Source organism: Nitrospira sp. Nam80 (assembly GCF_965152575.1).
In genome coordinates, this window is the sequence record NZ_OZ224216.1 from 971010 (window position 1) to 1201695 (window position 230686).

Consider the following 230686-nt stretch of genomic DNA (forward strand, 5'->3'; position numbering starts at 1 on the left):
CGTGGGCCGGGCCGAAGCGGATATCGTGGGTATCGCGCAGAACGTCGTGAAGGCGCTGCCGCCGGATATTTCACCGCCCATGGTCATGCGTCTCGCGCCATCGTCCATCCCTGTGGCCATGCTTGAAATCAGCTCCGACACGATGACGCCCGCGGACCTTTTCAACCTGGCTTACATGCGAATCCGGCCTTTGCTCGTGACCGTCAACGGAGCGATCTTGCCCCAGCCATATGGCGGTCAGGCCATGCAGGTCATGGTCAATCTCGATCAGCAGAAACTGCTCGCGCGTCACCTGACGCCGGTGGACATCCACGATATCCTCATGAAGCAATACCTCGTGCTGCCGTCCGGCGACATCAAGATCAAGCAGACCGACTGGATCGTCCTGACGAATGCCTCGCCGTTGGAGATTGAGCATTTCGGCGATATTCCGATCAAGCGGCAGGGGAACTCCTTCGTCTACTTGCGCGACGTCGCCACGGTAAAACTCATGGGCCGGGTGCAGCAGAACGCCGTGCTGGTGAAGGGCAAGCAGACCGTCATCATCGTCGTGATGAAAAGCACGGAAGCCTCGACGCTCGACGTGGTCGAGGGGATCAAGAAGATGATCCCGCGCGCAGAGCAGATCTCTCCTGAAGGGGTGAGGATTCGGCTCCTTGACGACGCCTCGACCTTCGTGAAGGATGCCATCTCGGACGTCCTGCATGAAATGGCGATTGCCGGCGCGCTGGTCGGCTTGATTGTGCTGTTGTTGCTTGGGTCATGGCGGGCCACGGTCATTGTCTGGACCTCGATTCCGCTCTCCATTCTGACCGCCATCATGGGCCTGCATTGGCTCGGCGAGACGGTCAATATTATGACCCTGAGCGGGTTGGCGCTGGCCGTCGGCATTCTGGTCGATGACGCGACCGTGATGATTGAAAATATCGACCGCCATATCGAAATGGGCAAGCCGTTGGAGACGGCGATCATCGACGCCGCCAATCAAATCGTTGTCCCGACGCTCGTCGCCACTCTGTGCATCGCGATTGTCTGGTTCCCCCTCTTCAAGCTCGGCGGCGTCGCCGGCTACCTATTCAAGCCCATGGCGGAGGCGGTCATCATCGCGATGCTCGCCTCCTTCATCCTGTCGCGCACCCTGGTGCCGACCATGGCGAAGTACATGCTGTCGGCGCATCATGCCCCTGATGAGATGAAGAACGGCCATGAGGCCGGAGCGGCTGTGCCGCAGAACGTCTTCGTCCGGTTTCAGCAGGGGTTCGAGCGCCGCTTCGACCGGTTCCGTGAGGGATATGGAACACTGCTCGAACGGGTCATCGCCCATCGCCGAACCTTCGTGACGGTTTCTCTCACCATCGCGGTCTGCTCCCTGTCTCTTTTCTTCTTCCTCGGGCGCGATTACTTCCCCGAGATCAGGTCGGGCGTCATTCAGATGCATATGCGGGCGCCGCTTGGGACACGCATCGAGGTATCGGGACGCATTGCGACGCTCGTGTCCAACAGCATCGAGGAGTTGCTGCCTGGGCACGTGGAAAACATCGTCAGTAATTGCGGCCTGCCGGTCGGCCCGCACAATCTCGCCTTCATCCCGACGCCGACGATCGGCTCCCAGGATTGCGACTTGACGATCCTGTTGAAGGACGAAAAGTCCCCCGTGTGGGAGTATCGGCAGATTCTTCGCCGGGGTTTGAATGAGCGTTATCCGGGCACCGAGTTCACGTTCCAGCCGTCCGATCTGACCGCCAAGATTCTCAATTTCGGCGCGCCGACGCCGATCGACGTGCAGGTCAACGGCCCGGACATGTATCCCAACTACGAATTTGCGCGCAAGCTGGTGGGCAAATTTCGCGAGGTTCCCGGCGCCACGGATGTGGTGATCCAGCAGACGATGCGCACGCCGACCCTCATGGTGGAAGGCAACCGCACGTTCGGCTTCGGCGTCAACCGAACCTTGAAGGACATGGCCGACAATCTGCTCATGACGACGGCCGGGAGCCAACAGGTGGATCAGATCTACTGGCTCGATCCCAGCACCGGGATGTCGTATCCCATCAATGTCTATACGCCGCAGCCGCAGATCAACAGCCTCAACAGTCTCAAGACCGTTCCGGTCGATGCCTCGAGCAATTCACCGAATCATCATGATGTGCAGTTGCTCGGCAATTTGGCCAACCTGTCGGCGACCGGGACGCCGGGTGTGATCACCCACGGGAACATCATGCCGCTGTTCAATATCTATGTGTCCGCCGAAGGGCGCGATCTTGGCGGGGTGCTGGCGGATGTCCAGAAAATCGCCAAAAGTATGGAACACGAGAAGCCGCGGAGCGCCGAAATTCAAATCCATGGCCAGGCTGCGCTGATGAGCGACGCCTATTTCGAGCTGATCTTCGGGCTGCTCACCGCGGTCGTGCTGGTCTATCTGCTGATCGTCGTCAATTTCCAATCCTGGCTGGATCCGTTCATCATCATTACGGCCTTGCCGGGTGCCTTGGCGGGCATCGCATGGTTGTTGTTCCTGACCTATACGCGCCTTTCGGAGCCGGCGCTGACTGGGGCCATTATGGCCATGGGTACAGCGACGGCCAATTCGATTCTCGTCGTGTCCTATGCGCGCGAGCGGCTCCAAGAGCATGGCGACGCGCTATGGGCGGCGATTGAAGCCGGAACGACACGCTTCCGTCCCGTGCTCATGACGGCCTCGGCCATGATCATCGGCATGGTCCCCATGGCGACGGGTTATTCTCAGAATGCGCCGCTGGGCCGCGCGGTTATCGGCGGTTTGTTCGTGGCGACTCTCTTCACGTTGTTTTTTGTGCCCTGCGTGTACGCGATGATCTATCAGGGGCGAGCCGGCCGGCTAAAGAAGAGAGCGCAACCGGAGCCCGACTATGATGAGGTCCTTGCGTAAGCGCTTGTTGGCATCCCAACGAATCATGCCCTGCCGGTGCTGTCTCCACTCTCCGATTCACCCGTTTCTCCATATAGGACGGCCCCGCCAGCCGGAAGTGTTCTCGCAGGCGAATCAAAGCACGCAACGCGTGATGCGTCTGTGGATCTCGGCAGTCGAGATCATGGGCTATCCGGGCCGGGCTCAGCGCCCGGCATTCGATACAGCGCAAAATGCCGACCCAGAAAAATCGGAGCAATGCCGGCCGGCATGGGGGGGCGAAATCGTTCGTCTTGCCGCGCCAACAGATAGTCGTACTGCTGTTGAACCGCGTCCCAATTCATGACATAGGAACGCGCCATCAATTCTCCGGTGGAAAAGAACCGGCGGTACGGCTGCGCCAGCCGGAGCGGCTGCTGGTTCGGGGCCGCGAAAATGATCGACACGAGCGAAGATTTGGAAATGACTGCCCAGCAGGCGAGATTTTCCACCGGGATGGAAGTGGGAATGCGAAAGTCCACAAGTCCGTATCCGCGTTTCACGATTGCACTGAAGATGCGGCTGCCCGGCGGCAGGCGTTCGATGGCGTCGAAAAACTCGGCATATTGCCGGTTGGCCTCCTGCCAATGGACGGTAATGGCGCTCATTCGAACTGCGAAGAGGCTGCAGAGGATCAATGCAAGCGCGGCGATCTTGCGGCGGTCCTGCACTAAGAAATCCGTGCCGGCGATGGCGAGCAGGATCAGCGCGACAGGCAATCGGATTTCGACATAGGCGCCGGTTACGATGCTGGCCGGCATGAGCCACGTTGCAAGCGCGACCAGCCCCAACGGGCCGATCATCGCGGGCGCGATGGACAAGCGCCGTGTCCAGACGCCGCCGAGCACGAGCGCTATCAAAGCCAAGACGGTCAGACGGTCCAGCGTCAGGTGCTCGGTGCGCAGCGTTCCCTTGAAGGCCTCCAGCACCGCAGCCGGGTGGGCGAACGCAATCCCATGGGGATTCGCTTCGAGCTGGATCCATGGCGGCACGTTCTCCTTGTTCGTATCGAACAGAGGCGAAGCGAGCAACAGCAGGCAAGGAAGCAGAAACGGTGTAAACGCTTTGACCCAATAACCGAGGTGCCGCCGCATGGTCCCGGTCCACCACTGTCCCACCTCGAATCCCGCGATCAGTAAGCCATAGACGCCCAGCGCAAAGATGTGCGCAAAAAACAGCGCGGTGGCGAGGACAGAAAAAAACGGAATGATGCGTGCCGCTGAGCGGTCTCGCCATGCCACCCAAGCGGCGAAGCTCCAGAACGCCAGACCCAAGCCGAACAGGTAGTTGAGAAATCCCCACAGGAACACGCTGTTGTACAGGAACAGGAACGACAACATGGGCCAGAGCGACCAGCGACGATGCACCACGGCATGCAGCGCAACCGTGCCGGACGCCAGGAGACCAAGGACCAGACTGAGAAACACACGGCCCGCCGTTTCCAACGGCATGACACGAGCCAGATTTGGAACCACGAGATCCATCGCGAGATTGGGAAGCACCGCCCAATGGATTTCATAATACTGGTTCAGCGGCGGGGATTGGTTGTCGGACCCCAGAATGTGCATCCGCGCCAGATGATTGGGATAGTCCACGAGCGGCGGCAGGCGCACGAGCCAGATTGGGACGATGGTGACGGCAAGTAAGGCGGCGAAGAGGCCAAACATGAAGGGCTTGGGCGCGCGCAGAGCGCGATCGGCGGCGGCAGAATGTGTGAGAGCGCTCATGAGTCCTTCTAGGAGTAGCTGAGGGCCGGACATTAGGCAAGCGGGCCATGGTGCAAAATCTTCGGTTGATTAAACGTGCGGAATGTTTTTATGCTGAGTTCAAACGACGACAGACGTTGACCTATTCGAGAGCACGCGCATCGGTGCTTCCGTGACGCGCGCTTTTTTTCAATTTCCACTTCTTTGCCGATTCGAGCACATGGCTTCCCCCCTCGATCTTCAGCGAATGCGTCCGGGACAGGCACCCGCCAGGCCTCCCGACGCACCGATCCACGGCCCGGAATTCGCGGTTGTTGTTCCGACGTTCAACGAAAAGGACAATGTGCCCCGGCTCGTGGACCTGCTTGCCCGCTGCCTGCAGGACGTGCATTGGGAAGTCGTGTTCGTGGACGACGATTCGCCGGACGGCACGGCTCGCGCGGTGAGACAACTTGCCCGGCAGGATCGCCGGGTCCGCTGTGTGCAGCGGCTTGGCCGCCGCGGATTGGCCTCGGCGTGCCTGGAAGGCATGCTGGCGACGTCCGCTCCATATTTGGCCGTGATGGACGGAGATCTTCAGCATGATGAGCGACTCTTGCCCGAGATGTTGAAGGAATTGGAGCAAGGGCGCGTGGATATCGTCGTCGGAAGCCGGTATGTGGAAGGTGCCGGTGTGGGACAGTGGGATAAAACCAGGCTGGCGGTCAGCCGGATCGCGACGCGCTTGAGCCGGTCGCTTGTGCCGCCCGGATTGGCGGATCCCATGAGCGGATTTTTCGCGGTGCGGCGCGACGCCTTTGAAGAAGTGATGCGCCGCACGTCCGGCCTGGGCTTTAAGCTGTTGCTGGACATTTTCGCGTCCGCGCCACGGCCGCTCCGATTCAAAGAACTGCCGTATGTGTTCCGAACCAGGCAAGCAGGGCGCAGCAAGGCCGACTCCCACGTGGCATGGGAATATCTCATGCTGTTGCTGGACAAGCATGTGGGGCGATTCATGCCGGTGCGCCTGCTGGCGTTTGCTCTGGTAGGTGCGCTCGGCGTCGTGGTTCATTTCGCGGCGCTGTTCGTTCTCTTTTTCCTGACGGATTGGCCGTTCGCCGCGGCTCAGGCCGGCGCCGCGCTAGTCGCCATGACGAGCAATTTCATGCTGAACAATATCTTCACGTACCGCGACGACCGATTGCGCGGGTGGCATTGGCTGCGGGGGTGGGCTTCGTTCGTGCTGGCCTGCAGCATCGGCGCATTGGCGAACGTCGGTGTAGCCTCGTATTTCTTTGCTCAGGATTACTTCTGGGGTCTCTCCGCTGTTGCCGGCATCCTCGTCGGGATGGTGTGGAACTACGCCGTTACGGCGACCTATACGTGGAGACGTGCCGGTTGAGGGGCGACTGCCGTCCCAAACCACCACCATTGAGAAGCCCTTGATCTGCCGACTGCTTGTCTACCTGCCCACGCACCGCTCGCGTCGCCGCTTGCCGTGATATCGGGTTCTCCTGCGCTTCTCCTGCACTTTGCACTGATCTACGGATGTGCTACTGACCGACGTACCGGAAGAAAGTACAATGGTCTCTCCATGCGTATTCTGCGCCGGATCACATGCTGTCTCTTAGGCATCGCTCCTGTGCTATTGATCGCGGCCGGCATCCGGATTGTCAGCATGGCTGTGCAAGCCCGTGATCCGGCGACGTACTCGATTCACTACCAGTATCTCGGCGACGCGCTATTCATATTATTCGCCGGTCTCATCGGTCTGTTCGGCTGTTATCGGCTGTGGCGGGCCGATACCCGCGGCACGTGGTCGCTCGTGCCCCTTGCGGCTGCCATCTTCGCGGTGTTGTTTCCCGTAGTTCAGTATGGGCGCCAGGGAAGCCCGTTACAACGATCCTATCGCAGTACGGCGTTACAGCTCGGGTCCGTCGCCCAGCGATTGACCGAGGCGGCCAACGAAAAGGGTCAATTCACCTGCACTCCCTTTTCCGATGATCCCCCCTCCATGTATGTGCAGCAAGGCCAAGTCCTGCCCTATGTGGTGCAATGTGTCGCCGATGCGACCGGCCCGGCCACCGGCGACCCCCCGGAAAGACCGGGCACGATCGTCGTCGCCACGAGTGCCGATCGGAAGCAGGCATGGTTTACCGCGACGGTTTTGCCCGAGGACGTCGGCCGCCACGCTGCATGGTTGCAACGGGCAGGGGAGCGGCTCATCATTGCGCAACAGGTGAATCCCAAACCCTAGCGCCGCCTCCGCACTGTTCTTGAGGATTCATGTCGCCGCAGCAAAGCGGGTGCCTTTTCTAGGCCGCCCATCTTTGCTGCGCCACACCGCCTGGACTGAGAAGCTCGTAATGGCGCTTCGATGTCAGCACCATGAAGTGACGGTTGAGTTCGAACACCTTCTCCAGCAACACCAAGACTTGGCCGCTATTCCGGCTCTGGATTGATTCAAACAGCTGCTGTTGAATCGGATACCAACGTGCGAACATCTCAGCAATGGCGTTCCGATCTTCATTGGTATCGAACGCTTCCATGACCACTTCTTGAGCCAGGTATCCTGCCTCTGCGGCTTCCCCGAGCACTTTGTCTATCGCCGATCGAAGATTGTCGAGCGTCTCGACAACGAGTTTCTCATTCCATCCGCCGCTGCCCTGGCGCAACTTGTTGATGTATGGAATTAAGACTCCCCATCGAAAACGAATGGCCATCATCAACAACATGCCGATCGTGCCGGTGTTACTCGTGGGCCGCGGGTCGTCTTCACCCGATTCTTCCACGAATACCAGCGTGAACTTTCTCTTATTATTGTTCAGTAGCTGATATTGGTCGAACACCGGCACATATTTCCGATTGTCAAAGGGCGAGGCGAACACAGGAAGCACTTTGGCAAAGCCGACTCTGCTCTCGGCGGCGCGCATGGCTCTTCCGAAGCATTCGACCCATTTGGGAGGTTCGAGTTGAAATTGGCTGAGGACCTCGCGCCATTTCCACGACTGGCCGACTTTCACGTCTAAACCCAGAAGGTTGAGCGCGCTATCCGACATCTCCACCTCCGCGTCATTCGGTATGGTGCCGGTTTCTCGAAGCGATTCGACCATGCCGTGAGTCAAGGTCAACGTGGCATGGCTCAAGTAGCGATGAACCAAGATTGATCCGGGTCCCGGTCCAATGACGTCAGACAAGCCCTTCGCAATGGTGCGGAGCTTCTCATCGTTCGTGGCGCGTTTGGCGGCAATGGGAGGCTCTCCTATACTGGGAGAAGACTTGTACAAATCTTTCAAGAAATCGATCAAGTGGTGGTCCTGGTCTCCACTGGGATCCGAAGCAGGCACGAATTGCCAACCCTGCAACGGGCTTGGAGCATCGATGTCCGGCGGAAAGAGGCAGATGAGCCGGCGCGTCTTATCTTGATTTTCATGGGCCGCAAAAAATCCTGCTTCATACAGGCACCAATCCCATTCGTGATTGGGATCGGTGTACAAGAGAATGAGCCACTTGGCGTCCCTTAGCTCATCGTACACCCGCGGCAGCCACTCGCTGCCTCGCTCAATCTGTTGCGAGACGAAGATTTCCAGGTTCTCGACATCTTCTTCGATCAATCGCTTAATCCCGCTGGCCTTGTGCCGGTCCGTATGTTTATGGCTAAGAAATATTTTGAGTTTCGATGACATAGTAACCTCCGATAATGGCGCGCTAGGACAGGACCATCCGCATGGCGTTATGGAGCTGATGACTGTCCAGTGGCCGGATTCGTCAACAGACCACTGGACAGCCGGGAACAAGCGTTTCGTGGAGCCTGGTTCTCAACCCATGCGGGCCACGGACCTACCGGGTGACAGCCACGGCCGGCCCAGCAGCGCCGGCGGCATGCGCCGGCGTATCGCAAATAGGATTCGGATGGTAGATGGTCGGCTCAGTTTTCCACATGGCTCCAGTAGCACCCCAATCGATCAGCAGCATTGAGACGACGCCCCCATCAATGAGAATACCGAGTAGGGACACCGCGTCAAAAGCCGTCTGCGTCTGTACCAGATTATCCGTACAGCCTTCTTTCTTCGCGACAATCGTATGTTGGGTATTGCGTTTGACTGACGCCATCGCGGTTCCCTTCCCAATGAGCATGGTGTCTAAATAGATTTTGGCTTCCGGGTCGGGACTCTGAATCGTGATTTGATCCGATGTGCCGTGGAACATCGCGGCACATCCATACAACTGAAACGCAAAGGCAACGACCATCATGCCGACAATAGCTCTCATGATGCACCTCCTCGGGGCGGATGTTTGTATTTGCCGATCGTGAGTCTCTCTTGTCATTGCAGCGCTGCCGGTGGAAGAAGGATGAAGCAATAAGTGAGCCGAGAGTGATCATGGCGACGATGCGCCTACGTATTCGCCTGTTTGCGCGGCAGATCGGGGCTCGTTCTACACGCAAAACCGCGGGCTACGTAGTCGTGTGGAACACAGAATGAAAATGGTGGCGTATTAGATTGGATACTAGGATGTATCCAACCGTGAGGCCGCTCATACTGCGCCGGCGGCTGAAGAACACACCGATCGGGAGGATTTCAATCCTGTTCCATCATGGCAATGCACGCATTTAACAATGGGGAGATGCCCATTTAGGCCGCTACGGCTCGCCGTTCTCGCTGGACTCGATGAACAATCCCTACGGCAACGGCAGCCCGTTTAAACCCAATTCACCGAACAATCAGTACGGCAAACCCCTCGGCGTAACAACGGCGCCGACAAAGCGCCTGCGCGAGACCAGGTGGATCGAGTGACTTCATAGTATGGCAGGGCGGTGAGGCCGTCGGGGAGTATATTCCGTTCCGATTCTGTTCGACAGCCCTGCAGCAACTCAGCCGATACCACGCCGACCAGAGCGACTTCGTCGGTCCTCTCCCGCGTCAGTTGCCCGCTCGACGGCATCACGACCTTCGGCCGTCCCTTGACGACAATACGCCGGCCGGCTCATTCTATTGTGCACGTGTCGAGTCGTGGAGACACGATGAGCTGAGATGCACCTCCCACCGCTTATGCATCCGCTGCTGCTGGTCGGTCTCGTGGCGGTAGCGCTGCTGTCCGGCCTGCTCACTATTCCTTTCCTGTTGCCGCACTACGTCTGGGTGTACCTCCCGCTCCATTCGACGCTGGAAGCCTTGGGCGGCTTGGCGGCGGTCCTGACCGGCCTGGTATTGCTCGCGCGAAAAGCCGAGTGGGACGATACGCGGCTTCAGGGCATCGCGAGCGGCTTGCTGGGAATGGGGATTCTCGAAGGGTTTCACGCCGTCTCCTCTCCCGATCACGGGTTCGTGTTGTTGCGCAGTGCCGCCAGCCTGCTTGGGGGCGTGGCGTTCTCGTTTGTGTGGCATCCACCGGGCATGATCGGCAAGCGGACCAGAGCGCTGATGCCCTACCTCGTTACCGGCGGGACGGTTGCCTTCGGGATGCTCGTCGTCACCATGCCCCTCCACTTACCTCGCTTCACCGAGCAGGCGCAATTCGCGCCGGCGGCGCTCGCGGTGAACGGGCTCGCCGCCGTCTTGTTCTTCGCCGGCGCAGCCGGGTTCTGGATCGAGTCCGGACGGACCAACAGGCCGGAGCATCAGCTCCTGGGGACGCTGGCGATTCTCTTCGGATTGGCCGAAACGATGTTTCTCTTCTCGGCCCCGTGGCAGAGCGAATGGTGGGTCTGGCACGGCGTGCGATTTGCCGGCTACGTGATTGCGCTCACGTATGTGAGCCGCGGCTACGTGCGGATGGTCGGTGAGACCAGAGACGCGCTGGCCGAGGCCCAGCGATCGGGACGGCGTCTGGCATCGGACTATGCCGTGACCAGAGTGCTGGCCGAGTCGATGACGCTCAAAGACGTCGGCCATGCCGTGCTGCAGGCGATCGGCGAAACGCTCGAATGGGAATTAGGCATGTTCTGGACGCTGGATGAGCAGGCCCAAGCCCTCCGGTTCGTGGATCTGTGGCATGTCCCGGAGATGGACGTGGAGGAGTTTGTGCAGGATAGTCGAGACCGGACATTCCGGGCCGGCGAAGGACTCGTCGGGCGGACCTGGGCGGCCGGCAAGCCGATCTGGGTTCCCGACGTGCTGATGGATCCGGCGTTCCGGCGTGCCAAGATGGCCGAAAAGGTCGGCTTGCACGGCGCGTTTGCCTTTCCGCTGCAGAAGGGCAATTACACCTATGGCGCCATGGAGTTTTTCTTCCGCGCGATCCGCGAGCCGGATCAGGACGTCCTCGACATGGTGGCCAATCTCGGAATCAGGCTCGGCCTGTACATCGACCGCAGGCGGACCGAAGAAGAGCTGCGCCGGACCGAAGCCCGATTGGTGGAGGAGAAGCGCCTGTCGGAAGTGGCCAAGATGTTGGGCGACATCGGCCATGATCTGAAGAACCTCCTCATGCCCATCATGAGTGGTGCCCAGCTGCTGGAGGGAGAAGTCCGGGAGTGTTTTGAAAAACTCCCGGAGCCGGCTCTGCGCGCAGTGAAGCCGAGCCATGACGTGGCACAGGAGCTCATTGAGATGATCCGGCGATCGTCCGGCCGCATCCACGAACGGGTCAAGGAAATTGCCGATTCCGTGAAGGGCCTGACCCGCCCGATCCAGTTTGCGCCCTGTCGGGTGGCCGAGGTCGCCGCCGGTGTTATGGACACGCTGCGGGTTCTCGCCGATGAACGGCAGGTGACGCTCCGGACCGATGGGCTCGACCAGCTCCCGCTCATTCGAGCCGACGAAAATCGGCTCTTCAATGCGCTCTATAATCTCGTCAACAATGCCATTCCCGAAGTCCCGCCGGGCGGCTCGGTCACGGTGCGAGGCCGCACCGAGCCAGGGGGAACCAGGATCGTGCTCTCCGTCATCGATACGGGCAAAGGCATGTCGCCGGAAGTCCGCAATAGTCTCTTCACCGTTCAGGCGATCAGCCGCAAAGCGGGTGGAACCGGACTGGGCACAAAGATCGTCAAAGACGTGGTGGATGCGCACGGTGGCACGATCAGCGTCGAAAGCCGGGAAGGCGCAGGCACGGTCTTCCACATCACGCTCCTCGTGGATGGTCCGGTCTCTGGCCCGCCGACCGTTTGACAAATGGCGCGCGACGTGTTCTGAGGGCCTGCCGATCCCGCCTCCGCCCCTCGCAGTCTCGCCGGTCAGATAGGCATTGATTGACGGCACGCTGGGGCATTGAGCCAAAACTCAGGACTGTTCCCGAAAAGGCGAGAGAGTCGCAATGCCATTTCAGGGATGAGCGAGCGCCTCTCCTGAAGGAGCTCGTTCACCGTCTGGCGAGAAACCCGGATGGCTTGGGCAAAGCCGGATACAGTTAAGGCATAGATATTCCGATCCTTCCAGATTCCCGGCTGACGGGTTTCAATCAGCCGATATATAACCTTGCAATCAGCCGAACCATGAAGTTACGATCAGCCGCCATGACCGCCCCGGCCTTCTAGCCCCGTTTTGTCGAGTCCAGTCTCACCGAGGCCCTGGCGGACACGCCGGTCGTCTTGATTCATGGGCCGCGTCAGTGCGGCAAGACTACATTGGCGCGGAAGATCGGCGAAGCGCGAGGGCACACCTACTTTAGCTTCGATGATGATGTCGCCTTGGCGGCGGCACAGGCCGATCCGGTCGGCTTTGTCATCGATCTGCCTGAAAAATCCATTCTCGATGAGATCCAACGCGCGCCGGGACTCTTCACTGCCATCAAGACTGCAGTGGACCGCCGGCGTACGCCGGGGCGCTTCATTTTGACCGGGTCGGCTAACGTGCTGCTGCTTCCAAGACTTGCCGATTCCCTCGCCGGACGCATGGAGATCGTACGGCTGCACCCGCTCGCGCAAACAGAACTCGCCGGCAGGGCAGTGCACTTTCTTGACACCCTTTTTACTGGAAAATTCAAAACCCGAACATACGAGCGTCTGGGGGCCGGCTTGGCTGAACGAGTGGTCGCCGGAGGCTACCCTGCCGCCTTGGCGCGCGCTACGCCGCGCCGTCGCACGGCCTGGTACCGCGACTACATCGAGACACTTGTCCAGCGTGATGTGCGGGATCTGACGCGGATCAGCGCGCTCGACACACTGACACGTCTCCTTACGCTGGCGGCAGGCCAGACGGCCCGTCTCCTCAATGTAAGCGACCTGGCTGGACCCTTCCAGTTGAGCCGCCCGACGATCCGCGACTACATCACACTGCTTGAGCGCGTGTTCCTACTTGAGCCGCTTTCGCCGTGGTACAGCAACCGGTTGAGCCGGCTGATAAAGACGCCGAAGCTGCATCTCGGAGACAGCGGGGTGGCTTGCGCGCTACTGGGACTCGACGCTGCGGCGCTGGCGCGGGATCGTTCGACGCTCGGACAACTACTGGAGACTTTCGTCTATCAAGAGCTGCGCCGGCAGGCAAGTTGGCACGAAACGTCGATCACGTTTCATCATTTCCGCGACAAAGACGGGGTCGAGGCGGACATCGTGCTGGAGCGCGGCGCGCGGGAGTTGGCGGGGATCGAAGTAAAAGCCAGAGCTACCGTCACCAGCGCTGATTTCAGAGGACTTCGCAAGCTCAAGGAGGCGGCCGGGACTAAGTTCGCAGCGGGGGTGGTGCTCTATGACGGCGAGGCCAGCGCCAGCTTCGGAGAAGGGTTCTATGCGGTGCCGATCCGGCTGTTGTGGGAAATGACATAAGGGGTGTCCCACCAGAGCAACTGATTCCTCGGCCCGATCGCCGATAGCGGCCGCCTGGCGTGTCGAGCAGTGGGTTGTGACCTCCGATGTCACAGCCGTCCGTTAGAATGGCGACCAGTTGGTCATCCACACAAAGGAGATCACGGCCATGTACCGGCACGGAAGGGGCAGCCGTTAACATGGCGAGCATGATGGAGCCATTTGACCGATCGAACGGCACGAACTGCGGTCACAGGCACCGGCGGAAGGAGGCTAACCAATGCGACAGTTCATCTTGGGTTGTTTGGTCGGTGTGATTCTGACGGCAAGCATGAATGCCCTGGCGGGGAAGGACAGCCTCGGCCGCTCACCGCAACAGCAGCAATACGACTATTTCCGGCAGCGCCAAATGTGGCTGGACATCGGGCAAATGCGGCAACAAATGGACCGGCAGGAATTGGATCGGCACCTTGGCAAAAGGCCCTGCTGAAGGGACGGGAGGAAGCGACTCCTATCATTGAGACAGTGGGCGTGTGCGGGTTCGCTCAAAGCAGTTTTTGCACGACATATGGGCTCTCTACCGTTACTCTGCCGCATAAGGAGAGACACAAGTTAGATGCTCTATTTCGCCTATGGGTCGAATCTTGATTGGCAACAAATGAGGGAAAGGCCCGCTCATGATCTCTCTATACCTCGCGGTATCGATACCAAATTCCTATTTCCTTCCGCATCCCGACTATAAACGATTGATCGTTGATGGAGCGAGATATTGGCGCTTGCCAGGAGAATATCTCGAAGAACTTGAGCGAATCCAAACAGGTCAGTGAAGTAATAGACGGCTATCTTCTCTATCATTTTAGTTTGGTAGATCGTTTATAAATGTCGATCTAAGGAGCAGGTAAAAGATTGCAATCTGGTTATCCCTACATCCCTTGCCTCCGACAAACTGGTGCAGAGCTGTTTACGCTCGGTGATCAGAAACTCTCAGTGGACCTGCTGAGTTTCTGGCAGTGGTCGGCATCTGACCTCATTGGCAATACGATGCGTGGCTGCCTGGCCGAGTACATCGTCGCGATGGCGCTAGGGCTGACATCGGGAATTCGAAACGATTGGGAAGCGTACGACCTGAAATTTAATGGATATAGGATTGAAGTGAAGACCTCAGGATACCTCCAGACTTGGCCGCAACAACGCCTCTCACGACCCATCTTCGGCATACGTCCGGCTCGAGCTTGGGATCCCACAACTGGCCAAATGGGCCCAGAAATTCGCAGACAATCTGACCTGTACGTCTTCTGTCTGCACGACCATAAAGAGAAGGCCACTCTTAATCCATTGAACTTATCGCAGTGGACTTTTTATGTGCTGCTTACTGATCAGATAGAGAAGTCAAGATTCAAACAATGTAAGAATCTCTCACTTGCTAGCCTTCTCACGCTGAACCCGATTAGAACGGCATTCGAGGATTTGAGGAGTTCTATTCTTACCGCTGGCGATAAAACGATCGGGTCGCCTATTTCGGACGGTCCTGTTACGGGGGGATAGGAGTTTTTCCGTTCCGGCGCAAACAAAGGTGTCGCCTTCTCGAAGGCGCCACATAGAAAGCTGCCGAAAGTTACCTTGACTCCATTGGGTGGAAGAAAATCTAGACTAACTTATCCATAAGCGTTTGGTGAACGAGGAAGGGATCTATGGAGACCCAGGTGTTAACGCCACAAAAAGTATTCTTTCTTCCTCAGCGGCTAGTTGTCCCTCTATTTCAACGACCATACGTATGGAACCAGGAAAGCCAATGGGAGCCGTTGTGGGACGATGTGACGCGTGTGGCGGAAAGGGTTCTCAAACGGCCATCTGAACGGCATCATGCTCATTTTCTGGGGGCCGTCGTGTTACAGCAAGTTCAGAAACCAGCAGGACTTATGCAGGAGCGAACAATAATTGATGGACAGCAGCGGCTTACAACGTTGCAACTCCTATTAGATGCGCTCCATGCCGAGCTTCAATCAGTAAAGGCACTGGCCCCTGCCTTGCGCATTGAACCTCTTGTTGAAAATGCTGCGCCGTTTTGTTCGAGACCCGAGGATCGTTTTAAGGTATGGCCGACCAATCGTGACCGACCGGCATTTAACGCCGTTATGGGAGCAAAACCGCCGGTGAGCTATGATGCCGTGGACTTTCCCGGCGAACGCATGGTCCAAGCTCATCAGTTTTTCAGCGAAAGTGCTCGGGATTGGTTGGATCAGACAGGGGAGGAGCAGATAGCAATAAGGGCAGCAGCAATCGAAACTACCGTTCGTGAGCTTCTGCAACTGGTCGTTATAGATCTTGCTCCGGATGAAAACGCGCAGGAGATCTTCGAGACACTTAATGCCCGTGGGGCTCAACTCACGGCTGCAGATCTTATTAAGAACTTCATCTTTCAGCGTCTCCTTGAGACAGGGAGCAATGTTGAGGAGGCGTACCAAGCTCGATGGAAAGACTTTGAAACTGGTTTCTGGGAAGCTGAGGTTAGTGTCGGGCGGCTCCGCTATCCACGCTCATCGGTCTTCTTCAATCACTGGCTCACGGCACGGACAGGGGAAGAGGTCGTTGCACGAGAGGTCTTCGATCGTTTTAAGCGATTTGCCGACCACGACAGCAATGTACCGATGTCCGACCTTCTCAGACAAGTCCATGGCTCATCGCAAGTGTACAAGCAATTCATCGCGAAATCCGAGACCTATAACGGGACAATCGACCAGTTAGGGCTTTTTGGATATCGGACCAGCGTACAGGAAAGCGAAGTCGTTAAGCCGCTCATACTCAGTCTCCTTGACCCAGACCAGGAGGAGATCCCTTACGCCCAGATCCAAAAAGTGCTACACGTCGTGGAAGGCTGGATGGTGCGGCGAATGCTGGTGCGCGCCACGACAAAGAACTACAACCAAGTCATCGCAGACCTTATCGCGCAGATAAAAGGCGACAATCGGCGGAGAGCAGGTGATGTCATTGAGGAGTTCTTGGCGAAACAGTCGAGTGGGAGTCGGTACTGGCCGGATGATAATGAGCTACGGGAGGAGCTGACAGTCCTCCTGGCGTACAAACGTCTGCGGCGTGGTCGTCTTCGGATGGTGCTAGAGGCGATTGAAGACCATTTGCGTGGATGGAAAGATGGGCAACAGGCGCTGGGCGGTGAGCGCGTCGCCCGAGGACAATTCGTTATCGAGCACGTCATGCCCAGAAAATGGCAGTCCCGCTGGCCGCTTGAGAATGGCGTTCAGGAGGATAGCGAGCGGGATGCATTAGTGCACACGCTTGGTAACCTTACGCTTCTCACTGGCCGTCTGAATTCAAAGGTTTCCAATGGCCCGTGGATAGGAGATGAGGGGAAAAGTCATGCCATAAAGGGCCATGATGTCCTTTTCCTAAACCGCAGGATACTGAACATTGCCGGGAGATGTGGACAATGGAACGATGATGCAATCCGCCAGCGGACACAGCAGCTGATTGAAACCATTATTGAAATATGGCCTGTCCCATTAGGCCACCGTTCCGGCTTCAGTGGCGAACACATTATGCATCGACGAAAGAAGAAGATTAAGCTTGCCGATCTGATCAGCGCAGGTGTTCTTTCGGCAGGCATGCCGCTATTCCCCAGAAAGAAAAAGCATAATGATAAGGTGGCGACACTTCTTTCCGACGGACGCTTAGAAATCGATGGCGTTGTCTATGAAAGTCCGTCGCCCGCTGCAAGGAATATTGTAGGGCATCAGATGAACGGTTGGTGGTTTTTCCTGGTCGACCAAGCGTCGCGACGGTCACTTAGAATGGTGCGGCGTGACTATATAAACAGCATGGCGGTGGAGACCGAAGACGACGAGCCAGATGAGGAGGAAGATGACGAGGAATGAGGTAATGGTTTGGGTGGGAACAAAACAAAGGGTCTGGAATGATTTCTGACTTGAGGCTGTGAAGCTTCGAACAGGTGCCTGACTCAGATGCACCCCCCAGTGGGCACCGCGGTCTTGGCTATGTACGCAAAGATAGTGAGGCAGAACCTCTTCTCGACGCGATGCGCTTAGCTGTGCCAATAAGCGCGGCTCACTACGGAGAAGCACATGGTTCACAGTTTAACCAGGACAGGGACAGGCAGCGTACAAGAGGAAATGGTCCGGCGTATTGTGTCGCCAGAGAAAAGCATTCTCTTCGGCTCTCATGCCCGCGGCGAGGCAGGCCCGGACAGCGATGTCGATTTGCTGGTCGTCATGCAGCCTCGTGAGTCCAAGCGCGAATGAATCGTCGAGGTGTACGGGCTTCTTGCCGGGATGGGTGCCCCAAAGGATGTGGTCATCGTGACTCCTGAGGAGTTCGAGCTCTATCGCGACGCGCCGGGAACTGTAATTCGGACAGCCTGTCGTGAAGGAGAGGTCCTATATGACCGAGCGGCCTAGGATCGAGAATATCAATGATTTTCTCGCTCGGAAGAGCTGCAAAGATTTGAAAGGTGCAGAGCCCTGAGCCGGACAGTGGCCTGTTCGTTTCCTCCCTCGCACTTCCAACCTGCGGCAATCGATATTTCCTGATCCCTTCAAACCAGGTAAAATGCCTCGCGTTCGAAACTGAGTTGGAGGATCACGTATGAACAAACACCGGGTCTTGTCATTGTTGGCCAACCGGCGGGAAGACATCCTCGTCAGATTTCGGGTGAAGAAGCTTGGGGTCTTCGGGTCGGCTGCGCGGGATGATATGCGAAGTGACAGCGATGTGGACATTCTGGTGGAATTTCAGGAGGCTGCCACATTCGACCGATACATGGATCTGAAGGTTTATTTAGAAGCCGTCCTCGGAACCTCGGTTGATCTAGTTACCGAGGATGCCGTGAAGCCGCGCATGCGCCCTATCATTGAGAAGGATATGGTTCGTGTCGCGTAATTGGCCGTTCTATCTTGAGGACGTCGTGGAGAGTGCACGAAAAATCGGACGTTACACCGAAGGGCTGACATTTGATCAGTTCCGCTCAGAGGACATGGTAATTGATGCGGTCGTCCGCAACTTGGAGATTATTGGCGAAGCGGCAAAGCATCTGCCCGCTGAAGCCAAGGCTCTTATGCCACAAGTAGACTGGTCAAAGGCGGCTGCGTTTCGTGACGTCATTGCTCACGGATATTTTGGGCTCGATCTGCATATCATCTGGGATGTCGTCCAGACCAAAATTCCGCCCCTCAATCAATCGGTCGAGAAGGTGCTTCGAGAGTTAAAGAATCGGCTTTGACTCTAATGGCAGACAGGGCGAGGGCGGCAGACAATGAAGATCGCGGATATCCAGGATTATTTGAAACTAATTCCAGCCGTTCATCGAGCGCCGCAGCATGCGGTGTGGCTCACCTATGATGCGGAAGCGGACACGCTCTATGTGAACTTTAAAAAGCCCAGCCACGCGACCGACAGCGAGATGACGGATGACGACGTTATTGTCCGCTACGAGGGCGAAGAAGTGATCGGCTTTACGGTCTTGCATGCGGGCAAGCGACTGAAGAAGGCGGCGTAGAGCTATAGTGAAGCACGCCATTACCATGTACCATTGCTGATGATCGCCAACTATTCCTCAGAATGAAACATTCCTTGCACGTCGAGGAACTTACCGTTGCAATGCCTTGATGGCGCGCATGCCGGAGGCTACTGCAGTCTCCCGCCGAAGCGCTCGCTCCTTGTCGTCGTTCTCGCGCTCATCGCGCTGTGTCTGGAAATCCGGCCCGGTCAGGCGTGAGGGGACGAACCTGCAGAACCAACCCGGTCCTCGTTATCACGATGGACCCACGGCTTGGGGACGGTCCCCTCGGCACACTGCCGGACGCCGATGTGCTCTTCGCCGGGGACACGATCATCGCAGTCCAGAGTAGACTCGCCGCGCCGGCTGACATCCTGCATCGCATACTTGGTACTCCAGAGATAGTGAGGCAGAACCTCGTCTCGATGCGATGCGCTTAGCTGTGTGAAAATAAGCGCCACTCACTACGGAGAAGCGCACGCCCTCACAGCTTAGGGGTCCAAGCATTCATTCTCCCGCGCTCTCGCGGCGCGCATGCCGCTTGGCGGCATGTGCGTGCGCCATACTCCTGACAATAAGGAAAGTCACATCGGTTGTTTCCTGAAGACCTTCAGCCCATAATGAGAGCAACGGATCTGCTGGCGATGTCATTGGAGGTTCGTCATGACGGAAAAGTCCCAAGTCGTGTTGAAAGAAGCGCTCAAATTGACCGCCGACGAGCGTGCGGAAGTGGCTGAGCAATTGATAGCGAGCCTGGATGAAGCTCCGGATACCGACGTGGAGCAGGCTTGGCAAGAAGAAGTGCAGAGGCGGCTACAGCAAGTCGAACGCGGCGAAGTGAAAACGATCCCGTGGGAGGAGATCCAGAAGCGGCTGCGACATGGGAGGTGAACAGTCGGTCGCGCTTCATCCCGAAGCACTCGACGAACTGGAACGAGTCAAGGCATGGTAGGACGGACAACGGGTCGGTCTAGGAGAGTCATTCTTTCAGGAAGTCACAAACGCTATCCGTCGGATACGAGAATCACCCGACACCTGACCTGCATATCAGCGAGGAACGAGACGCTTCCTCGTCCATCGCTTCCCTTTTGCAGTCATTTATAGTCAACGCTCGGCCGGTCTTCTCATCGTAGCGGTCATGCATTTAAAACGACGGCCGGGTTACTGGACATCACGCCTCTGACAGCCACAATGGCTGTAGGAATCATTCGCCGGTGGAAATCATGTCGCTGATTGAGGCGGGGGTGCGACAATCGGGTGGTTCTTCTGGTGTTTCCACATGGAAACATGTGCGTCCCTGTTCAAATCTCCAGTCTGCGAAGCGCGGCCCCGTAATGGTTACTGACCTCCCCATTCGACACGATGAACTTTTCACATCGATGGCCAGCTGCAACAAAGGAAGAGAATTGATGAGAGTCAGGACAGAGAACTTCATGGAGATACCTTTGAGATTTTCTTTGAGCAGGAAGCTGAGGATGTTGGCTGTATGGCTTACAGTCCGACATTGCCTGGTTGCTTCAGCGATGGAAAAACAATTGAAGAAGCGAAGCGGAATGTTCGCGATGCCGTCCAGCAGCATCTGCAGTCTCTTCTTCTCCACAACCATCCTATTCCTCAGAATGAAAGGCTTGTACACGTCGAGGAACTTACCGTTGCGATGCCTTGATGACGCGCATGCCATCGCTTACTGCAGTCTCCCACCGAAGCGCTCTCTCCTTGTCGCCTTCCTCGTATTCGTCGCGTCGGGGCTGGGAATGTGGCCTGGTCCGGCGCGAGGTGACGAACCGGTCGGCCCAACCGGCGCTCGTACCCTGATCCAGAACGCCGCGCTCGCTATCACGATGGACCCCACGCTTGGGGGCGGCCCGCTTGGCACACTGGCGGACGCCGATGTGCTCATGGCCGGGGATACGATCGTTGCGGTCGGAAAAGGACTTGCCGCACCCGGCGCGGCCGTCGTGGATGCGACGGGCGCCATCGTGCTGCCGGGGTTCGTGGATCTCCATAACCACCTGGTTCAGTCCGTGATCCGGGGCGGCTGCTCCGACCGGGATCTCAATGGGTGGCTCCGTGACTGTACCTTCCCGGTTTACGAAATACTCACACCTGAGGATGTCTACGCTGCTGTCAGGCTAAGTACGCTGGGTCTGATCGCGACCGGCGTCACGACGGTCGTGGACTCGGCCGGCGGGCTGAAGCTCGAGACCTCGCGCGAGCACCTCCGCGCTCTGACGGAATCGGGCTTGCGGTTCATGTATGCGCCGACGCCGCGGAAGCAGGAGCACGACGCGCTCAAATCCCTTCACGAGGAACTCATCAAACCAAACTCTCTTGCGACGCTGCAGCTCGCCGGGCGTCCCGGAATGGAGCATCTCAAGGCGCTCACCGACGCGGTGCAGTTCGCGCACGAGTGGGACGTGAAGCTCAACGTACACTTGCTGGAACACATTACGCAACGGGACAGTGAACCGATCCGGTCGCTGGAGGAATCCGGCGCCTTGGCCCTGCGGGGGAATCTGCTGGTGAACCACGCGATTCACCTCACGGATCAAGAGATTACCCTGCTTGCCCGGCACGACGTGCGGGTTACGCACAACCCGCTGAGTAATATGAGGCTGGCGTCGGGGATCATGCGCCTGCCCGAATTGCACGCGGCCGGCCTTAATCTGGGACTGGGCCTGGACGGGGGCACCAACGATACCAGCGACATGTTCAGCAACATGCGGGCGGCGGTGGGGCTTCAACGGGCGAAATCCCTGCGGACTGACCTCTATCCGACCGTGGCGGACGTGCTCCGCATGGCGACCCTCGGCGGTGCGGAGGCTCTCGACTTGGCCGACCAGATCGGTTCGCTTACGCCCGGCAAGAAGGCGGATCTTATCATCGTCGACCCGAGCGGCGTGAATTTCGCGCCGCGTTTTGACTGGCTGGGCCAGCTCGTGTTCAACACGCAACCGTCCAACGTCACATTCGTCTTCGTAAACGGCCGGGCGCTAAAAGCCAAGGGGCAGTTTACCGGCGTCGCGCCGGCGGCGGTCGTCAAGGCGGCGGAAGAATCGGCGGCTCGCGTGCGGAAGGCCCTCCAGGAGAAGGATCATGCGGTATCCCATCGGTGATGATGACAGGAAAAGCAAAGGGGGCCTAGCTCGAATCGAAAACACAGGATCGGCGTTGAAAACAAAGAGGTCGGAATGTAGACGAGTTCCTTCAGCTGTTGTAGAAATCCAGCGTTTGTTTTGCATGGACCGCGACGCCTCGCACTACTTCGGAACCGATTGTGTCCCGCTACCTCGACCCCTCCGCCGGCGCGTTCAGGCGGCCGTAGGAGAACCGCTTCGCGGCAAGCAGTCCCGATACGGGAAGCTTCATGAACTCGCGTGCCGACTGAGGCCACAGGTCCTGGGCATCGTCGACGGGCCTCGCTGATTCCTTCCGGCTGATCGGCCGCTGAATTTGTTGTTGCATGGCGCCACCTCCTTGATAAAGAGACCGTAATCTATGTTGTAGTCGCTGAGGTTGCGTGGGACGCTAGCTGAATCCCTGGAGCCTTTCAGCCATCACCCTGGACATCAGACGGTAAAAGATGGATGGCTAGCGTGTGACGGCTGATGCTCGTTACCGGCGGGCGGCCCAAGACCGGCCGACCACGGAAGAGATGAACATGGCGAGGGCAGTGAGATAGACGCGCATTCCTAAGGGCTGAGGCATGGCTGGCTCCTCCGGCGGTATGGTTAGCGGCCCTGAGTTGATGTGTCCGACTGCTACACATTGGTAAAGCAACCCCTGTGCCCACTTCTGTTATCGGTAAAAACGGCGGCATTCGTGAGGACGGCGATGGACAGTCGGGTCTGTCCCTAAGGAGTCCTGTGAAGACGGGCATGGTCCTCTGTGCCACTGTGGCTCAATTTGCCCGGTAAACAATGGTGCGATCGCGCGTTCTTGGCTGACTCTACGATGCTTTTATGAGATTACAAAAAGAGGGTGAGGCGAGACGCGGCCGGCTAACTCGCTCTCCGCCCGCCGGCGCGAAGTTCCCAGCCCGTTTCCTCGCGCTTGAACAGGTTCATGGATCGTATCTTAATGGCAGATGGCGAGGCGGCTCAGTATGCCAAGGGAAACCATGAACGATCATGCCTCGGCCTATCCGGCCAAAGAGAATGTGGCGTGGTGGGCTGCCGCGTGGTCGTTGGCGAAAAAGACGGCGGAGAAGTGGGGCGGTGATCCGGGTCCGCGGTTTGCGGCGGCGCTGGCCTATTACACGGCCTTCGCGATTGTGCCGCTCGTCGTGCTCGTCGTGATGGTCTCCGCTGCGCTGATGGGTGAGGAAGCGGCGCGGGATACCTTGCATCGGCAAGTGGTGGACCTCATCGGCCATCCTTCCGGTGATGCGTTGTTCAATCTCATCGATCATTGGCGACGCGCGGGGGCCCCCATGCATAGTGTGCTGGTCGCCGTCCTGGTCTTCGTGATCGCCGCGGCTCGCGTCATGGATCAGCTGCAAGATGCGCTGGATTGTATCTGGGGGCTCGCATCAAAGCGGGAGCCGAGCCTGCTGCAGCGCATCAAGCATCGGTTTTTCTCCAGACTGGGACTCTTGGGCATCGCGTTCATGTTGCTCGTGTCGCTCATCGCCAGCGCCGTGTTCACCATTGGGGCGCAAGCGCTCATGGGAGAGGAGGCGCGACCGGTGCTCCGGGTCGCCAGTGCCGCCACATCCTATCTGGTGCTGGCCCTGCTGTTTGCGTTGCTCTACAAATGGGTGCCCCAGGCGAAGTTGGCATGGACCGACGTCTGGATGGGAGCCTTGATCACGACGGTGTTGTATGTGGCGGGGAGCATGGTAATCGTGGTGTACCTGGGGCACAGCGCGCTGGTGACGTTCTACGGCGGCGCCGGCTCGTTGGTTCTGATCCTGCTGTGGGCCTATTATGCTTCACAGATCTTCTTGTTCGGCGCCTCCTTCATTGCCGTCTATGCCAGCGAATATGGCTCTCAAGTCGTTCCGGCAGAGGAAGCCGTCGCCGTCCGCCCCGCCGCGGAAAGTGATGAGGGCGAGGTGTCTAAGCGGTGAAACCTCCAAGCGGCGCTCATGAACGAATCATAAGGGAAGTGCTGCCGGTCGAGATGAAGAAGTCGCTCACAAGTTGAGACGAACACATGCGCGCATGGTTGATGGAGTCCTATGAGGGAGTCGAGCGGCTGCGGATCGGCGACGTCGCCGATCCGCAGCCGGGTCCGGCAGAGGTGCTCTTGAAAATTAAGTTCGCCGCGTTGAACCCGGCGGATGCTTTCCTCGCGAAAGGCATGTATCCGGCCAAACCGCCGCTGCCCCATGTTCTCGGGCGGGACGGCGTGGGTGATGTGCTGTCCATAGGCCCCGGAGTGAGCAGCGTACGGATAGGAGAGACGGTGGGCATCCTCCGTTGCGATGTCGGAGTTACGGCATGGGGAACTCTGGCCGAGAAAGTGGTGGTGCCGGCGGACAGCGTGGCCCCGGTGCCCCGGGGCTGGTCTCTTGAAGAAATGGCCGGCGCGCCACTGGTTTTTCTGACTGCCTGGCAAGCCTTGACGCAGTGGACCGATCCTCCCGCGCCCCCGCGTGCGGGATCTATCCTCCTCGTGACCGGCGCTTCGGGCGGGGTCGGCGTCGCGTCGGTCTTGCTGGGGAAGTCGATGGATCTCACGGTCGTGGCCCTGTCGCGCAGCCCGGACAAGGGGGCCAGACTCAAGACCCTCGGCGCCGATTTCGTTTTTGATCCGGCGGACAAGACCTTGGTGAAGGCTGTGGCAGCGGCAATCGGTCCAAAAAAAATCGATCTAGCCGTGGATAATGTCGGCGGTCCGCTGCTGAATCGAGTGATCGCCATGCTCGGGTATGGCGGCCGGATCAGCATCGTCGGCAGGAGTGGAGGCGTGGTACCCGAGTTCAATACGGCAAGCCTATTGTTCCGCCGAAATCGAATGGGTGGCGTCGCGGTGGGAGACTATACGGCGCACGACGCACAGAGGGCATGGACGGAGATCGTGGCTCGGTTGGATGTCCTGGGACGGCGGCCACAGGTAGATACCGTCGTCCCATTTGAAGAGGCGAAGCAAGGGTTCGCTCGACTGGCTCAAGGGCCTATGGGAAAAGTATTGGTGCGGATCTGATATGTGACGCGTTGCTTCGACAAGCAGGCGTTGGGAGACACGCCATCGGAGCAAGGATGTCACGTCATTCGAGTCATTTCCCGCGCAATTCCCAGGTTCTCCATTTGAACAGCTGCGGCTGGTGGCGGGACAGAGATGAGAAGGCGAAGAGAGCGGCATGCTTAGGCTGCGGCATCATCCTGCCGCGTCTCATCAGGTGTTTTTACCCATTTCCCGAGCGCGGTGCGTAACTGTTCGATCCCGATGGGTTTGCTGATGTAGTCATCCATACCCGCAAGGAGGCACCGGTCGCGATCTCCCTGCATCGCATTGGCCGTGACGGCAATGATGGGCGTATAAGCTCGCAGGTCCCCTCGTCCTTCCATCTCGCGTATTCGTTGGCTTGCTTCAAAGCCGTCCAGTTCCGGCATGTGACAGTCCATCAGGACCGCCTCATAAGGGAATCGGAGAAGCGCATCGATCGCTTCGAGCCCGTTGGCAACCACATCGGCCTTATAGCCTAATTTATCGAGCATGCGAGCCGCGACTTTCTGGTTCACCGGATTGTCTTCGGCTATCAACAATCGGATATTGGTCCGTGCTTTAACGCCCGGCGTCCGGTGCTCGGTAACGAGGCGGCTTGGTGACGTATGTATCTCGAGATCGCCGGCCGGCGATCTCGTCGCTGCGTGACCCATCACCATCCTGAGACAAGCATAGAGTTGGGTCCGACGGACGGGTTTCGTCAGATATCCAGCGATCCCGGCCTCGTGCGCCGACTTGGCCTCTCCGCGTCGTGTTATAGAAGTTAGCAATACCAGTTTCAGCGATGAAAGGCGATCGTCTGCTTTGATCCTTGCCGCCAGCTCGATCTCGTCCATGCCCGGCATCTGCATATCCAGAATCAGCAGATCGAAGGGGTGCCCGTCCCGAGCAGCCTCGCGCAGCATCGACAGGACCTCGGAGGCCTGGTCCGTTTCGGCATAGACCATTCCCCAAGCTTTAGCATAGTGACGAAGAACCATGCGGCTGGTTGCGGTATCGTCCACCACGCACAGGCGAAGACCGCGAAGCTCCGACATATCGATCAAGGGCACACGTCCAGACGGGCTCGAGCGACCGAGGCGGACCATGAACCAAAAGCGGCTTCCGCGTCCTGCTGTTGACGCGACGCCGATCTGTCCGCCCATCAGTTCCGTGAGCCGTTTGCAGATGGCGAGGCCTAAGCCGGTTCCTCCGTACTTTCTGGTGGTTGAACTGTCCGCCTGGCTGAAGGATTGGAAAAGCTTTCCGATGTGGTCAGGGCTGATCCCGATGCCTGTATCAACCACCTCAAATCGGATCATCACATCATCCGCCACTGTCCCCGCCAGGCTTGCCTGTACGACGACTTCGCCGCGCTCGCTGAACTTGACCGCGTTGCTGAGGAGATTGCTCAGAATTTGACGTATCCGACCCGGATCTCCGTGCACATCCGACGGTACTTCGGCATCCATCAAGCCCACGAGCTCGAGGCCCTTCCGTTGCGCGGCTTCCGCCATCATCTCCAACGTATCTTCCATCATGGTCCGCAAATCAAAATCGATGTGTTCGATTGCCAGCTTTCCGGCGTCGATCTTCGAGAAATCGAGAATGTCATTGATAATGGTAAGTAGAGCGTCGCCTGATCGCCGAACCGTCTCGGCAAGCTCCCGTTGATCCGGTGACAAGTCGCTGTCCAGCAGCAGCCCCGTCACGCCGATGATCCCGTTCATCGGCGTGCGGATCTCGTGACTCATGGTGGCCAAAAATTCGGCTTTCGCGTGGGCGCTGGCTTCTGCAGCTTCCCTGGCACGGAGCGCGCTTCGCTCGGCTCTCAAACGTTCGAGGAACAGGCCGATCTGAACGCCGATGAGGTGAAGTGTCACCAGCAAGCGATCATCGCGGTCCCGCTGGCTCGGCCAAAAGAATTCCATCGCGCCGACGCTCTTCCCTGCACCCACTATGGGAAATGCGGCGGCCGAACGCAAGCCACAGCGGCTCGCGACGTCGCGGCGTGGAAAATTGTCATCGGCGGCCAGGTCCGCCACCCACACGGGGTTGCTGTTCGACAGGACCCGACCCGGGATGCCCTTTCCACGATCCAAAGAAAGCAGTCGCGACACGGTGTCTAATTCCTCATAACGCTGAGGCGATGCGCTCCAGAAAGAGACGCAGCACAGGCTGTCGGTAGTGTCTTTTGGGAGCCATAATCCAGCTGAGCTTGCCGACAGGGCTATGCCGATTTCCTCAAGGATGCGCGTGAGGCCGATATCCTGGTCTCTCGCCTCGCTCATGACGCGAGCGGCGGCATACTGCACCGCCAGACGCTCTTCCATATTCTTGTGATCGGTCACATCTTCGTTCGTTCCCACGTGACCGGTGACCGTGCCGTCCCTCTTGTACAGCGGACGGGAACGACCCCGCACCCACCGTACGTGGCCGTTGTGATGCTGCATGCGGAATTCGCCGTCATACGGCTGTGCGTTCCCCGTACATTTGCTCCACTCGGCAAGGACCGCCCCACGATCCTCAGGATGGACCGCCCGGCTCCATCCTGTATCGAGACTCTCCTCAAGAGAAAGCCCGGCGATTTCCTGCCACCGCTCATTGGTATACAGGCAGCGCCCTTTCTCATCCGTCAAGAAAATGCCGACGGGGGACATAGCGCACACGGATCGAAACCGAGTCTCGCTTTCCCGCAGCTGCGCATTAGCGGACTCATTTAGACGCCAGTACATTAGGATGGCGCCGCACTCGGCCAGCACAAAGGCGCCGTGAATGAGGGCCCAATGCCAGGGATGGGCCCAGGCCGCTGGATGGTTGTAGACCGATGCCGGGAACACCCAGCCGGTGAACCCATGTTGAAGGACGACCAGTGTCAGATTAATGAGAAAAGGAATCCAGTCCTGATAGAGCGCAATGGCTGCAATCATCACGAAGAAGTGAAAATGCGCTTCAATGAATCCACCGGAAAGGTGGACCAGCACGGCGGAACAGGCAAAAGAGGCGATCGAAACCATAATGGTACGCCACCGCCGACCCATGGATTCCATGGAAGAGAGGATGGCGAACAGACTGATACCGGCTGCGCCAAGGACGGCGTGCACCAAGGCGGATGGTTCCCACATCCCATAGGATAAGTAGCCGGCAATGTGGAACCAAATGATCAGGACCAGCATTCGATGCCGCTGATTCCAATGTGCACTATCCAGCGGCTGACCGCGGGGGATGGCCGTGCGAACTGTAGCTAGGAATTCACTCACCTGCATCGCTACCTCATCGAAAATGGAATCTCGTCATTTCTACTTCGGCAGATGATATCGAAAAATAAAGAGCGAGAACCGGCTCTGAGGCAATTCGTAGACCCGACGGGACAGTTTACATGGGGAATGAGCGATTCTGCACGGGGCGCTCGCAGGTATTTTCTCATAAGAGGTTCTGTATCCAGAAAATGGGCGAACCGTTGGTCGCACCAGCCAAGCGTATTTTGCTCTAACCTTCCGTTTTATAGGCCTCATCATGCCGTGATTCGCGCCATCATTCGGGGTGATCGTTCCAGGCAAGAACATTGCTATAGGCTTGTACCATCAACTTCCGGCTTGCCGGAACGTGGCTTCACGATGTCGTGGATATTGCCAGTCGGAGGGAAGATTTTGCTGAAGAGAATTCTTCAAGAAGAAACTGGTCGTTATGACTGAAGTCCATCGCCGTTACCGCGCCTTGCTGGAAGTCTCGAATGTCCTCCACTCGCAGCGCGAGATGGACAGCCTCTGGGAAGCCTGTACCGAGCGTATCAAAGAGGTCGTACCGTGGGAACGGGCCGGTGTCCTGTTGTATGTGCCCGATCAAGACGCCTTTCGATTCCATGCCCTTGAGACCGCCTTGCCGAAGCGGGTGCTTCAGCGCGGCGCCATGATTCCCAGAGCGGGCAGCGCCGTCGGGTGGGTCTATGACCATCGTGAGATCCACGTCAGGCCGCATCTCCAGCAGGCGCAGGTGTTTTTCGAAGATCAGTATTATGCGGAAGAGGGACTGGGCCGGATGGTGAACCTGCCGCTGCTGGCTCGGAGGAGCTGCCTCGGCACGTTGAATATCGGGAGTGTGGAGTCGGGCGAGCCGGATCCCGACGCGTTGGAATTCCTGCGCCAGATTGCGATCCAGGTAGCGCTCGCCATCGAGAATGTCCAGGCCTACGCTCAATTGACCAAATTGAGCCGCGAGCTGGCGAAGCAGAACGCCTATCTGACGGAAGAGATCAAGCAGGAATGCAACTTCGGTCTGTTGGTCGGGAAGAGCGAGAGTCTTCGCAAAGTCTTGGCACAGATTGAGGCGGTAGCCACGACCGCCACGACGGTCTTGATCACGGGGGAAACGGGTACGGGTAAAGAATTGGTGGCGCGCGCGGTCCATGAGAGCAGCCGCCGACGGAACAAACCGTTCGTGAAGCTCAATTGCGCAGCGCTGCCGAGCGGCCTTGTGGAAAGCGAGCTGTTCGGCCATGAGCGGGGCGCCTTCACGGGAGCGGTCCAGCGGCATCAGGGCCGGTTTGAACTGGCTGATGGGGGAACTCTCTTTCTCGATGAAATCGGCGAGATGCCGTTGGCGGTGCAGGCGAAGCTGCTCCGAGTCTTGGAGGATCGTCAGGTCGATCGGGTGGGGGGTGCGCAGTCGGTGCCGGTGGACGTGCGTCTCATCGCGGCGACGAACGTGGATCTGGCTCAAGCGGTCGCGGAAAAACGGTTTCGGGCGGACCTGTATTACCGGCTCAGGGTCTTTCCGATCGCGCTGCCGCCCTTGCGTGAACGGAGCGAGGATGTGCCGCTCCTAGCCAAGCATTTCCTCGATCTCTGCCGGGTGAAACTCAATCGCGGCAATCTGGTCTTCGACGACTCGGCAGTGGCGCGGCTGGCAGAGTATGATTGGCCGGGCAATATCCGTGAATTGCAGAATATCATTGAGCGGGCCGCCATTCTTGCTCAGACTCCGGTGGTCGAAATCGACGACCGCGTCATGTTGCCCTGTCCCAAACCGTCCGCGATCGCTGAGGCGCAGCCCCCCACAACACTCTTCGACTCGGAACGGCTGCACATTCTTCAGGCCCTTGAGCGCGGCGGATGGCGGATTTACGGCCCGCTCGGTGCGGCGAATCGATTGGGAATCAATCCCAGTACCCTTCGCAGTCGAATGAAAAAGTTGGGACTGTCGCGACCTTCTTCTCTGGCTCCGCTCGATCCTTTCAACCCATCCTATTCTTCTTCTGGCGTCGCGGAAAATCGTGAGCTCGTGTGAGAGCACGGCCGGTCGTGACTCCTCATGTTGATCGAACGCCGGCTGAACGATCCCTCGTCCATTTTGGCCTGTGGAGCTGGAGAGCCGCCGGTATTGGGTACGATTCGCTCGTAATTCCTCACGCAATAATCTGGAACGGGATTTGCTGTGCAATCTTTAAGAGAAAGGATTGTTCCGCCGGTTGAGTAAAGGAGGTGCACTATGACGGACCACGATGTCGTCTTTCTCGTCGATGTAGATAACACGCTGCTTGATACGGATCGGGTGACCGTCGATCTGAGATGCTTCCTGGAGCGGGAGATCGGGCACGATGGGCAGCAACGGTATTGGAGCCTGTTCAAGCAACTGCGGGATGAACTCGGGTATGCCGATTACCTGGGGGCGTTGCAACGGTATCGAAGCGAATATCCGCACGATCTGCACAGCCTCGTCGTGTCGCGGTTTCTGCTCAACTATCCGTTCGGGGATTGTCTTTTTCCCGGCGCCCTTGATGTCGTGAAGCATTTGAGACGGCGCGGAGAGGTGGTCTTGCTCTCGGACGGAGATGCGGTCTTCCAGCCGTACAAGATCGAGCGGGCCGGCCTTCTCGATGCCGTGAACGGCCACGTGTTGATCTATGTGCACAAGGAGCGAGAGCTGGACGACATTGAAGAGCGGTATCCGGCCGACCACTATGTGCTCATCGACGATAAGCCGCGTATTCTGTCGGCGGTCAAGAACGCCTGGGGATCGCGCGTGACCACCGTGTTTTTACAACAAGGCCACTATGCGCGAATCTGGAACCAGCGGGGCGGTTGTCCGGCGCCGGACGGCAGCCTTGAATGCATCAGCGATCTGTTGCGCCATGATCTGGATGGTCTCTTGACCGCTTCGCCTGCCGCCACATCCGTCTGATCCGGCAGATTCAGAATCGATCGTACCTCCGTTACACGCCTCTCCGAGACGGACGCCATTCCTTCACTGCGAATCATGCCGCCGGTGAGTAGCGCGGCATCCTCTCGCAGCCGTGTCGACTTCATGAGAAAACGCGAACCGTCACGGTGAACGATCTGGTTGCAGCTGGTTCACTCCTGCGTTTGATCAGGCGCAGGCGAAGTAAGTCTTTGTAATTGCTTGCCTCTTTTCTAGCTTGGCACCCGCGCCGCTCCTTGGCATCCGGCTTGCTGATGCCCCGGTAACGAATACGTAGTGATGTATGGCAGGTAGGGCAGTGTCGAAGCAGAGAGAGGATGAAGGAATTGCTCCCCAGTGGGAACGGCATGGACGGCGATATGCAGGCGGCAACCAATGCAGCCACGGAGAAGAAGGCCATCGCCTATCGACAGCGCGCGCCTCGATGGGCCGTGCCGCTTTTCCTGATGAGCCTCATGAGCGTGGGCGGGTGTCACGCCCCATGGCTCTTTGAGACGTACGACCCGATCGTGGACGATACCCGGTTCATGAACATCTGGGAAACGTACCGCCATTGCAGCTCCAGTTCCGAGCCTGACGAGATTCGGACGGATCTGCAAGAGTTGAACAGCGTGGCCCGCGTGGTAAGGGCGCAGAGTCAGCCCTCGGTGCATCTCCCTGCCGCAATACGCTCGTGGATGGAGGCGCTTCCCTCCAGGTTGGCCGTCGATCCGAGCGCAATGGCGGCTGCCTGCGCAGTGCATGGCGCCCGCGTCGCGCAAACAGCGGGACGGTCTGATCTCAGTATGGAATTGTTCGCTGCAGCCGGCGCCGTACAGGAGGGACGGCCATATGTGCGGTATGCAGCGGGGACGAATCGAATGCTGAAGTTCAAGTAATGGGGTGTGGATTGGACCTAATAGGCGACAAAGTAATGAAGGGGGCCGGTTGTTGTGGAAGGAGATGACCTGCATGGAGGCTTGTTATGACTTCGATATGGTGTGTATCGGGAGCGGTCCGGCCGGTCAGAGCGCTGCGATTCAGGCGGCCAAACTCGGGAAACGAGTGGCCATCGTGGAGAAGCGTTCCTCTGTCGGAGGTGTCTGCCTGGAAGTAGGAACCATCCCGAGCAAGACCTTTCGGGAAGCGGTCTGGTCTCACGCCTCCCTCACCGGTAGTTTCGAGCGCGGTCCGGCGTTTCGGCTCAAGGTCGAACGAACGCACCGTCCCTCCATGGACGAACTGCTGCATCGAGTGGGAATGGTCGGCCAACGCGAGTCTCTGGTGATTGAGCAGCAATTGAGCCGTAATGAGGTTGAGTTGATTCAGGGAGAAGCGGCATTCACCGATGATCATACCCTGATCGTCACGTCCGCCGAGGGGCAACGGACCGTGACGGCGGCCAACATTGTGATAGCCGTGGGGACGTATCCCGCCCCGCCTCCCGGCGTGCCGGCCGATGGAGAGAACATCCTCACGAGCGATGATGTGGTGCGGTTGCGCCGGTTGCCGAAGAAGCTGATCGTCGTCGGCGGCGGCATCATCGGAATCGAATATGCGTCGATGTTTGCCGCTCTTCAGATCGAAGTGATCATCGTGGACAAGCGCGACCGGATTTTGGAGTTCTTGGACAAGGAAAGCGTCGATGAACTCATGCACCAAATGAGAGGCCGTCGCGTCACATTTCGCTTGGGAGAAGCGGTTGAAAAGCTGGAATTGACATCGGGCACGTCGAAGCAAGCTATCGTTCGGCTGGAGTCGGGGAAATGGCTCGTCGCCGATCAAGTCTTTTTTTCAGTCGGGCGTATCGGCGCAACCCGACCGCTGAAGCTTGAAGCCGTGGGTGTCATACCGGATGATCGAGGGCGATTGGCGGTCGACAAGCAGTTTCGAACAGCGGTGCCGCACATCTATGCGGTGGGGGATGTCATCGGTTATCCGAGCCTGGCTTCGACCTCGTTCCTCCAGGGGCGGCTGGCGGCCTGTTATGCATTTGGCGTGGAAGAGGGACCGATGATCGACCACCTGCCGATCGGCATCTATGCCGTGCCCGAGGTCTCGGCGATCGGGGAAACGGAACATGAGTTGACTGCGAAGCGGATTCCCTATGAGACCGGCATCGCCCGATACCGGGAGATCGCGCGAGGGCACATTCTTTCGGATGACAGCGGATTCCTGAAGTTGCTCTTCCATCGCGAGGACCACCGCCTGCTGGGTGTCCATGCGGTGGGAACCGGGGCGACTGAACTCATCCATATCGGCCAAGCGGTCTTGGAGTTGGGGGGCGGGCTCCGGTACTTCCTGCGGACCGTGTTCAACTATCCCACGCTGGCCGAATGTTACAAGGTCGCCGCCCTGAATGCCTTTAACAAGCTGTCCACTGAACGCGCCGGGCGCACTCAACAGGGAAAGGAGTCGAGATGAATTACGGTATGCCGAGCGCATTCATATTGATCTTACTGGTGCCGTATTCTGTCTTCGCGGAAGACCGGGTTTCCGATTCGGATCGCATGCCTCAAACGACACAGTTAGAAGCATCCGTCACCCTGCGCACGCCCGGGAGTTCCTGGGAGAGTTGGCTTCGCCACGAAGAACGTCCGTCGCCCGCGGCGTCCCAAGGACCAGCACCGAATCCGAGGCCAATGGCGCCGGCTGCCTCACGCTCATCTTCAAAAGGGGCGGGGCCGGGATTTATCGGACCGGAGCCGGGCGGCAATCTTTCGCGCCTGCGATTTAATGGGGAGTGAGGCGGCGGCAGGGAAATCTATGGCCACGAACGACAGGACACGACAATTCTCAAGGAGGTTGCTGTGATGAAAGTGTCACATGCCAACACGATGAATCCCGTTCTTGCCCTTCGAATATTCGGTCAATCCATCTGGTTGGACTATGTCGGGCGAAGTTTTATCGCCGGCGGGGCGTTACAGCGGATGATTCATGAAGATGGATTGTGCGGGGTGACGTCAAACCCCGCTATTTTTGAGAAGGCGATTACCGGCAGTTCGGATTATGCCGAAGCCCTCCATATGCTCGATCGGGAAAGCGGCCTTGACGCGAAGGCGCGCTACGAACGATTGATTATCGAGGATATCCAAGCCGCCGCCGACGTTTTGCAGCCGGTCTACGAGCGCACGAAGCGGCGCGACGGCTATGTGAGTTTGGAGGTTTCGCCCTATCTGGCTCGAGATACGCGCGGTACGCTCGATGAGGCGCGGCGGCTGTGGGATACGGTCGCGCGCGACAACCTGATGATCAAGATTCCGGCGACTCAGGAAGGGATTCCGGCGATTGTCCAACTCCTCAGTAGGGGAATCAATGTCAACGTCACCCTTATTTTTTCCCAGGAGGTCTATGAGCGAGTGGTCGAAGCCTACCTTATGGGATTGGAACAGTTGGCGTCGCGGGGCGGCGACGTCGGAAGCGTGGCGAGTGTGGCGAGTCTGTTCGTGAGCCGTATCGATACGGCGGCGGACGCCGCAATCGCGGCGCGTCTCAAGATTTCCGCGAAAGAGACGGAACGGGCTGTACTCAGGGGACTCCGAGGGAACATTGCCGTTGCGAATGCGAAGTTGACCTATCAACGGTATCGGGCGTTGTTTTCCGGGCCGCGGTGGGATGCGCTTGCCAGACGAGGGGCGATGACCCAGCGGCTGCTCTGGGCCAGCACCGGCACGAAGAATCCCGACTATCGGGATGTGATGTATGTGGAAGAACTGGTTGGGCCGGAGACGGTCAACACAGTGCCTCCGGCGACATTCAGGGCCTTCCGCGATCACGGACGTCCCGAGAGCCGGCTGAATGAGGGAATCCATAACGCCGCGGTAATCCTGCGCGCGCTCGCGCAGCTGGGGATTGACCTGAAGGACATCACGGATCGGCTGCTCGAGGAGGGCCTGGGACACTTTAGAGAATCTTTCGACAAAGTCCTTGCCGCCGTTGAACAGCGGCCGGGTGTCGGCGTGGCAGGACGGGAGCGAGCCGTGGCTCACTTCACCTCGGTTCTGTCTTGATTCGCCGTGCGGAGCGGACCGGCGTTTCCTCACGAACCGGCTGCCGCCGCCAGTAAGGGACGAGTTTCCGTTTGCGTCACGCCCGCCAAGGCGGGCATCTGCTCCTTGATCAAGACCAAATGCTGAGGAGAAGGCCTTGACTGGATCCGGCTTCGCCGCTTCCACGAGGACAAGCCCGCGGGATGACAAGACTTCAGTGCTTCTGATCGCAAACTGGCCCACCACCGCCGCCGACGGAGCGGAGTATCTCGCCGGATACTCATAGTATCGTATTCGATACAATTTCAAAAAAAGCCGCCGGCTCGGACTGCCGACAATCCAGGCGGCCTGTGACCGTGATCGCTGGTTCATCACTAGAAGCATGTCAACGTTTTCGCGACAGCGGATCTGGAATCTGTCCTATGGTTAAGAACGACAAGTCGTTTTATTGTACCTCCTGCCATTGAATGGCCTTCTGGCTTTGGTGACAGGATGGGTGTCTCATTGAACGTGTCGCCGGCCGTTGAAGCTCCCCAACCCAGTTGGTTCTTCAGCACAGCACAGGACAGAGCCGGTCTCCATTTCTTTGACATAGGTATTCTATCCGGGCTGGCGGCTCTAGCCGGCCTTCTGTCGTACCGAGCCAGCGCCCTGATCGCGTTCAATGTCTGGGACGTCTGGTTTGAAGCGAGCTTGCCGCGCATCTATTCCAACATGGTGCTGATGAATAGCGATCAATCCCGAAGCAATCTCCACCCTCTCTTTTCGCTGCTGGTCTACCCCCCGACGACCTTTCTCCGGAAAGGCCTCGGCCTCGATCCGGTTGTCGCAGTCAGACTGATGTTGGCGTTCGCGGCCGGTTTCTGGGTCAGCCTCATGTATCTTCTCTTCCGCACGCTTGGTTGTCGCCGGTTGGATGCAGTGTTGTTCAGTATACTGGCTTTACTGAGCGCGGCGGCCATATTTTGGTTACCGATCCCGGAGACCTATCCGTTCGGCTCCTGCTCGCTCTTGCTGGCTCTGCTACTTATGAATACCGTGCCCCGGACGTCTTTCTGGTGGTACGTGCTGATTAACGTCGTCAGTATCAGCATGACGGTAACGAATTGGATGGCAGGTCTTGCCGCCACGCTTGTAAATCAAGGGTTGAAACGAAGCCTGCAGGTCGGCGCAGCGGCAATAGTCGTGGTTGTTCTCCTGAGCGGTATGCAAAAGGTCGTATTTCCCTCCGTCAAGGTCGCCTTCGGAGAAGTCGAAAACGAGACGAAGTATCTCTTCAGGCCGGAGGCGGGCGGGCCGGTCACTATTCTCAGGTCTCTCTTGTTCCATTCCATGGTCATGCCCGAGATCGCAATGGTGAATAATAATGACAGCCTCATGGAGATGGGGAGGGAGCTTGGGGCAGCCACTGTGGATCTGGGAAAGAAAATGACCACTCAGCCTTCTCCGCTGGGATCCGGCACGTCATGGGCCTGGATCGCGGTGGTAATCTGGGGCTCTTTATTATGTTTGGGGCTCTGGGCTTTGCTGGCTCTGCCGGGGCAGAGTCATTTCCGCTTGGTGTTGGGACTGTTGATATGCGGGCAATTGCTCCTGCATCTGGTGTACGGCGAGGAAACGTTTATGTATGCCATTCATGTTGCGCCATTACTGGTACTGACCGTAGGTTTGGCAACGTTGACCGCGGCCAGGCCGATTGTGCTTGGATTGGTTGTCATCCTGATCGTGACGATGGGCGTAAATAATCTGCATCAGTTCAAACAGGCCGTCGAATGGCAGGATGATTTGCGACAGCGGTACCGTCAGGCCATAGCGACCAAAGCGCTCGAAATTGTTCCGGCACGCTGATTGCTGTTCTGAATCGATTGAAATTGCACTGTGCGCGCTGTGCGAAACAGCACGCAGCTGGGTTTCCGGTATGACGGTGGAGCGGCCGAAAACCATCACAATCAACACCATCGTGATGCGTGATTTATCGGTTATGGCTGACATGAAGCAGTTCACCTCTGATGTTGCAAACGGGTGATCAGGTCGTGCGGGAGTCCATTGTGCATTAGATCAAGCCGGGTAGATTACTCAGCAGCGATGCACCGTGGAATACTTACTGCACATCACGAATTCGACTATCGAATGGGTTCCCTCCGATTGCATTCTCATAGGCTGATCCGATGAATGATGCCGAGGCATTCTCCGGATTGGGAAACAGGCGGGACCGTCAAATAGGGCACGGAGATGAGAAAGAAGGTAGGAATATGAACGATCAGACCGGCGCCGGCACTCCTCATCCGATGACGGTCTATGTCTCACCCCGCTGGTTCGCCCTCGCCCTTATGTGCATCGTCTTGGGCCTCGAAACGGCGCATCTCATGACGAGTGTGCTGCGGTACGAATATGGCCATGAGGTGCAATTCGGATTGGTGCGCCAGTTCAATCTGGACGAAGAGGCGAATCTTCCCACCTGGTATTCTGCTTCGGCCATACTCATTGCCTCGCTCCTGCTTGGGGTGATCGGGCTCGTGAAACACCGGTTGCGCGAACCGTACGCGCGTCATTGGTTATGGCTGGCCGCTATTTTCTTCTACCTGTCCGCGGATGAGGCGGCCAGGATCCATGAGATGTCGGAGCCGTTTACGTTGAGACTGCACTTTACGGGATTTTTCTTCTATCCCTGGATCATCGGCGGCGCGTTGATCGTGCTCGTTGTCGGCCTGTCATATTTGCGTTTCTTGTTTCATCTTCCGGCGGATATTCGGGCACTCGTCGTGGTTGCCGGTTCGCTCTATGTCGGAGGCGCGCTGGGCGTGGAATCGATCGGGGCCAGGCTGGACGAACTGTACGGATTCAAGAACTTGAAATACAGCTTAGTGGTCGGCATTGAAGAGTTGTGTGAAATGGCCGGTATCCTCGTATTTATCTACGCTTTGATGCGGTACGCCGGCCGGACAATTGAGGCGGTCGCCTTTTCTTTTCGTGATACCGCGCTGGAAGAGTCGGGCCCTCTGCAAGGAGAAATGCTGAAATTGAGGCGAACCAGCTCAGGCAGGGTGGCATGATTAGTTTCGCGCACGTCCGACGGACAGGGTTTGCGATTGATTGTGGTGTGCGGTGAGGCCATGTCCGGTCCCGCTATAACCAGCCGCTCCTCGGTGACGGTGAACATCCCCCCGAAGCGGGTCGCGATTGCCCTTGCGTGCATCGTGGTGTGCCTGGGCTTGGTGCACCTCGTGATCAATATTCTGCATTATCGGTTCGGTCATGATTATTTGTGGGGCTTCCTTCGCCAGTTTCATCTGAACCAGGAGGCCAATATTCCAACCTGGTATTCGGTCTCCACGCTTCTGTTCGCGTCGCTGTTATTGTTGCTGATCGGACTGACCAAATACCGGCTTCGCGATTCGTATACGGCACAGTGGCTTTGCCTCGCGGCTATTTTTCTCTATCTCTCCGCGGACGAAGGATCCCGGCTCCATGAGATGTCGGAGGTGCTGTACCCCCGCTCGCACTATTCCGGACTGTTCTATTATCCGTGGGTCATCGGCGGGGTGATTGTGGTGTGCGTGATCGGATTGTCCTATATCAGATTTGTGCTGCGACTTCCGGCGGGAATCAGGGGCCTTGTCATCCTGGGAGGATCGCTCTATGTCGGCGGCGCGTTGGGAATGGAAGCGGTGCAAGCGGCCTTTGAGGAGGGACACGGATACAAAAATTTGTCATACGACCTGATGACCGGGGTGGAGGAAGTGTGCGAGATGACGGGGATTGCCGTGTTTATTTACGCGTTAATGCGGTATGCGGGCTCGATGCCGTACACCGTCGCGATTTCTTTTAATCCTCCGGCGAAGACTCCTCCTCCGAGGCGGGGACCGAGAAGTCCGTTCGCTGTAGGTTCAAGTCGGATGACGTAACATCTTCACCGCTTTGGGAGGCTTGGTCTCATCTTTGTCCTCTTGCCGCCGCGCCTGCCGCAGCCAATCCGGCAGTTGAGTTTCCAGCCGAGATGCTTCCCGCCGATAGTACGTCGCATTGGTCAACCTTGCCGCCGCCTTTCTGTCGAGCACGAAGATCACGGTTGGGTGCAGCTGAATAGCGGAGGCCGGGACCGAGGCAGTGAGCGGCCCTTCGACGGCCTGAGCGATAGCCGCCGCTTTTTCCATTCCGAAGGCCAACAGCAGCAGGACGCGGGCTTCCAGAATGGTGCCCAAGCCCATGGTCACGGCCCATTGGGGAACAGGTGTGTTCCTGAAGAGCCGGGCATGGGCCCGCCTGGTCTGTGCGCTTAACAGAGTGGGTCTTGTTCGTGAATGCAGGCTCGATCCCGGTTCGTTGAACCCGAGATGGCCGTTTCGCCCGATTCCCAAAAGTTGCAGGTCGATGCCGCCGTGGGCGCGAATCAGGTCCTCATAGGCGGAACAATAGGCGAGTGGGTCTTCGTTCGGCTGCCTGTTCAAGAGATGCACGTGAGCCGGATCGATGTTGAGATGGCTGAGAAGACGCGCTTGGTAGAACGAGCGAAAACTACGCGGGCTTTCGCTGGGCAGGTCCATCCATTCATCGAGGCTGAAGATTCTGATTTCGGAACAGTCGAGAGCGCCCAATCGATGGAGCCGCACCAACTGCCGGTACAGCCCCGTGGGTGTAGTGCCCGCGGCTAATCCGAGCCGCAAGGCCGGGCGATTCTGAATCGCCCGGCTGACAAGCCGGGCTGCCGTCCGGCCGCCTTCTTGCGCGCTCTCGGTAATCAGGATCGGCATCAGCCACGCTGTAGAAACGTCTCTTTCACCGCCTTTTCCTGCACGAGCTCCTCGTACAATTGCACGTACTCTTTGGTCATTCGTTCGGCGGTAAAGCGCTCCTCGAACGCGCGGCGACATTGGCGGCGATCGATCTCGCCGAGGCGCAGGACGGCTTCGACCATCTCTTCCTCGTCCCGACAAAGAAAACCGGTCGTTTCATGATCGATCAATTCCGGAAACGACCCATGGCGATAAGTGATGACGGGCGTGCCGCAGGCCAGCGCCTCGATCACGACCAGGCCGAATGATTCAGGTTGATACGGGCAGAGGGCGGCGCAGGCGTTCCCAAGGAATTCATCTTTTTCCTTGTCCGTGATTTCTCCGATGAACTCGATCAGTGGATCCTCCAGAAGAGGCGCGATCAGGGTATCGAAGTACTCCCGATCGACGGGATCGACCTTGGCGGCCATGCGAAGGGGGATGCGGAGCCGTTGCGCGATTCTGATGGCCGCGTCCGGCGACTTTTCCGGAGACATGCGTCCTAAAAACGCGAGATAGCGCTCTGACGCGGAATGGAAGCGGTGCAAGTCGACAGGGAGGCCATGGTACACGTTCGCCTTCCAATTGTTCGACGGAAACGGAGTCCGTTGTGAACACGAGATCGAGACAATGGGTACTTCCCAAAATTCTCGATAGACGGACGCAAGCTCGGGCACGCCAAGATGGCCGTGGAGCGTCGTGATAATCGGTACCTCGGACCGCCGGGCGAGAGGAAATCCGATGAAGTCGAGATGGGAATGAATCATGTCGAATTCATGAGACATGTTCCAGACGTGTTCCAGCATCGAAGTCAAGACGGCGTCCCGATTGATGAACGGCGTATGGACGAGGGCCCGGTCGCACCCCGGTATCAGCTTCGCGCTCGTGACGGAGTCGCCGCTGGCGAACAGGGTGACATCATGCCCGAGCCGGACCAATTCTTCGGTGAGGTAGGACACAATACGTTCCGTACCCCCGTATTTTTCGGGAGGAACACTGACGCCGAGATGAACCACTTGGGCGATTTTCATGCGGCTCCCCGCTGATCAAGGCCTATATGATTAAGCAACATCGATTTTCACTATCTTCCTTATCGCGAGGGCTTGTCCGAGGCCTGGCGAAATCGAGCGAGCACATTCCGCGTAATCTGCTGGGCGCCGGCATTGATACTGGATACCCGGAGGTCCGGCGCGTTGAAATCATCCAGTCCCCAGCTCCATTGGATCGTGCCGGCTGCGAAAACCGTCGTTCCGTTCGAAAGCTGGTAGCTCGTCATATGGGCCAGATGAAGCCTTCCTTCAAATTCATAAGGGGACTGGGCCAGGATCGTCGTGCCGGGCGGCGCTGCTCCAACTATCCGATCCGCCTCATAGCCCAGAAGCCGGGGGAATCGGTCGCCTTCACGAAGATTAGTGCCGGCCATGGTCCAGTGCTCCGGTGTGGTGATGATGATGTCCCCGTCAACGGGATTGCCGTCATACATGACACCGATGAGTGATTCTTCCGGGCGGTTCACGGGCAGGTCCCGCCAGCGCACTGTCAGCCGGTCGCGACGGCCGGCGTCGCCGAGCGCATAGGGATCGCGCTGGAGTGCGTCGTCCTTGTAGGACACAATGGTACGATGGGAATCTCCCGTCAGGAGGCTCGGTTCCAACCGGATCTGCCAATAGCAGACATTCCCAGAAAAAAACGCCAGGTTGACTCCCCGATCCCGCGCGGCCTCGACATGCGCGCGCATTTCCCAGGTCCAATATTCATCATGTCCGACGGAGAGCCAGCCCTTATACCGCTCGAGGAGCCGGGCGTCCGCGTGGGTATCGATGTTCGTACTGTAGCTCACATCATACCCCTCGCGTTCCAGCCATCGCACCATATTGTATTCCCAGCCGGAGGGTGAAGAGCGATCGGTGGGCGGGACCGCATTGTTCGTCACAAAATCCCCGGCGCCGTTGCCATAGGCGGCGGCCGGATTGCTGCTGCGGGCATAGGGCCGATTGAACGAGACGAGATGCGCCCGCCCGCCTGCGCTGTTGAAGTCGTAGAGCGATTTCCCGCCCCAGTTGTTGTAGGCTTGATACGTCGTCACGCTGGACTGGAACAGAAAGTCGGATGGACGGCCGTCATCACGGACGACAAAAATAATATAGGCCTGCGCCCCGCTCGGTTCTGCCGTCAACTTTGCCAGATAGACGCCGCTGGCCCAATCTCCCTGATCGGCCTCGCTTCCGACCGTCAGAACATAGGGATCGGTCCACGAACACTCGATGAAGCCGGTGCGAGAATCCATCGACGGCATCGGTTGGGACACCGAATCACGGATGGCGGGGCCGGATACCAGCCGTGCCCCCATTCCTCCATACCATCCCATGCGGTACACCTCGATCTTGTAAGTGGAATCGGTCGTATGGACAAAGAGACTGATGGTCTCGCCCCGGTTAACGCTGGTGCGCGACGCATACCCTTCGATCTCTCGATTCATGGCCGGCTTTGTCAGTCGCCACTCCTGCGTCCCGGGTCGCGCGTTCTCCCGCTGGATCGGATTCAGTTCGGCCATCCCTCGTGAAGGCATGCCAGAGTCCGCCATCATGATCAAGCACAGGCATCCGATTCGTAACAAGTGGATGAGTCCGTCCATTGGGCTTTTATGGAGGATTACCGGGCTTCGGTCAAGCGGTCAAATTTCGCAGACCGATGAGAGCGCACAAACCATTCGTGTAGTGCGGGCTATCGGTTCGGCGCGTTGGCGGACGAATCAGCGCTCGGGCGCGTCTCGGCGGAATGTTGCTCTTTCGGCTTCGTCGAGTCTTCGGGGAGTACCACCGGCCGATCCTCGATCATTTGTCGAAAATCGCACGCGTGGAGAAATGTCAGCATGAACAGCAGGCAGGGTGCTGCAATTCGTAGTAGATCACAGCGCATCGCTACAGTCTCCGCGAGGTGAACGGATCGGTCCGACAGTTGCCCAGCCATTAGGGCATAGGGTGGCACATTAAGCAACTGCTTCCCGCCGCTGGAGTCCATTTGGCGTGGCTGAAATGCCGAATGTGACCGATCCGTCGAAAACCCATGGATCGGCCTTCTCGCTGTAGGAGAAGTCCTACACTGTTTCAGCGATGAATCGATAGCCTCTGCATGATTGAAATCTGTACAATAGCCTCCGCTGCATCTGAGAGCCGCATTTCTTGGCGGGCCGTCCATGATCCACAGCAATCGCTGCCGGCGCATTGTTGACACGGCTGAATCTTCCCCCTGTTCTGCCGCGGCGGTACTCTCCCTCGTCGGCATTCCATCCCATCATCCACCGTTCCCGAGAATGTGACGCGAACCATAGGAGGCGCCGCCCATGGCCTATGAAATGGTGGTGTTCGGAATCATCCTGACGCTCAGCATCGGGCTGGCGATCGCGGTCGGCTATCGTCGCGGCCTCGATGTGCGCCGGCAGGCGGAGGCGGACCTGCAGGCCAGCCGATTGAAGCATCGGCTGATTGTCGAGGCCTTGCCGATGGTCACCTATTCCGCCTCGGCTTCCGGGGACTTCGGCGCACTCTGGGTAAGTGAGAATATCGAAGCGGTCAGCGGTTTTCCCGCCTCGGCATTCTTAAGCGATTCAGGATTATGGGCCGCAAGAATTCATCCCGAGGACAAGGAACGAGCCTTTCGCGAGTTTGAGCGGCTGCACCAAACCGGAACGCTAAGCTCGGAGTATCGCTGGCAGACGGCTGATGGGACCTATCACTGGTTCCAAGATCGTGCGGTACTCTATCGTGGTCGGGATACGAGCATCCCCACCATCATGGGCTTGTGGTTCGATATCACCGAACGAAAGGAAATGGAGGAGCGGCTGCGCGTCGCCAACGAGCGCCTCACGGCGGTCATTCAGAGCTCACCGGTCGGGATCGTCATTCTGGATGCCGACGGAATCTGCGAGCTCTGGAATGCGGCGTCGGAATCCATCTTTGGCTGGCGGGAATCGGAAGTGCTTGGTCGGCCGCTGCCGACCGTGCCGCTCTCCAGCATCGACGAACACCGGACGTTGCGGGAGCGCGTCATGAAGGATGAGGCCTTTACGGACCTCGAAGTGGTGCGGCAGCGAAAAGACGGGTCCCCGGTGCGCATCAGTCTATCGACGGCTCCTCTTCGGAATTCCAGCGGCGTGATCACCGGCTTGCTGGGGCTCATGGTTGACATCACCCAGCGCAAGCAGGCGCAGGAGGAACTCAGGCGGTCGCGGGATGGATTGCGGGCCTTGGCGAAACGGCTTCATACGATACGGGAAGAGGAGCGAATCAGGATCGCCCGGGAGGTCCACGATGAGCTGGGGCAATCGTTGACCAGCATGAAGATGGACCTGTCGTGGGTGATGAAACGCCTGGTCAATCCGGCTGCGGCGGACAGTCAACCACTGATGCGCGTACGGCTGGAACAGGCCATGCAACAGATCGATCACACGATCAAGTCGGTGCGCGAGATCGCGACGGCGTTGCGCCCGAGCGTGCTGGACGAACTGGGTTTGGCCGCGGCGGTCGATTGGCAAACCCGTGACTTTGAAAAACGCACCGGCATCCACTGCGATTGGTCGATGCCGGCTGTCCCAATCCCTGTCGGTCCCGACGAGGCGACGGCGGTGTTTCGCATTTTTCAGGAAATGCTCACGAATGTCGCCCGCCATGCTCACGCCACCGCTATTCGGGTGCGATTGTCGATTGCGAAAGGAGGGCTCACGCTGGAAGTGCGGGATAACGGCTGTGGGATTTCGGAATCGGCGCTGGCCGGGATGGATTCGTTGGGTCTCCTTGGAATGAGGGAACGGGCGGCCCAATGCGGCGGCAGCGTCATAGTCCGGCGGGACGAAGAGGGGGGGACGGTGGCAAAAGTGCGTATCCCGCTCTTCATCGGGGAAACATGACGCGAATCCTGATCGCAGACGACCATCCGTTTGTGCGCTATGGAGTGAAACATGTCCTGGAGGACGAGTTCCCGGGAATCGAAATCGGGGAGGCGGCCAGCGCGCCGGAGTTGCTGGAGCAGGCGGGCAAGAAGTCTTGGGACATGGTGGTCTTGGATCTGACCATGCCGGGACGAAGCGGTCTGGACGCCCTGCATGAATTGAAGGCGTTGCGCCCGGATATTCGGGTCTTGGTTTTGAGCATGCACCCGGAAGACCAGTTTGCGGTCCGTGTGCTCCGGGCGGGCGCCGTCGGATATTTGACCAAAGAAAGCATCCCCGACGAATTGGTGCAGGCCGTTCGAAAAATTCTGGCCGGAGGAAAGTATATCCGCTCGTCGGTCGCCGACCTTCTCGCGGCCCAAATTCAGCAAAGGGATATGGACCAGCCGCCGCACGCCAGGCTCTCGGACCGGGAATTTCAAGTGTTGGCCATGATCGCCAGGGGAAAAACCGTGACCACGATCGCCGATGAGCTGTCACTGAGCGTCAAGAGCATCAGCACCTATCGATCGCGCATCCTCGAGAAGTTGAATCTCAAGACCACGGCGGACCTGGCCCGCTATGCCGTTCACCACAACCTCGTGGAATGAACTGATCGAGCTCCTGTGCCTGCCGGTCTGCGCACGGAAGTTCGAGGTCGCACAGGCCACTCGTGCGATTTCGCTCCTTCCTCCGCCCACGACCTGATTAGAGCCCAAAGCCGTTGGATTTCCAAATGCCCCGTGTGGCATCTGCATTGCTCTCTTTTTAAGCGACCCGTCCCCAGCCTTGTAACAATCGTCCTGGTCAGCTCCGCATCAACCTCGGAATCATGTGTTACGATGTCTGGGTGTCCATGTCGAATGGATGAAGTTCGAATGATGGAAGCATGAAAGGAGACGTATCATGCGAGCTCCATTTCGAAGACAGGTCCACACGGGCATGTTGGTGGTGACCTGTTTGGCATCCGGCTGGTTCATCCCACCGGCCGTGCTTGCCGATACAACGGGGGCGGGCTCTGACGAAAACCGCATCGTGGCTCTCTACGAACAGCTCGCTCCGGCCACGGTTTCTCTTTCGGTCACCTATCCATCCGGAGGTCCCGGCGCCGGCCCGACGTCCATGGGAGTGGGAGCGGGATTTATTGTCGACGACCGAGGCACGATCCTCACCAATGCGCACGTGGTGGAGGGCGCGAGCGGCATCACCGCGGCCTTGTTCAACGGCGCCCGCGTGAATCTCATGCTCCTCGCGATCGACCCCACGACGGATATCGCGATCCTTCGCCTACCCCCCGCTCATGCTCCGGTTCCCTTTGTCAAACTCGGCGATTCGGATGCAGTCCGTGTCGGGCAACAGACATTGGTGGTAGGCAGTCCTTTCGGACTCGGCTTTACCTTGTCGAACGGTATCATCAGCGGATTTCAACCGGACCCTGCGGGTGGTGCGGCGGGTTCGCACCGATTCATTCAAACGACGGCGCCGATCAATCCCGGGAACAGCGGAGGGCCACTGGTCGATTCACGCGGCCGGGTCATCGGCATGTCGAAAGCGGTGGTATTGGGAGCGCAAAACATCGGATTCGCCATCCCGATCAACGTGGCGAAGCGGGTCCTCATAGAATTCAACGAAAAGGGTAAAATCGTCCGGCCTTGGTTCGGAGTCAGCGGGAAATTTGTGACGGAGGATCTGCGGAGATTATTCGCGTTGCCTCTCACCAGCGGATTGCTGGTCGAGCATGTGGATGAGGCGAGCCCGGCATCTGAGGCGGGCCTTCGTTCGGGCAACCTCAACGTGACGGTGGACGACGTCGCCTGGAATTTGGGCGGAGATATTCTGACCAACCTTCAAGGCCGCTCGCTTCGGACACCGAAGGACTTCGCCGAGGCATTGCAGACCGTCCAGGCCGGAGATCAGGTCCAGATCGAAATTTTCAGAGATCATGAATATATGCAGCTGTCCGTCCGGTTGCACGAGCGCCCGACGAAGTCCCGAGTCCATAACAGTGCGCCGCCGCAGAACGTCGTGGGCATGATGCCGGACTGCCATGCCAAGCCGTCGCCCTGTATTATCACGCCGTTTTGAGCGCGCGGTCGGACGCCGCGGTCGATAGCAAGTCTCGCTAGTGACAAGCCCTTAAGGGTGCAAAGTTTGCGCGCCGGCCGGATGTACAGCCCTGCCCTTGCGTGGTAGCATAGCCGTATTCAATGTCCTCCTCGGCTCTGGTGAATGTTTAGGCCTGTTCCTACGACAGGATTCCTCCCCAGCATCTCTCATCGGCTCATTGCTTCCGTCATTGTGAGCCTTGTAGTCGCTATCCTTGTTGTCTTGTTCCTTGGATTGGAGCGGGACGACCCGCTGTTTCGGCAGTCCGGGGTGGATTTCGTCGTGTTTGCCGTACTCCTCTTCGTGATGGGTGGGCTCGGGATTGCGGCGGTCATCGCCTTTCTCCATCATGACATGACAAGGCGGACTCTAGAAGAAGTCAAAGGATTGGCACGGAACATTCTTCAAAGCATTCCCACCGGCGTGCTCACGATCAATCCGGGCGGCGTCATCACCGCAGTGAATCCGGCGGCGGAGTCCGTCTTTCAACGATCATCCGCCGACTTGCTGGGCAATGCCTACGAATCGGTATTTCCCGCCGATGATACGATTCGCCGGGTCTTGGATGAGGCGCTTCGGGACCACCGGCATGTCAGCCATCAGGACTTGCCGTACGTGAGCCGGGAAGGAAGCCCCCGCACCATTCGCGTGAGCACGGCCGACCTCTCCGGAGATGAAGGAGCATCGGCCGGTGTCATCCTGCAGGCGCAAGACGTGACGGACTGGCTCGGCCTCGAACAGCGGGTTCGTGTGGCGGAAAAGCTGGCCGCCTTGCATACGTTATCCGCCGGCATGGCTCATGAGCTGCGGAATCCGCTCAGCGCGATGGACCTCAATCTTCACCTGTTGGAAGAAGAACTCATGGAACGGCGTGCCCTGACCGAACAGGGCCTGCGATACATTCAGGTGGTGAACGCGGAGTGCCGCCGCCTCTCCGTGATTCTGGACAACTTCATGAAATTTGCCCGCCCGACTTCCGTCGGCTTGCACCCGGTAGATATGGAGCCGCTGATTTCGCACATCCTGGCGTTGATGCGGTTTGAGGCGGAAGAACGGAAGATTCGACTTGAAGCGGCGGTCGGCTGTTCTTTGGCCCCGGTGTCGGGTGACGAGACGGCTATCAGCCAAGTTTTAATCAACATCATCGTCAATGCCTTTCACGCCATGCCCGACGGAGGCCTGTGTCGTCTGACCGCGGGGGAACGCACCGTGGACGGCAAGCGATGGATCGCAGTTACAGTCACCGATACCGGAGTCGGCATCGCCAGGGACGATCTCCGCAGGATTTTTGAACCATTTTTCACCACCAAATCGACGGGCACCGGCCTGGGCCTCCCCATTGCGTACCGCATCATGGAAGACCATGGTGGTACGATCCATGTCACGAGTATGCCGGGGGCCGGGACGACCGTCGAAATACTGTTTCCTGCGGCGGTCGAACGCCATCGCCTCGTCTCATGTCTGTCATGAATTCAAATATTCAAATCTTGATTGTCGACGACGAGGTCAATATCCGCGGGGCCTTGATCACGATGCTGGAAAAAAGAGGGTATGGGGTCCGGGGCGCAGGATCGGTCGGGGAGGCGATGGAGAGGCTCGGCGAGGCACCAGTGGATTTGGTGATCACGGATCTGAAAATGCCGGGAGCCGGGGGGATGGAATTGCTGCAACGAATTAAAGAGCGATGGCCTGATACTCAGGTGGTGGTGATGACGGCGTACGGCTCGATTGATACGGCGGTCGAAGCGATGCGGCTCGGGGCCTATGACTATCTCATGAAGCCGCTCGATCGCAACCGGTTCCCGCTCGTTGTTGAAAAGGCGCTGGAGCGCCATGCTTTGGCGAGTGAAAACAAGCAGCTGCGTGACCGCCTCGAAACCAGAACGCGGTTTGAGCAAATGGTGGGGCAAAGCGAACCCATGCAGCGTGTGTACAATCTGGTCGAGATGGTGGCCGGCAGCGATGTGACCGTGCTTCTGACCGGAGCGAGCGGAACCGGCAAGGAATTGGTGGCCCGCGCCATCCACCACAAGAGCACGAGAGCGGACGGTCCGTTTGTCACCCTCAACTGCGGCGCGCTTCCGGAAAACCTGTTCGAAAGTGAGTTGTTCGGGTATGAGAAGGGCGCGTATACCGGCGCCATGGCCACGAAGGCGGGGCGATTTGAATTGGCGCATGAGGGGACGTTGCTGTTGGATGAAGTGGGAGAACTGTCCTTAAAGTCCCAAGTCGATTTCCTTCGCGTGCTGGAAACGAAGGAATTCCGGCGCCTGGGGGGCACCAAGCTCATCAAAGTGGATACGCGGATCATCGCGGCCACCAACCGCAATTTGGAAGAAGCGGTCAAAGACGGAGATTTTCGGGAAGACCTCTATTACCGCCTCAATGTGGTGCCGATCCGGCTGCCGGCTTTGCGCGAGCGGGCGGAGGACATTCCGCTGTTGGTCGAGACGTTTCTCGAGGAATTTGCGGCGCACCATCACCGTGTGCGCCAATCGGCCTCGCCGGAGGCCATGCAGTTGCTGCGCCTGTATGCCTGGCCCGGCAACATTCGCCAACTCCGGAATCTCATGGAGCGGCTGGTGGTCACCGTGAAAGAAGCGGTGATTCAGCCGGACCATCTGCCCGAAGAAATTCAGACCAGCAAGCAGGACCGGCGGACGATGGAAATCTCACTGGGACGATCGCTGGAAGATATTGAGCGCGAGGTCATTAGGCGCACCTTGACTGAAATCACCTCTCATCGCGAGAAGGCGGCCAAACTGTTAGGAATCAGCTTGCGGACCCTCCAGTACAAGATCAAGGAATATGGGATCGGAGAATGACGAGCATGAATCGCGACCCGCAAAAAGTGCGGTCTGTTATGCGGGCGATTCGAGCTGCATGTGCAGAATTTGCAGAATCTTGATGAACGAATAGGGCGCCGCCGCCTTGTTTCCTGCCTCTGAAAAGCTAACCCGGCAATTTATCTGCTCTCTATCGGTCCAGCCCCTTCACTCAACACTGTGGCATTGAGTCTGCAGTGCCCCAACGAGACAAGCGATCGCAAGGTGGACCGCCAGGGAGCAGACTCGCGATGAATGCGCGCGACACTGACGACCGAATCGAACATATCAATCGTTTGCGTGGGTCGCTGGCCGTCTGTCCGACTGATATCCTGGCCCGGTGCGAGCTGGCGGCGCTCTTGGAAGAAATCGGGCGGCATGAAGACGCCCTTTTTAACTGGAAAATGGCACTGACGTGCGACCCTAACAGCCTGGTGGCCCGCGAAGGTTTCGCCCGTTGCCGGCGTTGTGCCGGCTTCTAAGACAATAGTCTTTCGAAGGAGGAGACGGACAGGATGCGCTATGTGATTGCGGCGATATTAGCCTTCTGCAGTGGATGGGGATGGTCTGTATGGGCCTACGAAGAGACGGTCATCGAGAACGGCGGCCGGCTCATCGGCGCCGTGGTTCTGGACGGGAAGGTCCCGCGTCCGAAGGGATATAACCTCACGACTCTTCCGGATCAGATCTATTGCGGTCGTATTTCGGACGGCCGGGGCTGGCGCCTGCTGCAACCTTTTCAAGTCGGTCAGGGCGGCGCCTTCCAAGAGGTCGTCGTGTTTCTTGAAGGAGTGGAGAAGGGAAAATCTTTTTCTTCATTCACGCCGCCCCACATCGAGGCGATCGATTGCCGCTTTCTTCCCTTTACCACCGTCGTCCGTGATGAGCGGGACGTAACGGTCGTCAATATGGATCCGGTCATGCACGACATTCAAGCCTACGAAACGAGCCATTTGGGTCCGCGCGTGCTCTTTAACGTGCCGTTGCCGATGAATCCGCTCCATCCTCGCGACATCAAGGACGGGAGCGACGCGGCGAAGTATCATCGGCATCTGGCCGGTGAACCGATGAAACAGCTCGTCAAGATGACGAAGGGCCGGCGGGTTTTCGTCATGCAGTGCGGCTTCCATGCCTATATGGAGAGTTGGGCGCTTGCCGTCGAGAATCCGTATTACGCGGTGACGGATGAACAGGGCCGGTTTGAGATCGCCGACATCCCCGCCGGCACCTACAAAATGATGGTGTGGCATCCGTACCTCGGTGGCGTGAAAGAACAGACTGTGACCATCGAACCCAACAAGCAGACGAAGGCGGATGTGGTCGTGCCTGCTCCGACGGGACGGCTCTATGCCAACCAGATGGTCGACCGTCCCTACACCCGTTATGGGATGACGGATGATATGCAGAATGAGATCGTGCCGACCTTGATCCGCCAGGAGCCGTAAGCCGCCCGCAACAGATGTGGCAATTCTTTCTTCTGCTCTTCATCGGTCATGCGGCTGGAATGCTTCTTCCGCTTTGTGCCTCCCATAAGCCGGATTTCGTTAATAAACTCGCGCATGGGTCGGCCTGCATCGCCGGCGGGGGTGGTGTCCTGCTGGGATTGGCGGGCCTGCTGGCGCCGGAACCATGGACCGTTTCCGTCCAGTCCAGTATTCCACTTCTGACCTTCGCCGTCCGGCTCGATCCACTGGCGGCTTTCTTTGTCCTGATGATTTCGCTCGCCGGATTGGCCGCCTCTCTATTTGCGTTCGGCTATGTGACGGAATTCTACGGACGATCCTCCATGGCCGCGATGGGGTCGCTCTACAACGCGTTTCTGCTTTCCATGACGCTCGTCGTGATGGCGGACAACGGCTTGCTGTTTTTGATCGTCTGGGAATCGATGTCGCTGGTCTCTTATTTTTTGGTGGTCACGGAACATGAAAAGGCTGAGGTTCGGTACGCCGGGCTGTTCTATCTCATCATGGCGCATGTGGGGACCGCCTTTATCGCCCTGTCGTTCCTCATTTGTTTTCAGGAATCCGGGTCGTTTTCTTTTGAGACCTTTCGCAGGCCGGAGCCTCCTCTGCCGGAGGGCATGAGGGCCCTGGCATATCTCACGGCCCTCATCGGATTCGGGGCGAAAGCCGGCATTGTGCCACTTCATGTCTGGCTGCCCTATGCGCATCCGGCAGCGCCGTCTCATGTCTCGGCCTTAATGTCCGGTGTCATGATCAAGACCGCCGTCTACGGTCTGATCCGGGTCTTCTTTGATTTCCTGGGCGGCCACTTTCCCTGGTGGTGGGGCTTTACGGTCCTGATGATCGGTTCCGTGTCGGCGCTGTTAGGCGTGATGTACGCGCTGATGGAACATGACCTCAAGCGGCTGCTTGCCTTTCACAGCGTGGAGAATATCGGCATCATTCTGCTGGGCATCGGAGCCGGGATGATCTTTCACACCTATGGATTGAAAGAGTTCGCGGCGTTGGGACTGCTGGCCGGGCTCTATCACACGATCAATCACGCCATGTTCAAGACGCTTCTGTTCCTTGGCGCGGGCTCGCTGGCCTACGCGACCCACACGCGCAACATGGAGGAATATGGAGGTCTGCTCCGCCGCATGCCTTGGACCGGGTTGTTGTTTTTGATCGGCGCCGCGTCGATTTCCGCCCTGCCGCCGACCAACGGTTTCGTCAGCGAATGGCTCGTCTTTCAGACACTCTTTCTGAGCCTGCCCCTTCCCACCATCTTGTTGAAGCTCTTGCTGCCGCTGGCGGCCGCCATGCTGGCATTGACCGGGGTATTGGCCCTCGCCTGCTTTGCGAAGGCATTCGGCATTGCGTTCCTCGCCTTGCCGCGGAGTTCCCATGCGCGCCGGGCCGAAGAAGTGCCGCTCTCCATGAGAATCGGGATGGGGCTGCCGGCTGTTCTCTGCCTGTTGCTGGGACTCCTGCCGATGGTGATGGTTCCGATGCTGGATCGAGTTGTCCGGCCCTTCACCACGTCGATTGCAGAGCGAATGGTGGCGGTCGACGGATGGGCCTTGGCGCCGGTGAATGTCGACTTTTCAAGTCTCTCGACACCGGCGATTGCGCTGGGTTTGGCCGGATTGTCGTTGCTCGGCCTTCTAGTGGTGAAGATGTCGGGCGGCATGGTTCGGGCGCGCTACGGCAAGACCTGGGCTTGCGGGATCAACATCAGCCCGCGCACCGAGTACACGGCCACCGGGTTTGCCCAGCCGATCAAACGGGTCTTCAGCATGGTCTATCAACCGACGGTCAAACTCGAAACGGAATTACTCGAGGAATCCCGTTATTTCGCCAGGCGCCGGCGGTTTGACCTGCATATCGAACCGGTCTTCCAAAAGTATCTATATGATCCGGTCGTCACGTTCTTTGCGACAGCGGCAGACCGGATGCGGGTGATCCAGACCGGGAGCCTCCACCTCTATCTCACCTATATCTTTGTGACGCTCGTGGTGCTGTTGCTGATGGCGGGCTAAGGATTGATCGTGACATCCATACTGCAGGCTGTCGTTCTTATCGCGGTCCAGACGGTGATCATGCTGGCGGTTGCGCCCTTCATCGTGGGACTGATCCGCAAGGTGAAAGCCCGCCTTCAATTGCGGCGGGGCGCCGGTGTCCTCCAGCCCTACGCCGATCTGACAAAGTTGTTTCACAAACAGCCGATCGTTTCGACCACGACGTCATGGATCTTCACGGCAACCCCGTACATCTTGTTTGCTTCGATTCTGCTGGCCGGATTGCTGGTGCCGATGTTCACGTCACGGATCCCGCTCAGTTTTGCAGGGAATATCATCGCGTTGGTCTATCTGTTCGCCCTCGGTACGTTCTTCCTGATCTTGGCCGGTCTTGATGCAGGCTCGGCTTTCGGTGGAATGGGAAGCAGCCGCGAGGCCATCGTGGCGTCGCTGACCGAGCCGGCCATGATCATGTCGATCTTCGCGATTGCACTGACCGCTGGGTCGACGAATCTGAGCACCATCGTCCATAAAACCGCCCTACTCGACGGGATTGTCCTCGATCCCTCTCCGCATTTGATGGCGCTGGCGGCGTTGATGATCGTGGTGCTTGCGGAAACCGGCCGCGTGCCGGTGGATAATCCGGCCACCCACCTTGAACTGACCATGATCCACGAAGCGATGGTGTTGGAATATTCGGGACGGTACCTCGCGTTGGTGGAATGGGCGGCGGCGCTGAAACTGCTGGTCTTTCTGACGCTGATTGCCAATGTCTTCGCTCCATGGGGCATTGCGACCAGTCTGGAACCGGTCGCGCTGGCCGTCGGCGTGGCGGCCTATGTGGCAAAGGTGTCGGGGTTGGCACTGGTGATCGGCGTCATCGAGTCCATGTTCGCCAAGCTGCGCCTGTTCCGGCTGCCGGACTTTCTGGGACTCGCATTCATCTTGGCGCTGCTGGCCGTGATTTTCTTCTACGTGCTGCGGGGATGATGCCATGACGCTGCCGGCCTTCGACATCGGATCCCAGCTGGTCAACCTTGGGTCGGCGCTGCTGCTCTTGAGTTGCTTTGCCATCGTCGCGCAGCGCAGGCTCTCGGCCTGCGTCGATCTCTTCGCGTTGCAATCGGTCTTCCTCGCGTCGACCGCGGCGCTCGTCGCGTTTCTGACCGGGATTCACCATATTTATGCAGCCGCGGGGCTCACCATCCTCATCAAGGCCGTCGTGATTCCGAATATCTTGAAACAGGTGATTGAACGCCTGAATGTGAACCGCGAGGTGGACATGAACGTGAACGTCCCGACAGGTCTGTTGATCTGCGGCGGGCTCGTCATGTTGGCCTTCTTCATCACCCAGCCCATCATTCCGTTGGGCGCCTTATTGACCCGGGACTCGCTCGCCATTGCGCTCGCGATCGTCCTGATCGGCTTCTTTACGATGATTGCGCGCAATAAAGCCGTCACGCAGATCATCGGATTTCTCGTGATGGAAAACGGCTTGTTCCTGGGCGCCACCGCCGCCGCGTACGGGATGCCGCTCATCGTCGAGTTGGGCGTGTTTTTCGACGTGCTCGTTGGGACTTTGATTATCGGCGTGTACACGCATCGGCTCCAGGATACGTTTGATACGGTGGATACCAGCCGGCTCACCGCATTGAAGGAGTAGACCGGTTGATGAACGAGATCGCCCTTGCTCCCGTTGCGGTGTTGCTCGTCGCTCCGCTGCTCGCGGCGCTGCTGAGTGCGGCAACGAATCATCCGCTTGTTCTTCGCGCATTCAATCTGGGGACCATGACCGCGTTGGTCCTGTCCGAAGCCGTCATTGTGCGCGACCTGTCCACTCGCGGCACGATCACCACTCTGTGGGGGCTGGCCTACCTGGACGGCCTGTCGGCTTTTATTCTGCTCATCATCATCGCGATCGGATGTACCGCCTCGCTTTACTCATGGGGCTATCTGGCCGACCATGTCGCGCGCGGGACCATTGCTCCCGGCCGCATGCGGCTCTTTTTCTGCCTGTTTCATCTCTTTCTGTTCGCCATGATTGTGGCCACGCTGGCCAACAGCTTAGGCGTACTCTGGGTGGCGATGGAGGGCACGACGCTGGCGACGGCATTTCTCATTTCTTTTTTTCGCACGCGCGATGGGCTTGAAGCGGGATGGAAGTATCTCATTCTCTGTTCGGTCGGCATCGCGCTGGCCCTCTTCGGGACGGTGTTGATGTATTACTCGTCGGTCCGGGTGTTGGGAGACGTCAGCGCGGCGCTCAATGTGACGACCCTCCAGCAGGTGGCGTCGCAGCTGGACCCCCAGGTGCTGAAACTCGCCTTCATTTTTGTCCTGGTCGGATATGGCACGAAGATCGGGCTGGCGCCCATGCATAGTTGGGTTCCGGAGGCGTATGGCGAAGCGCCGGCCCCGGTGGTCGCGATGTTGGCCGGGGTCCTGGAAACGGTGGCCGTCTATGCGCTCTTGCGAACCAAGAGCATTGTCGATCAGGCGGTGCCGGAACATTATACCGGCAATCTTTTGCTTCTCCTTGGGCTCCTGTCCTTCGTGGTGGCGGCGCTGTTTATCTTGATTCAACGTGACTACAAACGGATGTTCGCCTATTCCAGCATCGAGCACATGGGCATCGCGATCGCGGGGTTTGGGGTGGGAGGACCGGCCGGGACGTTCGGAGGACTGTTTCATCTCCTGAACCATGCGCTGGCCAAGTCGTTGGCGTTCTTTTCGGCGGGTAACATCCACCGGCGATTCGGCACGAGGGAGATCGATCAAGTACGCGGGATGGCCTCGGTGCAGCCGATTACGGCGCTCGCCGTCCTGATCGCCGGCTTGGCGCTGACGGGGATGCCGCCGTTCTCCATGTTCCTCAGCGAGATGCTGGTGTTGTCCTCGCTGGCGACGCAAAGCTTTGCGTCCGATACGCTGCATCTGGGGCGATTCGTCACGGTGATTATTGCCCACGATGTCCGCAACCTGGCCGTTGTGCTGGTGTTTCTCTTGTTCGCGGTGGCCTTGTTCGGCGGCTTTACTTACCGAGTGGTCTCGATGGTCTGGGGCATGGCGCCGCGGGACGTGCAGTCCGGCGAACGGTGGACTGTGAGCCATATCCCGCTTGCCGCGACGGCCATCGCGTTGGTTGGGCTGGGATGGGCGATCCCGGAGCCGGTGAAGGGACTCATGGATCAGGCGGTCGTCATCCTGTTGCGGAGGTAAGAGATGGCAGAAGCTATGGCGGTCGCGGCGCTGCTTCACGCGGAATTTCCGGCGGCCGTCCGTGAGCGCACGGCGGTGCAGGGTGTCCCGGCGCTGCGCGTTTCCAAGGAGCAGATTCCTCTTCTGGCCCATTACCTCCATACCAAGCCGGATATGCGGGCCAGCCTCTCGCTCTTGTGGGCGGTGGACCATCGCCCGCGCGAACCTCGTGACGAATTGTGGTATCTCTTCACGCTGGAGGAGCGGAAAGACTGGCTGCTGCTCTGTACCGATGTCCAAGACGGCGACCGGCTGTTTCGGTCGATCACGCCTCATATCCATGCCGCGAAATGGTACGAGCGGGAGATTCGCGATCTGTTCGGGCTTATCCCGGTCGGCCATCCGGATATGCGCCGGCTGGTACGGCATGAGCATTGGCCGAAGGGCGCCCATCCGCTCAAAAAAGACTTTCGGTGGGATACCGTCCTGCATCGCGCCAACGGCCACTATGCCTATCGGCACATTGAAGGAGAAGGGGTGTTCGAGGTGCCGGTGGGTCCTATCCATGCGGGAATCATCGAGCCGGGTCATTTTCGCTTTTCCGTGGCGGGCGAGCCGATCATGCAGCTCGAAGTGCGCCATTTTTGGAAACATCGGGGCGTGGAAAAGGTGTTTGAACGGAGATCGCTGACGGACGCCGTGGCGCTCGCCGAACGGGTGTCGGGGGATACGGCGGTCGGCCATAGTTTGGCCTATTCCCAGGCGGTGGAATCGCTTATGGCGATCGAGGTCCCGCCTCGGGCACGTTACCTGAGGAGTCTCTTTCTGGAACTCGAACGGCTGCACAACCATCTCGGCGACATCGGCGCGATGTGCAACGATACGGCCTATGTTCTGCCGCATGCCCATTGTAGCCGGATGAAGGAGCGCCTCATGCAACTCAATGATCGCCTCACCGGGTCGCGATTTCTTCGCGGCGTCAATCGTGTCGGCGGCGTCGGCTTTGATGTGAGTCCCTCACAATGGAACGATCTTCTGGCCGAGATCGATGCTGTCGAGCCGGACTTTTCGGATCTCGAAGGAATTCTCTTTGCCAATGCATCGCTTACCGATCGATTGGAAACGACCGGAGTCCTTTCCGAGCAAATCGCCTGGGACCATGCGGTGGTCGGTGTGGTGGGGCGCGCGTCCGGCATTGATCGCGACCTTCGCCGGGATCGCCCCTTTGCCGCCTATGCCGATCTGAAGCCGTGCGTCTCCCTATACCGCTACGGGGACGTCAGGGCTCGGATGCGGGTGCGAATGGATGAGATCCATGAATCATGTCGTCTTATCAGAGCGATTCACCGGAATCTCCCCGGCGGACCGATTGCCGGTGAGACGATCTCGGAGCCCGCGCAGGGCGCCTGGGCCTTGTCCGGGGTCGAAGGGTGGCGGGGGGAGATCCTGTACATGGTCATGGCCGGCGAAGCCGGCGGCATTCATCGGTGCAAGGTGCGAGACCCGTCCTTCGTAAACTGGCCGGCCATCCAATGGGCGGCCGTCGGCAATATCATCCCCGACTTTCCGTTGATCAATAAGAGCTTCAACCTGTCGTATGCAGGCAACGATCTATGAATCATTGAATCACTGCATCATTGGAACACTGACTCACTAGAGCACTGACGCACTGAATAATTGGCCGGAGGAGTCCTATGTTCCGTATTCTTAAAAAAAGCCTGAAGACCGGAATAGTCACCGGGGCGTATCCAAGGGTTGAGGCGCCGTCCGAGCCGGTCCGGCCCGCGGCAAGAGAGAAGGCTGCGCTATTCCGGCGGTCATTGACCATTCGTGAAGTGGACACCGGATCCTGTAATGCCTGCGAGATGGAGATGAACGCGCTGGCGAATCCCGTCTACGACGCGGAACAGTTCGGTCTCCATATTGCGGCATCGCCCCGCCATGCGGACGCCTTGATCGTTACGGGCGCGGTGACCATCAATATGGAGAGGGCGCTGCAGGACACGTACAAGCAGACACCCGATCCAAAAATCGTGATCGCGCTCGGTGACTGCGCCATCGATTGCGGCCTCTTCAAAGGAAGCTACGCCGTCACCGGCCCGGTGGACCGCCATATCCCGGTCGATGTCAGAATCCCCGGGTGCCCGCCTCGTCCGGCGGAAATCCTGGCGGCGCTGGCGGTTCTGCGTGAAAAGGAGACGGGGCGCGGCCATGAGGAAAAGGGCGGCAGGACGCCGGACAGCCTGTGCATAACTAAGGATGGTTCCGAGGAAGAGAATGATCCAGGCAATGGTACGTAGACCGAAGGGACGTTCTTCAGGAAAACGGGCGTCCGGCGTATTTGTAGAAATTCACAATAGTCAAGCCGCAAGATATGGGGGTGTCATCGTGTCCGGGGTCAATGCTTAACAATTGGGCAATGTGAAAGGCTTCTGCCGGTACAGCCTGTTTTGACGCGTCAGCCAGAGGTTGTCCACAGACTTATCCCCAAAAATTGTGGAAGGTCATCGAGGGCGAACGGTCAGCCGAATAGTCCCTTACGGGAAATCGAGTCTTGTAGTTGTTCGGGAGCTTTCATTATCTTGCCGGATGCCATGTTCAACGGCGGGATGAGATTCCAGTGAAAATGATTCCGTGGAATGCGAAGCTGCGCGATTGGCAGGCCCGCGCGGTGGCGGCGGTCTTGACTCACAAGAGCCGCGATTTCTTAGCGACCGCAACGCCGGCGGCCGGCAAGACGCGATTTGCACTCCGCATCGCTCACCAGTACCTATCCGACCGAGCGGTCAGCCGCGTGTTGGTCGTCTGTCCGACCAATCATTTGCGCACGCAATGGTCTGCGGCGGCCGGTCCAATGGGCATTCAACTCGACCCGGCGCTGTCCAATGACCAGGCATGTGAAGCCCGTGACTACCACGGGGCGGTCGTCACCTATCAACAAGTCTGTCTGGCGCCGGCGGTCTTTCAGCGCGCCTGCCGGAGCCGCCGCACGCTGCTCATTTTCGATGAGTTGCACCATGCGGGCGACGGAAAAGACTGGGGCCTGGCGCTGCGGGAAGCCTTCGGCGAGGCGGTCTTTCGCCTGGCGCTGTCGGGGACGCCGTTTCGCTCTGACAATAATCCCATTCCGTTTGTCCGATATGAACAGGGGGAGAGCCAGGCGGACTTCGCCTATGGCTATGCCGACGCCATCCGCGAAGGAGTCTGCCGGCCGATTCTCTTTCCGAGCTACGAAGGCGAATTGAGCTGGCTGTCGGACGGCCGCGAACATCGCGCGACGTTTGAGGACGGGCTGACCTTCGAGCGCGGGCGGGAACGGCTCAAGACGGCGCTGCTCCAGGAAAACTGGCTGGGGTCGGTGATCGGCGACGCCCACGCGGAATTGAATCGACTGCGCAGACAGGAGCAGCCGGATGCGGGCGGCTTGATCGTGGCGATGAATCAAGACCATGCCCGGCAAGTGGCGGACTTGGTTGCTCGCGTCACGGGTAGCCGAGCACAGGTTGCGGTGTCCGATGATCCGGCCGCGTCGGATACCATTGCGGCGTTCACGCAGCACCCGAAACAACAGTGGCTCGTCGCGGTCAACATGGTGAGCGAAGGCGTCGATATCCCACGGCTGCGTATGGGGGTGTATGCGACGAACGTCTTGACGGAGATGTATTTCCGTCAGGTCGTCGGCCGGTTCGTCCGGATGCAGGACGGCATTCCAAAACCGCAGCGAGCCTGGCTGTATGTGCCGAAGGACGCGACGCTCGTTCATTATGCTACGCGCATCAAAGCCGAGCGGGACCACGTACTCGAGGACGTGATGCCGTCGGTGCAGCGGACCTTGTTCGGCACCGCGGCGACCTCGTTGAAAGAGTATGTTCCGTTGAACGGGGTGGCCCGGATCGATGCCCTAATCGGAGCGGACGAAGCAGAATCGGAAGCCGGGGACAAGGGCGGATCGGACCGTCCTGTGCCGCTGCACGAGCAGAAGACCGCGCTTCGAGACAAGCATCGCACCCTCGTCGGAGCCGTGGCCAGAAAAACCGGCGTGGACCATCGCCGGCTCAACGCGGAGCTAATCAGGCGGACGGGAGGACGGGTCGATCAAGCAACTGTGCAGCAGTTGGAGCGGCGGATTACTCTATTGGAACGATGGCGTGATTCCGGATTTGAGACCGGCCGTCCCTAATGGCCGGCTAGGGCTATTCCTAGTCAAGTTTTAGCCTCTCGATAGACTACACTGTTTCTTCTCGGCCAACCAAGACATCCGCACATCCGCCGCCGGCTACGAGAGCCGATGGAGAGACATGCGCGTGAACAGCGCGGCTATGTTCCGACAATGGGTTCTGCGATACGGCGTCGCCATTCTGGCCGTCATTATCGCATTAGGATTACGCCTGCTCCTCAATCCCTTCCTCGGCGGGGTCACTGTTCCGTTCATCACGTTCTTTTTCGCCGTCATGGTGGCTTCCTGGTATGGAGGAATCGGCACCGGCATCTTCGCGGCGCTGGCATCGACGGTCGTCGCCGACCATTTCTTCATCGCGCCGGTTGGGAGCTTCTCTCTCAGTTCGGCCAATCTGGTGGCTCTTTCCGTCTTCGTAATGGAAGCGATCGGCATCTCGATCTTGAGCGAAGGGTTGCATCGAGCCAGGGAGACTGCGGAAGCCGGGAAATCGAAGATGGAACATCTCCTGAATTCGATCAGCGACGCATTCATGGCCGTCGACGCCGACGGCAAATACACGGTCGCCAACCAACGAGCCACCGAGATTCTCGGAAAGCCCAGGGAGGACCTGCGGGGGCGCGAGCTGACCGAGGTGTTCCTGGAAGGGACCGGCGCGGACCTCCGGGCGGCAATCGAGGAAGCTATGGAGCGCCACCGGCCCGGTCGCTTGGAATCGTTCCATGAGCCGTCCCAGCGATGGTTCGAGCATCGCCTGTATCCCTACGGCGGCGGCGTGTCGATCTTTTTCAGCGACATGACGGATCAGAAGCGGGCTGAACAGCGGCTCACGCAATGGAATGCCGAGTTGGAGCAGCGGGTGCATGAGCGGACGGAGAACCTCATCACCTCGCAAGCAAGATTGCGGGCGATGGCATCGCAGCTAAGTCTGGCGGAGCAGCGCGAGCGGCGCCGGTTGGCGACGGAGATTCACGACTCGCTCGCCCAAATGCTGGCCCTGGCCAAAATCAAATTATCGCAAATTCGACGGCGAGGCGGACTGTCGTCGGGACAGGAACGGCTGACCCAGGAATCGGAAGAGATTGTGGGCGAGGCGCTGGCCTATACCCGCACGATGATCGCCGAATTGAGCCCGCCGGTGTTGCATCAGTTCGGACTGGTCATGGGAATCAGGTGGTTGGCCGAGCAGATGCCCCGTCATGGTCTCAATGTCGATGTGCAGGCCGAGCCGGACATCCCGCCGCTCGCCGAAGAGCGGCTGATCGTTACGTTTCAATCCGTTCGAGAACTTCTGCTGAATGTCGTCAAACATGCGGCAGTGAATCAGGCCGTCGTGAAGATCGCCGTGAGCGCCGACCGGCACCTTCAGATCAGGGTGGAGGATCAGGGCCGTGGCTTTGATCCTGCGACGATCAGCGGAGCGGATCGATTCGGGTTGTATAGCCTGAGGGAGCGAATCGAAGCGATAGGAGGGCGGCTGGACCTGCTTTCGGCGAAGGGACAGGGTACCACCGCGACCTTGGCCATTCCGTCCGACCAGATTATGACGGAGGCAGTGAAGGACCCGGCGGCAGGAGACCGGCTGAGTTATGAGCGGACGCCTCACATCGAAACGGTCATGCCGGTGTCCCGAGCAACGAAGGCGCTCAGCATCCTGCTGGTCGATGATCATGCACTGGTTCGCCAAGGGCTTGAAAGCGCCTTAAAAGGCTATCAGGATTTGCGGATCATCGGCGAGGCCGCCAACGGCCGTGAGGCGGTCGAACGGGCCCGCCGGCTGCATCCCGATGTCGTGTTGATGGACGTGAACATGCCGGTCATGGATGGGGTCGAGGCGACACGCCTCATCAAGCAGGAGTTGCCGGAGACGACGGTGATCGGCCTCTCGGTGAATATCAATCGACACATCGAACGGGCGATGCGCGATGCCGGAGCCGCGGCCTATCTCACCAAAGAAACGGCAGTAGATGAACTGCATGCGCTTCTGCACAATATGCCCATGCGACACCCCGATGAACCGAGGTCTCACCAACTCAGTTGATTCTCCGCTCATAATCGGTGTGGAGTCTTCCTTCCGCCGGCCGATGACCGAAACCACTAATGAACGGGCTCGATTCAGCTGACCTATGATACGCCATCTCATCGGATGGTCCGCCTCCTTTGTCCTGCTCTGTACGATTCTGTCCCAGATTTATCGGCAATGGGAGGCACGGTCCAGCAAGGGGGTGTCGGCATGGCTCTTTATCGGTCAATGTGTCGCCTCGGCCGGCTTTCTGATCTATAGCTGGTTGGTGCAGGATGTGGTCTTCATCGTGACCAACGCGCTCCTGTTGGTCAGCGCAGCCGTCGGTCTCGGTATCCTGCTGCGACACCGGCAGATCAATCCGGACGAAGGCGAAGGCGCCGAGCCGACCCTTGAATGACGCGCGACGAGGGGAGGATAATATTGATTCGTGAACCAGCTTCTTCGCATCAGCTTGGTCGTCTGCCTGGCGGTCGGACTGTTATGGCTCGATGTGTCGATCCCGCTCGGCGTGGCGATCGGCGTGCTCTACGCCGCCGTGGTGTTTTTAGCTTCGACGGTCCGATATCGCCTGATGCCGGTGCTGATCGCCGGCCTTTCGACCCTGCTTATCGCGGTTGGGACTGTCATCAGTCCCACCATGGAGAACGTGCCCGGGTGGATGATTTTGGCGAATCGCGTCTTAAGCTTGGTGGTCATCTGGATCTCGGTCTTCTTTATCCTGCAGCGGCGCCGGGATGTGGAGTCCCTCAGGCAAGCTCACGCCGAGTTGGAACTGCGGGTGCGGGATCGGACCGCGGAGTTGGCCAAAGTCAACCAGGCGTTGGTGGCGGAGATTACTGAACGGATGGAGACCGAGCATTCGCTGCGGGTCAGTGAAGCCGCCCTGAGCAACAACCGGCTGGCCCTGCAACGAAGCGAAGAGGATCTTCGGGGCTTGACCGCGCGGCTCCTGACGGTCCAGGAAGAAGAACGGCGGCGCATCTCGCGCGATCTCCATGACGACATCAACCAGCGCTTGGCCATGATCGTGGTAGAGCTTGAAACGCTCGAGCAGGCGTTGCCTCAAGGTTCGAATACCATCGGAGTCAGGCTTCGCTCGTTGCAGGATAATGCATCCGAATTGTGCGAGGATCTTCGCCATCTGGCGTACCAATTTCACCCCTCCGTGCTGGATGATCTCGGATTGACCGTCGCGCTGCGGCGGTTGGTGGATGACGTTGCGGCACGAACCGGGCTCAAAGGATCTTTTCGCTCGGACGCCGGCAAAGGATCGATCCCGCAGCCGGCTGCGACCTGCCTCTACCGCATCGCGCAGGAGGGATTGAGCAATGTCGCCAAACATGCCGGCGCGACCGGATTCGAGGTGGAATTGAAGCGGGATGATGGCGTTGTCACCCTCTCGATCACCGATGATGGAGCCGGGTTCAATCCCGGGGAGCGCAAGACCGATCGCGCGACCCTGGGGTTGGTCAGTATGAAAGAGCGGGCTCACCTGGTTCACGGCGGACTTGAGGTCCAATCGCAGCTGGGACGAGGCACCAGCGTGCGAGCGCGGATTCCTCTGGCCGATAAGGGATCATGAAAAGACCGAAAGTATTGCTAGCCGACGACCATTCGCTGGTGCTGGAGGGGTTCCGGCGGATTCTGGAGGATGAGTGCGACATTGTCGGGACGGCCGAGGATGGACGGGCGCTGCTGGATGCGGCGGCGCGTCTCAAGCCCCATGTGGTGTTGCTCGACATCTCGATGCCGTTGCTGAACGGCATCGATGCCACACGCCAGCTCAAAAAGACCCTGCCCGACGTCAAAATTATTTTTGTCACGATGCATGCGGACCCCGCGTATCTGAATGAAGCGTTCAAGGCGGGCGGCTCGGGATATCTGCTGAAGCGGTCGGCCGGCTCCGAATTGATTCAAGCGATCCATTCCGTGCTTGGCGGGAATTATTTCGTCACGCCTCTGCTCACCAAGGGACTCGTCAACACGGCCATCGGCGGTGCGCCGATGCCGGCCACACGCCGGAATGTGCTCACACCGAGGCAGCGAGAAGTGTTGCAGTTGGTGGCTGAAGGCAAGGCCGTCAAAGAAATTGCCCAGCTACTGAACATTTCCCCGAAGACGGTTGAGTTTCATAAGGCGCAAATTATGGAACAATTGGATTTGCGAACTACCGCAGAATTGACGAAATACGCCATGGCCCACGGCCTTACAACGCCGTAGCCTGCCATCGCCGTGGGCTCGTGAAGCGTATCGATATCATAAGACACTGGGGCTCACCGTCTCGCGCCCGTCCGCAAGCGTGGCGCTCATTATTCTTCGCGTCGCGGACCTCGTATCTTGCCAAGATTTTTTAAATTTACGCGCGCCTCTCCTGTATCGCGCACGAATCGAGCCTGGGGGTTTTCTCTGTTGAACCTAGGCAAGCGCCGGGTTATTCCGTTCAATCGGTTCCGGTACACATGCACGGCATGGAATGCCGCCGTTGCCATAGTGCTATGGTGCGCGAAGTCTTTACGGACCGGCAGTATGATGCCGGTCCGAGCGTATTCATCGGATGGCGGTGCATCATTTGCGGAGCCATCCTTGATCCGCTTATTTTGAAGCACCAGGAGGCTCATCCCCAACCCATGGCGAAACGCGCACGGTTGCGCGTGGGGGGCGTGCCTGTCCACTCGGTCTCGGCACGGCGGTGACTCTTCCTGGAACCGATCGGCACGATCGGTCGAACCTTCCGGTTCATGCACGACAAGACATATGGATTCTGCACAGGGCGGTGGTCGGCGTATTCTTGTCGTGGACAAAGATCAACGTATCCGTGCATTTATCCGGGACCAACTCAGCGCCTGGGGTTTCGAAGTCCTGGAAGCCGAAACCGGACAGGATGCGCTCGCGCCGGCCCTCAATAACCGCGTCCCGCAAATCGACGGGATATTGCTCGATGTCCCTAAACCGGAGCCGGAGGGGTTGGCGCCGCTCCGCGCCGTACAACGCCTGCATCCCGGCATTCCGGTGATTGTCATGTCGGATGCCTCCAATATTCAGACCGCCCGGGAAGCCGTCAATCAAGGTGCGCAGGAATACGTGCTGAAGCCCTTCGATCACGAACTACTCAAAATGAAATGTTTGCGGGTATTTTGATGAAGCCGCGCTTCCTTCGGCGGCTTCTAGGGAAATCCCCAGGAAGGGCCGCTGTGCAGCCCGGGATCCATCATGCCAGTTGGATGTCGCGGCGTTCTGTTCACATTTCGCTTGCAGCGGGCGAGGACAATGAGTAAAAGCAGTGTGAGTGGAACCCCTATGCCGGCCGGCGGTAGACGTGATGCCGGTGAGAGCCGGCAAGCCCGGCGATTACTCAGTGAGCCCGTTCTTACACGAAATGAATCAGGCGCCGAACCGAACGGAGCAGATTGGTTCGTGGCGGTGCGGTTCCTCTGCGATCAAGCGGATTGTCTCCACACTTGGAGGCAGCATACTGTTCCTGAGTCTTGTCACCTGGCAGGTTGCGTCAGGCGCCGGGCTGTTGGGCGGCATCGTCATCGCGGTCGATCTGGAAACCCGCGAGCTTACGCTTCAGATGCCGGAGGGACATGCCGCGCTGTTTCCAGCTGCTGCGGCCGATGTGTTGAAGGACGTCAAAGTGGGAGATAGGGTCAGCATTGAACTCGATCAGGACGGCAAGATCGTCAAGCTGTTCAAGCTGCCGGTCGATCCCGGCAATTAGGTCCAAGCGGTTTCCGAGACCAAGGTCTCTTGCGCATTGTAGGCCGCTCTCGTAGAGTAATAGCAGGAAAGATGATGGTCATACGTCGTCAGAGTCGATCAGGATGGTTCATCGGACTTCTCGTTCTTGTCGGGGTTCAATTGATTTTCGGGATGGCTCAGGATGGTGAAGCGATTGTTCGCGTGTCCCACGAATCCGGTCCTTCTCATGACCGGTCCCTTGCAGACGCCGGCCCATCGGCAGACCTTGTGGATGAGACGCAAGAACAGGAGGACAACGTGGCGGGTCCGGGCGATGGGGATAGCCGGACGCTGCGATATCCTGCCGGGCTGCGGATGTACCAACCTCTCATGCAGGCCCAGTTGCAACTCATGCCAGGTCCTTTCCGCCCGCCGAGACTGTTCTAAGAATCGCGATTTACAAGAGTTGCGTCGGAACGAACGTCTGATAAATGCGTTCGTGTCCGCCGTCCGAGGTGAGTCTTGTGAGAATTTTGAGCACGGAGGTATGACATGCGCCTGGGAAGTTGGACAGTGTCGTTTTGCATGAGCGCGGTACTCGTGGCGCTGCACGCGTGGACCGGTGATCTCGCGATAGCCGCCTCCAAGCCGGACCAGTTGACGTATCAAATCGATGATGTCATCGACCTGGCTCTGGAGCGCAATCCCGCTGTGAAGGGTGCGATGGGCTTGATTGAACAGAGCAAAGGCATCCAAATCAGGGCGGGCGCCTATCCCAATCCGATTATTTCCGGCAACAGCGGGTACGGGATACTGCGGGATGCAAATACACTAATCCCCAATGTTGAGGCCTCGAAAGCCAGGGAACATCTCACGGAGGTGAATGGCACGATCGGGCAGCCCTTCGAATGGCCGGCCAAAAGAAGCGCGCGCAAGAACGCCGCAGCCGCGGGATTGGCCGGCGCCAACGCCGGATTTCAGGAAACACAGCTCAATTTGGTCTCGGATGTCAAAATCGCATTCTTCGATCTGCTCCTTGCCCAGCGCGATCTGGAATTAGCCCGGCAGAATCTCGTGATCGTGGAGGACGTGCGCCGCATCGTCAAATCACGCGTCCGGTTGGGCGAAGCTCCGCAATTCGAAGCGATCAAGGCTGAGGTGGAGGTGCTCAAGGCGAACCAGGTGGTGACGCGGGCAGAAAATACGGTGCGGGTGAATCGCGTTATTTTGGACACCATCACGGCTGGCGCGCTGGGCGTCAATTACATGGTAACGGGTGATTTCCAGCGGTTTCCCCGGGAGTTGAGCCTTGTCACGTTGATCAAGCGCATGCTCGAGGGACACCCGGCGATTCAGCGCGGGGTCAAATTAGTGGAGCAGGCGGACCGTACGGTGGAATTCGAACGCCAGGCTCGCGTGCCGGACATCACGGTCAACGGAAGTTATTTTCGGGAAATCGGCCGGGAAGCGTATTGGGCGGGATTTTCCGTGCCGACCCCGGTGTGGTATCAGCGGCAGGGCGAGATTCAGTCTGCGTTCGGCGACAAGCGCAGGGGAGAGGCGGAATTGCTGCGGATCCGGAATGAGCTGTTGAAAGCCGTGAATCAACATTATCAGGAGGCGAGCACCACTGCCACGCTGATCGAAGTGTTTGAACAGGGCTTGATGAAGCAATCCGAGGAGGCGCTGCGCATCGCGCAATTCAGTTTCCAACAGGGCGCCTCCAGCCTGTTGGAAGTGCTGGATGCGCAACGCGTGCAACGGCAAATTTTACTCGACTACACGCAGGCGAAATTCGAGCTTTCCGTTGCCTTGGCGCGATTGGAGCGGGCGGTGGGAGGCTCGCTGTGAGCGGGGGTTTGAAACATCCATCATGCCTATGAGAGACCGTACACGTGTTGCGTTGAGTCTGTCGTTGAATCTGTTGGGCGCGGCGACTATTGCGTGGCTCGGCGGCTGCGGTCCTTCCGAAGACCATGCGGCCGATGTCGCACCGCCGGTGCAGAAACCCACCGCCGGCCTCGTCCGGCTCACCTCGGATGAAGCCTCGAGCGCCGGGCTCGTGGTGCAAACGGCCGCTCGTATCGACTATCGCTCGCACCGGGATTTCCCCGGCACGGTCACTCCAAATCAGCATGCGCTGGCCGACATTACGGCCCTCGTTCGAGGACGGGTGATCGACGTGTACGCGGATTTGGGGCAGGAGGTCAAAGCGGGGTCGCTGCTTGCTCTCCTCTATAGCGGGGAGCTCGGTATGGCCCAGTCGGCCTACCTCAAGGCGGGCGCCAAGCTGTATGTCGCGGAGCGCGCCTACCGGCGCGCCGAGGTGCTGCTCAAGGAGAAAGTCATCGGCTTGGCCGAAGCTCAGCGCCGGGAAGGCGAAATGATCAGCGCCAGGGCGGAAAAACGGGAGAGTCAGGATCGGTTGCTGCTCCTTGGCATGACGGAAGAAGAAATCCGTAAGATGGATCGTGATCAGACCATTCGTTCGTACGTCCCGATCCTCGCCCCTTTCGACGGACGGGTCATCAATCGGAATCTCACCAAGGGGGAAGTCGTCGAAACGACCGAGAAACTCTTTGCCGTCGCGGATCTGTCGGAAGTCTGGGTGCTCGGCAATATTCCCGAGAAGGATATCCCGTTTATCCGGCAAGAAGGCTCCGGCCCGGCTCAGAAGATCGAGATCCTGTTGAACGCGTATCCCAATGAGGTCTTCCACGGAACCATCACCTATGTCGGTGATGTGCTCGAGGCGAGGACGCGGACGATGAACCTGCGCATCGAGGTGAAGAACCCCGATCGCAAGCTTAAACCGGAAATGTATGCGACGATTCGCGTGTACTCGGAACCCGAAAAGAATGTGCTGGCCGTGCCCGAACAAGCTATTCAGCGGGAGCGCGATCGGAAGTTCGTCTTTGTGCAGCGCGAGCAGGACACCTTCGAAGTTCGGGACGTCTCGCTCGGGGACTCCAACGGCGAGGTCGTGAAGGTGCTCGACGGATTGCGCGAAGGCGAGCGGGTGGTCACAGCCGGGGCCTTTATTCTCAAGTCGGAACTCCTCGGCGAGCAAATGTGACCGGATGCTGACGACGCTGCTTCAGTTCTCTCTTCGCCAGCGGGTCTTGATCATTATCTTCACCTGCGCGCTGGTGGCGGCAGGCATCTATACCTTTCGGATCATTTCGATCGATGCCTTTCCGGACGTGACCAACGTCCTGGTGCAGGTCGTCACCAAAGTGCAGGGTCTCTCGCCGGAAGAAGTCGAACGCTTCGTCACCTTCCCTATTGAACTCCAATTGATGGGCGCCCCCGGTCTGACCGATATCCGATCCTTCTCCAAAGTGGGCCTGTCAATGATCACGGTGGTCTTCGAGGATAATGTCGACATTTATCTGGCGCGCCAAGTGGTACTTGAACGGGTCCTGGAGGTGCAGGAACTGCTGCCGCCGGGGGCGGTGTCCCAACTGGTGCCGAATACGACGGGACTGGGCGAGGTCTTTCAGTTCTACCTCAAAGGCCCGCAGGACGATGACCCCTCCTATGAGGTGACGCAGGATGAATTGATGGAGCGACGGACGCTGCAGGATTGGGTCATCCGTCCGATGCTCAAAGGCCTCAAGGATGTCGTCGACGTCAATTCCATGGGCGGCTTCGTCAAACAGTATCAGGTCATGGTGGAACCGGGATTATTGCGGAAGTATGACCTCGCGCTGCATGACGTGTTCGACGCCGTGGCCAAGAACAACGCGAACGCCGGCGGCAATATTCTCGAGAAAGGCGCGGAAAAATATATCGTGCGCGGCATCGGGCTGATCAAGACCGTGGAGGACATCGAGAATATCGTGGTCAAGGAAGTCCGCGGGATTCCCGTGTATGTCCGTGACGTAGCGGATGTGGTGATCGGCCCGGCGGTGCGTCATGGGGCCGCCGTGGCCGATGGAAAACGGGAAGTGGTCGCGGCCATCGTCTTGATGTTACGAGGCGGCAATGCGCGGGACGTCGTCGAGGCGATCAAGAACCAGATCGCAGAGATTCGTGACAAAGGCGTCCTGCCGGGCGGGCTTCGCATCGTGCCGTTCTACGACCGCATCGAGTTGATCCAGGCGGCGCTGCATACGGTCTATAAGGCGCTGGCAGAAGGCGTGTTGTTCGTCGTTCTCATTTTGCTCTTCTTTCTGGGGAATGTCCGAAGCGCGCTGGCCGTGACCATTGTGCTGGTGGTCGCGCCCGTGACGACGTTCATCGTCATGTATTTTTACGGGCTGACAGCGAATCTCATGTCGCTCGGCGGTCTGGCGATTTCGCTCGGGATGATTACCGATGCCGCGATCATTCAGGTCGAGAATGTCGAACGCCATCTGGCCTCCGCGGGGCAAGAGGTGCTGGGGTCAATCGAAAAGCGGCTGCCGATCGTGCTGAAAGGAGTGCAGGAAGTCAGAGGGCCGAGCCTATTCGGAGAATTGATCATTGCGCTGACCTTCCTGCCGATTCTGGGCCTGGTCGGGATGGAAGGGAAGATGTTCCATCCTCTCGCGCTCACGATCATGATGGCGCTGTTCATTTCGTTGATCCTGTCGTTCACATTGTCCCCTGCCTTGTGCCTGTTCCTGCTCAAGACCGCCCACCATGGCGATACCTTTCCCGTCCGGTGGGCGAAACGGCTGTATCTGCCTATGCTGAAATGGGCGCTGGGCCATCGGCTCATCGTCGTTTCCGCTGCGCTCGCCCTATTCATCGCCAGTCTCGCCCTGTTTCCGTTTCTCGGCGGAGAATTTATCCCGATTCTCAACGAGGCAGCCATCAGCCCGCAAACGATCCGACATCCGAGCATCTCGCTGGAAGAATCGATCGAAATTGAAAAAGAGATGCAACGGGCGGTCCTCGAATTTCCGGAAGTTCGGTCGGTCGTCTCCAAGATCGGGCGATCGGAACTCGGGAACGATCCGCAGGAGCCGAATGCGAGCGATCCGGTCGTATCGCTAAAACCAATGGACGAATGGACGACCGCCTCCACCAAGCCGGAACTGGATAACGCCATCAGAAAGCGGATTGAAAAGGTGCCTGGCGCCAATTATCTCCTGAGCCAGCCGATTCAACAGCGGGTCGATGAGCTGGTGTCTGGGGTGCGGGCCGAGGCGACCGTGAAAGTGCTCGGCGACGACTTGAGCATGCTCAGGAAAATCGCGGAAGACATTCAGGCGGTCATGCACAAGATACGAGGCGTGCAGGATATCCGGGTGGAACAATTATTCGGACAGGTCTATCTGACCGTGGATATCGATCGCGGAAAAATCGCCCGCCACGGCATCAATGTCGCTCACATCCGGGAAATCATCAGCACGGCGATCGGGGCAGAGGCGGCCACCCGCGTATACGAGGGTCAAAAACGGTTCGACCTCATTCTTCGATATCCGGAACAATATCGGAACAGTGTGGAAACCATCCGCAACATTCTGTTGACGACGCCGACCGGCGCCTTGATCCCGTTAGGAGACCTGGCCAAGGTGGAATTGGTCGAGGGGCCTGCCTTGATCAGCCGGGAAAATCTACATCGCCGTATCTATATCGGGTTCAACACTCTCGGGCGCGACATCGAAAGCATCGTGGCGGAGGCGCAAAAAAAGATCGCGGAGCAAGTCAGGGTGCCGCAGGGTTATCAAATCATTTGGGGCGGATCATTCGAAAACATGGAGCGCGCCATGGGCCGCCTGAAAATCATCGTGCCGCTCACGATCGGATTGATTTTTATGCTGCTCTATACGTCCTTCAACTCATTCCGTTATGCCGGATTGATCATTCTCAACCTGCCCTTGGCCTTGATCGGAGGGATTTTCGCCTTGTGGATCACCGGCGAATATCTCAGCGTGCCGGCCTCCGTCGGATTCATCAATCTCTTCGGTGTCGCGGTCTTGAACGGGATTGTGTTGATCTCGTACATCAATACATTGCGGGAGCAGGGTAAGCCGCTGGAAGAAGCGATCGTGGACGGCTGCCTGTTGCGCCTCCGACCCATTCTGATGACCGCAGCGGTGGCCCTGCTGGCGCTGTTGCCATTGGCCTTTGCTACGGGAATTGGATCGGAAGTGCAGCGGCCGCTGGCGGTCGTGGTGATCGGCGGGTTGGTCAGCTCGACCGGACTGACTTTAATCGTGCTGCCGGCATTGTACGGCTGGTTCGCTTCGAAAACCGTCCCGCATGAGGGAAAAGAGTCAGCGTCGGAACCGGCCTTGCCTCACCCGGGGCTGGTGCCGGCTTCGGCCCACCGGGTAGAACACACGTGACCCGGGAAAGCGCACGTCTCGGCGTGCGCGGGGTGGGGCGGGTGAAATGAGGAAAGCGCACGTCCCGGCGTGCGCGGGATGGGCGGGTGAAATGGGGAAAGCGCACGTCTCGGCGAGTGAGGGGAGTGTGAACAAGTACGATTTGGTGATTGCCGGAGTTCGTACGATGAAGACTGCACCACAGCGCCACATCGCCATAGCACCACTTCACCTGCTCGCCTGATGTCTTCACTCACCGTCGCGATCCTCATATTCGGAATTGCCTACCTGCTGATCGTCACCGAGCGCATTCATAAAACCATTGTCGCCCTGTTCGGCGCCGCCCTGATGATCACGTTCGGCGTGCTATCTCAAGAGGAGGCGTTTCACTCGCACGAGTATGGGGTTGACTATAATGTCGTGTTTCTCCTGATCGGGATGATGGTGATCATCAACATTACCCGTGAGACGGGGCTGTTCGAGGTCCTTGCCATCTGGTCCGCCAAACGAGCGAACGCTCGCCCTTTTCCCATGCTGGTGCTGCTGTGCATCATCACCGCCGTTCTGTCCGCCCTGCTCGACAATGTGACGACCGTGCTGCTTATGGCTCCGGTGACATTGGAGATCACGAGGCGATTGGACCTCCAACCGGTTCCGTTTTTGGTCACCCAGGCGATGGCTTCCAACATTGGCGGCACCGCGACCTTGGTTGGAGATCCGCCGAACATCATGATCGCGAGCAAGGCCGACTTGGGCTACCTGGATTTTTTGGCCATGCTGGCTCCGATTGCGCTGCTCGTGCTCGCCGTGTTTCTCGCGTCCCTCTGGCTGGTGTTCGGCCGATCCATGCGGGTCGCGCCTCATTTGCAGGAAGGTATGCTGACGCTCAAAGCTTTGGACGCGGTGCGGGACCCTGCGCTACTCAAGCAATCCATCTGGTTACTGGTCTCCATCAATGTAGCGTTCTGCTTCCATGGGCTGCTGCGCCTGGAGCCTGCGACGATCGCGCTGCTGGGCGCCAGTTTGTTTATGTATCTGGGACATCGCCGTAAAAAACAACGGAACGAAGATGCGGGCGAACTGGAATATTTGACGGACGTGGAGTGGAAGACGATTTTTTTCTTTATTGGTCTCTTCATTTTGGTCGGTGGTCTAGTCAAAGTCGGCGCGATCGCGGCCCTGGCGGATCAGCTCGTTCACTTAACCCAAGGCAACCTTGCCGCGACCACGTTTCTAGTTCTGTGGGGCTCCGCCGTGTTGTCCGCCATTGTCGATAACATTCCCTATGTGGCCGCGATGAATCCGCTGATCGTGGATCTGGCCCGCTCGCTCCATCCGGATGTCTCGGACTATACGAGCCTGGTTCATATGCCAGACATTATCCCGCTCTGGTGGGCCTTGGCGCTGGGAGCCTGCCTTGGAGGAAACGGCACTCTGATCGGGGCAACCGCGAATGTGGTCGTGGTCGACATTGCGCGGCGAGCCGGCTATACGATCTCGTTCACTCGGTTCCTGGCGCTTGGGTTGCCGGTCATGTTCGGCTCCATCTTGCTGAGTCATCTCTATCTCTGGATTCGATTCTTTGCGAGCTGATGGGTAGACCATTCGCCTTGAGGGATAAGCCGGTCACCTAGTGATTTGCCCAGGGCCAAACTGGGGAGATGCCCGATTGTGTCTACTTCAGCGGAGGCATAGATACGTGAGCATATCGAGTGCGGTTCCAATCAGCTCTGGGAAGGCTTTGACTCGAAACCGTTATCCCGAACAAGCTGTACTCCCTTCCCGTAAGAAATAGGCTCGTTCTATACATGTAGCGCGGGCGCCGAGTGATCCGGCCGGTATGGCGGCTGCATCAGCGCGCGTCGAAAGGAGTGGATATTGCCATGATTCTCTGTAAGAAACTGGTGGTGATTTGCTCCGTGTGTTGGCGAGCCCGTTACGAGGATTCGGTGGCGGAGCGTCATCGGGACGCTTGGCGGGAATTGGACGCCGTAATCGCCGAGGAACATCTGGACGGCGATGATTATGCGCTCTCCCACGGATATTGTCCGACGTGTCTGGAGGCATTCCTTCAGGAACTCCATGCGCGGCAAATGACGCCGGGCCAATCGCATGGTGTCATGCCACGGCAGGCCGTTCAATAAGCACCGAACGCCATTTCCTGACTTCGCCAGCGGCTCCCACGCCGAATCAGGCGGCTAGCACGCGTCGGCAACCGCGGATGGTACGGCCGGTCTCGGAGACCCTGGTGTTGACGAGCGCCGTGACAGCCCCCTTTGCGGCATCTCTACCTTGATTCACGCCATCAGTCGATGACCTCTCAATTCATCGCCGTTCCGTCTTTGTATTTCGCGCAATAGACGACAATACAATGAGCAGCTTTGGCCATCAGGTTGACCTGTATGGCGGGGGCCGTTCAGTCCTGATTCTCTGTCTCAGCCGACCGTGGCGGTATGACTCTGCTGTTGACTCGTATGGTCATGAGCATTGAGATAAGCAAAGCGCTTGGGTATGCTGGCGGCATGACAGCGGAGATGGCGGCGGCCTCATCGGTCGGCGAACAGTACCATACACTACTGGAAGTCTCGGAATCGATCGCGGCACATCGGGATTTGCCGGCCTTGTTCCGCGATCTCGCCATGCGCCTGCCCCGTGTCGCGCCGTTTGATTTTATCGGGCTGGTTCTCCACAACCCGGACAGTGGGAAGATGAAAGTCCATGTGATCGAAACATCGGCGGCGCAGGGATTGGCCGGCAGGCTCGACGGCCTCGAATTGCCGATGGAGGAATCAGCGAGCGGCTGGGTGTGGACGCATCAGGAACCGCTCGTCATCCCGCAACTCTCGCAGGAGCGGCGTTTTTCCATAGGTATGGCGGCGTTGCGGGAAATTGCCGTGGAATCCGTATGTTTGTTTCCGCTTACGACTCCAGCTCGCCGGCTGGGAGTCATCGGTTTGGGCAGCTTCAAACCTGAGGCGTATGGCGCGCGCGAGTTGGACTTCCTCAAATTGATGGCGCGTCAGGTCGCCGTGGCGGTTGAAAACGTATTGAATTACGACGAGGCCCGGGCCGCGCAGGAACAATTGCGGTACGAGCGCGACCGACTCCAATTGCTGCTCGAAGTCAATAACGCCGTGGTCTCTCATCTGGATCTAGAGCATGTATTTACCGCTGTCAGCGCCTGCCTCCGCAGGGTCATTCAGCACGACGGGTCAAGCCTGTTGCTGTCCGATGCGGAAACAAACCAATGGCGCATCCATGTGCTGGATTTCGCCCGGAATGAGAGCTTCATCGAGGAAGGGCGGGAAGACGTGCCGGTCCGGTCGCCTTGCTCCGCCGCCATCGCGAAGCGGGAGCCGGCCTTGTTCCGGGAAGCGGACTTGAACGCCTTGTCCGCCGACTCGGAAATCGCGCGGCGGTTGTTGGCGTGCGGGGTGAAGTCGTTTTGCAGCCTGCCGCTCCTATCTCATAATCGCACCTTGGGAGCCTTGAATATCGGGCGTCGGCGGGACGACGGTTTCACGGCGGAAGATGTCGAGTTGTTGAGCCGAGTGGCCCAGCAAGTCGCCATCGCCGTCGAGAACGCGTTGGCCTACAAGGAGATCGCGCAGCTCAAGAATAAGTTGGCCGAGGAGAAGTTGTATCTCGAAAGAGAGATCCAAACCGACTACAACTTTGAAGAAATCGTCGGAGAGAGCCGGACCCTCCGCCGGGTGCTGAAACAGGTGCAGACCGTGGCGCCCACGGATTCGACCGTGCTCATCCTGGGAGAAACGGGCAGCGGCAAGGAATTGGTCGCACGGGCGTTGCATAATTTGAGCGACCGGCGCGCGCGCACGTTCGTCAAGCTCAATTGCGCCGCCATTCCGACCGGCCTATTGGAAAGCGAATTATTCGGGCACGAACGGGGGGCTTTCACCGGCGCGATCAGCACGAAAGTCGGACGGTTCGAGCTGGCCGATCATGGGACCATCTTTCTGGATGAAGTCGGAGAAATCCCGTTGGAGCTGCAAGTCAAGTTGCTGCGGGTGCTGCAAGAGCACGAGTTTGAGCGGTTGGGCGGCACCAAGACGATTCGCGTCGATGTCCGCGTTGTGGCTGCAACCCATCGGGATCTGCCGCGGATGATCGAGGACCAGACATTCCGAAGCGATCTCTATTATCGATTGAACGTGTTTCCGCTCACCGTGCCGCCCTTGCGGGATCGTGTGGAAGACATCCCGCTGCTCGTCCGCCATTTCACGCAGAAATTCGCGCTGCGCATGAAGAAGCCGATCGAATCGATTCCCGCGGAGGCCATGAAGGCGCTGCAGGCGTACCCTTGGCCGGGAAACGTCCGTGAGCTTGAAAACTTCATCGAACGAGCGGTCATCCTCACACAGGGGCATGCTTTGTTTGTGCCGGCGGCCGAGTTGAAGCGGCCGGCGAACGGTACCAACGGGACCGGTACCAGCCTCGTGCAGGCGGAGCGAGAACATATTATCAAGGCACTCCATGAATCCAATTGGGTCATCGGCGGCCGGCACGGCGCAGCGGCCAGGCTGGATATGAAGCGGACGACTCTGCAGTCCAAAATGCAAAAACTCGGCATCTCGCGTCCGCATTGAATAGAAATGAACTAAAGCGGACGTTCCCACCTACCCGCTTTCGTCATCATGTTGAGGAGGGATGACAGGGACCAGTATGCCCATTGAATACGTGTTACTCGGCGCCTCGATCCTTCTCCTGCTGAGCGTTGTGGGAAGCTTGGCGTCGGCACGCATCGGGGTTCCGGCGCTGATTCTGTTTTTGGTAATCGGCATGACGGCCGGCTCGGACGGGCCGGGCGGGATTCAATTTGATTATCCGTGGGTCGCGCAGTCACTCGGCGTGCTGGCGCTGTCCTTTATCCTCTTTGCGGGGGGCTACGATACCGATTGGCATCGCGCCCGTCCGATTATATGGAAGGCCGTGCCGCTTTCCACGCTGGGCGTGGTCATTACGGCGCTCTTGGTCGGATGGTTCGCCAACCTGGTTCTGGGATTCAGCTGGCTGGAAGGCATGTTGCTGGGATCCATCGTCTCCTCGACCGATGCCGCGGCGGTCTTTGCCGTCTTACGCTCCAGAGGCATCAGGCTGCGCGGTCACCTGAAGGAACTGCTGGAGGTTGAATCCGGCAGCAACGATCCTATGGCCGTGTTTCTGACAATCGGAATGATCGGGCTGCTGCAAGATGCGAGTCGATCCTGGGGAGACCTGGTCGTGATCTTCCTGGTCCAGATGTCTGTGGGGACAATAATGGGATATGGACTTGGCCGAATCATGGTCACCATCGTCGATCGTATCCGGCTCGATTACGGGGGGCTGTACGCCGTGCTGTCACTCTCGCTGGTCCTGTTCGCGTATGGCATCACCGCCTCGGTCGGCGGAAATGGATTCTTGGCGGTGTATCTGGCCGGTATCCATATGGGCAACAGCAAGTTCCGGCACAAGCGCTCCTTGAAAGGATTCCACGAAGGACTGGCCTGGCTGATGCAGATCCTCATGTTCCTCACGCTGGGGCTTCAGGTGTTTCCGTCTCACTTGGTGCCGGTGCTGGGCGCGGGTCTGCTGTTGTCGGTCTTCCTGATGGTGATCGCGCGTCCGGTGGCGATACTCAGCCTGTTGTGGTGGACCGGCATGCCCGTGAGCGAGCAGATGTTAGTGGCATGGGTCGGTCTGCGTGGCGCCGTCCCGATCATTCTGGCGACATTTCCGTTGGTCGCGGGCTTATCGCAAGCGGACCTCATCTTTCATCTCGTCTTCTTTATCGTACTGACCTCGGTATTGCTCCAAGGCACGTCGATTCCATTGGTCGCGCGCTGGCTGGGGGTGGACGCGAAGGTGGCCGATCAGCCGGCACCCGAATCGTATCGAAAAGTGAGTGTGTTAGGACATTGAGAGGAGAAGACACGAATGGCATGGGTGTATTTGATTGTGGCGGGGCTCTTTGAAATCGGATGGGCGACGGGGCTCAAGTATACGGAGGGGTTTACGCGGCTCTGGCCGAGCCTTTGGACCGCGGCATCGATGGCGCTCAGCGTGTGGCTGCTGGCGGTGGCGCTGAAGTCTATCCCCATTGGGACCGGCTATGCTGTGTGGACCGGCATCGGCGCGGCCGGAACGGCACTCGCGGGCATGGTGTTGTTTGACGAGTCCCGAGAGATGATTAGAATCATAAGCATCGTCGTGATCATGGCAGGCATCCTCGGCTTAAAACTATCTACTCCGTAACGAATCCGTCACACCGCGATATCGTTCCACATCTCTGCGAGTCAGCCGTTGACCGGCCGGATTTCCGGCACCCCGATTGTTGCCAGTATTCAGGAAGGCTTCAAATCAATAGACCACAGGAGATCGTATGAAGGAAAATCTGGAACAAGTAAGGTCATTGGCCCGCGATTTGCGGGACGATAAGGAGTCGCCGCGGAGTCCTCGCGTCAAATTAGGCGGCTATGCCTTGGCGGCGCGCGCGCTCGACAAATGCCGGGCGACGCTGGTGGGATGGCAGGGCGAATATTTCTCGAACTGCCCGCTCGATCAACGATGGCTGACATTTGCGGGCATCGACTACAACCGGTTCAAGGCGTTTGTCGCCAGCGGCGCGAGCGATCGCGAGGTCGCCGACTGGATCGGCCGGCATGCCAAGGAACGGTCGCAAGCGGAGATTGACGAGTGGAATGAGCGTGAGGGCGCCGTACGCCTGAGTTAAGCTTGCACAAGCTTCTCTGCTTTCGCAATATGAAGAAAGCCAAAGGAGTGAACGGCATGGCGGTAAACACGGTGCGTTTCGCTTGCTCATGCGCTCGAGCTGCCGAACAAGATCAACCTCCCGCGCAACGAATATCTGACCGTTCAGCAGATTTATCGGGGCTGGAGGTTACTCGGTTTTGTCGTGGCGGGCGCCGTGTTATCAACATTGGCCTTGACCATTCTGATACGAAGCGACCCGATCGTGTTTGCCTGGAGCTTGACGGCGTTGTTGTGCATTGTCGGCACGCAGATAGTCTTTTGGACGTTCACGTACCCGGTGAATCAGCGGACGGATAATTGGACACAGCTTCCCGACGATTGGATGGCGCTTCGCGCGCAATGGGAATATTCGCATGCGGCAAGCGCGGCGTTGAATCTGTTCGCTCTTATCGCGCTGATCCTGTCCACGCTGACGATATAAAGAGTCATGGATAAAAAGGAGTGCAACATGGCAACCCAGGTCAGACCCATTCCCGAGGGCTATCACACCCTCACCCCTCATTTGATCGTACAGGGGGCATCCAAATTGATCGAGTTCTTGAAAGAGGCTTTCGATGCGACGGAGAAATTCCGGTTGCCTGGTCCGGCTGGAACGGTGGTTCATGCGGAAGTCAAAATCGGCGACTCCATGGTCATGATCGGTGAAGCGACCGGGGAGTGGAAGGCAATGCCGGCCTCGATCGCGTTGTATACGGATAATGCGGATGCTTTGTACAAGCGTGCGGTCGAAGCAGGCGCGACCTCCATCAGAGAGCCGGCCGATCAATTCTATGGAGATCGGAGCGGAGGAGTGAAAGATCCCGCCGGCAATCATTGGTGGATTGCGACCCACATCGAAGATGTGCCGCCTGAGGAGTTGAGGAAACGGGCAGAGGAATGGATGAAACAGCCGCCGCGCCGCTGATCATTGAGAAACCGCACCGTGCATAGGCGTTGGACTTGCTCTATATCGCGCAGAATTCACGCTGAAGCTATGTCTGTCAGGAAGGAGGCATCGATGCGTTTCGCACGTTTGGCGTTCACCGGTTTGTGTTTGCTCGCGCCCGCGTCTCTGGGAATCGCCAAAGAGAAGACACCGGACAAACAAATGGACCCTCAGGCGATCATGGACACCTATACGAAATTGGCGGCACCCGGAGGGCCGCACAAGCAGATGGCGCGCCTGGCGGGGAGCTGGAACACGACCACCAAAGCTTGGATGGATCCTCACGAGCCGCCCATGGAGTCCAAAGGTTCCTGCGAACAGACCATGTTGCTGGGCGGACGGTTTTTGCGGCAGGAATGTACCGGCGACATGATGGGGCAGTCATTCACCGGCATCGGGTTGAACGGGTATGACAATCATACCAAGAAATACGTGTCGACCTGGATGGATTCCATGGGGACGGCGATCTATTTTATGGAAGGCACAGCAAGCGCCGACGGCAAGACCATCACTCAGAACGGACACTATGACGATCCCGTTGAAGGGCCCGTGAAGCTTCGGTCTGTGACCAAGATCGTAGACGACAATCATGAAGTGTTTGAAATGTATGGTAGCGGCAAGGACGGTAAAGAAAGGAAGATGATGGAGATCACCTATACTCGCAAGCCATGACAATCGAGCCCGGGCAGTTCGTATGATAAAACCGGACTGGCCGGAACGACGCATGCCATCACGAAGTTCGGCCGCTGTGTCCATCTACCGGGCGGATGAGTGGGACGAGTGCAGGAGCGAACGGCCCAGGGCTACCGAATTCGTGTCGACGCAAGACCAGCGGGACGCATGCGCTTATTGTCATTGCCACCAAACTCGAATTCGTCTCCTGTCCACAAGGCTGGAGTAGCCCTTAATCTCAAAGCCCCTGACGAAATGCGTAAGAGACCGGTCGCCACGAGGAAAACAAGCGACATCACCGAATGAAGCCGCTGCCGGTATTTCGGCACATGCCGATTGTCCGGCATGGCCCGCATCGGCACCAGACCGATCACGCGGACATCCCGCTGCGCTGTTTACGTAAAAACTTGTGAGATGACAAGAGGTTGTCTTTACGCCATTTCCTTGTGCGCTGCTGGAACAGCGATTGCTGTGTCCTCACAGCGGAAGATGATGAGGGTCACATGGATGACATTCTTACCTTTTTAAAAGAGCAGGGAGTGCTGGTCGTCTTCGCGGTGGTCTTTGTCGAGCAGATCGGCGTCCCCTTGCCCGCTGTCCCGATTTTGATCGCGGCCGGCGTGCTGGCGGGGAGCGGGTATTTGAGTGGAGCGGTGGTCGTCGCTGCGGCGATCGCCGCCGCACTCGCTGCGGATTGGATCTGGTATGAACTCGGTCGGCGGCGGGGACAGAGAGTGCTTGAGTTTCTCTGCCGCATCGCCCTTGAACCCCGGTCCTGTATCATGCGGACCGAAGCCTTGTTCAAGAAACACGGAGTGCGGTCGCTGCTGGCGGCGAAGTTTGTTCCCGGCCTCAGCACTGTCGCACCGCCGCTCGCCGGGATCGCGGGACTGTCGCTTCCTCGATTTCTTTTCTACAATGGGCTGGGAGTCGTCCTGTGGGTCGCGTCAAGCGTGGGATTGGGCTATGCCTTCAGTGATCATATTGATGTGGCCATGGAGTATGCGGCGGTCATAACACCGGCGACGATTTCCGTTTTCGGGGCGGCATTGTCCTTGTACCTGGGAGGCAAAGCGTTGCGGCGGCGAGCAGAGTTGCGACGAGTGGTCTCTATCGAGGTCGATGAACTTCGGGAGCGATTGGCGGAGCTCAATGCCCCGCTGATGGTCGATGTTCGGGCAGGGTCGGTCTCGGCCCGCGACGGTGTGATCCCCGGCGCTGTGATTATGCCGGCTGACCAGCTCTCAAGACGATACGTGGAACTGCCCGCGGACCGCGACATCGTCGTCTACTGCGCCTGTCCCGGCGATGTGGCCAGCGCGGATGCAGTCCGGTTTCTCCATAGAAAGGGACTGGTTCGAGCGCGAGTGTTGAAAGGCGGGATCGAGGCGTGGCGAGCGGCGCAGGCCGTTCCGTTGCAGGTTCGTTCCGCCTCGGCGAATGAATTGGGGCAGGATAAGCGATTGCAGGCTGCTATGGCGGGCTATGGACGCCCGGAACCAGAAATCCATTTCATGAATGTCGGGATGCCGCCGATCTCGGGCGCCGAAAATGTGCAGAACATTGACGCACCGCGCAGAACCATGACAGAAGAAATGGATGCTGCCGCGATAAAGGATGCCGAAGAAATACCATGTTGAGAATCACCGTTCATAAGGAAAACACAAAGGCGACACTCGAATTGGAAGGGCGGCTTGCCGGCGCATGGGTAGAGGAATTACAGCGAGCCTGGCAGGAAGCCAAGGCCGGAAAATCCTCCATTGTCGTGAATTTGGCCGCCGTCTCGTACGTTGACGCAGATGGGAAAAGATTGCTAAGCGATATGTGCCGTGCTGGGACCGCGTTCGAAGCATCCGGCTGTCTGATGCGGTGCTTGGTTGAGGAAATGACGCGAGCCTGCCATGGAAAGGCGGCGGTGGAATCGGGAACCCGAGATGAAGGACATTATGGAGGCACATAACGCCACGACGGAATCAACGTTCGAGACCGGCACGTCGTCGCGGTTTCTCATTTCGGTTATCTGTCTTCTGCTGGCGGTTACTGGCTGCAAGCAAGAGACCGCGTCCATGCCGCCTCCGGGTCCGCCGGAAGTCGAAATCGTGACCGTGTCCACACAGTCGGTGGCCGATGAGCCTGAGTTCATCGGCCAGGCCGAGTCGTCACGCCCTGCGGAGATTCGGTCGCAGGTCACCGGGATTCTGAAAGAGTTCTATTTTCAAGAGGGGCGTGACGTCAAGAAGGGGGACCGCTTGTATCGCATCGATCCCGTCCCCTTTGAGGCGGCTTACGCCAGCGCCAAGGCCAAAGTCGCGCAAGCCGAAGCCCGGCTGGTTCAGGCGAAGCAAAATCTGGCGCGTGTGAAGCCACTGCTGGTGGAGCAAGCGGTCAGCCAAAAAGACGTGGATGACGCGATCGCCGAGGACTTGGCGGCCAAGGCGGCGCTCCAAGGGGCCAAGGCGGACTTGATCAAGGCCAAATTCGATTTCGATAACACGTTGATCACTGCACCGATCAGCGGGATGATCGAACGGAGCAAGATCTACGAAGGCCGCCTCGTATCGGCGCAAACGGATCTGCTGAATGTCATCCATCGGTTGGACCCAATTTATGTGATTGTCAGCGCCCCGGAAAATTATTTGCTCCAGCGGCAGAGAGATCTGGCGGAAAAGAGGGTGGAAAGCCTCGATACGTACCAACTTAAGGGCGTCATCACCTTCGCCAACGGCAGCACGTATCCTCAAGAAGGCACGTTGGATCTGCTCGATGTCGGCCTCCGCACGGAAACAGGAGCGAGGCAGCTGCGATTTGTCTTCCCCAATCCGGGTCGCGTCCTCCTCCCCGGACAATTCGTGAGGGTCCGCGTCAAAGGGTACACCAAGCCGGCGGCGATTCTGGTGCCGCAGCGGGCGGTCCAGCAAGGGCCCAAGGGACCGATGGTCTTCGTGGTCGGTCAGGACGACAAGGTCGAGATGCGGCCGGTTCAAGCATCCGGTTGGCAAGGCAATCAATGGCTCATTGACGAGGGTTTGCAGGCCGGTGAGCGCATCATCGTGGAAGGCATCCATAAGGTCGCTCCCGGCGCGCCGGTGAAGCCGGTGCAGGCGCACCGGCAGCCGGGAGGGGAAATGTCCGCGCGCAAGACCGATGCGGGGAAGGCGGGTGTTGTCCAGTGACCTCGCATTTCTTTATCGACCGCCCGATCTTCGCGTCCGTTCTTTCGATCATTTTGGTCGTGGTAGGGCTGGTGGCCTTGCATGATTTGCCGATCGCACAATTCCCCGAGATCACGCCGCCGGTCGTGCAGATCGAGACCGACTATCCCGGCGCCAGCGCGGAAGTCATCGCCGATTCGGTAGCGCGTCCCATTGAAGTGCAGCTGCCTGGCATCGACAATCTGCTGTACTACGATTCGACGAGCACCAACGACGGCCACATGAGCATCCGATTGACGTTCGAAATCGGGACGAATGTCGATATCGCCCAGGTGCAGACTCAGAACAGGGTCAAACTAGCGGAACCGCAGCTTCCTCCGGAGGTCGTGCGGCAGGGAATCAACATCAATAAGGTTTCGCCCGACCTTCTTGCCGTGGTGGCGCTCAGCTCCACCGATCCCACACACGATACGGTCTACTTGTCGAATTACGCGATCCTCCGCGTCATCGATAATCTCAAGCGCTTGCCCGGCGTGGGGAACGCCATGGTCTTCGGCGCCCAGAATTATTCGATGCGACTAATCTTGGACCCGATTAGAATGGCGCAACTCAATCTCACGCCGACCGATATCGCCAACGTCGTGCGGGAGCAGAATCGAGATTTCCCGGCCGGCACCATTGGACGAGAACCGGCGCCCAAAGGCACTGAACTGACGATCCCGATCATCACCCAGGGGCGTTTGACGGAAGCGAAGGACTTTGAGGAAATGATTGTTCGCGCCTTGCCGAACGGCTCGATGATCCGCCTCAAAGATGTCGCGCGGGTGGAGTTGGGGGCGCAATCCTACGCCATTGAAGGACGATGGAACGGCAAGCCGAACGTCTTTCTCGGGACATTTCTATCGCCCGGTGCAAACGCACTTGACACGGTCAAGCACGTACGAAGCGAGATGACAAAGGTATCGAAGAGTTTTCCGACCGGAGTGTCGTATGACGTTCCGTATGACACCACCAGGTTTATCGAGGTATCCATTCAGGAGGTAGTGAAGACGCTGGGAGAAGCGATGGTCCTCGTTATCCTGGTCGTCTACCTATTCCTGCAGACGTGGAGGGCCACGCTGATTCCAGCGGTGGCGGTTCCGGTGTCGCTGATCGGCGCGTTCATCGGCCTCCAGGCGCTCGGCTTTTCAATCAATACGCTGACGCTCTTCGGCATGGTGCTGGTCATCGGTATTGTGGTCGATGACGCAATCGTGGTGGTCGAGAATGTCGAACGCCATATGACGCAAGGCAGGCTCTCGCCGAAGGCTGCGGCCAAAAAAGCCATGACGGAGGTAACCGGGCCCGTGGTTGCGATCGTGCTCGTTCTCTGCGCGGTGTTCGTCCCGGTTGCATTCCTGGGCGGCATCACCGGTGAGTTGTACAAACAGTTTGCCATTACCATCGCGATTGCCGTCATCATTTCCGGATTCGTGGCGTTGACGCTGAGTCCGGCCTTGTGCGCGCTGGTCCTCAAGCCTGGGCACCATCAAAGTCGAGGGTTCTTCGGAAGATTCAACCGTTTTTTCGAATGGACCAGGATGCGCTATTCGGCGGTTGTCGCCGGTATCATGAACCGGTCCGTTCTGGCGATCGTGGTGTTCGCGGTCCTCGTTCTGGCCGCCCTCGGATTGTTTCGTATCATTCCGAACAGCTTTCTTCCCGAAGAGGATCAAGGCTATTTCATCTCGGTGGTCCAGCTTCCGGACGGTGCATCCAAACAGAGAACGGATGCCGTGTTGAGCAAGGTGGAGAATTACTTCCTCTCGAACCCGTCCATCCATTCGACCGATGCAATTTCAGGCATGAATTTCGTCTTCAATACGCGCGGTCCGAATTCCGCCACCATGTTCGTGCCGTTGCACCATTGGGATCAGCGAACGGCCCCCGACCAGCATGTCAACGCGCTCATCGGGGCGGCTTATGGAGAGTTTGCGAAAATCCCGGAGGCCTTGATCCTGGCCTTCAATGCGCCGCCGATCCGTGGACTGGGCGCGACGGGCGGGTTCTCCTTGCAGGTTCAGGACCCCGCCGGCGGTGATTTCAATCAATTCTCGGCGGTGACGCAGGACTTCATTGCCAGGGCCCGGCAGGATCCGGCGATAGGAGCGATGGGAACGACCTTTCGGGTGAGCGCCCCTCGTCTGTATGCTCACATCAACCGAGAGCGGGCCAAATCACTCGGGGTGCCCATTTCCGAAGTTTTCGACACGCTGCAGGCCTATTTTGGAAATCTCTATGTGAACGATTTTGTGAAATTCGGCCGCGTCTATCGGGTGCAGACGGAGGCGGAGGCTCAGTACCGCGCCTCGCCCGACGATATTTCAAAAGTGTACGTGCGTGCCAGGAGCTCGCAAGGCGAAAGTATGATCCCACTGGATACGGTCGTCACGACCGAATACACAAGCGGTCCTGATCCGGTCACTCATTTTAACGGTTTCAATACGGCGCTCGTGCTCGGGGCGGCAGCCCCCGGATATAGTTCCGGCCAGGCGTTGGCCGCATTGGATCGGGCGGCGCAGGAGGTCTTGGCTCCTCAGGGCTATGAGATCGATTGGAGCGGGATTTCATACCAAGAACACCAAGCCGGGTCTCAATCCGTCTTCGCGTTCGCGTTCGGCCTGTTGATGGTGTTTCTTGTGCTGGCGGCTCAATATGAGAGCTGGTCGGTGCCGTTTGCCGTCATTCTCGCCGTCCCCTTCGGCGTGTTCGGTGCCATGGCGGCGGTCTGGATTACAGGGCTGGCCAATGATATTTATTTCCAGATCGGCCTGGTCACCTTGATCGGACTCTCCGCCAAGAACGCCATTCTGATTGTGGAGTTTGCGAACAAGCGGGTGGAAGCCGGGATGGCGCCGGTCGAGGCGGCGTTCGAAGCCGCGAAATTGCGGTTCAGGCCGATCATCATGACCTCCATGGCCTTTATTCTGGGCGTCGTGCCCCTTGTATTCGCCGGCGGCGCCGGCGCAGCCAGCCGGCATTCGATCGGGACCGGCGTGTTTGGCGGGATGCTGGCTGCCACGTTTCTCGCCATTTTTTTCGTCCCGCTATTTTTCGTACTGATTACGAAATTGAGTCATCACCTATTCGGCAAGCGGCACCCGGAACAGCCCCTGACGGATCGCGAAATTGACCGAGAAGAAGAGTATCAACATGCATAATCTATGGCTGGTTTTATTTTCCTTCCTCCTGAGCGCGTGCGCAGTCGGGCCTGATTATTCCCGGCCGCAAGCCACGACGCCGGAGGCTTTTCGCATGGACCAACAAGCGGGATCCGGTACGTCCATCGCGAATTTGCCCTGGTGGGAATTGCTGCGAGACGAAGAACTCCAGCGCCTGATCGCCGTCTCCCTGGAGGAGAATAAAGATCTGAAGCGCGCCGTGGCGACGATTGAAGAATTCCAGGCACGGGTCTTTGTCGCCCGCATGGATTATTCTCCGCAATTGAGCGGTGCGATAAATGTTCCGGCGTTCGGCCGCAATACGCGATTCTTGTTTCCCGGTTTCGCTAGTCCGTTCAACTACTACCTGCTGGGCAATCTATCATGGGAGCTCGATATTTGGGGGCGCATCCGGCGTTCGAATGAAGCCGCCATGGCCGATCTTCTGCGGCAGGAGGAAAACCGGCGGGCCGTTATTCTGGAGCTGGTCAGCAGTGTCGCACAAGCCTATTTCGAGCTGCTGCAATTCGACATGCAGCTGGATATCGCTAGGCGCACTCTAAAATCCTGGGATGAATCGGTGAAGATCGCCCAAGCTCGGTTGAAAGGCGGCGTCATCGCTAAGCTGGATGCCGATCAATTTGAGGCGGAGCGGGCCAATGCCGCGGCCCGGGCGGCCGAATTGGAACGGCAGATGGTGCAGAAAGAGAATCAATTGAGCGTGCTGCTCGGCCGAAATCCCGGGACCATCGCCCGGGGACGCTCATTGACGGAACAGGTGATGCCGCCTGACGTGCCCCCGGGTCTTCCCTCCGAGCTGCTCCAGCGGCGCCCCGATATCCTGCGCGCCGAGGAAGAGTTGGCCGCCGCCACGGCGAGGATCGGCATGGCAAAGGCGGATCGTTTCCCGAAATTGTCGTTGACGGGAATCGCGGGTTTGGCGAACCCGAGGTTGGCGAGAATCTTTAAGAATGAGGGCGAATTTGAGGTGCTCGGCCCGAGTCTCGTGGGGCCACTGCTCAATGCCCAAATCCTCGGGTTTCAGCAGAAAGCCGCTGAAGCCCAGTCTCGGCAGGTGCTGGCGCAGTATGAACAATCGGTGCTCGTCGCCTTCAAGGAGGTGGAAGATTCACTGGTGGCCGTCCGCACCGCGCGTGAGCAGCGGGAAGCGCAGGCCGAGCAGGTGGGGGCGTTACGGTCGGCGCTCAGGCTTGCCAATTTACGATATAAGGGCGGCTTGGCGAACTATCTCGATGTCCTTATCGCGCAGCGCAATTTGTTCGAAGCGGAATTGGCGCTCACCGGGACACACCGCCTCCACCTAGTCTCGATTGTCCAGTTGTACAAAGCCCTTGGAGGGGGCTGGGCTCCCGTTGAAGGCGCTCCGGCTGCCGCGGTTCCCGTCGTGTCTCAAAACAGCGGCCGGTAGACCTCTCCCTTAGGTAAAGTCTGCAACGAAGTGTGCTAGTCAAGATAACCTCTCCGCTGAAGCCGTCCGTCCTTCGGAGCCCGGCTCGGGCTATCCCATTCTCTCGAAATTGTTCCCCCACCTTTTGTTAGAGCCATACCCAGCTTCGGGTGAATTGCGACACAACCGCTGATGGCGGCATATGCCACTGCCGTCCATTATTATTGGTTGTTGCCGGTCTGCTGATTCACCATATGAAGAAGATCTTTGTGCTGGAGAGAACTCCTGGGAAATCAGACCCTTCTAAACGAATACAGTGGGCAATTCGCATTCTTGCCTCTGTCCTGATTGTTCTATCCCTACAGCTGGCATGGAAGGCTTACACTCAGACCGGTCTCTTTATTCCGCTGGCATCGGACTATGGTTTATATCTTTCACAAGCCATGGCGCTGCAGGAGGGCGATCCTCGAAGAATTTATGATCGAAACGCCATCGATCGTCATTACAAAGCTCTGTTGGATTCGTACGGTCATGATCCGAGCTATCAACCTAGTAGCCCGGATCTATGGGGGACGCATGTTCCTTATCCGCCGATATTCGCCTGGGCAATGCAGCCTTTTACTCGATTGCCAATTGTGTCGAGTGTCGCCGCCTGGACGGTTGTGAACCTCGTGCTGATCCTTTGCATCTGTCTTCGACTGGCACGGCATTGTCCCGGATGGGATCGGATGACGATGTTTCTCTGCCTTCTCGCTTCCTATCCCATAGTGTTGACCATGGCAATCGGCCAACTCCAAATCGTGATGGCCTGGGCTCTGATGGAATGCATGCTGGCGTTGCGAACTGGAAACGATTGGCAGGCCGGATTATGGCTGGGCCTCTTATTGTTGAAACCACAGTATGGATTGTTGCTGGGGCCGATACTTATTTGGAAGCAGCGATGGAAGGCCGTCCTCGGCGTGGCAGTGACGGGATTGGTTCTTCTTGGTGGATCGGTTGCCACAGTAGGACTTCCTACCTTGTTGATGTATCCCCAGTCATTCTCCGTCATGGCGCATTTCCGAGGAGATGACCCGTACGTCATGATTAATTGGCGTTCTCTGGTGCTTGACCTCAAACCGGAAATTACAGATCGAAGCGGCGCATTGCTGACTATGACTCTGGGCGGCATGACTGTGGCGTGCATCCTGTGGATATGGCGTGGCGTCTGGCGGCCGGGTTCTTATGAGTTTGTCCAACAAGTTTCGCTGACCGTGTTGGCCACGCTTTTCGTGAGTTATCACAGTCACCCTTATGGCGCTGTCTTGCTTGCTGCGCCTGTTTGCCTTCTTCTCGCGGATCGGCGGACCAGCGCAATATCAATAAGCGTCGCGTGCGTGGCCTTATTTCTGCCGACGGCGGTGTTGACGATTGGTTATGAAGGATCTGTATCGAACCGGGAGTTCTACCAGCATCTTCTGTGGGCGTCTCGGATGCTGAAACTCATGCTCTTTCTGTTGTTTGCAACCCTGTTCGTTGAGTGGTTACTGGGAACAGTCCGATTAGGCCGGTCGATACTGATTCTGCGCTCGCGGACCTGGCGCGAAACCCAGCTATCGGCGAATGCACGACCGGCGAGATGGGCGAATCCTCGCTCGTTCAGTCGACGGTCCGTTTCAAGGCGAGGCTAGAAGTCCATGCGCATCTATTTAGGCTTCTATGGCATGCTTACCGCGGCAACGCTGCTCTCGATCGGCCTGTTTCGATCCTATGGCCATAGACGGGAGATGCCGTGTTTCTTGGCCGCCCTCGTGTCCGCGATGGGACTCTTGATGTGGCACTGGTCGGACCCACCGATTCAGTTTATCGATTTTACGCAGGCCTACTACCCGGCAGGCCGTGCAATACTGCAGGATGTTTCGCGCTTGTACGAACGCATCAGTGCGTGCGAAGCCACGGCGATTTGCGGATTTGTGAATATCCCGATTATAGCTCTTCTTTTCTCCCCCCTCTCGGTGCTCTCCCTAAACTCGGCCCACGTCTTGTTTGCTCTACTATCGTTGATAGGCGTCATGGCGACCATCTGTATGATTTGGTTCATCTCAGATGCCCGGCCCCCAAACAAATATGTAATCGTGTTGTTGTTCGTGATCAATGGGCCGCTCTTCTACAGTCTAAAGGAAGGGAACCTCACTCATTTTGTCCTTCTCTTACTCGTGGCCGGCGTACTCTGCCTCGATAAAAAGCGGGATGGCTGGGCAGGATTCTTCTTTGCCATGGCGGCCATCATTAAACTGCCGTTGTTGCTATTTGCCGGTTATTTCTTGACCAGGGGGCGTTGGGAGGTAGTTCGAGGATATTGCTCCACATTGGTCGGAGTTTGTTCCGTGTCCCTCCTGTACGCGGGATGGAGCAGTCATGTTGAATGGTACCGTGAAGCGATACTTCCTTTCGTCAATAAAGGTCTGAGCGCTTTCAATGTCCAATCCATAGACGCTTTTCTGCTTCGTTTAGGCGACGATGCGCGATTGTACGACTGGAGACCGTCTGCGGTGGACTGGGAATTTCGGCTACTGCGCCATTCTGTGGCCGCGGCGTTGCTTGGTATATCGTGGCTGCTTTGTAAAAACAGTCCCGGTAGGGATGACATGCCGACTGTTTCTCTCGAGCTATCGATGGTGCTGTGCGTGGCGCTCATTATCAGTCCTGTCTCATGGACCCACTATTACCTGCTTTTGCTTCTACCGTTGTCGTTGTACGCAGGACAGAAATTGGCAATACCATCTCATGGAGGCTGGCTGGTCGCGATCATAGTGTGCGTGCTATTGATTTCCCCACCCGTGACGTTCGTGAGTCCGACTAGTTGGTTGAGCGCGCAAATTGTGAACAAATTTCTTGTGTCACATTATTTGGGCGGGGCGATGTTGTTGTGGTTTCTTTTGGGATATGCGCGGCTGCGAGAGTACGAAGCCCAGGACAGCCGAGTAGCTTGGCTGCCCGATGAGGAAAAGGCTGCGTAATGGCGCGGATCATCATTGAGGTTCCTTCTCCGCGATAAGACCGATCTCACTGTTCTCCCGTCCTCGTCTCGTCACCACATGCCTAAGCTGTTCGGGTCCAAGACCTTATCGTGTGTAGCGTTCCAATAACCGCGACCGGTCCGCTTCGATTTGAGCCAAAAGGCTGTCCAAGGCTTGGCTGGTGGCGGATTGGATCGGGTTTCGGTCGGATGCCGTGACCCATCGTACGATTGATCCTTTGGCCTGAGAACTGGCCACATAGGAGCCTATCGGCGGCTCATTACGTTTCGCGAGCTCCGCTTCGAGATGGAGATGATAGACATAATGGTCCGGAGCGCGGAGAGTGAGCCATGTTTTTACGGTGAGGATGAATGGGCCGGCCTCGCTTCCGACCGAGGCAAAGGTGCCTCGCTTCTCGATATAGCTGATGATGCCGTCCCGCAGATCCTCCGGGGGCCACTCTAAAAGTACAATGCCCGGCATGTGGTCCGCCCCCTCTAAGGCCACGAAGGGAACCTCCACGCTCACATGAAAAGGAAGGGAGCGAGAGGCGGTCGTGTCCGGAACGGGCGTCACGTGAATGCGATGGACACACCCCGTTAAGAGGAGGAAGACCGCCAGAAGATTGATAGAGATTAACTGAACAATTCGGACTGCAACAACATCCACTCGGTCGGCCCCAGCTTAGTTAGGTTGTACCGGGGCGCTGAGAATGTCGAGATCGCGCAGGGCCCGCTCGGCTTGGTCCCGGTAGGTGCGCTCCGCATCACCGGTGTAAGTATCCACGACCCGCTGATATGTGGCTCGTGCTTGAGGATACTGCTTCTTGATGGAAAGGTATTGACCAAGCGCCAGCCAGTTCTGCGCGGCCGTCTCATTCGCGGTTTTGAGGTCCGTCCATTCTCTGTCGATTTGATTGGCGCCGGGCTGATTCACGCGCCGCTTGATAGTCGCTCCCATTCGACCGGCCATGGCTTCAATTTCCTCATTTTCCTTGATGGCCGCCGCGACTCGATCATGCGTCAGGTGGTCATAGAAGGCCTCGACATGGTCTTTGATAGTAGCGGCGCGCTCTTGATGGATATCGTGCGAACAACTGATGCCGGCCATCAGGATCACGAAAAGAAGACCGGCTGAAGTTAATATCTGGCGCGGCATAAGGTCCATGCCTCCATTGGTGAAGAACTGTCGCCGCTCAAGAGCTCCCCATCCTACTCCTTCGCGAGCCGAAAAGGCGAGAGCCCACGCGCCCATTCATCCCGCCTAAGCTCCGGCCGATTGCGAAGGGTGGAAGCCATCCATATGTTCAGATGACATGCATCCGCATTGCGAGCGCGCTGTCCTAAACAGCTCTATGATTGTTGTTTTCCATTCACGTATGCTGCTCTCAGCAGGCCTCCGACCGCGTTGACCGTCTTGATATCGTCCTCATACCCGGCGTAGATCTTTTCCGCAACATCCTTATGCTTCTTAATGTACTCGAGCGCCGCGTCCAGGACGCGGACTTCTTCTAATGTTAATTCTAACTTCATTGAACATCCCTCCCATAACGCCGGAGCTGTTCTTTAAACGGCGCCATCCGAAAAACAATTCTATTTTGACCGCTGTAGCCATGCAAGCGGTCGCCCACTGTGGAAGGTCGTTCGTGCGGAACTTAGTGGCTGCGTCTACTTTTCAGGAGCGCCGTAGTGACAGGTCGGTTCCGATTATGGTAAGAGTGACCGATTCACCTTGCGTCCCCATCGTCTAGCCTGGCCTAGGACGCCGGCCTTTCAAGCCGGCAACACGGGTTCGAATCCCGTTGGGGACGCCACTTCCTTTCAAACCCCGCCCGATCGTAGCGTTTCAGCGTTTCTCTGTGTGGGCCATTTCCAGTGGAAGCGTAGGTGTCCACTGTTTCTATCCGAATTGGTTGTAATCTCGTCCCGCATCATCAAATTTCAAGAAATCGCTCTTGAAATTTCGTGAGTCGGGAGATTTCGCCACGCTTCCGATCTCCGGCATCCATATAACCCACGGTTTTTCTTAACCTGTCTGAATGAAATGGCCATGGCATTAGGCGTGCACAAGCGGTCCTGCACGGTTGGTGACATCCGAAAAAAAAGAACACCCGGTGTCGACGGCAACCGAGTAGCAGTGGAGGTGCCAACCAGAGATCATTGCTATGCACATAATTTCGGATGATGCGCGACAGAGCATCGCCGGAACAATCGTTAGGACGGAGCTATGATCAAGCGAATTCCATCATTCATCTACCGGTCAGTCTGCTACGGGATGGCTCGACTCATCATCACCATCCAGCGGTCCAACCAATTGCATTTCGCGTTCGGAAGGAGGCACGCCATGATATCTACCCATATCATCGGATTGGCGGCGGCTGTTCTGCTCACGAGTACCGTTTCCAGTTGGGGCATAGAGCCGGCGACGGAGCCTGCGACGCCCAAGCGCATTTCTGAAACGGTCCCCCTTTACACAAACCTCGGTTCCCACCACAAACCCATTTCCACTCGAGTCCCGGCCGCACAACAGTACTTCGACCAGGGCTTGCGATTCGTCTACGGATTCAATCACACGGAAGCGATCCGCTCCTTCACGCGCGCTGCAGAGCTCGATTCCACCTGTGCCATGTGCTATTGGGGGATCGCACTGGCCTATGGCCCGCACGTCAACGCTCCAATGGACCAGGCGAGCGGAGTCGCCGCGTACGCCGCGGCGCAGAAATCGCTGGCACTCAAGTCCCAGGCCACGGCACCTGAGCGTGCCTATATCGAGGCCGTCGCGCAGCGCTACGAGGCGGTCCCGCCGACCGATCGTGTCCGGTTGGACAAGTTGTACTCGCGCGCGATGGAACGGATCGCCGACACTTATCCAGAAGACCTCGACGCCGCGACCCTGTACGCCGAATCGCTGATGGACCTCCGCCCGTGGAATTACTGGCAACCGGACGGTACTCCCTACCCCGGCACCGATGAAATCGTAGGCCGGCTCCAGAGAGTCATCTCGCGCAACCCGAACCACCCCGGGGCGTGTCATTACTACATCCATGCGGTCGAAGCGGTGAACCCCCAGGCCGCGCTGCCATGCGCCGAGCGGCTCGCTCAACTCATGCCGGGCGAAGGACACATGGTCCACATGCCCGCACACATCTACATCCGCGTCGGACGGTGGAACGATGCCGTGCAGGCCAATCAACACGCGATCCACACCGACGAGGTATTCATCGAAGGGCAGCACCCGATGGGCGTCTATCCGCTCGCGTACTATCCGCACAACATCCACTTCCTCGCGTTCGCGTCCACGATGGCCGGCCGCGGTGCACAGGCGATCGAGGCGGCCAATACACTCACCTCCAAGGTAAACGTCGATGCCGCGCGACAGGTCGGGTTGCTGCAGGAGATGCTGCCGTACCACGCGCTCACGCTCACGACGTTCGGAAAATGGGACGATGTGCTTGCCGAGCCGCTCCCACCGGCAGACATCCGTTTCTCGTACGCCATGGCGCATTACGCTCGCGGCGTGGCACACGCCGCGAAGGGACAGTGGGCGGAGGCGCAAGCCGAACTCGACATGGTGACGGCGATCAACGACGCGACGCCTGAAGGAGCCGACGGCAAGACGGCACTCTCAATCGCCGTGCACGCGCTGTCCGGCGAAATCACCACCCGCCGCGGCGACCTCGACGCGGGCACCATCCATTTCCGCGAGGCCGCCAAGATCGAAGATGCGGGACTCTACTTCGAACCGCCCAAGTGGTACTACCCGATCCGCCACTCGCTTGGCGCCGCGCTGTTGAAGGCAGGAAAAAATGCCGAGGCTGAGAAGGTGTACCGCGAGGATCTAGCGCGCTTCCCCGACAACGGTTGGTCTCTGTTTGGGCTCGCACAGGCGCTTCGGGCTCAGGCCAAGAATATCGAAGCGGCCGAAGCCGACGCGCGCTTCCGCCGTGCATGGGCAAATACGGACGTGACGCTGACAGCATCGAGATTCTAGCGTATCGAGAGATTCACTCCCTAACGGCGCTCGTGCGCGATAACCTACGATAAGAAAGAGAAACCTACGATGACACCGCGCGAAGGTTTTGACCATCAACCGGAGACTCAGCACGCCGTCTCCGTCGTTTCACGACGCGATTTCTTGATTCATGGAAGCTCTATGCTCGCGGCAGCGGCCTTGTCGGATTCTGCGTCGTTCGCGCAAATCTGGCGTACCGGCGAGGGCGAAAAGGTGATCCCTTTTCTGGATCAAGCTCCCGCGCCTCCAGATGAGGCCGTTCGGCAATACGGCGAGTTGAACACGCGCAATTGGGAACAATTGAGTTCCTGGGTTACGCCCAACGAGCAGTTTTTCGCCGTCAGCCACTACAACCGGCCGGTTCTCAAACCGGAAGAATGGCGGTTGGACATCGACGGATTGGTGGAGAGGCCGATCTTGCTCACCTTTGAAGAGATCAAAGCACGGCCGCGGCAAGAGGTCACCTTTACGCTGGAGTGCGCCGGCAATCACGGCTTCAACTGGTTTACCGGCGGCATCGGGAATGCGAGATGGGCGGGGACGCCACTCGCGCCAATTTTACAGGAGGCCGGCATCAAGAAGAACGGGATTGACGTGGTGTTCTTCGGCAGCGACGAAGGCGAGGAAGTGGTTCGAGACATCAAGATGAAGCAAACCTTCAGTCGAAGCATGTCGGTGGAGGAGGCGTTGGCTCCTGAGAATCTCCTCTGTTATGAGATGAACGGCGAGCCCCTGCCTCAGCTCCACGGATTTCCTCTGCGGCTCATTGCGCCCGGATGGTATGGAGTCGCCAATGTCAAATGGTTGAAACGCATTGAGATTATTGATAAGCGCTGGGCCGGCCGGTTCATGGCGAAGGACTATGTCACGATTCGTCAGGAGGCGCGCGAAAATGGGGAAGTTATTTGGACGCAGGAGGTGGTCGGCCCGGCCTTGCTCAAGTCGCTGGCGGCGAAGGTCACCATGAAGGACGGAAAGCACAGAGTTTATGGGGCGGCCTGGGGGAGGCCGATTGAACGCGTGGAAGTCCGCATCAATAACGGACCATGGCGTGCGGCGACAATTGATCGCGGGCAGGAGCAAAAGTTCGCGTGGAAATTCTGGCGCTTGGATTGGGAGGATGCCGCGGCGGGCGAGCATACCATCACATCGCGGGCCATCGACAGAGCCGGGCATGTTCAACCGGCCACGAGTGATCCTGTGATCGCGAACAAGCGTACCTACTGGGAGAGCAATGGACAGATCACGCGGCGAATCCGAATTGCGTAAAAGAACCCCGCCTTTTCTCTTGACGCTCAGGGCTGATGAACGGAAGCTTGCTCGGTATTGGCTTGATCTCGGCATGTATAATTTCATTTTTAGCCCGCTGGACCCAGCCAGGTTCTTGAATCGGTTCAGCAAGCGCTTCTGTCGTCAAAACGGGGCGCCTTGATCGCGCACAGGAAAAATCTTGGCCTATCTGAGCCGGCGTTAAGTGTTGTATCACACGACTAGTACTGAGACGCCGCTGCTAAGCGGACTTGCCAACAATGAACTGCACGCACGGCAACGAGCGTTAAACCGGCTCAGGCGATCTTGCCCGATAGTATGCCAATGTCGGCGAAACGTCTTCCATAGCCTTCATCCGTCCCACGCTTTAAACGCAACGCTCCAAAACCATCCGGCTGTATCTCACAGTTGGTCACGCACCACTCCAACAATTGTCGTCCAGCACAATGAGGCTGATGCTAGGGCCGTTTATTGCGACAACCAGGGACATGGAAAGACAGGTGGATATGGCCGGCAAGCTAAAATGTCCGATATGCGAGCGACTGCTGATACAAGTCTTCGATGAAGCCCCCCGGGGAATGGCGCTGTCCTGAGTCTACCTGCGGCGTCAAAGTAATGCTCCCGCTTCATGTTTTATGGGACGGCGAGATAGGGCGGATCCGGGTTGACAGGTGTCACTCATCCGGTGGTGTCGCGAAAAATGATTCAACACTATTCTGCCGATGCCGGTTGCCACACCAAGAGTATGCCCACGATGCGGCAGTCCGTTTCGACGTGGAGCGGTGTATCCCACTCCCGGTCAGTACACGACGGCACAAAACCTGCGTTGCATGAGGCGCGGAAACGTCACGACCATTATTCGTGAAGAGGTATCCGAGGAAACCAGGGACGATCCGTCGCAGTAGAGAATTCACCGTGCTCCACCCCATTTCCTTCTCGATTCAAGGCCCCGCACTACGTGTCGATGCCGCCTGTCTTGCATTTGGCATGCACCTGGTTATTCCTGAAGCAGCGTGAATGGATCCGATACATCCGATACAATGGCTCGGTCACGAGCAGGCGGCCCGGGTCTGTTGAGGCATGGGACGGCGAGGGATGTCGGGACATTCGAAAGACTATGGACCACTATCTCAGTGCACAATATGCGGCGCGAGTAAAGGCGGTTGATTGGGCACGGGTTACTTTCGACCTCGACGCGCGGGGAAGCGCGATCATTAGTCGCCTGTTGAATCCGGAAGAATGTGGGTTATTGGCGTCGCTGTATTCTTCCGATGAACTGTTCCGGAGCCGGGTTGTCATGGAGCGGCATGGCTTCGGGCGCGGAGAGTACAAATACTTTACGTATCCACTGCCCGAGCTGGTGGAAGGGTTTCGATCGGCTCTGTATCCGCATCTCGTCCCGGTGGCGAATCGCTGGAATGAGGCTATGGGCGTGGCCGTCCGCTATCCCGACCGGCATGCCGACTTCCTCCAACGTTGTCACCGGGCTGGGCAAGCGAACCCGACGGCGCTCCTGCTTCAATACGGCGTCGGTGATTACAATTGCCTGCACCAAGATCTGTATGGTGAGCATGTGTTTCCGCTTCAATTGACCGCGTTGTTGTCCGAGCCGGGGACAGACTTTAGCGGCGGCGAGTTCGTGATGACTGAACAGCGACCACGCATGCAGTCACGGCCTGAAGTCGTGTCCCTGCGGCAGGGCGATGCCGTCATTTTCGCGGTCAACCAGCGTCCGGTGCAGGGTGTTCACAGCTGCTATCGCGTGAAGCTCAAGCACGGCGTCAGCCTGGTGCGATCAGGTCATCGCCGGACGCTCGGAATTATTTTTCACGACGCTCGGTAGCGGTTCAGTCCGGCATGCGAAGAAATGCATCGTTGCAATCCAGCACCTCCCGCACTTTTTTTGTCAACGTTTCCGGCGTGTAGGGCTTCTGGAGAAACGCCGCCTGCGATCCTAAGGATCCGATAAACTCCTGGCCGCGCCCGGCGTAGCCGGAGGTCACAATCACTTTGATTCCGGGCCGCAATTGTCGCATGCGCTCGGCAAGGACCGATCCTCCCATGCCGGGCATGACCATATCGGTCATGACCAGATCGATCACTCCTCCATGATCTTGTGCCAGCTCAATGGCCTCCTCCGCATTACGCGCCGGCATCACGGTATATCGGTGGGATTCCAATATAGTCTGTGCCAGTCCGCGGACCATCTCATCATCCTCTACCAGCAACACCGTTTCGGACCCTCGAAGGACGGGGGAGCGAGACGGCGAGGTCTGCGAGGCCGCTTGCAGTCCGCTCAATTGCGGAAGATAAATATCGAACGTGGTGCCGCTGCCCGGCTCGCTATGGACCGCGATACTTCCGCCGCTTTGCTTGACAATGCCGTACACCGTCGCCAGCCCGAGTCCGGTGCCTTTGCCGCGTTCCTTTGTCGTAAAAAAGGGTTCAAAAATATGGGCGATCGTCTCCGCGGTCATCCCGCAGCCGCTGTCCCGGACGGTGAGGACGGCATAGGAGCCGGCTCGAAGGTCGTCGTGGCAGGTATTGTCCGTGTGCTCGATATGCACGGTTCTTGTCTGGAGTTCCAACCGGCCGCCCTGGGGCATCGCGTCTCGGGCATTGACGACCAGGTTCATGATGACTTGCTCGATTTGGCCTGTGTCGGCCTTCACCCGACCAAGCTCAGGATCGAGCGCGACCGTCAAATTGATATCCTCTCCGATGACTCGCTGCATCAACTCGACGATGCTCATAACCCGTTCGTTCAAGTTCATGATTTGCTGTTCCACTACTTGATGACGGGTGAATGCCAGCAACTGTCGGGTCAGGGCGGCGGCCTTATCGCCGGCCTCTTTAATTTGGGTGAGCCCCCTTCGCACCTTTCCCTCCGGAGGACAATCGTCGAGCAACAGTTCGCTCCAGCTGTTGATGACGGTCAATAGATTGTTGAAGTCATGGGCGATTCCGCCGGCCATCCGCCCCAAGGCCTCCATTTTTTGGGCCTGGTTGAGTTGCCGTTCCAAATCTTTCCGATGGAGAAACTGGCTAATTTTCTCTCCCAATTCAGACAGCATTTGAACATTCCCATCGTCCGGCCGTAGCGCGTCGCTGGTGTAGAACTCCAATACGCCGGTAATGTCTCGCCCTCGATGGATCGGGAACGCGCAGGCGCCGTGCAACCCCGCATGCTGGGCGACGTACGTGGTGGGAAAAGTCGTATCTCGCGCGATATCCGCGACGATCAACGGAATTCCCGCTGTCCAGGTGCGGCCGGCCAGTCCGATCCCCGGGCGGACGCTCAACGAATGGTAGACGGCCGTCAGGTCTTCGGCATTGACGGCCGAACTATGCCAGGTCGCGTCGGCGCGTAGGATTTTCTGATGGCTATCCACCAGCCAAAGCGATCCGAATGCCCACCCATTCAGTTCGCCGATCACACGAAGAATCGTCGGTATGGCTTCCCCCAGCGAAACCGATTCGTTGAGGGCGATGGTCACGGCGAGCTGGGCGGCTCGTTGCCGATCGGCTTGCCGTCGATCGGTCATGTCGATCATGGCTCCGATCATGCGCCGGGGCGATCCATCGCCGTTGCGGACCACGTAGCCGCGATTGAGCGCGTGGGCATAGCTGCCGTCCGTCCGGAGGAAGCGATACTCCGCGGTCCATAGAATGTCGGCTGACCGCAGCACCGCATTGAGATTCGCTATGACGGCGGAGCGTTCCTCCGCATGGATGCGTTCGGACCATGTCGCCAGCCCGTTCCGGTTATCGGACCGGTCCTGGCCGAAGACGACCTGGTATGTGTCGTTCCATGTGAGGGTGTCGGTTTCGATGTCCCAATCCCAGATGGCGTCTCTCGTGGCGCGACAGGCCAATTGAAACCGTTCTTCGCTTTTGCGAAGGGCCTGCTCCACATGGTTCCGTCCCACGGCGTAACGGAGGGCTCGTCTCAGGGCGTCCCCGGTCAATCGTCCTTTCACCAGGTAGTCTTGAGCCCCGCGCCACAGCGCCCGTTCGGCAACGGTTTCATCATCCAGTCCCGTCAAGACCACCACCGCAGCGTCATGCCGTTCCTTACGCACTTCGTCCACGATTTCCAAACCCTGGCTGTCAGGCAGGGAGAGATCGACCAGGACAGCGTCCACGCGGGCGGAAGCCAGCTGCGCCAGGCCGGTTTGGAGTCGATCCGCCCAATCGACCGTAAACAATTCGCCGTCCTGCTGAGATAGGGCGTCACGAATTAAGAGGGCGTCATCCTCATTGTCCTCGATCAGCAACACATGCATGCATCACCTGTTGAGCGGCGGAATGCGGGAAATCAGGCTCCAGTACAATTCAAATTCTTTCACGACCGCGATGAAGCGGGTTAGCGTGACGGGTTTTCGGATATAGGAACAGGCGCCCTGATCGAACGATCTGACGATATCTTCTTCACGGTCGCTGACGGTAAGCATGACGACCGGTAGCGGCCGCAGCCGCGCGTCCGCCTTAATCTCGGTCAGCACTTCAAACCCGTCTTTCTTCGGCATGTTGATGTCGAGCAAGACTATGCCGGGCAGAGCCGTCGCGGCATAGGGGCCCTGCCGGTGAAGGTAGACCATGGCCTCCTCGCCGTCGCGCACGACGGCGATTCGATTGACCATCTTGCCTTCGGAGAACGCTTCTTGAATCAACACGACATCGTCATCGTTGTCTTCGACGACAAGAATATCAATCGGCTTCATGGTCATGAGGAATGTTGACCTCCCAGGGATGTGGACATTCAAACGTCATCACGAACTCAGATCCCCCGCCGGGTCGCGCCTCGACCCACGCGCGGCCGCCGTGGCGTTCGGCGACTTGGCGGACGATCGCCAAGCCGGCACCGGTTCCCTCCACGTCGCGTCCGACCGCCCGCTGAAACAATTGAAAGATTCGGTCGGCATGTCGGGCCGGCACGCCAGGCCCACGGTCCCTCACAACGAGGCCGACTTTCGACGGTCCTCCACCTGCCCCTTCGTACGCCGCGACTTCAACATCCGGCGGGTATCCATCACGGGTAAACTTCAGCGCGTTGGCCAGCAAATTGTACAGGCCTTGCGTGACCCAGGTACGATTGACACGCAGCCGGGGCAGGGGGGCGAGCAGTTTCACCTGCGCGCCGGTCTCTTTGATCCGAGTGTCCAATTGTCTCAGCGCCTCCTTGACCAGGATTTCCGCTTCCACGTCCTCCATTGGCGGTACCATGCGCTGCGCGCATGACAGTTCCAATATATCGGTCAGCAGGCGATCCAGCCGCCGCGTGGCCCGCACGACCCGCCGGAGATAATCGGAGCCTTTTTCATCGAGCCGGTCGGCATAGCGTTCCTGCAGGAGGTGCGAGAAGCTTTCGATGGTTCGGAGCGGTTCCTTCAAGTCATGGGACGTCACGTAGAGGAGTGTCTCGAGGTCCTTGTTCTTCGTCATGAGCGCCAGGTCGGCTTTCTTGCGTTCGGTGATATCGCGTAGAATTTTTGCCGCGCCGACCGGTCTGCCGTCCGGGCCTGTTATTGGAGAGACGGTGAGAGAGACGTCGAGTGAGGCGCCGTTCTTTCTGAGGCGGACCGTCTCATATTCGTGAATGCGCTCGCCCTTCTTCACCTGCGTGAGGATTGTTTCTTCCTCTGCGAAGCGATCCCGAGGAATCAGCATAAAAATAGATCGGCCGATCGCCTCGTCGGCGCTGTAGCCGAACATGCGTTGCGCGCCGTCATTCCACGTCAGTACCATTCCGTCCAGGGCGACGCTGACAATTGCATCCGACGACGACTCCACGATCGCCGCCAGCCGGGCCTGAAGCTCCTCCGAGCGTTTGCGATCATCGATATCGGTGCAGGATCCTATGTAGCCGGCGAACGAGCCGTCCGTTTCATAACGCGGGATGCCGTGGTCAAGGATCCATCGCCAGACGCCGTCGTGTCGCCGCAGCCGATATTCCATCGTGAATTCGCGCCGAGTGTCGAACGAATCGGCGTAGATCGCGAGGCATCGCGCGTGATCATCAGGATGGACATTCTCCGTCCAGCCATCGCCGATCTCCTGATTCATGTGCCGGCCGACAAAATCGAGCCAGGGTTTGTTGAACCAAGTGCAGGCTTTGGTCGTGTCGCTGATCCAGATCAGGATGGGAGCGTGATCAGCCATGAGGCGGAATCGGCCCTCGCTGGCCCGCAGGGCCAGTTCCGTTTTCCGGCTGTCTTCGAGTTGCGCTTCAAGGCGTCGATTGGCCACGGCCAGTTGGGCTGTCCGGTCACGGACCTGTAGTTCGAGCGCCTCGTGGGCTCGGTGCAGGGCCTCTTCCGTTCGCCGGCGCTTGGTAATATCGACAATGGTGGCGCGGCTGGATAGATACTGGCCTCGTTCATCCCGAATGGCGGTTGCGCTCAACGAGACGGGCAGGATTGATCCGTCCTTGCGCATGAGATCGAGTTCGAGGTCCAGCGTGGGCTCTTGTGCGACAAAGTGCGTGAAGTTTTCGTCAAAACGCTGCGTGCCGTGCGGGATCACCAAGTCGGCAAACCGCATCTGACCGACGATCTCTTCGCGCGTATATCCCAGCCATTGAAGCGCCGTATCGTTGATCTCGATAAACCGGCCGGTGATGTCCAATGAATGATAGCCGCAGGGGGCGCGGTTGTAGAGATCACGTATTTCATCCGCCTGTCTCCGTATCGAGTGCTCTTTCATGAGATGGGCTTTATGTTCCGCTTCGAGAGCGGCCATGTGGATGAGATGGTCGGCCGTATCCTGTTGTCGCTGAACCACTACCGCACTGAGCCAGAAGAGACCTATCCCGGTCGCATGGTTGAAGATCGGCAGCCAAGTGGGAACCCCGGCGAGTGGAGCGCTCAAAAAGTAACCGAGCAGAGCGGCGAACGACGCGACACCTGCCAGCCAGTATGGAGCGTCACGGCGGCGCATCCAGGATGTGAGCGCAATGGGAAGGACATACAGAACAAAGAGCGGAACTCCTTGAGGAGTGAGGATATCGAAGATGAAAATAACCGCGCAGAGCAGACTAATGATCGTAGTGACCATGGTCATGCCTTGTTTCGACATATACCTCTTCTCTCTGATCGATGCCGCGATCAAGCACTTGTCATCGAACCATGCGATATTATGCAGAAAGAGGCGGTCCGAGATGCAGAGGCGTTCAGCCCTGATAGACGGCCGCGGCCATCCAGGATCTTTCAGTCCTAGTAGGAGTACGGGATACGGTTCGGTCTGATCCAATGAGCCGGTTCACCGGCCCGGCGGACCGATTGACCCCGTAGGGATCGGCGAAGAGGTAGAGCGGTTGAGTTTCATGCCCTCCATCGCTACACTTTGAGCCGCTGTTATTGATGCACGTCATTCTTTTATCGAAATCATAGGAGGTCGCAATGTATGGATGGTGTATACTCGGCTGCATCCTTGCATTCCAATTCGGCGTCGGCGTGATACCGGCTGCGATCGGAGCGGAAGCCGAGGCGGGGAAGGACGGTCAAAAAGCATCTTTTGAGGTGATGAAAGGCAAAGACGGCGCTTCGATGGTCTTGGTTCCCGCCGGCCCTTTTACGATGGGCAGCAACGATGGATTGCCGAATGAGCGGCCGGAGCATCGGGTGACCTTGGATGCCTATTGGATCGATCTGTATGAGGTCACCCTGAGCGCCTATCAGAAATTCCTCGAAGCGGCCAATCACAATGCTCCGCCGACGTGGGATGACGAATCGGCTTCGACGGTGGGTGACAGGCCGGCGATTGGAATGGGCTGGAAAGATGCCAAGGCCTATTGCCAGTGGGCCGAGAAGCGGCTGCCGACCGAAGCGGAATGGGAAAAGGCGGCGCGGGGAACCGACGGCCGCCGATTTCCCTGGGGGCAGATGCAGCCGTTTGTCGACATTGCCAATTACAATCGCGGCGTGTGGGTCAGTGAAGCGGTCACGTTGGTGGGGGTCGCCACCGGGTTAGAAGGCATGAGCGTCCGGCATGGATTGAAGGAGGGGGGAAAAAGCCCTTATGGACTCAACCATATGGCCGGCAATGCCGCCGAGTGGGTCGCAGATTGGTATGACCGCGAGTATTATCAGAAAAGTCCGGATCAGAACCCTCAGGGGCCGGCGAGCGGAGAAAAGAAAGTCGTTCGCGGAGGGTCATGGGTGGACCTGCCGGCAGCGCTTCGAGTTACGGCGCGTGTGTCCGCCGAGCCCGATTTCCAGGACCGCACCGTCGGATTTCGCTGCGCGAAGAGCGCGGACAAGTGAATGAGAAAGCCTGGATCGCCTTCATTGCCGCCTGTATTCTCTTGATCGCCGCCCTGTCGATCCGGCGCGACGATTCACGATCCATGTCTCCGCCGAGCGGGAAGAAGACTGCTGTTCCCACGGTCGAACCGTCCGCCGTTCCGCTGGTGACCGGAGAAGAACCCATCGCGGATCAGTTCATCCGAGCCGGATGTCCCGTCTGCCATACTATTCCCGGGATTGCGGGCGCGAACGGCCAGGTTGGACCGCCGCTTCTGCTGGGAAAGACCGGCCGTGCCCGCCTGGCGGATCCCCATTACGCGGGCCGTGCGAAGACAGTGCGGGAATACATCGTGGAATCAATCGTCGCGCCCCAGGAGTATATCGTGCCGGGATATCCCGAACGGACGATGCCGCCATGGTACGGAAGCAAGCTCAGTGCTGCGGCGTTGGATCAGATGGCGGCCTATCTAGAAGGCATTACCGACATGGCGGAGCCGGTGCCGTAAAGATAGCGGAAAGCTTGCGAAAAGCAGCTATCGTTTGCGCAGACCGACCTGTCCTGGCTGTTGACCCTGGATCTGAAATCCTCTCTCGTCTCTTTTGTCCTTGTCGAGCAGCGCGTTGACGGCATCGTCTCCCTTGAGGCCTTCCAGCTTAATCTTCAGACGTAGATTGTTGGCGCTGTCCGCGTTGATCAGCGCCTGTTCGATGGTGATCCGTTGCGACTTGTAGAGATGGAACAAGACGTGATCGAAAGTTTGGCAGCCTTCTTCGATGCCTTGCTCCATAGCTTCCTTCAGGGTATCGACCTCGGCTTTCTTGATCAGGTCTTTGATCCGGGGCGTATCGAGCATGATTTCCAGCGCGGGCACCCGCCGTCCATCGACGGACGGAATTAGGCGCTGTGAAATGATGGCTCTCAAATTGAGGCTCAACTGGAGATAAATCTGGGCATGGCGTTCGACGGGAAAGAAATTCATGATGCGCTCAATCGCCTGGTTGGCGTTGTTCGAGTGCAACGTCCCCAGGCAAAGATGGCCGGTCTCGGCAAACGTGATGGCCGCCTCCATTGTCTCGGTGTCACGGATTTCACCGATCAAGATGACGTCCGGCGCCTGACGGAGCGTATTTCGGAGCGCGCTGCCGAACGAGTGGGTATCGAAGCCGACTTCCCGCTGGGTGATGATGGATTTCTTGTGGTGATGCACGAATTCGATGGGATCTTCCACGCTGATAATATGGCCGGCATGCACACTGTTCCGGTGATCGATCATGGCGGCAAGCGTCGTGGATTTACCTGAGCCGGTGGCGCCGACCACGAGGACAAGGCCGCGCTTCGTCATGGCGATATCTTTGGTGATCGGCGGCAATTCAAGTTGCTCAATGGTCATGATGTCGGCTTTGATGTGGCGAAACACCAATCCGACGTTGCCTTTTTGCCTGAACACGTTTACGCGGAAACGCCCGAGATCCTTGTAGTACAGGGCCAGGTTCATTTCCATCTTCTCTTCGAATTCTCCCCGCTGCTGCCCGCGCATCATTGCCAGCGCGAGCGACTCCAGCTGTTCGTTGGTAAAGGGCGGGGCATCGGTGCGGTGCGTCGAGCCGTGAATGCGGTAGACGGGCGGCGCATCCACCGTCAGATACAGATCGGATGCTTCTTGTTTAACCATCACTTCCAACAGGGTCCGAACGTCCATGATCGCCTCTCTGCCTCCAACGAATGGTCTTATGCCGCGCCGGCCGCAAGGCCGAAGAGATTCGGATTCATGCTCCGCGACTGCGCCTCGGCTTTGGTCACGAGGCCGCGATTGGCCAACTCGAGGAGCGCCATGTCCATGGTTTGCATGCCGTCTTTTTGACTGGCCTGCATTACGCCCGGAATCTGGTGCAGCTTCGCTTCGCGGATCAGGTTGCGGACCGCCGTCGTGCCCATCATGATCTCCACGGCCGCCACCCGGCCGCCGGATTTCTTTTTGAGCAGGGTTTGGGTCAACACCGCTTCCAGTGTTTCGGACAGCTGGGCCCGGACTTGGGCTTGTTGGTTAGGGGGAAAGGCGTCGATGATGCGGTCTACCGTCTTGGGCGCGCTCGATGTATGCAGGGTGGCGAAGACCAAGTGTCCCGTTTCCGCTGCCGTCAACGCCAGTTGAATGGTTTCGAGGTCCCGCATTTCGCCGACGAGGATGATGTCCGGGTCCTCACGCAAAGCGGCCCGCAAGGCATTGGCGAAAGACAAGGTGTGGACGCCGAGTTCCCGCTGGTTGACCAGGCACTTCTTGGACTTGTGGACGAATTCGACCGGATCTTCGATCGTCAGAATGTGGCCCTCGTAGGTGTTGTTCAAATAATCGATCATGGCGGCCAGCGTGGTGGATTTTCCGGAGCCGGTCGGGCCGGTGACCAGGATCAGGCCTTTTTCGCGGTCGCATAGTTGGCGAAGAATGGGCGGCATGCCGAGTTTCTCGAGCGGCAGGATTTCGGTGGGAATGGTTCGAAACACCGCGCCCAGGCCGCGGCCTTGGACGAAGACATTTACGCGGAAGCGGGCGATATCGCCGAGATCGAATGAAAAATCGCACTCACGATGCTCTTCAAAATTCTTCCGCTGCACATCGCTCATCATGTCATAGATCAAGGCGTGGGTCTCATCCTGACTCAAGGTCGGATGATCCAATTTCTTGAGATCACCGTGCAGCCGGACCATCGGCGGCTCGCCGGCGCTGATATGACAATCGGACGCGCCTTGTTGGACGGCAAAGGTCAGCAGTTTTGAAATATCAATCATGCGATGACTCCCTGCGGATAAGATGGATTGGAAGAAAAATGCGGTCTCTCGACCGCCGACAAACGCGTTGCGGAATCTTTTTGGATGATGCCATACAGCGGTCAGAAAGCAATTAAATTTCCAGAAGCCTTCCGGGGGCTTTCGAGACCGAGAGCCGATATAGGGCGCTGTCAGATCACGCGCACCGCACGACCGGCACGCTCGAAGGCGGCGAGCGCTTCATCCAGGTGCTCGGTCGTATGGTCGGCTGTCACGGTGACGCGAATACGGCTGGTGGAGTCGGGGACGGTGGGCGGCCGGATGGCCGGGGCATAGACGCCGCTTTCAAGCAGATGCTGCGAGAGGAGCAAGGCGCGTTCAGCATCACCGATGAGCAGCGGCATGATGGGACTGACGGTCGCGGTGGTGCGGAAGCCGAAGCCCCGCAAACCGGTGAGGAGATGCTCCCGGTTCTTCCAGAGGCGGGCGCGCCGGTCCGGTTCCGCTTCAATCACATGCAAGGCGGCCTGAGCCGCCGCCGCCACTCCCGGTGGCGGCGCCGTCGTATAGAGAAAACTCCGGCTCGTGTTGATAAGCCATTGGATAAACTCGCCGGGGCCGACCACATACCCCCCGGCACAGCCTAAGGCTTTGCTGAGGGTGCCCATGTGGAAGGGAATGCGCGCCTCGACATCGCAGTGTTCAAGTGATCCGCGACCCGTGGAGCCCATAACCCCGGTGCCGTGCGCATCATCGACGAAGGTAAGCGCGTCGTACTGTTCGGCCAGGGCGGCAATGTCTGTCAGTGGAGCGATATCACCGTCCATGCTAAACAGGCCATCGGTCACCACCAATGTCGGCTGTTTGGTCGTGCGACGCTTGAGCAATTCTGCCAGATGATTCGCATCCCCATGGCGAAAAATTCGAAGTCTCGCGCGGCTGAGTCGGCAGGCGTCGATGAGGCTGGCATGGCAGAGGCGATCGGCGAGGATGAGGCCCCCAGCTCCCACCAGGGATGGAATCACACCGATATTAGTCAAATAGCCCGCGGCAAAGGTCAGGGCCGCTTCCGTCCTCTTGAATCGCGCCAGCGTTTCTTCGAGCTGTCTGTGCGGAAGCAGGGTGCCGCTGACCAGGCGCGAGGCGCCGGATCCGACACCATAGGCCCGCGTGGCGGTCATCGCCGCGTCAATCAACAACGGATGAGTCGATAATCCCAGATAATTGTTCGACGCCAAGAGGATGACGCGGCGGCCGTTAAGATTGATGGTCGGTCCTATTGCCGATTCAACTGTCTGAAGCCGCCGGAGCATGTGCCGGCGATCGAGAGCCTGTAATTGTTCTTTGAACATGAGCGTTGATATCCTATCTTTCAGGCGCCGAGGGCGGGGCTCATAATTGACAAGGTTGACCCGCCCCTAGTATAAGGCGCGGTGCGCGGAGACGCGACTCCTGCTTCCTTCCGCTGCTGAGAATTGGACGACTTCGTGGGATACCGTATTAAAGCGACCTCCGGACATGACGCGCTCGATGAGACGGAACTGCTCAGTGGCATGGAGCGGTTCGGCCTGTTTCTGCAGGAGCAGCGGCGCGCGCTTCTGGTCGGACTGGGCGTGCTGCTGATCGCGATCGCGGTCGTCGGCGGCGTGTTGTGGTATGACTTTCAAGCGGCGCAGAAGGCGACAGACCTGTTTCAGGAAGCGACCAAGCACTATCTCAATCGACCCGCGGATGACCTCAAAAAGGCGGATGAACAACTCCGGCAGGCGATTACCGGTTATCGGCAAGTGGTCGAGCAGTACCCGAGGACGCCGAGCGGTCCTCTGGCGTTGTTCCACTTGGCGAATGCGCAGGTGTTGGCTAATGAACTGGACGCCGGAATAGAAAGCTACAAACGATTCATGCTGCTCTATGGGTCGAATCCGGCCTTGCTGGGGTTGGTTCGACAGCGATTGGGGTATGCCTATCTGGTGAAGGGCGATCGGGACCAAGCGGTCAAGGCCTTCTCAGCTGTGCTTGATATGCCCGGTGCGCTCAACAAGGATCAAGTCCTGTTTGAGTTGGCGAAACTTGAAGAGGCGCAGTCGCGTCCAGAAGGGGCGTTGGCTCATTACCAGGAGCTCATGAAAACCTTCCCCAATTCTCCGTTTACCAGCGAAGCGGCGGTCCGCGTCAAGGCACTTGAAACTAAGCCGTCGCCTGACGAACCGGCGGCGCCGGCTGAATCCTCCGCTCCCGCTCCAGCCGACAATGCTCAGAAAAAGAGCAAGCCCTCGGGTTCTGTCCCGGCTGGATCCAAGAAGAAGTAGACCGGCAAAATCTTAGCGAAAGACTAGCGGGAAATAACCAGGAAGTCGCCCGCCTTGATGAGGGGACCGGACAGATTATTTCTCGCCTTGAGGGTCTTCACCGAGATGCCGAAGCGCTTGGCAATCTTGTCCAGCGAATCGCCAACCCGAACTTGGTACCGCTTTCCTGAATCAAGCGTAGATTTCTTCGTGGAACCGGTAGCCTTCACCCGCTCGACTTTGGTCGTCACGGACGGAAACTTATAGCTTGGGATCCGATCCATATGCTTTTCGACCGTCTCCTTGGTCCCCATCGGCACTTTCAGCAAATATTGATTGCCGTCCGGCGGGGTCGCGTCACGCTTTAGTTCCGGATTGAGCAGGCGCAATTCCTGATAGGGGATGCCCGTGACGTTGGCAATGGATTTGAGGTGTATGGGGCGGCGGACGGCCACTTCTTCAAATTGATGGGGCGTCACGTCCTCATTTGGAAATCCATACCGATCAGGATTTCTCGCGATAATGGTGGCGGCCATGAACCGGGGGACGTATTCCCGCGTCTCTCGGCGGATAAGCCTGGTCTTGGCAATATCCGTGAAACTATCGGCTTGAGCCTTTTGCAAGGCACGCATCACTTTGCCTTCCCCAGCATTGTAAGCCGCCATGGCCAGTGGCCAGGTCCCAAAGAGATCGTAGAGATCGCGCAGGTAGCGGGCGGCTGCGACGGTTGACTTAATCGGGTCGCGGCGCTCGTCCACGTAGTTATCCACCCGGAGCCCGTAAACTTTGGCCGTACCCTTCATGAACTGCCACGGCCCGGTCGCCCGCGCCCGGGAATAGGCGTAGGGATTGAAGCCGCTTTCGACGAGGGACAGATAAATGAGATCGCTAGGAAGGTCGAATTCGGAAAAAATACTATGCACGAGCGGCCGATAGCGACTCAACCGGACCAGCCATTGTTCAAAGCGATTGCGAATGGAGGTATTGAAATAATGGATATGCCCTTGCACCGAAGGATCCATTACGACCGGAACGTTATAGACGATATTCTGATGACCGTCCTCGGCCTGGGTCACGACGTCTTCTGTGGCCTCCGCGGGCGGCGTCAGAAGATCAGAGAATCGAGCGGTCGACCCGGTTAACGGCGTGAGTTGGAGCAATTCTTCCGCCGGGGGCACCTCCGTCGATGATTCAGTCGGCGGCGGCAGCGCCGCTTCAAGAGAGTCGGGCGTCTCCGCTGCGTCGGCCGTTTCGGCGGCATCAGTCGATCTACCGGCCTCTGCGTCTTCCTCCTCGACGAGTGTGTCCGGTTCAGCAGAGGAGGATCCCAGTTCGAGGCTTTGTGCTGGCACAGAGGGTTCATCGCCGTCGTCGGTTGCGGCAAAGGAGAGGTCAGTCGTCGCCACCGAAAGACTGAGAAACAGCAGAGCGTTCAGGAGATTGGTAGCTTTGCGCTGATATAGAAGCTTCATACACATACTCCGGCGGTGGAATGAAAGGTAGACTAGCCGGGGGACATTTTGTTGTCAAGGATTTGCATGAAGGTGACGATTGACTCCCTCTAGGGCCTATGGTAGCGTACGCCCCTTTCCGTCACGTCCTTTGAGCACTCCAGGAGGTTATCGCAATGCTGAAACGATATCTCTTGGCTCCTGGTCCGACACCCGTTCCTCCGGAGGTGTTGTTGGCCATGGCCAAGCCCATGACCCATCATCGCGCGCCTGAGTTCGACAAGTTATTTGGTGAAGTGCGCGAGGATTTGAAATGGTTGTTTCAGACCAGAAACGATGTGCTGATTCTAGCCTCCTCCGGTACCGGGGGGATGGAAGGAGCCGTGTCCAACTTTCTCTCCCCGGGCGACAAGGCCATCTCCATCAACGGAGGGAAGTTCGGTGAGCGGTGGACGAAGCTGTGCAAAACCTTCGGCGCCCAGGTCCACGAAATCAAAGTGGAGTGGGGGCGAGCTGTCGATCCTCAGGCGGTGGCTGACCAACTGAAAAAGGATCCTGGAATCAAGGCCGTCTATGTCCAGGCCAGCGAAACATCCACCGGAGTCGCCCATGATGTGAAGGCGCTGGCCGAGATCGTCAAGCGCTACGAGGAAACGATTCTTGTGGTCGACGCGATCACGGCCTTGGGTGTCCTGGATCTGAAGACTGACGCATGGGGTCTCGATGTCGTTGTCACGGGTTCCCAAAAGGCCCTCATGCTTCCGCCGGGATTGGCGTTTGTGAGCGCCAGTGAAAAGGCCTGGAGGCTCGCCGAAAAGGCGAAGAATGCATCCTTTTATTTCAATCTCAAGAAGGAGCGCGACTCCCAACAGAAAAACCAGACGGCCTATACGCCGGCTGTCTCCCTGATATTGGGCTTGAAAGAGGTCCTGACTATCCTCAAAGGAGAGGGATTGGAGGCAATTTTCGCCCGGCATGCTTCCTTGGCGAGGGCGATGCGGGAAGGGGCACAGGCCGCCGGGCTTTCCTTGTTCCCGAAAGAACGACCCAGCGATGCGCTCACGGCGATTGCAGCGCCCGACGGTGTGGACGGCCAGGCCGTGTATAAGAACCTCCGTACCCAATATGGGATGACGGCGGCGGGCGGGCAGGACCATCTCAAAGGAAAGATCTTCCGTATTTCGCATATGGGATATGTCGACAGCTTCGACGTCATTACAGCCTTGGCGGCGGTCGAGATGGTCGTCAAAGGGCTTGGATTCCCGGTGAAGCTCGGAAGCGGTGTGGCGAAGGCCCAGGAAATCTTCATGGAGAAGGCGTAAATTCTGCGAATGTAAGGGCGACAACATGAAAATGCTGGTGAGCGATAGTCTGTCAAAGCAAGGCGTGGAACTGCTGGAACGCGCGGGCTTTACCGTGGTGGTGAAGACGAAGCTGCCGAAGGAAGAATTGCTGAAGGAAGTGAAGGACGCGGACGGGCTCATTGTCCGATCGGGCACGAAAGTCACTGCCGAGGTCATTGGCGCGGCGGAGCGGTTGAAGGTCATCGGTCGGGCGGGCTCGGGATTGGACAATGTCGATACGGCTGCAGCCACCAGGCGGGGCATTGTCGTGATGAATACACCCGGCGGCAACACTGTCACGACCGCCGAGCATACGATGGCGATGATCTTTGCGATGACACGCCGAATCCCTCAGGCGACCGCCTCCGCGAAGTCCGGCAAATGGGAAAAAGAAAAGTTCATGGGCGTCGAGCTCTACAACAAAATCCTTGGAATCGTCGGCGTGGGGCAGATCGGCGGTTATCTGACGAAGCTGGCGCAAGGCGTCGGGATGCAGGTCATCGCATTCGACCCCTACCTCGCCGAAGAACGGGCGCAAAAGATGGGCGTGGCCATGGTGGAATTGGACGAATTGTTCAGGCGCGCCGACATCATCTCCGTCCATACTCCTCTGACCTCCGAGACGAAGTCTCTGATCAACGCCCAGGCCATGGCAAAAATGAAGCCGGGCGTCATGATCGCGAATTGCGCGCGGGGCGGAATCGTGGACGAGCAGGATCTCTTCGCGGCCTTGAAGGAGAAGCGGGTCGCAGCGGCTGCCTTTGATGTCTTTGAGCAGGAGCCGGTCAAGCCGGATCATCCCTTGTTGTCGCTCGACAACTTCATTTGTTCCCCGCATATCGGAGCTTCAACCACCGAGGCCCAAGAAAACGTGGCAGTGGGCATCGCCGAACAGATCGTCGATTATTTCACCAAGGGAATTGCCCGCGGGGCGGTCAATATTCCGTCCGTTCCGCCCGAACTGTTGCCGAGGCTTCAGCCGTACCTGGCATTGGCCGAGCGTGCGGGTTTGCTTCAGGCTCAATTGCTGGAAGGGGCTTTGGAACGCGTCACGGTTGAGTATAGCGGTGAGGTCGCTGGCTTGACGGTCGCGCCATTGACCATCGCGGTCTTGCGCGGATTGCTCACGCCGATCCTTGAAGACACCGTCAATTATGTCAACGCGCCGATTGTGGCGAAGGAACGCGGCATCGAAGTCAAGGAAGTAAAGAGCAGCGATGCCGGCGATTTCATGAGCGTGATCAGAGTTCGAGTCGAGGCAGGAAAGAAATCCCACCAGGTGGCCGGAACACTCTACAACCGAAAGGATCCGCGCATTATCGAAATTGACCGGTTCAAGGTCGAGGTGGTGCCGGAAGGGCACCTGCTACTGATCTTGAACGAGGATCGTCCCGGTGTGATCGGGACGGTGGGGCATGTCCTGGGCGACCACAATCTCAACATTGCCCGCATGCAGTGTTCGCGCGAGGAACGAGGCGGCAATGCGCTGCTCATTTTCGGGCTGGATGCTCCCTTGCCGGGGACGGTGCTCGACCAAATCAAATCGAGCAAGCATATTCTTTCCGTCAAGGTCGCTGATTTGTCCAAAGGGCTTTAGAATGCCCGGCAGCCGACCATGCCCTCCACTCCGCTAAAGTCCAGTCTTCCTGCTGCGCGGATGATGTCGGGCCAGGAGCGGTCGTTGATCCCTGTCGGGATGACCACGATCCTGCCGCCGGCGGCCCAGCATATTCGTGCCCTTCAACAAACTCTCCTGAACCAGCTGTCTCGATGGGGTTATCAGGAGATCATTCTACCGACGTTCGAATATCTCGATGTGCTGGCTCCCGGACTGGAAACGGATCTCTTGGAAAAATGCTATCAGTTTGCGGACCGCACGACGGGTCGCATCCTGGTGTTGCGGCCGGACGCAACGGCACAAATCGCACGGACTGTCGGAATGGGCATGTTGGGATCGAAGTTTCCGCTGCGGTTATCGTATTCCGCATCCGTCTTTCGTTATGAGCCGGAGCATGCGGGACGGGATCGGGAAATTTTTCAGGTAGGGGTCGAATTCATCGGCCGCGATGATGCCGAGAGCGATAGCGAAATCATTGCCCTCATGATCGAAAGCCTGCAGCAGGCCGGGTTATCATCATTTACCGTCTCAGTCGGTCATGTGGGATTTTTTAGGGGCCTGCTGGCCCAGTCCGGGATGTCCGAAGAGGGGCAAAAGCGGGCGGAGCACGCCGCCGCCAGAAAAGATCTGCCTCGACTCGAGGAAGTCTTGCACCAGGAACGGGTAGGAAAACGGGCGGCCAATATCATCTTACAGACTCCCGGACTGTATGGGCGAGAGGAAGTGTTGGAACAGGGCCGCCGGCTCGCGGGGCGCACCCGCGCTCTCACGGCCCCCCTGGAACGGTTGGCCCAAGTCTATGAGCGACTGGTGTCTCTCGATGGAGGAAGTCAATTGCTGCTGGACCTCGGCGAATTCCGCGGGTTCGAATATTATGATGGGATCGTGTTTGAAGTCTTTGCGGAAGGAATCGGCGTCGAGTTGGGGGGCGGCGGTCGATATGACCATCTCATCGGGCGATTCGGCGCTCCGAACCCCTCGACTGGATTTGCCGTGGACCTCGATCGCCTGTTTCGCGCTGCCGACAGCCGCTCGAAACGTCCCGACCCGGCTTCGATGGACTCTCTTGTGGGCATCGAGGAGACCTCCAAAGGATCGATACGATGAAATCCATGCCGGCGATCGATCTCTCGCAGCCGCGTCTGCCGCCGCAAAACCTGGAAGCCGAGCAATCGGTCCTGGGCGCGATTCTACTCGATAACACCGCCATGGCGAAGGCGATGGAGATCATCGTTGACGAGGATTTCTACCGTGCCGCTCATCGCAAAGTGTACCAAGGCATGCTGGCATTGTCGGACCGCGGCGAAGTGATCGACCAGATCACGTTGACCGAATGTCTCAAGAGCCGATCGGAACTGGAGGCCGTCGGCGGGGCGGCCTATCTTGCGGAATTGGTACAGGTGGTGCCGAGCGCCGCGAATATCCGATATCACTGCAAGATTGTCAGGGAAAAGGCGCTGCTGCGGGGACTGATCCACACCTCCACGGAAGTCATCACACGAGGTTATGAGGGCACCACCGCCGTGGATGATCTGCTGGATTTTGCCGAGCGTTCCGTCTTCGGCATTGCGCAGGGCAAACTCGACCGCTCATTCACCCCGGTCAATCAGATCATCAAAGAGAGCCTGGACGTCGTCGATCGATTGTCGAAACGAAAAGAACGAGTGACCGGTGTGCCGACCGGTTATTATGATCTGGACGATTTGACTGCGGGCTTGCAGGCCTCCGATCTGATCGTGATCGCCGGCCGCCCCAGCATGGGCAAGACCAGTCTGGCGCTCGGGATGGCGCAACATGCCTCCTTGCATGCGGGCGCCACCGTCGGCATCTTCAGTTTGGAAATGTCCAAGCCACAACTCGTGTTGCGGATGCTGAGTTCCGAAGCTCGTGTGGACTCCCACGCGCTGCGAACAGGTCGCCTGCAGAAGGAAGATTGGTGGCGGCTGGCTGAAGCTGCCGGCCGATTGGAACAAGCCCCAATCTTTATTGATGATTCCGGCGCGCTGACTGTTCAGCAAATGCGCGGCAAGGCCAGACGCTTGAAGGCCGAGCGGGGTCTGGATCTGCTCATTGTGGATTATCTCCAGTTGATGCAAGGGCGCAGCGACGCCGAATCTCGACAACAAGAAATCTCCGATATTTCGCGATCGCTCAAGAGCCTGGCGAAAGAGCTCAACGTGCCGCTCATCGCCCTGTCCCAGTTAAGCCGTGCCGTCGAAAATCGAAAGCCGCCCATTCCGATGCTGGCCGACCTTCGTGAAAGCGGCGCCATCGAACAGGACGCGGACGTGGTCATGTTTATCTATCGTGAAGAAGTCTACGAACCGGCATCCGAGCGTAAGGGCATCGCCGATATTTTGGTGAGCAAGCATCGAAACGGCCCGATCGGCAAAAAAGAACTGTTCTTCCACGATCGCTTCGCCAAGTTTGAGAGCTTGGAAAACCGAGAGGTCGTTTGACGCTCCATTTCTGCCCTCTGTATAATCTCTTTGAAGGAAGTTCGTTCACCATCCCGATTGCACGCCGTTGAGCTGCTACTGTGCAACGATTCATCATGCAGGAAAAGTCGGCCTCATGGAGGCGTGAAAAGGTTCGCCACATGGTGACTGTGCTGAACATCATCGCCTGTGTCGTGCTTCTTCAGGCCTGCGGCACGCCACCGCGTTCCAGTCCTCCACCGGCCGTCGCCTCCGTGGTTGCGTCTCCTCCCGTCAAACCGGCGTTGCCGCAAAGTGATTCGCGCGCCTCCTACCATTTCATGCTGGGCTATCAAGCTGAAATGGATCAAGATACGGAACGGGCCGTCAAGGAATATCAGACGGCATTGCAGCACGATCCTGCGTCGGATTTTCTCAAAGCACGGCTTGCAGTTCTCTACTTTGCAACCGGCGACGTGACCTCGGCCATCCGCTATGCGGACCAGGTGGCGGATGCGCCGGGCCAGGACGCCCAGTTGCTAGGTCAGATCGGCGGCATGTATGCGGCGGCCGGAAAGCCCGATAAGGCGTTGATTCTGTTTGACCGTGCGATTGAGAAAGAGCCTCAGAAGAGCGATCATTATTTCGCCAAAGGGCTGCTCTTGGCCAACCAGAAGCGATTTGCGGAGGCGGAAGAGACGATCCAGTTGGGGATCAAATCGGCTCCCGAGTCCGCCGTCGGGCATTATTATCTGGGACGAATTGGAATCGAAGGAAAAGACCTGGATAAGGCCGTCACCAATTTTGAGAAGGCGCTGGCGCTGAATCCCACATTCGAGCCTGCCTATGTGGCGCTTGGCTCGATCTATGAAGCCAACCAGCAACGCGATAAGGCGATCGCCGTGTACCGGCGGTATCTCCAAGGCATCAACCCCAAAAATCGAGAGATCCGGCACCATCTTATTCGTCTGCAGATCGGCGCGAAAAATTACCAAGAGGCGCTGCAGGAATTGGAACACATGTTGGCGGAGGATCCAGGTGATCTGGATGCGCAGCTTCGAATCGGGTTGATCTACGGCGAGCAGAAAAATTACCCGAAGGCCATCGAACGCTTAACCAATATCCTTGCCGCTCGTCCAGCCGAGTTGAAGGTTCGTGACTATCTCGGGTATCTCTATGAAGAGTCGAAAGATTTCCCGAAGGCGATCGACGCCTACGCGATGAATGTCAAGCTCGAGCCGACGTACTTCGAGGGGCATCTCCATTTAGGCGTCTTGGAATACCGATTAAAGCATTTTCCGGAAGCGATCGAGCATTTGCAGCTTGCGACCAAGCTCAATCCGAAACAGCCTGAGTCCCACATCGTATTGGGATTGGCACATTTTCAACTGGAGCAATACGAGCAGGCCTTGCGCGCGTTTGACGAGGGCTTACGCCACAACCCCGACAATGCCGATCTCCATTTCAATGCGGGAACCGCATACGACAAGCTGAATCGGTTTGAAGACGTCGTGCGGTCCATGGAAGCCGCCCTGAAACTGGATCCCCACCATGCGGATGCGTTGAACTACCTCGGGTATAGTTATGCCGAGCGTGGTGTCAAGATCGAAGAGGCTATCAGTCTGACCCAGCAGGCCGTCGCCCTTCGGCCAAGCAATGGATACTATGTCGACAGCCTCGGTTGGGCCTTCTTCAAGAAGGGCCTGTTGATGGAAGCACTCGCTGAAATCAAGCGTGCCGCGACATTGGTCGGCGACGACCCGGTCATCTACGAGCATCTGGGCGAAATCTATTTGAAGCAGCGCCAGATGCCGGAGGCTCGCGAAGCGCTTCTGCGCTCACTCGAATTGGATCCGTCCAATTCCAAGCTCATTGAGCGATTCAGAGAAGCCGGCCTGGGCGATCCCACGATGGAAGAGCGGATTCGCCAAGCCATGCGACGGGTGTCCGACCCCAAGGGCGCGATGCCAAACTCTCCATAATCGCCTTCTGAGTTCTCCTCCTTCTGCTATCTTTAGATTTGTACTGCATCGCATGTATGCAATGGCTCCATTGCGTCATGTTATGGAGCCTTAGAGCATGGCGGGGCGTGAAACAACGATGCATAGCTCATTGACCGCTTATCCTGTAACCACCCGCGGATTCACGATCATCGAAGTCATGGTAGTTGTGTTAATCCTTTCATTGCTGGCCATGCTGGCCTCGACGGCATTTGGCCGTTATCGAACTCGAAGCCAGCAGGCTGAGGCGGCGATGAATCTCAGAGGCATCTTTGTTACGGAGATCGCATACTTTGCCGATCATAAACGGTTCAGCGATTTTAGCGCCATAGGCTTCAAGATCGAAGGCGCCACGAACCGCTATACGTATCGCGCGGAAGAGACGAGCGCGGCTGGGGCAGGCACAGGGTTCATTGAAACAATTCCCGCCCAAATCGGCCCCGTGACACGAGACAATGCCCTGGCCGCCGCTTCATCAGGCGCAGTGAGTTTTACCGCAACGGCGACAGCCAACATTGACAGCGATGGCACGCTCGACGAGTGGCATGTCACGGAAACGCCGCCCCAGACAGGGTCTCTTGATGTGAATGACGTCACTCACTGAGCGCTCGGCTGGCGCCTCTGTCAAAAATTGCTCCTGAGAGTGACAAGAATTTTGCGACGGCGATCACAAAGTACGCTGTAGAAGGGGCATGGGGCGATTGGAATCGACAAGCATTTCAGTGAGTTGGATGTGGCCGCTTTCAATAACGTAGATGGCACGACATGTGCTTTCTACCTAGGTGCCGCAGATATTTTCCATGGAGCTTAGATGAACAGTTCCCGGAAAGATGCCGGCTTCACGCTTGTCGAGTTGATGATCGTGGTAGCAATCCTTGGGATTGTCTCGGCACTTGCCATTCCGAATTTTCTTCGGTACCAGGCTCAATCGCGGCAAAGCGAAGCCAGGACAAGCCTGTCGGCGATTTTTGTGAGCGAAACGGCCTATTACGGCGAGCAGTCGGTATTCGGGACATTCGATCAAATCGGCTATGCAATCGCTGGAACGACCAATCGGTATGCCTACAGAGTCGGACCCGGCACCACCGTGAATGTAGATCTTCTGCCTCCTGGGGTAGGTTTCGATCCAGGACCGAACCTAATTGTCGCGTCAGGCATTACCGCGGCGCCGGTGCCGGGATTCACCGCGACCGCGACCGCCAATCTAGACGGTGATATTTTTATCGACATGTGGCACGTGAATGATATTAAACGAGATCTGCAGAATGCTGACCAAAATGATGCCAGATAAGCGGCAATACGCCGCCGATTCCCCCCGTACTTTCTTGTATCCGATGGAAATCTTCGCCGTTTCGTATTAGCTTTCCTCAAAGCGGTACTCCACGCAATTTCGCTCCTCTACCCCGCACCTTCCGAATTTGAGTTCGGGGACAATCATCGGCAATCATTCCGTTCTGATATGCGATCATCTCAGTCCGCAGGATTGTAGCGATGAGCATCGGTGTTCGACGTCGCAGTGTCAATCTTTGCTCCTTGCGAACAGAAATCGGAGGCTTCGGAAAAGTAACCGACTGCCAGCCGGCGCTTCCTGTAACGCAACCCATTGATAGTACAAGAACAGATTCACGAATCGTTCACCGGGTCCCTATGGCATGGAACCTGCTGACCTACCTGGACAGGGAGACACAATTCCCATGGCAGTCCGGGTCAGAGAGGTTACTAAACAAGGGAGGATGTACCATGAAGGTGTGTAAGGGGCAAAAGGGTTTCACCTTGATCGAGTTGATGATCGTGGTGGCCATCATCGGTATTTTGGCGGCCATTGCGATTCCCAACTTCCTTCGGTATCAAGCGAAATCGCGGCAGGCAGAGGCGAAGACCAACTTAGGAGGCGTGTTCGTCGCACAGACATCCTATTACGGCGAACAATCGCGGTATGGCGACTTCGCTCAAATTGGTTATGCCCTTGCCGGAGCCGGTAACCGCTATACCTATCGCAGTGGGTTGGCGACCACGCCGACCGGTGGCGGCGGTCAAGGTGGTGCGACGGTCAATGCCGACCAGCTTCCTGCGGGCGTCGGTATCGTTGCGAACGACGGTCAAGGTCCTGCGGCGCTTCGGTCCGGAAACCAGGCAGGCAACTCGGCTACGCCTGGCTTTACTGCAACGGCGGTGGCTAATCTGGACAATGACGGTACGATTGACCAGTGGCACGTGAACGACATCAAGCAGAATTTGCAAATTGCTGATCTTGATGACGTGACCAGCTAAGTCGTCGCTTCTGTGAGCCATGTCCGGGTGGGGTAGGACGCTGTCCGCCCATCCGGATTGTGGTTTTAATTGACAGACCGCAGGCAGATGGTACGCTTCTGATCAGAAGAGATCGCTTCAGTAGAATCCAGCCGATCTTAATCCTGTCTTCTTCGAGATGTAGCGTCTAGGCAACTGCGTGAAAGAATCCGCTTTCACGACTCATGAGCGCATGGGACCTGGCATCAAGCTCTGCAAATCCGATGCTCATATGAGCGCCGGCATGTGGATTGTCGGCTTAATCCTGATCTTTGCGCCCCTCCTTGAAGGCGGGACGACTCATGTGGCCGCAATGGTTATCCGTCTACTGGTGCTAGTGCTGGCCGCACTGTACTTCACACAAAACATTCGGGCCGGGGTAATGACTGTACCTCGCTTGCCTTTGGACCTCTCAATTACGGTCTTTCTGATGCTTGCGGGCAGCTCTGCCATCGGCTCCGACTATCCGCATCAGAGTTTTCAATGGCTCATGGTTCTCGGCGTATATGCAGCCTTGCTCTATTTCATTGTCTTTTTCATCAACGGATGGAAGGATGTGATTCGGTTGGTGGCTGTGCTCATTGCTGTCGCCGTCGGCGAGTCGACGCTGTCTCTGGTTCAGTTCTTCATGCTTGGACTGCCGCGTCCCAACGGGACCTTTTTTAATCCCAATTTCCTGGCTGGATATCTTGGAGCCGTGTTCGCAATCGTTTTGGGCGCCGGCATGTGTTTGCGGTGGCCGCAATATGCCAGGTTGAATGCTCCAGGGTTGTTTCAGCCGATCGGGGTAAGTAATGCAATACCCGCGCGATGCTTGAAGGTGCTGTTGCCGGGGATCTGGGTCGCCCTGTTGAGTCTCTTAGCCGTAGCCATTCTTATCACCGGGTCCCGTGGCGGCTTATCGGCGGCGATCATCGCAGCGATGTGTGTTCTGATCTTGCAACTTCGAAAGTGGGGTATTGTGGTGATCGCCATTGTCGTCGTTGCAGTGCTGGTCATTCCGAATCCGCTGTCCTCTCGGATCGAGGCGGAGCACAAAATAAATCCGGAATCCTATGCACGCTGGCGCATATGGCAACAATCGGGACAAGCGGTTTTACAGAATCCGCTCGGGTATGGGTTGGGTCTATACCAATATATTTATCCGCGGTATGCGTTTCCAATCGAGGGTCAGATCGTGCGCTATGGAAAAGTCGCTCAAACTGCGCACAATGAATACATTCAGATCGGAGTCGAACTCGGGCTCTTTGGGCTCACGGTCTTCCTTTTCGGCATGCTTCAATTGCTGAAAGAAATTCGGTTGGTGTTGCGCGTCCGTTTGCGGCGTTGGCAGCGAGGGATGATAGTCGGCGCTTGCGGAGCCGTTACCGGAGTACTTGCACAAGCCGCCTTTGATTCAAATCTACACGAACCCGGCATCGTTGTTGTTTTGATCGTTGCCGTCGCCGTGCTGTGCTCGGTTCGGCGCATGGCCGGGGCCATAAGCAGGCCGGCCGTCGAATGGATGGCTCGTCCCCGTTGGGTGTGGGCCGGATGCAGCCTGATCGTGCTGCTTGTTATTGGAACGATCGTATTGAAAGACGGGGTCGGGTGGCTTTTCTTCGAGTCCGGTACACATGCACAAGCGAACAGAGACGTCGACAAGGCGATTGCGGCTTATCAAACCGCCGTATTCCTGGATCCGGGCAAGGCCCTCTATCATAGTTCCCTTGCCGCGGTACAGTTTCAGCGGTTTCAGCAAACATCTCAGGCAGCTGCCGCCCAGGCTGCGATTGACGAACTATTGGCGGCCATGGAGCGTAACTCGGTCGACGGCCGACTGCCGGGTATCCTCGGATATGTCTACGGGAGGGTCGCTGCTGCGGCTTCGAATGACCTGGCGGGTGGAGCGACGCGCGAAGCATTAGAGGTGAAAGCCATCCTCGCGTATGAGCGGGCCAAAGAACTCGAGCCATTTTCAGTCTTACATCGCCTTGAACTGGCCCGGCTTCGTCTTGCCCGTGGCGAACGTGAGAAAGCCTTCAACGAAGCGGATGAAGCGCTAGAGCTGGAACCCAATTGCCTTATCCTGCGGGAATGGTTGGCTCACGTCTATCTGAATTCCGGTACGCCGGATCATATTGCTCGGGCCAGGCATCAGATTCGTGAAATACTCGACCGCCAAAAACGCTATGCTGAGCAGCCGAAGAATGCCCTCGAACTGAAATTCATGACGGTCCATGCCGCCAATCTAATGGCAGAACTTAATCGGATGGCACAACTCAAGGGAGCATGAGAACCCCGGTATGACGACGCGATCCGGAGCCATTTCGACCGTCTGGATTACCGCGGGGATACTGATTCTCCTTGGCGGGACGTCGGGATTTCTCTTTGAAATCGAACGTCAACGACCGGCGTCCCATCGTGCGCTTGAACTCCAATATCTGCCGAAAGGCGACTATTTGCGAGTTGCGGTTTTGGGATATCGTGAGCTTACGGCGGATTTAATTTGGCTCAAGGTCGTTCAGCATTTTGGAGAGCGAAAACCGGTCCAGGCAGGTCTCAAATGGGCCTATCATGCTGTGGAGGTGGTCACCGATCTTGATCCCCGGTTCGTGATGGCCTATCGCGCAGCCGGGACCGTTTTGGGTGTATGGGGCGGCCAGGTACGGGACAGCATCGCTCTTTTGACGAAGGGCATACGCTATAACCCTGAGGTATGGGAATTGCCGTTCCTCATCGGCTATGACTATTTTTATGAACTTTGCGACCCGGCTGCAGCCGCACAGTATTTTCGCCAAGCTTCGGTATTGCCTGGAGCCCCGGAATACCTTCCACGCCTGGCAGCCAGGATGACGGTCGAAGGCGGTGATCCGGATGCCGCGATCGAGTTCCTCGTGCGATTCTTGCAGCGGACGCCGGATGAACGGCTTCGGGAGGCGCTCCGTCAGCGCATCAAGGAGGTCATTGCCGAGCGAGATCTTCGTATCCTGGAAGACGCGGTCGGCCGATACACTGCTTTTTTCAAGGCCCCCCCGGCCTCGCTTGCCGATCTTGTGACCGCCGGTATTGTGAGCGAGATTCCGCAATCTCCGTTTGAAGATAATCGATATGAATGGAGTCCCCGTGACGGCCGAGTCATCAACAGCGGACTGCGGGAGCGGCTGCAAGTTCATCGCCGGGTTACCTGCCGCGTTCCGAACCGTATTGAATGACTACGATGTCTGCCGCATCAGCGGATCGCTCAATACATTAAGAAGGAAGAACCATGGTTGTGATTCGAATTCAGGAACTCAAGAAATCATTCAAATCCGGGTGGCCAGGCCGTCCCGCCGTGACCGCTTTGGATGGTCTCTCCCTGGCGGTGTCCGCCGGGGAAATCTACGGATTCCTCGGGCCAAACGGGGCCGGGAAGACGACGACGCTCAAGATCCTTATGGGCTTGATGAAATCCGACAGTGGAATCGTCGACATATTCGGCCAGGCTGCAGGGACCGTCGACATCCGAAAGCGAATAGGGTTTTTGCCCGAGTCGCCCTATTTTTACGATTATCTGACCGCGAGGGAATTCCTCTTCTTCTACGGCGAGTTGGCGGGGCTCGACCGGATGAAGTTGGACGCGCGGGTGCCGCAACTGTTGGATCTCGTCGGACTTGGCCATGCGGAACACAGGCAACTGCGTAAATTTTCGAAGGGAATGTTGCAGCGAGTCGGGCTGGCTCAAGCGATTATCCATGATCCCGAATTGGTAGTGCTGGATGAGCCGATGTCCGGCCTCGATCCCGTTGGGCGCAAGCAGGTGCGTGATCTGATCTTGCGCCTGAAGGAGCAGGGTAAAACGGTATTCTTCAGCAGTCATATCATTCCCGATGTGGAGATGATCTGCGACCGAGTCGGCGTCGTGATGAAGGGAAAGCTCCTGGCTGCCGGCCGTGTCGATGAATTGGTCAGCCATGCTCATACACAATCCGTTGAAATAGTATGCGATGGTCTCGTCCCGCAGCGGCTGCACACGATCCGGCGGATGGCGACGGACATCATACAGCGCGGAAAACATTCGTTGATCGTGTTGCCCGGACCGGATTCCGTCGATGACGTGGTGAAAGCGATCCATGCGCAGGGAGGCCGGTTACTGGCGGTCACTCCGCAAAAAGGTTCTTTGGAAGAGCTGTTCTTCCAGCCACCGGCCGGGCGATCGACCGTGAAAGCCGCGGTGGGGGAGTGAGATGCGGCCGATTGTTGTCATTGCGTTGAACACCTTTCGGGAGAATCTTCGCGACAAAATTCTGTACAACCTCCTGCTGTTTGCCGCGTTGTTGATGGGCGCCTCGGTGTTGCTGGCGGATTTGACGATCATGGAGCATCACAAGATTGTGACCGATATGGGCCTAGCGGCGATCAATTTGGCCGGCGTCATGATCGCCATCTTCGTGGGCATCGGCTTGGTCAGCAAGGAGATCGAGCGGCGCACCGTGTATACAATCATGGCCCGCCCGATCACTCGCGCGCAATTCATCATGGGAAAATATTCAGGCCTTGTGATCACTCTCTCCATCAATGTGTCGGTCATGTCGGCGATTCTGTTCATCACCATGTCGGCCTATCGAGTGCCGATTCATGCCTCATTATTTCAGGCGATCGAGCTGATTTTCATCGAACTTCTGTTGGTCACGGCGATCGCATTGTGCTTTTCTACCTTCTCCTCCTCCACGCTGAGCGCCATCATGACCATTGGATTATATGTGATCGGGCATCTGACGGCCGACATGAAGGCCATTGCGGAAAAGAGTCACAACGAAGCGATCAAGCTCATCATGACCGCGCTGTATTACATATGTCCCAACCTGGAAGTTCTGAACATCAAGGGACAGGCCGCGACCGGGATTCCGGTGACCGCGACGTACCAAGCCCTGGCTACCGGCTATGGAATGCTGTACGCGACGCTCTTAGTGTTTACGGCCTGCGCCGTATTCCAGCGGCGGGACTTTTGATGGGGGTGAATTCTTCCCGAGACGGTGCCGTGACCGCGCTCACTGTGATCGGAGCCCGGCCGCAGTTCATTAAGGCAGGTATAGTGTCCCATGCCATTGTCACCATGAACGAGGAAACAACTCCAAGACGCCGGATTCGGGAAATTCTCGTACATACCGGCCAGCATTACGATAAGGAAATGTCCGAGGTCTTTTTTCGAGAATTGAAGATTCCGGCGCCGACCCATCAACTCGGCATCGGCTCTGGCTCGCATGGAGAACAAACCGGGCGGATGCTGGAGGCGTTGGAACACATTATGACTGACACCCATCCGGATTGCGTAATCGTATACGGGGATACGAACTCAACCTTGGCCGGAGCGCTTGCGGCAAGTAAGCTGCGCATTCCCATCGCCCATGTGGAAGCCGGTCTTCGCAGCTTCAATAGGGCCATGCCTGAAGAAATCAATCGCGTCCTCGCCGATCATATGGCCTGCTGGTTATTTTGTCCGACCGATCAAGCGGTCAAGAATTTGAGTTGTGAAGGAATCATCAGGGGAGTGCACCTGGTTGGAGACGTTATGGCCCAGGCGGTCCGCGCGGGCTTACCGATTGCGGAGCGGGAAAGTCGAATTCTTCATCGCCTTGACCTGACTCCGAAGCAGTACATTCTCGCCACGGTGCATCGAGCGGAGAATACGGATGACAAAGAGCGGTTGACGGCAATCGTCCAAGCGTTGGCGCTGCTCGAGAGACCGGTGGTCGTGCCATGTCATCCGCGGACCAAAAAAATGCTGGCTCGCTTTGGCCTCGAGCGATTCATAACCCCATCGCAGGTTCGCCTCATTGATCCCGTAGGGTATCTGGATATGTTGAAGCTCGAATCGCGGGCGGGGATGATTTTGACTGATTCAGGCGGCGTCCAAAAAGAGGCCTCTTGGCTGGGTGTTCCATGCGTGACGCTTCGGGATGAAACGGAATGGAACGAAACCGTAGATGCCGGCTGGAATCGTCTTGCCGGGACATGTACGGAGCACATTGTCTCGACCGCCAAAGCAGCACTCGACACGAAGCTCCCCGAACACAGTCCACACAGGGGGTCGGATGCGGCGGAAACAATCTTGAAGATTCTTGTTGACTCGATTCGAGCTAAATCATGACGCACCAGCCTGCCTTGTTTCGATATGCGCGCTTGATCGTCGGTCTTACCGCTCTCGATCTGAAAATACGGTTCGCCGGCTCAAAGCTGGGGCTGGCATGGCTTGTTCTTGCTCCGGCACTTACTGTCTGTGCCTACGTGCTCCTATTCGGCGCAATCCTCAAGGTGGAAATGTGCGCGGACTGTGATCGTCTCAGCTACGGCTTGCTAATGGTGACGGGGCTGTTGCCGTGGATCGGTTTCGCTGAGAGCGTTTCTCGCGGTACCGCCTCGGTGTTGGCACACCGAAATCTCATGAAAAGTCGTGTGTTCCCCATGGAATTGATTCCCGTTACAGCGGTATGCACCGGTGTAACGGGACAACTAGCGGGGACGATTGTGTTGATTTGTGTTCTATGTGTCTTCGGAAAGCTCAGTGTCACCATTCTGTTCTTTCCGGTACTGATTATGCTGCAAGCTTTATTGACGGTAGGCCTGGTGTGGTTTTTGTCTTGCGTGAATATCATCTACCGCGACACGTCTCAGATGGTCTCCCTCGGCCTTCTTCTACTAATGTTTCTCTCACCGATTGCCTATACACCGGACATGATGCCCAAAGAACTGGCGTTTCTTCTTGCGGCCAATCCACTGGCGTTACTCATCGAGGGATATCGCGATATTTTTCTGTTCGGCCGGTTGCCCGCGTTGAATACCATGGGTGTCTTCGCAGGTCTTGCCGTGCTCGCCAGCGTCGCGGGACATCTATATTTCATGCGGTTAAGGCGCCTTTTGCCGGATTGCGTGTAATGGCTCAGGATGCGATCGTTACCAAGGGACTCTCCAAACGGTACAAATTGTACGAGGGCCGATCAGGTCAATTATTGGATTTTCTTGGAATGCCCGTCGGGAAGGAGAGTCAACGTTACAAGGAATTTTGGGCGATACGGGATGTGACGCTCAACATTGCGAAGGGCACGACGCTGGGAATCATCGGACGTAATGGAGCAGGAAAGAGCACACTCTTGCGGTTATTAGCCGGAGTCAGTACGGCAACCAATGGCGAACTCGTCGTGAACGGGCGTACCGGCGCTCTTTTGGAGTTGGGTACCGGATTCCATCCCGATTTGACCGGTCATGAGAACATCTTCGCTTGCGGTCTCTACCTGGGGCTGGACCGCCGCTGTATGGAATCCCTGTACGACGATATTGTCTCATTCGCCGAGCTCGGACCGTTTCTGCACCAGCCGGTTCGAACCTATTCGGCGGGAATGCATATGCGTCTGGCATTTTCAGTCGCAACGGCCCAGGCGGCGGACATACAGGTAATCGACGAAGTATTGGGAGTCGGGGACGCCTATTTCTTCGGCAAGTGCCTTCAACGCTTTCGAAAGTTTCAAGAGGCTGGTGGGACGACGATCCTTGTCTCGCATGATCATGCGGCGCTTCTTCGTGTCTGCAATCGGTGCGTGTGGGTCGAACAGGGAAAGGTCGTGGCTGACGGGCCACCGCTGGAGATCGTGTCTGCTTACACCCAGGCCGTATACGAAGAGCAGGATCGCTTGCGGCGCCCTGAACCGAGTGTGTCCGGCCATGATTTGACGGTCGCGCATGCCCTGCGAACCTCTAAAGCCGTTAGAATCGACGATGTGCAGTTCTTGGGCGGTGACCGGCGGACAAAGGGTCGATTCGAAATGGGCGACAGTCTGGTATTGCGCGTGGCGTATTCCTCGCTTGTCATCTTGGAGGATGCGGTGGTCTCGGTGGTTGTATCGCGAGCGGACGGCTTGATCGTGTGCAACGCGATCTCTGCGATGGATGGCGCCGGTCTCATGATCCCGGATGGTCATGGGTCAATCGAGCTGATCTTCAATCCGCTGAATATCGGTCCGGGAGAGTATATGGTATCGGTTGGCATCTATCCTTCGTTGGATCTTCGCGATTCCACCAGCCTGCAGCATGCCGTCATCTGGCATCGCCCCGTCACATTTAACATTTGTGCACCGGCCGGAATCGCCGTTGATCTCGGGGTGTGCCGGCAATCGGTCCAATGGCAGGTAGCCAGGCGCAACTGACTGCAAAGACCGACATGGTTCCCGCGTATACGGCTTATTGTGTCTGTCCAGCCTGCCGCGCTGATCTCATATCAGAAAAGACCGCTCTGCGCTGCGTGGCATGCGATGAAAAATATCCGGTCCGAAACGGGATCCCGATTCTGCTGCCCGCCTATGGCAATCAACGCCAGATCCAGTATGAACGCTGCTATCGAGCCATTGCGGAGGATGACCTGCGTGCGCCCATCGAGCCCCAACGCGACTCGCGTCACCGCATGCTTGTTCAATTTATCGGCGATGTGAGGGGAAAGAGCGTATTGGATATCGGATCGAGCCATGCCCGGTACCTCATGGAACTTGAGGCGGATGTTAAAGTCGCATTGGATATCGCAACGCCGTATCTCGAGGCAGCGTCCCGGGACGGCATCGTAAGAATCTGCGGCGACGCAGAATACTTGCCGGTCAAGGCCGGCTGTTTCGACGTCATTATTATCTCCGACATTCTCGAACATTTACTCAACCCGCAGAAGCTGGTCGATGTCCTGCGTACGGCCTGTCGATCTTCGACACGGATTATCGTCCACATACCGTGGGAAGAGCGGTTGGAATCCTATCAAAGCGCCAAATATGAATTCACACACCTGCGGAGCTTTACTGCCTATCGGTTCGCCGAATTGTGGCGCGGGTTCCAGGTGAAGCGCGTCAAAGAAACAGGGCCATGCTTGGAGGATCCAATCATCTTTGCTTTGGAGCCGAGGCTGCCGCGATCGCTCTACAACGTGCTCGTACATGCGTATTATGAGACGAACTTATCCAAGTGGGACTATGAGACCCGCACGCGCTGGATCAGTGAACTCCCACGGCGGGAGTGGTGGCTGCTCCGTTTATACAAGCCTATGTTCCGCATCTATGAATTGAAGGTGTTACGAGGTGCGCTCTGGCCGGCCGTGTTTTGGAAACTGCAGAAGCTCAGCCGGAGGCTGTTTTAAGGAAGATGCGGCTCCCCGGCGCGTCCTCAAAGGACTATCCCAAACGCATTTTGATGCTGGTCCCACATGAGCCCGACGCGGACCCCCGGGTGCGTTGGGTGATGCAACTGTGCAAAGAGATCGGCCCCACGGAGGTCATCGGTCTGTCGGCATGGAATGGAACCGAGGTCGGTTCCAATAAACCTCTTCGTGAAGCGGAGGGCAACATTTATGTGGAACGTATTGATCCGCATGAATATGCGTCCGCGCGTCGGAAGCTATGGGCGATGGTCGCATCTTTCCTTTCAGTCGGTGGGACGATCCGACGATATCTGGAACGCAAGCGAAATACGCCGACACCGGATGCAGTAAACGCGGACGGCGAAGAAAAATGTCTGTCATGGGTGCGAAGGGTCGATCACCGGGTCGGGTCGTGGTGCCGGTTTCATTCCGTGTGGGCCGCCTATTATTTGATCATTGAGGCCCTCTATCGCCGGTCTCGATCATCTTCCGTGATCCCACGGGTGATTATTTGCCACGATGTGTTTGCGCTGGCTGCGGCAATCCGGCTGAAACAGCTCTTCCGATGTTCGGTGCTCTATGACGCACATGAACTCTGGCCTGAAGCCGATCTACTGGCCCAACGATGGGAAAGAAATGCGATGGCAGCCTATGAGGGAAGGCTTATTCGTCAGGCGGACGCGGTCGTGACGGTGACCCCTCAGATTGCGCGGCATCTGGAACGGCAATACCGGATCTCCAATGTCATCGTCGCCCCTAACGCGACGCCGACCGAGTCGGATCACGCCTCTGATGAACTGCGACCGGCAGCCTTGCCCGTGAAATGCCTGTTCCAAGGACAGGTGACCTGGCGGCGAGGGTTGGAGGAGCTGTTAACCGCTTGGCAATGCATCAGTCCGAGCCGGGCGGTGCTGTATCTCAGGTGTCCGGAAAATGAATATTTGTCGTACTTGAAGACAAAGTTTGATCAAATAATTAGGGAAGGCCGGATCGTTCTATTGCAGCCGGTACGAGAAGAAGAGTTGGTAGCCGCCGCCCGGGCAGCTGATGTCGGCGTGATTCCATATGTCGGTCCGAACTTGAACCATGTGTACTGCTGTCCAAACAAGCTTTCGCAATATATGCAGGCGGGATTGGCCATTCTGAGCAATAGACTGGCGTTCGTGAGCGATGTCATCACGCGGCATCAATGTGGACTGACATATGACGCCGACAAGCCGGCGACCCTGGTTGAAGCGGTTCAATTGCTGGCCGATAATCCGGCGGCCCTTCTTGCCATGAGACGCAGCGCCGCCGAAGCCGCCCGAATGGATTTCAACTGGGAACACCAGTCTGCGGCTTACAAACAAGCAATTGCGGCTCTCTACGCACGGTAATCCACGCTCTTTGATCACGTATGAATGTGACTCCAAAGGCCAAACGAATCCTGGTGCTGTATTGGCATCCGGGCCCCGGGAGTCTTCGGCTCGCGATCAGCCGGCATCTCCATGTGATGGACTGGAGCCCAGCCGGGCATCAAGTGTTGTATTTCAATGCCGTGAACGGCATACCGCGTTGGGTGCGCCATTTCAGATGGGACGTCGTCATCTTCCACACCACGTTCCTCTGTCTCCGATGGAGCCATCTGTTTCATAAATGGAAGTGGCACATTCGATGGCTTAACGACGTGAACTGCCTCAAGGTGGCGTTTCCGCAAGATGAATACGATCATGCTCACATTTTGGACGAATGGCTGTTCGAGCTGGGCGTCCATCTGATCTTTACGAATTTTGACGAGACGCATCGCCGAACACTCTATCCTCTCATGTGCGATCGCGCCATCTTCCAGCGATGCCTGACTGGATACATTGATGAAGCGGATGCGCAAGAAATTCAGCAGCGGTTGTGTGATCCGGATTCGCGACCGATCGATATTGTGTACCGGGCGTCACACTTGCCCTACTGGTTTGGCTCTCATGGCCAGTTGAAGCACCGGATTGCCGAACAGGTTCTCGCCGGAGCCGGGACTCACGGGCTCCGGATGGATATCAGCACAAAGCATGAGGACACGATCGTGGGCCCCGCATGGCTGGAGTTTCTAGGCTCCGGCCGTGCGGTGATAGGCTGCGAAAGCGGGTCCAGCGTCCTGGATCGCCGAGGAGCGATCAAGGCAAAAATCCAACAGGTGATGCTCGCCGATCCCGACCTGACGTTTGAGCAGATAGGTTCGTTCCTCCCGTCGGATTGGGATGGGTATCAGTTCTTCGCCATCAGTCCACGCCATCTCGAAGCCGCGATGACGAGAACATGCCAGGTATTGATTGAAGGCGCTTATGACGGAGTACTGCATCCTCACATACATTATCTGCCCTTGCGGCGAGATTTCTCCAACCTTGATGAGGTCTTGGAGACGATCAGGAATCGTGCTCTTGTCCGCGATCTTTCCCAGCGGGCCTATCGGGACATTTGCGAAAGCGGGCGGCACACCTATCGGCGTTTTGCCGTCGAAATAGAAGAAGCCATGCAGGCAGCCGCGGATCATCATGGAGCCTGTGCCGGGGGGTCCTTTAGTACGTGGGCGCGAATCGCATGGCCCGCGATGCGCCGGATCGCACGCGCCTCGGAAGTCAGTCGCCTTGCGCGTTACAGAGTAGGCATGACGGTTGTCACATCCCCATTCTACTGGTGCTTGCTGCGACACCCGCTTGTCTGCGTAGCCAAAGCACAACTCGCTCTGCGATTGATTGTAAGCAGTCCGCAGGTCCGGCGATTAGTAAAGATCGTTGCCGGGGATAAGACGCTCAGGGGGAAATTACGTGTGCGGGATCTCTTGTTGGATTGTTTCATGTTGCGAATCCTGCAGCAGCTCAACGATGGACGGGTCAAAGGACTCAGCGGCGTGCGCCTGACCGTCGATTGGCAAGGGGCGAGAGGCGCAGTGATCTTCAAGAGCCGGTCCATGGATAACGCAACACAAGAAGATCGCGCGGTCCTACGGTGTCCTTTGGATACGTGGGCGGAACAGATTAGGTCCCCGGACCGGATCGTTTGGGACCATTCCGCCATAGGGCGGGAAGTGCTGTATCCCGTATTTCGATCAAAGCGGGTTACGCTTCCGATCGGAGAGAACGGCATCTATCGGTTTCGGACATTGCCGCTCCTCGCACGACAGTACCGCGGCGAATTGGTCGGGGCTCTGGCCACCGGGATATGAGGCGCCCGTCGGTCACCGGTCATGTTGGGCATCAAGCTATTTACACAGGGAATAGCGCTAGCTGGGCTGTGGCTTGCGATGACTCATGCCACCTTACGCGGTGGAACTCATGAGGTGGCAACCATGGATCATCTGACCCTGGCTCCGCATACCGCGCTGAAGTTTGCGAATAATTCTGATGAGCGGATAGGAGGCCTGAATGTTCCGACCATTGCACCCTACAATGAAGAACTGTTCTTCATCGCCAACTTTCAAACTATCGCACTCCTCGATACACGAGAAGGAATCATCACACCGTTTGAGCTAGCCGGTGCCTCGGACAAACCCGCCCGTGAAGCGGGATTTCAGCCGACCGGCTTATTCTACGATGCGCAGAGGAACCATCTGTTCGTCGCGAACTACCTGCGAAACAACGTCATGGTCTTTCGTGTCTTATATGACACCGCTCAGTTGCAGCTGTTACAGGTGCTGAAGCATGAGTCGCTCGTGTCCCCGGAGGCGGTCTGGTTGGATCAGGAAAGCGGCATGCTGGTAACGGCCAATTTCGACGGTCACAATGTGAGCGCGTTTCGAATACACGCGGACCTTTCATTCGAATTTGTCTGGCGGTCAGGCCTGCGGTTCGCCCACGGAGTGGCCGTGGTGGAGGGGAAAGTCTTTGCGACGGGTCTGCAAGATCGAGTGTTGGTCGAATTGGATCTCTTGACGGGACGTTCCCTGCGCAAAATCGGAACGTTGGGGTGGGACACTCACGAGGGGCAATTCCTTTGGCCGACCTCGGTCTATCCGGATGGACACGGGAATCTCATTATCTCCGATGCCGACACCGGCTTCATCAGCGTCATCGAGACAGCCACCTTTTCGGTCAAGCGAGTGATCGGGGGTAACGGTCCAGGGCGTGGCTTTTTCAATCAACCATATTTTACGGCCGTCAGCAACAACCGGTTCCTCACCGTTTCTACCAAACAGCAGCGATTCGTGTATGGGGAGTATCCGGCGCTTCGAGCAATGAAAGCCTTCACTAAGTCAAAGGAATTTTGGGAGTACTTTTCACCGACCGACCCGCAGAGTCGTCTCGGGTACATCGGGTGGAATGATTATTGGTGGACGGACGGGCCTCGCGTCAACCTCATGGGCTGCGACTACACCGTCTACAGCAATACTCTGCGTCCATCTGTCCGCTCACCGTTGGTGAAATTCTTTGCCGGTGCCGGGCAACGTTGTCCGGATATCCGCTTAGGCTATGTGGAAACGCCGTTCGGGATGAACATGTTTAAACAAATCCAAGTGTTGGAGCGGCGGGGGTGGTACATCTTTCTGTCTCCTCAGTCCCATAGCGGCCCATTGCTGGCAAAAGAAGCCGATGGAAGGCTGTATGCCTTCTATCATTCCGAGGGTCGCAACGATTGTTGGGTGGTATCCAAGGCGATCTATTGCGATAACGGTGTGCGTAATCCCGATGTGATGATCAGGCAGGTGGAAGAGCTTGTTGCGAGCCTTGACCACAAGCGATGCGCTTCAGGGGCGAGTCTGAACAAAGACTATGTAGAGACGCTGTCACATTGGTATGGGAGCATTGGAACAGACAAAGCCTATCTTGCTCGTATCGATATCCCCTCCTTGGTCCGGGAAGCTTATCGCTCAGGCAAGAGTATACCGGCCCCGGGACATGGCGGTGACAATGAGCTCGGACGCTTTTATGTCGCCTGGGAAAATATGAAGACATGCGACGATGTTCCGGGCTTCGTGCGGTTGCAGGCAGCGGCGGGCCGTACGAGCCTGGAATATTTCAATGTCGCTAACATCACGCAATTATCGATGCACAGCCTTGTGGCGGCGCAAGCGCCTCATCAGTCCGACCGGCCGCTCGACAATACCCGTCACCAATAGGTATGAGCGCTGCAGATCGCCGGATGGAATCGGGCCTAGGATATGAAGCACGCGCTCGTATCGGAACGGGGGGCAGATGGCGGCGGCATCTGCTCACATTCAGGGCTATGCGTCATTCGAGCAGCGGATATTTTCCCAAAAGTCTGGTGCCCCTCTCTTATATCACTTTGCTGTGGCTGCTGTTGATGGTGGGGATCGATTCAAGCCCGCAGTTGGCGCCGGACACCAAGATGGTAATACTTGGTCTCAACCACTTTGAATGGGTGGATAAGAATTTAAGCGCTCCCGCCTATTACCCATGGCGGATATTCGATGCCGGGCAGCCGGCTGTTGTCCTGCCCACATTGCAAACCATCGCGCGAAACACGGCAACCGACGGAGAGTTGTTGACGCGCGTCGTTTCATACTACAGAGATCATGAAGGGGCGTTCCAAGAGCACTGGCATGAAAAAAATATTCACCGCGTGCAGGCTCTCTATGCCATGAATCTCATTCATCTTTCGCATCCGTATGGGGTCGATCGATTACCAGAGACATTTCTGGAATATGTGAATCAGGTCGCGGCGTCTTCGTGCCGAAATTTTGCAATCTACCAAAGCCGGATTCTCGACGCGTTCGGCCTGCCCTGGCGGTATGTCGCCCTTTCCTCGGGATTTCACGGCTGGATTGAAGTCAAAATCGGGCCTCGTTGGGAAATCTTTGATGCAACTGCGAACGTGTGGATTGACCATTCGGCCTTCGAGCTGGTGGAAGGGCAGACGCGGCGATACCGGCTGTTTTATAGCCCCTGGTCGGATATCGCTCGTCCGGATGCGCGCCGGTTTGTAGAGCCATATGAGCCCCATTATTACCAGTCCGGCGCCTTACGCATGAACATGCCGGGCCTGGGCATCTATTTTCTCACTCCATCGTATCTTCGGGATAAGGGACTCCGCATCGAAGTGTGGCCGAAGTTCTGTCCGGGAACATTTCGCGGGATGAAGTGCGTAGACGCATGACGGCGGATTAAGACCGTCCGGCCGTGACATGACCTTTAGTCGTAAGGAGTAAAGACGTACATGTGTGGAATCGCTGCGGTTATGGACTTGGAAGGCCTCGCGATGCCGCATCTCGCCCATATGCTGCTGGCGATGAACGGACTGCAACGCCATCGGGGACCGGACGGGGAAGGAACGTGGCTCCATCAGGACGGGATAGTCGGTTTTGGGCATCGGCGATTGAGCATCATTGATCCGGCGGGCGGACGGCAGCCAATGCGGGACGGGCACGCCAATTGGGTGACGTTCAACGGCGAGATCTACAATTATCGCGAGCTGCGGACTGAACTGGGGGAGGACCAGTTCCGCACCGAATCGGACACGGAAGTAATTCTGCACGCGTACCGTAAATGGGGAGCCGATTGCGTCAACCATCTGCGCGGGATGTTCGCGTTTGCTTTGTGGGACGAGGACCGCCGCCGGCTGTTCTGCGCGCGCGACCGGTTCGGGATTAAGCCCCTCTACTATACGGTGGTGGAGAATACCCTGTATGTGGCCTCCGAGATCAAGGCATTGCTGCCGTTCATCGACGAAATCGAGACGAACCTCGAAGCGTTCAAAGAATATCTGACGTTCCAATTCTGTTTGTCCGGCAAGACCCTGTTTCAAGGCATTCATGAATTGGTTCCGGGCCATGTGCTGTTCGCCGGTCAAAGGCTGCTCGAAACAAGACGATATTGGGAAGTCTATTATGATCTTGACTGGGACCACACCGGGAAATACTTCGAGGAGCGGATCCGCGCGCTGGTCAAAGAATCGGTTGCATTGCATTTGCGGAGCGATGTGCCGATCGGCGCCTATATCAGCGGAGGACTGGATTCGAGCATCGTCTCCTCGCTGGCAAGCGCCGAGGCTGGGCCGGACTTCGTAGGCTTTACCGGCAAGTTTGCCCTCGGCCCCGCCTATGATGAAAGCCGCTATGCGCGGGCCCTTGCGGAATGGCGGGGTTTTCCGTTGCACGAATTGGAGATGACCGGCCAGGATTTTGTCGCGCACATCGAAAAGATCCTGTACCACCTTGATCAACCGGTCGCCGGCCCCGGGTCCTTTCCACAATACATGATCTCGTCACTGGCAGGCCGCCATCGCAAAGTCGTGTTGGGCGGTCAGGGCGGGGATGAAATCTTCGGCGGATATGCGCGGTATCTGATCGCGTACTTCGAACAATGCATCAAGGCGGCCATAGACGGCACGATGCAGAACGGCAACTTTATCGTCACCTATGACTCGATCATCCCGAATTTATCCTCGCTTCGGGAATACAAGCCGCTGCTCCAGGAGTTCTGGCGAAAGGGATTATTCGAGGATTTGGATCGCCGGTATTTTCGGCTTGTCAATCGAGCCCGCGATCTGGACGAGGAAATCAATTGGCCCGCTCTCGAGCGCTACTCGCCGTTCGACGCGTTCAATGAAATATTCCGCGGAAGCAATGTTCGCAAGGAATCCTATTTCGACTGCATGACGCACTTCGATTTCAAGACGCTACTTCCGGCGCTCCTGCACGTCGAGGATCGAATGAGTATGGCCCATGGGGTCGAATCACGCGTGCCGTTTCTTGACCATCCGTTGGTGGAGGTTGCCGCCACCATTCCGTCGAACGTGAAATTCATGAATGGACGGATGAAGCACGTACTCAAGAACGCAATGGCCGATGTGATGCCGCCCGTGATTGTGAACCGGACGGACAAGATGGGCTTTCCGGTCCCGTTGCACGAGTGGCTGACCCGTCCCGGCCTTGTCCAAGAATTTGTGCGGGATGTGTTCGCGTCGCGGAAGGCACTGAGCCGCGATCTCATCAACAACGCGAAAGTCCTTGATGGATTGACAAAGGAATCGCGGTATGGGCGCAAGATTTGGGGATTGTTGTCACTGGAGTTGTGGCAACAGGCGTTCCACGACCGGGGGCCGTCGTTTCGAAAACTAGCCAATGTGGAGGTATTGCGATGAGAGTCGTCATTACTGGAGGCGCCGGATTCATCGGGTCGCATCTTGCCGACCGCTTGATCGCGCGCGGGGATGCCGTGTGGGTCATCGACAATTACGCGACGGGACGCCGTGAAAATTTAGCATCCCATCGCCTGTTGACCGTCGTGGAAGGCACGATTGTTGATGACACATTGGTGGGCAAAGTCTTTGGGGAGTCCAGGCCTGATCTGGTGGTGCATGCGGCGGCTTCATACAAGGATCCCGATAACTGGGTCGAGGACGCCCGGACCAACGTGCTGGGGACGGCCAACGTCGTGCAAGCCAGCCGTCGCCTCCAGGTGAAACGCCTCATCTATTTTCAGACCGCGCTCTGTTACGGGCTCAAGCCGCTGGAGCAGCCGATCACCCTTCGACATCCGGTTCGTCCGGAAGGCAGCAGCTACGCCGTGAGTAAAACGGCAGGGGAACAGTACGTCATGTTAAGCGGCCTCGAGTGGATTTCATTTCGGTTGGCCAACGCCTACGGGCCGCGGAATCTGAGCGGACCGTTGCCGACCTTCTATCACCGCCTGACGTCCAAGAAGCCCTGCTTTGTCATGGATACACGTCGAGATTTTATTTATATCGACGACTTGATTGCGGTGGTTCTGGCGGCGATCGACGGCAAGGGAGGATCCGGAGTCTATCACATCTCCTCGGGCGGGGACTTTTCCGTTAAAGAGCTGTTCGATGCGACGACCCAGGCGCTCGATATTCACCTGGATCGACCGGTGGAGGTACGCCCCAGAAGTGCCGATGATGTCTACACGATCCTCTTGGATCCCTCGAAAACAGAAAGAGACTTCCACTGGAAGGCCCACACGCCGCTCCAAAAGGGAGTGGCCGCGGCGATTGACTGGTATAAGAAGGCCAACATTCAGCAAACGTTCACCCATCTCAAACCGGTCGAAACAGCACGATAATGTCCTCTCAACCCTCTGCCGCCGGGCCGATTGACAATTATCATTTGCGAAACAGACGCCTATTGGTCGTCGGGGGGGCGGGCTTTGTAGGCGGCAACCTTGTTCGACACGTATTGCGGCTGGGATGCCGGTCCGTCGTCGTTGTCGATAATCTGCTGTCGGCGGAACGGGACAATGTGCCGGATGATCCGCACGTGTCTTTTCTGCAAGGATCCATCGGCGAGTCGCGTGTGTTGAATGCGATCCGAGACGACTTCGACTACGTGTTCCATTTGGCCACTTTTCACGGCAATCAAAACTCCATCGCCGATCCCTTGGCGGATCATGACAACAATCTCTGGCCCACCTTGCGGCTCTATGAGCATATCAAGGCTTTTCGCCGAATTAAGAAGGTGGTGTACGCGGCATCCGGATGCACGCTCGCCCCGCACACCTTTGAGCAGTCTGAGCCGGTCAGGGAAGAAGGGCCGGTTCCCCTGGAGTTGGATAGTCCCTATCAGATCTCGAAAGTGGTCGGAGAATTTTACTCTGTCTATTACGCCAAACAGCACGGCCTCCCGACGGTGCGGGCTCGGTTTCAGAACGTGTATGGACCCGGTGAGATACTCGGCGCGGGACAATGGCGGGGCACGGCTGCGACTGTGTGGCGCAATGTGGTACCCACTTTTGTGTACCGGGCGGTCAAACATTTGCCTCTGCGAGTCGAGAATGAAGGTCGTGCCAGCCGCGACTTTATTTATGTCGATGATATCGTCCGGGGGCTGCTCTTGTGTGCGACCGAGGGGCGTCCCGGAGATGTCTATAATCTAGCGAGCGGGATCGAGACGACCATCATCGATTTGGCGGCGACCATCAATTGCATGACGGGGAATCCCGCCCCGATCGAACATCTGCCGCGCCGAGCGTGGGATCATGCCGGCAGGCGGGTGGGCAACGCCATGAAAGCTCGCGAGGAGCTCGGCTTTTCGGCGTCAGTCCATCTCGATCTTGGGTTGAAGAAGACCATCGCCTGGACGGAGGAGAATCTGTCGCTTATCGAGCGATGTATTCATCAACACGGCAGTCGGATCGCCGCCTGACAGTACGGAGCGCCTGAAGGATGCCAGTGACTTCTTCACGATTCTTAGACCATGTATGTCGGACCGTCACGCACGAGCAAAAGACCGACATCCTGACGAAGCACTACAACACCATTGCCCGGGAGATGCGGCGGATCGGCACATGGCGTGGAGACGCGAGGCTGCTGGATGTGGGATGCGGGATCGGACTGTATTCGGAATTCTGGTATGGGCGCGGGATGGAAGTGACCGCCGTCGATCTCGATGCCGAGCAGGTCGCGATCGCCGTTCGGCGTGCGAAAGAACGGAATTGGGATATCCGGTATCGAGTAGCCAGCGGAGACCGATTGCCCTTCAAGGCCGGCTCCTTCGATATTGTGTATGCCAATTCGCTGCTTGAGCATGTCGGGGAATGGGAACAATGCCTCACGGAATGGGTCCGCGTCTTGGCTCCCGGCGGACTCCTCTGGGTCGAGACCACTAATGCTTTATGTCCCAGGCAAGGAGAGTTTCGATGGCTTCCCTTGTACAGTTGGTGGCCTTCGGCAGCGAAGCGTCTCATTGTGCGTGCGGCGCGCGGGCCGTTTCCCGCGCTGGTGAACTATAGTTCCTGCCCGGCTCTCCATTGGTTTTCCTTTTTTCAACTCGAACGATGGTTCAAGGCGCACGGGCTGGTCATTCGCGATCGGTTTGATTGCCTGGATACGGCCGCTGTTGGCCCGATCAAACGCGGGATCCGGACCATCGCCCTATCCAGCCGAGTTGGCCGATACCTGGCCTATCTGCTCATTTCACCTCTTGTCGTTGTTGTTACGCGTCGCGCCTGAGGTGGCCGCCATGAAAGACCGTATCCGCGCCGTCGGGTTCTATGCCAGAGGTGAAACTCATTGGAAGGCGATTCTTCGGGACACCCTGGCGGGAAGCCTGGGACTGGGACCGCACCATATCCCGGCAGGATGCCGGAATCTTCCGGGCTTTCGCTCAATTGTGCAGGAAGAATTTCAGGTCTTGTCCTACGTAATGGACTGGAAGGATGCGTTTACGGGATGTCCATTGCTGGAGGTGGAATGGTGCAATATCCATAATCTGATGGAGTTCTCGGCCGGCCTGCGAAAATTAAAGGAGTATCCGTTGAGCATCATCCTGCATTCGGCGGCGTGGGATGATCTCCGATTGCTGCGCATGGCAGAGCGACGGTTTCAGTCGCGTAAGGGACGGATGCTCCTCTTCTATGGAAATGAATACCACAACATGAGCGAGAAGATCGCCTTTGCGCGGACGGTGCAGGCCGACTACATCGCATCGCAACTTCCGCTGTCTTCTGCGGAATGGTTGTATGACGATTGCGGGTCGTCGGTGGTCCTGCCGGCTCCCGCGGCGCTGAATCCACGCATCTATAAACCGGGGAAATCATCACGCTCCATCGATATCGGCTTCCGCGGCGATCTCTATGCCAGCGCCTTCGCGCTCGGAGATACGGAACGCACAAATATTCTGGAATACTTCAATCGCCACGCGGCCGACTTAGGGCTCACCAAGGATATCCGTTTCGTGCGCCATCCGAGAGAGCAATGGAACAGTTTCCTGAATCAATGCAAAGGCATCATGGGGGCTGAATCCGGCACATATTTTCTGGAGAAAGACGATCGCACGCGCCGCGCGGTCATTGCATTTCTCAAGCAAGAGCCGCACGCCACCTTCGATCAAGTGTATGATCGCTTCTTCAAGTCTTTTACCGACCCTGTCTCCGGGAAAGCTATCTCTTCTCGGCACTTCGAACCGATCGGAAGCCAGACCTGCCAACTTCTATTGGAAGGAAGCTACAACGGCATTCTGAAAGCCGACGAACATTACATCAGCGTAAAGAAGGATTTCTCCAATATCGAAGAGGCCGTTCGTCGATTCAAAGACGAGGGTTATCGAGCCGCGATGGTCCGGCGCACCCATGAGTATGTATTGGACGAGCATACCTACGACCGGCGAGTGCAAGGGCTGGTCCGGGCGGCGCTGGAAGGAAAGGCGTGTCGTCCACAATCGAGGAGTGTGGCATGACCCGCCTCCTGGTTCATCCCGAGGCGCGGATCACGATAGAGCCGTTGTGGAACGGCCGCCGTCGCGTGACCGTTGAGCCGAATGAGGCGGTCATGTTCGTGCCCCGGCGCTCCACGGATACAGAGTACCCGGATGAACTCATCCAGGCGATCCTGGAAGCCAAAGGGCCGGCCTATCTGTGCGATGAGATTTTACGCGATGAGAGTCCGACGTATGTCCAAGCGTTTTTAGAACGGGATCTCTTTGCCTATCGTTCGCCGGAATGGTTTATCGGAAGGCGACTGCTGGACTTTGGCTGCGGCGCCGGCGCCTCTACTCTTTGCCTGGCAAAGTTGTTTCCAAGATCCGAGATCGTGGGGGTGGAACTGGATCCCTCGCTTGTTGAGTTGGCGCGCCGGCGGTCCCGACATTACGGCTATACCCACGCGCGTATAGTCCGCTCGCCCTCCGCGCTGGAATTGCCGGTCGGTCTCGGCGTCTTCGACGCCGTCATTCTCAGCGCTGTGTACGAACATCTATTGCCGGAAGAGCGTGCGCACCTGCTTCCCCAACTGTGGAATCTCGTCAAGCCGGGCGGAGTCCTATTTCTCAATCAGACTCCTCATCGATACTTTCCAATCGAGACTCATACGACCGGCTTGCCGTTCATTAATTATCTGCCTGACCGGCTAGCGCTTGGCATGGCTCGACTATTGTCGGGACGAATCAAGCGAGAGGAATCGTGGGACAATCTCCTTCGTTATGGAATCAGGGGAGCGACGGAAGGAGAGATTTGTTCGCTGCTTGCGGACACCACAGCCACGCCGTTGTTGTTGGAACCGGCGGGCTACGGCATCCGCGATCGTATTGATCTCTGGTTCACGGCTCTGTCCTCCGATCGTCATCGATTTGCCAAGCGAGCCATCAAGACGGGACTCAAGGTACTGAAGCAGGTTACCGGCGTGACGCTCGTGCCGATGCTGTCCCTAATGTTCCAGAAGCGCGAAGAACGGTCGATCTCGGCCAATGATCGAACGCTCAAGATCTGCTTCGTCTCACCGCTGGGTGAGGGCTTGTATCGTCCCGACAGCCGACAGCCGTTCGGGGGCGCGGAAGTTCAATTGTATCTGTCCGCCAATGAATTGGCCCGCGACCCGGCCTATGCGGTGACGGCGCTGTTGAGCGTGCGTGAACAGGCGGGAATCGAACGGCATCATTCTCTCACCGTAGTTCGGCGGCAGGCGAAGGGCCGTCTTGCGATCGAGGTGTCCCGGTTCCGACAGCTATGCGCGGCGGCAATGTCATTTGGGGAAATGCTCATGACATTTCGCCGTGTCGATGCGGATGTGTTCCTACATGCGGGCGCGGGGATCGAAGTAGGGGCCTACGCGCTGATCTGCCGAATGATGCGGCGTAAATTTATCTTCATGGTTGCTTCGACCGCGGATCTCTCTGGTCCGTACGGCGCGGTCAGCGGTCCGTTGAAATGGCTCTATCCTGCAGGCGTTCGGCTTGCCCATGCCATTGTCTGCCGCACCGAGGACCAGCAGGCCGCACTTCGTAAGCGATATGGCCGTGCCGGCCATCTCATCCGCACGGCGCATCCGATTCCTCCCGAAACGGACCGTCAGCGAACCACGATCCTATGGGCCGGAAGAATCCATCCTCTCAAGCAGCCGCAATTGTTTCTCGATGCGGCGGAACAGCTCTCCGACCGCCGATGCGTGATGGCCGGCATGCGTGATGAGGCGCATCCTGACTTGTGGGATGCGGTGCGCCGCCGCGCAGCCGGCTTACGCAATGTGTCTTTCCATGCCGATCTGCCGCTCCATTGTATGCATGAATTATTTGGCTCGGCGAAGGTCTTCGTGAACACTTCCACCCATGAGGGCTTCCCGAACACATTTGTGCAGGCGGTCCTGAATGGAGTGCCGATCGTGTCGTGGATTGTGAATCCGGATCTGGTCCTCTCGCGTCATCAAATTGGTTTCTGCGCGGAAGGAGCCTTCGATGACATGGTCTCCTTCATCAGTTATCTGTGCAGCGAGGAGCCCTTCTACGAGGAATGCCGGCGCCGCGCGCGCGTGTACGGAGCGGCCAATCATGGTCTCGAGCAGTCGGTTGCTCAATTGAAGCGATTGCTGGTGTCCGTGGTGTCTCCCCCGGCGTATCTGACGTCCGACGAACCGAAGAGATGAATCGGCTCAATTTGTGCTTTGTCGGTCCTGCGGCCTCAGTCAATGTGCGGCGGTGGGTGAATTGGTTCGTCCGGCGGGGTCATACCTGCACCGTGATGACCGTCGAGCCGTTTGCGGATCCCGGGGCGGCGGGCTTTCAGCAGCTTGATCTGACCTGCACCAATGTTGGAAGAAAATTGGGCCGTCTTCTTTCGGCGATACATCTCGCGCGGGCGGTGATCAGAACGAATCCGGATGTGGTCCATGCTCACTATGTTCGTGGACTCGCATGGGGACTTCTTGGTGCGCCGATGCGCCCGCTGGTAGCGACGCCGTGGGGAAGCGACGTGCTGGCCGAACAGGGAGCGTTCCGGGAGCGGTACAGCCGCGAGTTGACCTGGCGCCTGCTGAAGCGAGCGGCGCTGGTCACGACCCATTCGGCCTATATGGAATTCCGTGTCCGGCGTCTGGTTCCCGAACAACAGGCGATCGCCCGAGTGGGGTGGGGAGTGAACCTCGGACGATTCAGGCCGGGACTTGATGTCACGATGATCCGGCGACAATGGAAAATTGATGATCAGCAGCCGGTGATTTTCAGCCCTAGGCTGGTGCAGCCGCTCTACAACCACGACCTCGTGATCAAAGCCCTGCCGGCCGTACGGCGAAATGTGCCCAATGTGTTGCTGGTCGTTACGGAACACTTTGCCGATCCGGAGTATCTTCGCCTTCTTCAACGCCTGGCCGCTCGATTGGACGTCGCCGACCATGTGCGCTTCATCGGTGAAGCCAACTATGAGGAGATGCCGTACTGGTTCAATGTCGCGACGGCGGTCGTAATGGTGCCGTCATCGGACGGCATGCCCAACTCCCTGCTGGAAACCATCGCATGCGGCGCCGTGCCGGTCTTAAATCGGCTCCCTCAGTACGAAGAACTGATCCGTGACGAGATCAACGGACGGTATGTCGGGCTTCATGAAGATCAGTTGGCCCCGGTGCTGACCGATGTGCTGCTGAACGCTCGATATCGAACAACATGCGGTCTTGCCAATCGGGCGCTCGCCGAATCGACGGCGGACCAAGAAAAAGAAATGACGCGGATGGAGTCCTTGTATTACGAATTGGCGGGCCGATAGAGGCGGTATTCCAGGACTGATATGTGCGCGATTGCGGGAATAGTGACGGCGGCCGAACGGTCGATCAATCCCCATGCATTGGCTGCCATGACGGAGACCCAGGCACATAGGGGACCGGATGGAGAGGGGTATGTGTTCTTATCCCATGGCAGGCGTTCTCTCCCACGCGCCGTCAGCGGACCGTTGCCCGAGGGTTACGATTCACCCCAATCACGGTATTCCGTCGGACTGAGCCATCGCCGCTTGGCGATTCTGGATTTGTCCGCAGCCGGTCATCAGCCGATGAGCTCGCCGGATCATCGTTGCTGGATTACGTACAACGGGGAACTCTATAACTATCGAGAGCTGCGGGATGAACTGCGGTCCTATGGCCATATATTTCGCTCACAATCCGATACGGAAGTGCTGTTGACCGCGTATTGCCAATGGGGAACGGCATGCCTCCACCGGTTCAACGGCATGTTTGCCTTCGCCCTCTGGGATGCGGAACGGCGGACTTTATTTTGTGCCCGCGACCGGATGGGAGAAAAGCCGCTGTACTATGCCTGGGATGGAATCACCTTTACGTTTGCCTCGGAGCTTAAAGCACTCCTTCGGGTCATGGAGCAGCCGACGCCGAACCAACGGGTGATCCATGCCTACTTGGACGGCGCCCGCCTCGATTTTTCGCAGGAGACATTTATCGAGCAGGCCCGCCAACTGGAACCGGGCCACTACCTTCTTGTCAAGGACGGGACATTGTACCATGAGCGCTACTGGGAACTCCCTGCCGGCCCACCGGTAAAGCGGTTGAGCGCTGCCGGTGTGGTGGAAGAATTCCGGCATCTCATAGAAGATGCCGTTCGATTGCGGCTCCGCAGTGATGTCCCGATAGGCAGTTGTCTAAGCGGTGGACTGGACAGTTCAGCCATCGTATGCCTTGCCGATCGCCTTCTTTCTCATGCCTGCACATCGCGGGATCTGACACAAACTGCCGAATTCAAGACCTTCTCCGCCTGTTTTGAGGATCCACGATACGACGAACGTCCGTTCATTCGGCAAGTCGTGGAAGCGACCGCGGTTGCATCTCAGCGAACATTCCCCACGGCCAAGGAATTACTCGACTGCCTGGAACGCCTGGTATGGCAGCAAGACGAACCGTTTGGATCCACGAGTATTTTTGCGCAGTGGACGGTCATGCGATCGGCGGCGGAAAACGGCGTGAAGGTCTTGCTGGATGGTCAGGGCGCCGATGAATTGATGGCCGGCTACCATGGCTGCTTCGGCGCATTCTATGCGGATTTGTTCCGTCAGGGCCGATGGAGACAGTTGTGGCATGAATGGTCGGCCTATCGCGGACGCTATGCTTGTGTGGCTCCTCAGTTACCCGCCAATTTGGCGCGCGGGTTGTTCTCTCCGTCGTGGGTCGGGATTGTGCGCCGGTTCTATACCGGCACACCTCGCTGGATGGCCCCCGATTTTGCGCGCGCCTGGCATTCCACTGAAGAGCCCGACCGTTGTGGCGACTCGATTTTACGAGGCATGCAACATCGGCTCTTGACGCGCCATGGACTCCGAGCGCTTCTCCGGTACGAAGATCGCAATTCCATGGCGTTCGGTATTGAGGCCAGGTTGCCGTTTCTCGATGTTCGCTTGGTCGAATTCTTGTTTTGCCTGCAGAGCGACTGGAAACTGCGGGACGGATGGACCAAGGTCATCCTCCGACAGTCGTTACAGGGACTCCTGCCGGACGGAATTCGGCAGCGGGTCGATAAGATGGGATTTGCCACGCCGGAAGACGACTGGTTTCGCGGTGATCTGGCGGCCTACGCGCGAGACGTCTTACTGGATTCCAGATCGCGAGCCAGAGGGTACCTTCATATCCCCGGAATTGAACAAGAATTGACCTCGCATCTGTCGGGACAGCGGTCCATCGGAGCCACCATCTGGCGTTGGGTCAATCTTGAACTTTGGTGTCGTCTCTTCTTGGACGGCCGCGCATGCGTCGCATCCTTGTCCTGATCAACAACAGCGGGGTTGGCGGAACCGAGCGACGACTTGGTCGACTGTTTGCCTGCATGGCAAGCGGGAGAAAAGACACAGTTTTCGTGCTGAATCGGGACCTTTGGGCTAGACTTGTAGCCGGAGGAATCATTCCGGCCGGGGCACCCCGCATTATGCCTCTTCCGGCGCCATTCACCGCGATGGGTCGGCGGCTGGCGTTCCTGGGACGGGCGGGGTTCTGGCTGCGGAAAACTGATTATGTGTTGTTTGCCTGTTGGTTTCTCCTCCGGTACGGGGTTGGTGAACCAAGCCTGTTTCATGTCGTCCTTGGCGGGGGCTATGTCATGCTGCCGTTGATGATGCTGCGCCCGTCTCATCGTGTGGTGATGTCGGTGACCGATCCAAATCTTGCCGGCCACGTGGGATCGAAGTGGGCGATACCGTGCTTTGTCGGGGCGCTTAGGCGTTGCCGCTATGTCGATGTGTTGACGGAAGACATCCGGTCGTCTCTTATGGCCAGGGCTATCGAACCGGCTCGCATCATCCTCTCGCCCGGCAGTGTGGTCGATCTGACTCGCTTTCGTCCTGATTCCATCAAGGAATGTTGGGTCGTCTTCGCGGGGCGCCTGGTGGAGGAAAAGAATCCGCGCTTGTTTCTTGAATCCATCCCGCTGATTCATGCCGCCATGCCAGAGGCCCGGTTTTTTTTACTGGGAGACGGTCCTCTCAAAGCAGCGATTGCAGCCTCCGTCGTTGACCTCGGATTGAACGATCTCGTGACAGCCGAATTCCGTGACGATATCGCCCCACTTCTGGCCCGCGGCATGGTCTTCGTGTCGCTGCAGCGGCGGGACAATTACCCCTCGCAGGTTCTATTGGAGGCCATGGCGTCGGGGATGGCTTCGGTGGCGACGAATGTCGGACAAACGGGTCGTTTAATCGATGAGCAGACGGGGATACGGGTCGCTCCGAACGCGCAGGAAGTTGCCCAAGCCGTCGTGAGCCTGCTTGCCGATCCCGAACGATGCGCGCGTTTGGGAGCAACGGCGCGGGGCCGTGTTGCGGCGCTGCATTCGGACGATCGATACCGGCGGTATCTGGAGAATCTGCACCGGCGGGCTGCGGGATCATTTGATGAGGCGGCGTCGACTGGTGCGGGGGTGTCAAAACCGTGATTCTGCTCGGCTTGACCCTGCTGCTGGCGTTGGCTCTCTCGCTGTACGGCGTGCCCATGGCGCGGCGCGCGGCGCTGAAGTTCGGCATCGTCGATTGTCCCGACGGGCGGTTGAAGCGGCAATGTGCGCCGGTGCCGTATCTGGGCGGCTTGGCCATTTATCTCGCGTTTCTGATCAGTCTCATCTTTACGTTCGAGTTCCGCCATGATGTGTTGGGCATCGTCCTGGCCGGCACGCTCGTCATGATGCTCGGATTGATCGATGATTTCGGGGTGCTGACGCCCGGAATCAAACTGACCGGACAGCTTTTGGCGGTTTTTATTCTGATCAAGAGCGGCATACGGATCGAGATCGCGACGTTGCCGGAGTGGATCGATATCGCCCTGACCGTGGTATGGATGGTGGGCATTATCAACGCATTCAACCTGCTGGACATCATGGACGGCTTGGCGGCCGGCATCGGTGTGATCAGCGCGGCGTTGCTGTGCATCGTGGCAGTTCTGAACGGCGATCACACGATCGCATTCATGCTCGCGGCGCTCATCGGGAGCCTGCTCGGGTTTCTGCGCTACAATTGGAGTCCGGCGTTGATTTATATGGGCGATGCCGGAGCCATGTTCATCGGTCTGATGCTGGGCTCCCTGTCGATGATCGGCAGGTACACGGAAGGGCATTCGATCTCTTTGCTCACGCCCGTTCTGATTCTGGGCATGCCGATTTTCGACACATTGTTCGTCATGTACATTCGCTTCCTTCGCGGCCTCCCTATTTTTCTGGGCAGCCCGGATCATATGGCGATTCGCTTGCGTCATTGGGGGCTCTCGGTACAACAGGTCGTCCTCCTTAGCTACAGCGGGTCGGCATGCTTGGGCGGGGTCGGGTTGCTCGTCATGTCTGTCCCCGAACCACTGGCGTTGGTGTTAAGCGCCGCGACCATTGTGGTCTTGGGTAGCCTGGCGGTCTGGCTCACTAGAGTCAGAATGCAGAGAGGTGAGGCCGCCATATCGAGCCCTGCTCTGGGAAGCAGCCCGGTCGAGAGGACGCTCTTGTCATGATTGTTATCGTAGGGGCTGGACTGGCAGGACTGAGCACCGCGCATCATTTGCAGGGCCTTTCCTACCGGATTTTGGAAAAGGAGGAAGAGGCCGGCGGCCTCTGCCGCTCTTATCAGAAAGACGGATTTACATTCGACTACACCGGACATCTGCTGCATTTCCGGCAGCCGGCCATTAAAGCGTTGGTCGAAAGCCTCTTGCCGTCACGTTTGCAACAACACACACGCCGTTCCTATATCTACTCGCATCAGACCTATACCGAGTATCCGTTCCAAGTGAATACGCATGGCCTCCCCCCTGAGGTGGTGCGGGAATGCCTGCTCGGCTTTATCGAGACGCTGACGAAGGCTGCGGGGACGGAGCCCATCCAATCGCTGACGTTCAAAGAATGGATCGTGGCGAGCTTGGGTGAGGGCATCGCGAAACATTTCATGGTGCCCTTCAATGAAAAACTCTGGCAGGTGCCGCTCGATGAATTGACCGCCGATTGGGTCTCGTGGCTCGTCCCGAAGCCGGAGCTCAAAGATGTCGTCAATGGAGCATTGGGAATCAAAGATAAGGCCTTCGGTTATAATCCGTCGTTCCTCTATCCGGCTCAGGGCGGCATTCAAGTCTTGCCTCAGGCTTTTCTAACTTCCGTGCGGGGTATTCACTATGGCGCGGAACTCATGGAAGTGGATACAGAGCGGCGGCGCGCCCTGTTCCGCCACAGGGGGCATGGGGAATGTAGCGAGCAATACAGCGCCCTGGTTTCCACAATTCCCTTACCCGAATTGGTACGTCGCTGTACGAACTTACCCCGGACCGTTCATGAGGCGGCGGAGAAGTTGCGATGGGTATCCGTCTATAGCGTCAACCTCGGCATTGGGCGCGAACGAATCTCCGACAAACACTGGATTTATTTCCCGGAACGAACCTATCCGTTCTATCGCGCCGGCTTCCCCATGAATTTTTCGCCCAGCCTGGGACCGCCGGGCTGCAGTTCATTATATGTGGAGATGTCGCATCTTCCGCATGTGACCGAACCGCCGTCGGACGTGATCAGGCTGGCGCGGCAGGGCTTGGAGCATGCCGGCATCCTGCGAAGCAAAGACGGGATTGTGGCGGTCGACGTGAAGAACATTCCGTATGCCTATGTCTTGTTTGACCGGCACCGCGTGCACGCGGTCCCGTACATCCTATCCGAGTTGAAACGACGCGGGATTTATTCAATCGGACGCTATGGGCTCTGGGAGCACACCTCGATGGAAGACGCCATCGGGCAGGGCCGCTCCATGGCGGAAAGTCTGCGGTCCCTTCAAATCGCGGCGTGAGGAGCATCGCGCGGGGTGACAATCCCTTCCGTCTGCCATATCATCACCAAATTGGAGTTGGGCGGGGCGCAGCGGAACACGCTCTTTACCGTCTCCCATCTCGACAAGAGCCGCTTTCGGACATTTCTCATCACCGGGGAGGCGGGTATCCTGGATGAGGAGGCCCACGTCCTCATGGGCGACGCGTTGTTCCATGTGCCCCGGTTGGGTCGGCATATTCGCCCGCTCAAGGATGCGCTGGCCTTCATCTCGCTGGTGAGACTGCTCAGACGGATCAAGCCGACCATCGTCCATACACATAGTTCGAAGGCCGGTATCATCGGGAGGCTTGCCGCGTGGGCGGCAGGCGTGCCGGTGGTCGTTCACTCGATCCATGGGTTCGGATTTACGCGATACCAGCATCCCTTCCGTCGCCTGCTGCTTATTGGAGCCGAGCGACTGGCGGCTCGTGTCACGACGGGTTTCTTTGCGGTATCCGAGGCCAATCGCGGCGAGGGCGTCGCGCGCCGGCTGTTTGCGGGGAAGAACTGCACCGTGATTCGCAGCGGGATCGATATCGAAGCAATCCGGAAGACCGCCGTGAATACGGACGTCAAAAAGCGGGAGCTGGGATTGGATCCGGCGCAGCCGCTCATCGGCATGGTCGCTCCTATGAAGCCTCAGAAAGCCCCGTTGGATTTTATCCGGGCTGCGGCGCTGGTGCGTGCGTCGCATCCCAATCTGGGGATCGTCCTGGTCGGTGATGGGGAGTTGCGCCCGGCCGTTGAAGCGGAGATCGATTGCCAAGGCCTGAGGGAACATGTGAAACTTCTCGGCTGGCGTCATGACGTGCCGGAGATACTGCGATGCCTGGACGTTTTCATTCTGACCTCCTTATGGGAGGGGTTGCCGCGTGTGTATTTGGAGGCCCTGACGGCCGGCGTGCCGATTGTCGGGACGCGCGTGGATGGAGCGGATGAAGTCATCAAAGACGGTGCCAACGGATATCTGGTTGAACCGGGCGATGTGATCGGCGTCGCCAAGCGAGTGCAGCGCTTGCTGGACGACCGCGACCTACGGGCCGCCATGGGCCGGCGGGCGGCAGCGGGTCTGCCCGTTGAATTCGATATCTATGAGATGCTCCGGCGCCTCGAGTCGGAGTATGATCGGCTTATCGCGGGGCTGGGCGGACGGAGCATGTCCGGGCGCGCCGATCAGACTCATGGAATCATCGGTCATCACAAATTCTGACATCTCAACCATGGAGCGCAATTATGATGAATATTCCTCTGCTTGACCTGAAGACGCAATATCAAGCGATCCGCAGAGAGATTCTGGCGGCGATCGAGGCGACGTGTGATGAACAAGGCTTTATCCTGGGGCCGCGTGTCGTCGCCTTGGAACAAGCCGTCTCGGCCTATGCCGGAAGTAGTTCAGCAGTCGGCGTGGCTTCGGGGAGCGATGCCTTGCTGCTCTCGCTGATGGCTTTAGGTGTGAAGGCGGGGGATGAGGTGATCACCGTTCCCTTTACGTTCTTTGCCACGGCCGGCGCGATTTCGCGGCTGGGCGCCAAGCCGGTCTTCGTCGATATCCGGCCCGGTACCTTCAATATGGATCCAAGTCTGATTGAGCCGGCGATCACATCCCGGACCAAGGCCGTGATCCCGGTGCATTTGTTCGGACAGTGCGCCGAGATGGAGCGGATCATGGGGATTGCGAAACGCCGCACAATCGGTGTGATCGAGGACGCCTGTCAGGCCATCGGCGCCGCCCGCAACGGCGCCCGCGCCGGAGTCTTGGGAGACGCGGCTTGTTTCAGTTTTTTTCCGTCGAAGAATCTCGGCGGCTTCGGTGACGGCGGCATGGTCACGACCAACAATAAGGCGCTGGCCGACGAGATTGCCATGTTACGAGTGCATGGCAGTCGTGTCCGGTACGTGCACGAAGCCGTCGGCATTAACAGCCGGCTGGACGCCATTCAGGCGGCCGTGCTTTTGGTCAAGTTGAAGCATTTGGATGAATGGGCGGAAGGGCGCCGCCGGAATGCCCTACGGTATGGACAATTGTTTGCGGAGGCAAACCTGCTGGACCGAGTCACGCTGCCGACGGTGGATCCGCCCAATCACCATGTATTCAATCAGTACACGGTCCGCGTGGCCAAACGAGATGAATTGCGTGCATACCTCAAGGAGAAGGGGGTCGGGACGGAAGTGTACTACCCGCTTCCGATGCATTTGCAGAACTGTTATCGGGGTCTAGGCTATCGCAAGGGGGCATTCCCGGTCTCCGAGCAGGCGGCGGCGGAAGTCTTATCACTGCCCATCTATGCCGAATTGAAAGATGATCAGTTGGCTTACGTGGTTCACTGCATAGGCGAGTTCTATCGTCGATAGCACCCAACCTAGTCTTGTTCTCGCCGAAGTTCTCTGTGGACTAGGCAGATCTTGCCCCTGGACAAAATTGTCCTTATGCGGGTGAGATTGCACCGGTTCTATTTTTTCTTTCCGGCCGCACATAGTTTTCTTCTCTCAGGTCGCGCGTTCCGGCCCGGGTCTGTGCCGGTCTAGAGAAGGAATGTTCTAAACCGCCCCCCAGCGTCAGGCATCGCGCTTTCAACAGAGTTCGGACTGTGCTGAAGTGCTTGATGAATTTGATCGGGCGACGTGTCGTGAAGCTCGTTCAAGTATGAACGGGATTGAATGAAGAGATGTACAGCGTCGGCTTGGTCCTGTTCTCGTCCGTAATGGCGAGTATGGAATCAGACGAACGAATCAAATGCTATCCAGAGGCCGTGACCATAGCGCTCTTTCAAATCTCGTATGAGCGAGCACCCTAGGGTTTCCACGAGGCATGACCCTTGCTCATCTTCTACATAGGATCAAGATATGCCGTCAAAATGATGACAATGCCTCCATCAAGAACATCGTTGTTGTCGATCCGTCGAACATACTATCCGGTGCTCGGCATCGCGCTCGCCGTCATCGCCGGGGTCTTTGCCATTGATTGGTGGTTGCCTCTGGGTCTGACGATCACGACCCTCTATGTCGTTCCGGTGCTCATTGCTTCCCGGATTCCCCACCCCCGGCTCACCCCGTTCATCGCCGCGATCGCCTCCCTTTCGACGATTCTGGATCTGTTTCATGGGCCCTTGGCCACGATCAGCTGGGTGGCGGTCGGCAATCGCGCCTTTGCACTCATGGTGATTTGGGTCACGACGTTCCTCTGTATGCGACGGCAAAGCGACGAGGCCGAACTGCGGCGGGTGAATGAGGATATCGAGCAGCAGGTGCATGAGCGGACTGCGGATTTGGAAAAAGCCAATCGCGAGTTGGAGGATCTACGAGCCGAGGCAGTATCTCAACTCGCCGCTATCGTGAAATCATCCGATGACGCCATTGTCGGCATGACGCTGAACGGCATCATCCAGAGTTGGAATATCGGAGCGGAGCGCGTTTACGGCTATGCCGCCGATGAGGTTCTCGGGCGGTCGATTTCGCTTCTCTGTCCGCCGAATAGACTCGACGAAGTGCCAGCCATGCTGGATCGGATCGCGCGCGGCGAACATGTCCGCAACGTCGAAACCGTGCAGCGCCGAAAGAGCGGCGATCGCATCGATGTCTCGCTGACGATTTCTCCGGTGAAGGAAGCCGACGGCAGCGTGATGGGTGCGTCGGCCATTGCCAGAGACGTCACGGAACGTAAGCGGATCGAAGCGGCGTTGCGGGAAAGCGAAGCGCGATTCCGCATGATGGCCGACACCGCTCCCGTCATGGTGTGGATGGCGGGCCCCGATACGCATATTACGTTCGTCAATAAGCGGTGGCTGGAATTTACCGGCCGCACGCAGCAAGAGGAAATCGGGGACAACTGGTTTACCGGCATCCACCCTCATGATCTAGAACGCTGCCGGGAGTCCTATCTGGCGGCCTTCCGATCCCAACAGCCGTTTACGATGGAATATCGCCTGCGCCGGCTCGACGGTGAATATCGATGGGTCATCGATACCGGCATTCCGTTGTTTGAATCAGACGGTCGTTCGGGAGGGTATATCGGAACCTGCATGGACTTGACGGAGCGCAAGGACATGGAAGATCAATTGCGCCGGACGTTGAAAGAGAAGGAAAGCCTGCTGCGCGAAGTACACCATCGGGTGAAGAACAACCTTCAAGTCATTTCCAGCCTGCTCAACCTCCAGTCGGCCTCGATCAAGGATCCGGTGGTCAATCAGCTGTTCCGAGAGTGCCAAGTGCGGATTACGTCGATCGCCCTGCTGCACGAAACGCTGCATCGCTCGAACGATCTGTCGCGGATCAAAATGGGCGATTACATCAGAACGTTGACCGGGCATTTGTTCCGCTCCTACGGCGTCGACCCAAACGTCACCATCCTGGAATTGAATATCGATGACGTGGAATTCGATATCGACACCGGCTTGACCTGTGGTCTGATCATCGACGAACTGGTCTCGAATTGTCTGAAACACGCGTTTGTCGACGATACCGGCGGCCGCGTCCATATCGACTTGCACGATCATCTGGACGGGACCTTCACATTGCGGGTGAGCGATGATGGGATCGGCCTGCCGAAGGACGGGGTGCTCAATAATCCCGATTCATTGGGATTGGAGTTGGTGAGCCTGCTCGCCGAGAAACTCGATGGGAAAACAGAGCTGCTCAGCGGGCAAGGAACCGAATGGCTGATCCGGTTTCAACAACTTCAATATTCTGAAAGGGTCTGATCAACATGCCACAAGCCAATATCCTCATCGTGGAAGACGAACCGATCGTCGCGAAAGATATTCAAGTGAGCTTACAGCGTCTTGGTTACCGTGTGCCGGCTACTGCAACATCGGGAGAAGAAGCCATCCGGAAGACCAGAGAGTCACAGCCGGATCTGATACTCATGGATATCGTACTCAAGGGAAAAATGGACGGGGTGGAGACCGTCAAGCAGATTCGCAAGCAGTATGACGTGCCGGTCATCTATCTGACGGCCTATGCGGACGATCATACGCTGGAACGAGCCAAGGTCACCTCGCCGGCCGGATATATGCTCAAGCCTTATCAACCGACCGAACTGCGGACCACGATTGAACTGGCCTTGCATCGAGCCGGTCAAGCTTGCCATAGGAATGAAGGCCTGCAGTGGCTGGCGACGACGGTCCGGTGTCTCGGCGACGGAGTCATGACGACCGACCGGGATGCCCGTGTGACATATCTCAATCCTGCCGCCGAGGCCTTGACCGGGTGGACGCAGGCGGAGGCGGCGGGGGTCAGCGTGACGACGGTGGCCGGACTAGAACCGAACGCGACGGTCGATTGTGCAGACAATCCTTCGTTGAAAGCCATGACCGATATGCGGGTCATCGGATTGGAAGACAGGGTCCTATTGACCAAGAGCGGAGCAAGGCGATCGATCGGTGGAAGCGCCGCGCCGGTCGTCAATGAACTCGGAGCGGTGATCGGATCGGTGCTGGTGTTCCATGCCGTAATCTCATCGCCCAACCGGCACATTTCGGCAACGACCCTGCTGGAAATGGCACGCGATCTGGGACAGCCACAAGGGATGATTAATCTCTGCGCCTGGTGTAAACGTGTGCCGGATGCTTCCGGCGAGTGGTATGATTTGTCCGCTTTCATCGCCGAGCGGTCGCCCATCGAGTTCAACGGCGGCTTGTGCCCGGACTGTATGGCCCGGTGCTTCCCCCAGACCTAGCAGACCGTTCCCCGATCTGAGTCTTCGTCTCTCCGCCGGCCCTTCCGTCAATCTCCTCACGTAAAGGTCCCGAATCATTCAATTAATAAATATCCTGCGAAAAGAGTTGATTTGCATGGGCCATGAGGAGTTAACTGGTGGCTGCGTGCTCGGGTGCGGTAGACTGCCTGCGAGCGCTTCAACAATCATTCACCCCGCGCAAATAGGGATTACCATGAACGTGCGACACCGTTGGGTTGGTGCAGTGATGACATATGGGCTGGTGGCGGTCATGACCGGTTGCGCAGCGGATGAGGGATGGCGCCGGGCGATGGAGCGGGGAAACGACGCCTTGCGGGCGGGGGAATATACCCAGGCGCAGGAACAATTCACCATTGCGCGCAATGAAGCGAAGAAAATAGATCCCAAGGGCCGGCGGTTGGCGGAGAGCGTGAGCCAACTCGGCGAGGTCAACCGGGACCTGGGTAACTTTGCGAAGTCGGAAGTCTTATTCCAAGAAGCCCTCTCTATCCGTGAATCGATCTATGGCCCCAATCATGGCGACACGGCATCGAGCTTGACCGATCTCGGCGAACTTTATCGAATGCAAGGGCTCTATGCCCAGGCCGAGGCGCTCCATCAGCGCGCGCGTGAGATTCGGGAAAAAGTCTATGGACCGGAAGATGCCAAAACGGCGGAGAGCCTGAACAATATCGCGGTCGTGTACCAGGACCAGGGACGGTACGCCGATGCAGAACCTATTCTGCAGCGGGCCTTGGGAATTTTGGAAAGGACTATGGGTCCTGAACATAGCCAGGCCGCCATTACGCGGGACAATTTAGCCCAGCTTTACCAAGCGCAAGGACAATATGCGAGGGCCATGCCGCTGTATCAACGCGCGTTGGCCATTCATGAAAAGGCATTTGGTCCCGAACATCCGATTGTCGCCAGAAATCTCATCAATCTGGGCGCGATGTATCAGATTCAGAATCAATATCAACAGGCGGAAGTCCTCTACCAGAGAGCCGTCTATATTTTTAAACGGTCTCTGGGCGGGGATCATCTCGATACGGCTGATGCGTTGAGTCATCTGGCGCAGCTCTACGAGACGCAGGGGCTGTATTCACAGGCGGAGCCGCTCTACCAGCAGTCGCTCGCCATTCGGGAAAAGCGCTTGGGGGCGGAACATCCGCAATTGGCGATGGAATTGAACAATCTGGCCATTCTCTATCAGTCGCAGAACCGCCTGGATCAATCAGAAGAACTCTACCGGCGGGCGCTGGGCATTTTTGAGAAGGCCGCCGGGCAGGAGCGAAAAGCTTACGTCAAAGCGCTAAAGAGTTATGCCTCGCTTCTGCGACGGAAACAACGGGTCGCCGAAGCCGAGCGGCTGGAGGAACGTGCCAAGTCGGTGCTCAAGCGGCTCTCGCTGGAAAACCAGCATCGAGGCAGCACCGCCGGAGATCTCGTCCCGGTTCCCACCCCCTAGCCCGCATTGTTCATGACGGTTCGTCACGAACCCGGAAAGAGGTACGCCTCGGCGCGCCCGACGAGGGCGGGTGTCATTCCCGGTCGCGTGGCAGGCATTGAAGTCTCATAGAACAAATTCATACACTGGCACATAGCCCGCCGCGGCGTCATCAAAGAGGAGAAAGGCATGCATCGTTGGGTTGTGTTGGTCCTCGTTCTGGGGTTCTTGGGGTCGATGGGATGTACCGGCAAGCGGCCGCCGAAACCCTTTCAACTCTTGGCCAATGAATTCGTTCCGTCCGTGCGCATCACGAAGCCGATTGAGGCGAACAGCGCCGCCATCGGCCTGTCGATCAAATCGCGCAAGTGGGTGTCCGGAACGGAGAATCGAGTGTATTTGGTCCGCATCGAACGTGAGGATGACCTGTATCACGGCGCGAAAGTGATTCCGACCAGCGTCGTCGCCCCGCAGGTGGGGGAAGGAGGAGGAGGGACGGTCTATGTGCAGAATGTGCCGCCCGGCCGGTACGCCGCCGTCGGCTACAGTGAATCGGTCAAAGGGTATGGAAAGACCAGAGAACTCACGGTGTATTTGTTTGGAAAGGATATGATCAAACGCACCGACACCACGGTGCCCGCGGGGGGCATCGGATTTATGGGAGCGTACGAGCTGGGTCCGGACACCATGATTCTGAACGATCACGCGATCGATCCCGCGCAAGAGCATTATTTTGACGTCTTTTGGGGCAAGTCGTTGCTGCAGGTAATGGAAGATATGAGGGTTATTGGGACACCCGCTTATTTTCCGGTGCACACGGTCACGGCGGTGAAGGCCAGTCGTGACGCCGCGGCGGAGGCGGAATTCCTCAACCAGGCCCGTCGAGAATTCGATTCCGGATGGGCCCCCGTCATCGATCGGCGCCAAACCTCGCTCAGGTAATGCCCGTCGCCAGCTCTCGAAGCAATATCTCCTGGGCGATCCGCGGTTTCCGTCCACGCGGGCGGCAGCGCGCATACGTGCCGTCTTCTCGAAGCGTCCAGGCGAGAATATTGTCCCTCAAATACATCAGCAGGCCTTCTTGAATAACCCGCTGCTTGAGCTCCTTGTCCAAGATCGGGAAGGCGACTTCAATCCGCCGGAAGAAATTCCTTTCCATCCAGTCGGCGCTCGACAGATACACCAATTCATCCCCGCCGTGAAAAAAATAAAAAATGCGGCTGTGCTCCAAAAACCGTCCCACGATCGACCGTACTTGGATGTGGTCCGATACGCCGCGAACCTGCGGGCGCAGGGCGCACGCTCCTCTGACGATGAGATCGATTTTGACTCCCGCCTGGGAGGCGGCGTACAGCGATTGAATGATTTGGGGTTCCAGCAGCGCGTTCATCTTCGCGATGATCCTGGCCGGCCTGCCTTTGCGGGCATGCGCCGCTTCCCGTTCGATCTGTTTGATCAAGCTCTTATGCAGAGTGAAGGGTGATTGTAATAACCGTTTCAGTTTTCCCGGCTGCCCAAGGGATGTCAGCTGATGAAAAATCTTATGCACATCCTCCCCGATCTGCGCATCGCAGGTCAGCAACCCGAAGTCGGTATACAGTCGCGCATTACGCGCGTGGTAATTGCCGGTGCCGAGGTGACAGTATCGCCGAAGCTGTTTGCCCTCGCGCCGTACGACGAGAATCATCTTGGCGTGCGTTTTGTGCCCCACCACTCCATAGACCACATGAGCCCCTGCTTCCTCCAGGTCGTGCGCGAGTTCAATATTGGCTTCTTCATCGAACCGCGCGCGTAGCTCGATGACCACCGTTACTTCCTTGCCGGCTTGCGCGGCCTGCACGAGCGATTTGACGATATCGGAATCAGTTCCCGTCCGATAGAGGGTCTGTTTGATGGCCAAGACCTGGGGATCTTCGGATGCCTGGCGGATGAATTCCAACACCGGCGTGAATGATTGGAAGGGATGGTGCAGCAGCACGTCGCCGGCGCGAATGGTATCGAACATGTTGTCCGGCTGCGGCAGCGGTTTCGGAAGCGCGGAGGTGAACGGCCGATACTTGAGATCGGGGCGATCGACCAGATCCGGAATCGTGATCAGGCGGTGCAGGTTGACCGGCCCGTTGCACTGGTAGACATCCTGCCGGGACAGTTGGAATTCCTCCATGAGAAATTGCTCCATGTCCCCCGGGCAATTGTCCGCCACTTCGAGTCGGACCTCGTCGCCGAAACGCCGCGACGGCAGCTCGCCTTCCATGGCGTGACGCAAATCCTCCACCGCTTCCTCATCGACAAAGAGATTGCTGTTGCGGGTCACCCGAAACTGATAACAGCCGCTGACCTCCATGCCGGGAAAGAGATCACGGACGTATGCGTGAATGATCGACGAGAGGAAGACAAAATCATGCGGGCGCTTCGTGACCTGAGGCGGCACATGAATGACACGCGGAAGCAGCCGGGGCACCTGCACCACCGCAGTGCCGTTCACGCGTCCAAAGGCATCGGATCCTTCCAACGACACCACGAAATTCAGGCTCTTGTTCAACACCTTGGGAAAGGGGTGGGCCGGGTCGAGTCCCTGAGGGCTGAGGAGCGGCAGCAGTTCCTGAGTGAAGAAGCGGCGAATCCATCGGGACTGCGCGGGCGTCCAGTCTGCGCGTCGAAGAAAGCGGATCTGTTCTTCGGCAAGCTCGGGAATCAGCTGATCATTCAGAATGACGTATTGCTGGTGCACGAGACGATGCGCCGTTTCCGCAATGCGGTGCAATTGTTCGTTCGGCGTGAGGCCGTCCGGTCCCGGATGATCGGCGGTGTGGGCGGATTGTTCCTGCAACGCCGCCACACGAATTTCAAAAAACTCATCGAGATTCGAGCTGACGATGCAGAGAAACTTCAGCCGTTCGAGCAGCGGCACGGATGCAGCTTGCGCCCGCTCGAGAACTCGGCGGTTGAATTCGAGTATGCTGAGTTCGCGATTGAGGTAGAGCTCCGGACGGGCCAGGTTCAAGCGGACGACGCGATGGGTCGTCCGAGGGATTGGACTAGATTGTCCCTCAGCGGAGTGCATGGAAAGCCGAGCGTGATGGCGCAAACATATGTATCCCGGCGGACGATCCGATCATTGTGTCGATGGACCGACCTCGTCCGTCGAGCATAGAACGAACCGGTTCCTCGAACAAGTCTCGGTATTTCGAGAAAACGGCTGGACGTTACGTCGTGATCGCTCCTTCGGATGCGGAAGAGACATGCCGGGCGTATTTACCCATCACGCCGGAGGTGTAGCGTGGAACGGGATGCTTGACCTTGCGCAACCGCGTCGAAATTTCCTTCTGGCTCAATTCAACGTCGAGGCGCCGTTTGGGGATATCGAACGTGATGACGTCGCCGTTTTTGACCGCGGCGATCGGGCCGCCTTTGACGGCTTCCGGCGCCACATGTCCGGCCATGAGCCCATGCGTGGCTCCCGAGAATCGGCCGTCGGTGAGGAGCGCGACCGAGTCTCCCAGTCCTGCGCCGACGATTGCGGCGGTCACGCCGAGCATTTCCCGCATCCCCGGCCCGCCGGACGGGCCTTCGTAGCGAATGACTACCACGTCCCCGGCCTTGATCTGGCCTCCCTTGACGGCGGCGAAGGCGTCCTCTTCACGATCATAAACCTTCGCGGCCCCACGAAATGTCAGGATCGAATGGCCCGCGACCTTCACGACACAGCCCTCCGGCGCCAGATTGCCCTTGAGGATGACCAAGCCACCCGTCGGTTTGATCGGCGTAGCGAGCGGGCGCAACACTTGTTGACCTGCGGTCTCCGTCGCGTTTTTCGCCTCTTGGCCGATGGTGCGGCCGGACACGGTGATTTGGTCGGGGTGGAGTAGTTTGGCATCAAGTAGCCGCTTGGCGACCAAGGTCGTCCCTCCGGCCGCATAGAGATCCGCGGCTGTGAACCGCCCGCCGGGCTTCAGATCGGCCAAGAGCGGGACCTTACGATTGATCTTGTCGAAATCATCGATCGTGAGCCGCACGCCGGCTTCGCGCGCAATGGCCAGCAGATGCAGCACGGCGTTAGTCGAACCTCCCGTGGTGGCGACGGCGGCGATGGCGTTTTCGATCGATTTTCTCGTAATGATCTGGCGCGGCCGGATGTCGTCCTTCAACAGGTCCATAACCAATTGTCCGCACTCGAACGCCACGTCGTCCTTCCGCTGATCCATCGCGGGCACGCCGTTTCGCCCCATCGGGGAAATGCCGAGAAACTCGAACGCGATCGCCATGGTGTTCGCCGTGAACTGGCCGCCGCAGGCCCCGGGGCCGGGACAGGCATGGTCCTCCAAATCCTTGAGTTCGGCGTTCGTCATTTTGCCTGACGCATGTTTGCCTACCGCCTCGAACACGTCCTGGATCGTCACATCGTGCCCTTGAAACGTGCCCGGCATGATCGAGCCCCCATAGAGCATGAGCGACGGAACATTGAGCCGGGCCAACGCCATTACGGTGCCGGGAATCGTCTTATCGCAACCGGAGAGCGCCACGACCGCGTCGAAGAGATGGCCGCGCGCCACCAATTCGATGGAATCGGCGATCACTTCACGGCTGATCAACGAGGCCTTCATGCCTTCCGTTCCCATCGAAATGCCGTCCGAGACCGCGATCGTGTTGTATTCGATCGGCGTGCCGCCCGCCGCGCGGATGCCGGCTTTGACCCGTTCCGATAAGCGACGCAGGTGATAATTGCACGGCATGACCTCGATCCAGGTGTTGGCGACGCCCACCAGCGGACGTTCGAGATCCGCGTCGGTAAAGCCCACCGCCTTCAACATCGCGCGCGCCGGCGCGCGTCCCGGACCATCCAACAACTCGTGACTCGTGAGCCTGATATTCCTTGCCATGATTGCACGCCTCCACAATACGACGACGCCGATAGGGTGCCGGAAGTCCGGCCCTTCAAACCGCGCAAGGGCTGCACTGTCGCATACCGGGAATCAACCGGTCAATCCTACTGGTATCGGCTTCGATCTCTCTCGCGCAAGAAGGAGCGAACGGCTGGTCAAGGAATCTGAAAGATGATCCGGACCGGGCCCTGGCCCGATCCGGACGGGAAGGGCTAGTGTTTTTTCTTGCCGCGCTTGGCGTGCTTCTCTTCGGTGTCGATGACTTCTCCAGTGCCCGCGTCGATGTGGATTTCGGTGATCTTGCCGTCGCTGTCGAGCACTTCGACTTCCCAGACGGTCTTTCCGTGTTTCTTTTCCAACTCGGCCTGAACGACGGTGCCTGGTACCTTCTCGGCCCCGGTTTTGATGGCCTGATCGATCGTGATCTTGGCATCCTTTGCCAGTTCGGCGACGCTGACTCTCTTTCCTTTCTTGCCCTTGTCACTCCAAGCCGGCGTGCTCAGCAAGGCAAGCGAGGCCAACAGGACAAGCGGGAGCAGGTATTTCATGGCCATAGGATACCTCCGCAAAAAATTTAGTTGGAACTCTGATGAGGATTCGCCGGCGCCGCGCCATGCGGATTTCCATGGCCCTTGCCGGAGCCCATGCCCCGCTCCGATCCCATGCTCTTGTGTTGCTGCATCGCCTTGTCATGCTCCGCCTGCTGCTTGGTCCGCTGCTCGGGCGTCAACAGCGCAAGGACTTCCCGCCTGGCCTTGATCGAGGCGAGCCGCAGGCCGATCTGGCTCTCCTGGCTCTGTTTCAATTTGGATTCAATCGCTCCGAGGTCGGATTTCTCGTCTTCGATCAGCGCCTTGAGTTCCCGCTCGGTGACTTGAATATCCGCTTCCATTTTAATGCGGGTCTTATCCATGTTGAGCTGCATCTCTTTCAGCTTCGTCACCTGATCGGCGCTCAGTCCGATATCTTTCTCATGTTTAAGAAGATGGCGGATGAGATGGCCGGTACCGCCGTGCATCATCATTTCCATCATCGCCGCGCCCGCGCCATGGCCGCCCCGCCCGTATCCGTCGCCATGGCCGCCGTAGCTCTTTTCGCCATGCCCGCCATAGCTTCTGTCGGGGTCGGCCCAGGCCGGCGCGACAGCCAGTGCACAGCTCAACAGAGACGCTCCCGCCATCATGACTACCTTGTTCATCGCCATTCCATCCTCCTTGTGATAGATCCGTTACTGTCCTAGCAAACGACCGAGCACATTATTGTCGGACTTAAGCGCATTGAGCATGAACTGGATCGCCAATGCGGCAAGCAAGAGGCCCATGAGCCGAGAAAAAATCTTTTCCGCGATCGGGTTCAACCATTTCGCGCCGGTGGCGCCGACCGCCAATATAATGTAACTCGCGAGACCGACGAGTACAAGGCATCCCAACAGCACGGCCCGCTGCAACAGCGTGCGCGCCTGGGCTTCCAAGAGAATAACCGTCGAGATGGCGGCCGGGCCGGCCAACATGGGGACGGCCAACGGCGTGATGGCGATATCATTCTTACTCTGGCCCGCGGCGGTTTCGGCGGCGGTCTCTTGTACAGTAGACCGTTGGGCTCGCAGCATATCGAGCGCGACGAGCAACAGCACGATTCCGCCGGCGATTTGCATGGCCGGCAGCGTGATGCCGAGCAGCTTAAAGATGGTCTGACCGAAAAAGGCGAAGCCTGCCAGGAAGCCGACCACGACGAAACAGGCCATCCTCGCCGTACGAAGGCGTTGCGCCACGGAGTCCCGCGGAGTCATGGCGAGAAAGGCGGGCACCGCCGCAATCGGATCCACAATGACAAAGAGCGAGCTGAAGGCGAGAAGACCGTATTCGAGAAGGTCCATGCTTCACTGGGATGCGGTCACCGGGTGGACGTCATGCGCGACGCGCGGCTGCCAGAATGTCGGCCCGGGGATCGGCATGGCGGGCGCGTCCCAACTGTTCGTACAGCGCCCGATCTTCCTGGGAAATCGCCGAGGGCATCACAATTTTCAGCCGAAGAAAGAGGTCGCCATGTCCACCGGATGCGGTCGGCAGACCTTTGCCTTTGAGCCGGAGCCGGCTGTCCGCTTTGCTCCCGGGAGGAATTTTCACCCGAACCGGCTCTGTCAAGGTCGGCGCCATGACATCCGCACCCAAGGCTGCTTCCCATGGCCAAATGGGGAGTGTCACGCTCAAATCCTGCCCATGCAGGCGAAATATGCCGCCGGCAACGATATGGACCTTGAGATACAAATCGCCCGGTTTCCCGCCGTTGAAGCCGGCGTGTCCTTTCCCCGCCACTCGCACCCGCGTGCCGTCTTGCACGCCCGCGGGGATGCGGACTTCGATCGAACGTTTTTCAACTTGGACGCCTGAGCCGCCACACACGATACAAGGGCGCCCGCGCACCATGCCGCCGCCGCCACAGGCCTTGCAGGCCACTTGCTCGGACAGGTCAATCCGTCTGGTGATCCCGGTGAGGACCTCGTGAAGAGTCAACTCGACATCGGTTTCGAGGTCTTCGCCCTGGATCGCAAATCCCTGCGCGCCGGTTCCACGGCTGCGGCCGCGTCCGCCAAAAAACGTTTCAAAAATATCGCTGAAGTCGGCTCCGGTTTCCGGGCCGGCGCCTTGCCCGGCCTGCTGTCTCGCCTTTTCGTAGGCTTCGGCCTGCTCCCAGTTATGGCCGTATTGATCGTACTTTTTCCGCTTCTCCGGGTCTGAGAGGACCTCATGGGCTTGATTTAATTCCTTAAACTTCTTTTCCATCTCCGATTTGCGGGAGCCGGTATGCAGATCGGGATGGTATTGGCGTGCGAGACGTCGATAGGCCTTTTTGATGTCGTCCACTGTGGCTGAACGAGAAAGGCCTAAGATGTCGTAGAGGTCCCGTTGCTGGGTCGCCATAGCTGAAAGGATATCGTGCCCGGACCGTCGCTGTCGTTCAAAAACTAAAAATTCATCTGGTTGCAGCTTACGGGGTCGTGGGGAGCTTTTCAAGAGGTGGAGCGGGACGCCGGGGTCCCGTGCTTCCCTCCGTCACGCCGGTCTGCTCCAGAGCATCCAGGATCCGGCGTTTTTGTTGTATGTCGAAGGGACGCCCGCGTGCTTAATTCACACGCCTATTCTCATGAAAGAGATGCCACTTCTCCGGAAGAATATAGAGAGACAGCCGGCGGCCCGAGGGAATAGGAGGCTGCTGGGACACGCGCACGATCATCGGCTCACCCATGACCGAACAATGCAGAATCTGATCCGCACCCAAATCCTCGCTTACGTCAATAGTGGCCTCGAGGTGAACCGACGCCTCGGCGGTCGGCTCGATTCGAATGTCTTCCGGTCTCACTCCTAGAATCACGTCGGCGCCCGTGTGCTGCGGCACGTCGGTCTGGTGCGACGGGACTACAACTTCCAGGCTGCCGCGGCGAAAGATCCATGCGTCGGCCTGCCGATCAAGCCTGCCGGACCACACATTCATGGGCGGCGTGCCGATAAATCCCGCGACAAAAGGGTCTGCGGGCCGGAGGTATGTCTCATGCGGCGGATCTGCCTGCCGGATCCGGCCTTGTTCCATCACGACGATGACATCGCCGAGCGTCATGGCCTCCACTTGGTCGTGCGTCACATACACCATCGTCACGCCCAGCCGCTGTTGCAATTTCTTGAGCTCGATCCTGGTGTTGGTGCGAAGCTGCGCGTCGAGGTTCGAGAGGGGTTCATCAAAGAGAAAAAGCTTCGGTTTTCTCACCATGGCCCGGCCCATGGCGACCCGTTGCCGCTGGCCCCCCGACAAATCTTTCGGCTTGCGATCCAGCAGCGGCCGGATATCCAGCAATTGCGCCGTTTCCGCGATCCGTTCGTCGATCACGCTGCGCGGGGTGTTGCGCATCGCCAATCCAAACGCCAGATTCTCGCGGACCGACAGGTGCGGGTAGAGGGCATAGTGCTGAAAGACCATGGCGATGTCGCGGTCCGCGGGCGAGAGCGCGTCCACCGAGCGTCCGCCGATGAAGACTTCCCCGGCGGTTTGCGGCTCCAAGCCAGCGATGACTCGAAGGAGCGTCGATTTCCCGCAGCCGGATGGGCCCAGCAGAATGGTGAACGCGCCGTCGGCCACTTTGAGCGAGATGTCGTGGAGCACCGTGTGGCCGTCGAATCGTTTTGAGATCGCGCGCAGTTCAAGATCGGCCATTCATCATCCCTTCACGGCGCCGGCGGACAAGCCGCTGATGATCCAGCGTTGGAAGAGCAGGACCATCAGCACGAGCGGCAGGGTGGCCAATACCGACGCGGCAGCCAATTCTCCCCACGGAATTGTAAATTCTCCCTGAAACAGCGCAATCCCGAGCGGCAAGGTTTGCTTGCCGGGCTGAGTCAGAATCAAGAGGGCGAAGAAAAATTCATTCCAGGCATAGATGAACGTCAAGATGGCGGCCGTGAAGATGCCGGGCGCGGCGAGCGGCAGCATGATCTTGGTCAGTGTCTGCCAGGTCGTACAGCCGTCCACGCGCGCGGCTTCCTCCAGTTCTGCCGGGAGCTCTCGAAAAAACGACGCGAGAATCCAGACGACGATCGGCAAGCTGAACGTGACGTAGGGCAGTACCAGTCCCCAGTGGGTATTGAGCCCTCGCACATCGGCGAGCAAGCGCCACACCGGCCCCGCGATCGCCATCTGTGGAAACATCGAGACGGTCAAGAGTCCGCCCAGGATCCAGGATTTGCCTGGCAATTTTACCCGCGCCAGCACATACGCGGCGGGAATTCCAATCGTCAAGGCAAGAATCGTGGTGCTTCCCGCGACGATCAGGCTGTTGCCGACATAGGCCAGTAAATGATGATCGAACAGGGCGACCCGGTAGAAGTGCCACCCGCCGGACGGCCACCAGAGCGGAGGCACCGCTTCCACTTCCGCTTGCGTCTTGAATGAAGTCAGCGCAAACCAGAGAAACGGCGCGAGGCTCCCGGCCACCGTCAAGACAATGCCGCAGGCAAGCAAGAGCCGTTGCGCCATCAGGCGGTCCTCTCCAGAAGGCGTGATCCGATCGCCCGGATATACAGCAGTGAGAGACAGAAGATGGCCAGAAACACGGAGACGGAGACCGCGCTGCCATAGCCCATGCGGCCCTCCGTGAACATGGCCTTGTACCCATAAAGCTGCAAGACCTGTGTTGCGTCGCCCGGTCCGCCCTGCGTCATGACGAAGGCGAGGTCGAACACCCGGAAGGCGTCCATGGTGCGGAACAGCAAGGCCAAGAGCAGCGCAGGACGCAGCAGGGGAAGGGTGATATGCCAAAACCTTTGCCAGAGCCCGGCGCCGTCGATCCGGGCCGCCTCGTACAGCTCATCGGGAATCAATTGGAGTCCGGCCAAAATCAGCAGCGCGGCAAACGAAGCGGTTTTCCACACGTCCGCCAGCACCATGATCAGAAACGCAACGCCGGGGGAGGCGAACCAGGGTATGTACTCGGCGACCCGGTCGCCGAATAAGAGCAAATTGGCCAATCCGTATTGATCGTTGAAAATATTGCGCCACATCTGCGATGCCACCGCGGTCGGGATTACCCACGGTATCAACGCGGCGGCCCGGACCCATCCGCGGCCGGGAAATTGGGCGTGGATGACCAGGGCGATACAGAGCCCGAGAATGAGTTCCAGTATGGTGGAGAGTGCGACGAATCCCGCGGTCACGAGAAAGGCTTGGCGGGCCGTGGGATCGCGGAGGAGCTCGCCGTAGTTCTCCAATCCCACAAACGGTTCTCCCGAGGCCGGCATGCTCAGAATAATGCGATAGAGACTTAGGACGAATGAGGCGATGACCGGATAGACGGCAAGGGTGAGCGTAAAGGCGAGGGCGGGCGCCAGCATCCACCAGGCGGCGGCTCGGTCAGCGGACATTGCTTTCACGGCTGACTTAATCATCGAACCATCGAATCATAGAGCTCTTGTCTCAGCGGGCGCTCCGGCCCACCTCCAACAGGCGATTGATTTGGGCATCGGCCCGTTTTGCTTCAGCGGGCAGGTCCACGTCGCGATAGGCCAAAGCACGGCTGAAATAGCGTTGGAGAATGTTCGAGACGGCCGGATAGAGCGGTGTGCGCGGCCGCGCCGTCGCGCGATCAAACATGGCGAGCTGCGCGCGAAAATGAGGATTCGCCTCCAAAACCTGCTCGTCCTGCAGCACGGCCGCGCGCGACGGCGCGATCCCGGCGGCGAGCGCAAAATGCCGTTGGAGCGGCGCGCTGGATATGAAGCGGATGAAGTCCCACGCTTCACGCGGGTGCCGGGAAAATGGGCTGATCGCATACAGCCATCCGCCGAGGGCTGTCGTCGGCGGGTGATCGGCGGCCATGCGCGGCAACGGTACGACTCCCACCTTGCCAGCGATCTTCGAGCGGCGGGGATCATTGGCGACTTCCCATGTGTACGGCCAGTTCCGATGAAAGACCGCATTGCCTTGAATGAAGGGCACGACGGATTCCGGTTCCTGATAGGTCAGGACGGCGCGCGAGGCGATGCGGCCCACAATCTGGTCCCGTACAAATTCCACCGCTGCGAGGGTAGCCGGCGTCGAAAGCATGGAATTCCGCAGATCGGGCGTCATGAGGCGCCCGCCGTAGCCGCCGACAAATTCGATCATGCTGCAGACCAAACCCTCGTACTGCTTGAATTGTCCGGAGTAGCCTCGAAGCGCGGGGTGCATCGCCCGTTCGCCGCCGGTAATGACTTCCGCTTGGGTGATGAGTTCAGGCCAAGTGCGAGGCGGGGTGAATCCATATTTGGCCAAGAGATCGGCGCGATAAAACAACATGCCGCTATCGATTCGGCTCGGAACTCCGTAGACATGTCCACCGTAGCGCCCGGTCTCCATGGCAGCGGGGAGAAAGTGTTCTTGCTCTTCGGACGAGAACAAATCATCGAGCGGCTGGGCCCATCCGGCCGATGCGAATTCCGGCACCCAGATAATATCCATGAAAAACAGATCCACCGTCGCATCCCGGTTTTTCAGTTTCTGTGTCAGGAGATCATGATAGGCGGTGGAGGAATGGGGCGCGAGTTCACGGACAATCGAAATATGCGGATGGCTGTCCGCGAATCGTGCAAGGGCCTCATCCCAGGCACGGGGATGATCGGCTTTCCATGAGACGAAGCGGAGCGTGACGGGTTTGAGTGGTTCCCCGGTTTGATCGGCCCGGTCGCCGGCGATCGCGCCGGTATCGAGCGCCAACGCGCCGATCAGCACCGCCGCCATGGGAACAAGGCCGGCCACACGAGTGAAATATCGATACCGCCACGTCATGGCACATGAGGGTATACCAGCCGCCGTCCGTATGCAAAATCTGGCAGCCGCTCCGGCTGCGGCTCGTTGCGCCGGCCGCTTTTTTTCACGAATTGATCTGCCGATTTTCATTGGTCATTCATCCGCCCTTCATCTCTCCGCGATATCCTATGGTCGTCTTTGCTTCGGAAGGCTATTGTCGCGTGCGTCGTCCGTCCATACGTCGCGACACGCGATTGATTGAACGATCAGATCGTCGCGCGCGATTCCGGTTTGAGGTGCGGCTCACACAAACTCGGTCTGTTCGTGGCAAAATCACCGTGTATTCCGTTGTAAAGCACGGTGTGAGCCGTGCAATGCCGCACCATCTACCCTGTGCGGTTCGATAGAACGGCCATGCGTGACAGCCGCAACCCATTATGTGCCGCGGCTTCACCGGTGGAGCAGTACTTGCACGTATAGTGAGTCTCTAGCGGCCGACGGGCCGGTATTCGGGCGTCTTATATGGAGCAGCGATGCAAGTCTCTCGGTCATCGTTCAATCCTGACACATTCTCATTTCATGAAGACCCGGTGCTGGTCATCGAAAACTTTTGGACCTCGCCGGAGCGGAAGCAATTTCGCGATGCTATGGAGCGATCGTCGTGGCAATCTTTGCAAGACATGCCCGGCGTCCAGGCCGCGTTCCCCAATTGCGGAAATTGGCGGAAGGGACGCATCGCGTTTCCCGACGCCAACCGACTGCTCGAACGGCTGGCGTATCCCTGCATTGAAAGTTACATGGAGTCCTTCCCCGGGATTACGGGCCGGAGCCTCAGCTTCAGTTATTATTCCTACGGCTCCGGCGATTGTCTGTTGACACATGACGACACGGCCCAAGAGGCCTCTCCAACGCTCTTGGGCCCGCTCCGCCGGCTGGCCTTGGTTACGTATGTGCATGAAGAGTGGGAGGCGGATTGGGGTGGAGAACTGATCGTCTATTCGGCGAAGCCACGGGCGGAGTCAAAGCGGCCCAAGCTGACCATAACCCATTGCATCGCGCCTGAACCCGGATCGCTGGTGCTCTTCACTGTTCCCCGATTTCATCGGGTTTGCCGCGTGGACCCGGTGATCGGCGCCAATAAGCGACTCTCGATCGCCGGCTGGTTCTTGACGGACCATGCACGATCACATCAGGGCATGTCGCACATGCGAGTCGCGGCCATGCGAGCATCGTGATGTGGGATCAGGCCGATGTCGGATGCCTCCGATTCGAGGATTTGGCTTTCGCCATCATCTTACAGTACGAGCAGATGTCGCTGCTGGTGGGTTGCCCGCATGATTGACAGGGATGTAACGTACCCCTGTCCTTGGCTTCCATAGAAACGGCCGTGGGCTGCCCGTCGGGTCCTTCACGGGCCTCCTTCTCCAGGAAGCCCCAATAGAACCGCTGCTTGGTACCCGGTGATTCGGTCTCCAGCCGGTTCAAGACCTCCTTGTACAGCAGCATCTTGGAGCCCTTCGCCATCGGACATTCCTCGACGATGTAGTCGATCTTGTTGAGCACGGCGTAGGCGGCGATTTCCCGCTCCGACAATCGATACAGGGGCTTGACCTTCTTCGCAAACCCTTCTACCGAGGCAGGCAGCGTCGGGCCTTGCTTGTCGAGATACTCCTGTTGCCAATGGAGCACATTGCCCAGCAGGCGGGCGGCTTCATCATCAAGATTATGCCCGGTGGCCATCACGTCGTAATTCTGTTCCACGGCCGCGCGGTTGAACTGATAGCGCTTGATGGTGCCGCACGTGGAGCAGGTGGGGCGATGCAGAACGTTGGCGAGTTCCCTGATACCGGCTCCCTCTTCTTGTTCGACGGCATGGACGAGGAGCTTTGCGCCCTGTGCCGCGGCCACGGTGTCGGCATATCGCTGGACCTTTTGATGAGACAGTTCCGAATAGCTGCCGATGCCGAGGTTGACGTAGAGGGCGTCCGCCCGGTACCCGAGTTGGAGCAGAATATGCCAGAGAGCCAGACTGTCTTTCCCGCCCGATACCGCTACTAGAATACGATCGTCCTTCGAAAACATCCGCTGAGATTTGATCGCGCGAGCGACCTGTTCATGCACGAAGCCGGTAAAGCAGCCTTTGCAAAAGGCGGCATTGTGCCGGGGCAGGCCGATGACCGCTTTTACGCCGGAAGGACACCTGGTGCAGTTCATAGGTCTTAAAATGAGAAATGAGAAATGTGGAATAGGGAATGGAAGTCGACGCCATTTGTTCCTTTGTCTCCCATTGCTAATTCCTTACTCCTCATTCCTCATTTTGACTTCCACCGGAGATTACCGGCCGGATTTCTAAGTGATCACTGTCCAGCGCCAATTCGTCCTCGGTCATCAAGTCGTCCCCGCGGATGACGAGATGAGCTTCGACGATGAGATTCAAGTCCCGTAACACTTCCTTGACGCGTTTGGGACCTTTAATTTCGACTTGGCGCTGTGGGTGACTAAGGTGCACGATCATAGAGGCGATCATAAGACCGGCGGAATGTGTAATGCAAATGGGACGTTCCGTACTCGGTTCTTGCCGATGATCGGTTGCTGGCGAAGCGGCTGATGTGCCAAATCTGATGAACCGAATCGGATGGGTGGGGTTCCAGCCGCTCCTTCGCCTCGCAACAAAGGATGACTCGGACAGACTCCTAGCGCCATTGTCACAGGGGTGGTTCCGGGTCCGAATCAACCATCAGAAGCCTGTTTCAAAAGGGAGAAAGCGCGCTGGAATCGGATGCCATCCGACCGCCGCGGTGTCAGAGTGATCCAGAATGGAGGACTACTACTTGATGATGCCGACGAGTTCGAGAATCAGCACGGTGAGGACGCCGAGCAAAAGAAAGGCGGCGGCCCAGGCGATCCGTCTGTATTTCTGATTTTTTAATTCGAGGTCGCTGAAGGTCTGTGTGGTAAACGAGAGATGTTGGGCTCTCATTCGCTCTTCTTCTTGATCGCGCGGCGTCTTCGTCCCTTGCATAGGAATAGGGCCACCCGGACCTATGGACATAGGTTGTACTGCCGAAGGCCGGTGAGTTGCAAGGGGGACGATTCCGATAAGTCGGCAGTTGGTCTGGTATTCCGGTCATTTAACCTAAATCCTTTAAAAGTCCAAATTTATAGCCCCTTAGCCTCCGGCGCTCTCGAATAAATGCTTGGTTTAAAGCTCCGCCTCTCGCAACGCCTTGGCCGATTCTTCGGGGGACACAGGGTTGATGTAGAGCCCGGTGCCCCATTCAAACCCGGCCACTTGGGTCAGTTTGGGAATGATCTCCAGGTGCCAATGGTAATAGTCCCCGGTCTTCTCGTGAAGCGGCGAGCTGTGTAAGACAAAATTATAGGAGGGGCGCGCGAGGGTCTTTTCCAAGCGGCGAAGCGCCTCGGACAAGATCAGTGCCAGAAACTCGAATTGAGTGCGCTGGCATTCTTCAAAGTAGCCGGCATGTCGCTTGGGTAAGATCCACATCTCAAAGGGAAAACGGGGCGCGTAGGGGGTAATGCAGAGGAACTCCGGATTTTCGGCCACGATGCGAACGCCGTCGACCGCTTCCTGCCGCATGATATCGCAGTAGATACAGCGCTCTTTTTGCTCGTAATGCGTGCGGCAACCGTCCACCTCCTCGGAGACACTGGTGGGCACGATCGGCAGTGCGATAAGCTGCGAATGGCTGTGTTCCAGGGTTGCGCCGGCGGCGGCACCGTGGTTCTTGAAGATCAAGATATAGCGCAACCGCAGATCTTGTTTCAGATCGAGAATCCGATCGCGAAACGCCCAGAGCAGGTCTTCGATCCGTTTGCTCGGCATTTCGGCCAGCCGTTCCTTATGATTCGGTGTTTCGATGATGACTTCGTGAGCGCCGACCCCGTTCATCCGGTCATAAATCCCGATCCCTTCGCGCCCCATGTCGCCCTCGACATGCAGGGCGGGGAATTTATTCGGCACGACGCGAATCGACCAGTCGGGACTGTTGGTGTCGGTGGTCTGCGGGCGATAGGCCAGAATTTCCTTCGGCGTGAGTCGCTCCTGGCCGGGACAGAAAGGGCACAATGCGACGATCGGCGAATGAGATGACGAGGGCTGAAGATCGCGAGGCCGGCCGCCCCGTTCCGTTGAAATAATCACCCATCGCCCGACAATCGGGTCCCTGCGCAATTCAGGCATTCGTCCTCCTCAGAAAAGTATGATTTTGTGATGTGGTGATTTCAAAAATAACGGGACGAACAATCAATGACTCACTCGACGAATCAAACTCCCTTCTACATTTCACGAAATCACCAAATCACCAAATTGCCAAATCTCACTTTTCTACACTCTCCACATGGTGGCTTCGAAATCATCACCGGGTCGCGCGATAACGACAGGATTGTGATAGGGATACCGGGCTACTTCGAGATTGTGTTCCAGCACGACCACGGTGACGCGCATGGCTTGCCCGACTTCCACCGGCACGTCTTTGTAAGGAACCGCTATCTCGATAATCGCGCGGCGGCGCATGGTGCCGGAGAAATGCGCATTCTCCGGCTCTTCCGAAAGCGTAGGGCGCGAGACGTTGACGACCGGTGGTCGCGACGAGTCGAGCAAGAAACTGAGCTTGAAAGTCCGGTCCCCCGCGGCCAGATGAATATCGACGCTCAAGTGAGCTTGGCGGGGCGCCACCCGGTCATCCGGGTCTAAGCGGAGATAAAACGTATCCCGGCTGGACCCGAAGAGTATAGCCGCGAAAATACTTTCCGATTTCCACATGGCTCCCAGCGGCGGATTGGGATTGATCGAGCCGGCGCCGCGCCATTCGAAGAAATCGGTTTCTACTCCGTCGATCTGCGGAGAAAGCAGCGCCACGGGAAAGCGCACGACGTCCAATTGCGGCGGCGTGCGATATTCGATCAACGTCTGATTCAGTATTTCCGGCGGCACGAGACCGGCGCGGGTCCACACATTCCGCAGATGAGTCCGAAATAGGCGGTCGAACTCCTGTTTATAGTCGGTGTCAAAATCATCACCGTACCACCAAAACCAATCGCTGCCTTCCGCGGCATAGAGTTCTTCCCAGGCGCCGGCTGCTTGCTGCGGCGTAAGTGTTGAAGCGGCTTCGACCAATCGGCCGCGGGTGTGCTGCAGCAGATCCCATCCGCGATTGTCTTCCGAATGGCCGATCCAGATTTTAAAATCCTGATTGATCCACGACCCGGAATGGAGTTGGTTCAGACGATGGGTGGCCGGCATCGCATCCAACGCGGCCTGTATCGTCGACATGCCGACGCGAATTCCTTCTCCGGCGAGGAAGCCCTTGCCGCTGAGCGCCCGATAGAGCAGGGATAGGAAACGCTCGCCGCCGTCATGGTAGTGTTCCCATGGATTCTCGCCGTCCAGAATTATCGGCAGGATCGCCTGGTCTCCTCCGATCTCCATGGCGATGCTTCGAACTCGGCGCAAGACGTCGTCGGCGGCCGAGTCGGGCGTGGTCTTGTGGTAAACGAAGCCGAAATTGTCGGATAACTCCCGGTCACGAAAGACCATGGTGATCGCCTGATCGCCGTACTCCACCACATAAGGCCGATAGAGATCCTGACTCCGGTTCCAGTGGCGGCCGGAGAGATGAAACGAGCGCGCAAGAATCCCTTCGTCGGTGGCGCACCAGCGCACGCCCGCCTTTCGAAGGAGCGGAATCATTTCCGCGCAGACCGACCCTTCCGCCGGCCACAGCCCGTCCGGAGGCCTGCCGAATGTCTTGGTGTGATAGGCGACGGCCCGCGTGATCTGGGCTTCCGCATCGGCCGGCGCCCGAAATCGTGCCGGCAGCGGCAAATCAGGCCGCGCCCGGCGGGTGAACTCCGTATCGATCAGGAGCGGCAGGATGGGATGAAAAAACGGCGTGGTCGTTAATTCGATCTGATCGCGTTCCGCCAACCGGCGGTACATCGGGATAATCTCTTGAACAGTGGCGCGCTGCAAATCCAGCACTTCCCGCTTTTCGTCCTCGGTGAAGTGGCGGTTCTTCTGCCGCAAGGCCGCGAGGCGGGGATAGCGAGAGAGGGCGCCGAAGCCGAACCAGGCCAAATTATGCCAGACCTGGAGATCGAGAAGCTCTTGCGAAGAAAACTGGCGGGCCAGTTTATCGAGATCATGGCCATGGATATCGGCGCCGCGTTTTACCAACAATTCATGATAGCGGGAAAAGGGCCGCACCATCGTAGCCCAGTTGGCCGAAAAGAAATGGCGGATGAGAAACGCCTTTTCCGGCGGGGTGAGATCGGTGGCCGGCCGCGCCGCATGCTCCCAGAAGAGATCCACCACGCTCCCGGAGCCGAGCTCTTCCAGTTGCAACAAGAGCGAGGGCGTAAAGTTGAATGTGGCGCGGGCCTCGGGAAATTTCTCCATGAGAAACGCCATGTCGAAGTAGGCTTTGGTCGCGTGCAGCCGCACCCAGGGCATGCTCGCGCTTCCCAAGACCGGGTCCGTGTAGTACGGTTGGTGCATATGCCAAAGAAAACAGAGCCGGATATCTTTCATGGAGAAGTTTCTTGCAGACCGGTCGGCAGTATGTCATAGGGGTAGGAGCGTTTCAAGAAACAGTGCCGCGACGACGGGCATTGTGCCACGCAGCGAGGCCGGCGTGAGCGGCCAAAAGCCTAGTAGGTTTTGAAGACGATTTTGAAGTCTGTTGAAAAAAAACATCATGCAGGATGTTCAATACGGCATTTTTCCTCACCCGCCCATCCCCGGTGCGCCGAGGTGCACCGTTCCGGGGTTCGGCCGCACCGAGGTGCACGGCGCAAGAATAAATGAGGTGCGCGGGACGATAAGTAAGTCGTCCCATGTCTGCGCATGGGCGCGAGTCGGTGAGCGCCCAGTGTCGTCCGAGAACAAGGGATTGCGATGAACGACCAAATCACGACCGCCGATCGCCGTCGATCTCACGATGGTGAAATCGGGACCGCACAGCCCGTTCTCGTTCCCTGTATGGAATCCATTGAAAGAAGGGTGGACCCCGGCCCCGCTTGGTTGAGCGCGCTTGGATATTGGGGACCGGTGGGACTCTATGCCGGCTTTATCTTCTATCTCTCCTCCCAATCATCCTTCCCCGATACGCTGCCGACGTTTGTCGAGAAGCTGGGCGATAAAGCCCATCACATGATGGCCTACGGGCTCTTTGGGGTGTTGTGGTATCGCGCGTTCCGATGGTCTGCCGGGCCATGGGCCGCGTCACGAGCTGTCGTGTTCGCCATTCTCGCGTCTGCGCTCTACGGCGTCACGGACGAGCTGCATCAGTGGTTCGTGCCGTTGCGTGAATCCGATCTCTGGGACGTGGTGGCCGACACGGTAGGCGCGGCCATAGCCGTTATGGGCTGGAACTGGTGGGTGGCACGCCGATAACGACTTTGTCGGCCTTCGCGCGACATTCTTCTCGATAGCGTTTTCTGCGCCGATGATGCTGTCACGCAACATTTGATATCCCGTTTCCTCTCAACGCCGCTTCGAGAGCAAATTTCTTCACGAAGACTGTGTCGCGCTCGACAGATTCCCCACATGTCTCCAGTCATCGAGCCTCATACGTAGGGCCGTAATAGAGCTTGCGGCGGCGTCAGGGGCGAGGTACAAGCAATGCTGTGATCGCTACGTAGCACACCATTGCATCGCAGAGACACGCTCCCTCAAGGAGGTGCTGATTGCGAACGAGGCTTCTCCCGCCGGTACCCGCGCTCTTCCTGTTCCGCGTTTTCGTCGTGTTCCATGTCCTCGGCATGCCGGCGGCCATCGGCTGCCTCGCTCCCGATCTCCTCCGTGCCGATGAACGGGACACCGGCACGTCCGGCCGAGCCGTCAGCGGCCGAGTGCTAAGAAGTCCAGGAAGACCTGAATACTCCTCAGAGGTGATGATCTACTTCTGGGACTCAATAGCCTTGGGTGAAGGACGACACGACCTGGCTGATGTAATCGAATTCCACGCCGTGGAGCAGGGAAAGCCTACTGCTTCAATGGAAGAGATTGAAGTATGGATTGGGTCTGCCCTGCAGGATGTTTGTGATCGAAGACGAGCCGGATAAAGTAACTAAAAGAAGATTTGGCATGTACATTTCCTTACCTCTTAGAAATATACATGTGGTGGCTGAATGAATAATCGTTAATGGCGAGAGATGAAAAAATCACTCTGATAAGAATGTTGCTGAAGCGAAGCTTGGAACAAGGTGACACGGTGACGTTTAAACATGACGAAATCGGGCGGCGGCTCAAGCTCTCGGCAATAGGTCAGACGCCGACCACGATTGAAGCACTTACCTATCAGAACGACGCAGCTGGAAATCGCATCAAGCTGACCCGCGCGAGCGCCGCGGCGTCACTCATCCCGCAAGCGGTGACAAACACCGCCTTCGATGCGGCAAATGAACAGACGCAATTCAACAGTGCCTCGACCAACCTGGTCTACGACAACAACGGCAATCTGACTTCCTTCACGGATGCGTCCGGCACGACAACCTATACCTGGAATGCCCGCAACCAGCTCACCGCGATTAGCGGGCCGAGTTTGTCCGCAAGTTTCGTGTATGACGGGCTGGGACGCAGAACCAGTAAGGCGATCAACAGTACGACCACCGGCTTTTGGTATGACGGAACTGATGTGCTGGCAGAACTAAGTGGAAGCACACCGACGGCCACCTATATCAGGAGCTTGAGTATCGACGAGCCGTTTATTCGGAAACAATCCGGCGGGGATGAGTTTTATCAGACGGATGCGTTAAGGACCACGTTGACGTTGAGTGATGGCAGTGGAGCGTCGAACACGACATACACCCAAGAACCGTTCGGGAAGACGACCAAGACGGGTACCTCGGCCAACAGCTTCCAATTTACCGGTAGAGAGAATGATGGAACAGGACTCTATTACTACAGGGCCCGGTATTATTCGACAAGTCTCAATAGGTTTGTAGGCGAAGATCTCTTTGCAGGGTATATCTTGGTCCCTGAAACGCTAAACCGATATTCGTATGTTCTTAACGATCCCTTATATTTCCGCGATCCATCCCGCTCACCAATTTCCAGCAAGCGGCGGACTTGACCGGATGGGTGTAACGGTTCATTGGTGCACAAAGTTGCGGTGTCGAGCAACAGGCGAGTTATGCTCACTATTCGTGGACCAACTTACCTCGCGCGGCTGTTCATAATGACACAATGTGTTGCCGTCCACTGCGGTGCAGGCTATTGGGAGAAATCCCCCGCCAGGGCAATGTAGGGAACGATGTCGCACCGGCAGCCTTCTCCTTTTGGATCGATCCACATGGAAAAGACACCGTTCTCGTTCTCGTCATACCAATAGAACAATGGATTCGGAGTCGCTTCGACGACCGTATCACCGTAGTCATTGTACTCGCTGCGAATGATCTGCCGCGCGGTGCGGTAGTCGATGATCCCGTCTCCATGCAGCGAGTATTCACGCGTGTAGAGACCGTTAACGATGTTGACATCCTCGTTCACGAGATATTCTTCGTTCGGTTCGGCGGGGAGTGTTTCGGCAGCGCTGTAAAGCGGGACACTCAGAGTGAGCGCTACAACGAGCCCGACGGATCGACAGATGAGGGTAAACATATTCGTACCTCGCAGTTAAGCCGGCCATGAAGGCCGGAACGATTTGAACTGACGAGGTGCGCGCGCCTCTGTTGTAAGAATGAACAAGCAAATCAGATGCCGGGGAAATTGATTGAATGTCCAATTGTGTTCGCATGAAAAACTCTCTAGTAAGCGAACTGGGACGGAAGTGTACGCGCCGACGCTGTCTCACGATGAGACATCTTTGCCTGTATCGGACGAAATGTTCAGAGAGATATGAGGAACGGCAAGGGTTTCCCTTAGGAGGGGTCTCAGGAACCCTAGCTCACCAGGCGTAGGCTTCAGGTGCGGGGCCGCCGGGGCCGGGAAACAAGTCGTCAAGTTTCTTCAAGGTTTCTTTTGACAGGATCAATCCCACGCTTCGCATCGACCCGTTCAGCTGGTCCAACGTACGGGGGCCGATGATCGGGGCCGTGACAACCGGCTGATGAAGGAGCCACGCAATGGCCACATCCGCCGGCCGTTCGCCGAGGTCACGGCACAAGGCCTCATAGCCTTCAAGGCGGGACCGATACGTCGCGATGTCTTTTTGGACGTCTTCGCTGGAGCGCCGGCCTGTCGTCGCAGACTTGAGTGCACCGGCCAAGAGTCCCCGGGCCAGAGGACTCCAGGGAATGAGTCCGACTCCGTAGGCTTCGCATGCCGGAATGACCTCGAGTTCCACTGTCCGCTCATTCAGATTGTAGAGACTTTGTTCGGACACGAGTCCCATGAAATGGCGCGCCTGTGCCAGTTCTTGTGCCTGCGCGATGTGCCAGCCGGCAAAATTGCTGCTCCCGATATAGAGCACCTTTCCTTCGCGATATAGTTGTTCCATCGCCAGCCAGATTTCTTCCCATGGTGAGTTTCTATCCACATGATGCATTTGGTAGAGGTCGATGTGGTCGGTCTGCAGACGTCGCAGGCTGGCCTCGCAGGCCCGTTTGATGTGGAGAGCCGAGAGGCGCGATTCATTCGGCCCATCGCCCATGCGGCCGAAGACCTTCGTCGCCAGGACCAGCTGCTCGCGCCGGTTGCCGCCTTGGGCAAGCCAGCGCCCAATGATCTGTTCCGTGACACCTTCGCCGACCTTCCAGCCATAGACGTTCGCCGTATCAAAAAAATTGATGCCGAGCTCCACCGCCCGGTCCATGATCGCATAGCTGTCCGGTTCCGTCGTCTGCGGCCCGAAATTCATCGTGCCGAGGCAGAGACGGCTGACTTTCAATGCGGAGCGGCCGAGATGGACGTACTGCATCACGCTATCCTACTGATCTGCACGGCAGAATGGAACCGTGATTGATGGTGGGATGCTTGACACCCCCTGGACAAAGAGCTACATAGCTCACATGGAGCGGTCGCACCCACATACGCCCGACTTTGCGGAAGTCGCGCGCCGCTACGCCATTCAATTGATACTTCAGTTCGGCTCGACCGTGGACGGTCCCGTCCATCCTCGAAGCGACCTGGATCTGGCGATTCTCTTGAAAGACGCGGATCTGTCGCTGGAGCAATTTGGAGACATACAGCAAAGCTTGCAGCCCTGTTTCCCCGGACGCGATGTGGATCTGGCCATAATCAATCGTGCCGATCCCTTGTTTCTGAAACAGATCTTGGACCGGTGCCGGCTCCTCTACGGACCGATTCGAACTTTTCAACGCCTGCGTCTCTACGCCTTCAAGCGATATCAAGACCATCGCCGATTCCTCGATCTCGAGCGTCGATTCGTGAACCAAACTCTGGATCGGCTGGCGGCGAGACAATGATTGATTCCGAGCTGGTGACACGCAAGCTGACCTTGATCCTCCAAGACTTGCCGGCTCTGACCGATCTCGCCAGAAAGAGCCCGGCCGAATATCTGGATGATCCCACCCATCAGGTGCTGACGGAGCGCTATCTAGAACGTACCATCGGCCGGATGATCGATGTGAATTATCATCTGATCACCGAACTGGGTCATCCGCCGCCGAAAGACTATCATGAGTCGTTCGTGACGCTTGGCACGCTCAAGATTCTGCCCGCCGAATTCGCGCGAGTCTTGGCGGTTGCGGCGGGCCTGCGCAATCGGATCGTGCACGAGTACGACGAATCGATCCCGGCAAGTTGCATGACGCCTTGCAGATTGCGGTCAAGCAGATCCCCGTTTATCTCGACGCGATCAGGCAGAGCGTTCCCCCCTGAATGAACCGGCTCCATCATTTTTGCAGCAAAGTCTTTGAATCGGGAACGTTTCCGCTATAATGCGGACCGTATGGCCACCACCAATCCCGCAGCGCCCGCAAAGCCGCTCGCCGCGCCTGATCCGATTCGCATCGCACAGTCCGTCCGCAGCAGCCTTCCCTTTCCGGCCGAATTGGTCTCACTGACTCCGCTCGCCGGCGATGCTTCCAATCGCCGCTATTTTCGGATCGAGCTGAAAGGCGGCGGTCCTGGGTCGGTTATTTTGATGCAGCTCGCCGAGCCCGAGGGCTTCAAACAGTCCGAAGAGGCGGTGAGCGGGGCTTCCGTTCAGATCAACGAATTGCCCTTCGTCAATGTCTTGTCCCACCTTGCGAAAACCGGTGTCTGCGTTCCGTCGCTTTACTGGTACGATCGAGAGCGGGGCCTTCTGTATCTCGAGGATTTCGGCGATCTGACGTTGGCCGAAGCCTGCCGTCATGCAGGCCGGACCCGCATTGAAGAGTTGTATCGCCAGGCCATCGACGGATTGGTTCTGCTCCAGGCCAAGGGGACGGCGCGGCGCGATCCCGCTTGCATCGCTTTTCACCGCAGTTTCGACGTGCCGCTCCTCATGTGGGAATTCGAGCATTTTCTCGAATACGGGGTGGCGGCCCGGCAGGGCCAGCCGATGAAGCCGGAGGATCAGACGGCGGTTCGGGAATCCTTTGAACGCATCGCGCGCATGTTGGCCGAGGCGCCGCAGGTGTTCGTCCACCGCGACTACCATTCGCGTAATCTGATGGTTGACGGCCGGCGACTGGGGGTGATCGATTTTCAGGACGCGTTATTGGGGCCGGCGAGCTATGACCTGGCCTCGCTGCTCCGGGACGCCTACATTCAGTTGGACGAAGAGGTGATCGACGGATTGATCGAGTGGTTTCTGGACGGCATGGCCGCGGAAGGGCGGGATTGTGATCGTGCGGCGTTCCGCCGGCTGTTCGACTTGACCAGCATTCAGCGCAATCTCAAGGCGGCCGGCCGGTTCGTTTACATCGACCGGGTTAAAGGTAATCCCAAGTTCCTGGCCGATATTCCGCGCGTCCTCGGGTATGTCAAACGGAACCTGCTCAAGTACCCCGAACTTGCCTTCTTGAAAAGGCATCTCACGCCGTACGTGCCAGAACTGCAATGAGTTCTGAGTTTTGAGTCGTGAGTTCTGAGTTACCGGGGGAAATCAGGGCATTCCGTCAATTCTAACGCTCCCTAATTCATAACTCTCAACTCAGAAGTCAGAACTATTTATGAAGGCCATGATTCTTGCAGCGGGGTTTGGAACCAGGCTGAGGCCCTTGACCAATGTCATGCCCAAGCCGCTCCTGCCGGTCTGCGGCACGCCGCTGATCGTGTGGAATCTGCTGCTGCTCAAGCGGCACCGCTTCCAGGACGTGATCATCAACCTCCATCATCTCGGCCCCATGATCCAACAAACGCTCGGAGACGGCGCGCGATTCGGTCTTCGCATTGAGTATTCCCATGAGGCGGTCATCCTGGGCACGGGTGGCGGGATCAAGCAGGTGGAGTCCTTCTTTAACGGAGAGCCGTTTCTCGTGCTGAACGGAGATACACTCTTCGAGTTAGACCTCGACGCCCTCATCGCGTTCCACCGGGAACGGGACGCCGCGGCGACGCTGGTGCTGCGGCAAGATCCCGATGCGGCTCGGTGGGGCTTGGTCGAGATCGGGCCGGACCGGCAGGTCATGACCATTACCGGGCGCGGGCTTCCGGCGAAGGGAGCCGTCGAGCCGCGCATGTTCGCCGGCATCCATATCCTGCATCCTCGATTGCTGCGCTCGGTGCCTCACGGTCAGGAATCGTCGATTATCGACGCCTACGTACGGGGTCTGCAGGAAGGGGAGCGGATTGTCGGCTATGATTTGGACGGCTATTGGTCCGATGTCGGCACCCCGGAGCGCTACGCGCAGGTGGAACATGATGCGGCGGCGGGCTTGGTGGACGTGGCGTCCCGCAAATCCCTGTGCACGACCTAGCCAGGTATAGGCTGCCGCCACATTCCTGAAAAGCGTTCTGTTAAAGGATGCTCACAAAGTTCGTCCAGCGCGGCCGCAGCAAGGTGCACGGCGCGATGAGTAGAGAGCGCCGTGCTCGTGCACGCCGGCGAGACGGTGAGCCGGCAGCTGCGTACTCCATTCTTACCCGCCCGCCCCGAGCCCGCCGAGACGGGCTCTTTTCCCGTGTACATCGAGTTTCCGAGCGTCGCGAGAGCAAAGCCTGGTGAAGGTGCGGCTCAGCGCACCAGGGGCGGGCGGGTGAGCAGGCGATTTCTTCAGCATCCTCAATACTCACCCGGCGGTTTTCGCTGCTTGATCAGCCGGGCAAGATACGTGCGCTGCAGACCGAGCAGTTCCGCCGCCTTCGTTTGATTTCCTGCCGCCTTCTCCAGCGCCATATCAATGATATAGGAGCTGTGCTCCTCCATCGACTGATGGTACGGCAGATTGATGTACGGCAGGCTCGCAGGTTGTCCGGCTTGGACCGCCGCATCGGCCGGTGAAAGACCCAGCACATCCGGTTCAATGACATCGCCGGGGCTCAAAACCACGGTGCGGGCGATGACATTCTCCAATTCGCGAATATTGCCCGGCCAGGGATATCGAGAGAGCGCGTCGAGGGAGTCGGGACTCAGCGACATCCCCGGGCGTTTCTGTTCCCGCGTGTGTCGCTCGAGGAAAAAATTCGCGAGCGGCGCAATGTCCTCGGTACGCTCGCGCAGCGGCGGAAGGGTTAAGCTGACGACATTGAGACGAAAGAAGAGATCTTCACGAAACTGGCCGCTCTTGACGGCCTGCTTGAGATCTTTATTGGTGGCGGCAATAAACCGGATGCTGACCGACACGGGCCTCGTGCCTCCCACCCGGTGGAATTCGCGGTCCTGCAAGACCCGCAGCAGCTTTGCTTGAAGCGGCAGCGACATGTCGCCGATCTCATCGAGAAAGACGGTGCCTCCGTCGGCCATTTCCAGCTTGCCCTTTTGAAGCCGATCGGCGCCGGTGAACGCGCCACGCTCGTGGCCGAACAATTCGTTTTCCAGCAGGCTTTCCGTAAGCGCCACACAATTGATCACCACCATTGGCATGCTTTGACGCGGGCTCCACTGGTGGATCGATCGCGCGAATAGTTCTTTACCGGTGCCGCTTTCTCCCAACAACAGCACCCCGGCATCGGATTTGGCCGCCCGTTGAGCCGATTCGATGATCGCCTGAATCTTGGCGCTGCCCCCTACAATGGTGGCGTACCGGTTCTGGACGTCCGATTTCAGCACGGCGACTTGGCGTTTGAGCGAGTCACGCTCGAGCGCCTTCTGAATCACCATCAACAAATGGTCCTTGTCCAGGGGTTTCAAAAGAAAATCATAGGCGCCTTGCCGCATGGCTTCCACCGCGTCTGGGATCGTGCCGGCCGCCGTCATCACGATGACGGGCAGATCATCCATGTTGCGGGTTTGAGCCAGGCGCTTGAGCACATCCATGCCTTTGAGGCGGGGAAGATATAGATCCAGCAGCAGGAGATTCGGGGATTCTTGCTCCACCAGTTCAAGACCGCGCTGGCCGTCGCCGGCCGTGACGGCACGATAGCCGCTGGCTTCGAGACGGTCCTGCAGCATCGTGACGATATCTTGATCGTCGTCGACTATGAGAACCTTGCCCTTCATGCCAGTCACCGGAAATGACGAGTGAGGAATCCGAAATGTGCAATGGAAACGCAGTTCCTCAACTGCTCATCCCTCACCAAACTTCTCATTTCTCATTCCTCATTTCTCATTCCTCATTCCTCATTCCTCATTCCTCATTTCCCTTCACTCCTCCATCACATTGATCACCAAGCCCGTGAGGGGTTTCGGGAAGAAATAGGTCGATTTATGCGGCATCCGCTCCCCCGCTGATGCGACGGCCTGGACTTCGCTGACTTTTGTCGGGTTCAGCAGCAATGCGGCCGTCCCCGTGCCGTCCAGCACCCAGTTCAAGGCTTCGTGATCGTCCTTGGTGTACAGCATGGCTTCCTGTTCTTTCGCGGTGGGGCACAGTTTGCCGACCACCCGTTCCTGAAGGATGGAGACGTCGAGCCGATTTCTCGGAGACTGGGTTGCCGCCGGTTGATGCGTTGGTCGGAGCTGGAGCAGATAGTAATGGGAGTCATGGCGGACGGCGAGCCCAAATACATGACCCGCTTGCCCCTTCGTGCGAAGCGCTTCAAGAAATTCCTGCCGAACCTTGGTTTCCTGAGCCTGCTGGAAGGGAAAGTCGATGAACTCGAACGAGGCGGCCAGCGCCTGTTTGATATCGGCCACCGAGGGAACGGCGGTCGTCAGGACCCGGTGGGTGGGTAGTACGGTCAGACCCGGGTCTTCGAGGCTTGCGAACAACATCATCACCGAATCATACGGTTGCAGCGTGCCCTGCACGCCGGCTCCTGCCTGCTCGCGTCGCAGCCGCCGATAATTGAGCGCGGTCTCGTACCGGTGGTGCCCATCCGCGATGAAGAGCGGCTTATTTTTCATTGCCTCGGCCGCCTGTTGCAGCACCAAGGTATTGGTGATCGACCAGAGGCGCTGGCGAAATCCCGCGTCATCCTGAAAATCGATACGGGGCTTTTCCGCGGTCACGGCTCGTTCGAGCGAAGCGAGAATGTCGCCCGAGGGATCGGAATATAACGAGAAGATCGGGCTGAAGTTCGCCCCACAGGCTTGCATGAGATTCAATCGATCGGACTTCGCAGCGGCGCGTGTATTTTCATGCGGATAGATCTGACCCGTGCCGAATTCTTCCAATACGACCGTGGCGAGGAATCCCTTCAGCAGCCGGCTCGCCGTGCCGGGCGATGCATAAGGCGGGACATAGTCGATCGTATGGTAATAGAGCGCCGGCTCCGTGTCCCGGCGCAACACTCCCGTACGCAGCCACTCTTTCAGCGACGCCGCGGCCCGCTGATACTTGTTCGAGGCGGGGCCGTCATCCGGCCGGTCGTAGCCCAGTTCCAAACGGACGATGTTCTGGGGATGGCGTTCGTGCAGTGACTGCTGCATCGCGGCGTCGATAATATCGTACGGAGGCGCCACGACCCGTCGGACATCGCCGACGGCGGACGGATCATAGAGCGTGCCACGAAACGGAATTACTTGGGCCATGGACAGTCCTCGATGACAAGAAGGTTGATGGACAAACGTCGGATGTCAAACAGCGGCGATGGCGGATGCGTATATGGAGCAGGCATTGGGCTGATTAAATGCGGAATGGCGGGCCGTAACGCAGCAGCCTGAAGTTACCGATCGCGCGTCACCATATAGTCGGCGGCGATTGTGAGTGCCCGCTTGTGATTGCCATCCTCGAACGAGTCGAGATCCCGTTTGGCCGCTGCAACAAAGGCCTGCGCCCGATCCATCGAATAGGCGATAGAGCCATACTCCTGCATCAGCATCAGAATGCGGCGAAGATCCTCTTCGCTCAATGTCCGGGTCTCCATCCGATCCTTGATCATCTGCCGGTCCTGCTCGGGACAGTGCTGAAGGAGGTGCAACAAGGGCAAGGTCGCCTTGCCTTGGCGAAGGTCTTGGCCCAACGCTTTCCCGAATTGATCGCCGTTGGCCGCATAATCGAGGGTATCGTCAGCCAGTTGAAATGCGATACCCAGATGTTGGCCGAATCGAAAGAGAGCATCCTGCTGATCGTCGGTGGCGCCACCGATGATCGATCCGATCTTGCACGCGGCTGCGATCAGGCCCGCCGTCTTGTGTTCAATGATCCGCAAGTACTCGGGTTCCGGCATCAGCGGGTTGCCGTTGTAGTAAAGCTGCAACACCTCTCCTTCCGCCATTTTCCGGCAGGCTTCGGCCATCGCTTCGTTGATCGATTGGTTGCGAAAATCGACGATCTGACAGATGGCCCGGGAATAGAGATAGTCGCCGACCAGGATGCTGATCTGGTTGCCCCATACTTTTCTCGCGGCCCGGCGGCCGCGCCGGACATCCGCATCGTCCACGACATCGTCGTGTAACAATGTCGCGGTATGGATGAACTCGACCAAGCTGCCGAGCAACAGGTGATCGTGGCCGGGATAGCCGCAGAGTCTGGCGCAGAGCAGTACGAAGAGCGGGCGGATACGTTTCCCGCCGCTGCTCAGAATGTGGGCGGCGACGGTATTGACCAGCGCAACGCTGGAATCCAAATTTTTCCGGATCTGTTCTTCAACGCCCAACAGCTCATCGCGATAAGCCTCCCACACGTCGGCCATCGTGTGCAGCGTGAGGGTGCTCGGTCCGTTCGGCATGCGGCGGATAGTAGGGCAGGGTGCGCTAGTAAGTCAAGTAAAACGAGGGCATAGCGACGCCGAATCTTGACAGTTTCACGGCGCATCCAGTAAGGTGAGCCTTCATTCAATCTACTCCGGCAATATTCAGAGCGACGGTGCTTCCAAGCGGCCCGCGTCCTCGATAATAAGGTTCATCCTGTAACCGACTAACCTGCCTTTCGCGAGTGGCACATCATGAACGTACCCGGATTTCCCGCACAGCAAGGACTCTACGATCCGCGGTTTGAAAAAGACGCCTGCGGAATCGGATTCGTGGTCAATATCAAGGGCCAACGCTCCCACGGCATCGTTCAAAACGCCCTTCGGGTTCTGGAGAACCTGTCGCACCGCGGCGCGCAAGGATGCGACCCCTGCACCGGCGACGGATCCGGCATTCTGCTCCAGGTGCCGCATGAGTTTTTCAAGCGGGCCGCTAAAGATCTTGGTCTCAAATTGCCCAACGCCGGCGAATACGGCGTCGGCATGTTGTTCATGCCGCCGGATGCCGACGCGCGCAAGCAGTGCGAGACATTGATCAGCGGCATCGTGAAGGAGGAAGGGGCGAAGCTGATCGGGTGGCGAGACGTGCCGGTCAAGAGTGATGCGATCGGCAGGCAGGCGCACAAGACCGAGCCCTTTATGCGGCAAGTCTTCATTGCACGAGGCATCTTCAATGAGGAGCAATTCGAGCGCAAACTGTATATCATCCGCAAGCGAATTGAGAAAGCCGTGCGGGAATCAGCCATCGAAGGCCGCGAGTACTTCTACATTCCCAGCTTATCGAGCAGCACGATCGTCTATAAGGGGCTCCTGCTGCCCGATCAAATGGCGGCGTATTACCAGGATCTGAACGATGCGAGCGTCACGAGTGCCCTGGGGCTCGTCCATTCCCGCTTCAGCACGAATACGTTTCCCACCTGGCCTCTGGCCCATCCCTATCGCTATGTCTGCCACAACGGCGAGATCAATACCTTAAAGGGCAACGTGAATTGGATGCGGGCTCGCCAGGGCCGCCTCAATTCTGATCTCATCGGCGCGGACATGGATAAATTGTTTCCAATTGTCTCGGAAGACCAGAGTGATTCCGCCTGTTTAGATAACGCGCTGGAATTCCTTGTCATGGGCGGCCGCTCGCTGCCCCACGCGATGATGATGCTGATCCCGGAGCCCTGGGTGGCCAATCCACAGATGGACCTGGATCGGCGCGGCTTCTATCAATATCACGCGGCCATGATGGAACCGTGGGACGGTCCGGCGGCGGTCTGTTTCACGGACGGCAAGCTGATCGGTGCCACGTTGGATCGGAACGGATTGCGGCCGTGCCGTTATCAAGTGACGACCGACGACGTGGTCGTACTGGCCTCCGAAGCCGGCGTACTGCCCGCCGAACCGAAAGATGTGCGTTTAAAGGGTCGGCTGATGCCGGGCCGGATGTTCCTGGTCGATACGGTGCAAGGGCGGATCATCGACGATGAAGAGATCAAAGCCGATATCGTGGGCCGCAAGCCCTATCGCAGCTGGGTGACGCAATACGGGATCTCGTTGGACGAATTGCCCGAGCCGCTGAATGTGCCGCAGCCGGACCATCCGACCATTCGCCAGCGCCAGCAGGCGTTCGGCTACACGGTCGAAGAGCTGAAGATGGTCATCACGCCTATGGTGGTGGCGGGCGAGGAGGCGGTGTCTTCGATGGGCACGGATACGCCGCTCGCGGTCCTTTCCGAACGGCCGCAGTTGTTGTTCAAATACTTCAAGCAGCTCTTTGCGCAGGTGACGAATCCACCGATCGATCCGATCCGGGAGCAATTGGTCATGTCCCTGGTGACGAACATCGGACCCAAGCCCAATTTGATGGACGAATCGCCGGAATCCTGCCGTCGCATCAAGGTGCAGCAGCCGATTCTGACCAATGCCGATTTGCAGAAAATCCGCGAGATCGCGGACCCGCATTTCAGGAGCAAGACACTCCGCATGCTGTTTCGCGTGGCGGAGGGACCGGAGGGGCTGGGCGCGGCGGTCGATGATCTGTGCAAGCAGGCCTCCTTGGCCATCAAGGAAGGCTATACTTTCCTGATTCTGAGCGACCGGGGCGTGAACGAGGAATGGGCGCCGATTCCGAGCCTGCTCGGCATTTCGGCCGTGCATCATCATCTGGTCCGGGAATGTACGAGGACCGAGGTCGGGCTGATCCTGGAAACCGGGGAGCCGCGCGATGTGCATCAATTCGCCTGTCTGCTCGGCTATGGGGCGGGCACCGTGAATCCCTACCTGATTTTTGAAACGCTCGTGGACCTCGAACGGGACGGATTTCTCCCGGAAGGCTTGGATGCCCAGACGGCCGAAGGCAAGTTCATCAAGGCCATTAATAAGGGCCTGCTCAAAATCTTCTCGAAGATGGGCATCTCCACCGTGCAGTCGTACTGTGGCGCGCAAATCTTTGAAGCGATCGGGCTCAACCGCGAACTGGTCGACCGGTATTTCACCGGAACGCCGTCCAGAATCGAGGGGATCGGGATTCGCGAAATCGGCGAAGAAAGCCTGCGGCGGCATCGCATCGCCTATGAGCCGGCGCCGATTCGGCAATTGGATTTCGGCGGCGAGATTCATTACCGCGTGCAGGGCGAACACCATAACTGGAGCCCCGAGACCATTTATAAGCTCCAGCATTCGACCCAGGCTAACGACCCCCAGACCTATGCGGAGTTCGCCGCACTGGTGAACGACGAGAGCAAGCGCCGGTCGAACCTCCGCGGCCTGCTTGAATTCAAGTTTGCGGCGGAACCGGTTCCCATCGAGGAAGTGGAGCCGGTGTCAGCCATTATGAAACGGTTCAATACCGGCGCGATGTCGTTCGGATCAATCAGCAAGGAAGCGCATGAGACGCTTGCCATCGCGATGAATCGAATCGGCGGGAAGAGCAATACGGGTGAAGGTGGCGAAGATCCGGAGCGGTTTATCCCGGCACCCAACGGCGATTCGCGAAATTCCTACATCAAACAGGTGGCGTCGGCTCGGTTCGGCGTCACGGCGCACTATCTGGTCAATGCGCGTGAGCTTCAGATCAAAATGGCGCAAGGTGCCAAGCCAGGCGAAGGCGGGCAGCTGCCGGGGCATAAGGTCGATGAAAACATCGCGAGGTTGCGGTATGCGACACCGGGTGTCCAACTAATTTCACCGCCGCCCCACCATGATATCTACTCGATCGAAGATCTGGCTCAATTGATCTTCGATTTGAAGAATTCCAATCCGGATGCCGATGTCTCAGTCAAACTGGTGGCCGAAGTCGGAGTGGGAACCGTGGCGGCCGGAGTGGCGAAGGCCCATGCCGATAAGGTGCTCATCAGCGGAGATTCCGGCGGGACCGGCGCCTCGCCGCTGGCCTCCATTAAATATGCCGGCATTCCGTGGGAGTTGGGCCTCGCCGAAACGCATCAGACGCTCGTGCTCAATGATTTGCGCGGCCGTATCAGGGTCGAGACCGACGGTCAGTTGAAAACGGGCCGAGATGTGGTGATCGCGGCGCTCCTCGGCGCGGAAGAATATGGATTTGCCACGGCGCCGTTGATCGTCGAAGGCTGCATCATGATGCGGAAGTGCCATTTGAATACGTGCCCGGTCGGCATCGCCACCCAGGATCCGGTCCTTCGCAAGCGGTTTGCCGGGCAGCCGGATCATATCGTCAATTACTTCTATTTCGTGGCGGAAGAAGCGCGGCAACTGATGGCCAAGCTGGGTTTCCGCACGATCAATGAGATGATCGGCCGGGTGGATAAACTGAAGGCGCAAAAGGCCATTGATCACTGGAAAGCAAAAGGGCTCGATCTCACGCCGCTGCTGACAGCGCCGGATGTGGGGCCGGAAGTGGCGCGCTATTGCGTGCAGAAGCAAGATCATGGACTGGCCTGTATTCTCGACAACCAATTAATGGAACTCTGCCGCCCGGCTATCGATAAGGGCAAGAAAGTGACGCTCGATTTATCCATTAAGAACGTCAACCGAACCGTCGGCACGATGCTGTCCAGCACGATTGCAAAGAAGTACGGGTTAGAGGGATTGCCGCCGGACACCATCACGATCAAGTTCACCGGGTCTGCCGGCCAATCCTTCGGTGCATTTCTGTCGCGCGGGATCACGTTGATGCTCGAAGGGGAATCCAACGATTATCTCGGGAAGGGGTTGTCGGGCGGAAAGATCGTGGTGTTTCCTCCGAAAGCCTCGCTTTTTGTTCCCGAAGAGACAATTCTCATCGGCAATACCTCTCTGTATGGGGCGACACAAGGCGAAGCCTATTTCTATGGGATGGCGGGTGAGCGGTTTGCTGTGCGGAACAGCGGCGCGCGCGCAGTCATCGAAGGTACCGGGGATCACGGCTGCGAATATATGACCGGCGGCGTCGTGGTCGTCTTGGGTCGCACCGGGCGGAACTTTGCGGCCGGAATGTCGGGCGGCGTGGCCTTCGTGTTGAACGAGTTGGGGAAATTCGAATCCCGCTGCAACCTCGGAATGGTCGAACTCGAAAAGGTCACGACCACGGAAGACAAGCAATTGCTGCATGACATGATCACCAAACACTTCATGTACACGGGAAGCCGGAAGGCCAAGGAAGTGTTGGATGGGTGGGAAGCGATGCTGCAGAAATTCGTGAAGGTCATGCCGGTCGATTATAAGCGCGTGCTCGCCGAACGGAAGGCGGCCGCGGCGGCCAAGAGCGCGAAGGGCTAGCGCGCAATGAAGTACAGATCGCCAAATCACCAATCGTACTTTTGCAGGGAAGATACGAGATACGGACGACGAGTAACGAACGACGCTTCACCAGATTCGAAATACGAGCGACGATTAAATCATGGGTGACATCAAAGGATTTTTGAAATATCCCCGCGAGGGGCCGAAACGCCGGCCGGTGGAGCTACGGGTGCTCGACTGGAAGGAAATGTACGAGCCGATCGCCGAAGAGAAGCTTCAAGCGCAAGGGGCCCGCTGCATGGATTGCGGGGTGCCGTTTTGCCAGAGTACGAACGGCTGTCCGGTTGTGAACCTGATCCCGGAGTGGAACGATCTGGTCTATCGCGGTCGCTGGCGGGATGCGCTGAAAGCGTTGCATACGACAAATAATTTTCCTGAATTCACCGGCCGCCTCTGTCCGGCCCCCTGCGAATCAGCCTGCGTGCTCGGCATCAATAGCGACCCCGTGTCTATCCGCGTGATCGAATGGAATATTATTGACCGCGGCTTCAACGAAGGCCTGGTAGACCCGATCCTGCCCGTGGTGAGAACCGGGAAGACGGTGGCAATCATCGGCTCTGGTCCGGCCGGCTTGGCGGCGGCGCAGCAGTTGGCCCGCGCCGGGCACACGGTGACGTTGTTTGAGAAAGCCGATCGCATCGGTGGCCTGTTGCGGTATGGCATTCCCGATTTCAAGATGGAGAAATGGGTCATCGACCGGCGGCTCGAACAAATGAAGGCGGAGGGAGTGCAGTTCAGGACCGGCGTGCTGGTTGGGAAAGATATCACGGTGGAACAGTTGCGGAATCAGTTCGACGCGATCGGTTTGACCATGGGCGCCGAACAGCCGAGAGATCTGCCGGTACCGGGCCGCGAACTGAAGGGTGTCCATTTCGCTATGGATTATCTGACTCAACAAAACAAGCGCAACGCGGGCATCCCATTGACCGATGAACCGATCACGGCCAAGGGCAAGCGCGTCATTATTATCGGCGGCGGCGATACAGGATCCGATTGCCTTGGAACCACTCATCGCCAGGGCTGCACCGAAGTCCATCAGTTCGAACTGCTTCCGGAACCGCCGTCTCAGCGGGCCTCTTCTACCCCATGGCCGCTCTGGCCGATGCAGTTGCGCACCTCGCATGCGCACGAAGAAGGCTGTAACCGGCAATGGAGCATCTCCACGACGAAGTTTACCGGCCACAACGGCCATGTCACGAAACTGCACGGTCATCTGGTTACGTTCGAGCAAGGCAAGTTCATCCCGGTCCCGAACAGCGACTTCGATATGGACGCTGATCTGGTGTTGTTGGCGATGGGGTTCACCGGCCCGGTAAAAAACGGCTTGCTCGACAGTCTGGGCGTCAAGTACGACGCGCGGGGCGCCGTCTCCGTGGATGAGAATTTCATGACGAATCTCGATGGAGTGTTTGCCGGCGGCGACACGAAGCGCGGCGCGTCCTTGATCGTCTGGGCCATCGCCGAAGGGCGAAAGATGGCGGCCGGCGTCGATAAGTATCTCCGCGCGGGCAAGTCGGCGAAGAAGTCGGGTTCGTAATCTCTCCATCAGCTCCTATCCTGACATGCTCGGCCGACGACCGGGCGGGCACTCCGGTTCGCCATAACTTGATGGATGGTAAGTCGTGACTGCTCAGCGGTGCGGCCCGACTGCACATAAGCTGACGGCCGCTGTCACGCGTGCGCTGTTCCTCACCTCTCAGAACGACCCTTCCGGGCTTAGCTGAGCGGAATATCCTGCCGACTCACCGACTCGCCGGCGTCCGCAAGCGTGACGCTCATTATTCTTCGCGTCGCGGACCCTTCTGGAATTCCTGTAGCTGCGATCATGTGATCGCAGTGGTTCAGTCAGTTCCAGCTTTCCTCCTCGGCAAGCCTCGGTGGGTCCCCGTTCCTCCGGTGAAGGTCGCACGCCGCACGACAGCGGCCTGCGCGAGTAAAGAAGTGCCGCCCTTGCCTCCGCGCGATTCGCGCCGCACTCTTACCACGTCTAAGTACGAGGCTGGAACGGATGGGCACGGAGGTTGTCGACAGAGTGTTATGGTGGGTGGAACGGCACAGAACAGCGAGCGCGCGACGGCTTTGCGCCGCTTCGGTGCAGCCTCATAGTCGCGTGCGAGGAAAAGTACCAGAATCAGTGGCAGTGCCAGCCCATCGCATTATGGCGATACCGAAGCTGCCCGCCGTTCGTCAGCCGACCAATCACGGTTTCTGCCTTGATTCCCATGATGGCCTATGCATAAGATTTCGCGGTACCACTAGCGTTTCAGGAGCCAAGCGCGTGCGCGTGGTCATTAATGATGAGCTTGTGAAGGAAGTCGTGAGCACCACGGGCCTTGCCATCGAGCGTGTGGTTGAAGAATGGCTTCGTCTACTCATTAAGCTGAACAAGCAGCAGGGCATTCGCCGCCTTAAAGGCAAGACTGCATGGCAGGGTATCTTAATGAAATGCGTGATAGCCGCATAAAGAACCAGCCATGACCAAACACCAATATCCCCGCAGCCCCAAGATCCTGCTCGGCGGGATCGCGCATCTCGCCCGGTTCATCGACAAGATTCGCATGCGGCATGCCGGGCTGATTCAGGATTACAACTACATCACGGTGGGATTCGATAAGTATCTGATCGACTTTTTGCAGATCGACCCGCAGGTGTTCGAGCGGCGAGTGCTGGCCGGCGAGACGGATGAGAAACTATTGGAGTGGATACGGCATCATGGGCGTCAGGTGACCGAGCTGGAGATCAGAGAATGGTCGGAAGCTCTCTTGGCGAGGAGTCCCAACGACGAAGCTGCCCGACGGCGATTTCAGGGACGACTCGACGAAATTGCCAAGAACCGCGGAGTGCAACCGGATAATCTGCCTCGCGTGACGACATGGGCGGATGTCATTGAAGTAGATGAAGGAAGGTTATAGCTGCGACTCTTCGCGTCAGGCGCGGACTGTGCATGAGAGAAAGCCGATTCGGATGATCAGTACCGGCGCAGTCTATGGCAAAGCTATTGATCGGCACATCGGGCTGGACTTATGCGAGCTGGAAAGGTCCCTTTTATCCGAAGGATATGCCCAGCCGGAAGTATCTCGAGTTTTACGCCGCCGAGTTTCCGACGACTGAAGTCAATTACTCCTTTTACCATCTTCCAAAAATTTCGACGTATGAACGATGGAGGGTTTTGGTACCCGATGAATTTCTGTTTGCGGTCAAGGCGAGCCGTTTTATCACGCACATCAAACGGCTCCATGAGGCACAGGCGGCCTGGCAAACGTTCGTGCAAAATGCCTCAACCCTCGGAACGCATCTCGGCCCGATTCTCTTCCAATTTCCGCCGTCGTTTCGGGCCGATCACGCCCGCCTAGGCCGCTTTTTGGAAACGGCGCAGGAACCTGCTGCGCAAACGGGTCCCCTTCGATTGGTCTGTGAATTCCGGCATGATTCCTGGTTCACGGACGAGACGTACCGCCTGCTGAATCAACAAGGCGCGGCACTCTGTATTGCAGATGGATCAAAATATGCCAGGCGGGATGTCATCACGGCGGATTTTACCTACATCCGCTATCACGGACGCAGCCGTATGTTTGCATCGGATTATAGCGATGCTGAGCTTGCCGAGGAGGCGACTCGGATCAGACGGTACCGGCGCGAAGGCCTTGACGTGTTTGTCTATTTCAACAACGACGCGATGGGCTACGCGGTGAAGAATGCGCGAGCGCTACGCGCCCTGCTCGAGGACCAGGTTGCGCGTCACCGGCCACGCCGGACGGGATAGGATGACGCATCCGGGCGCACTGGCTGTCTTCCACACACCCATCCACTCGAAAGGACGTCACACGTTTCGCTTCTCCATTGAACCGCTGAATCGCGCCGTCTGAATTGCTGAATCGCGCCGTCTGAATTGCTGAATCGCGCCGCCGGGCTTATGCTTTCGGTCTTACGCTGAGTACGTGCACGTCCAGCACAATATGTTTGCCGGCCAGGGGATGATTAAAGTCGATCACGGCCTGATTATCAGACAAGGATACGACGGTGAACGGCTGTCCTTCGGCCGTCGTAGTGATGTCACCTACCTGAATTTTTTCCGGCAGCTGATTGCGCTGGACAGATACCTTCTTCGTAGCATCATACGGACCGAATGCCCGGTTCGCGTCCAGTTCAACATGCTTCTTTTCGCCGGCCCGCATGCCGACCAGCGCATCTTCCAAGCCGGGAATTAGTTGTCGCGATCCATGTGTGTACTGACTTTTATGGTTGGGGATCACGAGATGTTCATCCGGTACCGTAATGGTCATTTCCAACGTGACATTCGATCCTTCCGTGATCGGCTCCGATGCGGATTGGGCGTTCACCGTTCCACCGATAACCTGGCTGACCAAGAGAGCAGCCGCAAAGGTCATTGCGAGTACAGTTTTCATAGCATCCTCATGATTGTGGGTGGTATGCCCCAGCCTAGGCCAGGCTCGATACCATACGCAAGCGCCAAACAACTCACTTACTGGCTGCCGGCTTTCACGATTTTGGTGACCCGGTCTTCCGAATCAATTTCCAAACTGCATATATCGCCGGTATTTAAACCATTCAAGAGATCCGGCGAGGCCGCGATCAATGTCCATGTCTGACCGGTCGTCGTCCGGAACGTCAAGCTGCGTGCGCTGGGATCCACCGCTTGTACCGAGACTTTCGTAAACGTGGTCGATCCGGCAGCCGGTTCGGGTGAAACGATTAAGCCCGTGGAACTCAGGACGAACAGAAAAACGACTGTAAGAATAGATGATTTGACCATACGGGCCTCCTTATGGAATGCCTCTGTGATATGTAGAGGGTGGAGATCACAGGGTTCAAAGGATGCGCCTAAAAAAGCAGACCGGGACGGGTTGTGACGTTTCAAATAATCTCAGTAGGTTAGGATCCGCATGTCGCAGTATCAGTCAACGGGCGGCGGACGTGTCCGGACAATGTGCCCGTTTCATTGCGGGACATTGTACAGAATTTCATCAACTTACGTGCTTGCGCAACTTGTCCGGAATTGACATCTTGTCTGGTCATTCCGGGTGGTTTATTCGGATGTCTGTTTCTGATGCACCGATTCCAGCGGCGCTGGTTCCAAAAATGATTTCGATGGATTCGAAAGACAAGAAAGAGACGGATTTCATACACATGGACTGAATGAAATGACCGCAAGCCGATGGTTCATAGCCTTGCTGAGCTTTACCGCCGTCGTGGTCCTCCCGTTGTGTGGTGTGCTGCTGGCGGGCCATTCGGTGGGACCTTATCTCGAGTTCCCACCGAGACCAGGATCGGTGACGCATGAACCGTTTTCATGGCCGGTGTTCATTGGATTGGCCGCTTGCGTCGTCGCTGCCGTTGCTCCCTTTGTCTCTCGTGTCGTCCAATCGCAGCTTGCTAGCGGTTGCTTCGCAACCGCTTCCCGGCAACGTGCGCTTTCTCGGGTCACCTTTCCCTGGTGGGGATGGGCAGGGCTCGCGTGGACCGGGCTGGCTTGGATTGTGGCATGGCATCGTTGGGACTGGGTGGGTGAATGGCAACTCCATACCTTTACTCCGCTGTGGCTCGGATATATCGTGGTAATCAATGCGCTCACGGCCAGCCGGATCGGCTCGTGTGTGATGCAACGCGACACCGTTCGCTTTCTCTCTCTTTTTCCGATCAGTGCCGTCTTTTGGTGGTCCTTTGAATACCTCAATCGATTTGTGGAGAATTGGTATTACGTCGGTGGCCGTGAATTGACTGCCGGAGAATATATGGTACTGGCCACAGTTCCCTTTTCGATTGTATTGCCGGCCGTGATCAGCACAGCCGAATGGTTGAGAACCTATCCCGGATTAAGCCAAGGATTGGAACAGGCGTGGCGCATGCCTGTTGCGCGAGACAGACGAGCCGGATGGATATTACTGACCGGCGCCGGGGGCGGGCTGATTGGAATTTCCCTATGGCCGGATTTTCTTTTTCCCCTCGTATGGGTGGCCCCGCTGTTACTGGTGACCGGGCTGCAGTTGGTAATGAAACAGGCCACCGTATTCGATCCGACCGCCCGAGGTGACTGGAGGTTGCTGTGGATCTCGGCATTGGCGTCGCTGATGTGCGGGCTGTTTTGGGAAATGTGGAACTCCGGGAGTCTTGCTCATTGGGAATACAGCATTCCTTTCACGCACCGCTTCCAACTGTTTGAGATGCCGCTCTTGGGGTACGCCGGATATCTGCCGTTTGGCTTGGAATGTGTGGCAGTTATCCAGCTGTTCTTCCCTGCATTCTGTACTTCACTGCGGCAGCCGCCGGTCGCTGAAGTCGCGGCCCACGGGCCACTCTATCCTGAGGAGGGACCGGTGGATCTTTCGAGCGCCTCTTCCAGTTTCTCCGCGAGAAATACGATGTCTTGAGGAGCGGTTGCGAGGGACCAAGAAACGCGGAGTAGTGGCGGGAGGTCACGATATTGAACCGGCTTCAGGACGATCTCATAACGCTGCGATAGATAGGATGCAATGCCGGCCGGGCTGAACCCTGCTCGTTGGACGCGAAACGACAAAAACCCCGGGGCGTGGGCACCATTCCATCCAACAATCTCCACATCACGGATTCGTCTCAGACTCTCACTGAATAATCGGTGAAGCTCCGCCAGACGGCCCATGGGCCATGTTTGCTGTCGCAACGCGCAGGCGGTTCCGAGGCCTGCAATGAGACCGATGTTCTGCGTGCCGAGATTGAGTGAGGAGGTGTCCGGATCATCTCCTTTCAAAGGATCGACGGGCTGGTTCGAGCGGCCTTTCTTGAATGGCTCCCCAATGAGCAACGCGCCGGACCCCATCGGACCCGCGCACCATTTATGACCGGAAAAGTAATAGAAATCAGCCGAAAGCTTTCCGATATGGACGGGGATGTGGCCGACTGCCTGGGCGCCATCTATTGCGACCGGGATAGCCCGCTTCCTGGCGATCTGACAGACCTGTTCGACAGGAAAGATTCTTCCATCCGAATGGGTCACGTGACTGAGCAGAATCAGCGCGACCGGTTTCGTGTTGCAGGCACTCTCCAACTGACTGAGGAATTGCTCTTCCGTCGCCGCTTGAACAATATGATGCGCGGCAATCCCACGCTGCTTCAGACGGGACAAGGCTTGCAGCGTGGAGAGATGTTCCTGGTCCGACGTGATGACGACATCGCCCGGTTGCAGTCCGATCAGCGATAGGATGATTCTCAGCGAAGACGTGGCATTCGGACACAAGAGTACCGAATGTCCATCTTGGTCCAGGTCGGTGTGCAACAGTCCTGCGATCCGGTTTCCGCAATCTTTGACTTGCTTACGGTACCAAGCAATGCCAGACTCGGAATACAACATCGTGCCGAAGCTGTCGGCTGCGGTATTCATCGCACGGAGAACTTCCGGCCCTGCCGGGCTGAGACCGGCATGATTGAAATACAACATCGTCGCCAACTCCTGACCGGATTGTGCCAGGACAGTGAGAAGGAAGAAAGCAGAGAAACTGGAGGCCGCCTATGCCGAAAGCCACCTGGCACGGGGCGACGCTGGCGGAAAGCAACGAGGGGATCGTGGTCGAAGGCAATTACTATTTCCCGCCGCAGTCGATCCGGCGAGCGCACTTCAGAGCCAGTACGACCCATACGACCTGCCCTTGGAAAGGCGAGGCGAGTTATTACGACATCGACGTGAAGGGAGAGATCAATAAGGACGCGGCCTGGTACTACCCCGCGCCGAAGGACGCCGCCAAATCTATTGCCGGGTATGTCGCCTTTTGGAAGGGAGTGCAGGTCGGTGAGTGAGGCCGGCTTTCTCCTGCGAAGGGCGGTGGCCGATGCTCGCGCCGGGACGGATGCCTTGTTCGCGTTGATTCGGCCGGATGCATGGCACGACCGGCCGGTCGCGGAGCGACACCGGCTGATTTTCTATCTCGGACATCTCGATGCATTTGATTGGAATTTGTTCCGAGAGGCGGCCGGGCTTGCATCCTTTCATCCTTCGTTCGACCGGCTGTTCGCGTTCGGAATTGATCCCGAGCCGGGACAACTGCCTCAGGATCAGCGTTGCGACTGGCCGGAAGTGGACGAAGTCCGTCGCTATAACCGAGACCTACGAAGAGCGCTCGATGCCCTATTGGGTGAGGTTCCTGAAGAATTGCTCTCCGTCGCGCTCGAGCATCGATTGATGCATGCCGAGACATTCTCCTATCTGCTCCATCACCTGCCGAGCGACCGGAAAATGATACCGGTGCTGGACTCCGTACCACCGCAAGCGGTTCCTGCCCCCCACTTCATTGAGGTCCCCGGCGGGGTGGCGACCATGGGACAGCAGCGCAACGGGAGCGATAATGCGTTTCGGTTTGGATGGGATAATGAGTTCGACGGGCACCAGATCTTTGTTCCGACCTTTGCCATGAGCCGATACAAGGTCACCAATGGTGACTATCTCGAGTTTGTTCGGGAGGGGGCTCGGCCGCCGCACTTTTGGACGAGCCGCGATGGGCAGTGGTGGTGGAGAACCATGTCGGGCGAAGTGCCCTTGCCGCTGGATTGGCCGGTCTATGCAACGCATGACGAAGCGCAGGCCTATGCGGCCTGGAAGGGGAAGAGGCTGCCGACCGAAGCCGAGTTTCAGCGGGCCGCATACGGCACGCCGAATGGCCTCGAACGGCCGTATCCCTGGGGTGATGAGCCGCCCGACAGCCGGCGAGGCAACTTCGACGAGCGCCGATGGGACCCGCTTTCCGTGACCGCCACGATGGGCGGGGACAGCGCATTCGGGATTGCACAACTTGTCGGTAATGGATGGGAATGGACCTCAACACCCTTTGAGCCGTATCCCGGCTTCCAACCCTTTCCCTTTTATCCCGGCTATTCGGCTCGCTTTTTCGACGGGCAACACTATGTGCTGAAAGGGGCGTCCCCGCGAACGCGCGCCGCGCTGTTGCGCCGATCATTCCGAAATTGGTTCCGGCCGAATTATCCGTATGTCTATGCCGGATTTCGCTGCGTTGAGAAGTAAGGATGTTGTCGGCGCACTTTTCACCAGGCTTTGTTCTCGCAAGGCGATGTTTAAATCGTAAGGCATGAAGCTGAGCGACTGCGCCCGGAGAGGCGCGACAACGGCGACTGGGTGGCTTGGGTGAAAAGATGGATTTTTTGAACATCCTTGAGCTTAAGAATTGAGCCATCAATGCCGTCACCGTTTACTCAGAGTGATGCAGTCCAGAAATTTGCGAGCGCCGTGGCCGGGAGCCTCGGCAAGCCGGGCCAACGTGAATTGCCCTCGATGTACCTGTACGACCAACTCGGCACGGCTCTCTTCGAGGCGATCACGCTGCTGCCCGAATATGGACTCACCAGAGCGGAGGAGCGCCTGCTCCGGCGCCATTCCATCGACATGCTTACCCATCTCCCGCCCCCCGTGGCGGTCGTGGAACTCGGAAGCGGAAGCGGGAGAAAGACCCGGTGGATTCTCGAAGCGTTGGCCGAGCGAGAACCGATTGCCTATTTCCCAATCGATATTTCCGCGACCGCGCTTGTCAAATGCCATCAAGAGTTGGGGCATTTGAACGCCATCAGCATGGTCGGGCTTGAAAAGTCTTATCTAGAAGGCTTGGCTGATGTGGCGGCTCGACGCCGTTCGGGACAAACGCTGCTCGTGTTGTTCCTTGGGAGCACGATTGGAAATTTTGACCCGCCGGCGGCGGACAGATTTCTGCGCGACATCCGCCGGCTATTGCAACCTGGCGATGCCCTCTTGCTTGGGACAGATCTCGTGAAAGGGGTGGACGAGATGCTGCTGGCGTACAACGATCCTGCCGGGGTGACGGCCGCTTTCAATCTCAACCTACTGTCCCGAATCAACCGCGAGCTTGAGGGTAATTTCTTCCTTCGTCATTTCCAGCATCATGTCCGGTACCAGCCCAACGAGCAACGTATCGAGATGCATTTACGTTCGAAACGACAGCAGACTGTGTCGATCAACGCCGCGGAGTTGTCCTGCACTTTTAAAAAAGGAGAGACGATCTGGACGGAGGCCTGTCACAAATTTCTCGCCGACGCGATTCCCGGCATTGCGCATCGGGCGCGCTTCACTTGTGAAGCACAATGGGTCGATCGTGAATGGGCGTTCGCCGAAAATCTCCTCCTTGCTTGCTAGGGATTCAATTTGGCGTCCTGTAAAAATTCCTGCGCCACATCCTGCACCGGACGGTGCTCACCGTCAACCGCGTAGTTCAACTTTTGCATAACAACGTCCCCGAACAATCCGGCCAGCTCGGTCAACGCGTCCTGCACGGCGGGATCGCGCTTCAACAGATCCGATCGCACGGCCAGGGCGCAATCGTACGGAGGAAAGTAGTGCTTGTCGTCGCCCAGCACGATCACGTCCAGCGCCGATATGCGGCCGTCGGTGGCATTCGCGGCCACCATGTTCACTTGCCGCTGTTCAAGCGCCTTATACAACAATCCCAGGTCCATGGTCTTGGGCGAGCCGTTGACGGGCAAGTGATAGGTCTTCAATAATCCATCGAGGCCGTCCGCTCGCTGCTGGAATTCATAGCCCACCCCCAAGGTCCAGCCCGCGGCATAGCCGGCCGCATCGCTTAAGGTTTTCAGCAGGTGTCGCCGCGCATCCTCCCCACGAATCACCATGGCGAACGTGTTGTTGAAGCCCAACGGATCAAGCCATTCCACGTCAAACCGTTTAAGATATTCATCACGGACGGAGCCGAGCGCGGCGGCCGGGTCCCGGACAGGCGGCAGCTTCAAAACGGCCGTCAACGCAGTGCCCGTGTACTCCGGATAGACATCGATGTCGCCCTTCACCAGCGCTTGGTGCACCAGCAGGGTGCCGCCGAGATTTAGTTTGCGATCCACTCGCTGGCCAAGCCGATGCTCCAGATGCTGCGCCACGATCTCGCCAAGAATCACTTGTTCGGTGAAATTCTTCGAGCCGACCGTGATCGGGCGCTCATTGCCGCATCCGAGGATGCATATGAACCACAGGCCGGTGATTAGACCGGGGATAATTTGTCTTCCAGCCATTCAAGCCCTCGATCGGCCGCCAATGCCATGCAGGCTGCCGGCACGGCGCCGGCCAACAACAGCGTCGTATCGACGGACGCCAACCCGCGGAAAATGAAGACGCCCAAGCCGCCTCCGCCGATCGCGGCGGCGATCGTCGCCGTTCCGATGGTCGTCACCGTCGCGATCCGCAGGCCAGCCAGGATCGTCCTCGTCGCCAGCGGCAGCTCGACTTCCAAGAGAAGTTGTCGCCCGGTCATGCCCATGGCGAGCGCGGACTCCCGCACGGACGGATCGACGTTAAGAATCCCCGTCAGGGTGTTCCTCAGGATGGGCAGAAGCGCATACAGCACCAACGCGACGATCGCCGTGGTTGTGCCGATGCCGCCCAGAAAGGGAAGCGGGATCAAAAATCCGAACAGCGCCAGACTCGGGACGGTTTGCATGATATTGGCGAATCCCACCACCCATCGCCGGAGGAAGCGGCGTCGCGTCAGGAGAACCCCGGCTGGGATCGCGATCACGGTGGCAATAGCCATGGAAACGAGCACCAGGTATAGATGTTCGAGCGTCAAATCCAAGATGTCACCCGCCAAGCCGGACGGCGTCACAGTATCCCCGTTATTGTATGGTCATCGAGGCAGCTATGGAATGCCCGGACTTCCGGATCTTGCGCCTTGAGGAACTCCGCTCGTCCGCCGAGGAATACCAAACGGCCCTGCTGAAGCACGCCGATGCGGGCGGCAAGGAGCAGCGCTTCGCGGACATCGTGCGTGACGAGCAGCGCGGTTTTGTCGAGTGGCCGGAGCAGGTCTAGAAATTGCCGTTGGATCTCAACGCGTGTGACCGGATCAAGGGCCCCGAACGGTTCATCCATTAACAGGAGAGGAGGATCGGCGGCGAGCGCACGGGCCACGCCGACACGTTGGCGTTGTCCTCCCGACAATTCACGCGGGTAGCGTTCCGCGAATTGCTCCGGTGGAAGTCCCACTTGCGCCAAAAGATCGCGGACACGGGCATGGATCACATCCGGCTTCCATCCTTCCAGCCTGGGCACGAGCGCGACATTGGCGGCCACGGTGAAATGCGGAAACAACCCGGCGTCTTGGATGACATAGCCGATTCTCCGGCGCAGGCGGATCACATCCCAGTCGCTGGTCGGCGTTCCCTCAATCAAGACCTCTCCGGCGCTCGGCAGGAGCAAGCCGTTCACCATCTTCAGGGCCGTGGTCTTGCCGGAACCGCTGCGCCCAAGGAGCGCCACCGTTTCACCGGCTTGGATCTCAAAATTAAGCTCGTGAAGAATATCTTTCCGGCCGATGCGGGCGGAGACCTGTTGAAACGACACGAGAGAAGTCATGAGCGCCTCGATACTCTACGCTTTCGAGGAAGCTGTTTCCAGCCGAAGAGCGGGCGCGAGAGGGAGAAAGGAAGATCAGATCGCTCTGGCGATGGCGAAAGACTACTCGATCAGATGGTTTTCGATGGCGTATCTGGCCAGCTCGGCATTGCTTTTGACATGGAGCTTGTCCAGCACGCGGGTGCGGTAGGTGCTCACGGTGTTGGGGCTGACGCATAACTCGTCGGCAATGGCTTTCAGCGGCTTTCCTGTCACCAATAACTGCAAGATCTGAAACTCCCTGTTAGAAAGCAATTCGTGCGGGGGCTTCAAAGTCCTCATCTGGATGCTCATGGCGAGGCATTCACCAACCTCCGGGCCGATATACTTGTGGCCTGATAAGACAGTCTTAACGGCGTTGACCAAGACGTCCGGGGTGCTCGATTTTGTGAGATAGGCGCTGGCGCCGGAGCGGATCATACGTACGGCATATGCCTGTTCTGAATGGATGCTGAGAGCTATCACAGGTGTGGAGGGGCGGATTCGTAGGAGATCTTCCAGGAGCTCCGTCCCGGATTTCCCCGGCATCCTAGCGTCCATGATGAAAAGATCCCAGTCTCTCTTCTGAGCCAGAGATGCCATTTCTGGACCTGATGCAGCTTCTTCGATGTCGATCGGCGTGAAATACTCGCAGAGCAGGTCTCGAATGCCGCGCCGGAAGACCGGTTGATCATCTCCGATCAGGATGTGCAATAGCCTAAGCGTAGCGGACATAGAGAACAAATGTCTTCGTTCGCTCAGTGAGGCAGTGAGTTGTTTGGTCGAGTTAGTTTATAAAACACTCCCGGTATGTTCCAGAGCCACCGCGTAGTTCTTTCGCTACAGGCGTAGTAAAAAGATTGACGGCATACCGTGCGGTGCGATCGACATTCCGCAGACTTAACAGTCCAATCCTCATTCGTCCCCTTTCGACCCTCGGGGTTGAAGCCGATGACGTCATGATTTTGCGACTTTCGTTTCAAGGTCGAACGACTTCACTGTTCGATAGCCGGCGTTCTACCGTTATCAGTGGCTCCGAAAGGGCGAGGCATCGTTTCATTCGCTGAAGCCAAGATGCGAGATGTATCGCTTACGTACTAGACTTGCTCTAAGGCACGCACAGTCGATTGGAAAGGAGGTGATGCGGCGCCTATGAACCGAGGGTAGGAGCGAAGGTTCTGGCAGAAACCCTCATCAAGCAGGAGGTGTTCGCAATGCAGGTATCACGTCGGCAATTTCTCAAAATTACAGCAGGGACCGTGGCGGTGGCGACGTTGGCCGATAGAGCCTTGGCGTTGACGGCGCTGCAGCCGGTGGTCGAGGTCGGCAATCCACTCGGCGAATATCCGGATCGGTCCTGGGAGCGGGTCTATCACGATCAATATCGGTATGACTCTTCCTTTACCTGGTGTTGCTCCCCAAACGATACGCACGGTTGCCGTGTGCGCGCCTTCGTCCGAAACGGCGTGGTGATGCGGGTTGAGCAGAACTACGACCACCAAACCTACGAAGATCTGTATGGCAACCGCGGGACATTCGGCCATAACCCGCGTATGTGCTTGAAAGGCTATACATTCCACCGCCGCGTGTACGGCCCCTATCGCTTGAAAGGGCCGTTGATGCGGAAAGGCTGGAAAGAATGGATGGATGCCGGCTCCCCGGAGCTGACACCGGACGTGAAACGGAAATACAAATTTGACAGCCGGTTTTTGGACGACATGATCCGCGTCTCCTGGGATACCGCGTTCACCTATGCGGCGAAGGGCTGCCTCATCATTGCGACTCGGTATAGCGGCGAGGCGGGCGCCCGCCGTCTGCGGGAGCAGGGGTATGCGCCGGAAATGATCGAGATGATGAAGGGCGCCGGGGTGCGCTGCTTCAAGCATCGCGCCGGGATGCCGGTCTTGGGCATCGTCGGCAAGATGATGAACACCCGCTTCAACGGCGGCGTGCTGCCGCTCTTGGACAGCTGGATCCGGAAGGTCGATCCGGATCGGGCGCAGGGTGGGAAGTACTATTCGAACTATACCTGGCACGGCGATCAGGATCCCAGCCATCCCTGGTGGAACGGCACGCAGAATACCGACGTCGACTTGGCAGATATGCGGTTCTCGAAGCTCAACACGAGCTGGGGCAAGAACTTCGTCGAGAACAAGATGCCGGAAGCGCACTGGAAGTTGGAGTGTATCGAGCGCGGGGCCCGCGTCGTCGTCATCACGCCCGAGTACAACCCGACCGCCTATCGCGCCGACTATTGGATTCCGCTGCGGCCACAAACGGATGCAGCCCTATTTTTGGGAGCCTGCAAGATCATTGTTGACGAAAACTTGCAGGACATCGATTACTGTAAGCAGTTTGCCGACTTCCCGATTCTGGTTCGTACGGACACGTTGCAGTATTTGGATCCGCGGGACGTGATCGCGGAGTACAAGCTTCCCGATTTCTCGAAGAGCTATTCGGGGCGGGTGCAGGCGCTGAAATCAGATCAGGTCGACCGGCTGGGCGGCATGATGGTGTGGGACATCAACAAGAAAGCGCCGGTGCCTCTGCATCGGGAGCAGGTCGGGTTCCATTTCGTCGAGAGCGGCATCGATCCGGCGCTGACCGGGACGTACCGCGTGAAGTTGCTCAATGGCCGCGAAGTGGATGTGGCGTCGATCTATCAACTGTACCTTGTTCACCTCCAGGATTACGACCTGGATACGATCCATCAGATTACGCGGGCGCCGAAGGATCTCATTGTGCGGTGGGGCCGGGACAGCGGAACGATCAAGCCCGCAGCCATGCACAACGGCGAAGGCGTCTGCCACTTTTTCCACATGACGGAAATGGGACGGGCGGCTGCTCTCGTGTTGATGTATACAGGGAACATGGGCAAGTTCGGGACGGGTTGCCATACCTGGTCCGGCAACTACAAGGCCGGCATTTGGAATGCGACGCCCTGGTCCGGCGCCGGCTTGGCGGTGCATACGGGCGAGGATCCGTTCAATCTGACCCTCGATCCGAATGCGCACGGCAAGGAGGTCAAGACCAAATCCTACTACTACGGCGAAGAAGTCGGCTATTGGAACCATGGCGACACCGCCTTGATCGTCAATACGCCGAAGTACGGCCGCAAGGTGTTCACGGGCAAGACCCACATGCCGAGCCCGAGCAAGGTGCGCTGGGTCACGAACGTGAACATTTTGAACAACGCGAAGCACCACTATGACATGGTGAAGAACGTCGATCCGAACATCGAGATGATCGTGACCCAGGACATCGAGATGACGTCGGACGTGAACCATGCCGATATCGCCTTTGCGTGCAACAGCTGGATGGAGTTCACCTATCCGGAGATGACGGCCACGGTGTCGAATCCGTGGGTGCAGATCTGGAAGGGCGGGATCCGGCCGCTGTACGACACGCGAAACGATGCCGACACGTTCGCGGGCGTAGCGGCGAAGTTGGCCGAGATGACGGGCGATGCCCGCATTCGGGGCGTGTTCCACTTTGTGTACATGAACCGGGTGGACGTGTATCCGCAGCGGATGCTGGATGCCAGCGCCACGATGTACGGGTACAGCGCCGACGTCATGCTGAAATCGGAAAAGGGCTGGATGGTGATGACGCGGACCTACCCGCGCATGCCCTTGTGGGAAGAGACGAACGAGTCGAAGCCGCAATGGACGCGGTCGGGCCGGCTGGAGACCTATCGCATCGAGCCGGAAGCGATTGAATATGGGGAGAACTTCATCGTACACCGGGAAGGCCCGGAAGCCACTCCTTATCTACCGAACGCGATCTTCTCGAACAACCCGTACATCCGGCCGGATGACTACGGGATTCCGATCACGGCGCAGCACCATGATGACAAGCACGTGCGGAACATCAAGCTGCCGTGGAACGAGATCAAGCGAAACTCCAACCCGTTGTGGGAGAAGGGCTACCAGTTCTACTGCGTGACGCCCAAGACCCGGCATCGGGTGCACAGCCAGTGGTCGGTGAACGACTGGGTCCAGATTTGGGAATCGAATTTCGGGGATCCGTACCGGATGGACAAACGGACGCCGGGGGTCGGCGAGCACCAGTTGCACATCAACCCGCAGGCGGCGAAAGACCGCGGCATCAACGACGGCGACTACGTTTATGTGGACGGCAACCCGGTGGACCGGCCGTATCGCGGCTGGAAACCGTCGGATCCTTACTACAAGGTGAGCCGGTTGATGGTTCGCTGCAAGTACAACCCATCCTATCCGTACCACGTGACGATGGCGAAGCACGCCCCGTACGTGTCGACGCCGAAGTCGGTAAAGGGACACGAGACGCGACCGGACGGCCGCGCGATTGCCGTCGATACCGGGTATCAGTCGAACTTCCGGTACGGCGCCCAGCAGTCGTTTACGCGGAGCTGGTTGATGCCGATGCACCAGACCGACAGCTTACCGGGCAAACACGCGATTGCGTGGAAGTTCAAGTGGGGGTATGCGATCGACCACCATGCGGTCAATACGACGCCGAAGGAATGCTTGATCCGTATCACCAAGGCGGAAGACGGCGGCATCGGCGCGCGGGGCCCATGGGAGCCGGTCCGGACCGGGTTTACGCCGGGTCAGGAGAACGAGTTCATGATCAAGTGGCTCAAAGGCGAGCACATTAAGATCAAGGTGTAGCGTCTAACGGAGGAACTCACCATGCCTGAAGTCTATAACTGGCAACTGGGCCGGAAGATGCTGTACCCCTATGAGGAGCGGCATCCGAAGTGGCAGTTCACGTTCGTCTTCAACATCAATCGGTGTTTGGCCTGTCAGACCTGTTCGATGGCGGACAAGTCGACCTGGCTGTTCTCGAAGGGCCAGGAGTACATGTGGTGGAACAACGTGGAAACCAAGCCCTACGGCGGGTATCCCCAGTTCTACGACGTGAAGATCACGCAGTTGATCGAGCAAGTGAACCCGGGCGGGCAGGTGTGGAACGTACGGGTGGGCCGCAAGCACCATGCGCCCTACGGGGTGTTCGAAGGGATGACGATTTTCGACGCGGGGGCCAAAGTGGGCCAGGCGGCGATCGGCTACATCCCGACGGACCAGGAATGGCGGTTCGTCAACATCTATGAAGACACGGCGACTTCGATGCGGGCCTTGGTGGAAGGCATCGACAAGTCGGGCTTCAGCCGGGACGAACCGTGGCGGCTGTCCGGGAGCAGCTTGCCGGAGCACGAGACATTCTTCTTCTATCTGCAGCGGATCTGCAATCACTGCACGTATCCGGGCTGTTTGGCGGCCTGTCCGCGGAAGGCGATCTACAAGCGGCCGGAAGACGGGATCGTGTTGATCGACCAGAACCGCTGCCGCGGGTACAAGAAGTGCGTGGAGCAATGTCCCTATAAGAAGCCGATGTACCGGGGGACGACCCGGGTATCGGAGAAGTGCATTGCCTGCTATCCGCGGATCGAAGGGAAGGATCCGTTGACGGGCGGGGAGCCGATGGAAACGCGCTGCATGGCGGCCTGCGTCGGGAAGATCCGGATGCAGAGCCTCAATCGCATCGGGGAAGACGGCCTGTGGGCTGAAGATCGGTGGCACCCGCTCTACTATGCCGTCCGGGTGGAGCAAGTGGCGCTCCCCTTGTATCCGCAGTGGGGGACCGAGCCGAACGGCTTTTACATTCCGCCGCGGCACAGCCCGCGGGGGTACGCGCGGCAGATGTTCGGGCCGGGCGTGGACAATGCGATCGAGAAGTACCTGGTGCCGAGCCGGGAGTTGTTGGCCGTGCTGCAACTCTGGAGAGCGAGCCAGCAGATTATCTTCCGGTACGACGTCATTCCGGGCCCGAAGGTGTTCGAGACTCAGATTCACGGGAAGCGGTTCGAGATGTTCAACGATACCGTGCTGGGTTTCAACAAGTCGGGGAAGGAAGTGGCGCGCATCCAGGTCGAAGAGCCGATCTACATCCGGCCCGCCGAGCGGGTGCAGTGGCTCTAAAGACCTGGCGGTCTTAGCCCGGCGCGCCTAGTTCTATAGCGCGCCGGGAGAAGCACGGCTCGGTAAGACCAAGCCGAACGGGTGCAGAGCTATAACTGTGTCCCAGTGGAGTGTGGGAGGGAATGAGACCTTCCCACAGTCCGCCTCATGTTTCACGAACGCCTGATTAGGCCCGTGCCATCGCGATCGATTCGCGCGGCGTCGGGTTATCTTGCCTATCGCCAACCCTGCCGGTAGCCCATTCTTCAATTCATTCGCGCTTGCTTGAGATCTCAATTTTCAGTACCGTGGCACAACAACCTTGCTTGGACCACTGTCGCCGAGGAGTCAACCGTGAATCTCAAGCGCTTGATTTATCGAGAATTGGGGGAAGGACTCACCGAAAAAGATTTGGCCTTGGCGATCGGTGTCACTCCGCGCACGATCGTCAATATTCTCGGCGACAGAGTTCCGAAGGATCCGGCCGTCTGGAGGAAGTTTGCGAAATATTTTCGGATGGATGTCGATTTCCTTCGGACCGGCCGCGTGTTGAGTCTCACGGAACCGACCGATAAGCAGGGGCGCGCGCTGGCTCTACAGATGAGGCGAGTGCCTCTGCTCACCTGGGCCCACATCGGTCGAGTGGTCGGGAGCGGGGAACAGGACAAGACGGTGGATCCCGAAACCTTGCTCGAAACGGAGCTGTCGGGCGATCGCACGTTCGCCTTGCGCGTCAGAGATGATTCGATGAACCCGCTGTTCAGCGAAGGTGAAATCATCTTCGTTGATCCTGATTTGCCGGGTGACGTGGATCATTACGTGGTGGCGGGCGATGAAGCTGTTCCGGAGGCGGCGATGCTACGAGAACTCAGAGAAATCGGCGGTCGGCTGGTCCTCCATCCATTGAATCGGCGCTATCCGGATCTTGCTCTTGGAGCAGGACAGCGCATCTGGGGCCGCGTCGTGCGGCTGCGAAAGAATCTCTAGCGGCTAGAGTTTCCTGGCCACAATAAACACATGATTCTCGGGGTATTGGTCGTATTCAATATGTTGAATGCCGCACCCAAATCGCCAGAGTAGGCGAACAAATCCGGGAACTCCTACTGAGCTATATTCGAATCGCTTGCCGCCAAACTCCCCTTGCGCTACTCCTGGTCCTTCCCCGCCGCCGCAGGTAAAGAGAAGCACTCCATTCTTGGACAGCCCGTCACACAATTTCAAAAGGACCGGTTCATGACTTTCAAGCGGAAGATGGAAGGTGCTGTCCCAAGCCGTGATCAAATCGTATTTCCGCGGAAGCCGCCATGCGCACATATCGGCTACCGTGAATTCAACATTCGGATAGCGTTGACGAGCCACCGCCACCATTTCTCCGGAAATATCCAACCCGGTGCAGTGAAACCCGCGCTCTAATAGAATTTTGAGAAACCGCCCTTCACACGCGCAGCCGACATCAAGCGCATACCGGCGATTCTCCAGGAACCTGAGGGCACACTCCAGAGCGGCAATACCATAAGTCGAATCCTTCATTTGCTTGAGCCACCACGACGCCACTGCATCGTAGTTCGTTCCGGTTTCTTTCGGATCCATCGATCGAGCGATCTCTATGGCCGGCCCTTCCCCGGCCGAGCGGGGCGGCTGTTGGATTCGGCGGACAGCGGTTTCGCGCAACGGAAGCCGATCGTCGGCTGGCGCTGATCCGGAGGGGAGCCGCCGCGTGTGGCGGTACGCAGCATATTGGGCCTGCTCTTCCACGATCCGCCCCGCACGCCTTTGTAGCGTCCGCTCGTGGGGCCTGGAGGATTTCGATTGGGCAAGTAGGCGTAATAATCGAATCCGAACCAGTCATTGACCCATTCGGCGATATTGCCCGCCATGTGATGTAAGCCGTACGGGCTTTTTCCGTCGTCGCCGGTCTCCACGGCGGCCAGGATCGGAATCTCGTGGACATGATGCTGGCCGAACATGGCGAGCTTCGCATCCGGTGGCGCGTCGCCCCAAGGAAAATTCCAGCCGTCCGGCCCGCGCGCCGCCTTTTCCCACTGGGCTTCACTCGGCAATCGTTTTCCGCGTGACCGGCACATGGCGTCGGCTTCGTTCCAGGTCACATACAGCGCCGGCCATCGGCTCAAGGTCTGATCGGTCACGGAATGCACGGTAATGACGTGCCAGATTAATTTTTGCAGCGCTTCCGCCGGATGGCGTTTTTTCTGGCGCAGAAAAACGAGGTATTCGCCGAGGCTCATTTCGTCCCGGTCAATCTCATAGGCATCGAGCCAGACCTGTTGCTGGGGGAGCTCGGTGTCGTCAAACTGAGTTTTTAGCCCGTAGGGATCATCGTCGATCCGGATGCTGCCCATGAGAAAAAGACCTTCAGGAATGGTGATGGCCGGTGAGGAGGACGCCAACTTGGCAATGGCATCGAGATGCCGGGCCAGCTCGGGCGCAGGCGGTGGCCCGGCGATAACTGTGCAGGGGAGTGCCGAGACTGCACAGAGGGCAAAGAGTATCGCCAGGCGGCAAGCCAGCAGGCGGAATACTCGGGAACCGATCGGTGAGCCGCCGCTCACAACTTGCTCGGCGCAGCGACCGCCTTATTGATCTCGGCAATCAGCCGGCGTTCGATCTCGGCGGTCTCTTCCGCGTTGACCGAGAGGACACGGCCGCCTTGGATGAGTTTCTCGAAATCCGCCTTGACGGCCAGGCGGGTCACGTTGGTGGGGAGGGCCTGCAGCGACAGCACATACTGGTTTCGGAAACCGGACATTTCCAGCGAAGCCGGCGTTGAGACTTTGCGTTCGGTGACGAAGACGGCTCGCTGATCGGTCTTCACGCTGACGCGCACCTGATACCCGTTGCGGGCCAGCGCTTCCTCCGCGGCCTTCACTACCGCTGCGATGGGCCGAGGCAAATCTTCTATCTGAGCTCCTTTCTCTTCCACCCGCACATTGCTGGCAATCTGCGCCACGCGAGCGGCCGTTCGTTGCACTTCGGAGGTCAACTTTTTTGTCTCCGCCAGCTGCGACTCCAGCTTGCCGTTGAGCGCCTTGGTTTCCGCCTGAAACGCCTTGGCGTCGGCCGCCGCTCTTTCGGCCTCCCGCTTGGCATCGCGGAGTTCCTGATTCAAGAGATTGATTTGGTCCTGCATGACTTTGTTGCCGTCCGCCAGCGAGGTCACCACCGATTCCTGCTTCACGAGCTGCTTCCGCAGGTTCTCATTCTCCGCGCGAAACGGAGAATCGTCCGGCTTGCAGCCCGGCGTCAGCGCGATCAGGGACAGGCCGAACACGACAAGGAGGGATCGGGGAGGGTCGTTGATCATAGTCTGGAGGATCCAGGCAGATGACGATTACCAGAGTCCGGGCCGATTGTCCATCCCGAACATGGCTCTGGGGTTTGACCCGATTCGATCGGACGGGCTATTCTCAAGCGCATGGTCTGGCGAATCGCAATCGCGCTGGCGCTGCTGAGCGGGATCGTAGGGACACAGTGCCGGCCGGCTGCGGCGGCGGATTCCGGCATCCCGAGCGCGCGCGCCGTTCCGGTTCAAGATTATCCGATTTATGACGCGGTCGTGCGCGGCAAATTTCTGACGAGCGGCACAACGCTCGTCATGATCGAACGGATGACCGTGACGCGTCTGCTGCCCGATTCACCGGTACTGCCGACCGTCGCCTTCTTCGAAGAACAGGGCTTTTTCGATGGCCGCCTGCCGCGGGATTTGATCCTGGATTTTCTCTTCAAGAACCAACAGCCTTCCAGGCTGGGCAGCCTGTTCAAGTTCGGCGTGCCGTATCAGTTCATCGCGGGTGAGGGCGAACCGGAATCGGAGGCGAGGCGGTCTGCTCCCTCGTCACGGAGGCGGCCGGTGCGTCTGATGCAGGACGCTCGGACCATCGATCGCTTGGCCTTTTCACGGGTCGGATTTTCGTCACGCCAGGATCAAGCCCTGGTCTACGCGGCCAACGATCGGCCGGACGGAAGCGGGGCGGGATTTCTCCTATGGCTGGAAGCTCGCGGCGAGCATTGGGAGATCGCCGACACTGAAGTCGTGTGGACTGCGCGATCGCAACCGGAATGATTCCTCAATCGGTCATGTGTTGCGCAACGATGGGCAAGACGCTAGCATCATTCCAAGTATGACAGAGACCGTCGCATGATCAGGAAAACGTTTTCGGTTCCGCCGCTCGGATGCAATTGTTCGATTCTGGGTGATCCGGTGACCAAACAGGCCGTGGTAGTGGACCCCGGTGGCGCGCATGAGCGTATTTTGCGCGAAGCCAAGGATCTCGATCTGACCGTGGTGAGCATTCTCCATACCCATGCGCATTTCGATCATTTTCTTGCGTCCGGTGAGATGAAGCACGCGACCGGGGCCACCTTATGCCTGCATCATGACGACCTACGGCTGTGGAATATGCTCGAAGTGCAGTGCCGCATGTTCGGAGTGCCCTATACGCCGGTCCCTTCGCCGGATTATTGGTTGGCAGATGACGAGAAGCTCGTGATCGGCTCGCTGGAAGGACGCGCCTTCCATACGCCCGGCCATACGCCGGGGTCGATGTGTTTTCACTTTCCGACCGCCCAATTGGTATTGGCGGGCGATACCCTGTTCCGTGGCGGCATCGGACGGACCGATTTGTGGGGCGGCGATTTCCATGCGATTGAACGATCCATCCGCGAACGCCTCTACACGCTGACGGAGAACACCGCGGTAGTGACCGGCCATGGACCGGAAACTCAGATTGGATGGGAACGTGAGGAGAATCCCTTTGTGCGGGCCTAATTAACGCCGCAGGTTGTTTTTCCGGGATATGCGCCCCGGAGGAGGACATGATGAAAGGCACGAACCCTCGGATGGTTGCGGCCCTGCTGGTGTCGGCATTCTTTGTGTTCTCGGACTCCGCTTGTCAGGTGCAGGCCGATGAGGCGGCCGACGGAGCCTCCCTGGTAACGATTGCGGATGTGCAGGTGCGGCTCTCGGACCATGGGCCTGTCGTGCTACTCAAGGCCGAGGGAAAGGTGATTCCTATTTTTGTCGATCATACCGTCGCCGGGTCCATTCAAAGCGTGCTGATGGGACAAAAGCTCCCACGTCCGCTCTCGCATGACTTGATGCATACGATCCTTGAATCATTCGGCGGGAAGGTCACCAAAACGGTGATCACCTTGAAGGACGGAACGTACTACGGTGCGCTGACGGTGGCATTCAAGGATCAGGAAAAGATTTTTGATAGCCGGTCATCCGATTCGATCGCGCTTGCGATCCATTTCAAGGCTCCCATCATCGTGGCCAGGGATTTGTTGGAGTCCGCCGGGAAAACGCTGTCGGAGCCGAAACCGCAAACGTTATAGCCGCTGTTTCCTTCGAAAAAGCGAAGTCCGGCCGGCATGGCCATCCTGACCGCCGGCCGGCGCATTCCCGCTGTTTGCTCGCCTTTTCGCGGCTTTTATCCTATGCTCCGAAATCAGGCCTGGATAGGAGAGCATTTTCACGACAAGCGGGTGAGCTATGCAGCCGGCGGCAAACAAGCGCAAGCACGTGCGCGTTCGCGTCCAGTTCCGCAGCCACTTTTCAGTCAAGGGGAAAAAGGTTCAAGGAGACGGAGAGCTGTTGGACCTGTCCCCGGATGGATGCCGGGTGAGGAGCGCGGTGCCCATCCAAGTCGGGCTGGAATTGGAACTCTGCATTTTCACCGGCAATGAGTCCAATCCCATTACCGTTGATGGGGCGATTGTACGGTGGGCTCAGGCATCGGAGTTCGGCGTCACGTTCATCAACGTGCGCGCGCCCGTTCAGCGCCGGCTGACTGAAGTGTGGCGCAAGCTCGCCACGCCATTTTAATATCATCGGATCTTCATCGCGTCTTGGACTTCTTCCAATGTCCGGTGCGCGACCGCGGCTGCCCGGCGGCTTCCATCTTCGATCACTTCCTCCAGATGCGTCGGATCTTTCGTGAGCGAGGCGCGGGCTTCCCACATGGGCGCCATGCGCTCCACGATCCGATCGGCGACCAGTTTCTTGCAGTCGATACAGCCGATTTCGGCGGTCCGGCATTCTCGGTTGACCTGTTCAATGATCGGCAGCGGTGAGAAGATCTTGTGGAAGTCGAAGACCGGACAGATATCCGGGTTGCCGGGATCGTGACGCCGCACTCTTGCCGGGTCGGTGACCATGGTCTTGAGCTTCTGGCGGACAACCGGTTCGGGATCCGAGAGATTGATCGTATTGCCGTAGCTCTTGCTCATCTTGCGCCCGTCCGTGCCGAGCACTTTGGGGAACTTGGTCAACAGCTCCTGGGGCTCCGGGAGGACCGGCCGGTACAGACTGTTGAACCGCCGCGCGAGTTCCCGGGTCAGCTCCAGATGCGGAAGCTGATCCTTGCCGACCGGCACGTAGTCCGGCTTGTAAATCAAGATATCCGCCGCTTGGAGCACGGGGTAACCGAGAAAGCCGTAGGTGGCGAGATCGCGTTCCTTGATCTCCTCCTGCTTTTCCTTGTAGGTCGGGTTCCGTTCGAGCCAGGAGATGGGAATGATCATCGAGAACAGCAGATGTAGGACCGCATGGTCCGGCACGCGCGACTGGATGAACACGGTCGACCGCGCCGGATCAATGCCGGCGGCGAGCCAGTCGATCAACATTTCGTGCACGAAGTCACGGATGCGGCTGGTGTTGGCATAATTGGTGGAGAGGGCATGCCAATCGGCGACGAAAAAAAAGCACTCATACTGCTCCTGGAGCGTGTTCCAATTATCGAGCGCTCCCAGCCAGTTGCCGAGATGGAGCAATCCGCTCGGCTGCATCCCGCTGAGCACTCGTTTGCGTGCGGTCGTCATTGGGGAATTCCTGCGCCGAAAAAAGTCGCGGTCGCCAGCACTTCGCCGGCGATGCGATCCACCAAGGTATGGGTGATCGTCGTGATCACCATGATCTGCGGATCCAGAACGATGAGGGCGACGATGATCAACATGCCGTAGGCTTCCAGGCGGGCCAGCGCAAGCGCCGGCCTCACGGGGAGCAGGCACGTCATAATGCGGCCGCCGTCCAGCGGTGGAATCGGAATCAGATTGAACAGCATCAAAAGCAGGTTGATCAGCACGGAATATACGCACATGACGGCGATCGGCAGCAAGAGTTTTCCCACCCAGTCCTGCCGGAGTTCCGAAGAAGCATCCCCCCAGTAGCCCAACAGCGACGGCTCGATTTTGAGGAGGCCTGCAAACAGGGCGGCGCTGGCGAGCGCCAGCAGGAGATTCATGCCCGGTCCTGCGGCGGCGATTACGGCCATGTTGCGACGCGGGTCGCGTAGTTGCCGGGGATCGATTGGGACCGGTTTGGCCCATCCGATGAAAAACCCGCCGGGCATCAAGAGGCACATGAGCGGCAGAATGACCGTCCCGAATGGGTCGATGTGCGCCAAGGGATTCAGAGTCAAACGTCCCCCCAACCGGGCCGTCTGGTCACCGTAGTAATTCGCCGTCCATCCATGGGCATACTCATGGAGTACCACGGCGAGCAGCAACGGCAGGCCCATGTAAGACAGAGTATGCAGCGCTTGGGATAAGGTATTCATGGCGTCGATTCAACCTGGATCATCTTACCCTGCTTGACCTGAATGACGAACACCTGCCGGTTCAACGTACCTTCCGGACTGAAATCCGCCGGTCCTGCTAATGTCGGCAGATCGTGATGGAGCAATAGATAATCCCGCACGCCCTCGCCCGTTGTCGCGCCCTTCCGTAACGCCTCCAAGACGACGCGCGCCGCGTCGTATCCCTGCGCGGCAAAAAGCGTGGGCGCGGATTGGTACCGGCGGCGATAGCGTTCGACAAACTCCTGCACGATCGGATTCGGGCTGTCAACAAAGAAGCCGTCCACGAAGACGCCGCCCTCAATGGATCGATCGGCGACCCGGGCGAAGTCCGGGCTGTTCCACCCGTTGGCGCCGAGAATCGGGACAATGATGTCATGAAACGCCAGCTGGGCGGCAAGGAGCCCGACATCCAACGAGCGGCCGGGGAGAAAAATGGCATCGAATCCCGGCGAATAGAGCATTCGCTTATTCTTCTTGCCGGCCGGCGGCTTGGTCTGAGCTTTTGACAGGTCCGGCTCGATCGGGACCTCGACGCCGTATTTTTTCAGGTCTTCGGCCTTGAGCCTCAAAATCGGGGCGCGAAAGTCGGTGTCACCCTCCTTATAACTGTCGATCGCGACAATTTCTCCATCATACTGCCGGACTTCCTGGCTGAACAGACGCGCGAGTTCGCGCCCGTACGCCGTATCCGGGTGCAGGATGGCGAACCGGCGGTATTTTTGTTCCCGCGCGCCGTAATCGGCGATCCGTTTGGCTTGATGGGCGTAGGTCAGCGAGGTGCTGAACACATAGTTGCCCAGGCGGCGGAGATTAGGCATGACGGCGCTGGGCGTAATCAATGGAATTCGCGCGCGGTCGGCGAGTTCGGCCATGACCGGCAGATTTTTGGACAGGAGCGGGCCGATCACCGCCATGGGCCGATCATTGGACAGCAGCTCCGAGAACTCATCGAGAAAGGCGCCGCGGTCCGATTCCGTGTCCTTGACGATCAGCCCGACCGACGGCCCATCCGGATGGTCCTTCGTCCGCTCCAGCGCCAGCTGGATTCCGTTCAAGACCTCGGTGCCGTAGGGAGCCAATTTGCCGGAGAGCGGGAAGACGGCGGCGATGCTGTAGGGATGGGATTTCATCCTGGCGCGGACGGCCGCCTGCTGTTCCGAAGCCTTTTCGGCATACGGGTGATATGGGAAGCGACTCAAAAAGAGCCTGACGTTGCGCTCCACCAGATGGTCCTCGCCGGCCGCCTGCTGCAGCTCGATGAGTTTGATCAGGGCCACATCACCGGGAAACGATTTGGGATAGGCGTCACGAATGCGGATCAGCGCGGGTCTGTCCAATTGGGTTTGCACCAATTCTCGGATGCGGGGCTCGGCTTCATGCTGGTGATCTTCCGCCTCGAGACTCATTTCGTCCAGCCAAGCTTGGATTGCGCGAACAAAGTCTTTTCGCTGTACCTGGAGTTCGCCGGTGAGACGCAAGGCCTCCCGCTTGGTGCCGGCATCGGTGGAAAGGCTTCGAACTTCGGACAGAAGCGGCAACGCCAGATCGATGTTTCCGGCCTTGGCGTGCGTCTTGGCTAGCAGCAATTTGCCGCGATCGATGAGCTCGGAGGAGGGAAATTCTCCGAACAATTGAGTCAGATACTTCGTCGCCTCGCCGTATTCTTTCATGCCGTACATCGAGGCGGCCATCAAGAGATAGGCGTCATCGAGAAAATCAGGATTGGGCGAAGCATCGAGAAATTTTCGTAGAATCGTCGCGGCTGCTTCCGGTTGCTCGGTGTCGATCAGGCGTTTCGCTTGATCGAGCGTCTTTTGGGCCTGGACCGAAGGAGATTTGGCTTGAGGGGTTCGCTGCGGCGCAGCACTCTTCGCCGCCGCCGGCTCCGCGCCATGGCTGAACCCGACGAACGAAACGAGAAGGAAGCCGATGGAAAGGAGGGCGCGTAAACGGAAATTTGCTAGAGGGACCATTGTCTCCTGATCATAGCGGCCGCTCGTGGGATCTTTCAGGATAGTACGTTATGCACCTGAGTCAAGGATGTGTCGTTTCAGGGGCCGGCGCTTCACCGGACATGCCGGGCGAGCTTTACGGACACGAGCACGGTCTGCAGAACGGAACTCCAGACACTCCGGACGGGGTGGGTGAACGCACAGGCTTGTTCCAACATCCTTATCGGGCTGCGCTACAGACGCACTATAGGAGACGGCCGGAAAGGTGTCAAGAAAGACGCCAATTGACGTTGTCTTGCCGCTGACGCTTGGCTATAGTCACGTCGCAGATCGGATGGCTTGGTTATGAACTCCCGCAATATTGTGCCGGCCGAGAAAACAGAGCGGCGTCCCTTCGACGACCTGTGCGAGCGATTCTGCATGTCCCTTCGATTGGAGGGCGGGTTTTCATCCAATACGCTGGCCGCTTATCGGACGGATCTGGATAAATTGCAGTCCTTCCTGATCCTCAAGGGGATCCGAGAACCGATGGAGGTCACGCCGCCGCTGCTCGCGCAATTTCTCGAAGCCCTTCATCGCAGCGGCCTCGCGGCCGCATCCTGCGCGCGATGCATCGCCGCCGTTCGCAGCTTTTTCAGATTTTTGGTCGAGGATCGGGTGCTCAAGGAGAATCCGACTGCCGGCGTGCGAAGCCTGCGGCGAGGGCGGCGATTGCCGAGAACGCTCGGCATGGACGATGTGACTCGTTTGCTCGATATGCCCGCGAGGCGAACTCCGGAAGACGCTCGCGACGGCGCCATGCTGGAAGTCTTGTATGCCACGGGATTGCGTGTCTCCGAACTGGTCCGGTTGCGGGTGGCGGAAGTCAATCTTGACGTGGGCGTCGTCGTTCTGTCCGGGAAGGGCAACAAGGAACGCCTCGTTCCCATCGGAAGCATCGCCGCCCAGAAATTGTCTCAGTACCTGATGGGGACCCGTCCGATGCTGCTGAAACATCGGACGTCACCCTACGTCTTCATCACCAGGCGCGGCACCGCCATGAGCCGCCAGGGGTTCTGGAAGTTGCTGCGGACCCGAGCGAGGCGAGCCGGCCTCGCGGCTGTGCCGTCTCCGCACATGCTGCGCCATGCGTTCGCGACTCATCTGCTCGAGGGGGGTGCCGATTTGCGATCGGTGCAGGCGATGCTGGGCCATGCCAATATCGCGACGACACAGATCTATACACATGTGGAGCGGGGACGATTGAAAAAAATACACACCACGTGTTTCCCGCGCAACAGGGTTTCGAAGCCCCCGCGCGTAGGTCGCGAGAGGAAATAGGGCAGGATTCGTGTGGTCAGGATCGTTGTTTTGAGATTCTGCAAGAACAATGCGCCATTATCATTGACAAGGTAGAGGAGAGTTGATAGCATCCCAAAAATCTTTTGAGACCTTTGAAAATCAGGCGGATAGCTCAGTTGGGAGAGCGCTGCCCTTACAAGGCAGAAGTCGCAGGTTCGATCCCTGTTCCGCCTACCAAATAACAGTCGTAACGAATTACGGTAGGGCATTGCCGAAGCCATTACATGTGGTGTACAAAGAGACGCTCTACTGTATCTTGATCGAGTCGTTTCAATTATCGATTGCAGGAAAGCTCTTCCGCCGTCATTGATTGCGCGGGGCCGTCGTTCAGCTTGGTTTAGGACGCCAGATTGTCAATCTGGAGGTCGCGGGTTCAAATCCCGTCGGCCCCGCCATTTCCCCAGCACTTGGTACAATCCATGCTAACTCGCGACATGGTCTCTTACCTGAAGGGAAAGGTCTAAGCTGATGTTCCAGTCGGGACCCATGCTGTTCGGATCGCTGGGCGCCGTGTCGAAGATCGTCCTGCTGTTCTTGTTCCTTTTTTCGGTCATTTCCTGGGCGGTCATTCTTTACAAGTGGCGTGTGTTCAGAACGGCCGACCGCGAAGACCAGCGTTTCTTCACCGCGTTCACGAAGATCCGTGACCTTGAGGAGTTATATCGCCAGTCCAAACGTGTCGAGGGCAGTCCCAGCGCTCGGGTCTTCCAGGGAATCATGGATCGGCTCTGGACGACGCAGAACGACGGTGCAGGCCTGCCGTACGGGCACGGAGCTTCAGGGCGAGACCACCTCGCTGTCCCCGTCGATCAGCACTATGTCGACAAAACGGTCAGCTATTTGGTGCAGAACCAGATCTCGTATTTGGAGTCGTATCTTCCTGTATTGGCGACCACAGGGAATATCACCCCTTTTATCGGTCTTCTCGGCACGGTGTTGGGTATCATCGATTCGTTCCGGGAGATCGGCCTTCAAGGCACGGCCAGCATCGCGGCGGTCGCTCCCGGCGTGTCCGAAGCCCTGGTCGCGACCGCTGCCGGGTTGTTTACCGCGATCCCGGCGGTGATCGCCTATAATTATTACCTGAGCCGGATCAGGAAGACGGTCTTTCGCATTGAGTCTTTTACCGTTGAAGTGATGCACTCGATGCAGGCGCGGCAGAAGCAGACTCCCGTCGGAGTGCAGTGATGACGACGCTCGAAACCAGACATCGCCGGTTTATGGCGGAAATCAACGTCATTCCGCTCGTCGATGTCGTGTTGGTGCTGCTGGTTATTTTCATGGTGACGGCGCCGATGCTGTATCGTGGAATCGATATCAATCTTCCGAAATCCGCAACCAACACCATCAAACCTGAAACCCGGGCGGTGCTTTCGATCGAGCGGGACCGGCGTCTGTTTCTTGACAAGGACCCGATCAGTCCCGTGCAATTGGAACGAAAGCTCCGGGCATTGAAAGATCAGAGTTCCGAGGTGTCGGTGTATCTTCGAGCAGATCAAGACGTGCCGTATGGAATTGTGGTTGAGGTCATGGATAGCGTGAAGAAAGCGGGAATCGAAAAGCTCGGCATGGTTACCGATCCGACCGCCGGCGCCGAGCGAATGAGTGAACAGAACATGGCGCCTGTCCAACCGCGAAAGAAATAGTGCTTCGCAACATGTGCTTCAACGAAGCACGTATTCGCACGAGATGACGTCTCAAGTTTTATCCAAGCAACATGCATTGTTTCTCACCGGTGGAGGCCGAAGAAAGGATCGCCTTCAAAAGACCCTGATCGTGTCGCTGGTTCTGCATGTCTGCGTGCTGGCGCTGATCGCGGGTTTTCGTTTCAAGAAAGTAGAGCGGCCGCTTTCCGCCGTCCAGGTGTCTCTAGTTACGGCGCCTACGCCCGAAATAAAACCCGAACCGCCCGTGGAAAAGGCCAAGCCGGTTGCCAAGCCGGTGCAGCCTGCGCCCATTGCCGTTCCTCCCAAACCGGTGCAGACGCCGCCGCCCCCGGTCCACACTAAACCGGCTCCCATGCAGGCCAGGCCGGTCCCGAGCCAGCCGCCGGCCCCGAGCTCGCAGCGATCGGTTGCTCCGCCTTCCGTACCGCTTCAGGCCGCACCTCCAAAGCCGGCACCCGCATTGGTGCAGCCCGTTCCTCCGGCTCCGACGCTGACGATGCCGCAGCCGATCCCGCAAACGGTGAAGCCGTCGCCGGCCGCTCCGGTTCGAAGCCGGAGAGATGTCATGGAAGATCTTCTCAAGGATATTGAGTTGCCGCCCAACGCGCCGAAATTCGGCGACATGAGCCCGATGAAACCGGCGGAATCGAGAAAACCTTTGCCGGCGAAGTTGGAGCGCGCTCAGGAGAAACCGCAGAACGATCTCGATTTTCTGAAAAAGCTGAAGGTGCCGGAGATGGCCGCCGCTCCGATAGAAGTGCCGAAGGAATCGTCCAGGCCCATGCCGGTGCCGCCCAAGTTGCGGTCTCTGTCCGAAGAGCTGGATCCAGAATTGAAAGAACTGAAGCCAATCCAAGCACCCCCAACGGTGAAGTTGCCGGAAGCAGTCCGGGAAACAAAGCCGATGTTTCGGGAGCCGCCGGTCCGGCAAACGCCGGTCCAGCAACAACCGCCTCCGGTGAGCGCGAGCCTGCCGAAAGTTAACAAGACGCCCGTCACGAAAATGAATGTGCCCGGATCTTCCGGGTCCAACCCCTATCTGGCGTTGGTGCAGCGGGCCATCAACGAGAAGTGGACGGCTCCGCCGGTGGATATCTCAGGCTCCGCGCTGACGGTCGTGATTAAGTTTCGCTTGTCGCGCAATGGGGTGATAAGCGGCGTTGCAATTACCCAGCAGTCCGGAAATGATTATTACGATCTGGCCGGTCGCCGGGCGGTATTGAGTGTGGATCGATTGCCGCCGTTTCCGCCCGATATTACTGAACCATCCTATGACATTTTCTATACCTTTGCTGTTGGTGAGGGCTCTGGATGACACGCACGAGTTGCATAATTATTGTGGGTTTCTCGCTTCTGGTCGGGGCCGGGTTGATAGGGACCTTTGATTTACCGGCCACCGATGTCTTTCTCGAAGCCACCCGTCCGGACTTTCAGAAAATTCCCATCGGCGTCTTCGGATTCCAGAACGGCGGGGGCCCTGAATGGCTCGGCGGGCGAATCGAAGAGGTCCTCCGCGCCGATCTGAAGCGTTCACTGGTCTTCAACCTCGTCGATCTGCCCAGTGTCGGCGTGAAGGTGCGCGAAGTCAGCAGCGGCGATAAGGCGGTATTCAAACAGGCAGCGGACAACGGCGTGTCCGTGCTGGTCTGGGGAAAGGCCGGTGGGAAGAACGGGGACAAAGAAAACGATCTCTTGATGGACGGGTATGTCTACGACAGCGGCAGCGATGAAATCGTTGGAGGAAAACGGTACGTCGGGTCGAGTTCGGTCGTGCGTCTGATGGCCCACCGTTTTGCCGATGAACTCGTGTTTCGGTATACGGGGGAACCGGGGATTGCCCGGACGAAAATCGCCTATGTGTCGGAACATGGCAATGCCCGCGAGCTGTACGTCATGGATTATGACGGATACGAGCCGAAGCAGATCACCGCGGACGGGTTTCTCAATTTGATGCCGCGCTGGTCGCCGGATCGCCGCTTTATCGTGTTCACCGCGTATCGAACGCGCAATACGCAGGATATCGACATCATTGAATTGGCGACGGGGAAGAGATGGACACTGGTGTCGATGGGAGGGTTGAACATTACGCCCACGCTGTCGCCGGACGGAAATTACTTGGCATTTGCCACGAGTCAGGACGGCAACTCGGAAATTTATAAACTAGACACGCGGTCGAAGGTGTCGCAGCGATTAACGGTCAATCCAGGTGCGGATCTGTCACCGTCTTGGTCGCCGACAGGGCGGGAACTGGCTTTTACCTCAGACCGGGGCGGAGGCCCGCAGATCTTCGTCATGAGCAGCGATGGGTCGAATGTCAGGCGACTGACCTATGAAGGCGACTATAACGCGGCGCCCGCCTGGTCACCGCGCGGCAATTGGATTGCCTATGTCTGCAGAACCGCTCAGCGCCAGTATAAACTCTGTCTGATCTCCCCCGATGGCCAGAAGCGCGTGCAGGTTACGAACGGGAATGGCATCGATGACTCTCCGTCCTGGTCGCCGGACGGGCGCCATTTGGTTTTCAGCTCCACGGTGGACGGCAAGAGCCATATCTATATGATCAATACGGACGGCAAGGACATGGAGCGCATCACGTTCGGCGGCAGCCACAACAGCGCTCCATCATGGTCACCCGCTCTATGAGAAGCAAGGGCGTTATGCGAAGAGCAGAATTCTTCTTCTTTCGGATTCCGGAATCGGCAACCCTCAACCCACAGGAGTACACTCTATGAGTAAACGGATCACTACAGTAGGCCTGGTCATTTTGGCCGGCGTGTTCTTGATCAGTCAAGGCTGTTCCAAGAAGTCGATCCAATCCGGCGGAGACACACAGGCGTCCGAACGGGGCATGGCCAAGTCCGGAGCATCAAGCGGGTCCCATTCGCCGATGGCGCCCAGCACCGGCGGGTTCGCGCCGAGTGCGCCGACCATGCCCGGCGGGTCAGGCTCGTCCGGCACGCCTAACACATCAAACGACATGGGTTCTTCCTTCCCCGATTTGTCGCTGTCGAGTCAGGGTCAAGACCCGCTATCGACGCAAGCGCAGGATCCTGAAACGAGCGGTCTCAAGGGATTCGACTCGGTCGCCGGGGGCAAGCCCCCGTCAGAAGAGCGTCTGGGCGGAGGCGGAACGATGCTGGCTAAGGTGGAGCCATCCGAGAGTTCCGAGCGGCAGGTCGAGGAAATCCGGCAGGAGCAAGCTCAAGAGCAGGCGGCGTCTGCGCAGGCGGGCCTGAACGATGTCTTTTTTGGCTACGACAGCTGGACCATTTCCGAAGAAGGCCGCCAAGCCCTGATGCAGGATGCGCAATGGATCAAGGCGAATGGAAGCGCCCTGGTGAAGATTGAAGGTCATTGCGATGAACGAGGCACCTTGGCCTACAATCTTGTGCTCGGGGAAAAGAGGGCCAAGGCCGTGCGAAACTATCTCGTCGAATTGGGCATCAGCGCGAACCGCCTGTCCGTGGTCTCCTATGGCAAGGAGCGGCCGTTCTGCAACGAGCACAATGAGACCTGTTACCAACTGAATCGTCGGGGACATGTCGTCGTGCGTTCGAAATAGCTTTGTCGATGGTGTGACCTGTGACATGATCCTCCAACCGATTTTCATATAGGGAGACTTGTCATGACAAATGTAGGGCTTCACATGACAGATAAGACGGCGGTGCCCGTATGGATTGAATCGGGCCGGGCGGGGGAAGCGCGCATGAGCCGCTTCCGATACGTCGGGATCGCGTTCTGTCTCTTGTGGGGAAGCTCGCTGTTGTCCGGATGCGTGGCCCAGCAGGCCGACCTGAAACAGGTTGATCGCGACCTTCAGAAACGGATCAAACAATCGACTGAAGAGTTGGCTCAAACCAGAGCTCGGCAGAATCAGGAAATCGTGACGCTGAAGGAACAGGAACTCCCGGCTCTCCGAGGCGAGCTTGATCGAGCCCAGCACCGGGCGCAGATGCTGGAGACGCGACAGGAGGACCTCCAGGCCAAATTGGATTCTCGCTTGGCGACGCAAGATTCAAAACTGGACAAGCGAATCGCCGAGAGCGAGAAGCGGGCCGCGGAGCGGGCGGCCGAGGAGACGCGCCGGCTGGGGTGGGCCGAGCAACAATTGGTCAACCAGGAACGGCAGATGAAGAGCGATCGCGAACAAGCCAAATCGGAAATCGCTGCGCTGTCCGCCGGCATTGATCAGCTTCGAGGGCACATCGACGCGGTGCAGAAAAACATTCTGGAAGCCGTCCAGAAGACGAACGCCGCCCTGGTTCAGAAGGTGGACGGCCGGCTCGATGAGCAAAACAAGGCGATCGCCGCCGTCGAGCATCGCCAAGCCTCCATCGGCCAACTGGATGCTCAGAACAAGGCTCTCACCGATCAAGTCGGCAAGCTGAGCCAAGCGCTGGCGGAGTTCAACCAGGCATTGAACAAGGTGGGGGAGCGGGTCGTTCAACAGGAGCAGGCAAACAAGCAGCTGTCGGGGACCATCGAGCAAGAAACGACCGCCGCCGCCAAGCGGACGGACGCGCTGGCGAGCCGGATCGACGCCGACAACAAGGCGACCACGGAATACCTCAATAAGGTGAATCGCAGTGTCGAATCCATGCATAAGGCGCTTGAACAGGCCGGCGGGAAGTTTGTCAGCCGTGGCGATGATCAGGAACGGCGCCTTGATGACCTCTCGAAGGATCTGTCGCATATGCACGCGCAAATGCAAACGTTCGACAAAAATATGGAGAATCAGCATAACTTTCTCAAGCAAGTGGAGCAGCATCTTCAGTCCTTGGACAAGAATGCCGAGAATCAGCACACGTTTCTCAAACAGGTGGAGCAGCATCTTCAGTCCTTGGATAAGAACTATGAAAACCACCAGGTGTTTCTCAAACAGGTCGAACAGCATCTGGCGGCGAGGCCGGCCTCCGCTCAGCGAAGTGAGTCGGGCGTGGCGCTGGCGGAAGCCGCAACCCCACCGGCTCCGTCGGTTCCTCCCGTTTCGGTGGTTGAGCCGGTTCATCAGTCCGCTTCCGCCGCCAATGGGGGGAATCCATCCAGTGGCAATACCAGGGTGGCCGCGGCCGGCGATCGGGAGGCATACGAGCGGATCCTCAACCGATTCAAAGAAGGGGATCTGGACAGCGCCCGTCAGGGATTCGCGGAGTTTTTGGTCCAGCACCCCCATTCGGATTTTGCGCCGAACGCGAGGTTCTGGTTGGGGGAATCCTATTACGGCAAAAAAGATTATCCAAAAGCGATCGACGCCTACGATCAAGTGCAGCTAAACTATCCCACCAGCGACAAAGTGCCGGCGGCGCTCCTGAAGAAGGGGTATGCCTATTTGGCCTTGAAAGACCGGAAGCGAGCGGCCTCGACGCTGAAGCAAGTGATCGATTTGTACCCGCGCTCGCCGGAGGCCAATAAAGCGGTCGATAAACTGAATCAATTGAAGGAGCTGCATTGACATGAGAGGTCGGTCTTTCCGCTGCGCTGCACTGATTGTCGGGACTGTCGCGGGATTGTTCCTGACGGGGTGCGCCAAGCATGCCGATTTCTTGGAGGTGCGTGATCATCTCGCCACGATTACCAAAACACAGGATCAGGAACAGAAGCGCATGGAAGCATTGCAGCGCCGCTTGGAGTCGCTCGAGCGGGTCAAGGAGCCCGAGCCAGCCAAGCCGGCGCGCAGCGATGAAATGCAGGCCCGCCTGCAGAGACTTGAGGCGCGACTGGCGAGGATTGAAGACGCCCAGGCGGCCCAAGCCGCGGCCCTGAAGTCGGACCTGGCTTCCGCGGACGCCCTGCGGCAGAGTAGGGCGACGAAATCGCCTGTTCCGAGCGAACCGGCTCCGATTGTGCCGGGTGTTCCCTCCATTACGCCCACCTCCGCGTTCAACCTCGCCTATAACGATTACTTGAACGGAAAATATGACCTGGCGGTCACGGGATTCCAACGTTTCATCAAGGATTTCCCGTCCACGTCCCTGACGCCGAATGCTCATTATTGGCTGGGCGAGTCCTTCTATGGACAAAAGGATTACGTGCGTGCCATGCAGGCGTTCGAACATGTCGCCAGTGAGTATCCGGGCAACGAAAAGGTCCCGGCGGCCTTGTTCAAACTCGGCCTGTCGGCGGCCGAAACCGGGGACTCGGCCAAGT

190 protein-coding genes, 3 tRNA genes and 1 pseudogene (2 of these 194 only partly in view) are annotated in these 230686 nt (G+C 58.0%); 142 read left to right on the forward strand and 52 right to left on the reverse strand.

Going from position 1 to position 230686, the window contains the following annotated elements:
• On the forward strand, positions 1-2908 hold the 3' portion of the coding sequence (locus ACWGXE_RS04710; protein ID WP_447601716.1) for an efflux RND transporter permease subunit. Its footprint begins 305 nt before the window's first position; the window shows 2908 of its 3213 coding nt (coding positions 306-3213); its start codon lies off the left edge, out of view; it ends in the stop codon at positions 2906-2908.
• A gap of 161 nt (positions 2909-3069) precedes the next feature.
• On the opposite strand, the gene ACWGXE_RS04715 is transcribed toward ACWGXE_RS04710, so the two are convergent.
• Positions 3070-4653, reverse strand: coding sequence for a hypothetical protein (locus tag ACWGXE_RS04715; protein ID WP_447601718.1), 1584 nt, complete (start codon positions 4651-4653; stop codon positions 3070-3072).
• 199 nt (positions 4654-4852) lie between these two features.
• On the opposite strand from ACWGXE_RS04715, the gene ACWGXE_RS04720 reads away from it, so the two are divergent.
• Positions 4853-6013, forward strand: coding sequence for a glycosyltransferase (locus tag ACWGXE_RS04720; protein ID WP_447601720.1), 1161 nt, complete (start codon positions 4853-4855; stop codon positions 6011-6013).
• Positions 6014-6289: 276 nt separating this feature from the next.
• On the forward strand, positions 6290-6868 hold the full coding sequence (locus tag ACWGXE_RS04725) for a hypothetical protein (RefSeq protein WP_447601721.1): 579 nt from the start codon (positions 6290-6292) through the stop codon (positions 6866-6868).
• 58 nt (positions 6869-6926) lie between these two features.
• Here ACWGXE_RS04725 and ACWGXE_RS04730 read toward each other — a convergent pair whose 3' ends face one another.
• Positions 6927-8297: a toll/interleukin-1 receptor domain-containing protein gene (locus ACWGXE_RS04730; protein ID WP_447601723.1), complete on the reverse strand. Its 1371-nt coding sequence runs from the start codon at positions 8295-8297 to the stop codon at positions 6927-6929.
• Positions 8298-8451: 154 nt separating this feature from the next.
• Entirely contained in the window at positions 8452-8883 is a 432-nt protein-coding gene (locus tag ACWGXE_RS04735) for a hypothetical protein (protein ID WP_447601725.1), read from the reverse strand.
• 761 nt (positions 8884-9644) lie between these two features.
• On the opposite strand from ACWGXE_RS04735, the gene ACWGXE_RS04740 reads away from it, so the two are divergent.
• Positions 9645-11723, forward strand: a complete 2079-nt coding sequence (locus tag ACWGXE_RS04740) for an ATP-binding protein (protein WP_447601726.1) — start codon at positions 9645-9647, stop codon at positions 11721-11723.
• Positions 11724-11818: 95 nt separating this feature from the next.
• Here ACWGXE_RS04740 and ACWGXE_RS04745 read toward each other — a convergent pair.
• Positions 11819-11971: pseudogene (locus tag ACWGXE_RS04745) on the reverse strand (HigA family addiction module antitoxin); the annotation flags it as partial.
• Positions 11972-12121: 150 nt separating this feature from the next.
• On the opposite strand from ACWGXE_RS04745, the gene ACWGXE_RS04750 reads away from it, so the two are divergent.
• From ACWGXE_RS04750 to ACWGXE_RS04795, 10 genes are all read left to right on the forward strand, one after another.
• Entirely contained in the window at positions 12122-13315 is a 1194-nt protein-coding gene (locus tag ACWGXE_RS04750; protein WP_447603871.1) for an ATP-binding protein, read from the forward strand.
• 259 nt (positions 13316-13574) lie between these two features.
• The gene (locus tag ACWGXE_RS04755) at positions 13575-13784 is read left to right on the forward strand and encodes a hypothetical protein (RefSeq protein ID WP_447601728.1); all 210 of its coding nucleotides are present in this window, start codon (positions 13575-13577) and stop codon (positions 13782-13784) included.
• A gap of 1201 nt (positions 13785-14985) precedes the next feature.
• Complete coding sequence (locus tag ACWGXE_RS04760; RefSeq protein WP_447601730.1) at positions 14986-17184, forward strand: GmrSD restriction endonuclease domain-containing protein; 2199 nt, start codon at positions 14986-14988, stop codon at positions 17182-17184.
• 207 nt (positions 17185-17391) lie between these two features.
• A complete protein-coding gene (locus ACWGXE_RS04765; RefSeq protein WP_447601732.1) occupies positions 17392-17568 on the forward strand; it encodes a nucleotidyltransferase domain-containing protein in 177 nt (58 codons plus the stop codon).
• Positions 17569-17911: 343 nt separating this feature from the next.
• Positions 17912-18205 carry a nucleotidyltransferase family protein gene (locus ACWGXE_RS04770; RefSeq protein ID WP_447601733.1) on the forward strand — a complete coding sequence of 98 codons (294 nt, stop codon included), beginning with the start codon at positions 17912-17914 and terminating at the stop codon, positions 18203-18205.
• The gene (locus ACWGXE_RS04775) at positions 18195-18545 is read left to right on the forward strand and encodes a HepT-like ribonuclease domain-containing protein (protein WP_447601735.1); all 351 of its coding nucleotides are present in this window, start codon (positions 18195-18197) and stop codon (positions 18543-18545) included. The genes ACWGXE_RS04770 and ACWGXE_RS04775 overlap by 11 nt, the downstream gene beginning before the upstream one ends.
• A gap of 33 nt (positions 18546-18578) precedes the next feature.
• On the forward strand, positions 18579-18821 hold the full coding sequence (locus tag ACWGXE_RS04780) for a DUF2283 domain-containing protein (protein WP_447601737.1): 243 nt from the start codon (positions 18579-18581) through the stop codon (positions 18819-18821).
• 663 nt (positions 18822-19484) lie between these two features.
• Positions 19485-19712 carry an addiction module protein gene (locus ACWGXE_RS04785; protein ID WP_447601739.1) on the forward strand — a complete coding sequence of 76 codons (228 nt, stop codon included), beginning with the start codon at positions 19485-19487 and terminating at the stop codon, positions 19710-19712.
• 595 nt (positions 19713-20307) lie between these two features.
• Positions 20308-20487 (forward strand): type II toxin-antitoxin system HicB family antitoxin, encoded by a 180-nt coding sequence (locus tag ACWGXE_RS04790; RefSeq protein ID WP_447601740.1) that lies wholly within the window; start codon positions 20308-20310, stop codon positions 20485-20487.
• An 88-nt stretch (positions 20488-20575) separates the two neighbouring features.
• Complete coding sequence (locus ACWGXE_RS04795) at positions 20576-21937, forward strand: amidohydrolase family protein (RefSeq protein WP_447601741.1); 1362 nt, start codon at positions 20576-20578, stop codon at positions 21935-21937.
• A gap of 169 nt (positions 21938-22106) precedes the next feature.
• Here ACWGXE_RS04795 and ACWGXE_RS04800 read toward each other — a convergent pair whose 3' ends face one another.
• Positions 22107-22286 (reverse strand): hypothetical protein, encoded by a 180-nt coding sequence (locus tag ACWGXE_RS04800; protein ID WP_447601742.1) that lies wholly within the window; start codon positions 22284-22286, stop codon positions 22107-22109.
• A 640-nt stretch (positions 22287-22926) separates the two neighbouring features.
• Here ACWGXE_RS04800 and ACWGXE_RS04805 point away from each other — a divergent pair.
• On the forward strand, positions 22927-23892 hold the full coding sequence (locus ACWGXE_RS04805) for a YihY/virulence factor BrkB family protein (protein ID WP_447601744.1): 966 nt from the start codon (positions 22927-22929) through the stop codon (positions 23890-23892).
• An 86-nt stretch (positions 23893-23978) separates the two neighbouring features.
• The gene (locus tag ACWGXE_RS04810) at positions 23979-24971 is read left to right on the forward strand and encodes a quinone oxidoreductase family protein (RefSeq protein ID WP_447601746.1); all 993 of its coding nucleotides are present in this window, start codon (positions 23979-23981) and stop codon (positions 24969-24971) included.
• A gap of 161 nt (positions 24972-25132) precedes the next feature.
• Here the strand turns inward: ACWGXE_RS04810 and ACWGXE_RS04815 are convergent, their stop codons facing one another.
• On the reverse strand, positions 25133-28240 hold the full coding sequence (locus ACWGXE_RS04815) for a response regulator (RefSeq protein ID WP_447601747.1): 3108 nt from the start codon (positions 28238-28240) through the stop codon (positions 25133-25135).
• Between the two features lie 421 nt (positions 28241-28661).
• Between ACWGXE_RS04815 and ACWGXE_RS04820 the strand changes: the two genes are divergently transcribed.
• The 8 genes from ACWGXE_RS04820 (at position 28662) to ACWGXE_RS04855 (ending at position 39045) form a co-directional block, all read left to right on the forward strand.
• A complete protein-coding gene (locus ACWGXE_RS04820) occupies positions 28662-30260 on the forward strand; it encodes a sigma 54-interacting transcriptional regulator (protein WP_447601749.1) in 1599 nt (532 codons plus the stop codon).
• A 201-nt stretch (positions 30261-30461) separates the two neighbouring features.
• Entirely contained in the window at positions 30462-31154 is a 693-nt protein-coding gene (locus tag ACWGXE_RS04825; RefSeq protein WP_447601751.1) for an HAD family hydrolase, read from the forward strand.
• A 335-nt stretch (positions 31155-31489) separates the two neighbouring features.
• Positions 31490-32050 (forward strand): hypothetical protein, encoded by a 561-nt coding sequence (locus tag ACWGXE_RS04830; RefSeq protein WP_447601753.1) that lies wholly within the window; start codon positions 31490-31492, stop codon positions 32048-32050.
• Positions 32051-32123: 73 nt separating this feature from the next.
• Positions 32124-33575, forward strand: coding sequence for a Si-specific NAD(P)(+) transhydrogenase (gene sthA, locus ACWGXE_RS04835; RefSeq protein ID WP_447601754.1), 1452 nt, complete (start codon positions 32124-32126; stop codon positions 33573-33575).
• Between the two features lie 389 nt (positions 33576-33964).
• Positions 33965-35161, forward strand: coding sequence for a transaldolase (gene tal, locus ACWGXE_RS04840; protein ID WP_447601755.1), 1197 nt, complete (start codon positions 33965-33967; stop codon positions 35159-35161).
• 471 nt (positions 35162-35632) lie between these two features.
• Positions 35633-36988 (forward strand): hypothetical protein, encoded by a 1356-nt coding sequence (locus tag ACWGXE_RS04845; RefSeq protein WP_447601757.1) that lies wholly within the window; start codon positions 35633-35635, stop codon positions 36986-36988.
• Between the two features lie 404 nt (positions 36989-37392).
• Positions 37393-38193 carry a hypothetical protein gene (locus ACWGXE_RS04850; RefSeq protein WP_447601758.1) on the forward strand — a complete coding sequence of 267 codons (801 nt, stop codon included), beginning with the start codon at positions 37393-37395 and terminating at the stop codon, positions 38191-38193.
• A 30-nt stretch (positions 38194-38223) separates the two neighbouring features.
• Positions 38224-39045 (forward strand): hypothetical protein, encoded by an 822-nt coding sequence (locus tag ACWGXE_RS04855; protein WP_447601759.1) that lies wholly within the window; start codon positions 38224-38226, stop codon positions 39043-39045.
• Here the strand turns inward: ACWGXE_RS04855 and nagB are convergent.
• From nagB to ACWGXE_RS04870, 3 genes are read right to left on the reverse strand one after another with little or no spacing between them, the layout of a single operon-like run.
• A complete protein-coding gene (gene nagB / locus ACWGXE_RS04860) occupies positions 39028-39891 on the reverse strand; it encodes a glucosamine-6-phosphate deaminase (protein WP_447601761.1) in 864 nt (287 codons plus the stop codon). The genes ACWGXE_RS04855 and nagB overlap by 18 nt on opposite strands.
• On the reverse strand, positions 39891-40943 hold the full coding sequence (locus ACWGXE_RS04865; RefSeq protein WP_447601763.1) for a glycosyltransferase family 4 protein: 1053 nt from the start codon (positions 40941-40943) through the stop codon (positions 39891-39893). Before ACWGXE_RS04865 ends, nagB begins: the two co-directional genes overlap by 1 nt.
• A gap of 59 nt (positions 40944-41002) precedes the next feature.
• Complete coding sequence (locus ACWGXE_RS04870) at positions 41003-42481, reverse strand: N,N-dimethylformamidase beta subunit family domain-containing protein (protein WP_447601765.1); 1479 nt, start codon at positions 42479-42481, stop codon at positions 41003-41005.
• 774 nt (positions 42482-43255) lie between these two features.
• Here ACWGXE_RS04870 and ACWGXE_RS04875 point away from each other — a divergent pair.
• The 40 genes from ACWGXE_RS04875 to ACWGXE_RS05070 all read left to right on the forward strand — a co-directional run bounded on the left by ACWGXE_RS04875 (position 43256) and on the right by ACWGXE_RS05070 (position 91702).
• A complete protein-coding gene (locus ACWGXE_RS04875) occupies positions 43256-44818 on the forward strand; it encodes a PAS domain-containing sensor histidine kinase (protein ID WP_447601766.1) in 1563 nt (520 codons plus the stop codon).
• Positions 44815-45450, forward strand: a complete 636-nt coding sequence (locus tag ACWGXE_RS04880) for a response regulator (protein WP_447601768.1) — start codon at positions 44815-44817, stop codon at positions 45448-45450. The genes ACWGXE_RS04875 and ACWGXE_RS04880 overlap by 4 nt, the downstream gene beginning before the upstream one ends.
• Before the next feature lie 295 nt (positions 45451-45745).
• On the forward strand, positions 45746-46924 hold the full coding sequence (locus ACWGXE_RS04885) for a S1C family serine protease (protein WP_447601770.1): 1179 nt from the start codon (positions 45746-45748) through the stop codon (positions 46922-46924).
• 213 nt (positions 46925-47137) lie between these two features.
• Positions 47138-48415, forward strand: a complete 1278-nt coding sequence (locus ACWGXE_RS04890) for a two-component system sensor histidine kinase NtrB (protein WP_447601771.1) — start codon at positions 47138-47140, stop codon at positions 48413-48415.
• A complete protein-coding gene (locus ACWGXE_RS04895) occupies positions 48412-49770 on the forward strand; it encodes a sigma-54-dependent transcriptional regulator (RefSeq protein WP_447601773.1) in 1359 nt (452 codons plus the stop codon). Before ACWGXE_RS04890 ends, ACWGXE_RS04895 begins: the two co-directional genes overlap by 4 nt.
• A 251-nt stretch (positions 49771-50021) precedes the next feature.
• The gene (locus ACWGXE_RS04900) at positions 50022-50252 is read left to right on the forward strand and encodes a hypothetical protein (protein ID WP_447601776.1); all 231 of its coding nucleotides are present in this window, start codon (positions 50022-50024) and stop codon (positions 50250-50252) included.
• Positions 50253-50285: 33 nt separating this feature from the next.
• On the forward strand, positions 50286-51215 hold the full coding sequence (locus ACWGXE_RS04905; RefSeq protein WP_447601777.1) for a carboxypeptidase regulatory-like domain-containing protein: 930 nt from the start codon (positions 50286-50288) through the stop codon (positions 51213-51215).
• A gap of 59 nt (positions 51216-51274) precedes the next feature.
• Positions 51275-53254 (forward strand): hydrogenase 4 subunit B, encoded by a 1980-nt coding sequence (gene hyfB, locus ACWGXE_RS04910; protein ID WP_447601779.1) that lies wholly within the window; start codon positions 51275-51277, stop codon positions 53252-53254.
• 9 nt (positions 53255-53263) lie between these two features.
• On the forward strand, positions 53264-54223 hold the full coding sequence (locus ACWGXE_RS04915) for a respiratory chain complex I subunit 1 family protein (RefSeq protein ID WP_447601781.1): 960 nt from the start codon (positions 53264-53266) through the stop codon (positions 54221-54223).
• Positions 54224-54227: 4 nt separating this feature from the next.
• Positions 54228-54896, forward strand: coding sequence for a hydrogenase (locus ACWGXE_RS04920; protein WP_447601782.1), 669 nt, complete (start codon positions 54228-54230; stop codon positions 54894-54896).
• An 8-nt stretch (positions 54897-54904) separates the two neighbouring features.
• Positions 54905-56452, forward strand: a complete 1548-nt coding sequence (locus ACWGXE_RS04925) for a proton-conducting transporter transmembrane domain-containing protein (RefSeq protein WP_447601783.1) — start codon at positions 54905-54907, stop codon at positions 56450-56452.
• A 3-nt stretch (positions 56453-56455) separates the two neighbouring features.
• Positions 56456-58048, forward strand: coding sequence for a hydrogenase large subunit (locus ACWGXE_RS04930; protein WP_447601785.1), 1593 nt, complete (start codon positions 56456-56458; stop codon positions 58046-58048).
• Between the two features lie 77 nt (positions 58049-58125).
• Positions 58126-58731, forward strand: coding sequence for an NADH-quinone oxidoreductase subunit B family protein (locus ACWGXE_RS04935; protein WP_447601787.1), 606 nt, complete (start codon positions 58126-58128; stop codon positions 58729-58731).
• 326 nt (positions 58732-59057) lie between these two features.
• The gene (locus ACWGXE_RS04940) at positions 59058-60611 is read left to right on the forward strand and encodes a DEAD/DEAH box helicase (protein ID WP_447603873.1); all 1554 of its coding nucleotides are present in this window, start codon (positions 59058-59060) and stop codon (positions 60609-60611) included.
• Positions 60612-60729: 118 nt separating this feature from the next.
• On the forward strand, positions 60730-62649 hold the full coding sequence (locus ACWGXE_RS04945; RefSeq protein WP_447601789.1) for a response regulator: 1920 nt from the start codon (positions 60730-60732) through the stop codon (positions 62647-62649).
• 85 nt (positions 62650-62734) lie between these two features.
• Positions 62735-63031 carry a SemiSWEET family sugar transporter gene (locus tag ACWGXE_RS04950; RefSeq protein ID WP_447601790.1) on the forward strand — a complete coding sequence of 99 codons (297 nt, stop codon included), beginning with the start codon at positions 62735-62737 and terminating at the stop codon, positions 63029-63031.
• Positions 63032-63061: 30 nt separating this feature from the next.
• The gene (locus tag ACWGXE_RS04955; RefSeq protein WP_447601792.1) at positions 63062-64216 is read left to right on the forward strand and encodes a histidine kinase; all 1155 of its coding nucleotides are present in this window, start codon (positions 63062-63064) and stop codon (positions 64214-64216) included.
• Complete coding sequence (locus tag ACWGXE_RS04960) at positions 64213-64854, forward strand: response regulator (RefSeq protein ID WP_447601794.1); 642 nt, start codon at positions 64213-64215, stop codon at positions 64852-64854. The genes ACWGXE_RS04955 and ACWGXE_RS04960 overlap by 4 nt, the downstream gene beginning before the upstream one ends.
• A gap of 534 nt (positions 64855-65388) precedes the next feature.
• The gene (locus tag ACWGXE_RS04965) at positions 65389-65772 is read left to right on the forward strand and encodes a response regulator (protein WP_447601795.1); all 384 of its coding nucleotides are present in this window, start codon (positions 65389-65391) and stop codon (positions 65770-65772) included.
• Between the two features lie 178 nt (positions 65773-65950).
• Positions 65951-66355, forward strand: coding sequence for a hypothetical protein (locus ACWGXE_RS04970; protein WP_447601796.1), 405 nt, complete (start codon positions 65951-65953; stop codon positions 66353-66355).
• 71 nt (positions 66356-66426) lie between these two features.
• Positions 66427-66762, forward strand: coding sequence for a hypothetical protein (locus ACWGXE_RS04975; protein ID WP_447601797.1), 336 nt, complete (start codon positions 66427-66429; stop codon positions 66760-66762).
• A 105-nt stretch (positions 66763-66867) separates the two neighbouring features.
• A complete protein-coding gene (locus ACWGXE_RS04980) occupies positions 66868-68166 on the forward strand; it encodes a TolC family protein (protein WP_447601798.1) in 1299 nt (432 codons plus the stop codon).
• A gap of 28 nt (positions 68167-68194) precedes the next feature.
• Positions 68195-69391, forward strand: coding sequence for an efflux RND transporter periplasmic adaptor subunit (locus ACWGXE_RS04985; protein WP_447601800.1), 1197 nt, complete (start codon positions 68195-68197; stop codon positions 69389-69391).
• Positions 69392-69395: 4 nt separating this feature from the next.
• Complete coding sequence (locus tag ACWGXE_RS04990) at positions 69396-72596, forward strand: efflux RND transporter permease subunit (protein ID WP_447601801.1); 3201 nt, start codon at positions 69396-69398, stop codon at positions 72594-72596.
• 222 nt (positions 72597-72818) lie between these two features.
• Positions 72819-74168, forward strand: a complete 1350-nt coding sequence (locus ACWGXE_RS04995; protein ID WP_447601802.1) for an SLC13 family permease — start codon at positions 72819-72821, stop codon at positions 74166-74168.
• Between the two features lie 290 nt (positions 74169-74458).
• Entirely contained in the window at positions 74459-74719 is a 261-nt protein-coding gene (locus ACWGXE_RS05000; protein WP_447601803.1) for a hypothetical protein, read from the forward strand.
• A gap of 378 nt (positions 74720-75097) precedes the next feature.
• Positions 75098-77182: a sigma 54-interacting transcriptional regulator gene (locus ACWGXE_RS05005; protein WP_447601805.1), complete on the forward strand. Its 2085-nt coding sequence runs from the start codon at positions 75098-75100 to the stop codon at positions 77180-77182.
• A 61-nt stretch (positions 77183-77243) separates the two neighbouring features.
• A complete protein-coding gene (locus tag ACWGXE_RS05010; protein WP_447601807.1) occupies positions 77244-78494 on the forward strand; it encodes a potassium/proton antiporter in 1251 nt (416 codons plus the stop codon).
• A gap of 15 nt (positions 78495-78509) precedes the next feature.
• Complete coding sequence (sugE, locus tag ACWGXE_RS05015; RefSeq protein ID WP_447601809.1) at positions 78510-78827, forward strand: quaternary ammonium compound efflux SMR transporter SugE; 318 nt, start codon at positions 78510-78512, stop codon at positions 78825-78827.
• Positions 78828-78954: 127 nt separating this feature from the next.
• Positions 78955-79305 carry a DUF5069 domain-containing protein gene (locus ACWGXE_RS05020; protein ID WP_447601811.1) on the forward strand — a complete coding sequence of 117 codons (351 nt, stop codon included), beginning with the start codon at positions 78955-78957 and terminating at the stop codon, positions 79303-79305.
• Positions 79306-79500: 195 nt separating this feature from the next.
• On the forward strand, positions 79501-79767 hold the full coding sequence (locus ACWGXE_RS05025; RefSeq protein WP_447601812.1) for a hypothetical protein: 267 nt from the start codon (positions 79501-79503) through the stop codon (positions 79765-79767).
• 27 nt (positions 79768-79794) lie between these two features.
• Complete coding sequence (locus tag ACWGXE_RS05030; RefSeq protein ID WP_447601813.1) at positions 79795-80250, forward strand: VOC family protein; 456 nt, start codon at positions 79795-79797, stop codon at positions 80248-80250.
• 93 nt (positions 80251-80343) lie between these two features.
• On the forward strand, positions 80344-80943 hold the full coding sequence (locus ACWGXE_RS05035; protein ID WP_447601814.1) for a DUF1579 domain-containing protein: 600 nt from the start codon (positions 80344-80346) through the stop codon (positions 80941-80943).
• A 503-nt stretch (positions 80944-81446) separates the two neighbouring features.
• Positions 81447-82583: a VTT domain-containing protein gene (locus ACWGXE_RS05040; RefSeq protein WP_447601816.1), complete on the forward strand. Its 1137-nt coding sequence runs from the start codon at positions 81447-81449 to the stop codon at positions 82581-82583.
• Entirely contained in the window at positions 82577-82903 is a 327-nt protein-coding gene (locus ACWGXE_RS05045) for a hypothetical protein (RefSeq protein ID WP_447601817.1), read from the forward strand. Before ACWGXE_RS05040 ends, ACWGXE_RS05045 begins: the two co-directional genes overlap by 7 nt.
• On the forward strand, positions 82878-84116 hold the full coding sequence (locus ACWGXE_RS05050) for an efflux RND transporter periplasmic adaptor subunit (RefSeq protein ID WP_447601819.1): 1239 nt from the start codon (positions 82878-82880) through the stop codon (positions 84114-84116). Before ACWGXE_RS05045 ends, ACWGXE_RS05050 begins: the two co-directional genes overlap by 26 nt.
• On the forward strand, positions 84113-87295 hold the full coding sequence (locus ACWGXE_RS05055) for a multidrug efflux RND transporter permease subunit (protein ID WP_447601821.1): 3183 nt from the start codon (positions 84113-84115) through the stop codon (positions 87293-87295). Before ACWGXE_RS05050 ends, ACWGXE_RS05055 begins: the two co-directional genes overlap by 4 nt.
• Positions 87288-88724, forward strand: a complete 1437-nt coding sequence (locus tag ACWGXE_RS05060; protein WP_447601823.1) for an efflux transporter outer membrane subunit — start codon at positions 87288-87290, stop codon at positions 88722-88724. Before ACWGXE_RS05055 ends, ACWGXE_RS05060 begins: the two co-directional genes overlap by 8 nt.
• A 233-nt stretch (positions 88725-88957) precedes the next feature.
• Positions 88958-90373 (forward strand): glycosyltransferase family 87 protein, encoded by a 1416-nt coding sequence (locus ACWGXE_RS05065; RefSeq protein WP_447601825.1) that lies wholly within the window; start codon positions 88958-88960, stop codon positions 90371-90373.
• 6 nt (positions 90374-90379) lie between these two features.
• The gene (locus tag ACWGXE_RS05070; RefSeq protein WP_447601826.1) at positions 90380-91702 is read left to right on the forward strand and encodes a glycosyltransferase family 87 protein; all 1323 of its coding nucleotides are present in this window, start codon (positions 90380-90382) and stop codon (positions 91700-91702) included.
• A gap of 105 nt (positions 91703-91807) precedes the next feature.
• Here ACWGXE_RS05070 and ACWGXE_RS05075 read toward each other — a convergent pair whose 3' ends face one another.
• From ACWGXE_RS05075 to ACWGXE_RS05085, 3 genes are all read right to left on the reverse strand, one after another.
• The gene (locus ACWGXE_RS05075; RefSeq protein ID WP_447601828.1) at positions 91808-92185 is read right to left on the reverse strand and encodes a hypothetical protein; all 378 of its coding nucleotides are present in this window, start codon (positions 92183-92185) and stop codon (positions 91808-91810) included.
• A 201-nt stretch (positions 92186-92386) separates the two neighbouring features.
• On the reverse strand, positions 92387-92956 hold the full coding sequence (locus ACWGXE_RS05080; RefSeq protein ID WP_447601830.1) for a hypothetical protein: 570 nt from the start codon (positions 92954-92956) through the stop codon (positions 92387-92389).
• Between the two features lie 98 nt (positions 92957-93054).
• Positions 93055-93234, reverse strand: coding sequence for a hypothetical protein (locus ACWGXE_RS05085; RefSeq protein ID WP_447601832.1), 180 nt, complete (start codon positions 93232-93234; stop codon positions 93055-93057).
• A gap of 203 nt (positions 93235-93437) precedes the next feature.
• On the opposite strand from ACWGXE_RS05085, the gene ACWGXE_RS05090 reads away from it, so the two are divergent.
• The 4 genes from ACWGXE_RS05090 to ACWGXE_RS05105 all read left to right on the forward strand — a co-directional run bounded on the left by ACWGXE_RS05090 (position 93438) and on the right by ACWGXE_RS05105 (position 98825).
• Positions 93438-93515: transfer RNA gene (locus tag ACWGXE_RS05090), tRNA-Glu, on the forward strand.
• Positions 93516-93928: 413 nt separating this feature from the next.
• Positions 93929-95692 carry a hypothetical protein gene (locus ACWGXE_RS05095; protein WP_447601833.1) on the forward strand — a complete coding sequence of 588 codons (1764 nt, stop codon included), beginning with the start codon at positions 93929-93931 and terminating at the stop codon, positions 95690-95692.
• Between the two features lie 69 nt (positions 95693-95761).
• Complete coding sequence (locus tag ACWGXE_RS05100) at positions 95762-96982, forward strand: sulfite oxidase (protein ID WP_447601834.1); 1221 nt, start codon at positions 95762-95764, stop codon at positions 96980-96982.
• Positions 96983-98099: 1117 nt separating this feature from the next.
• On the forward strand, positions 98100-98825 hold the full coding sequence (locus ACWGXE_RS05105) for a 2OG-Fe(II) oxygenase (RefSeq protein ID WP_447601836.1): 726 nt from the start codon (positions 98100-98102) through the stop codon (positions 98823-98825).
• Between the two features lie 4 nt (positions 98826-98829).
• On the opposite strand, the gene ACWGXE_RS05110 is transcribed toward ACWGXE_RS05105, so the two are convergent.
• Genes ACWGXE_RS05110 through ACWGXE_RS05120 form a run of 3 tightly spaced genes read right to left on the reverse strand, consistent with a single transcriptional unit; the run spans position 98830 to position 104059 of the window.
• Positions 98830-101268 (reverse strand): response regulator, encoded by a 2439-nt coding sequence (locus tag ACWGXE_RS05110; protein WP_447601838.1) that lies wholly within the window; start codon positions 101266-101268, stop codon positions 98830-98832.
• A 3-nt stretch (positions 101269-101271) separates the two neighbouring features.
• Positions 101272-101712 carry a response regulator gene (locus ACWGXE_RS05115; protein ID WP_447601840.1) on the reverse strand — a complete coding sequence of 147 codons (441 nt, stop codon included), beginning with the start codon at positions 101710-101712 and terminating at the stop codon, positions 101272-101274.
• Positions 101693-104059, reverse strand: a complete 2367-nt coding sequence (locus ACWGXE_RS05120; protein WP_447601842.1) for a PAS domain-containing sensor histidine kinase — start codon at positions 104057-104059, stop codon at positions 101693-101695. The genes ACWGXE_RS05115 and ACWGXE_RS05120 overlap by 20 nt, the downstream gene beginning before the upstream one ends.
• 323 nt (positions 104060-104382) lie before the next feature.
• On the opposite strand from ACWGXE_RS05120, the gene ACWGXE_RS05125 reads away from it, so the two are divergent.
• Together ACWGXE_RS05125 and ACWGXE_RS05130 are read left to right on the forward strand one after the other, a co-directional pair.
• Positions 104383-105246 (forward strand): formylglycine-generating enzyme family protein, encoded by an 864-nt coding sequence (locus ACWGXE_RS05125; RefSeq protein ID WP_447601843.1) that lies wholly within the window; start codon positions 104383-104385, stop codon positions 105244-105246.
• Entirely contained in the window at positions 105243-105734 is a 492-nt protein-coding gene (locus tag ACWGXE_RS05130; protein WP_447601845.1) for a hypothetical protein, read from the forward strand. Before ACWGXE_RS05125 ends, ACWGXE_RS05130 begins: the two co-directional genes overlap by 4 nt.
• 27 nt (positions 105735-105761) lie before the next feature.
• Here ACWGXE_RS05130 and ACWGXE_RS05135 read toward each other — a convergent pair whose 3' ends face one another.
• The 3 genes from ACWGXE_RS05135 to bioF all read right to left on the reverse strand — a co-directional run bounded on the left by ACWGXE_RS05135 (position 105762) and on the right by bioF (position 109347).
• Positions 105762-106928: a PilT/PilU family type 4a pilus ATPase gene (locus ACWGXE_RS05135; protein WP_447601847.1), complete on the reverse strand. Its 1167-nt coding sequence runs from the start codon at positions 106926-106928 to the stop codon at positions 105762-105764.
• 29 nt (positions 106929-106957) lie between these two features.
• Positions 106958-108013, reverse strand: coding sequence for a type IV pilus twitching motility protein PilT (locus tag ACWGXE_RS05140; RefSeq protein ID WP_447603874.1), 1056 nt, complete (start codon positions 108011-108013; stop codon positions 106958-106960).
• Between the two features lie 173 nt (positions 108014-108186).
• Positions 108187-109347 (reverse strand): 8-amino-7-oxononanoate synthase, encoded by a 1161-nt coding sequence (bioF, locus tag ACWGXE_RS05145; RefSeq protein WP_447601849.1) that lies wholly within the window; start codon positions 109345-109347, stop codon positions 108187-108189.
• A 135-nt stretch (positions 109348-109482) separates the two neighbouring features.
• Here bioF and ACWGXE_RS05150 point away from each other — a divergent pair, with 135 nt between their 5' ends.
• Positions 109483-110304, forward strand: a complete 822-nt coding sequence (locus tag ACWGXE_RS05150; RefSeq protein WP_447601851.1) for a tetratricopeptide repeat protein — start codon at positions 109483-109485, stop codon at positions 110302-110304.
• Between the two features lie 23 nt (positions 110305-110327).
• On the opposite strand, the gene ACWGXE_RS05155 is transcribed toward ACWGXE_RS05150, so the two are convergent.
• Positions 110328-111755, reverse strand: coding sequence for a transglycosylase SLT domain-containing protein (locus ACWGXE_RS05155; RefSeq protein ID WP_447601852.1), 1428 nt, complete (start codon positions 111753-111755; stop codon positions 110328-110330).
• A 155-nt stretch (positions 111756-111910) separates the two neighbouring features.
• Between ACWGXE_RS05155 and ACWGXE_RS05160 the strand changes: the two genes are divergently transcribed.
• The 37 genes from ACWGXE_RS05160 (at position 111911) to ACWGXE_RS05340 (ending at position 159544) form a co-directional block, all read left to right on the forward strand.
• Entirely contained in the window at positions 111911-113056 is a 1146-nt protein-coding gene (locus tag ACWGXE_RS05160; protein WP_447601854.1) for a pyridoxal-phosphate-dependent aminotransferase family protein, read from the forward strand.
• Between the two features lie 25 nt (positions 113057-113081).
• The gene (gene serA, locus ACWGXE_RS05165) at positions 113082-114674 is read left to right on the forward strand and encodes a phosphoglycerate dehydrogenase (RefSeq protein ID WP_447601856.1); all 1593 of its coding nucleotides are present in this window, start codon (positions 113082-113084) and stop codon (positions 114672-114674) included.
• Between the two features lie 18 nt (positions 114675-114692).
• A complete protein-coding gene (gene hisZ, locus ACWGXE_RS05170; protein WP_447601858.1) occupies positions 114693-115802 on the forward strand; it encodes an ATP phosphoribosyltransferase regulatory subunit in 1110 nt (369 codons plus the stop codon).
• The gene (gene dnaB, locus ACWGXE_RS05175; protein ID WP_447601860.1) at positions 115799-117154 is read left to right on the forward strand and encodes a replicative DNA helicase; all 1356 of its coding nucleotides are present in this window, start codon (positions 115799-115801) and stop codon (positions 117152-117154) included. Before hisZ ends, dnaB begins: the two co-directional genes overlap by 4 nt.
• 80 nt (positions 117155-117234) lie before the next feature.
• Positions 117235-119094: a tetratricopeptide repeat protein gene (locus ACWGXE_RS05180; protein WP_447601862.1), complete on the forward strand. Its 1860-nt coding sequence runs from the start codon at positions 117235-117237 to the stop codon at positions 119092-119094.
• A gap of 97 nt (positions 119095-119191) precedes the next feature.
• A complete protein-coding gene (locus ACWGXE_RS05185; protein WP_447601863.1) occupies positions 119192-119716 on the forward strand; it encodes a type IV pilin protein in 525 nt (174 codons plus the stop codon).
• Positions 119717-119923: 207 nt separating this feature from the next.
• Positions 119924-120403: a type IV pilin protein gene (locus ACWGXE_RS05190; RefSeq protein ID WP_447601864.1), complete on the forward strand. Its 480-nt coding sequence runs from the start codon at positions 119924-119926 to the stop codon at positions 120401-120403.
• A 449-nt stretch (positions 120404-120852) separates the two neighbouring features.
• Entirely contained in the window at positions 120853-121383 is a 531-nt protein-coding gene (locus tag ACWGXE_RS05195; RefSeq protein WP_447601865.1) for a type IV pilin protein, read from the forward strand.
• Between the two features lie 211 nt (positions 121384-121594).
• Positions 121595-123676: an O-antigen ligase family protein gene (locus ACWGXE_RS05200; protein WP_447601866.1), complete on the forward strand. Its 2082-nt coding sequence runs from the start codon at positions 121595-121597 to the stop codon at positions 123674-123676.
• A gap of 10 nt (positions 123677-123686) precedes the next feature.
• Positions 123687-124595: a tetratricopeptide repeat protein gene (locus ACWGXE_RS05205; RefSeq protein WP_447601867.1), complete on the forward strand. Its 909-nt coding sequence runs from the start codon at positions 123687-123689 to the stop codon at positions 124593-124595.
• A gap of 53 nt (positions 124596-124648) precedes the next feature.
• On the forward strand, positions 124649-125605 hold the full coding sequence (locus tag ACWGXE_RS05210; RefSeq protein ID WP_447601869.1) for an ABC transporter ATP-binding protein: 957 nt from the start codon (positions 124649-124651) through the stop codon (positions 125603-125605).
• Position 125606: 1 nt separating this feature from the next.
• Positions 125607-126371, forward strand: a complete 765-nt coding sequence (locus ACWGXE_RS05215; RefSeq protein WP_447601870.1) for an ABC transporter permease — start codon at positions 125607-125609, stop codon at positions 126369-126371.
• Positions 126371-127510 (forward strand): non-hydrolyzing UDP-N-acetylglucosamine 2-epimerase, encoded by a 1140-nt coding sequence (gene wecB, locus ACWGXE_RS05220; protein WP_447601871.1) that lies wholly within the window; start codon positions 126371-126373, stop codon positions 127508-127510. The genes ACWGXE_RS05215 and wecB overlap by 1 nt, the downstream gene beginning before the upstream one ends.
• Positions 127507-128295, forward strand: a complete 789-nt coding sequence (locus tag ACWGXE_RS05225) for an ABC transporter permease (RefSeq protein WP_447601873.1) — start codon at positions 127507-127509, stop codon at positions 128293-128295. The genes wecB and ACWGXE_RS05225 overlap by 4 nt, the downstream gene beginning before the upstream one ends.
• A complete protein-coding gene (locus ACWGXE_RS05230; protein WP_447601875.1) occupies positions 128295-129560 on the forward strand; it encodes an ABC transporter ATP-binding protein in 1266 nt (421 codons plus the stop codon). Before ACWGXE_RS05225 ends, ACWGXE_RS05230 begins: the two co-directional genes overlap by 1 nt.
• Positions 129536-130528, forward strand: coding sequence for a methyltransferase domain-containing protein (locus ACWGXE_RS05235; RefSeq protein ID WP_447601877.1), 993 nt, complete (start codon positions 129536-129538; stop codon positions 130526-130528). The genes ACWGXE_RS05230 and ACWGXE_RS05235 overlap by 25 nt, the downstream gene beginning before the upstream one ends.
• A gap of 5 nt (positions 130529-130533) precedes the next feature.
• Positions 130534-131904 (forward strand): glycosyltransferase family 4 protein, encoded by a 1371-nt coding sequence (locus tag ACWGXE_RS05240; protein WP_447601879.1) that lies wholly within the window; start codon positions 130534-130536, stop codon positions 131902-131904.
• A 20-nt stretch (positions 131905-131924) separates the two neighbouring features.
• The gene (locus ACWGXE_RS05245; RefSeq protein WP_447601880.1) at positions 131925-133721 is read left to right on the forward strand and encodes a hypothetical protein; all 1797 of its coding nucleotides are present in this window, start codon (positions 131925-131927) and stop codon (positions 133719-133721) included.
• A gap of 123 nt (positions 133722-133844) precedes the next feature.
• Positions 133845-135611, forward strand: a complete 1767-nt coding sequence (locus ACWGXE_RS05250) for a hypothetical protein (protein WP_447601882.1) — start codon at positions 133845-133847, stop codon at positions 135609-135611.
• 107 nt (positions 135612-135718) lie between these two features.
• Positions 135719-136609: a hypothetical protein gene (locus tag ACWGXE_RS05255; RefSeq protein ID WP_447601884.1), complete on the forward strand. Its 891-nt coding sequence runs from the start codon at positions 135719-135721 to the stop codon at positions 136607-136609.
• A 60-nt stretch (positions 136610-136669) separates the two neighbouring features.
• On the forward strand, positions 136670-138595 hold the full coding sequence (asnB, locus tag ACWGXE_RS05260) for an asparagine synthase (glutamine-hydrolyzing) (protein ID WP_447601886.1): 1926 nt from the start codon (positions 136670-136672) through the stop codon (positions 138593-138595).
• The gene (locus ACWGXE_RS05265) at positions 138592-139536 is read left to right on the forward strand and encodes an NAD-dependent epimerase/dehydratase family protein (protein WP_447601887.1); all 945 of its coding nucleotides are present in this window, start codon (positions 138592-138594) and stop codon (positions 139534-139536) included. Before asnB (ACWGXE_RS05260) ends, ACWGXE_RS05265 begins: the two co-directional genes overlap by 4 nt.
• On the forward strand, positions 139536-140615 hold the full coding sequence (locus ACWGXE_RS05270; RefSeq protein ID WP_447601889.1) for an NAD-dependent epimerase/dehydratase family protein: 1080 nt from the start codon (positions 139536-139538) through the stop codon (positions 140613-140615). The genes ACWGXE_RS05265 and ACWGXE_RS05270 overlap by 1 nt, the downstream gene beginning before the upstream one ends.
• A 26-nt stretch (positions 140616-140641) precedes the next feature.
• Complete coding sequence (locus tag ACWGXE_RS05275; protein ID WP_447601890.1) at positions 140642-141421, forward strand: class I SAM-dependent methyltransferase; 780 nt, start codon at positions 140642-140644, stop codon at positions 141419-141421.
• Positions 141422-141431: 10 nt separating this feature from the next.
• Positions 141432-142646 carry a glycosyltransferase family protein gene (locus ACWGXE_RS05280; RefSeq protein WP_447601892.1) on the forward strand — a complete coding sequence of 405 codons (1215 nt, stop codon included), beginning with the start codon at positions 141432-141434 and terminating at the stop codon, positions 142644-142646.
• The gene (locus ACWGXE_RS05285; RefSeq protein WP_447601894.1) at positions 142643-144823 is read left to right on the forward strand and encodes a methyltransferase domain-containing protein; all 2181 of its coding nucleotides are present in this window, start codon (positions 142643-142645) and stop codon (positions 144821-144823) included. The genes ACWGXE_RS05280 and ACWGXE_RS05285 overlap by 4 nt, the downstream gene beginning before the upstream one ends.
• Entirely contained in the window at positions 144820-145935 is a 1116-nt protein-coding gene (locus ACWGXE_RS05290; RefSeq protein ID WP_447601895.1) for a glycosyltransferase family 4 protein, read from the forward strand. The genes ACWGXE_RS05285 and ACWGXE_RS05290 overlap by 4 nt, the downstream gene beginning before the upstream one ends.
• A 21-nt stretch (positions 145936-145956) precedes the next feature.
• Positions 145957-147936, forward strand: coding sequence for an asparagine synthase (glutamine-hydrolyzing) (gene asnB / locus ACWGXE_RS05295; protein WP_447601897.1), 1980 nt, complete (start codon positions 145957-145959; stop codon positions 147934-147936).
• The gene (locus ACWGXE_RS05300; protein ID WP_447601898.1) at positions 147915-149093 is read left to right on the forward strand and encodes a glycosyltransferase; all 1179 of its coding nucleotides are present in this window, start codon (positions 147915-147917) and stop codon (positions 149091-149093) included. The genes asnB (ACWGXE_RS05295) and ACWGXE_RS05300 overlap by 22 nt, the downstream gene beginning before the upstream one ends.
• Positions 149090-150148 carry an MraY family glycosyltransferase gene (locus tag ACWGXE_RS05305; RefSeq protein ID WP_447601899.1) on the forward strand — a complete coding sequence of 353 codons (1059 nt, stop codon included), beginning with the start codon at positions 149090-149092 and terminating at the stop codon, positions 150146-150148. The genes ACWGXE_RS05300 and ACWGXE_RS05305 overlap by 4 nt, the downstream gene beginning before the upstream one ends.
• Positions 150145-151461: a protoporphyrinogen/coproporphyrinogen oxidase gene (locus ACWGXE_RS05310; RefSeq protein ID WP_447601901.1), complete on the forward strand. Its 1317-nt coding sequence runs from the start codon at positions 150145-150147 to the stop codon at positions 151459-151461. The genes ACWGXE_RS05305 and ACWGXE_RS05310 overlap by 4 nt, the downstream gene beginning before the upstream one ends.
• A gap of 15 nt (positions 151462-151476) precedes the next feature.
• Positions 151477-152691 (forward strand): glycosyltransferase family 4 protein, encoded by a 1215-nt coding sequence (locus ACWGXE_RS05315; protein ID WP_447601902.1) that lies wholly within the window; start codon positions 151477-151479, stop codon positions 152689-152691.
• Positions 152692-152714: 23 nt separating this feature from the next.
• Positions 152715-153833, forward strand: coding sequence for a DegT/DnrJ/EryC1/StrS family aminotransferase (locus ACWGXE_RS05320; RefSeq protein WP_447601904.1), 1119 nt, complete (start codon positions 152715-152717; stop codon positions 153831-153833).
• Positions 153834-154345: 512 nt separating this feature from the next.
• On the forward strand, positions 154346-156178 hold the full coding sequence (locus ACWGXE_RS05325) for a PAS domain S-box protein (protein WP_447601906.1): 1833 nt from the start codon (positions 154346-154348) through the stop codon (positions 156176-156178).
• Positions 156179-156183: 5 nt separating this feature from the next.
• A complete protein-coding gene (locus ACWGXE_RS05330) occupies positions 156184-157155 on the forward strand; it encodes a response regulator (protein ID WP_447601908.1) in 972 nt (323 codons plus the stop codon).
• A gap of 214 nt (positions 157156-157369) precedes the next feature.
• Positions 157370-158623 carry a tetratricopeptide repeat protein gene (locus ACWGXE_RS05335; protein WP_447601910.1) on the forward strand — a complete coding sequence of 418 codons (1254 nt, stop codon included), beginning with the start codon at positions 157370-157372 and terminating at the stop codon, positions 158621-158623.
• 168 nt (positions 158624-158791) lie between these two features.
• Entirely contained in the window at positions 158792-159544 is a 753-nt protein-coding gene (locus ACWGXE_RS05340) for a hypothetical protein (RefSeq protein WP_447601912.1), read from the forward strand.
• On the opposite strand, the gene ppk1 is transcribed toward ACWGXE_RS05340, so the two are convergent.
• The 10 genes from ppk1 to ACWGXE_RS05390 all read right to left on the reverse strand — a co-directional run bounded on the left by ppk1 (position 159537) and on the right by ACWGXE_RS05390 (position 170907).
• Complete coding sequence (ppk1, locus tag ACWGXE_RS05345; protein ID WP_447601913.1) at positions 159537-161666, reverse strand: polyphosphate kinase 1; 2130 nt, start codon at positions 161664-161666, stop codon at positions 159537-159539. The genes ACWGXE_RS05340 and ppk1 overlap by 8 nt on opposite strands.
• A 142-nt stretch (positions 161667-161808) precedes the next feature.
• The gene (gene ilvD / locus ACWGXE_RS05350) at positions 161809-163482 is read right to left on the reverse strand and encodes a dihydroxy-acid dehydratase (protein ID WP_447601915.1); all 1674 of its coding nucleotides are present in this window, start codon (positions 163480-163482) and stop codon (positions 161809-161811) included.
• 215 nt (positions 163483-163697) lie between these two features.
• Positions 163698-164039 (reverse strand): PepSY domain-containing protein, encoded by a 342-nt coding sequence (locus ACWGXE_RS05355; RefSeq protein WP_447601917.1) that lies wholly within the window; start codon positions 164037-164039, stop codon positions 163698-163700.
• 20 nt (positions 164040-164059) lie between these two features.
• The gene (locus tag ACWGXE_RS05360; RefSeq protein ID WP_447601918.1) at positions 164060-164689 is read right to left on the reverse strand and encodes a Spy/CpxP family protein refolding chaperone; all 630 of its coding nucleotides are present in this window, start codon (positions 164687-164689) and stop codon (positions 164060-164062) included.
• 24 nt (positions 164690-164713) lie between these two features.
• Positions 164714-165361 (reverse strand): MarC family protein, encoded by a 648-nt coding sequence (locus ACWGXE_RS05365; protein WP_447601920.1) that lies wholly within the window; start codon positions 165359-165361, stop codon positions 164714-164716.
• 31 nt (positions 165362-165392) lie between these two features.
• Entirely contained in the window at positions 165393-166406 is a 1014-nt protein-coding gene (locus ACWGXE_RS05370) for a DnaJ C-terminal domain-containing protein (RefSeq protein ID WP_447601922.1), read from the reverse strand.
• Between the two features lie 202 nt (positions 166407-166608).
• Positions 166609-167691, reverse strand: a complete 1083-nt coding sequence (locus tag ACWGXE_RS05375) for an ABC transporter ATP-binding protein (RefSeq protein ID WP_447601923.1) — start codon at positions 167689-167691, stop codon at positions 166609-166611.
• A gap of 3 nt (positions 167692-167694) precedes the next feature.
• Entirely contained in the window at positions 167695-168510 is an 816-nt protein-coding gene (locus tag ACWGXE_RS05380; RefSeq protein ID WP_447601925.1) for a carbohydrate ABC transporter permease, read from the reverse strand.
• On the reverse strand, positions 168510-169418 hold the full coding sequence (locus tag ACWGXE_RS05385; RefSeq protein ID WP_447601926.1) for a carbohydrate ABC transporter permease: 909 nt from the start codon (positions 169416-169418) through the stop codon (positions 168510-168512). Before ACWGXE_RS05385 ends, ACWGXE_RS05380 begins: the two co-directional genes overlap by 1 nt.
• A 28-nt stretch (positions 169419-169446) precedes the next feature.
• Positions 169447-170907, reverse strand: a complete 1461-nt coding sequence (locus tag ACWGXE_RS05390; protein WP_447601928.1) for an ABC transporter substrate-binding protein — start codon at positions 170905-170907, stop codon at positions 169447-169449.
• Between the two features lie 383 nt (positions 170908-171290).
• On the opposite strand from ACWGXE_RS05390, the gene ACWGXE_RS05395 reads away from it, so the two are divergent.
• On the forward strand, positions 171291-171992 hold the full coding sequence (locus tag ACWGXE_RS05395) for a 2OG-Fe(II) oxygenase (RefSeq protein ID WP_447601930.1): 702 nt from the start codon (positions 171291-171293) through the stop codon (positions 171990-171992).
• A 7-nt stretch (positions 171993-171999) separates the two neighbouring features.
• Here the strand turns inward: ACWGXE_RS05395 and ACWGXE_RS05400 are convergent, their stop codons facing one another.
• The 5 genes from ACWGXE_RS05400 to ACWGXE_RS05420 form a co-directional block, all read right to left on the reverse strand.
• Positions 172000-172971, reverse strand: a complete 972-nt coding sequence (locus tag ACWGXE_RS05400) for an ATP-binding protein (RefSeq protein ID WP_447601932.1) — start codon at positions 172969-172971, stop codon at positions 172000-172002.
• Positions 172972-173062: 91 nt separating this feature from the next.
• Positions 173063-173272, reverse strand: coding sequence for a MoaD/ThiS family protein (locus ACWGXE_RS05405; RefSeq protein WP_447601934.1), 210 nt, complete (start codon positions 173270-173272; stop codon positions 173063-173065).
• Positions 173273-173584: 312 nt separating this feature from the next.
• Positions 173585-173737, reverse strand: a complete 153-nt coding sequence (locus tag ACWGXE_RS05410) for a hypothetical protein (protein ID WP_447601936.1) — start codon at positions 173735-173737, stop codon at positions 173585-173587.
• A 222-nt stretch (positions 173738-173959) separates the two neighbouring features.
• Complete coding sequence (gene galT, locus ACWGXE_RS05415; protein ID WP_447601938.1) at positions 173960-174961, reverse strand: galactose-1-phosphate uridylyltransferase; 1002 nt, start codon at positions 174959-174961, stop codon at positions 173960-173962.
• A 144-nt stretch (positions 174962-175105) separates the two neighbouring features.
• Positions 175106-177310, reverse strand: coding sequence for a glycoside hydrolase family 57 protein (locus ACWGXE_RS05420; protein ID WP_447601940.1), 2205 nt, complete (start codon positions 177308-177310; stop codon positions 175106-175108).
• Between the two features lie 366 nt (positions 177311-177676).
• Here ACWGXE_RS05420 and ACWGXE_RS05425 point away from each other — a divergent pair, with 366 nt between their 5' ends.
• The 3 genes from ACWGXE_RS05425 (at position 177677) to ACWGXE_RS05435 (ending at position 179855) form a co-directional block, all read left to right on the forward strand.
• Positions 177677-178174: a VanZ family protein gene (locus ACWGXE_RS05425; protein WP_447601942.1), complete on the forward strand. Its 498-nt coding sequence runs from the start codon at positions 177677-177679 to the stop codon at positions 178172-178174.
• Between the two features lie 293 nt (positions 178175-178467).
• The gene (locus ACWGXE_RS05430; protein WP_447601943.1) at positions 178468-178845 is read left to right on the forward strand and encodes a hypothetical protein; all 378 of its coding nucleotides are present in this window, start codon (positions 178468-178470) and stop codon (positions 178843-178845) included.
• A 113-nt stretch (positions 178846-178958) separates the two neighbouring features.
• Positions 178959-179855 (forward strand): RHS repeat-associated core domain-containing protein, encoded by an 897-nt coding sequence (locus ACWGXE_RS05435; protein WP_447601944.1) that lies wholly within the window; start codon positions 178959-178961, stop codon positions 179853-179855.
• Positions 179856-179995: 140 nt separating this feature from the next.
• Here the strand turns inward: ACWGXE_RS05435 and ACWGXE_RS05440 are convergent, their stop codons facing one another.
• Positions 179996-180382, reverse strand: a complete 387-nt coding sequence (locus ACWGXE_RS05440) for a hypothetical protein (protein ID WP_447601945.1) — start codon at positions 180380-180382, stop codon at positions 179996-179998.
• 286 nt (positions 180383-180668) lie between these two features.
• Positions 180669-181640, reverse strand: coding sequence for an aldo/keto reductase (locus tag ACWGXE_RS05445; protein WP_447601947.1), 972 nt, complete (start codon positions 181638-181640; stop codon positions 180669-180671).
• A 91-nt stretch (positions 181641-181731) separates the two neighbouring features.
• On the opposite strand from ACWGXE_RS05445, the gene mntA reads away from it, so the two are divergent.
• The 4 genes from mntA to ACWGXE_RS05465 all read left to right on the forward strand — a co-directional run bounded on the left by mntA (position 181732) and on the right by ACWGXE_RS05465 (position 184590).
• Positions 181732-182148, forward strand: a complete 417-nt coding sequence (gene mntA / locus ACWGXE_RS05450; protein ID WP_447601948.1) for a type VII toxin-antitoxin system MntA family adenylyltransferase antitoxin — start codon at positions 181732-181734, stop codon at positions 182146-182148.
• Complete coding sequence (gene hepT, locus ACWGXE_RS05455; protein ID WP_447601949.1) at positions 182145-182567, forward strand: type VII toxin-antitoxin system HepT family RNase toxin; 423 nt, start codon at positions 182145-182147, stop codon at positions 182565-182567. The genes mntA and hepT overlap by 4 nt, the downstream gene beginning before the upstream one ends.
• Positions 182568-182633: 66 nt before the next feature.
• Positions 182634-183734: an aminoglycoside phosphotransferase family protein gene (locus tag ACWGXE_RS05460; protein WP_447601951.1), complete on the forward strand. Its 1101-nt coding sequence runs from the start codon at positions 182634-182636 to the stop codon at positions 183732-183734.
• A gap of 109 nt (positions 183735-183843) precedes the next feature.
• Positions 183844-184590, forward strand: coding sequence for a nucleotidyltransferase family protein (locus ACWGXE_RS05465; protein ID WP_447601953.1), 747 nt, complete (start codon positions 183844-183846; stop codon positions 184588-184590).
• Positions 184591-184895: 305 nt separating this feature from the next.
• Here the strand turns inward: ACWGXE_RS05465 and ACWGXE_RS05470 are convergent, their stop codons facing one another.
• The 3 genes from ACWGXE_RS05470 to ACWGXE_RS05480 all read right to left on the reverse strand — a co-directional run bounded on the left by ACWGXE_RS05470 (position 184896) and on the right by ACWGXE_RS05480 (position 188884).
• Entirely contained in the window at positions 184896-186272 is a 1377-nt protein-coding gene (locus ACWGXE_RS05470; RefSeq protein ID WP_447601954.1) for a sigma-54-dependent transcriptional regulator, read from the reverse strand.
• Positions 186273-186416: 144 nt separating this feature from the next.
• Entirely contained in the window at positions 186417-187745 is a 1329-nt protein-coding gene (locus tag ACWGXE_RS05475) for a DUF1015 domain-containing protein (protein WP_447601956.1), read from the reverse strand.
• A gap of 134 nt (positions 187746-187879) precedes the next feature.
• Positions 187880-188884, reverse strand: coding sequence for a polyprenyl synthetase family protein (locus tag ACWGXE_RS05480; RefSeq protein ID WP_447601958.1), 1005 nt, complete (start codon positions 188882-188884; stop codon positions 187880-187882).
• Between the two features lie 216 nt (positions 188885-189100).
• Here ACWGXE_RS05480 and gltB point away from each other — a divergent pair, with 216 nt between their 5' ends.
• The 5 genes from gltB to ACWGXE_RS05505 all read left to right on the forward strand — a co-directional run bounded on the left by gltB (position 189101) and on the right by ACWGXE_RS05505 (position 197411).
• A complete protein-coding gene (gltB, locus tag ACWGXE_RS05485; protein WP_447601959.1) occupies positions 189101-193627 on the forward strand; it encodes a glutamate synthase large subunit in 4527 nt (1508 codons plus the stop codon).
• A 121-nt stretch (positions 193628-193748) separates the two neighbouring features.
• A complete protein-coding gene (locus ACWGXE_RS05490; RefSeq protein ID WP_447601960.1) occupies positions 193749-195185 on the forward strand; it encodes a glutamate synthase subunit beta in 1437 nt (478 codons plus the stop codon).
• Positions 195186-195926: 741 nt separating this feature from the next.
• On the forward strand, positions 195927-196112 hold the full coding sequence (locus ACWGXE_RS05495; RefSeq protein WP_447601961.1) for a type II toxin-antitoxin system VapB family antitoxin: 186 nt from the start codon (positions 195927-195929) through the stop codon (positions 196110-196112).
• Between the two features lie 10 nt (positions 196113-196122).
• Positions 196123-196560 (forward strand): DUF5069 domain-containing protein, encoded by a 438-nt coding sequence (locus ACWGXE_RS05500; RefSeq protein ID WP_447601962.1) that lies wholly within the window; start codon positions 196123-196125, stop codon positions 196558-196560.
• A gap of 74 nt (positions 196561-196634) precedes the next feature.
• Positions 196635-197411 (forward strand): DUF72 domain-containing protein, encoded by a 777-nt coding sequence (locus ACWGXE_RS05505; protein ID WP_447601963.1) that lies wholly within the window; start codon positions 196635-196637, stop codon positions 197409-197411.
• A gap of 148 nt (positions 197412-197559) precedes the next feature.
• Here ACWGXE_RS05505 and ACWGXE_RS05510 read toward each other — a convergent pair whose 3' ends face one another.
• Together ACWGXE_RS05510 and ACWGXE_RS05515 are read right to left on the reverse strand one after the other, a co-directional pair.
• Positions 197560-198054, reverse strand: coding sequence for an FKBP-type peptidyl-prolyl cis-trans isomerase (locus ACWGXE_RS05510; protein ID WP_447601964.1), 495 nt, complete (start codon positions 198052-198054; stop codon positions 197560-197562).
• 77 nt (positions 198055-198131) lie between these two features.
• Positions 198132-198422 carry a hypothetical protein gene (locus tag ACWGXE_RS05515; RefSeq protein WP_447601965.1) on the reverse strand — a complete coding sequence of 97 codons (291 nt, stop codon included), beginning with the start codon at positions 198420-198422 and terminating at the stop codon, positions 198132-198134.
• 388 nt (positions 198423-198810) lie between these two features.
• Here ACWGXE_RS05515 and ACWGXE_RS05520 point away from each other — a divergent pair, with 388 nt between their 5' ends.
• Complete coding sequence (locus tag ACWGXE_RS05520; protein ID WP_447601967.1) at positions 198811-200037, forward strand: hypothetical protein; 1227 nt, start codon at positions 198811-198813, stop codon at positions 200035-200037.
• Here the strand turns inward: ACWGXE_RS05520 and ACWGXE_RS05525 are convergent.
• Complete coding sequence (locus tag ACWGXE_RS05525) at positions 199965-201080, reverse strand: aminotransferase class V-fold PLP-dependent enzyme (RefSeq protein ID WP_447601969.1); 1116 nt, start codon at positions 201078-201080, stop codon at positions 199965-199967. The genes ACWGXE_RS05520 and ACWGXE_RS05525 overlap by 73 nt on opposite strands.
• A 71-nt stretch (positions 201081-201151) precedes the next feature.
• Between ACWGXE_RS05525 and ACWGXE_RS05530 the strand changes: the two genes are divergently transcribed.
• The 3 genes from ACWGXE_RS05530 (at position 201152) to egtD (ending at position 203795) form a co-directional block, all read left to right on the forward strand.
• The gene (locus tag ACWGXE_RS05530; protein ID WP_447601971.1) at positions 201152-201436 is read left to right on the forward strand and encodes a DUF427 domain-containing protein; all 285 of its coding nucleotides are present in this window, start codon (positions 201152-201154) and stop codon (positions 201434-201436) included.
• Entirely contained in the window at positions 201429-202655 is a 1227-nt protein-coding gene (locus ACWGXE_RS05535; RefSeq protein ID WP_447601973.1) for an SUMF1/EgtB/PvdO family nonheme iron enzyme, read from the forward strand. Before ACWGXE_RS05530 ends, ACWGXE_RS05535 begins: the two co-directional genes overlap by 8 nt.
• Positions 202656-202826: 171 nt before the next feature.
• Positions 202827-203795, forward strand: coding sequence for an L-histidine N(alpha)-methyltransferase (egtD, locus tag ACWGXE_RS05540; RefSeq protein ID WP_447601975.1), 969 nt, complete (start codon positions 202827-202829; stop codon positions 203793-203795).
• Here the strand turns inward: egtD and ACWGXE_RS05545 are convergent.
• The 4 genes from ACWGXE_RS05545 to ACWGXE_RS05560 form a co-directional block, all read right to left on the reverse strand.
• The gene (locus tag ACWGXE_RS05545; RefSeq protein ID WP_447601976.1) at positions 203792-204682 is read right to left on the reverse strand and encodes a glycine betaine ABC transporter substrate-binding protein; all 891 of its coding nucleotides are present in this window, start codon (positions 204680-204682) and stop codon (positions 203792-203794) included. The two genes, egtD and ACWGXE_RS05545, sit on opposite strands and share 4 nt — an antisense overlap.
• Positions 204652-205272 (reverse strand): ABC transporter permease, encoded by a 621-nt coding sequence (locus ACWGXE_RS05550; RefSeq protein ID WP_447601978.1) that lies wholly within the window; start codon positions 205270-205272, stop codon positions 204652-204654. The genes ACWGXE_RS05545 and ACWGXE_RS05550 overlap by 31 nt, the downstream gene beginning before the upstream one ends.
• Positions 205269-206021 carry an ATP-binding cassette domain-containing protein gene (locus ACWGXE_RS05555; RefSeq protein ID WP_447601980.1) on the reverse strand — a complete coding sequence of 251 codons (753 nt, stop codon included), beginning with the start codon at positions 206019-206021 and terminating at the stop codon, positions 205269-205271. The genes ACWGXE_RS05550 and ACWGXE_RS05555 overlap by 4 nt, the downstream gene beginning before the upstream one ends.
• Positions 206022-206123: 102 nt before the next feature.
• Positions 206124-206753 (reverse strand): response regulator, encoded by a 630-nt coding sequence (locus tag ACWGXE_RS05560; RefSeq protein ID WP_447601981.1) that lies wholly within the window; start codon positions 206751-206753, stop codon positions 206124-206126.
• 500 nt (positions 206754-207253) lie between these two features.
• Here ACWGXE_RS05560 and ACWGXE_RS05565 point away from each other — a divergent pair, with 500 nt between their 5' ends.
• From ACWGXE_RS05565 to ACWGXE_RS05575, 3 genes are all read left to right on the forward strand, one after another.
• Entirely contained in the window at positions 207254-210691 is a 3438-nt protein-coding gene (locus ACWGXE_RS05565; protein ID WP_447601983.1) for a molybdopterin-dependent oxidoreductase, read from the forward strand.
• Positions 210692-210712: 21 nt separating this feature from the next.
• A complete protein-coding gene (locus ACWGXE_RS05570; RefSeq protein WP_447601984.1) occupies positions 210713-212002 on the forward strand; it encodes a 4Fe-4S dicluster domain-containing protein in 1290 nt (429 codons plus the stop codon).
• A 333-nt stretch (positions 212003-212335) separates the two neighbouring features.
• On the forward strand, positions 212336-212968 hold the full coding sequence (locus tag ACWGXE_RS05575) for a LexA family protein (protein WP_447601985.1): 633 nt from the start codon (positions 212336-212338) through the stop codon (positions 212966-212968).
• A gap of 3 nt (positions 212969-212971) precedes the next feature.
• On the opposite strand, the gene ACWGXE_RS05580 is transcribed toward ACWGXE_RS05575, so the two are convergent.
• From ACWGXE_RS05580 to ACWGXE_RS05590, 3 genes are read right to left on the reverse strand one after another with little or no spacing between them, the layout of a single operon-like run.
• Complete coding sequence (locus ACWGXE_RS05580) at positions 212972-213571, reverse strand: class I SAM-dependent methyltransferase (protein WP_447601987.1); 600 nt, start codon at positions 213569-213571, stop codon at positions 212972-212974.
• A gap of 14 nt (positions 213572-213585) precedes the next feature.
• Positions 213586-214551, reverse strand: a complete 966-nt coding sequence (locus ACWGXE_RS05585; RefSeq protein WP_447601988.1) for a formylglycine-generating enzyme family protein — start codon at positions 214549-214551, stop codon at positions 213586-213588.
• Positions 214548-215303, reverse strand: a complete 756-nt coding sequence (locus ACWGXE_RS05590) for a hypothetical protein (RefSeq protein WP_447601990.1) — start codon at positions 215301-215303, stop codon at positions 214548-214550. Before ACWGXE_RS05590 ends, ACWGXE_RS05585 begins: the two co-directional genes overlap by 4 nt.
• Before the next feature lie 111 nt (positions 215304-215414).
• Here ACWGXE_RS05590 and ACWGXE_RS05595 point away from each other — a divergent pair, with 111 nt between their 5' ends.
• The 4 genes from ACWGXE_RS05595 (at position 215415) to ACWGXE_RS05610 (ending at position 217826) form a co-directional block, all read left to right on the forward strand.
• Positions 215415-216062, forward strand: a complete 648-nt coding sequence (locus ACWGXE_RS05595) for a hypothetical protein (protein WP_447601992.1) — start codon at positions 215415-215417, stop codon at positions 216060-216062.
• Positions 216063-216137: 75 nt separating this feature from the next.
• A complete protein-coding gene (locus ACWGXE_RS05600) occupies positions 216138-216767 on the forward strand; it encodes an MBL fold metallo-hydrolase (RefSeq protein WP_447601993.1) in 630 nt (209 codons plus the stop codon).
• 47 nt (positions 216768-216814) lie between these two features.
• Positions 216815-217336 carry a bifunctional nuclease family protein gene (locus ACWGXE_RS05605; protein WP_447601995.1) on the forward strand — a complete coding sequence of 174 codons (522 nt, stop codon included), beginning with the start codon at positions 216815-216817 and terminating at the stop codon, positions 217334-217336.
• A 157-nt stretch (positions 217337-217493) separates the two neighbouring features.
• The gene (locus tag ACWGXE_RS05610) at positions 217494-217826 is read left to right on the forward strand and encodes a PilZ domain-containing protein (protein ID WP_447601996.1); all 333 of its coding nucleotides are present in this window, start codon (positions 217494-217496) and stop codon (positions 217824-217826) included.
• Positions 217827-217828: 2 nt separating this feature from the next.
• Here the strand turns inward: ACWGXE_RS05610 and trpS are convergent, their stop codons facing one another.
• From trpS to ACWGXE_RS05625, 3 genes are read right to left on the reverse strand one after another with little or no spacing between them, the layout of a single operon-like run.
• Entirely contained in the window at positions 217829-218821 is a 993-nt protein-coding gene (gene trpS, locus ACWGXE_RS05615) for a tryptophan--tRNA ligase (protein ID WP_447601997.1), read from the reverse strand.
• A complete protein-coding gene (locus ACWGXE_RS05620) occupies positions 218818-219558 on the reverse strand; it encodes a site-2 protease family protein (RefSeq protein ID WP_447601999.1) in 741 nt (246 codons plus the stop codon). The genes trpS and ACWGXE_RS05620 overlap by 4 nt, the downstream gene beginning before the upstream one ends.
• Positions 219555-221552 (reverse strand): penicillin-binding protein activator, encoded by a 1998-nt coding sequence (locus tag ACWGXE_RS05625; protein WP_447602000.1) that lies wholly within the window; start codon positions 221550-221552, stop codon positions 219555-219557. Before ACWGXE_RS05625 ends, ACWGXE_RS05620 begins: the two co-directional genes overlap by 4 nt.
• A gap of 324 nt (positions 221553-221876) precedes the next feature.
• Between ACWGXE_RS05625 and xerD the strand changes: the two genes are divergently transcribed.
• The 10 genes from xerD to ybgF (ACWGXE_RS05675) form a co-directional block, all read left to right on the forward strand.
• Positions 221877-222851, forward strand: coding sequence for a site-specific tyrosine recombinase XerD (gene xerD / locus ACWGXE_RS05630; protein WP_447602001.1), 975 nt, complete (start codon positions 221877-221879; stop codon positions 222849-222851).
• A 122-nt stretch (positions 222852-222973) separates the two neighbouring features.
• Positions 222974-223049: transfer RNA gene (locus tag ACWGXE_RS05635), tRNA-Val, on the forward strand.
• A gap of 139 nt (positions 223050-223188) precedes the next feature.
• A tRNA-Asp gene (locus ACWGXE_RS05640) sits at positions 223189-223267 on the forward strand.
• Between the two features lie 73 nt (positions 223268-223340).
• Positions 223341-224060, forward strand: a complete 720-nt coding sequence (locus ACWGXE_RS05645) for a MotA/TolQ/ExbB proton channel family protein (protein WP_447602003.1) — start codon at positions 223341-223343, stop codon at positions 224058-224060.
• The gene (locus ACWGXE_RS05650; RefSeq protein ID WP_447602004.1) at positions 224060-224518 is read left to right on the forward strand and encodes a biopolymer transporter ExbD; all 459 of its coding nucleotides are present in this window, start codon (positions 224060-224062) and stop codon (positions 224516-224518) included. Before ACWGXE_RS05645 ends, ACWGXE_RS05650 begins: the two co-directional genes overlap by 1 nt.
• Positions 224519-224561: 43 nt before the next feature.
• Positions 224562-225854: a TonB C-terminal domain-containing protein gene (locus ACWGXE_RS05655; protein WP_447602005.1), complete on the forward strand. Its 1293-nt coding sequence runs from the start codon at positions 224562-224564 to the stop codon at positions 225852-225854.
• Positions 225851-227182, forward strand: a complete 1332-nt coding sequence (tolB, locus tag ACWGXE_RS05660; RefSeq protein ID WP_447602007.1) for a Tol-Pal system beta propeller repeat protein TolB — start codon at positions 225851-225853, stop codon at positions 227180-227182. Before ACWGXE_RS05655 ends, tolB begins: the two co-directional genes overlap by 4 nt.
• Positions 227183-227267: 85 nt before the next feature.
• The gene (locus ACWGXE_RS05665) at positions 227268-228101 is read left to right on the forward strand and encodes an OmpA family protein (protein ID WP_447602008.1); all 834 of its coding nucleotides are present in this window, start codon (positions 227268-227270) and stop codon (positions 228099-228101) included.
• An 84-nt stretch (positions 228102-228185) separates the two neighbouring features.
• Entirely contained in the window at positions 228186-229991 is a 1806-nt protein-coding gene (gene ybgF, locus ACWGXE_RS05670; RefSeq protein WP_447602010.1) for a tol-pal system protein YbgF, read from the forward strand.
• Position 229992: 1 nt separating this feature from the next.
• Positions 229993-230686, forward strand: partial view of a tol-pal system protein YbgF gene (gene ybgF / locus ACWGXE_RS05675; RefSeq protein ID WP_447602011.1) — the 5' portion only. It continues 89 nt past the right edge of the window; only the first 694 of its 783 coding nucleotides appear in the window; the start codon lies at positions 229993-229995; its stop codon lies beyond the right edge, outside the window.

Coding starts and splice junctions, on each gene's coding strand:
- ACWGXE_RS05080 (WP_447601830.1), bottom strand. CDS start 92,956: ATGGGCGCGTGGGCTCTCGCCTTTTCGGCTCGCGAAGGAGTAGGATGG.
- ACWGXE_RS04735 (WP_447601725.1), bottom strand. CDS start 8,883: ATGAGAGCTATTGTCGGCATGATGGTCGTTGCCTTTGCGTTTCAGTTG.
- serA (WP_447601856.1), top strand. CDS start 113,082: ATGAAAATGCTGGTGAGCGATAGTCTGTCAAAGCAAGGCGTGGAACTG.
- ACWGXE_RS05195 (WP_447601865.1), top strand. CDS start 120,853: ATGAAGGTGTGTAAGGGGCAAAAGGGTTTCACCTTGATCGAGTTGATG.
- ACWGXE_RS05225 (WP_447601873.1), top strand. CDS start 127,507: ATGACGCACCAGCCTGCCTTGTTTCGATATGCGCGCTTGATCGTCGGT.
- ACWGXE_RS05500 (WP_447601962.1), top strand. CDS start 196,123: ATGACCAAACACCAATATCCCCGCAGCCCCAAGATCCTGCTCGGCGGG.
- ACWGXE_RS04770 (WP_447601733.1), top strand. CDS start 17,912: ATGAACAAACACCGGGTCTTGTCATTGTTGGCCAACCGGCGGGAAGAC.
- ACWGXE_RS05135 (WP_447601847.1), bottom strand. CDS start 106,928: ATGGACGTTCGGACCCTGTTGGAAGTGATGGTTAAACAAGAAGCATCC.
- ACWGXE_RS04825 (WP_447601751.1), top strand. CDS start 30,462: ATGACGGACCACGATGTCGTCTTTCTCGTCGATGTAGATAACACGCTG.
- ACWGXE_RS05020 (WP_447601811.1), top strand. CDS start 78,955: ATGAAGGAAAATCTGGAACAAGTAAGGTCATTGGCCCGCGATTTGCGG.
- ACWGXE_RS05590 (WP_447601990.1), bottom strand. CDS start 215,303: ATGATCAACGACCCTCCCCGATCCCTCCTTGTCGTGTTCGGCCTGTCC.
- ACWGXE_RS05250 (WP_447601882.1), top strand. CDS start 133,845: ATGGATCATCTGACCCTGGCTCCGCATACCGCGCTGAAGTTTGCGAAT.
- ACWGXE_RS04820 (WP_447601749.1), top strand. CDS start 28,662: ATGACTGAAGTCCATCGCCGTTACCGCGCCTTGCTGGAAGTCTCGAAT.
- ACWGXE_RS05045 (WP_447601817.1), top strand. CDS start 82,577: ATGTTGAGAATCACCGTTCATAAGGAAAACACAAAGGCGACACTCGAA.
- ACWGXE_RS05310 (WP_447601901.1), top strand. CDS start 150,145: ATGATTGTTATCGTAGGGGCTGGACTGGCAGGACTGAGCACCGCGCAT.
- ACWGXE_RS04790 (WP_447601740.1), top strand. CDS start 20,308: ATGGCTTACAGTCCGACATTGCCTGGTTGCTTCAGCGATGGAAAAACA.
- hisZ (WP_447601858.1), top strand. CDS start 114,693: ATGCCCTCCACTCCGCTAAAGTCCAGTCTTCCTGCTGCGCGGATGATG.
- ACWGXE_RS05280 (WP_447601892.1), top strand. CDS start 141,432: ATGAAAGACCGTATCCGCGCCGTCGGGTTCTATGCCAGAGGTGAAACT.
- ACWGXE_RS05100 (WP_447601834.1), top strand. CDS start 95,762: ATGACACCGCGCGAAGGTTTTGACCATCAACCGGAGACTCAGCACGCC.
- ACWGXE_RS05005 (WP_447601805.1), top strand. CDS start 75,098: ATGACAGCGGAGATGGCGGCGGCCTCATCGGTCGGCGAACAGTACCAT.
- ACWGXE_RS05330 (WP_447601908.1), top strand. CDS start 156,184: ATGCCACAAGCCAATATCCTCATCGTGGAAGACGAACCGATCGTCGCG.
- ACWGXE_RS04930 (WP_447601785.1), top strand. CDS start 56,456: ATGGCAGAAGCTATGGCGGTCGCGGCGCTGCTTCACGCGGAATTTCCG.
- ACWGXE_RS05110 (WP_447601838.1), bottom strand. CDS start 101,268: ATGCATGTGTTGCTGATCGAGGACAATGAGGATGACGCCCTCTTAATT.
- nagB (WP_447601761.1), bottom strand. CDS start 39,891: ATGCCGATCCTGATTACCGAGAGCGCGCAAGAAGGCGGCCGGACGGCA.
- ACWGXE_RS05420 (WP_447601940.1), bottom strand. CDS start 177,310: ATGAAAGATATCCGGCTCTGTTTTCTTTGGCATATGCACCAACCGTAC.
- ACWGXE_RS05065 (WP_447601825.1), top strand. CDS start 88,958: ATGAAGAAGATCTTTGTGCTGGAGAGAACTCCTGGGAAATCAGACCCT.
- ACWGXE_RS05360 (WP_447601918.1), bottom strand. CDS start 164,689: ATGGCGATGAACAAGGTAGTCATGATGGCGGGAGCGTCTCTGTTGAGC.
- ACWGXE_RS04800 (WP_447601742.1), bottom strand. CDS start 22,286: ATGCAACAACAAATTCAGCGGCCGATCAGCCGGAAGGAATCAGCGAGG.
- ACWGXE_RS04965 (WP_447601795.1), top strand. CDS start 65,389: ATGGATTCTGCACAGGGCGGTGGTCGGCGTATTCTTGTCGTGGACAAA.
- ACWGXE_RS05270 (WP_447601889.1), top strand. CDS start 139,536: ATGTCCTCTCAACCCTCTGCCGCCGGGCCGATTGACAATTATCATTTG.
- ACWGXE_RS05210 (WP_447601869.1), top strand. CDS start 124,649: ATGGTTGTGATTCGAATTCAGGAACTCAAGAAATCATTCAAATCCGGG.
- ACWGXE_RS05000 (WP_447601803.1), top strand. CDS start 74,459: ATGATTCTCTGTAAGAAACTGGTGGTGATTTGCTCCGTGTGTTGGCGA.
- ACWGXE_RS04975 (WP_447601797.1), top strand. CDS start 66,427: ATGATGGTCATACGTCGTCAGAGTCGATCAGGATGGTTCATCGGACTT.
- ACWGXE_RS04900 (WP_447601776.1), top strand. CDS start 50,022: ATGAATGCGCGCGACACTGACGACCGAATCGAACATATCAATCGTTTG.
- trpS (WP_447601997.1), bottom strand. CDS start 218,821: ATGACGACCGCACGCAAACGAGTGCTCAGCGGGATGCAGCCGAGCGGA.
- ACWGXE_RS04740 (WP_447601726.1), top strand. CDS start 9,645: ATGCACCTCCCACCGCTTATGCATCCGCTGCTGCTGGTCGGTCTCGTG.
- ACWGXE_RS05545 (WP_447601976.1), bottom strand. CDS start 204,682: ATGGCTGGAAGACAAATTATCCCCGGTCTAATCACCGGCCTGTGGTTC.
- ACWGXE_RS05385 (WP_447601926.1), bottom strand. CDS start 169,418: ATGATTAAGTCAGCCGTGAAAGCAATGTCCGCTGACCGAGCCGCCGCC.
- ACWGXE_RS04780 (WP_447601737.1), top strand. CDS start 18,579: ATGAAGATCGCGGATATCCAGGATTATTTGAAACTAATTCCAGCCGTT.
- ACWGXE_RS05070 (WP_447601826.1), top strand. CDS start 90,380: ATGCGCATCTATTTAGGCTTCTATGGCATGCTTACCGCGGCAACGCTG.
- wecB (WP_447601871.1), top strand. CDS start 126,371: ATGGGGGTGAATTCTTCCCGAGACGGTGCCGTGACCGCGCTCACTGTG.
- ACWGXE_RS05230 (WP_447601875.1), top strand. CDS start 128,295: ATGGCTCAGGATGCGATCGTTACCAAGGGACTCTCCAAACGGTACAAA.
- gltB (WP_447601959.1), top strand. CDS start 189,101: ATGAACGTACCCGGATTTCCCGCACAGCAAGGACTCTACGATCCGCGG.
- ACWGXE_RS04935 (WP_447601787.1), top strand. CDS start 58,126: ATGTTCCGTATTCTTAAAAAAAGCCTGAAGACCGGAATAGTCACCGGG.
- ACWGXE_RS04720 (WP_447601720.1), top strand. CDS start 4,853: ATGGCTTCCCCCCTCGATCTTCAGCGAATGCGTCCGGGACAGGCACCC.
- ACWGXE_RS05120 (WP_447601842.1), bottom strand. CDS start 104,059: ATGTCGAAACAAGGCATGACCATGGTCACTACGATCATTAGTCTGCTC.
- ACWGXE_RS05645 (WP_447602003.1), top strand. CDS start 223,341: ATGTTCCAGTCGGGACCCATGCTGTTCGGATCGCTGGGCGCCGTGTCG.
- ACWGXE_RS05125 (WP_447601843.1), top strand. CDS start 104,383: ATGTATGGATGGTGTATACTCGGCTGCATCCTTGCATTCCAATTCGGC.
- tolB (WP_447602007.1), top strand. CDS start 225,851: ATGACACGCACGAGTTGCATAATTATTGTGGGTTTCTCGCTTCTGGTC.
- ACWGXE_RS05620 (WP_447601999.1), bottom strand. CDS start 219,558: ATGAATACCTTATCCCAAGCGCTGCATACTCTGTCTTACATGGGCCTG.
- ilvD (WP_447601915.1), bottom strand. CDS start 163,482: ATGGCAAGGAATATCAGGCTCACGAGTCACGAGTTGTTGGATGGTCCG.
- ACWGXE_RS05665 (WP_447602008.1), top strand. CDS start 227,268: ATGAGTAAACGGATCACTACAGTAGGCCTGGTCATTTTGGCCGGCGTG.
- ACWGXE_RS05400 (WP_447601932.1), bottom strand. CDS start 172,971: ATGAACTGCACCAGGTGTCCTTCCGGCGTAAAAGCGGTCATCGGCCTG.
- ACWGXE_RS05470 (WP_447601954.1), bottom strand. CDS start 186,272: ATGAAGGGCAAGGTTCTCATAGTCGACGACGATCAAGATATCGTCACG.
- ACWGXE_RS04980 (WP_447601798.1), top strand. CDS start 66,868: ATGCGCCTGGGAAGTTGGACAGTGTCGTTTTGCATGAGCGCGGTACTC.
- ACWGXE_RS05300 (WP_447601898.1), top strand. CDS start 147,915: ATGCGTCGCATCCTTGTCCTGATCAACAACAGCGGGGTTGGCGGAACC.
- ACWGXE_RS05185 (WP_447601863.1), top strand. CDS start 119,192: ATGGCGGGGCGTGAAACAACGATGCATAGCTCATTGACCGCTTATCCT.
- ACWGXE_RS04785 (WP_447601739.1), top strand. CDS start 19,485: ATGACGGAAAAGTCCCAAGTCGTGTTGAAAGAAGCGCTCAAATTGACC.
- sugE (WP_447601809.1), top strand. CDS start 78,510: ATGGCATGGGTGTATTTGATTGTGGCGGGGCTCTTTGAAATCGGATGG.
- ACWGXE_RS04715 (WP_447601718.1), bottom strand. CDS start 4,653: ATGAGCGCTCTCACACATTCTGCCGCCGCCGATCGCGCTCTGCGCGCG.
- ACWGXE_RS05650 (WP_447602004.1), top strand. CDS start 224,060: ATGACGACGCTCGAAACCAGACATCGCCGGTTTATGGCGGAAATCAAC.
- ACWGXE_RS04940 (WP_447603873.1), top strand. CDS start 59,058: ATGATTCCGTGGAATGCGAAGCTGCGCGATTGGCAGGCCCGCGCGGTG.
- ACWGXE_RS05570 (WP_447601984.1), top strand. CDS start 210,713: ATGCCTGAAGTCTATAACTGGCAACTGGGCCGGAAGATGCTGTACCCC.
- ACWGXE_RS05155 (WP_447601852.1), bottom strand. CDS start 111,755: ATGAAGCTTCTATATCAGCGCAAAGCTACCAATCTCCTGAACGCTCTG.
- ACWGXE_RS05555 (WP_447601980.1), bottom strand. CDS start 206,021: ATGACTTCTCTCGTGTCGTTTCAACAGGTCTCCGCCCGCATCGGCCGG.
- tal (WP_447601755.1), top strand. CDS start 33,965: ATGAAAGTGTCACATGCCAACACGATGAATCCCGTTCTTGCCCTTCGA.
- ACWGXE_RS05425 (WP_447601942.1), top strand. CDS start 177,677: ATGAACGACCAAATCACGACCGCCGATCGCCGTCGATCTCACGATGGT.
- ACWGXE_RS04895 (WP_447601773.1), top strand. CDS start 48,412: ATGAATTCAAATATTCAAATCTTGATTGTCGACGACGAGGTCAATATC.
- ACWGXE_RS05115 (WP_447601840.1), bottom strand. CDS start 101,712: ATGACCATGAAGCCGATTGATATTCTTGTCGTCGAAGACAACGATGAC.
- ACWGXE_RS04725 (WP_447601721.1), top strand. CDS start 6,290: ATGGCTGTGCAAGCCCGTGATCCGGCGACGTACTCGATTCACTACCAG.
- ACWGXE_RS04845 (WP_447601757.1), top strand. CDS start 35,633: ATGGGTGTCTCATTGAACGTGTCGCCGGCCGTTGAAGCTCCCCAACCC.
- ACWGXE_RS05050 (WP_447601819.1), top strand. CDS start 82,878: ATGAAGGACATTATGGAGGCACATAACGCCACGACGGAATCAACGTTC.
- ACWGXE_RS04805 (WP_447601744.1), top strand. CDS start 22,927: ATGCCAAGGGAAACCATGAACGATCATGCCTCGGCCTATCCGGCCAAA.
- ACWGXE_RS05335 (WP_447601910.1), top strand. CDS start 157,370: ATGAACGTGCGACACCGTTGGGTTGGTGCAGTGATGACATATGGGCTG.
- ACWGXE_RS04765 (WP_447601732.1), top strand. CDS start 17,392: ATGGTTCACAGTTTAACCAGGACAGGGACAGGCAGCGTACAAGAGGAA.
- ACWGXE_RS04760 (WP_447601730.1), top strand. CDS start 14,986: ATGGAGACCCAGGTGTTAACGCCACAAAAAGTATTCTTTCTTCCTCAG.
- ACWGXE_RS05410 (WP_447601936.1), bottom strand. CDS start 173,737: ATGAGAGCCCAACATCTCTCGTTTACCACACAGACCTTCAGCGACCTC.
- ACWGXE_RS04880 (WP_447601768.1), top strand. CDS start 44,815: ATGACGCGAATCCTGATCGCAGACGACCATCCGTTTGTGCGCTATGGA.
- ACWGXE_RS05445 (WP_447601947.1), bottom strand. CDS start 181,640: ATGCAGTACGTCCATCTCGGCCGCTCCGCATTGAAAGTCAGCCGTCTC.
- ACWGXE_RS04920 (WP_447601782.1), top strand. CDS start 54,228: ATGACGCTGCCGGCCTTCGACATCGGATCCCAGCTGGTCAACCTTGGG.
- ACWGXE_RS05490 (WP_447601960.1), top strand. CDS start 193,749: ATGGGTGACATCAAAGGATTTTTGAAATATCCCCGCGAGGGGCCGAAA.
- ACWGXE_RS04960 (WP_447601794.1), top strand. CDS start 64,213: ATGAAAAGACCGAAAGTATTGCTAGCCGACGACCATTCGCTGGTGCTG.
- ACWGXE_RS04950 (WP_447601790.1), top strand. CDS start 62,735: ATGATACGCCATCTCATCGGATGGTCCGCCTCCTTTGTCCTGCTCTGT.
- ACWGXE_RS05265 (WP_447601887.1), top strand. CDS start 138,592: ATGAGAGTCGTCATTACTGGAGGCGCCGGATTCATCGGGTCGCATCTT.
- ACWGXE_RS04885 (WP_447601770.1), top strand. CDS start 45,746: ATGCGAGCTCCATTTCGAAGACAGGTCCACACGGGCATGTTGGTGGTG.
- ACWGXE_RS05510 (WP_447601964.1), bottom strand. CDS start 198,054: ATGAAAACTGTACTCGCAATGACCTTTGCGGCTGCTCTCTTGGTCAGC.
- ACWGXE_RS05200 (WP_447601866.1), top strand. CDS start 121,595: ATGGGACCTGGCATCAAGCTCTGCAAATCCGATGCTCATATGAGCGCC.
- ACWGXE_RS04995 (WP_447601802.1), top strand. CDS start 72,819: ATGTCTTCACTCACCGTCGCGATCCTCATATTCGGAATTGCCTACCTG.
- asnB (WP_447601886.1), top strand. CDS start 136,670: ATGTGTGGAATCGCTGCGGTTATGGACTTGGAAGGCCTCGCGATGCCG.
- hepT (WP_447601949.1), top strand. CDS start 182,145: ATGATTGATTCCGAGCTGGTGACACGCAAGCTGACCTTGATCCTCCAA.
- ACWGXE_RS04865 (WP_447601763.1), bottom strand. CDS start 40,943: ATGAAAATCGCCCAAGTGGTTCATCTCGGCGTCAGTGTTCCTCCCGAA.
- bioF (WP_447601849.1), bottom strand. CDS start 109,347: ATGTTCAAAGAACAATTACAGGCTCTCGATCGCCGGCACATGCTCCGG.
- ACWGXE_RS04870 (WP_447601765.1), bottom strand. CDS start 42,481: ATGCCTTCACGAGGGATGGCCGAACTGAATCCGATCCAGCGGGAGAAC.
- ACWGXE_RS05600 (WP_447601993.1), top strand. CDS start 216,138: ATGATCAGGAAAACGTTTTCGGTTCCGCCGCTCGGATGCAATTGTTCG.
- ACWGXE_RS05215 (WP_447601870.1), top strand. CDS start 125,607: ATGCGGCCGATTGTTGTCATTGCGTTGAACACCTTTCGGGAGAATCTT.
- ACWGXE_RS05325 (WP_447601906.1), top strand. CDS start 154,346: ATGCCTCCATCAAGAACATCGTTGTTGTCGATCCGTCGAACATACTAT.
- ACWGXE_RS05035 (WP_447601814.1), top strand. CDS start 80,344: ATGCGTTTCGCACGTTTGGCGTTCACCGGTTTGTGTTTGCTCGCGCCC.
- ACWGXE_RS05405 (WP_447601934.1), bottom strand. CDS start 173,272: ATGATCGTGCACCTTAGTCACCCACAGCGCCAAGTCGAAATTAAAGGT.
- ACWGXE_RS04905 (WP_447601777.1), top strand. CDS start 50,286: ATGCGCTATGTGATTGCGGCGATATTAGCCTTCTGCAGTGGATGGGGA.
- ACWGXE_RS05190 (WP_447601864.1), top strand. CDS start 119,924: ATGAACAGTTCCCGGAAAGATGCCGGCTTCACGCTTGTCGAGTTGATG.
- ACWGXE_RS05520 (WP_447601967.1), top strand. CDS start 198,811: ATGACCGCAAGCCGATGGTTCATAGCCTTGCTGAGCTTTACCGCCGTC.
- ACWGXE_RS05515 (WP_447601965.1), bottom strand. CDS start 198,422: ATGGTCAAATCATCTATTCTTACAGTCGTTTTTCTGTTCGTCCTGAGT.
- ACWGXE_RS05060 (WP_447601823.1), top strand. CDS start 87,288: ATGCATAATCTATGGCTGGTTTTATTTTCCTTCCTCCTGAGCGCGTGC.
- ACWGXE_RS05320 (WP_447601904.1), top strand. CDS start 152,715: ATGATGAATATTCCTCTGCTTGACCTGAAGACGCAATATCAAGCGATC.
- hyfB (WP_447601779.1), top strand. CDS start 51,275: ATGCTTCTTCCGCTTTGTGCCTCCCATAAGCCGGATTTCGTTAATAAA.
- ACWGXE_RS05075 (WP_447601828.1), bottom strand. CDS start 92,185: ATGCCGGGCATTGTACTTTTAGAGTGGCCCCCGGAGGATCTGCGGGAC.
- ACWGXE_RS05395 (WP_447601930.1), top strand. CDS start 171,291: ATGCAAGTCTCTCGGTCATCGTTCAATCCTGACACATTCTCATTTCAT.
- ACWGXE_RS05245 (WP_447601880.1), top strand. CDS start 131,925: ATGAATGTGACTCCAAAGGCCAAACGAATCCTGGTGCTGTATTGGCAT.
- ACWGXE_RS05475 (WP_447601956.1), bottom strand. CDS start 187,745: ATGGCCCAAGTAATTCCGTTTCGTGGCACGCTCTATGATCCGTCCGCC.
- ACWGXE_RS05030 (WP_447601813.1), top strand. CDS start 79,795: ATGGCAACCCAGGTCAGACCCATTCCCGAGGGCTATCACACCCTCACC.
- ACWGXE_RS05530 (WP_447601971.1), top strand. CDS start 201,152: ATGCCGAAAGCCACCTGGCACGGGGCGACGCTGGCGGAAAGCAACGAG.
- ACWGXE_RS05625 (WP_447602000.1), bottom strand. CDS start 221,552: ATGGTCCCTCTAGCAAATTTCCGTTTACGCGCCCTCCTTTCCATCGGC.
- ACWGXE_RS05370 (WP_447601922.1), bottom strand. CDS start 166,406: ATGGCGACCCAGCAACGGGACCTCTACGACATCTTAGGCCTTTCTCGT.
- ACWGXE_RS04795 (WP_447601741.1), top strand. CDS start 20,576: ATGTGGCCTGGTCCGGCGCGAGGTGACGAACCGGTCGGCCCAACCGGC.
- ACWGXE_RS05460 (WP_447601951.1), top strand. CDS start 182,634: ATGGCCACCACCAATCCCGCAGCGCCCGCAAAGCCGCTCGCCGCGCCT.
- ACWGXE_RS05595 (WP_447601992.1), top strand. CDS start 215,415: ATGGTCTGGCGAATCGCAATCGCGCTGGCGCTGCTGAGCGGGATCGTA.
- ACWGXE_RS05480 (WP_447601958.1), bottom strand. CDS start 188,884: ATGCCGAACGGACCGAGCACCCTCACGCTGCACACGATGGCCGACGTG.
- ACWGXE_RS04985 (WP_447601800.1), top strand. CDS start 68,195: ATGAGAGACCGTACACGTGTTGCGTTGAGTCTGTCGTTGAATCTGTTG.
- ACWGXE_RS05340 (WP_447601912.1), top strand. CDS start 158,792: ATGCATCGTTGGGTTGTGTTGGTCCTCGTTCTGGGGTTCTTGGGGTCG.
- ACWGXE_RS05365 (WP_447601920.1), bottom strand. CDS start 165,361: ATGGACCTTCTCGAATACGGTCTTCTCGCCTTCAGCTCGCTCTTTGTC.
- ACWGXE_RS05255 (WP_447601884.1), top strand. CDS start 135,719: ATGCGTCATTCGAGCAGCGGATATTTTCCCAAAAGTCTGGTGCCCCTC.
- ACWGXE_RS05375 (WP_447601923.1), bottom strand. CDS start 167,691: ATGGCCGATCTTGAACTGCGCGCGATCTCAAAACGATTCGACGGCCAC.
- egtD (WP_447601975.1), top strand. CDS start 202,827: ATGCCGTCACCGTTTACTCAGAGTGATGCAGTCCAGAAATTTGCGAGC.
- ACWGXE_RS05095 (WP_447601833.1), top strand. CDS start 93,929: ATGATCAAGCGAATTCCATCATTCATCTACCGGTCAGTCTGCTACGGG.
- ACWGXE_RS05160 (WP_447601854.1), top strand. CDS start 111,911: ATGCTGAAACGATATCTCTTGGCTCCTGGTCCGACACCCGTTCCTCCG.
- asnB (WP_447601897.1), top strand. CDS start 145,957: ATGTGCGCGATTGCGGGAATAGTGACGGCGGCCGAACGGTCGATCAAT.
- ACWGXE_RS05040 (WP_447601816.1), top strand. CDS start 81,447: ATGGATGACATTCTTACCTTTTTAAAAGAGCAGGGAGTGCTGGTCGTC.
- ACWGXE_RS04815 (WP_447601747.1), bottom strand. CDS start 28,240: ATGCAGGTGAGTGAATTCCTAGCTACAGTTCGCACGGCCATCCCCCGC.
- ACWGXE_RS05525 (WP_447601969.1), bottom strand. CDS start 201,080: ATGTTGTATTTCAATCATGCCGGTCTCAGCCCGGCAGGGCCGGAAGTT.
- ACWGXE_RS05605 (WP_447601995.1), top strand. CDS start 216,815: ATGATGAAAGGCACGAACCCTCGGATGGTTGCGGCCCTGCTGGTGTCG.
- mntA (WP_447601948.1), top strand. CDS start 181,732: ATGGAGCGGTCGCACCCACATACGCCCGACTTTGCGGAAGTCGCGCGC.
- ACWGXE_RS05285 (WP_447601894.1), top strand. CDS start 142,643: ATGACCCGCCTCCTGGTTCATCCCGAGGCGCGGATCACGATAGAGCCG.
- ACWGXE_RS04925 (WP_447601783.1), top strand. CDS start 54,905: ATGAACGAGATCGCCCTTGCTCCCGTTGCGGTGTTGCTCGTCGCTCCG.
- ACWGXE_RS05105 (WP_447601836.1), top strand. CDS start 98,100: ATGGACCACTATCTCAGTGCACAATATGCGGCGCGAGTAAAGGCGGTT.
- ACWGXE_RS05290 (WP_447601895.1), top strand. CDS start 144,820: ATGAATCGGCTCAATTTGTGCTTTGTCGGTCCTGCGGCCTCAGTCAAT.
- ACWGXE_RS05505 (WP_447601963.1), top strand. CDS start 196,635: ATGGCAAAGCTATTGATCGGCACATCGGGCTGGACTTATGCGAGCTGG.
- ACWGXE_RS04875 (WP_447601766.1), top strand. CDS start 43,256: ATGGCCTATGAAATGGTGGTGTTCGGAATCATCCTGACGCTCAGCATC.
- ACWGXE_RS05435 (WP_447601944.1), top strand. CDS start 178,959: ATGTTGCTGAAGCGAAGCTTGGAACAAGGTGACACGGTGACGTTTAAA.
- galT (WP_447601938.1), bottom strand. CDS start 174,961: ATGCCTGAATTGCGCAGGGACCCGATTGTCGGGCGATGGGTGATTATT.
- ACWGXE_RS05355 (WP_447601917.1), bottom strand. CDS start 164,039: ATGGCCATGAAATACCTGCTCCCGCTTGTCCTGTTGGCCTCGCTTGCC.
- ybgF (WP_447602010.1), top strand. CDS start 228,186: ATGACAGATAAGACGGCGGTGCCCGTATGGATTGAATCGGGCCGGGCG.
- ACWGXE_RS05205 (WP_447601867.1), top strand. CDS start 123,687: ATGACGACGCGATCCGGAGCCATTTCGACCGTCTGGATTACCGCGGGG.
- ACWGXE_RS04830 (WP_447601753.1), top strand. CDS start 31,490: ATGAAGGAATTGCTCCCCAGTGGGAACGGCATGGACGGCGATATGCAG.
- xerD (WP_447602001.1), top strand. CDS start 221,877: ATGAACTCCCGCAATATTGTGCCGGCCGAGAAAACAGAGCGGCGTCCC.
- ACWGXE_RS05010 (WP_447601807.1), top strand. CDS start 77,244: ATGACAGGGACCAGTATGCCCATTGAATACGTGTTACTCGGCGCCTCG.
- ACWGXE_RS05565 (WP_447601983.1), top strand. CDS start 207,254: ATGCAGGTATCACGTCGGCAATTTCTCAAAATTACAGCAGGGACCGTG.
- ACWGXE_RS04810 (WP_447601746.1), top strand. CDS start 23,979: ATGCGCGCATGGTTGATGGAGTCCTATGAGGGAGTCGAGCGGCTGCGG.
- ACWGXE_RS05390 (WP_447601928.1), bottom strand. CDS start 170,907: ATGAAAATCGGCAGATCAATTCGTGAAAAAAAGCGGCCGGCGCAACGA.
- ACWGXE_RS04730 (WP_447601723.1), bottom strand. CDS start 8,297: ATGTCATCGAAACTCAAAATATTTCTTAGCCATAAACATACGGACCGG.
- ACWGXE_RS05440 (WP_447601945.1), bottom strand. CDS start 180,382: ATGTTTACCCTCATCTGTCGATCCGTCGGGCTCGTTGTAGCGCTCACT.
- ACWGXE_RS04945 (WP_447601789.1), top strand. CDS start 60,730: ATGCGCGTGAACAGCGCGGCTATGTTCCGACAATGGGTTCTGCGATAC.
- ACWGXE_RS05465 (WP_447601953.1), top strand. CDS start 183,844: ATGAAGGCCATGATTCTTGCAGCGGGGTTTGGAACCAGGCTGAGGCCC.
- ACWGXE_RS05580 (WP_447601987.1), bottom strand. CDS start 213,571: ATGGATCCGAAAGAAACCGGAACGAACTACGATGCAGTGGCGTCGTGG.
- dnaB (WP_447601860.1), top strand. CDS start 115,799: ATGAAATCCATGCCGGCGATCGATCTCTCGCAGCCGCGTCTGCCGCCG.
- ACWGXE_RS05235 (WP_447601877.1), top strand. CDS start 129,536: ATGGCAGGTAGCCAGGCGCAACTGACTGCAAAGACCGACATGGTTCCC.
- ACWGXE_RS04850 (WP_447601758.1), top strand. CDS start 37,393: ATGAACGATCAGACCGGCGCCGGCACTCCTCATCCGATGACGGTCTAT.
- ACWGXE_RS05085 (WP_447601832.1), bottom strand. CDS start 93,234: ATGAAGTTAGAATTAACATTAGAAGAAGTCCGCGTCCTGGACGCGGCG.
- ACWGXE_RS05380 (WP_447601925.1), bottom strand. CDS start 168,510: ATGGCGCAACGGCTCTTGCTTGCCTGCGGCATTGTCTTGACGGTGGCC.
- ACWGXE_RS04755 (WP_447601728.1), top strand. CDS start 13,575: ATGCGACAGTTCATCTTGGGTTGTTTGGTCGGTGTGATTCTGACGGCA.
- ACWGXE_RS04990 (WP_447601801.1), top strand. CDS start 69,396: ATGCTGACGACGCTGCTTCAGTTCTCTCTTCGCCAGCGGGTCTTGATC.
- ppk1 (WP_447601913.1), bottom strand. CDS start 161,666: ATGCACTCCGCTGAGGGACAATCTAGTCCAATCCCTCGGACGACCCAT.
- ACWGXE_RS05655 (WP_447602005.1), top strand. CDS start 224,562: ATGACGTCTCAAGTTTTATCCAAGCAACATGCATTGTTTCTCACCGGT.
- ACWGXE_RS05610 (WP_447601996.1), top strand. CDS start 217,494: ATGCAGCCGGCGGCAAACAAGCGCAAGCACGTGCGCGTTCGCGTCCAG.
- sthA (WP_447601754.1), top strand. CDS start 32,124: ATGGAGGCTTGTTATGACTTCGATATGGTGTGTATCGGGAGCGGTCCG.
- ACWGXE_RS05240 (WP_447601879.1), top strand. CDS start 130,534: ATGCGGCTCCCCGGCGCGTCCTCAAAGGACTATCCCAAACGCATTTTG.